Below are 230686 nucleotides of genomic sequence, written 5' to 3'. Positions count from 1 at the left end.
GGCGATTTTCTCCCGCTGACGCAGCAGCTCGCTCTCCGACTGTTGTGCCGCCGGGCGCGCCTGCTCGCGCACCGAGGCCAGGGCCGCATCCATGATCCCATCCGCCAGCGCCTCGATTTGCCGGATAGCCAGGGCGGCTCTGGGCTCACGGGGGATCATCGCCGGGGCGATATCCAGCAGCTCGATATAGCTGGCAATGATCGGGGAATCGAACCAGTGCTCCCCGTCATCGGTCACCAGCGCCGGGACTTTCCCCAGCGGATTGTAGTGCGCGACACCGTTTTCAGCCTGATAGGGTTGTTCATTCACAAATTCAAAAGTGATGCCTTTCTCCAGCAGGAGAATAGAGATTTTACGCACGAAGGGACTGGTATAACTGCCGATGAGTTTCATTGCCTGCTCCTTTTCCGCCAACAAAAGGATAAGTATGGCTCAGGCAAAGAAAAAAGGCAGGCACTGCGTATCGCGTGCCTGCCTTTAAAGGAATTAGTGGTCGAGATAGAGGTAGTGCATCCAGCTGGTCATACGCAGCAGGACTTTACGCATCACAGAGACGTGCGCGAAATGGTCGGAATAGACCGCGACCTGGGCGTAGATACCGTCAGGCAGCGCGTCCACGTCGGCGTTCGGATCCAGTTCGATAGTGCCCAGCACACCATCGGAACCCGGCACCATCGTCAGGGACTGCAGCGCACCCTGCGCCTGGTAAGTACCGCCCGGGACCACCGGCAAAATGCTGGTGAGCTTACCGGGGAAGACCTGCCCCGGCAGCGCGCTGAACACCACTTCCGCTTCATCGCCCGGCTTCAGACGCAGTAACGAGTTCTGGCGGAACTGCGCCACGATCATCCGTTTCTGCTCAGGAATAAACACCATCACCGGACGCAGCGGCAGAGACGCGGCGTAGGTGCCCGGACGAATCAATACCTGGGTGATATAGCCATTGCTGGGCGCACGAATAATGGTCTGATCCAGATTGTATTGCGCTTCTGCTAGCTGGGCGCGCAGGGAGGCGATCTGCGACTGCTCCCCGTTAGACATACTGTCTAACTGGCTCTGGATCTGGGTCTGCTCGGCCACTGAGGCTTTAACCATGGCGTCCTGCGCCAGGTAGTTTTGCCGCGCGTTATCGATATCGCTTTCAGAGAACGGATTCACCTTCGCCTGGCTGCCTTTTAAATAACGCTGATAGTCTTTGAACAGACGATCGCGCTCGGCAGAGACGCGGGTGGTATTGGATTGTGCTTCCGTCAGCTGTGCTTTCAGAACATCGATATTATGCGTCGCGGTGACCAGGTCTGCCTGCAGACGATCAACACGCGCTTTATACCTGCCCGGATCGATTTTAAATAACACCTCACCTTTTTTAATGAGCTGGTTATTTTTATCCGTCACTTCACTTACCACACCCGTGACCTGCGGCGTAATCGGTATTGAGATAACCGCTTTCTGCGCCGTGTACGTATACGGGTGGTTATAGTTCATTAATAAAATGAGACCGGCCACGAGAAATACCCCGCCCAGTGTCGCAGTCGCCAGCGTCCATTGGTTTACCGGAATACGAAATATTTTAAAGATGGCCCACGCAAACGCGACATAGGTCAATACGATCAACAGATCCATGATTATTGCTCCGAGGTGTTCTTATCAGCCACAGGGGGCACCGCGGCCAGTTTTTGTTCCAGCTCGGCTACGCGTCTTGCCAGCGCATCCACGTCGGGGCTGCGGTCTGGCGGCTGAATATGGTTCTGCATCCCCCAGCCGCGCTCTGGCTGGTAGAGCGTTGCCCAGATCCACAGAAACGGCCAAATGGCATGGAGCGTAAACAAGCTAATCCACCCCGCCGTATGAATAGCATCGGCATGGGGATGGTTGCGCTTTTTGGCCATGTTATAGGGAATGTCATGAATAGCGATGATTCCATAAAAAAGAACCACGAAGACAAAAATCAACACACCCAGCGCAAAATAGTTGAGAAACATATTTGCCTCACTAAATAAATCGTAAACTCATTAAAATAATTAAATGGTAAGCAGCCACATTAATTCATGATTAAGTACACGAATATGTACTTATTATTTCAGAGCCGGGGAGTATGATTTTTTCTTATATCTCCATGCAAGTTTAGAAGCGTGACAAAATATATCCTGAATAATAATAGACTTAAGTTTACAGTATGAGCTTAATCCAGCTTCGCACTTTTCGCCATACCATATTTGAGGACTCTTTTTTTAACGATAAGTGTTGCTTACTTACATCCTGGCGTCGTTCGGTTAAACAGATGTTGCCGGCGATCGCATCCAGAGAATTCTGCATAAAAATTTTTTGTGGATTTGATCACACTACAGAAACAAATCGCCGACAACGAAATGTGATTTGATTCACATTTTAGGGGTCAAACTGCCGCTTTTGCGGTCATTGTATTTTTTTTACACTTCAATTTTGTGACATATGTCACTTCATTCCTCACCACACCCCCTACCTTTACGTGACTGAGATCACACAATTTTCGCCTGTCTGGACAGTTAAAGTATTAAGTGCCAAATTTCACGCATCAGAACAGGGCTGGGCAACCTCTGCCACCGCATTAACAACAAACCTCGGGCTTAAGGCCTGCGTAAACAGAAGAAGGGGTGTTTTATGTCATCCGATTTTAAGATCAAAGTACAAAGCTTTGGTCGATTCCTCAGCAACATGGTGATGCCAAATATCGGCGCGTTTATCGCGTGGGGTATCATCACCGCGTTATTTATTCCGACAGGGTGGTTGCCTAACGAAACGCTGGCGAAACTTGTTGGCCCAATGATCACCTATCTGCTGCCGCTGCTCATCGGTTATACCGGTGGTCGTCTGGTAGGCGGGGACCGCGGTGGCGTGGTCGGTGCGATTACCACCATGGGCGTCATCGTCGGCGCGGATATGCCAATGTTCCTCGGTGCCATGATTGCCGGTCCTCTGGGCGGCTGGGCGATTAAGAAGTTCGACGTCTGGGTTGATGGCAAAATCAAATCCGGCTTCGAAATGCTGGTGAACAACTTCTCTGCCGGCATCATCGGCATGATCCTGGCGATTCTGGCGTTCCTCGGCATTGGCCCGGCAGTTGAAGTGCTCTCCAAACTTCTGGCGGCGGGCGTTAACTTCATGGTTGCCCACGACATGCTGCCGCTGGCGTCCATCTTTGTTGAACCGGCGAAAATCCTGTTCCTCAACAACGCCATCAACCACGGTATCTTCTCACCGCTGGGTATTCAGCAGTCTCATGACCTCGGCAAATCCATCTTCTTCCTGATTGAAGCTAACCCGGGTCCGGGCATGGGCGTCCTGCTGGCGTATATGTTCTTTGGTCGCGGCAGCGCGAAGCAGTCTGCTGGCGGTGCGGCTATCATCCACTTCCTCGGTGGTATTCACGAAATTTACTTCCCGTACGTGCTGATGAACCCACGTCTGATCCTTGCCGTTATCCTTGGCGGTATGACTGGCGTGTTCACCCTGAGCGTGCTGGGCGGTGGTCTGGTCTCCCCTGCTTCCCCGGGTTCTATCCTGGCGGTACTGGCGATGACCCCGAAAGGCGCCTACTTCGCTAACATCGCCGCTATCTGTGCGGCCATGGCGGTCTCCTTCGTCGTGTCGGCTATCCTGCTGAAAACCAGCAAAGTGAAAGAAGAAGACGATATCGAAGCGGCAACCCGTCGTATGCAGGACATGAAATCTCAGTCTAAAGGTGTTGCTGCAACGCCACTGGCTGCGGGCGATGTCTCTAACGACCTGAGCCACGTGCGTAAAATCATCGTTGCCTGCGACGCCGGTATGGGTTCAAGCGCCATGGGTGCGGGCGTACTGCGTAAGAAAGTGGCGGATGCCGGTCTGTCTCAGATCTCCGTGACTAACAGCGCGATTAACAGCCTGCCGCCGGATGTTGACCTGGTCATCACCCACCGCGACCTGACCGAGCGTGCGATGCGTCAGGTTCCGCAGGCGCAGCACATTTCGCTGACCAACTTCCTGGACAGCGGGCTGTATACCAGCCTGACCGAACGTCTGGTGGCGGCGCAGCGTCATGAAGACAACGAAGTTAAAGTACGTACCAGCCTGCAGGACAGCTTTGACGAGAGCAACAGCCACCTGTTCCGACTGGGTGCGGAGAACATCTTCCTTGGCCGTACCGCGAGCCACAAAGAAGAAGCGATTCGCTTTGCCGGCGAGCAGCTGGTAAAAGGCGGCTACGTGCAGCCGGAATATGTTGAAGCGATGCTGGAACGTGAAAAACTGACCCCGACCTACCTGGGCGAATCCATTGCGGTGCCGCACGGTACGGTAGAAGCGAAAGATCGCGTTCTGAAAACCGGCGTAGTGTTCTGTCAGTACCCGGCAGGCGTGCGCTTCGGTGAAGAAGAAGATGACATTGCCCGTCTGGTGATTGGTATCGCGGCCCGTAACAACGAGCACATCCAGGTGATTACCAGCCTGACCAATGCTCTGGACGATGAAACCGTTATCGAACGTCTGGCAAACACCACCAGCGTCGAAGAAGTCCTGGCGCTGTTGAACAAGTAAGTCTTTCCCTTCCCTCTCCCCGTTGGGGAGAGGGCTAGGGTGAGGGGAAATTCGCGTGGTTCCTCACCCCAGCCCTCTCGGGTAACAACATTGATGAAGGTTAATACAATGAAAGCATTACATTTCGGCGCAGGTAATATCGGTCGTGGCTTTATCGGCAAACTGCTGGCAGACGCGGGCATTACGCTGACATTCGCAGATGTGAATCAGACGGTACTGGATGCCCTGAATGCCCGTCATAGCTATCAGGTGCATGTGGTGGGTGAAAACGAGCAGATCGAAACCGTCACCGGCGTGAATGCGGTCAGCAGTATTGGCGATGAGGTTATCGACCTGATTGCTAACGTTGACCTGGTCACCACTGCGGTGGGCCCGGTGGTGCTGGAGCGCATCGCCCCGGCCGTCGCCAAAGGGCTGGCCAAACGTAAGGCCCAGGGTAACGACGCCCCGTTGAACATTATCGCCTGTGAAAATATGGTGCGCGGCACCACTCAGCTGAAAGGCCATGTTATGGCCGCCGTGGCTGACGAAGATAAAGCCTGGGTTGAAGAGCATGTGGGCTTTGTCGATTCCGCCGTGGATCGTATCGTTCCGCCATCAGCCTCAGCGACCAGCGACCCGCTGGAAGTGACTGTTGAGACCTTCAGCGAGTGGATTGTCGACAAAACCCAGTTCAAAGGCGCGCTGCCGGAGATCCCGGGGATGGAATTAACTGATAACCTGATGGCATTTGTCGAGCGTAAGCTCTTCACGCTGAACACCGGGCATGCTATAACCGCCTACCTCGGTAAATCAGCCGGTCATCAGACCATTCGTGACGCCATTCTCGATGAGAACGTTCGCGCCGTGGTAAAAGGTGCGATGGATGAGAGCGGCGCGGTACTGATTAAACGCTACGGTTTTGATGCCGATAAGCATGCGGCATATATTCAGAAAATCCTCGGTCGTTTTGAAAACCCGTATCTGAAAGATGACGTTGAGCGCGTGGGCCGTCAGCCGCTGCGTAAACTGAGTGCGGGCGATCGTCTGATCAAGCCGCTGCTCGGCACGCTGGAATACGGTCTGCCGCACACCAGTCTGGTCAAAGGCATTGCCGCCGCGATGCACTACCGCAGCGAAGAAGATCCGCAGGCGCAGGAGCTGGCGCAGCTGATTGACGAGCAGGGTCCACAGGCCGCGCTGGCGCAGGTATCCGGTCTGGATGCCAACAGCGACGTGGTTGTGGAGGCGGTGACCGTATATAACGCAACCAAATGATGCAGGAACTGGCGCAGGTCATCCTGCGCCCGGAAGATAGATTGTCAGATATGCAGGCAATAATGGAACAAACCCAGGCCTTTGAAAACCGTGTGCTGGAGCGTCTGAATGCTGGCAAAACCGTTCGAAGTTTCCTGATATCCGCCGTCGAGTTATTAACCGAGGCGGTAAATATCCTGGTGCTTCAGGTTTTTCGCAAAGACGACTACGCGGTAAAATACGCAGTTGAACCGTTGCTCGACGGTGACGGCCCCTTGGGCGATTTATCCGTGCGTCTGAAACTGATCTATGGCCTGGGCGTCATTAGCCGTCATGAGTATGAAGACGCCGAACTGCTGATGGCGCTGCGTGAGGAGCTGAATCACGACGGCAACGAGTATGCATTCACCGACGACGAGATCCTCGGCCCGCTTGGCGAACTGCACTGCGTGACCGCCCTCCCCCCGACGCCGCATTTTGACACCAGCGACCCGGAGCTGTACGCGATGCAGAAGCAGCGCTACCAGCAGATCGTCCGCTCCACCATGGTCCTCTCCCTGACTGAGCTGATTTCCCGAATCAGCTTAAAAAAAGCGTTTCAGAAGTAAGCCTGCGCACATTGGTGTATCCTTCCCTGTAATCTCCCCTGTTTTTAGAGCTATTTGTGATGAAAGAAGTCGAAAAGAACGAAATTAAACGCCTGAGCGACCGCCTGGATCTGATCCGCCACCAGCAGGCCAGCCTCTCGCTGGTTGATGCCGCCGAGAAATATGCCGAGCTGGAAAAAGAGAAAGCGACGCTGGAAACCGAAATCGAACGTCTGCGTGGCGTGAAAGAGCAGAAGCTGAGCAAAGAAGCGCAGAAGCTGTCAAAACTGCCGTTCCGCCGTGCGATCACCAAGAAAGAACAGGCCGATATGGGAAAGCTGAAGAAAAGCGTGCGCGGCCTGGTGGTTGTCCATCCGATGACCGAGCTGGGCCGTGAAATGGGCCTGAAAGAGATGACGGGTTTCAGCAAGACCGAGTTTTGATTTTTAGCCGGGTAGCGCAATGCTTGCCCGGCCTGCCCCTTTCCCTCCAGAAAATTGGCCCAACCAATTCCGCAAACGATCCTTCCCTGGTTCACATTTCCATAATCTTTGCTCACAAACACATTGCCGACCAATAACATTTGGTTAACCATTTGTTGTCATTAACCCTACATCACACTATTGGCAGGACCACTTTTACACATAATGTGACGCCGAGATGAGCACAGACTCACCGCGTCTCACCCTGTGTGGTCCTCAGGAGACCTGCAATGAGCCTCTGGCAACAAAATTACGATCCGGCAGGAAATATCTGGCTATCAAGCCTGATCGCCTCGCTACCTATCCTGTTCTTCTTCTTTGCGCTGATTAAGCTCAAGCTGAAGGGATACCTTGCCGCGACATATACCGTTGCCATCGCCCTGATGGTGGCGCTGTTCTTCTACAAAATGCCGGTCGATCGCGCGCTGGCCTCGGTCATCTATGGCTTCTTCTACGGCCTGTGGCCGATAGCGTGGATCATCATCGCCGCGGTCTTCGTCTATAAAATCTCGGTGAAAACCGGGCAGTTCGACATCATCCGCTCATCGATACTCTCTATTACCCCTGACCAGCGCCTGCAGATGCTGATCGTCGGCTTCTCCTTTGGGGCGTTCCTTGAGGGGGCGGCCGGATTCGGTGCGCCGGTGGCGATTACCGCCGCGCTGCTGGTTGGCCTGGGCTTTAACCCGCTGTATGCCGCCGGTCTGTGTCTGATCGTCAACACCGCGCCGGTAGCGTTTGGCGCGATGGGCATTCCGATTCTGGTTGCCGGCCAGGTGACCGGGCTGGACAGCTTTGAGATCGGCCAGATGGTGGGCCGCCAGTTACCGTTCCTGACCATCATCGTGCTGTTCTGGATCATGGCGATTATGGACGGCTGGCGCGGCGTGAAAGAGACCTGGCCCGCGGTGATGGTGGCGGGCGGTTCGTTCGCGATTGCCCAGTACCTCAGCTCCAACTTCCTCGGCCCTGAACTGCCGGACATTATCTCTTCCCTGGTGTCGCTGGTCTGTCTGACGCTGTTCCTGAAACGCTGGCAGCCGGTGCGCATCTTCCGCTTTGCCGATATGGGTGCCTCACATGTGGATCAGACTCTGGCCCGCACCGGCTATACCGCCGGGCAGATCGTCCGCGCCTGGTCGCCGTTCCTGTTCCTGACCGCCACCGTGACGCTGTGGAGCGTTCCACCGTTTAAAGCGCTGTTCGCTCCTGGCGGCGCGCTGTACGACATGGTGATTAACATCTCCGTGCCGTTCCTCGACAAAATGGTCGCCCGTATGCCGCCGGTGGTGCACGACGCCACGCCGTACGCGGCGGTGTTCAAATTTGACTGGTTCTCCGCTACCGGCACGGCCATTCTGTTTGCCGCGATCCTTTCCGTGGTGTGGTTGCGCATGAAGCCTGCCGCAGCGGTACAGACGTTTGCCGCGACCATTAAAGAGCTGATGCTGCCGATCTACTCCATCGGCATGGTGCTGGCGTTCGCGTTTATCTCGAACTACTCCGGCCTGTCTTCGACGCTGGCGTTAGCCCTGGCGCATACCGGCCACGCGTTTACCTTCTTCTCGCCGTTCCTCGGCTGGCTGGGCGTGTTCCTGACCGGTTCCGATACCTCATCAAACGCCCTGTTTGCCGCCCTGCAGGCGACAGCCGCCCAGCAGATTGGCGTGTCGGATGTGCTGCTGGTTGCCGCCAACACCACTGGCGGCGTGACCGGTAAGATGATTTCCCCGCAGTCCATCGCCATTGCCTGTGCGGCGGTAGGCCTGGTGGGTAAAGAATCGGATCTGTTCCGCTTTACCGTGAAGCACAGCCTGATATTTACCTGCATGGTAGGGGTCATCACCACCCTGCAGGCCTACGTCTTAACCTGGATGATCCCATGATAGTGATGCCCAGACGCCTGTCCGACGAGATTGCCACTCGCGTGCGGGCGCTGATTGAAGAACAACATCTGGAGGCGGGCATGAAGTTACCCGCCGAGCGCCAGCTTGCCGCCCAGCTTGGCGTGTCGCGCAACTCTCTGCGCGAGGCGCTGGCGACGCTGGTAAACGAAGGGGTGCTGCTGAGCCGTCGCGGCGGCGGCACTTTCGTGCGCTGGCAGCATGACGACTGGTCCGAACAAAACATCGTCCAGCCGCTTAAAACGCTGATGGAGAACGACCCGGACTACAGCTTTGACATCCTCGAAGCGCGCCACGCCATCGAAACCAGCACGGCCTGGCATGCGGCGATGCGGGCAACCGAGGCCGATAAAGAGAAGCTCAAAGCCTGCTTTGAGGCCACGCAAAGCAGCGACCCGGATATCGCCTCTCAGGCGGACGTGCGTTTCCATCTGGCGATTGCCGAGGCGTCGCATAACGTGGTGCTGCTGCAAACCATGCGCGGGTTCTTCGACCTGTTGCAATCCTCCGTGAAGCAGAGCCGACAGCGTATGTATCTGGTCCCGCCGGTTTTCGCTCAGCTGACCGAACAGCACGAGGCGGTGCTCAACGCCATTCTCGCCGGTGATGCCGAGGCCGCGCGTAAAGCGATGATGGCGCACCTGGGCTTCGTGCATACCACCATTAAACGATTCGATGAAGATCAGGCCCGACAGGCGCGCATTACCCGTCTGCCTGGCGACAACGACATTTCCAGGGAGAACAAAGCATGATCATTTCCGCAGCCAGTGACTATCGCGCCGCCGCGCAGCGCATCCTGCCCCCGTTCCTGTTCCACTATATCGACGGCGGGGCCTACTCTGAATACACCCTGCGCCGCAATGTGGAAGATCTGTCGCAGGTGGCCCTGCGCCAGCGCGTGCTGAAGAATATGTCCGACCTGAGCCTTGAGACGAAGCTGTTCAACGAAACGCTCTCCATGCCGGTAGCCCTTGCCCCCGTTGGCCTGTGCGGCATGTACGCCCGCCGGGGTGAAGTACAGGCCGCAGCGGCTGCCGACGCCAAAGGCATTCCCTTTACGCTTTCCACCGTCTCGGTCTGCCCGATTGAAGAGGTCGCTCCGACCATCAAGCGTCCGATGTGGTTCCAGCTGTACGTCCTGCGCGATCGCGGCTTTATGCGTAACGCCCTGGAGCGGGCCAAAGCGGCGGGCTGCTCCACCCTCGTCTTTACCGTTGATATGCCGACCCCCGGCGCGCGCTATCGCGATGCGCACTCCGGAATGAGCGGCGCGAATGCGGCGATGCGCCGCTACTGGCAGGCGGTGACCCATCCGCAGTGGGCGTGGGATGTGGGGCTCAACGGTCGCCCGCACGATCTGGGCAATATCTCTGCCTATCTGGGTAAACCGACCGGGCTGGAAGATTACATTGGCTGGCTGGCGAACAACTTCGATCCGTCGATCTCGTGGAAAGACCTGGAGTGGATCCGTGAGTTCTGGGACGGCCCAATGGTGATCAAGGGGATCCTCGATCCGGAAGATGCCCGCGATGCGGTGCGCTTTGGTGCCGACGGCATCGTGGTGTCGAACCACGGCGGCCGCCAGCTGGACGGGGTGCTCTCGTCTGCCCGCGCCCTGCCCGCCATTGCCGATGCGGTTAAGGGCGATATTGCGATTCTGGCGGACTCCGGGATCCGCAACGGTCTGGACGTGGTGCGCATGATTGCCCTCGGCGCCGATACCGTTCTGCTGGGCCGGGCTTATCTCTACGCGCTGGCGACCCACGGCCAGGCGGGCGTGGCGAACCTGCTCAATCTGATCGAGAAAGAGATGAAGGTGGCGATGACCCTCACCGGGGCGAAATCCATTCGTGACATCAGCAAGGAGATGCTGGTGCAGGAGCTGAGTAAGATCCCTGCCGGGCTGGCACCGCTGGCGCAGGGGAATGCGGCTTAGCTCCTCATCCTCTCCCCAAAGGGGAGAGGGGATGATATCCTGCCCCGCAATTTTTTGCGCCTGTCCCATCAGGCGTATATTGTTGCAGCCAGTTTGGACACGGACAGCGCGCAACAACCGGAGCGTACACGTAGTACGTGAGGATTGTGAGCACTGCCCAGGTCCAAAATGGCAAATAAAATAGCCTGATGGGACAGGCTCAAGGGGCAGCATGCTTAACATCGTTTTATTCGAACCAGAAATTCCACCTAATACCGGCAATATCATCCGCCTGTGCGCCAATACCGGGTTCCGTCTGCATATCATCGAGCCAATGGGCTTTACGTGGGACGACAAGCGCCTGCGCCGCGCCGGGCTGGACTATCACGAGTTCACCGCCGTGGTTCGTCATCGGGATCAGGCCGCCTTTATGGAAACGGAAAAACCGGAACGGATCTTTGCCCTGACCACCAAAGGTACGCCTGCGCACAGCGCCGTAAGCTATCAGGAGGGGGACTATCTGCTGTTTGGCCCGGAAACGCGCGGCCTGCCGGCCAGCATTCTCGATGCCCTGCCTGCTGAACAAAAAATCCGTATTCCAATGATGCCGGACAGCCGCAGCATGAATCTGTCGAACGCGGTGTCGGTGGTGGTGTATGAAGCCTGGCGCCAGCTGGGGTATGCCGGCGCGATATTGCGGTAGGCCCGGTAAGCGCAGCGCCACCGGGCGTTTACTCAGATCCCGTCGCCATACTCAAAGGTATGGTGGATCCCGTTGAAGAACTGATCCATATCCATCGCGGGTTTATCGCTGTCCGGCTTGCCAACGATGCGTGCCGGTACGCCTGCGGCGGTGGTATGCGGCGGTACAGGTTGCAGCACCACCGAACCGGCGCCAATTTTCGCGCCGCGTCCCACTTCGATATTGCCGAGGATCTTCGCGCCTGCGCCAATCATCACCCCTTCACGAATTTTCGGGTGGCGATCGCCGCTGGTTTTACCGGTCCCGCCCAGGGTCACGGACTGCAGGATCGAGACGTCGTTTTCAATCACCGCCGTTTCACCCACCACAATCCCGGTGGCGTGGTCGAGCATGATGCCGCGGCCAATCTTCGCCGCCGGGTGGATATCCACCTGGAAGCTTACAGAGACCTGGTTTTGCAGGAAGATCGCCAGCGCGCGGCGGCCCTCGTTCCACAGCCAGTGGCCGATACGATAGGACTGCAGGGCGTGGAAACCTTTCAGATAGAGCAACGGCGTGGAGTATTTATCCACCGCAGGGTCGCGATTGCGTACCGCCTGAATATCACACGCGGCGGAGGCGATCATCTCCGGGTCGGCCGCATAGGCCTCTTCCACCACTTCCCGAATGGCAATGGCCGGCATGATCGGGGAAGCCAGCTTGTTGGCGAGCATATAGCTCAGGGCACTGCCGAGGTTTTCGTGCTTGAGTAGCGTCGCGTGGTAGAAACTGGCGAGCATTGGCTCACAGTCGGCCAGAGCCCGGGCTTCGGCTTTAATATTGTTCCAGACGATATCCAGTTCTTCACACGGCATTGCTTACTCCAGACGTAATGATAATGACCGGCCGGTTCTTTGCCAGCCGGGTCATTCAGGTGATAACGCTTTCCTGCAGTTAACTGCTGCTACGCTCGTCCTTGCGTGCGCGACCTAATAAGGTCAATGCTGCCTCGCGCGCATTTTTTCCGCAATACAATACCTGATAAATTTCCTCGGTTATTGGCATTTCGACACCAAAGCGGTGTGCCAGCTCCCGGACTTCTTTGGTATTGCGGTAGCCTTCTACCACCTGACCAATCTTCTCCTGCGCGCCGATTACATCCATGCCCTGGCCGAGCATCATGCCAAAACGACGGTTGCGCGACTGGTTGTCGGTACAGGTCAGCACCAGATCGCCTAACCCTGCCATCCCCATAAAGGTGGCCGGATCGGCACCGAGCGCCGCGCCCAGACGGGACATTTCAGTCAGCCCACGGGTGATCAGCGCCGTACGCGCGTTCGCGCCAAAGCCGATACCGTCAGACATGCCCGCGCCGATCGCGATAACGTTCTTCACCGCGCCGCCCAGCTGGACGCCGATAAAATCGGGGTTGCTGTAGACGCGGAAGCTTTTACCGCAGTGCAGAAGCTGTTGCAGATCGTCAGCGAAGGTCTCATCGGTCGAGGCCAGCGAGATGGCCGTCGGCAGCCCTGCCGCCAGCTCTTTCGCAAAGGTCGGACCGGAGATCACCGCCAGCGGAATGGCATCACCCAGCGCTTCGCGGGCGACATCCTGCAGCAGGCGGCCGGTCTCGGCTTCCAGCCCTTTGGTCGCCCAGACCACGCGCGCATCATCACGCATCAGCGGTTTAATCTGTCGCAGCACCTGGCCAAACACGTGGCTCGGCACAACGATCAGAATATTGCGGCTTGCGGCAAGCGCAGTCGCCAGGTCGCTTTCAAGATGCAGTGAGTCAGGGAAAGGCACATCGGGGAGGAACGCAACGTTGCAGCGATCCGCTTGCAGCGTAGCGATATGTTTTGGATCGTGGCCCCAGAGAACCACTTCGTGACCATTTCTTGCCAGAGTGATAGCAAGAGCGGTGCCGTAAGAGCCGGCACCGATCACAGTCATTGACGCATTGACAGTACTCATCAGGCATCCTGATGTTGTTCAGTACCTTCGCCAGCTTGCTGCTGCAGATAGTTCATGAACAGCGCATCGAAGTTCACCGGCGCAAGGTTCAGTTGCGGGAACGTACCACGGGAAACCAGGCTGGTGATGCATTCACGGGCATACGGGAACAGGATGTTCGGGCAGTATGCACCCAGGCAATGCGCCATCTGATTACCTTCGATGCCGCCGATGGAGAAGATGCCGCCCTGCTGTACTTCGCACAGGAATGCAGTTTCTTCGCCCAGAGAGGCGGTTACGGTAACACGCAGTACGACTTCATACACATCATCCGCCAGCTGGGTGGATGCGGTATCCAGATCAAGTTTAACCTCTGGCTGCCAGTCTTTCTGGAAAACATGCGGCGCATTAGGTGCTTCGTAGGAGACATCTTTGGTATAAATGCGCTGGATCTGGAAAGTCATTTCGGTGTTGTTTTGTTCTGACATGGAAAAACCCTTTTTAATTGTCCTAAAACGCCTTAGCGCAGCAGGGGATCAAGTCCACCACGCGCGTCAAGCGCATACAAGTCATCACAGCCGCCAATGTGCTGCGCATCGATAAAAATCTGCGGAACCGTCGTACGGCCACTACGTTTAATCATCTCTTCGCGCTTCGCAGCGTCGCCATCAATAGGCAGTTCCTGGAAGGCTACGCCTTTGCTGTCCAGCAGCGCTTTCGCACGGTGGCAGAACGGGCAGGTCGCTTTGGTATAGATCTCGATATTGGCCATGTTCAGACTCCTGTTTACTTACCGCGAACCAGAGGCAGATTCTCACCGCTCCAGCCTGAGATGCCGTCTTTCAGGACAGTGACGTTTGCAAAGCCTGCTTTGACGAGGGTATTTGCGGGCTCTTGAGCCTGCATCCCGGTGCCGTCAACGACAATAATGGGTTTGTCTTTATGCTTTTCCAGTTCGCCAAGGTTATTGGCTTTGATTTCAGCTGGCAGCAGGTTAATCGCGCCTGCAATATGGCCTTTGCGGAAATCGTCACGCTGACGCAGATCGACAACCACTGCATCTTCTTTATTGATAAGACGCGTGGCTTCGCCGCGGGTGATCACCTTCACTTTAGAGGTGAGGCCTTTGAACGTGGTGAAAAGTACGGCTGCCAGTAGACCAATCCACGCGATACAAAGTATGGGGTGGCGGCTGACAAATTGCATAATTTCTTGCATGGGGGGTAACGACTCCCGACTGAGTGAATAAAAAACCAGGACAGGAGTATACCTGTGCGTTGTGGCAAATACAGCCAGCGACAATAAGCTAATCCATTTTCTGCGTGCTGCCACGAAAAAAAAGACCAAAATTCCCCTCCCCTTACCCCTGGGCTGGCGTTTTCTTTGATCTTCTGCGGCTATTTGATCGATTCAGCTGTAGTAAAATTACGCAAATTTTTTGTCTTTTGAGCAAAGAGGTTGTCGCAATGTCGGTTTCTAAAAAACCTATGGTACTGATGATTCTGGATGGCTATGGCTATCGCGAAGATCACCAGGATAACGCCATTTTCAACGCTAAAACCCCGGTCATGGATGCACTGTGGGCCCAACGTCCTCATACGCTGATTGATGCGTCCGGCCTGGAAGTGGGTCTGCCCGATCGCCAGATGGGTAACTCCGAAGTTGGACACGTCAACCTGGGTGCGGGACGCATTGTTTATCAGGATCTGACCCGTCTGGATGTTGAAATTAAAGAACGCACCTTCTTTGCGAACCCGGTGCTGACCGGCGCGGTTGAGAAAGCCGCCGCCGCAGGCAAAGCGGTGCACATTATGGGTCTGCTCTCCGCAGGTGGTGTCCACAGCCACGAAGACCACATTATGGCGATGGTAGAACTGGCCGCGGAAAAAGGGGCAGAAAAAATCTATCTGCATGCATTCCTTGATGGCCGCGACACCCCGCCGCGCAGCGCTGAATCCTCCCTGAAAGCCTTCGAAGACAAGTTTGCCGCCCTCGGCAAAGGCCGCGTGGCATCCATCATTGGCCGCTACTACGCCATGGACCGCGACAACCGTTGGGATCGCGTAGAGCAGGCCTACAATCTGCTGGTTGAAGCCAAAGGCGAGTTTCAGGCAAACACTGCCGTTGCCGCGCTGGAAGCCGCTTACGCCCGCGATGAAAACGATGAATTCGTAAAAGCGACCGTGATCCGCGCCGAAGGCCAGGCCGATGCCGCGATGGAAGATGGCGACGCGCTGATCTTCATGAACTTCCGTGCTGACCGCGCCCGCGAAATCACCCGCGCCTTCGTCAACGCTGACTTCGACGGCTTCGCCCGTAAAAAAGAGGTCAAGCTGGGCGATTTCGTGATGCTGACCGAATATGCCGCCGACATCAAAGCCCCATGCGCCTATCCGCCGTCATCGCTGGCGAATACCTTCGGCGAGTGGATGGCGAAGCACGACAAGACCCAGCTGCGCATCTCTGAAACCGAGAAATACGCACACGTCACCTTCTTCTTTAACGGCGGCGTGGAAGAGTCGTTCAAAGGCGAAGACCGCATTCTGATCAACTCCCCGAAAGTAGCGACCTACGATCTGCAGCCGGAGATGAGCTCTGCCGAGCTGACTGAGAAGCTGATTGCAGCCATCGAAAGCGGCAAATACGACACCATCATCTGTAACTACCCGAACGGCGACATGGTTGGCCATACCGGGGTGATGGAAGCAGCGATCAAAGCCATTGAAGCGCTGGACGAGTGCATCGACCAGGTCACCAAAGCCGTCGTGGCCGCGGGCGGCCAGATGCTGATCACCGCAGACCACGGCAACGCCGAGCAGATGCGCGATCCGGCCACCGGCCAGGCGCACACCGCGCATACCAACCTGCCGGTGCCGATGATTTATGTCGGTGATAAATCAGTTAAAGCAGTGGATGGCGGTAAGCTTTCAGACGTTGCCCCGACCATGCTGGCCCTGATGGGCATGGAAATCCCGCAAGAGATGACTGGCAAGCCGCTGTTCATCGTGGAATAATCCTTCCCCATGAGGGGAAAGGCGATTGTTTCAATCACATGGGTCGTGAAGCCGTTACGGTTATCAGTCAGGCCTTTACTTTACGCCAGCGTGCTCAGCGCTGGCGTATTGTTGTGCGCGGCATCCGCCCAGGCGGACGAGCGCGATCAGCTCAAAACCATTCAGGCCGATATCGCGGCCAAAGAGCGGGCGGTACGCCAGCAGCAGCAGCAGCGTTCTTCCCTGCTGGCGCAACTCAAAAAGCAGGAAGAGGCGATCTCCGCGGCGGCACGCCAGCTGCGTGAAACCCAGAACACCCTCAGCGTATTGAATAAACAAATAGACGAGATGAATGCGTCTATCGCCAAACTTGAGCTTCAGCGTGCGGCTCAGGAGCGCAACCTTGCCGCGCAGTTAGACGCGGCCTTCCGCCAGGGTGAACACACCGGCGTCCAGCTGATCCTCAGCGGCGAAGAGAGCCAGCGCGGCCAACGCCTGCAGGCCTATTTCGGTTATCTCAACCAGGCCCGCCAGGAGACTATCGCCCAGCTGAAGCAGACGCGGGAAGAGGTCACCACGCAAAAAGCGGAGCTGGAAGAGAAGCAGAGCCAGCAGCAGACCCTGCTTTACGATCAGCAGGCGCAACAGGCCAAACTGGAACAGGCGCGCAACGAGCGTAAGAAAACCCTCGCCGGGCTGGAGTCCTCCATTCAGGAGAGCCAGGCGCAGCTGGGGGAGATGCGCGCCAACGAATCAAAACTGCGTAACAGCATCGCCCGTGCGGAAGCGGCCGCCAAAGCGCGCGCCGAGAAAGAGGCGCGTGAAGCGCAGGCCGTTCGCAACAAGCAGCAGGAAGCCTCCCGCAAAGGCACCACCTACAAACCAACAGAAAACGAACGCTCGCTGATGTCGCGCACCGGCGGTCTGGGCTCTCCGCGCGGTCAGGCCTACTGGCCGGTACGGGGCTCAATTCTGCATCGTTATGGCGAACAGCTGCAGGGTGAGCTACGTTGGAAGGGGATTGTTATCGGTGCATCGGAAGGTAGCGAAGTCAAAGCTATCGCCGATGGCCGGGTGATCCTCGCTGACTGGCTGCAGGGTTACGGCCTGGTGGTGGTGGTTGAGCACGGGAAAGGCGACATGAGTCTTTACGGCTATAACCAGAGCGCCCTGGTCAGCGTCGGCACCCAGGTTCGCGCCGGTCAGGCTATCGCCCTTGTGGGCAGCAGTGGCGGTCAGGGCCGCCCGTCACTCTATTTCGAAATTCGTCGCCAGGGTCAGGCGGTCAATCCACAGCCGTGGTTGGGAAGATAAGTTTTGCTTCAATTTCGTCGTATGGTTCTCCCCTTCGTCAGCGCACTGGCGCTGGCGATGCCGGTTTACGCAGGTAAACTCGCTATCGTCATCGATGACTTCGGTTATCGTCCACACACAGAAAATCAGGTGCTGGCGATGCCATCCGCCATCTCCGTCGCCGTGCTGCCGAACGCGCCTCACGCTCATGAAATGGCCACCAAAGCCCACAACAGCGGGCATGAGGTGTTAATCCATCTGCCGATGGCACCGCTCAGCAAACAGCCGCTGGAAAAAGACACCCTCCGTCCGGAGATGAGCAGCGATGAGATCGAGCGCATCATCCGCGAGGCGTATGGCAAAGTGCCTTATGCCGTGGGGCTGAATAATCACATGGGCAGCGCCATGACCTCCAGCCTGTTTGGCATGCAGAAGGTGATGCAGTCGCTTGAGCGCTACAACCTTTACTTCCTCGACAGCATGACCATCGGCAACAGCCAGGCGATGCGCGCCGCACAGGGCACCGGCGTGAAGGTGATCAAGCGCAAAGTGTTCCTCGATGACACGCAAAACGAGGCCGATATCCGCGTCCAGTTTAACCGCGCCGTGCAGGTGGCCCGCCGCTCAGGCTCGGCGATCGCCATCGGTCACCCTCATCCGTCCACCGTCCGCGTGTTACAGCAGATGCTGCCCACCCTGCCTGCGGATATTACCCTGGTGCCGGCCAGCAGCCTGCTCAATGAGCCGCAGGTAGATACCTCCCGGCCGGTTAGCCCGCCACCCGCTGGCACCGCGCCTGGCACCAAACCGCGTAACCCGTTCCGCGGCGTAACGCTTTGTGCGCCGAAGCAGCCGCCGGAGCCGGTCTATGTGACCCGCTACTTCTCGGTGATTGGGGAGAGCATCAGCCAGAGTTCGCTGGTGAAATACGTTCAGCTGCAGTGGCAGGGTTGGGGTAAGAAAAGCTGATCCCCGCCGTGAGGCGGGATCCTTTACTCGACGACGTGAGAGTCTGCGTGCTTTTTGGCCGCAGACGCTTTTTGTTCCTGATGTTGATACCAGGCTTTGAAATATTTCAGGAAGCTGTAAGAGGTGGCATAGAGACCGGTCACTACCCCCACTCTCCCCTGTCGCCACGCGCCGCTGAACAGATACCACTTGAAGAACGCGCCGATGGCGCTAATGACGCCGCGTGCAATAGAAGGGCGTACGGTCTGGTACTTCACCAGACGGCTGGTGTAGCTGTTCAGCTTGTTGAAGACCTCATGCAGCGAATAGAAGGTGTCATGGCGCACACGGCCAGGAATTTTAACGGACTGGATCGCCCCTTCCACTTTGTCATCCACCGGACGCTGATTAAACCGCGCCTGGGTGCGGTTAAAGAGCCGTACCGGGAAATCGGGCGAGGAGACGGGATAGATCGTCCGCACCTCTTCCCCTAAGACATGCCAGTAGCGGGCGATCCGCCAGGCCTGCTGAGGATGAGGTTCATCACCGGCCTTGAGGCGCAGGATAAAATCGACGGTTTCAGCATCGAGGATCTCATCGCTGTCCATGCACAGCACCCAGTCACTGCTCGCCAGATCGATAGCGTGGTTCATCTGCACGCCATGCATGGTATAGGGCTGATGATGGGGGGTGATGCCGTATTCCTGGCAAATCGCTAAGGTGGCGTCGTGACTGCCCGAGTCGAGGACGATGAGCTCATCGGCAACAACGATCAACGGAGGCAGGACTTCACGCAGCAGTCGTGCTGAGTTACAGGTCAATAAACAAACGGTGAGCTTGAACATAGGCGCTGTAAAGTTGAGTAAACTTCCCCAAACTCTATAAGCGAAGGCGGTAAAAAGCGAAGAAAAGCTGGCAAATATCCGGTTATGGACTGAAAAACGTGAGGCCAGCGAAAAAAAGCGCCCGCAGGCGCTTTTCGTTTAATCCCAGCTCAGGATCACTTTTCCGGACTGGCCGGAACGCATCGCGTCAAAGCCCTGCTGGAACTCATCGATGGAGAAGCGATGGGTAATGATTGGCGACAGATCCAGACCCGACTGGATCAGCGCCGCCATCTTGTACCAGGTTTCGAACATCTCGCGACCATAAATGCCCTTGATGAACAGCCCCTTGAAAATCACCTTGTTCCAGTCGATGGACATATCTGACGGTGGAATACCCAGCATCGCGATACGACCACCGTGGTTCATGGTGTCGAGCATGGTGCGGAATGCCGGTGGCGCGCCGGACATCTCCAGGCCGACGTCAAAGCCTTCGGTCATCCCCAGCTCTTCCATCACGTCGTTCAGGTTCTCTTTAGAGACGTCCACCGCGCGGGTGACGCCCATCTTGCGCGCCAGCGACAGGCGGTATTCGTTCACGTCGGTGATCACCACGTTGCGCGCACCCACATGCTTCGCCACGGCCGCCGCCATGATGCCGATCGGGCCTGCACCGGAGACCAGCACGTCTTCGCCTACCAGGTCGAATGACAGCGCCGTGTGCACCGCGTTGCCGAACGGGTCAAAGATAGAGGCCAGATCGTCAGAGATATTGTCCGGGATTTTGAAAGCGTTGAACGCCGGGATCACCAGGTATTCTGCGAAGCAGCCCGGGCGGTTGACGCCCACACCGACGGTGTTACGGCACAGATGCGTGCGTCCGCCGCGGCAGTTACGGCAGTGGCCGCAGGTGATATGGCCTTCGCCGGAGACGCGATCGCCAATTTTAAAGCCTTTTACTTCCTGACCAATGCCAACCACTTCGCCGACATATTCGTGACCCACCACCATCGGCACCGGAATGGTCTTCTGTGACCACTGATCCCAGTTGTAGATATGCACGTCAGTACCGCAGATGGCGGTTTTACGGATCTTGATCAGCAGATCGTTGTGACCCACTTCCGGTTCCGGAACGTCGGTCATCCAGATGCCTTCTTCCGCTTTCAGTTTGGATAATGCTTTCATTACGCGTCCTCAGGCAATCACGCCCAGTTGTTTGCCGATGCGGGTAAAGGCTTCCACCGCACGCTCAATTTGTTCAGGGGAATGCGCCGCCGACATCTGGGTGCGAATACGCGCCTGGCCTTTTGGCACCACCGGGAAGAAGAAACCGGTGACGTAAATGCCCTCTTTCTGCAGTTCACGCGCGAAGTTCTGCGCCACCACTGCATCGCCCAGCATCACCGGGATAATGGCGTGATCGGCACCGGCCAGGGTAAAGCCCGCAGCGGTCATTTTTTCGCGGAACAGTCGGGCGTTAGCCCACAGGCGGTCGCGCAGTTCGGCACCGGACTCCACCATCTCCAGCACCTTGATGGAGGCGGAAACAATGGCCGGGGCCAGGGAGTTGGAGAACAGGTACGGGCGGGAGCGCTGGCGCAGCCACTCCACCACCTCTTTGCGGGCGGCGGTATAGCCGCCGGACGCGCCGCCGAGCGCTTTGCCCAGGGTGCCGGTGATGATGTCTACCCGGCCCATCACCTCACAGTATTCGTGGGAGCCACGACCGTTCTCGCCGACAAAACCAACGGCGTGCGAGTCATCGACCATCACCAGCGCATCGTATTTGTCTGCCAGGTCGCAGACGCCTTTCAGGTTGGCGATCACGCCATCCATGGAGAACACGCCGTCGGTGGCGATCAGCACGTGGCGCGCACCGGCCTCGCGGGCCTCTTTCAGGCGGGCTTCCAGCTCAACCATGTCGTTGTTGGCGTAGCGGAAACGCTTCGCTTTACACAGACGCACGCCGTCAATGATCGACGCGTGGTTCAGGGCATCGGAGATAATGGCATCTTCCGCGCCGAGCAGGGTCTCAAACAGACCGCCGTTGGCGTCGAAGCAGGAGGAGTACAGAATCGCATCTTCCATACCGAGGAAGGCGGCCAGCTTGCTCTCCAGCGCCTTGTGGCTGTCCTGGGTGCCGCAGATGAAACGCACGGAGGCCATGCCAAAACCGTGGGTGTCCATGCCCGCTTTAGCAGCAGCGATCAGCTCAGGGTGATTCGCAAGACCTAAATAGTTGTTGGCGCAGAAGTTGATCACGTGGCTGCCGTCGGCAACGGTGATATCCGCCTGTTGAGCGGAGGTAATGATTCGCTCTTCTTTGAACAACCCTTCCGCTCGCGCGGTTTCCAGGTCACTGTTTAACTGTTTGTAAAAATCACCACGCATTGCAATTCTCCAGACTCGGCAAATTTCGGCACATATTACCCAAAGCTATACGCCGATACGAGATGACGCATTAACAGTTCTCGTTTTTGCAGCATAAATCACGTGTACCCCTGCGCTGTGAAGGTGAATGGCTGAAGGGCAGCCATACTAATGATATGATAGAAACATTCGCGTCCGGGATTGTCCCCGGGCTCCACACTTCAAAGGTTACAGCTATGATCATCGTTACCGGCGGCGCGGGCTTTATCGGCAGCAATATTATTAAGGCCCTCAATGACAAAGGCATCACCGACATTCTGGTGGTGGACAACCTGAAAGACGGCACCAAGTTTGTTAACCTGGTGGATCTGAACATTGCCGACTACATGGATAAAGAAGATTTCCTGATCCAGATTATGGCGGGTGAAGAGTTCGGTGAGATCGAGGCTATCTTCCATGAAGGCGCCTGCTCTTCCACCACCGAGTGGGACGGCAAGTACATGATGGATAACAACTATCAGTACTCCAAAGAGATCCTGCACTACTGCCTGGAACGTGAAATTCCGTTCCTGTACGCCTCTTCCGCGGCGACCTACGGCGGCCGCACCTCTGACTTTATTGAATCCCGTGAATACGAGCAGCCGCTGAACGTCTACGGTTACTCCAAGTTCCTGTTCGACGAATACGTCCGCCAGGTGCTGCCAGAAGCGAACTCGCAGATCGTCGGCTTCCGCTACTTCAACGTCTACGGACCACGCGAAGGTCACAAAGGCAGCATGGCAAGCGTGGCCTTCCACCTGAACACCCAGTTGAATAATGGCGAAAGTCCGAAACTGTTCGAAGGTAGCGACGGCTTTAAGCGTGACTTCGTTTACGTGGGCGACGTAGCGGCAGTTAACCTGTGGTTCTGGGAAAACGGCGTCTCCGGCATTTTCAACCTGGGTACAGGCCGCGCGGAATCCTTCCAGGCGGTAGCCGATGCTGCGCTGGCGTATCATCAGAAAGGCAGCCTTGAGTACATCCCGTTCCCGGATAAGCTGAAAGGCCGCTACCAGGCATTCACCCAGGCGGATCTGACCAACCTGCGTGCCGCAGGCTACGACAAGCCGTTTAAGACCGTTGCCGAAGGCGTAACGGAATATATGGCCTGGCTGAACCGAGGCGCATAAGACATCCCTATGAGAATACTGGTGATTGGCCCGTCATGGGTGGGCGACATGATGATGTCGCAAAGTCTCTATCGCACGCTCAAGGCGCGCTATCCCCAGGCGATAATCGACGTGATGGCACCCGCATGGTGCCGTCCGCTGTTATCGCGAATGCCGGAAGTGAACGAGGCGATCCCGATGCCGCTTGGCCACGGGGCGCTGGAACTCGCCGAGCGCCGCAAGCTCGGTCATAACCTGCGCGACAAGCGCTACGATCGCGCCTACGTGCTGCCTAACTCCTTCAAGTCCGCGCTGGTGCCTTTCTTTGCCAGCGTGCCGCACCGCACCGGCTGGCGTGGCGAGATGCGCTACGGCCTGCTGAACGACGCCCGGATACTGGATAAAGAGGCCTGGCCGCTGATGGTGGAGCGCTACGTGGCGCTGGCCTACGACAAAGGCGTGATGCGCAGCGCGAAAGATCTGCCGCAGCCGCTGCTGTGGCCGCAGCTCCAGGTCCACGAGGGTGAGAAATCCCAGACCTGCAACGCCTTTGGCCTGTTGCCCGATCGTCCGCTGATTGGCTTCTGCCCGGGCGCGGAATTTGGCCCGGCGAAGCGCTGGCCGCACTATCACTATGCCGAGCTGGCGAAGCAGCTGATCGACGAAGGCTATCAGATTGTACTGTTCGGCTCGGCGAAAGATCATGAGGCGGGCAATGAAATTCTCGCCACGCTGAACGTCGAGCAGCAGGCCTGGTGCCGTAATCTGGCCGGGGAAACCCAGCTGGAGCAGGCCGTCATTCTGCTGGCCGCCTGTAAGGCCGTGGTGACTAACGACTCTGGCCTGATGCACGTTGCCGCGGCGCTGAACCGCCCGCTGGTGGCGCTGTACGGCCCAAGCAGCCCGGACTTTACCCCGCCGCTGTCGCATAAAGCCCGCGTGATCCGCCTGATCACCGGCTACCACAAAGTACGTAAGGGTGACGCCGCCGAAGGCTATCACCAGAGCCTGATCGACATTACCCCGCAGCGTGTCCTCGATGAGCTTAACGAACTGCTGTTGAGTGAAGAAGGATAACGGATGCGGGTACTGATCGTTAAAACCTCCTCGATGGGCGACGTGCTGCATACGTTGCCCTCGCTCACTGACGCCATGAAGGCTATCCCGGGCATTCGTTTTGACTGGGTAGTGGAAGAAGGCTTCGCGCAGATCCCTGGCTGGCATGAAGCCGTCGACCGGGTGATCCCGGTGGCGATCCGTCGCTGGCGCAAAGCCTGGTTCTCCGCGCCGGTTAAGGCCGAGCGTCAGGCCTTTCGCAACGCGGTTCAGGCCCAGCATTATGATGCCATCATTGACGCCCAGGGGCTGGTCAAAAGCGCGGCGCTGGTCACCCGGCTAGCGCACGGCGTGAAGCACGGGATGGACTGGAATAGCGCGCGCGAACCGCTGGCGAGCCTGTTCTATACCCGCCGCCACGCGATCGCGAAGCAGCAGCACGCTGTCGAACGCACGCGCGAGCTGTTCGCCAAAAGCCTGGGCTACGCAAAACCGCAAATGCAGGGCGATTACGCCATTTCCCGGCATTTCCTGCACGACGCAGAGCACGCAAGTACGCCTTATCTCATCTTCCTGCACGCCACCACCCGGGATGATAAACACTGGCCGGAAGCCCACTGGCGCGATCTTATCGGCCTGCTGAGCGGTACAGGCCTGCGCATCAGGCTCCCGTGGGGAGCCCCGCACGAAGAGGCGCGGGCGAAGCGGCTGGCAGAAGGCTTTGACTACGTGGACGTGCTGCCCCGTATGAAGCTGGACGGCGTGGCGCAGCAGCTGGCAGGCGCCACGGCGGTCGTGTCCGTGGATACCGGCCTCAGCCACCTGACGGCGGCGCTGGATCGTCCTAATATTACGCTTTACGGCCCGACGGATCCGGGTCTGATTGGCGGCTACGGAAAAAATCAATATATCTGCCGCCCGGAACATTCATCGCAGCTGAGCGACCTTTCCGCCGCTGCGGTATTTGCGCAATTAGAGCCGTTGCTGGCAGCAGAGAGAGCCTATGTCTGATTTTTTCTCAGCGGAGCGCCCACCGAAGCGCGTGCTGATCGTTAAGCTGCGTCACCACGGTGATGTCCTGCTGACCTCGCCGGTCTTCACGGTGCTGAAAAAGAACTACCCCGATGTCGAAGTGGATGCCCTGGTGTATGACGACACCCAGGCGATGCTCACCAGCCATCCGTATATTGACCAGGTGCATACCATTGGCCGCAACTGGCGTAAAAAAGGCTGGTTCGCGCAGTTCCGCCTGTACCGAGCCCTGCTGAACACCCTGAAGGCGCGCCAGTATGACGTGCTGATCAATCTCACCGAACACTGGCACGGCGCGCGGCTGGCGCGTCGTCTGAAACCGCGCGTGTCCGTCGGCTTTAAGCCCGATAAACGCGGCGGGCTGGCGCGTCGCCGGTGGGTGAAATCTTTCACCACCCTCTATCCGGCGATCCAGGATAACAGCCGCCATATGGTGGAGGTGAATCTGGATGCGCTGCGGCGGATCGGCATTCATCCGCAGACCGATGCCGATAAACACACCCTGTTTGTGCCGGGCGATGCGGCGGAAGCGTCGATTGCAGAGAAACTGGCCGGGTTCGGGCTGGCAAGTCAGTCCTACATTCTGGTGCACCCGACGTCGCGCTGGATGTTTAAGGCCTGGGATATTAACAAGCTGGCAGTCACCATTGATAACCTGGCGGCCCGCGGCCTGCCGATTATCCTCTCAGCGGCGCCGTCAAAAGAAGAGACCGCCTATATGGATGAGCTGCGTGCCGCACTCACCCAGCCGGTGTTTGATTTAAGCGGCCAGCTTAACCTGAAAGAGCTGGGCGCGCTGATGAAGCACGCGCGGGTCTACTTCGGTGTGGACTCGATGCCGATGCACCTCGCCAGCGCGGTGGGAACGCCAACCGTCGCCATCTTCGGCCCAACCGGGGCAATTAAGTGGGCGCCGTGGGGCGTGAACTACCGGGTGATCGTTGCCGGCTTTACCTGTCAGCCCTGCGGTAAAGCGGGCTGCGGCGACAGCGGTGTCTCCGACTGCATTACGGCGATCACCCCGCAAATGGTGCTGAGCGCCATCGATACCCTGCTGCTGGAAAACCCGACATGAAGCTGGCTATCGTTCGACAGACCTATAATCCCAACGGCGGTGCCGAGCGCTTTGTCTCCCGCGCCCTGAACGTGCTGGCGCAGGATACCGCCCTGGACGTGACCCTGATCGCCCGTCAGTGGGAAGACGCCGCCGGCTGGCAAACGCTGACGGTCAATCCCGCATTCCGCAACCGCCTCGATCGCGAATCGGGTTTTGCCGCCGCCGCCGCGGCGAAGTTTGCGCAGTTCGATATCGTGCAGAGCCACGAGCGCATTCCGGGGGCAACCATCTTCCGTGCCGGGGATGGCGTGCACGCCACCTGGCTTGAGCAGTATAACCGCATCCAGTCACCGCTGGCGCGCTGGGCGCAGTCCCTGAGCCGCTATCATCGCTATATTTTGCAGGCGGAAACGGAGATGTTCACCCATCCTGCGCTGCGCAAAGTGATCTGCAACTCGAAGATGGTGCGGGACGATATCGCCCGCCGTTTTGGCCTGCCGGATGACAAGCTGACGGTGATCTACAACGGTGTGGATACCGCCCACTTTAGCCCGCAAGTTCGTGCGCTTTCCCAACGTGATGCGCTGGGGATCCCACAGGCAGCACCGGTGTTGGCCTATGTCGGTTCCGGCTTCAGCCGTAAAGGGGTGGCGACGGCACTGCGCGCTATAGTTCCTCATCCGGATGTCTGGCTGCTGGTCGCCGGGCGCGATAAACACGCGCGCAAATTCGAAAAGCTGGCGCAGTCCCTCGGCATCGCGTCCCGGGTGCGTTTTCTGGGACCGGTTGCCGATGTCCGTCAGGTGTATGGCTCCGCCGATGCGCTGTTCCTGCCGACCCTTTACGATCCCTTTCCGAATGTCTGCGTCGAAGCCCTGGCCTGCGGCCTGCCGCTGCTCACCAGCCATGGCTGCGGCGCAGCGGAGTGGATTGAAGAGGGCGTTAACGGCTGGGTGCGCGACGCGCTCGACCGCGACGGGTATCAACAGGCGATAAGCCTCTGGCTTCAGGGCCGTGAACAGGGCGTGGATTACTCAGCGGCGGCACGCGCCACGGCTGAGCCTTATACCCTGGAACGGATGGCGAAAGAGTTGCAGGCGCTCTATCGCGACCTGCTGCGCTGAGCCGCGGTGGAAAAGACCTTTTCCATCGCCTCCAGCATGCACTCGCGGGTGAAATGGCTGCACAGGTAATCGTACCCCTGCTGCGCCAGCTTTTCGCGCAGCGCGGCATCGTCATGCAGTTTGACAATCGCCTCGCGCAACGCCGTTTCGTCGCGCTGCGCAATCAGGATCCCGGTCTGGCCGTTGATGACGGCATCTGCCGTTCCGCCCGCGTCGGTGGCGATAGTAGCGATGCGCGAGGCCAGCGACTGCAGCACCCCCTGCGGGAGGCCTTCCATATCGTGCGACGGGCTGAGCGCGACATCAAAGGCCGGGAACCAGCGTTCAGGATCGCTGCGATGCCCCGCCATCACCACCCGCTGATGTAATCCCAGGTCGACAATCTCCTGCTCCAGCGTCGCTTTATGTGGCCCTTCACCGACAATCGCCAATTTGATGTGCGGATTATCAATGGCGGCCAGGGCACGCAGCAACACGCTATGGCCTTTGTTAGGCCGCAGGTGCGATACCACGCCCAGCCAGAAATCCGCCTGCGACAGGCCGCAATCTTCACGTGCGGTCTGTTTATCCCCCGGGTGAAAACGCCGGGTATCCACGCCGCTCGGCACAGAGGTGCTCTGAGCCATCGGCACGCCGATATCCGCCATCTGCTGGCGCAGCGCCTCTCCGGTGGTCACAATATGGGCGCAGGCTTTACGAAACAGCCAGCGGGTAGTCCAGTTATTGCGCGGTACGCCGGAGGCGTGACGGGTACGCACCAGCGGAATTGGGTTCGAAAGGGTAAGATTGGCCAGCGCCACCAGCCAGGTATCGGCAGAATTGTGACTGTTGATGACATCAACGGACTGGCGATTCTCTTTCAGCCAGCGACGCAGCTGCCGCAGGTTATGCAGGTTTTTACGCCGAAGCGGCATAGTCACCACCGTTAACCCGGCATCGCGTGCCAGGCCGTGTAGGGGTGCACTGTCCGGGCAAAGTATGGTCACCTGATGGCCGCGCTGAATCATCCCTAAGGACTCATTAATGATGCGTAATGGCTGACCGCCCTTACCGCCGTCTGCTTCAGTGTGAACAATATGCATACTTTTCCTGTTTATTGTGCAATGACTTGCCGTAACAGCAAATTATAACCGTTACGGCTGGGGTAATACATAAAGCCTGGTGTCGGAAAGCGCCTAACGGATTATTCTTGCTTACAAACATTGTCCTTCTGTAGGCCAGGTATTTGTGATAGTTTTCTCTGGCTTTTTATTTCCCACGGAAAAACCGTGGAGATCGCTCACAGCGTTGTTAACCAGCCGGTCAAGAACCGAAAATCCTTAACCAGCCCTAAATATATGACAAATACTCGTAACATTCTGACAGGTCTGTTAGTCCTTGCTGTACTGGCTTTATGTTTTGTCTGGCCTATTCCAAACGATCAGCTGCCGTTTCACCGCAATGGATTGATTTATCCCATTGTCGCCGTGGCACTTGGCCTGTTTTTTAGTGGGATAACAACCAGACAACGGCTGGATTTAAGCAAAATTAAGTTCGTTCTTATTGTGATATGGGCGTTAACTTTCTTTATTCTGATTAATGGTTTTTTTGTCGCCCCGGACATAAAAGAAATGGTTTCTGCCTGGAGTGGCCAGTGGTTACGCCCGGTATTACTGTTCTGCGCTGGCCTGGTATTATTACCGGCGATCCAGAGAACATTCCCCTCCATGACCGCCGCCCGCTTCTTTACGCTGGTGATCCTCTTCTTCTGGGGCGTAGTCTGCGTACATTTACTGGATACTGTCTGGCTTTACTGGCGCGACGGTTATATTCACTGGGGTGAAACGCGGATCGTCTTTAACCGCACCCGCATGAGCTTCCAGATCAACATGATCACCGGCTTTATCCTGGCCGAGTTGCTGGCACGCGGTCTGTTACATCAACGTTTCCTGCGCCTGAACACCCCCGTTCTGGGGTTGATGCTTTTAAGCAACCTGCTGTGTACCGCGCTGGTAGACACCCGCTGGGGCACCATCGGTCTGGTCGGCAGCCTGTTCTCAACCTTTATCCTGTTGAGCCTGCACAGCATGCGCCGCAGCAGAGTCATCGTCACCGGTGGCATTCTGGTTGGTCTTATTATTGTTTCTGCGCTACTTGGTTACGCCTCATGGAAAACCGACCCACGCTGGCAAAACCTGGAAAGTGATGCCATTGCTGGCTGGAATGCCCCCTTCACAAGCTTTTGTTACAATAAAACTGACGGAACGGTACCGGTTAACAGTCTGGGCGTACCCATGAACCATTCCAATGGCTGTCGGGCCAGTTTCTTCCACCAGGGCTGGAGCCTGATTGCGGAACACCCGGTAGGCATAGGAGCCAAAAAAGAGGCGTTCCGCTATGTGCTGCGTCGGGATACCCAGGATAACCGTATTAACATCCCCCACAGCCACTACGGCCTGATTGAATTTGGTATCCAGAACGGTGTCATTGGCATCGCGGGCTGGCTGATTCTGCTGGTGGGCTGCTGGTATATCGGCTGGCGGGAATTCCGTCGCGGCAACATCATGGTGGGTATGTTCTTATTACTCTTTACCATCGGTTTCTTCTCCAGAACCATGGTCGATCACAATCTGGTCGATCACTTCCTGGAGCAGTATATGTTTCTGACCGGCTTGCTGGTTGGCATGTGTGCCCTGCGCCCTGCGCAGAGCGAAAATCAAACGACCTAACCTCTCTGAAGCGCCAGTGTGAATAATCACCCTGGCGCGGAACGCTTTAGCCTGTCGGCTGTCGAATTGCCAGCAAATGGCCTCGTTATACCCTTTTTATTGCTGCGTATTTTTACGGAGAAAGCATGTCTGAAACGCCTCAATTAAGCCTCATCGTTGCCGTATTTAATGGCGAAAAATTCCTGAGCGCTTTTTTTGACAGCATTAAACAGCAGAATTTATCGAGCCTGGAACTCATTATCGTTAATGACGGCTCAACGGATCGCTCAGCTGAAATTATTGCCCGCTATGCCAGTGAATTTAGCCATTTCAAGATAATCGATCAGCCTAATGGCGGCGTATCGGCCGCGCGCAATACCGGTCTTGCCCAGGCGACAGGCGAATACGTTGCCTTCCCCGATATAGATGACGTTATTTATCCGGGCATGTACCCGCGCCTGCTGGATATTGCCTTTGCGGGCCAGCTGGATGTGGCGACCTGTAACGGTACCTATATTTATGACGACGGCCGACCGTCGAAAAAGATTTTTCCGTCCGACAAGCTGGCTTCAACAGAGGTGCTGGATGGCCCGGAATGGCTGCAGATGGCGCTGGCCTCGCGCAAATTCCTGCACGTCACCTGGCTGAATATCTATCGCCACGCCTTTATCAAAGCACAGGGTTTTACCTTCGAACATGGCCTGCGTCATCAGGATATTCCCTGGACCACAGAAGTGCTGCTGACGGCCAAACGCGTGCAGTACGTGGATGAAGTTTATTATGACTATCTGATCCACTCGGCGTCGGTATCGCACACGCCAGGCACCGACGATACGCGGATGCGCTCTTCACGTCACTATATGAAAATCCTCGAAATGCTGGATGCCATCAATAAACGCTATCCGGAACAGGTGAAGCGCGCCCCGGCCTGCCAGTGGCAAATCGCCAAAGAGGGGCTGGGTATTCTGCACAGCATCAATAACATTGAAGACAGCGCGAAAAAACGCGAAATCACCCAGGAACTGTTCGATCGCGGCATCTGGTCGATGATCTGGCAAAACGCGCGGGGTTTGCGGCAGCGCTGGCGCCTGGGACGTCGTTACTTCCGTCTTAAAAAACTCGTCAAATGAAAGTGTAATTATGAACAAGCTAAAAGTGCATGTTGTCTCAAGGCAGGATTACATCGCGACGAATTTTGCTGATTTTCAGACACTGTTGGATCAGGTAATCAACCCTGACGATATTCCACATCGCTTCTATTGTGGTGGGCGCGGTGTCTGGACATTCCAGACCCTGCTTAGCCTGAACTACTACTATAACGGCCAGATAGAATGCTCCTGGGGCACAGAGTGTCGTGCTGATGCCATTAATTTGATGCATAACGATCACTTTGGCTCACGTGTAAAACCTTGGGTCGGTGTGACTGTTGTCGCCCGTGCCGATCGCCCCCCCGTCCTTGGTGCTGATTATGTCATCGAGCAAAATCCAGCGATCGCGTCGAATACGAGCCGTATTTATATTCCTCACTGGCCGCAACCGGGACTTAAACCTCGCGAAAGTGAGAATAATAACGTTAATAATGTCGCCTATTTTGGGGGCGTAGATAGCTTTCCGGAAGAATACCAAACAGAAGCTTTTAAACAGCGTCTGGCCGACCAAGGTATCAGTCTCCGCATCTCCTTCGATAACTGGACCGACTACCAGGACGTGGATATTTGCATAAGTTTCCGCAAATCACACGATCATAAGCTGGCCCGCAAACCCGCCAGTAAATTGATCAACAACTGGCTGGGACGTACCGTTATGGTGTGTGATGATGAGCCCTCCTTCCGCGCGATCCGCGAAAGCGAGCTCGACTACCTGATCGCCAAAACGCCGGACGAGGCCTTCGATGCCATCATGCGGCTGAAAAATTCCCCTGACCTGTATCGTCAGATGCGCGAGCAGGGTGACAAACGTCTGCAGGTTTACTCCCGCGAAGCGGTCGCCGCATGCTGGTTCAGCCTGTTTGAGGATATCTGGCGTAAAGGACTGCATAAACGCCCTGCACTGGTTCGCGCTCTGCGTTTTGGTTTCGGTAAAGCCATTCGTCCGCTGACTAAAAAGTTTTAAGCCACATTGAGTCTGTTCATGTTTAAAACATCCGCACGTTCATCACTCAGGTCGCGCCGCAATATGCTGCGTACCGTGATACTCACGCTGGTTTTCCTGGTGCTGTTTTCACTCTGTGAAATCATCATCCTGCTGAAAGACCATGTTTATCAGCCGAAATCCAGCGACATGTCGCTGTATTTGATCATTTCCGTGCTGGCGGCCGTTAGCGCCCGCTATTTCCTGACCCGTCTGCTGCTGGCGGTCACCTTTATCGTGCAGATATCGGAAGCGGTTTATTACCAGTTCTACGGCCAGTTTTACGGCCCGAGTGAAGTGTGGCTGGCCTTTGTCGAAACCAAAGATATCGCCAGCGGCATTACGGACAGTCTGGGATCGCTTGGGATCTACTTTGCCATCATGGCCGTCGCGGTGATCTTTGCGCTGGTCTTTACCCGTCGTCTGGCGCCGCAGTGGCATAAGTGGGTGGCGATGCCGTGCCTGCTGGCTATCGTGGTAATGTTTGCGGGTCAGTTCTATAAAGCCATCGACGGACAGATGTATAAATTCAACCCGGATCTGCGCCACTCTTTACTGCGCAACGGTCTGTCGGCCATGAGTTACAGCGCCATTCGCCTGATCCCGGAAGCCCTTTCCGGCGAAAACCAGAGCGTGACGCACTATGAGCCCTATAAGGTCGAGCCAGTGCAAGGCAGCCACGCCGGGAAATACTCCATCATCCTGGCGATTGGTGAAAGCCTCAACCCGCATCATGTCAGCGCCCTGGGCTACGAACGCGACACTACGCCTGAGCTGAAGGCGCTGCTGCAGCAGTATCAGGGCACGGGCCGCCTGATCGTCTCGAACGCGGTTTCAACCCGGGTGGCAATCCCGATGCTGGTCAACAACCTGCGCGAGCCGGACAACTACGCCGCCTACAAGTCGAAGTCGACTAACATCTTCACCAATGCCAAAAAGCAGGGCTACCAGACGGCGTTTATCTCCGCCCAGGGCCTGGAAGGGCTGAGCAACTGGATTGGCATCCATGATATCGACCTGTGGGAAGATACGCAGATCCGCCCGGCGCCGGACGTGGGTGCCGACGTGGTGCTGACCCCGTCCGTTGAGCAGGCGAAGCTGGACTGGAATAAACCTTTCCTGATGGTGCTGAACAGCCGCGCGCCGCATATTCCTTATGAGCGCAACATCCCGCAGGGCTTTGCGAAATTCTCCACCCCACGCCTGAGTGACGACGTGGCGCAGAAGAAAAATGAGTACGATGATGCCGTGCGTCTGTACGACAAAGAGCTGGCCTCGGCGATCCGTACCGCAATGGCGAAATCTAAACTGCCGGTGCTGGTGTTTATTACTTCGGATCACGGCGAACGCGTCGGTGATGGCGGGCTGTTCGGCCACTCGATTGTCGAGATGCCGATTGCCCAGGTGCCGTTCCTCTACTTCAGCAACGATCCGGCGTACACGATGAGCGCCATCAGCCCACAGGTTCCTCTCAACCATTACCAGATGGCGACGCTGATCAACAGGATGCTGGGGTACGCGGTCAGTAATCCGAATCAGAAGGACGATAGTTACTATATTACCGGGGGGGATATTCGCGGCCTGTCGGAGCGCGTCACCTACCACCTGAACGAACTGCCGGAAGCGGAACGTTAAGCAGAAATCATTAAACGGGCATGCAATGCCCGTTTTTTTATCTGCGAACGCACGTAACGCAGGCAAATGGCTGAGCAAAAGCGCCAAAGGGATAGCTTTAAACGGTCTAAATGCTTAGAATTTGCCCGCCGAAACTGAAAAAACGGATACTCGCTTGGAATTGTTGTATACCGCTCTGCTCTATATTATTCAGCCACTGGTGTGGCTACGACTGCTGCTACGTAGCCGTAAAGCGCCTGCCTACCGTAAACGCTGGGCTGAACGCTATGGTTACTGCCGCAACAAAGTTGCGCCGGACGGTATTCTGCTCCACTCCGTGTCCGTGGGCGAAACACTGGCGGCCATTCCGCTGGTCCGTGCCCTGCGCCACCGTTATCCGTCACTGCCGATCACCGTCACCACCATGACGCCAACCGGTTCCGAACGTGCCATGTCGGCCTTTGGCAAAGACGTGCATCACGTCTATCTGCCTTACGATTTACCCTGCGCCATGAACCGTTTCCTCAATACCGTGCGTCCTAAGCTGGTGATCGTGATGGAAACCGAACTGTGGCCAAATATGATTTCCGCCCTGCACAGCCGTAAAATTCCACTGGTAGTGGCCAACGCCCGCCTGTCGGAGCGCTCTGCGAAGGGGTATGGCAAGCTGGGCAAATTTATGCGCCGCCTGCTGAGCAAAATCACGCTGATCGCAGCCCAGAATGAAGAAGACGGCGCGCGTTTCCTGTCGCTGGGCCTGAAGCGCAATCAGCTGGCAGTTACCGGTAGCCTGAAGTTTGATATTTCTGTCACGCCGGAGCTGGCTGCCCGGGCTGTCACCCTGCGTCGCCAGTGGGCACCGCGCCGCAAAGTGTGGATCGCCACCAGCACCCACGACGGCGAAGAAGAGATTATCCTCCAGGCACATCGCCAGCTTCTGGAAAACTTCCCGGACCTGCTGTTAATCCTGGTGCCGCGCCACCCTGAGCGTTTTAAAGACGCCCGGGACATGGTGCAAAAAGGCGGGTTCAGCTTCACTATGCGCAGCAGCGGTGAAATCCCCTCCTCCAGTACTCAGGTAGTGATTGGCGATTCCATGGGCGAGCTGATGTTGCTGTACGGCATTGCTGACCTGGCTTTTGTCGGCGGTAGCCTCGTGGAGCGCGGTGGGCATAACCCGCTGGAGCCGGCGGCGCACGCCATTCCTGTGCTAATGGGGCCGCATACCTTCAACTTCAAAGATATCTGCGCCAAACTGCAGCAGGCTGACGGGCTGATTACGGTCACCGATGCGGGCTCGATCGTGAAGGAAGTTTCGACCCTGCTGACCGACGAAGACTATCGTCTGTGGTATGGCCGCCATGCCGTCGAAGTGCTGCATCAGAATCAGGGAGCATTGACCCGCCTGCTGCAACTTCTGCAACCTTACCTGCCCGTGCGGAGCCATTAATGCCTGCGCGTCTGTCGGTCGTGATGATCGCCAAAAACGCCGCAGACCTGCTGCCGGATTGCCTCGCCTCCATAACCTGGGCCGATGAGATCGTCCTGCTCGATTCCGGCAGTACCGACGCCACGGTGGAAGTCGCGCGCGCGGCCGGTGTGCAGGTCTATATCAATACCGACTGGCAGGGTTACGGCATTCAGCGCCAGCGTGCGCAACATTTCGCCACCGGCGAGTATGTCTTAATGATCGATACCGACGAGCGCGTCACGCCGGCGCTGCAACAGGCCATCCAGCGCGTGCTGGTTGCACCCCAGCCCGACGCCGTCTACAGCATCGCCCGGCGTAACTACTTCCTGGGCCGCTTTATGCGTCACAGCGGCTGGTATCCCGATCGCGTGATGCGCCTGTACGCACGCACGCGCTATCAGTACAACGATAACCTGGTGCATGAATCGCTGGACTGCGACGGCGCGCAAGTGATTACCCTCGACGGCGATCTGCTGCACCTCACCTGCCGTGATTTCGCCAGCTTCCAGCGCAAGCAGCTTAACTACGCCACGGCATGGGCCCAGGAGCGTCATCAGCGCGGTAAGACAACCTCGCTGGCGGGTATCTTCAGCCATACCGCCGGGGCGTTCCTGAAGACGCTGGTGCTGCGTGGTGGCGTGCTGGACGGTAAACAGGGCTGGTTACTGGCGGTGGTTAACGCTCAGTATACTTTTAATAAATACACCGAGCTGTGGGCGCTGAACCGCGGCTACTCAGAGAAAGCGTGAGCCATGAGCACAAAAGCGATCTATCCGGGTACCTTCGATCCCATTACCAACGGTCACATTGACATCGTCACGCGTGCCGCAAGCATGTTTGATACGGTAATTCTGGCGATTGCCGCCAGCCCCAGCAAAAAGCCGCTGTTCGACCTGGAGGAGCGGGTTGCCCTGGCGAAAGCCGCTACCGCGCACCTGCCGAATGTGGACGTCGTAGGCTTTAGCGACCTGATGGCGAACTTTGCCCGCGCTCAGCAGGCCAATATCCTGATTCGCGGCCTGCGTGCGGTGGCCGATTTTGAATATGAGATGCAGCTGGCGCATATGAACCGCCATCTGATGCCCGAGCTGGAGAGCGTCTTCCTGATGCCATCCAAAGAGTGGTCGTTTATCTCCTCCTCGCTGGTGAAAGAGGTCGCGCGCCACGCGGGTGATGTCACCCATTTCCTGCCTCCCGCCGTTCATCAGGCATTGATGGACAAGCTGAAGTAGTTCCTGCCTTTTTCTTGCCGGGCGGCGCTGCGCTTGCCCGGCCTATATATCACTTCTGGCACTGACGACAGTAGAAGGTGGCGCGCTGAGCGTGCTTCGTCGCCACAACAGGCGCGCCGCAGACCCGGCATGGCTCATCCTTACGACCGTAGACCTGCAATTCCTGGGCAAAGTAGCCCGGCTTACCGTCGCTCTGCAGGAAATCCTTCAGGGTGGTTCCGCCCTGCTCAATCGAACGCAGCAGCACTGCTTTAATTACCCTGACCAGCAGCTCGCACTCTTGCGCGGAGAGCGAGGAAGCCAGGCGATCGGGATGGATCCCGGCGGCAAAGAGCGATTCGCTGGCGTAGATGTTACCAACGCCGACCACCAGCTTGTTATCCATCAGCCAGGGTTTAATCGGGGTTTTCTTCTTCGCGCACTTCGCTTTCAGGTACTCCGCGTCAAACTCATCCGAGAGCGGCTCCGGCCCCAGGTGCGCCAGCACGTTATGCCCTTCCAGCTCTTTGGTCCACAGCCAGGCACCAAAGCGGCGCGGATCGGTATAGCGCAGCACTTTACCGTTACTCATCACCAGGTCAACGTGGTCGTGCTTTTCAGCAGGCAGCTCTTCGCTGAGGATGCGTAAGCTCCCGGACATTCCCAGATGGATGATGATCCAGCCATCCGGCAGCTCCAGCAGCAGGTACTTCGCGCGGCGCTGTACGCTGAGAACCGGTTTATCGCTCAGGGCGTGGATCTCATCAGAAACCGGCCAGCGGAGACGTCCGTTGCGGACAACAGCGTGAAGAATGGTCGCACCGACCAGGTGGGGCTCAATGCCACGACGGCTGGTCTCTACCTCAGGTAATTCAGGCATGGTTCCTCCGTTGAGATTCAGAATGCAAAAAACCCCGCAGTTGCGGGGTTTTTCAGTACGAGGAGTCTAAAATTATTTAATTTTAGCTTCTTTGTACAGTACGTGCTGGCGTACAACTGGATCGAACTTTTTCAGTTCCAGTTTTTCCGGCTTAGTACGTTTGTTCTTCGTGGTGGTGTAGAAGTGACCTGTACCAGCAGAAGAAACCAGCTTGATTTTCTCACGAATACCTTTAGCCATGATTTATTTCCTCGTTAAGTACTTAGTACTTTTCGCCACGGGCACGCAGTTCGGACAGAACTGTATCGATGCCTTTCTTATCAATAACACGCATACCTTTAGCAGATACACGCAGGGTGACAAAACGCTTCTCGCTCTCAACCCAGAAACGGTGAGAGTGCAGGTTCGGCAGGAAACGGCGTTTAGTCGCGTTCAGTGCGTGGGAACGGTTGTTACCGGTCACCGGACGCTTGCCAGTAACTTGGCAGACTCGGGACATGTCTATTCTCCAAAAATCAAATTAGCTCGAGCTTCGTATGGGGTATCGGCGCCTCGTCAGGCTTTACAGCCCAGTCATCGCGATTCTACACGTCATTCTTCAAGCTGCGTCTGCGTTGGCTGCGCTCGCTCACCCAGGTCACATACTTAAGTATGCTCCCAGGGATTCACTCTCTTGCCGCCTTGATGCAGCCTGAATAATTTAGTGTCTTAGTGAACCATCGATTGCCAGGCCCAAATGCCAAACCCGAGATTCTCAAAGGTGGCGTAGTATACGCTGACTCGAGGATGTGCTCAAGTCCCGAACAGACAAAGATCCCGATGGATCGCGAGAAATGGCTTAAATCCACCCACGTTCAGCAAACGAAACGTATTCTCCCCGACCTATCACCAGATGGTCAAGCACACGAATGTCCATGAATTGACAGCATTTCATGATCCGTGCGGTCACGTCTCTGTCGGCTTTGCTCGGTTCGGCGCGTCCTGAGGGGTGATTATGCGCGAGGATCACGCCAGCGGCATTCACTTTTATCGCTTCGCGCACAATTTCACGTGGGTGAACCTCTACATGGCTCAGCGTCCCCGAAAATAACCGGGAATGGTTCAGGACCCGGTTCTGGTTATCAAGGAAGATAACCATAAAGATCTCGCGCTCGTCCTCCGCCAGCTGGCTGCGCACAAACTCCCGGGTCATCTCCGGATCCTGCAGTGGGTTTATTCCCCGTATCCCCGAACAGTAGTAGCGGTGGGCAAGCTCCGCTATCCCCTTCAACTGGGCAAAGGTCGCTAAACCAATACCTTCGACCTGCCTGAAATCCTTCATCTCTGCGGACAGCAAACCATGCAGCGAGCCAAAATGGTGCAACAAATCTCTGGCAAGCGCGAACACATTTTTACTCCGCGTCCCGGTACGCAGGAACAGCGCCAGCAGCTCTTCGTCCGTAAGCAAGGTCGCGCCATCGCGTAGCATTTTTTCCCGCGGTAGCAGCGGGGTTGATGTCTCCATATTCTCTCCTTCTCCCTGACCACACCATGCTGCCACAGACCCCGGCTCCTCACGACAGCGTATTGCCCGTCTTGCGTAACGCCTCGCAAAGTGGCGGATGGACAACATCACGATGCTTTTCGGATTGTGATAAAATGGCCGTCTCTCAGGTGAACCCAACAGGAAAGAATCATGATGAGCCTGGCCGGTAAAAAAATCGTTCTCGGCGTCAGCGGCGGCATTGCAGCCTATAAAGCGCCGGAACTGGTGCGCCGTTTGCGCGAGCACGGCGCGGACGTGCGGGTGGCAATAACCGAAGGGGGCAAAGCGTTCATTACGCCATTGAGCCTGCAGGCGGTTTCAGGCTACCCGGTGTCGGACAGCCTGCTCGATCCGGCGGCAGAAGCCGCAATGGGCCATATTGAGCTGGGCAAATGGGCGGATTTAGTCATCCTCGCCCCGGCCACCGCCGATCTTATCGCCCGCGTAGCCGCCGGCATGGCCAACGACCTGGTATCCACCATCTGCCTGGCCACCCCGGCGCCGGTCGCCGTGGTGCCTGCCATGAACCAGCAGATGTACCGCAACGCGGCAACGCAGCATAACCTGTCAACGCTCGCCTCGCGCGGGCTGCTGATTTGGGGGCCGGACAGCGGCAGCCAGGCCTGTGGCGACATCGGCCCGGGCCGCATGCTGGATCCGCTGGCGATTGTGGATCTGGCCGCTGGCCATTTTTCACCTGTCAACGATCTGCAACATCTGAACATCATGATTACCGCGGGTCCGACGCGTGAGCCGTTGGATCCGGTGCGCTATATCACTAACCAAAGCTCCGGCAAGATGGGCTTTGCGATTGCCGCCGCCGCCGCGCAGCGCGGAGCCAAAGTCACGCTGGTCAGCGGCCCGGTGTCGCTGCCAACGCCAGCGCAGGTGCAGCGCATCGACGTAACGACCGCGCTGGAGATGGAAGCAGCCGTCCAGGCGCAGGCGCAACAGCAGCAGATTTTTATTGGTTGTGCCGCCGTAGCGGACTACCGCGCAGCCGCCGTGGCGGATGAAAAAATTAAAAAGCAAGGCGATGAAATCACAATAAAAATGGTGAAAAACCCGGATATCGTTGCCGGTGTCGCCGCGCTAAAAAATCGACGGCCTTACGTTGTTGGGTTTGCCGCTGAAACGAATAATGTGGAAGAATATGCCCGGCAAAAACGTACCCGCAAAAACCTCGATTTAATTTGCGCGAACGACGTATCGCTGGCCACTCAAGGATTTAACAGCGACAGCAACGCACTGCACCTATTCTGGCAGGATGGAGATAAAGTCTTACCGCTTGAGCGCAAGGAACTCCTGGGCCAACTATTACTGGACGAGATCGTTACCCGTTATGATGAAAAAAATCGACGTTAAGATTCTGGACCCGCGTGTTGGTCAGCAATTTCCGCTGCCGACCTATGCCACTTCCGGCTCTGCCGGTCTTGATCTGCGCGCCTGCCTCGACGACGCCGTAGAGCTGGCACCGGGCGCCACCACGCTGCTGCCGACCGGTCTTGCAATCCACATTGCCGATCCCTCTCTGGCGGCGGTGATCCTGCCACGTTCTGGCCTTGGCCATAAGCATGGTATCGTGCTGGGCAACCTGGTGGGGCTTATCGATTCGGACTATCAGGGTCAGCTGATGGTCTCCGTCTGGAACCGTGGCCAGGACAGCTTCACCATTCAACCCGGCGAGCGTGTCGCCCAGATGGTATTCGTCCCGGTGGTGCAGGCTGAATTTAATCTGGTAGAAGACTTCGACGCGACCGATCGCGGCGAAGGCGGCTTCGGCCATTCCGGGCGTAAATAAACCCGGCTAAACGCATCTCACAATCTAATAACGTATTAACAAACCGCAAACGGACGTTTGCGGTCGTTGTGTGGATGTCAGCCTGACAAGTGCTTATTTTCAGGGGTATTTTGCAACATGGCAGAAAAACAAACAGCGAAAAGGAATCGTCGCGAAGAAATACTTCAATCTCTGGCTCTGATGCTTGAATCCAGCGATGGCAGTCAACGCATCACCACCGCAAAACTGGCCGCCTCTGTGGGCGTGTCGGAAGCGGCGCTATACCGTCATTTCCCCAGCAAAACGCGGATGTTCGACAGCCTGATCGAGTTTATCGAAGACAGCCTGATCACGCGTATCAACCTGATTCTGAAGGATGAAAAAGACACCACCGCACGGCTGCGTCTGATTGTCCAGCTGATCCTTGGGTTCGGCGAGCGCAATCCGGGTTTAACCCGTATCCTGACCGGCCACGCGCTGATGTTTGAACAGGACAGGCTGCAGGGTCGCATTAACCAGCTTTTCGAACGTATTGAGGCGCAGCTGCGCCAGGTATTGCGCGAAAAGAAGATGCGTGAAGGCGAGGGTTACAGCATGGATGAATCGCTGCTTGCCGGGCAGGTACTGGCCTTCTGTGAAGGGATGCTCTCACGCTTTGTGCGCAGTGAATTCAAATATCGCCCAACGGACGATTTTGACGCCCGCTGGCCGTTAGTCGCCGCGCAGTTGCAGTAACGGGTAGGCCCGGTAAGCGCAGCGCCACCGGGCAATTAACTCAGACGCCAAACTCTTCGCGATACGCACGCACCGCCGCCAGGCTCTCAGCCATCTCCGGCTTCTCTTCCAGATAGGCAATCAGGTCTTTCAGAGTGATGATTGAGGTCACTTTGCAGCTGTAATCGCGCTCCACTTCCTGGATAGCGGAGATTTCGCCACGGCCGCGCTCCTGGCGGTCCAGCGAGATCAGCACGCCAGCAAGCGTAGCGTTGTTCGCCTGGATAATCTCCATCGATTCACGAATGGCGGTGCCTGCGGTGATCACATCGTCCACCAGCATGACGCGGCCCTGCAGCGCGCTGCCGACCAGATTACCGCCTTCGCCGTGGGTTTTGGCCTCTTTACGGTTAAAGCAGTACGGCACGTCGCGATCGTGATGCTCCGCCAGCGCCACGGCGGTGGTGGTAGCAATCGGGATGCCTTTGTATGCCGGGCCAAACAGCAGGTCGAACTCAATCCCGGAATCCACCAGCGCTTCGGCATAGAAGCGGCCTAACAGAGCCAGATCGCGCCCGGTATTAAACAGCCCGGCGTTAAAGAAATAGGGGCTCTTGCGCCCGGATTTCAGCGTGAACTCGCCAAACTTAAGTACCTGCTTGCTAAGCGCAAATTCAATAAACTGGCGCTGATAAGGTTTCATGGATTCGCTCCTTACTTTTCTACGGACAAAAAAAAGGCGACTCATCAGTCGCCTTTAAAATCAATTTTCTAACGCCGCCTTCTGCGTCGTTACGATAGATTCGATTCCCTCTCGGGCTAACGCCAACAGTGCCAGAAGTTCTTCGTGGGTAAATGGCTCACCTTCAGCGGTGCCCTGCACCTCGATGATACGACCGTCTTCGGTCATCACCACGTTCATGTCGGTCTCTGCCGCGGAGTCTTCAACGTACTCCAGATCGCACAGCGCTTCGCCATTGACGATCCCTACAGACACTGCCGCAACCATGCCTTTCAGCGGGTTAGCTTTCAGCTTACCGGCCGCGACCAGTTTGTTCAGGGCATCGGCCAGCGCCACGCAGGCACCGGTAATGGAGGCCGTACGGGTGCCGCCGTCAGCCTGGATCACGTCGCAGTCCAGGGTGATGGTGAATTCACCCAGCGTTTTCAGATCGACAGCCGCGCGCAGCGCACGAGCGATCAGACGCTGGATCTCCATGGTGCGGCCGCCCTGCTTACCCTTCGCCGCTTCGCGGGCGTTACGGGTATGGGTGGAGCGTGGCAGCATGCCGTATTCGGCAGTGATCCAGCCCTGCCCCTGGCCTTTCAGGAAGCGCGGCACGCCCTCTTCAATGGAGGCGGTGCACAGCACTTTGGTGTCACCAAATTCAACAAGCACAGAGCCTTCAGCGTGTTTTGTATAGTTACGGGTCAGGGTGACGGGGCGCACCTGGTTGGCGCTACGACCTGATGGACGCATGATGATATCTCCGGCTTGAAACGAATGTGGCTGCGCATTATACGGATTAAACGCGCTTATTCCTATCCTGAGAAAGCCCCGAAAGCTATAATCCCCCCATCTCTCCTTCAAAAACGGAAATGTCTATGATCCGCAGTATGACCGCCTACGCCCGCCGTGAAATCAAGGGTAGCTGGGGCAGCGCTACCTGGGAAATGCGCTCGGTAAACCAACGCTATCTTGAAACCTATTTCCGTATGCCGGAGCAGTTCCGCAGTCTTGAGCCCGTGGTTCGTGAGCGTATCCGTGCTCGCCTGACGCGCGGAAAGATTGAATGCAACCTGCGTTTTGAGCCCGATGCGAGTGCGCAAGGGGAGCTGATCCTCAACGAGAAACTGGCTAAACAGCTGGTGAACGCCGCTAACTGGGTCAAAATGCAGAGCGACGAAGGCGAAATCAACCCGGTTGATATTCTGCGCTGGCCTGGGGTGATGGCGGCTGGCGAACAGGATCTGGACGCGATTACCGCTGAAATTCTGGCTGCACTGGACGGTACCCTGGATGACTTCATCGTAGCCCGTGAAACCGAAGGCCAGGCGCTGAAGGCACTGATCGAGCAGCGTCTGGAAGGCGTGAGCGGCGAAGTGGTGAAAGTCCGCTCCCATATGCCAGAAATCCTGCAGTGGCAGCGTGAGCGTCTGGTCGCCAAACTGGAAGACGCCGAAGTTCAGCTGGAGAATAACCGTCTCGAGCAGGAGCTGGTGCTGATGGCCCAGCGTATCGACGTTTCTGAAGAGCTGGACCGTCTGGAAGCGCACGTCAAAGAGACCTACAACATTCTGAAGAAGAAAGAGGCCGTGGGCCGCCGTCTCGACTTTATGATGCAGGAGTTCAACCGCGAATCGAACACCCTGGCGTCGAAATCGATCAACGCAGAAGTCACCAATTCTGCGATTGAGCTGAAGGTACTGATTGAACAGATGCGCGAGCAGATTCAGAACATCGAATAAGCCGTAACAGGCGTCGATTTGTTATTAATGGTCCCTTAACGGGACCATTTTCATTTAATAGCCATAAGAATTTACTGTCTGCTTTCGGCGCATCAGAACATAAGCAGTCTTTTAGCGATTTTGATAGAATGCAGGCCGCATTTCTTATTTTGAGCGTCCTTTCAGGAAACCTAATGGCAAACATCAACTTATCTTTAGAGGACGTATCCAGCCTCTCAGTTGACCGCGATTTCAGGCAAGACATTAACCTGCTGCGCGGAATAGCCATTCTTTCTGTCGTTTTTTATCACTTTACCGCCACCCTGTTGCCCGGCGGTTTTGCGGGCGTGGATGTATTTTTTGTTATCTCCGGCTTCCTGATGACCAAAATCATCGCCACCGGCCTGGAAAGGAACAGCTTTAATCTTATTCAGTTTTATGCCGCGCGCTGCAAGAGAATAATTCCTGCCCTACTGGCGATGTGTCTGGTCATCGCCGTGGCGACCTTTTTCTGGCTACCGACAAATGAGTATAAAAAGCTCGGAAACTATATTGGCTATGCCGCCCTATTTATTTCGAACCTGAAACTCAACAAAGAGTCCGGGGACTATTTTGCCCTCGACTCGCATGAAAACTGGTTTTTACATACCTGGTCATTGTCCGTTGAATGGCAATTCTACCTGGTTTTACCTTTTATTATGATGGGTCTTTACCCCCTCAGAAAAAAGCTGAACACCGGGCTCTGCCTGCTGGTCCTCACCGTCGCGTCGTTTATGGTGAGCATTACGCACACCTCTGGCAACGCGTCCACCAGCTTCTATCTGATGCCGTATCGCGCCTGGGAAATGCTGTGCGGCGGGCTGGTGTGGTATGCCGCGCAGCGTTTTGTTCTGCCATTAGGGCTTCGTCCGCTTGCGGCGATCGCAGGTTACGCCCTGATACTTATCTCCCTCTTTTCTATCACCGCACAGCAAGCCTGGCCCGGGCCACTGACTTTACTGCCCGTCGTGGGCGCGATGCTGGTGATTTACAGCGACTACCAACCGCTGGTGAGCCTGTTTGACCGGAATTTTCGTTGGGCAGGACTGAGCTCGTATTCCGTCTATTTATGGCACTGGCCCATTGTGGTGTTTCTGATCTATTCAGGGCGACAGCATAACGGGCCGTGGGTAATGAGCGCGATTGCGCTCTCCTTTGCCGCCGGATGGCTCTCCTGGGTTTTGATTGAACAGCCCGGAAAAAACTACCTGAGCCAGCGTACGACCCGCACATTCTGGTTAATCCTGTTTGCCTGCGTGGGCGTTGCCTGGCTGTTTAGCTATCTGGTGAAAAACAGTATCGTTGTCAGCCAGCCCGATCCTCTGGTAAACAAAATCGCGCTGGAAGCCACCAATAAAAACTATGCTGCCAACCCGAAAACGCACTTAAGCCTTTACGGTACGGGCAAGCCTGCCGCCATCATTATTGGCGACAGTCATGCAGAAGCCACCGCGACCGCACTGGCAGAAGCTGCACAGGGTAAAGGCTCGGTTATCGGTATCACTTATTCTGGCTGCCCGACGCTGGCGACGGGTGAAGTTGACGAGAACAAACGGTGCGGAGCATTTAATCGCTCCCTTCCTTCGCGGCTGCAGAATTACCCGTCAGATGTGCCGGTGGTGATTGTGAACCGCCTGACGCATTATGCGGAACAGCAGCTGGTGACCTTCGACGCCAGGCCGCAAAACAAGGAGGCGTACCTGCAACAGTATGCCGATGCGGTGGTCGGAATGGCGTGCACCCTGAATCGCGAGCATCCTGTTTACCTGGTGAACCCGATCCCCGAGATGGCGCATAACATTCCCCGCACGTTATCCCATCGTCTGATGACTGGCAGAGCCACCCGCGATTTATCAGTCCCACTGGCGAACTACGAGAAAAAGAACGCGGCTATTTTACAGGCCCAGGCGCGGGCGGCAAAACAGTGCGGCGTTCAGGTTCTGGATCCCACCGCCTGGCTCTGCACCGCGGGTCGCTGCATGGGCAGTAAAAATCTACAACCCTGGTACTTCGACGATAATCACCTCAGCGAAACCGGTAATAAAGTGCTGGTACCGATGTTCCGCCAGGTTTTTAGTCACCCGCGGTAGTTAAGACCAAATAAATCTAATGCGATATATGAGTAAAAAAAGCGATATCGCACTCATTGAGCTATTCAAGCATTAGCTAATCTAAGGCATACCCGCTCGCACAAAAAAATCTAAATCGTGAGCCAGCCCACAAAAAGCTACCCTGACGGCATTAACGTTGGGGGGTAACATGCTGCTGCACATCCTGTATTTGATCGGTATCACCGCTGAGGCCATGACCGGTGCCCTGGCCGCCGGACGTCGTCGTATGGACACCTTCGGGGTTATTATTATTGCCACCGCAACGGCGCTGGGTGGGGGTTCCGTTCGGGATATCCTGTTGGGCCACTACCCGCTCGGCTGGGTGCAGCATCCTGAATATGTGATTATTGTCGCTGTCGCCGCGGTGCTGACCACCATCCTCGCCCCGGTGATGCCCCATCTGCGACGTCTGTTTCTGGTGCTGGATGCGCTCGGCCTGATCGTCTTCTCCATTATCGGGGCCCAGGTCGCGCTGGATATGGGCGAAGGTCCGGTTATCGCCACTATCGCGGCGGTGATCACCGGCGTGTTTGGCGGGGTACTGCGCGATATGTTCTGCAAACGCATTCCACTGGTCTTTCAGAAAGAGCTCTATGCCGGGGTCTCCTTCGCGGCAGCGGTGCTGTACGTCGCTCTGCAGCACTACGTCAGCAATCAGGATGTGGTAATTATCTCCACGCTGCTCTTTGGCTTTACCGCCCGCATGCTGGCGCTGCGTTTAAAGCTGGGCTTACCGGTCTTTTATTACCGCCACGACAGCCACTAAAATCCCTGCACGCCCTGCTCATTAAGCCAGGACGTCAGGATGTTAACGTTAGGGTGACGGATAAAGTCAACCAGCCTGCGAGCTCTTTCCACGCCAATGCCTGGAACCTGCTGCCAGCCCAGCGGATCCCTGTTCTGTAACTGCTGCCAGTGCTGGTCGCCCAGCGCACGCATGGCCACCCGGGGAAGAGGTACGCCAAGCGCATCCAGCCAGCGGGTAAAGGGCTGACGGCGCGCCAGGTTGAACTGATGCCAGAGCCGCAGGCCGCGCTGCGCCGAAAGACCGGGCGTATGCTGGAGCTGCTCCTGGGTGAGCGTCAGCCACGAAAACAGGTGCTCAAAATGATGTGCCTGATGAAGCACCTGCCAGCCTGCGTCGCCCAGCCCTTCGATGTTTAATACCGACGACGAACTCAGCCAGGCCAGCCGGGCCATAAACTGTTCGTGGCATTCCGGTGAGGCATAAAAACAGGTGAGCGGCGTAAAGCGCGACTCTGGTGGCACCGGTTTTTGTCGGTCGGTCCCTCGCCAGACAACCTTATCCACCCGCGGGATCCCCTGCCCGGCCAGGCTAACCTGAACCTGATCGCCCGGCGCAATATCCAGTGCCTGCCAGCGGCCCACCGACCCCAGATTGACGCGCTGCACCCGTTTATCATCAAGCTGTACCGGCTCAAGTGTCGCGACCACCGCGATCCTGCCGGTACGTCCCACGGCAAAGTTAATAGCCCTGACCTCTGCGACCCGTGTGGCCGGAGCATATTTCCACGCCACCACCCAACTGCCGTCTCCCGGCAGCCAGCGGTTGCCTGCGGGCTCCTGTGCCGAGCGGATCACAATACCATCGGTAACAAAGGGCAGCGGCGACTTCAGCCAGCGGTCGCGCATATTTTCGGCCTCCTCCACTGAACTGATTTTCTGCGTCCAGGATTCGGTCAGGGTGAAGCCCGCCCGGGCTAACGCCCGCAAACGCTCGCCCATCGGGGTGGGGCCGTCCGGCCAGGCCCAGATGAAGATGCCGATCTGATCCAGGACGGCGCTGTCATCCTGCCGCATCATCGCCCCGGCGACTTTTGCCCGCGCATTCATACCGCCCATCTGGCGCTGGACATGATTTTCGCGCTGTAAGAAGAGCTCCCCCTGCAACACGCTGTTGGCGAGCGGGCCCGTCACCCGGGCGGGCACCGTGGCGATGCGCTTCACTTTCGCCGTCCAGTCTTCGCCTTTCAGCCCATCGCCCCGGCTGGTGGCCTGCACCAGCTGCCCCTGACGGTAGACCAGCGTCACCGCCACGCCATCCACCTTGGGCTGGATCCACAGATCGCGATGCGAATGCATCCACTGCCGCAGCTCCGCTTTATCGGCCACCTTCATCACCCCGGTATGGCTGACCGGATGCCTGACCGAACCGCCCGCAGGCAACGGCGCGTCTGTCACCTGTTCATCACCAAAGCAGTGCCGCCACTGTCTCAGCCGCGCGGCCAGCTGGTCATATACCTCGTCGTTCACGTCGCTGACGCCCTGCTGCCAGTAAGCCTTATCCCAGCGGGCCATTTGCGCACTGAGTCGGGCGATCTCCTGCGCTGCCTGCGCGGGTGACCAGACCGGGCAAACCGCCATCCCGCTGCTGCTCCAGAGCAGCATAAGTACACCAAAACATCGCCACATCGTCGTTCCTCCCTGTTTTATACGGGGGTATAACGCGGTACGAAAACGCAGGCGACAGGCAAAAACAGACTTTACGAGCCAGCATCAGGACTTTGTTTCTGTTGCAGCAAACGGCGGAGAAAAGCGGAAAAGGGCGAGCAAAAATCAACTAAGAAACGGAAAAAGTGTGACAAAGGCTACGTCACGAAGCGGCGACGTGTATAATAAGCCCGTATGTAGGACTTTCTTCGCTAACACATACAAAAGACTCTCATGGCTCAAGGCACGCTTTATATTGTTTCTGCCCCTAGTGGCGCGGGTAAATCCAGCCTGATTCAGGCACTGTTAAAAACCCAACCGCTGTACGATACCCAGGTATCGGTCTCTCACACCACGCGCGCGCCGCGTCCGGGTGAAGTGCACGGTGAACACTATTTCTTTGTCGATCACGATGAATTCAGAACGATGATTGGCAGAGATGCGTTTCTTGAACACGCGGAAGTTTTCGGTAACTACTACGGCACCTCGCGTGAAACCATTGAGCAGGTGCTGTCGACCGGCGTGAACGTGTTCCTTGATATCGACTGGCAGGGTGCACAGCAGATTCGCAAGAAAATGCCTGATTCCCGCAGTATCTTTATTTTACCGCCGTCGAAAGACGAGCTGGATCGCCGTCTTCGTGGCCGTGGCCAGGATAGCGAAGAGGTTATTGCAAAACGTATGGCCCAGGCAGTTGCGGAAATGAGCCATTACGCCGAATATGATTACCTGATTGTGAATGATGATTTTGACGCCGCCCTGAGCGATCTCAAAACTATCCTTCGCGCCGAACGTCTGCGCATGAGCCGTCAGAAGCAGCGACATGACGCATTAATCACCAAACTGTTGGCAGACTGAACCCACATTCAGTATCATGCCCAGTCATTTCTTCATCTGTGGAGCATTTTAAGTATGGCACGCGTAACTGTTCAGGACGCTGTAGAGAAAATTGGTAACCGTTTTGACCTGGTGCTGGTCGCCGCGCGTCGCGCTCGTCAGATGCAGTCAGGCGGTAAAGATCCGCTGGTACCGGAAGAAAACGATAAAACCACCGTTATCGCATTGCGCGAAATCGAAGAAGGTCTGATCAACAACCAGATCCTCGACGTACGTGAGCGCCAGGAGCAGCAAGAGCAGGAAGCCGCAGAACTGCAGGCCGTTACCGCCATTGCTGAAGGTCGTCGTTAATTAAACCTGCGGGTCGCCCTTGTATCTGTTTGAAAGCCTGAATCAACTGATTCAAACCTACCTGCCGGTAGACCAGATTAAACGTCTCCAGCAGGCGTATCTCGTTGCACGTGACGCTCACGAGGGCCAGACACGTTCAAGCGGTGAACCCTATATCACGCACCCGGTAGCGGTGGCCTGTATTCTGGCCGAGATGAAACTCGACTACGAAACGCTGATGGCCGCCCTGCTGCATGACGTGATCGAAGATACCCCCGCCACCTACCAGGACATGGAACAGCTGTTTGGCAAAAGCGTTGCCGAGCTGGTGGAAGGGGTCTCTAAGCTTGATAAGCTGAATTTCCGCGACAAGAAAGAGGCGCAGGCCGAAAACTTCCGCAAAATGATCATGGCGATGGTGCAGGATATCCGCGTCATTCTGATCAAACTCGCTGACCGTACCCACAATATGCGCACCCTGGGCTCCCTACGCCCGGATAAACGTCGTCGCATTGCCCGTGAAACCCTCGAAATCTACAGCCCGCTGGCGCACCGTTTAGGTATTCATCACATTAAAACCGAGCTGGAAGAGCTGGGTTTTGAAGCCTTGTACCCGAACCGCTTCCGGGTGATCAAAGAGGTGGTGAAAGCCGCACGTGGTAACCGTAAGGAGATGATTCAGAAGATCCTCTCTGAAATCGAAGGGCGTTTGCAGGAAGCCGGTATTCCCTGCCGCGTTAGCGGTCGCGAAAAGCATTTGTACTCCATCTACTGCAAAATGGTGCTCAAAGAGCAGCGTTTTCACTCGATCATGGATATCTACGCGTTCCGCGTGATCGTCCAGGACTCTGATACCTGCTATCGCGTGCTGGGTCAGATGCACAGCCTTTACAAGCCGCGTCCGGGTCGAATGAAGGACTATATCGCCATTCCAAAGGCGAACGGATATCAGTCTCTGCACACCTCGATGATTGGCCCGCACGGCGTGCCGGTTGAGGTGCAGATCCGTACCGAAGACATGGATCAGATGGCGGAGATGGGTGTTGCCGCGCACTGGGCCTACAAAGAGCGTGGCGGCGAAAGCAGCACTACCGCGCAGATCCGCGCCCAGCGCTGGATGCAGAGCCTGCTGGAGCTACAGCAGAGCGCCGGTAGCTCGTTTGAATTTATCGAGAGCGTTAAATCCGATCTCTTCCCGGATGAGATTTACGTTTTCACGCCAGAGGGGCGCATTGTCGAGCTGCCTGCTGGCGCAACCCCGGTCGACTTCGCTTACGCCGTGCATACCGATATCGGTCATGCCTGCGTGGGCGCGCGCGTCGACCGCCAGCCGTATCCGCTGTCACAGCCGTTGACCAGCGGCCAGACGGTGGAAATCATTACCGCACCGGGCGCGCGTCCGAACGCGGCGTGGCTCAACTTTGTGGTGAGCTCGAAAGCCCGCGCCAAGATCCGCCAGCTGCTGAAGAACCTCAAACGCGACGACTCCGTCAGCCTGGGCCGTCGTCTGCTCAACCACGCGTTGGGCGGCAGCCGTAAGCTGGCCGAGATCCCGAAAGAGAGCATTCAGCACGAGCTGGAGCGTATGAAGCTCGCCTCGCTTGATGACCTGCTGGCAGAGATTGGTCTGGGTAACGCGATGAGCGTGGTAGTGGCGAAGAACCTGCAGCAGGGCGAAACCTCTGTGCCGCAGCCGTCATCAACCAGCCACGGCCATCTGCCAATCAAAGGCGCCGACGGCGTATTGATTACTTTTGCCAAGTGCTGCCGACCGATCCCGGGCGACCCGATTATTGCCCACGTCAGCCCTGGTAAAGGCCTGGTTATCCATCACGAATCCTGTCGTAACATCCGCGGCTATCAGAAAGAGCCTGAGAAGTTTATGGCGGTAGAGTGGGATAAAGAGACCGAGCAGGAATTTATCACCGAAATTAAGGTGGATATGTTCAACCACCAGGGTGCGCTGGCAAACCTGACGGCGGCAATCAACACTGCCTCTTCCAACATTCATAGCCTGAATACGGAAGAGAAAGATGGCCGCGTTTACAGCGCCTTTATTCGTCTGACCGCGCGGGACCGTGTGCATCTGGCGAACATCATGCGCAAAATCCGCGTGATGGCCGACGTGATTAAAGTCACCCGTAACCGAAACTAGCTTTATGAACTCAACGCGTTATGCCCGGATTTGCGAAATGCTCGCCAGGCGTCAGCCCGATCTGACGGTCTGCATGGAGCAGGTCCATAAACCTCATAACGTGGCTGCTATCGTCCGTACCGCAGACGCCGTCGGTGTGCATGAAGTGCACGCCGTCTGGAAGGGTACACGGATGCGTCCCATGGCCTCGGCTGCCGCAGGCAGCAACAGCTGGGTACAGGTCAAAGCCCACGACAATATTGCCGACGCCATTTCGCATCTGAAGGGACGCGGCATGCAGATTCTGGCAACCCACCTTTCCGACAAAGCCGTCGATTTCCGTGAGATTGATTATACCCGTCCGACCTGCATTCTGATGGGTCAGGAGAAGACGGGGATCACCCAGGAAGCGTTAGATCTGGCGGATCGGGACATCATCATTCCGATGATCGGCATGGTGCAGTCCCTGAACGTCTCCGTGGCGTCCGCGCTCATTCTGTATGAAGCCCAGCGCCAGCGCCAGAATGCCGGGATGTACAAACGCGAGAACAGCATGTTGCCGGAAGACGAGCAGCAGCGCCTGCTGTTTGAAGGCGGCTATCCGGTGCTGGCCAACGTGGCGAAGCAGAAAAAATTACCCTACCCCCACGTGAATATGCAGGGCGAAATCGAAGCCGATGCAACGTGGTGGGCCACCATGCAAGCGGCGAAATAATCATGCAAGGCCGCCTGCTGGATGCTGTGCCGCTCAATTCCCTGACGGGCGTTGGCGCGGCCCAGAGCAGCAAACTGGCAAAAATTGGCCTCCATACCGTGCAGGATCTCCTCCTGCACCTCCCCCTGCGTTATGAAGACCGCACCCAGCTCTATCAGATTGGCGATCTGCTGCCCGGGATTTACGCCACGGTTGAAGGCGAAGTGCTGAACAGCAATATCACCTTCGGCGGTCGCCGGATGATGACCTGCCAGATCAGCGACGGCTCCGGCATCCTGACCATGCGCTTCTTCAACTTCAGCGCGGCGATGAAAAACAGCCTCGCCGCCGGGCGACGGGTGCTGGCCTACGGCGAAGCCAAACGCGGGAAATACGGCGCGGAGATGATCCATCCCGAATACCGCGTACAGGGCGATCTCAGCACCCCGGAGATGCAGGAGACGCTGACGCCAGTCTATCCGACCACCGAAGGCATCAAGCAGGCGACGCTGCGCAAGCTGACCGATCAGGCGCTGGAGCTGCTCGACACCTGCGCCATTGCCGAACTGCTGCCGCCCGAGCTGGCGCAGGGGATGATGAGCCTGCCGGAGGCGTTGCGCACCCTGCACCGCCCGCCGCCGACGCTGCAACTCAGCGATCTGGAGAGCGGCCAGCATCCGGCCCAGCGACGCCTGATTCTGGAAGAGCTGCTGGCGCATAACCTGAGCATGCTGGCGTTACGCGCTGGTGCGCAGCGTTTTCACGCCCTGCCGCTCCCGGCCCGAAACGAATTAAAAGATAAACTGCTGGCCTCGCTGCCGTTTAAACCCACCGGGGCGCAGGCCCGCGTCACCGCCGAGATCGAGCGCGACCTGGCGCTGGACGTGCCGATGATGCGCCTGGTGCAGGGCGATGTCGGCTCCGGTAAAACGCTGGTGGCAGCCCTGGCCGCGCTGCGCGCCATTGCCCACGGCAGACAGGTCGCCCTGATGGCGCCGACCGAACTGCTGGCCGAGCAGCACGCGAATAACTTCCGCAGCTGGTTTGCCCCGCTGGGAGTTGAAGTGGGCTGGCTGGCCGGAAAACAAAAAGGCAAGGCGCGACAGGCGCAGCAGGAGGCCATCGCCAGCGGCCAGGTGCAGATGATTGTCGGCACCCACGCCATCTTCCAGGAGCAGGTGCAGTTCCACGGCCTGGCGCTGGTGATCATTGATGAACAGCACCGTTTCGGCGTACATCAGCGGCTGGCGCTGTGGGAGAAAGGGCTCCAGCAGGGGTACCATCCGCACCAGCTGATCATGACCGCAACGCCGATCCCGCGTACCCTGGCGATGACCGCCTATGCCGATCTCGACACTTCCACCATCGACGAGCTGCCCCCGGGTCGTACGCCGGTGACCACCGTCGCCATTCCGGACACGCGCCGCAGCGACATCATCGATCGGGTGCGCAACGCCTGTCAGGAAGGCCGCCAGGCCTACTGGGTCTGTACCCTGATTGAGGAGTCGGATCTGCTGGAAGCCCAGGCGGCGGAAGCCACCTGGGAAGAGTTAAAGCTGGCCCTGCCGGAGCTGAACGTCGGGCTGGTGCATGGCCGCATGAAGCCTGCCGAAAAGCAGGCGGTGATGCAATCCTTCAAGCAGGGCGATCTGCATCTGCTGATCGCCACCACGGTGATTGAAGTGGGGGTGGATGTACCAAATGCCAGCCTGATGATCATCGAAAACCCGGAACGTCTGGGTCTGGCGCAGCTCCACCAGCTGCGCGGCCGCGTAGGACGTGGCGCGGTGGCCTCGCACTGCGTGCTGCTCTATAAAGCTCCGCTGTCGAAGACCGCCCAGAAGCGTTTACAGGTTTTACGCGACAGCAACGACGGCTTTGTGATTGCGCAACAGGATCTGGAGATCCGTGGCCCGGGAGAGCTGCTCGGCACCCGCCAGACCGGTAACGCCGAGTTTAAAGTGGCCGATTTGCTGCGCGATCAGGGTATGATCCCTGAAGTACAGCGTCTGGCACGCCATATCCATGACCGCTACCCCGACCAGGCGGCAGCGTTAATCGAGCGCTGGATGCCCGAGACCGAACGATACTCGAACGCCTGATCAGCCAAACATCGGCAGCATCAGATAGAGTTTGATCACCAGCGCATTGACGATATCAATAAAGAACGCCCCCACCATCGGCACCACCAGAAACGCCATATGTGACGGACCGAAACGCTCGGTGATGGCCTGCATGTTGGCGATGGCCGTCGGCGTTGCCCCCAGACCAAAGCCGCAATGTCCGGCTGCAAGCACCGCCGCGTCGTAGTTTTTGCCCATCAACCGCCAGGTGACGAACATCGCATACAGCGCCATAAACAGAGCCTGCACGACCAGAATAGCCAGCATCGGCAGCGCCAACGAGGCCAGTTCCCACAGCTTAAGGCTCATCAGCGCCATCGCCAGGAACAGCGACAGGCAGACGTTGCCCAGCACCGATACCGCACGTTCAAAGACGCGATAAAAACCTATCAGGGCCAGGCCATTGCTGAGGATCACCCCCACAAACAGCACGCAGACAAAGGTTGGCAGCTCCAGCGCGGACCCCGCCAGCAGTTGCGCAATCACCTTGCCCGCCGTCAGACAGATGGCGATAAGCGCAATGGTTTCGATCAGCACCAGAGAGGTGATCATGCGTCCGACGTCCGGCTTTTCAAACGCCGACGGCACCGCTTCATCTTCCGGGCAGCCGTTCGGGGTGGCGGAGTGTTTTACAAGATAGCGCGCCACCGGCCCGCCAATCAGGCCGCCCAGCACCAGGCCAAAGGTGGCGCAGGCCATCGCCACTTCGGTGGCATTCTGGAAGCCATAGCGCTCAACAAACAGCTTACTCCAGGCCGCACCGGTGCCGTGCCCACCGGAAAGGGTAATCGAGCCGGCCAGCAGACCCATCAGCGGATCCAGCCCCAGCAGGGAAGCCATACCGATACCGATGGCGTTCTGCATCACCAGCAGCCCGACCACCACAATTAAGAACACGCCCAGCACTTTGCCGCCTGCCCGCAGGCTGGCGAGGTTAGCGTTCAGGCCGATGGTGGCGAAAAAGGCCAGCATCAGCGGGTCTTTTAGCGACATATCAAAGTTGATTTCCCAGCCCATGCTTTTTTTCAGCACCAGCAGCGCAACGGCAGCCAGCAGTCCGCCCGCGACGGGCTCCGGGATGGTGTATTTTCTGAAAAGGGGGACACTGTGAACCAGTTTACGGCCAAGCAGTAAAACCAGCGTTGCCGCAACGAGGGTCGACAACGTATCGAGATGAATCATAGTGGGCTCCTTATATGGCACGTGCTCCATCAACATGCGCGTTTTCCTGAACCGATTGCGCGACTTAAGCGCAATCGGGAGCAGGAGTGTAATGAACTTTGCCCTGGCGTGACAGAAAAGCCGTAATAAGCGGCGGGATTTCTGTGTGATTTTTGCGAGCAATCGTTTGCTTTTCTCATCCACTCGGCTAAAATGCCCGCTTTTCTTCCTGGGGATCGCAGCAGATGTCCGTTAACGCCGTTGAACAGCAAGATGCGCAACCGATTGCGCAGCCGCATAACAGTGAACTGATTTACCGTCTTGAAGACCGTCCACCGCTGGCGCAGACCTTGTTCGCCGCCTGTCAGCATCTGCTGGCGATGTTTGTGGCCGTCATCACCCCTGCCCTGCTGATCTGCCAGGCGCTCGGCTTACCGGCGCAGGACACCCAGCACATCATCAGCATGTCGCTGTTTGCTTCAGGCGTAGCCTCCATCATTCAGATTAAAGCCTGGGGTCCGGTAGGTTCCGGCCTGCTGTCGATTCAGGGCACCAGCTTTAACTTTGTGGCTCCGCTGATCATGGGCGGTACGGCGCTGAAAACCGGCGGCGCGGATGTGCCGACGATGATGGCGGCGCTGTTCGGCACCCTGATGCTGGCAAGCTGCACCGAGATGGTCATCTCCCGCGTGCTGCACCTGGCGCGCCGCATTATTACCCCGCTGGTCTCCGGCGTGGTGGTGATGATTATCGGCCTGTCGCTGATTCAGGTGGGCCTGACCTCCATCGGCGGCGGCTACGCCGCAATGGCCGACCACACCTTCGGCGCCCCGAAAAACCTGCTGCTGGCGGGCGTGGTGCTGGCAATCATTATTCTGCTCAACCGTCAGCGTAACCCGTACCTGCGCGTCGCCTCGCTGGTGATCGCCATGGCGGCAGGCTACCTGGCCGCCTGGGCGATGGGTATGCTGCCGCAGTCCAGCGCCGCGACCGACAGCCCGCTGATCGTGGTCCCGACGCCGCTCTACTACGGCCTGGGTATCGACTGGAACCTGCTCCTGCCGCTGATGCTGGTGTTTATGATCACCTCCCTGGAAACTATCGGGGATATCACCGCCACCTCCGACGTCTCTGAGCAGCCGGTCTCTGGCCCGCTGTACATGAAGCGCCTCAAGGGTGGTGTGCTGGCTAACGGTCTGAACTCCTTTGTCTCCGGCGTGTTCAACACCTTCCCGAACTCCTGCTTCGGTCAGAACAACGGCGTGATCCAGTTGACCGGCGTGGCCAGCCGCTACGTGGGCTTTGTGGTAGCGTTGATGCTGATCGTGCTCGGTCTGTTCCCGGCGGTCAGTGGCTTTGTGCAGCACATTCCTGAGCCGGTGCTCGGCGGCGCAACGCTGGTAATGTTCGGCACCATCGCGGCATCGGGCGTGCGTATCGTCTCCCGTGAGCCGCTGAACCGCCGCGCCATCATGATTATCGCCCTGTCGCTGGCGGTCGGTCTGGGCGTGTCTCAGCAGCCGCTGATCCTGCAGTTTGCCCCGGACTGGGTGAAAAACCTGCTCTCCTCCGGCATCGCTGCCGGCGGGATCACCGCTATCGTTCTGAACCTGATTTTCCCGCCAGAAAAGAACTGATCCCTTTCACGGCAGCAGGCAACTGCTGCCGTAACCCAGAATTCCGCCCTTCCCGCCTTGAGCATTGCGCATAAATCGTGCATAACTCCTTTATGTACGTTTTACGTGATGGAAGACCATGAAATTTATTGGAAAGCTTCTCGTCGGTATTCTGGCCGTTGTGCTTATTGCGATCCTCGCGCTCTATATCCTTGTTCAGACCCGCTGGGGAGCGGCGCAGGTCAGCAGCTGGATCACGGTAAACACCGACTACGAACTCAATTTTGACCTGATGGATCATCGTTTCTCTTCGCCCACGCACCTGGTGCTGAAAAACGTCACCTTCGGGCGCGACGGTCAACCCGCGACTCTGGTCGCGAAGATGGTGGATATCGGCGTGAGCAGCCGACAGCTCACCGATCCGCTGCACATGGATACTATCACCCTGTTTGACGGCACGCTGAACCTCTCCCCGCAGACGGCACCTCTTCCCTTCCAGGCCGATCGCCTGCTGCTGAACAACATGGCGTTTAACAGCCCCAATACCGCGTGGGATCTGAGCGCACAGAAGGTCACCGGCGGCGTGCGTCCGTGGGACCCTGAAGCAGGCAACGTGCTGGGTAAAAAAGCCAACATCCAGATTAGCGCCGGGTCGCTGACGCTGAACGGCGTCCCGGCCAGCAACGTGCTGATCGAGGGCGAGCTGACCGACAAAGAGGTGATCCTGACCACCATCGGTGCCGACATGGCGCGGGGCTCGCTCACCGGTACCGCGCGTCGCGACGCCAACGGCGGCTGGAAGGTGGACAACATGCGCCTGAACGACATCCGCCTGCAGAGCGATAAATCGCTGTCTGACTTCTTTGCCCCCATCACCACCCTGCCGTCGTTGCAGATTGGCCGCCTGGACGTAACCGACGCCCGCCTGCAGGGGCCGGACTGGGCGGTTACCGATCTCGACTTAAGCTTGCGCAACCTGACCCTGAGCCAGGGCGACTGGCAGAGCGAGGATGGCCGCCTGTCGATGAACGCCAGCGAATATATCTACGGCTCGGTGCATCTGTTCGACCCGATCCTCAATGCGGAATTTTCTCCGCAAGGGATCGCCCTGCGCCAGTTCACCTCGCGCTGGGAAGGCGGGATGGTGCGCACCTCCGGCAACTGGTTGCGCAGCGGGAAAGCGCTGGTACTGGATGATGTCGCCGTCGCCGGGCTGGAATACACCCTGCCGGAGAACTGGAAAACGCAGTGGATGGAGACCCTGCCGGAATGGCTGCAAAGCGTCACGCTGCGTAAATTCGGCCTGAGCCGTAACCTGGTGATCGACGTGGACACCGCCTTCCCCTGGCAGATCACCGCCCTCGACGGCTATGGCACCAACCTGCAGCTGGCGAAAGATCGCCAGTGGGGCGTATGGGCGGGCACCGCCACCCTGAACGGCGCGGCCGCCACCTTTAACCGCGTGGACGTGCGTCGTCCGTCGCTGTCGCTTACGGCTAACGCCTCGACCATTGCCATCAATGAGCTGAGCGCCTTTACCGAAAAAGGGATTCTGGAAGCGAAGGCCAGCGTTTCGCAGACGCCGGTGCGGCAGACCACCATCAACCTGACCGGGCGCGGCGTGCCGTTGAACGTGATCCAGCAGTGGGGCTGGCCGGCGTTGCCGGTGACGGGCGACGGCAATATCCAGCTCAACGCCAGCGGCAATGTGCAGAAAGATTCGCCGTTGAAGCCGACGGTCAACGGCAGGCTTAGCGCAATAAATATGGATAAACAGCAGGTCACGCAGACGATGACGGGTGGGGCGGTGAGTACGGTTGAAACACCCGCACCAACACCGTAGGCCCGGTAAGCGATAGCGCCACCGGGCATCAAGCCGCACTGCATCGCCGGGTGGCGGCTTCGCCTTACCCGGCCTACAACATCAAAACCGTAGGCCCGGTAAGCGCAGCGCCACCGGGCGTTTTACAGACGGCTCAGAGGTGGATCACGACCTCCTCCCCCTCCGTTTTCACCACCGCGCCCCACTCGCTCCCCGCATGTGACGCGCCTTTCACGCCGCTAATCTGATGCACATTGCGCAAACAGACCGACCAGTTCCGCGCTTCGCCACGCCCTTTTAACGTCAGGGTATCCCCGTTGCGCGTCGCGGTCAGGGTAAAGGCCACAGCACCGTTGGCCGCCGGCACCTCGCTTACCGCCGTGGCACCATCGTCCAGGTTAAACAGCTGGAAAGCGGTGCCTTCATTCCACGCATAGTCCGGCTTCTGGTCGTTATTGCCCAGCGCCAGCAGGGTGTTGTCACGCACGTAGACCGGCAGGCTGCGGAAGTCGTGCTGCTGTTTATGCCAGCGGCTGCCCTGCACCTCGTCGTTGCGCCACAGGTGCGTCCAGCGCCCTTCCGGCAGGTAGAACTGCACGTCGCCCGCCTCGCTGAACACCGGAGCCACCATCACCGAATCTCCCAGCATGTACTGGCGGTCAAGATAGTCACAGGCCGGATCGTCCGGGAACTCAAGCATCATCGCCCGCAGCATCGGCGTACCGAACTCGCGGGCCAGAGCTGCCTGGCGATAGAGGTACGGCATCATCCGGCATTTAAGCTGGGTGAAGTGGCGCACCACGTCGCAGGACTCATCATCGTATGCCCACGGCACCCGGTAGGATTTACTGCCGTGCAGGCGGCTGTGGCTGGAGAGCAGCCCGAACGCGCACCAGCGTTTGTAGACGTGCGCCGGGGCGGTGTTTTCGAACCCGCCGATATCGTGGCTCCAGAATCCGAACCCGGAGAGGCCGATCGACAGCCCGCCGCGCAGGCTTTCGGCCATCGACTCGTAGTTGGCGTAGCAGTCCCCGCCCCAGTGCACCGGGAACTGTTGCGCACCCACCGAGGCCGAACGGGCAAACAGCACCGCCTCCTCTTCGCCTACCGTCTCTTTCAGCACGTTCCACACCAGCTCGTTGTAGATGTAGGCGTAGTGGTTGTGCATCTTCTGCGGATCGGAGCCGTCGAACCACTGCACGTCGGTCGGGATGCGCTCGCCGAAGTCGGTTTTGAAGCAGTCGACGCCGATACCCACCAGGCCTTTCAGCTTGTCGGCATACCATGTGCAGGCTTCCGGATTAGTAAAGTCGTAGATCGCCAGCCCCGGCTGCCACTTATCCCACTGCCACAGGGAGCCGTCCGGGCGTTTCAGCAGATAGCCCTTCTCTTTCAGCTCCTTAAAGATCGGTGATTTCTGCCCGATGTACGGGTTGATCCACACGCAGACCTTCAGCCCTTTCTCCTTCAGGCGGCGGATCATCCCCTCCGGATCCGGGAAGGTGATCGGGTCCCACTCGAAATCGCACCACTGGAAGGCCTTCATCCAGAAGCAGTCGAAGTGGAAGACATGCAGCGGCAGGTCGCGCTCCGCCATGCCGTCGATAAAGCTGTTCACCGTCGCTTCGTCGTAGTTGGTGGTAAACGAGGTGGTGAGCCACAGGCCAAACGACCAGGCCGGCGGCAGCGCCGGACGCCCGGTGAACTGCGTGTAACGGTTGAGCACCTCTTTCGGCGTCGGGCCGTCGATAACGAAATACTCCAGGTACTCGCCCTCGACGCTGAACTGCACCTTCGACACCTTCTCGGAGCCGATTTCAAAGGAGACGTTTTCCGGGTGATTCACCAGCACGCCGTAGCCGCGGTTGGTGAGGTAGAACGGGATATTTTTGTATGACTGTTCGGTGCTGGTGCCGCCATCGCGGTTCCAGGTTTCGACCGTCTGGCCATTGCGTACCAGGGCGGTGAAGCGCTCGCCGAGGCCGTAGACGGTTTCGCCCACCCCCAGATCCAGCCGCTCGAACATGTAGTTGCGATCGCTGTTGCCGTCCTGCACGTAGCCATTGTTTTTCAGCTGGCTACCGGTGATGCGCTGGCCGTTTCTGAGGAAATCGAGCGCCCAGAACTCGCCTTTGGTGACGCGGACGCTGACGTTGCCGCTTTTCAGCTCAGCAAACTCCGCGTTGTTTTCAATCTGGACGCTGACGTCTTTCAGGACGTTGAGCGGATAGTGCGGGCCGTTATCCAGCGCGCCCTGGAAGTGCTCGATGCGCACCCCGACAATCCCCTCCTGCGGCGCAAACAGGCGCACGGTGAACATCAGGGTGTCGAGCTGCCAGGTGCGCTCGCGCACGTCGCGCGGGGCGACATAGACCACCAGGTCGTTGCCCTGCTTCTCCACATCGAATACCTGAACCGGATACGTCACGTTCAGGCCCGGTTGGATAAGCCAGTTTCCGTCACTGATTTTCATGCTTTCGTCCTCTTAGTTCTGCAATTCTTTGCTGACCGGCAGATTGTTGAATTCCTGCTGATTACGACGCGCGCCCTGCGCCAGGTCGTTCATGATTTTCATCAGGAATGGCGTTTTCAGGCTGTAGTAGCGTTTGGCAATCACCGCGCTCAGCAGGTAGCACGCCGCCGGGACCAGGGTAAACAGGGCAATGATGATGCTGATGGTGTCGCTGTTCTGGGTTTTGGCTGCGGCATCGTAGCCGCCGCCTGCCAGCATCCAGCCGATTAATGCTCCGCCCAGCGCCAGGCCAAGCTTGAGCACGAACAGCGTGCCCGCAAAGCTGATGCCGGTGAGGCGTTTGCCGTTGGTCCACTCGCCGTAATCGACGGTATCGGACATCATCACCCACTGGATCGGCGTCACCAGCTGGTGCAGGACGCCGATGACGAAGATAAAGCCGAACATGGTGATGCTGGCCTGCATCGGCACGAAGAACATCGCCACGCTGGCTACCGCCAGCAGGGCGTTGGTCCACCAGAAGACGCTGACTTTGCATTTCCAGTCGGTGAGCGGTTTCGCCAGCGCGGAGCCAATCAGGTTGCCGACGCAGTAGGTGGTGAGGAAGGCGACGAATAGCCCGGGCGAGCCCATGATCCAGGTGACGTAATACATCATCGCCCCGCCGCGCACGCAGACCGCCAGAATATTGAGGATGGTAAGCAGCCCGACGATGCGCCACTGGTCGTTCTGCCAGATATCGCGCAGATCTTCGCGCATGGAGGTGGTGCTCGGCGGCACCTGGATGCGCTCTTTGGTGGTGAAGAAGCAGAACGCCAGCATCAGGAAGGCCACCACCGACAGCACCGCGATGCCGCCCTGGAAGCCAAGCGCTTTATCCTCGCCGCCAATCATATTCACCAGCGGCATCATCAGCACCGTGGAGAGCATGCCGCCCGCCGTCGCCAGCACAAAGCGCCAGGACTGGAGGGAGATACGCTGCGTTGGGTCGTTGGTGATCACCCCGCCCAGCGCGCAGTAAGGGATGTTGACCACGGTATAGAGCAGGGTCAGCAGGGTGTAGGTAACGGCGGCGTAAATCATCTTGCCGTTCAGGCTGAGGTCCGGCGTGGTGTAGGCCAGCACGCAGACCAGGCCAAACGGGATAGCGCCGAACAGGATCCACGGGCGGAACTTACCCCAGCGGCTGCGAGTGCGGTCGGCCAGCAGCCCCATGCAGGGGTCGGAGATGGCATCCAGCGCGCGCGCCAGCAGGAACATGGTCCCGACGAACCCGGCGGGAATACCGAAGATATCGGTGTAGAAGAACATCATGTAGAGCATGACGTTGTCGAAGATGATGTGACTTGCGGCGTCACCCATGCCGTAACCAATTTTCTCTTTGACGGATAAGACTTCGCTTTTCATTTTTTTTCCTTCACGCGTAGGGCGCTGAGACCGGTTACATTTCTTGTAAACCATCCCCTTCCAGGCAGGTATTGCGTTTTCTGGTTACGTTTTTACGTTTCTTGTTTTTTGTGATCGCGTTAAAAGTGCGGAGAAGGAAAATGTAACCTGAGGATTTTCTTATGGTTTACGCTGGAGGGTTAGCGCAGGTCAAAAAAGGGGTGAAATAAGTGAGGGAAAAGATGGGGTAAATGATTGAAAGTAGCTATAATGCGCCCCGCCTCCATGTAGCAATCGAGGCGCGGAAGATCGTCATCTCCGGTGAGGTGGCTGGACTTCAAATCCAGTTGGGGCCGCCAGCGGTCCTGGGCAGGTTCGACTCCTGTGATCTTCCGCCAAAATTTAATCTTTTAGATTTTTCTTTAATAAGTCACGTTCATACTGAATCAATTTTTTAGATTCATAAAGTCGCTCCCTGATAATTTTATTTATTATTTTTTCATTAGTGTCAAGACCGTTTATTAATGGAGCTAAACTTGTTATTGCAGATTTTGGCACTCCATATTCAATTAGAATAGCATATTGTTCATCTATGAAATCATTTTCAATTAATGAACAGTAATAACTATAATTCCCTGGGGTCTTATTTTTCAATTTAGCCACATATGTCTGAATCTCATTTAAAACAAGTAATAGCTTTGGTAGTTTATATTGAAACCATTGTCTTAAAAAATGGAACCCATCTCTAATAGCGTCGTCTAAAGCTCTTTGATCCCTTTCAGCCGTTTTATTTTTAATTTTTGATATATTATATTCATACAAATTTCTAATTATCCTATTTATACTTTGAGAAGAAACATAATCGCATGTTATCCTTGTCATCCTTTCTGCGCTTAAATATGGAGGGCGCTCATCCTCTTTTAATAGGAAATGCCAACACAATTTAATGCAATAATCGAGCTGTTTATATTTTGGCATAACAGTCCAAATTATATTCTCCAATGCAGCATCAAAATTTTCAGATAAATAATCCAATAATTTCTTTTGTCCTCTGATGTTAATTTGGTTTTTTGAAAATAACAGCTTTTCATTATAATTCAATGACTCAATAAATAAATACTCATCACTATATTTGTTATGCACATCAACAGGGTTAATATTTATTAAAATCTCCTCAGAAATCGACACCTGGTCAACGAAGGGGACATCTATATATATAGATTCAGGCTCTGGAGGTGGGTTGAAATTATATACATTACCGGTGTAATGTTTCATTAAGCGTCCCGCCCGACCTTTAATATTTGAATAGTCAAAATAATCAATCGGATTTGAACCTTTTGTTGAATCAAAGTATATAATGTTTTTTGCGTTGCTATTAACACCCTCTATTATAGTAGATGTACAGAAAATAGTTGATATGATATTTTCATTAAAATAATCAATTAGTGAAGATGTCATATGGCGAGGTAATGATCCATCATGAAATGCTATGCCTAGCTTTAGAGAATTAATTAAAGACCAATCAATAGATATATTATTCTCTATCCATTCAATAAGGGGTATTTTATGCTTAGGTTTAATATAATCGTATTTGTTAGATAGAAAATCAGTAAAATTCTTTGATAACCTACGTGCGCGAGCGGGGGAGGAACAATAAACTATAGATTGTTCATTTCTTTTTTTCCAAAGAAGATTAAAAAGCACGTCCTCCTTATAACTGGCTTTATGGCCCCTAGTTCCGAATTTATCAAGATGTTCTTCATATATATTAATTATATTGCACTTAACAAGACTATAGTTTGTCTTAGCAAAATGCACATTATATTTTCCTAAAAATGCATCTGAGACACCGTCAATATTAGGACCTAGGAAATAAAATTTTTGCTGTGGATTTGATGTAAAAACCTTTAGCAATGCATTATTCAATGCCTGATGTCTTTCATCATCCCTAAACGAACTAATCTTGTAAAATTCATCGACTATTAAAAAATCTATTATAGGGAGATTGTCATACTCCGTTACTCTTTCTGCCGTTAACAGAAAAATGTTGCGTCCATTAATCGAATACTCTTGTCCTGTTCTAACAATGATTTTATATTTATCTTTATATTTATTTATTTTTCTTCTGGTTTCATCAAGCAAAGCTAATGTTGGTTGAATAATGAGTATGTTTTTATGTTTATCAGATGCAACGATCTCCTCAATAAGCAAACTTTTACCGAAACTTGTTGGCGCACTCAGAATTAAATTTTTACCATAATTAATGATATTATAGTAATATTTTTGCTCTTCATGGAATGATATACCTTCAATATGTGTAGAGTTATAATACTTTTCTCGAATTAGCTGTTGCGTGGATGAAAGCTTAAGAGTTTCCTTATTTAGATAAGGATAAAACCCCGCCGAATCGATTAGATCACTAAGCATTTCATCTAGCTTATTATGGTAGCGTTTTTTATTTTCAAGAATTTCTATTAATTTTTCGCGACCTTCACGAGGATGAAATCTTAGAAGATAAGAACAGGTTCGATACTCGTAGAATGTAAAATTAAATAAATCTGATTGCTCTTGGCTATCAAAATTGTTCATTTCATTCACCCAATGATTGCATCATAGTTAATTTTTTATGTAATTTCTTAACTAAATCCATCTTACTTTTAACTGGAAAAAGAAATAATATTATATTAAGCCTATCTTTCCACGGGTGATTAAAATTATCATAAAAGTATTGTTTTAATTCGTTAAGCTTATTTTCATACGCATTACAGAACAATTCGGAAGTCTCATCATCATATATATCAAATAAATCACAAGTATAAGTACATAGTAGTGGGATGTTTATCTTTTTAAGTTTATCAGAAACTTTACCCCCACTACTTAATAAGTCCACCCAATAATCAACTTCGGCACTCGGAGGAATTCCTTTTATTTTTTTTGAAATAAGCATGAATTCAGAGTTTATATAATCATTATTGAAATGCTCGGTAACATCCTTGATTAGTTCCCTAATGCCATTTTTTGGATCTGTATAAAGCTTTGATTCTCCTAACCATAACTCTTTATTTATAGGATCAATATGAACAGAATCGAAACCATGAACAGCATGGCCTACAGAATCTTTAAAGTAAATTTTTGATAAAAGCGGAATTGTAGAGTGAAAGTCTCTTAAAAGAAGATGTAAAATTAACTCTCCAAACTCTCCTCTTTTTAAATATTTGTCTGGGATATCTTCGTCATTATAATGAGTTTTTTCACACAAATCTCTAATCTTGCAAAAAGAATCAATTTTATAAAGTAACTTCGCTGACTCTGTTAACTTAGTAAACGTCTGTGTATTATCTGTAGAACTACCTTCGTGATGGCCAAAACAAAACTCATGAAGAGCAGAAAGTATCTTAAGTATTAATGGTGATAATCTATAACCATATTTCCCATTATCATCTATATCGAAACCAACTAGATAGCCTCGTAAATCAGGGACATTAATTCTTTGTTCAATTACTTGCTGTGAATTAAAAGGAGTCATGGAGTTCCCTTCACTATTAAATAGCGACCTGTATATAATCACATGGATTTTTATACAGGCATTATTTTGATATTAGGATTTATTGGTATCACCGTTGATTAGCATTAGCAAGTTTTGCGTAATCCATATGCTTCATAGGAGGCGTTTGCTAATCAGAATTACTTACCAATCTTTTACGACAAGCCTCTTTCACCCACTTACTAAAATTACCTTTCCCCGCAGCTTTCTCAATCTGCTCCAAAAGCTCATCCTCAAACCGGATGTTCTTCATCGTGCTTTTGGTGCGGTCAAAATTTGGCTTCTTTTTTTCTTGCATGGTAGGTACCATTTCGGTTAGTTTATCACCACGTGGTACCTACCACATGGATTCAGATTTCAAGCAACGCCCGGTAGTGTTCGAGCACTAAAGGGCGTCTAACCTCACCAACTATCAAGGAGTTGATTATGGCTGATTCACATTCTACCCCAGACATCACCGCAACCGGAACTGAGCGTACATTAATTGTGGGATATCGCCCGCAAGGTCTCGATCGCAGTACGCCAAATCTGATCCTTTCCGGCAAATGGCTGCGTACTGCGGGGTTTGATACCGGGGATAAAGTCACGATAAAAGTCATGGATGGCTGCATCGTGGTGATGGCGCACAATCCGCATGAGAAGGCGCTGCTCGCTGAGTTAAAGCTGGCGCAGCAGAAGCTAAAAGGGATTGAAGGGGCGCTTGCCGTGGCGTAACGTTCGCTCAAGGCGGATTTTGTAGGCCGGGTAAGGCGAAGCCGTCACCCGGCGATGCATAGCAATAATGCATTTAATCCAATAGATAATCCCTGTAAATAATATTCCATAATTAATAGTAACATTCCGCACTATTTAAAAACTCCTTTTCAGGCACGAATCACATTTTAAGCCTTTAACTAAATGTATTTTATTTTCAATCTACATAAGGAGGTGGAAATGGCTATACCTGTTTATTTGTGGCTTGAAGATGATTCTGGTCGTTCGATTAAAGGCTCAGTTGACATAAAAAACCGCGAGGGTTCAATTGAAGTCATTGAATTAATGCATTCAGTGGAGCAACCAATCGATAAATTTTCCGGAAAAATAACATCCAAGCGCATATATAGTTCTTATGCATTCATGAAAGAGATTGATTCATCATCCCCTTGGTTATATAAGGCTCTCAGCACGGGCCAAACGTTAAAAAAAGCAGAATTCATATTTTATCGAATAAATTATAACGGACTGGAGGAAGCATACTTCAAAACAACCTTAGAGAACGCGAAGGTCGTTCAAATCGAGCCCGTCATGTTTGATATCAAACACCCTCAAAATGCACGCAATACGCATCAGGAGTATATCGACCTGACATATGAAAAAATTACGTGGCATTACCTTGACGGAAACATCATCCATTCGGACACATGGAAAGAAAGAGACTAAGGAGGAAATATGTCGTGGGAATATGACGTAAAAGAGCACAAATTTTATCTCGATGGAGTCTACCAGTTCGATGCTGATTACGCAGGGGCAAGTGGATATAAGAACGATCCCGCTCATGAGTGCGTTAAGAACAGCGGGCCTCTGCCGCGGGGAAAATATACTATCGGTGCTCCCTATAATTCTGCCCATACAGGAAAATATACGCTGAGCCTGACACCTTATTCGACAAATGATATGTGCGGGAGAGATGCATTCAAAATTCATGGGAAAAGCAGCCAGCATCCGGAAGACTCATCTGAAGGATGTATTATTGCTCCATTAAGTGCCAGAAGGAGCATATGGAAAAGTGACGATACGGAGCTGATAGTCAAATGAAACGCTTATCGACTTTATTCCTGGTGCTGCTTTCGGCCAGTCAATACGTTTACGCAGAGCAAATGACCGGCTTTGCAAAGCAATATTATCAGGAGGATATCTCTATACCGGAAATCGCAGCAGCGTTTCCGCTTTCTCCTGTTGTCACTATCGGCAACAAAGCCATTCAGATGGAGACGACTTCCCTGACGGATATTGCTGATATACCCATTCAGATAGACAGCTCTGCTCGCTGGCTCTGCCTGCATTCAAAAGACGGTATAAATTATTGGTTTATTTCCGATAATGAAATGGGGAGAGGATTACTCACTGCTATTGCAATGGCTAAAGATGGCAATTATAAAGAGTGTGTAGCATCGCCAGCATCCATTCGCGTTTCCATAGGGAAGAGATCCCTGCTTGATGCCTCTCGCCAGGATATCGCTCAGTCATTCGGTAATAATGAGGAAATAAAAAAGGAGGCTGTTCTTTTTTATCAGGAAACCCCCGTTCAGGGCGGATTCATTCAAAGCAATACCGTCTCTTATTACTTCAATGGCGAGAAAGTGCGTGGCGTGATCGTTGGGCAGATTACGAGTAACTAATCGGCTTCTGGAACCCCCTCTCTCCCAAAGAGGAGAGAGGGGGTCGAATGTGCGGCAGTTAACCGCCATACCGCATATGCAGCAACGGGAACGGATTTCCCTGCCCGTCCAGCTCTGACCGCCCGGTCTGCACAAACCCCATATGCTGATAAAACCCCACGCCCTGCGGGTTTTGCTCGTTAACATCCACCTCGTTAGCGCCGAAATGGTCAATGGCGTACTTCAGCAACAGCGAGCCGACGCCTTTTCCCCGGCTCGCATCATCGACAAACAGCATTTCGATGCGGTTTTCGTCCACGCCCAAAAAGCCGTGAATGGCGCCGGTTTCATCCCGAGCAATCACAACGTTTAAATTTGGCAGATAAGCGTTGAGTAATAACGGGCGTAACGCCGTGATATCGCTCTCCTGCAGAAAATGGTGAGTGGCACGAACGGAGGACTCCCAGATTGCGACGAGACGTTCAAAGTGTGAAGGAACTGCGGTTTCGATTTTCATAATGCGATCATGATAGGGCAATAGATCTTAATCAAGTGTTAACGATTACCCTTTCCCGATGGGAGAGGGAACCTAAACCCGCACCTCCATCACCGCATATACCCCGTCTTTCGGCACGATCACCGTGACGTTTTCCACTGCGATGCCCGCCGCGAGATGAATATCCTGCAGCTGCTGTAACGTACGCGGGAAGATGGGCGTCCAGCCGATACAGCGCAGGGCGAAATCAATCTGCGGGCTGCTGGTGAGCATATTGGAGATAATCAGCGCTCCGCCGGGTTTAATCAGGCGCAGGACATGTTGCAGGAAGGTCACTGCCTCGGTGTCGTTGAAGTATTCGAAGATCCCCAGCGCGTCCACCAGCTCGACCTTGCCTTCGCCCAGTTCCTGTATCAGTTTATCGCTGTGGATCAGGCCGTCTTTCAGATCGCGCTGCAATATCGTCACCTGCTCCCCGACTCTCAGCCCTTCGGCGGCGGCCATTTTCTCTGCCCAGCGCAGGGAAACGGGATCGTAATCCACCAGGGTTAAATGCACGTTTTGCCCGTCCAGATGGGCGCTGCGCAGCGCCTCCAGCACCGGGACGGCCGCCCCGCTGGCGAGGCTGACCCAGACGTTGTCGATGTCATTATGCAGATACTGTTCCGCCAGCACGGAGAGCACCTTCGCCCGGGAACGGATGCCGATAGCATCGTTGGCGTGGATAAACCACTGGCGGCTGCGGCTGTCCATCCGGGTGCCGTCGGGGAGATGCTCATCCAGCGGGTTCTGGATGGCGTACAGGGCCAGCGCGGTGGGCACCAGCCGGGTACGCCAGGCGACGACCGCCGGACGTGTCGCGAAAGCCTTTTCAGACCACTGATGCTGACATTTAATCGTCTTCTCGCCGCTGGCATCCTTTTCAATCAGCGGCGGCATTAGCTGCGGGTCCGCCTTTAACGCTCGATCGACGGCGTTCAGCTCACGCGTCACCTCGTCTTTCATCGGCCAGTTGTCGCTGACATCGGGAAACGACGCGCTGTAGATCGTCATGGTGGTCGGCGCGGTGCCGCGAAAGGGTTGCCAGTGCATATGTCATCTCCCGTGTGCCCATGACGCAAGTCTATTCCTCTGCCCGCACATTGCCCCAGGAAGAAAGCACGATCTTTAGTGTCTCACCCATACCAGCTCATCAACCCGGAAGCCCAGGCTGCGCGCGGTATTGAGATAATCCTGCTTCACCGCATCCGGAATGGTTGGCGTACGCGACAGGATCCACAGATAATCGCGATCCGGGCCGCTGACCAGCGCGTACTGGTAGTCATCGTCCAGCTTGATCACGTTATAACCGCCATAGAACGGGCCGAAGAACGAGACCTTCAGCGCAGCGGTAGTTGGCTCGCCGGTGTAATAGGCTTTGCCTTCGCTCTCATTCCACTTGCGCTTCAAAGGGTCATAGCCCCGGTTAAGCACGCTGATCCCGCCGTCGCTGCGCTTGCCGTAGGTGGCGGTCACCTGCTCCATGCCGCGCTCAAAGCGGTTTTCCAGACGGGCGATTTCGTACCACTTGCCCAGATAGCGGCTGGCATCAAAATTGGTGATCGGCTGCACGCCTTTCGGCGGCGTAGGGGATTTACAGGCAACCAGAGTCAGCGCAATGGCGACACCGGTCACAACGGGCCATAGTTTCATGAGAACTCCTGTCATTTGCACGTTTTGAATTAAAGTGTAGTGCACCGATCTGGCGCTTCATCCCGCCGGAAAATATTCGTAGTATATTGAGATTATTCCCCCCTTTCGGACGCAGGCATGGCTTACTCCATCGGCGAATTCGCCAGACTCAGCGGGATCACCGCTACTACGCTGCGGGCATGGCAGCGTCGCTACGGTTTACTCAAGCCCCAGCGCACCGAGGGCGGCCATCGCCAGTACAGCGACGAAGATATCCAGCAGGCGCTGAAAATCCTCGACTGGGTGAAAAAAGGTGTGCCCATCGGCCAGGTGAAGCCGCTTCTGGAGCGCCCTGCCCCGAGCCGGACCAACAACTGGCAAACGCTGCAACAGACCATGCTGCAGCGTTTGCAGGCGGGCAAAATCGAATCCCTGCGCCAGATGATTTACGATGCCGGTCGCGAGTATCCGCGCCCGGAGCTGGTCGTAAACGTGCTACGCCCGCTGCGCAGCCAGGTCTCGGCCAACGTTCCTGCCGTCATGACCCTGCGCGAAATTCTTGATGGCATCATTATCGCCTACGCCTCGTTTTGCCTTGAGAGCGATAAAAAAGCGCCGGGCGACAACCTCCTGCTCAGCGGCTGGCACCTGAACGATCCGTGCGAAATCTGGCTCGAAGCCCTGGCGCGTACTGGCCAGGGCCACCGTATTAACATTCTGCCCATTCCCCCTGCCGCGCTGGCACCGGAGATCTTCCCGGACCGCCAGTGGCTGTTGGTCACCAGCGGTAAACTCACCGCCGCGCGCAAAAAGCAGGTGGAACAGTGGCAGCAGCAGGTTGCCCTTGAGGTAATTATCCTCTGATTATTTTCTCCTGCGGGAATCTTCACGAAAAGTTGAATATTTTCCCGCGCGGCAAATGCTAACGTTTTCCTGTGACTTATCACTCCACAGGAAAACATGATGAAAAAAACTGCCCCTCTGCTGATCCTCGCCGCTATGGCCTTTGCCCCTGTCGCCTTTGGTGCCGCCCCTGCCGGCACCCTGAGCGTGCATATTCTTGACCAGCAAACCGGCACGCCGCCGCCGGGCGTCACCGTTACGCTGGAAAAGCAGCAGCAGGATAAATGGACCCCGCTTGCCAGCGGCAAAACTGACCAGGACGGACGCATTAAATCGCTCTATCCGGCGGATCAGGATATGCAGCCAGGCGTCTATAAAGTGACCTTCAAAACGGCAGAATACTTCCATGGCAACAAGCTGGAGTCGTTCTTCCCGGAGATCCCGGTGCTGTTTACCGTCACCCGCACCAACGAAAAACTTCACATTCCACTGCTGCTCAGCCAGTACGGTTATTCGACCTATAAGGGCAGCTAAAACTGATTGATATGTATAGATAATAAAAAATATATCCGCCAATACTTGGACAAAATAATCATTTTGTGTAACTTTTAAAGAGTCACTCTGGAGGTGCACATCATGACAACGAAACCAGTGCTGGGTATTAGCGGATGCTTGACCGGTTCCGCCGTTCGCTTCGACGGCGGCCATAAGCGTATGGGCTTTGTCATGGATGAACTGGCAGAGTGGGTGAACTTCCGGCCCGTTTGTCCGGAAATGGCGATCGGCCTGCCGACACCTCGCCCGGCGCTGCGCCTGACGCAGATCGCCAGCGGTGAGACGCAGATGCGGTTCAGCAAAGCGCCTCACGAAGAAGTCACCCAAAAAATGACCGACTTTGCAGCAGGTTATGTGCCGAAACTGGGCGATCTCTGCGGATTTATCGTCTGTGCTAAATCGCCAAGCTGCGGCATGGAACGCGTGCGGCTGTATGATGAAAAGGGTAATGCGGGTCGCAAGGAGGGTGTCGGGCTGTTCACCGCCGCCCTGCTTGAAGCCTGGCCGTGGCTACCGGTGGAGGAAGATGGACGCCTGCATGACCCGGTGCTGCGGGAGAACTTTGTCGAGCGGGTTTTCGCGCTTCATGAGCTGAATACGCTGCGGGCGAATGGCCTGACGCGCCGCGGGTTGCTGGATTTCCATAGCCGTTACAAACTCCAGCTGCTGGCGCACCATCAGGCGGGCTACCGCGAGATTGGTCCGTTCGTCGCCTCGCTGCACGAGTGGGACGATCTGGAGGCCTTCTTCGAGGCCTATCGCGAAAAGCTGATGACGATCCTCAGAAAACCCGCGTCGCGGAAAAACCACACTAATGTGCTGATGCATATTCAGGGCTATTTCCGTAACCAGCTGAACAGCCGCCAGCGCGGCGAATTACGCGACGTGATCCTGCATTATCGCGACGGATTACTGCCGATTCTCGCCCCGCTCACGCTACTGAAACACTATCTGGCCGAATATCCCGACCGGTATCTGATGACGCAGAACTACTTTGATCCCTATCCCGACGATCTAGGTTTGCGTCTGGCCGTTACCTGAATGTCAAATGCGAGGCCCCATTGACCCTGAGAGGCCCGAAGCACTACCCCGTTTAGACGACACCTCACTGTCGTCTTTTTTTTGCACTTTGCGTAGAACACTGTAACTTTGTACAGGATTAGTCCGCCAAAGTGGGTCCGCCGATGATCAATACCCTGCATATTCAAAACTACCGCTCGATTCGCGACCTGTCGCTGGATCTGCAGCAGCTCAATATCGTCTTCGGTCCGAACGGCACCGGGAAATCCAATATTTACAAGGCGATCCACCTGATGCACAGCGCGGCGCAGGGGCAGTTTTCCCAGGCGCTGGCCAATGAAGGCGGGATTTTAAAGGTCTTCTGGGCGGGCAAAACCCGCAGCGATCGGCTGCGGCGCATGAATCTGGCGGTGGAAACCGAGACTTACGAATATGAACTGCAGGTGGGCTTTGTCGAAAAGCTGCCTTATCCCTCACAGTTTCAGCTCGATCCGGTGATCAAAGAGGAGTCCATCTGGCTGAGCGGCCAGCACCGACGCCCGTCGTCACAGCTGATGAAGCGCAAGAATCAGGCCGTATTTCTTAATAACGTGCATCACGAAAAAGTGACCCACAGCGGCACGCTGTATGAGAACGAATCGGTGTTCGGGCAGCTGGGGGAGCCGCACCTCTACCCGGAGGTGTCGCAGATGCGCGAGTCTTTGCGTAACTGGCGCTTTTATCATGAGTTTTCTGTCTCCTCCGGCTCGGCGATCCGCGCCCCGCAGGTGGGGTTCCGCTCCCCGGTGCTGGCCAGCGACGGCGCAAACCTGGCCGCGGCCTTTCAGACCATTGTCGAGATTGGCGACGAGCTGCTGCTGATGCGCATCCTCGACCAGGCGTTCCCCGGCTGCGTGTTTTACAGCGACAACACCGGCGGGCGTTTTCGCATGATGATGCAGCGTGAAGGCTTAAGCAGACCGCTGGAGCCCGCGGAGTTTTCCGACGGCACGCTGCGTTTTCTCTGTCTGGCGGTGGCGCTGTTAAGCCCGCGTCCGCCCGCCTTTATCGCCCTCAACGAGCCGGAAAACAGCCTGCATCCGCAGATGCTGCCCGCGCTGGCGAGTCTGATTGCCGAGGCCAGCCGTTACTCGCAGATCTGGCTCACCAGTCACTCCCCGGAGCTGGCGACGTTGATTGAAAAGCACCGATCGTTTTCGCTCTATCAGCTGTCGATGGTGGAAGGGGAAACGCGGATGGAGAAGCTGGGGTAAATGCCGGGTGGCGCTGCGCTTACCCGGCCTACGATCGCATACGGAACGTTTTGCGCCACTCCGCCGGGCTGACGCCAAAGCGGGCTTTAAACTGCTGGCGCCAGGTCACGGCTGAGAGGTACCCCACCTGCTCCGCCACCGCCTCGATCGGCAGATTGCTGCTCTCCAGCAACAGCTGGCTACGCCGCAGGCGTTCGGCGGTGATCCACGAGGCAACACTCATCCCGGTGGCTTTCATAAAATGGCGGGTCAGCGTGCGGCGACTCATCGCCACGCTCTCTGCCAGCGTATCCAGGTTCAGCGGCTGGCTGATATTACGCTGGAGATAATCGATCAGGTTGTTGATCCGCGCATCGCGGGTCGTTTCCGGCACCGGCTGGGCAATAAACTGCGCCTGCCCGCCCTCGCGGTGCGGCGGGACGATCATCCGGCGGGCAATCTGGTTGGCGACCTCGCTGCCAAAGCGCTGCCGGATGATGTACAGGCAACAGTCCAGCGCTGCGGCAGTCCCGGCAGAGGTGATGATGTTGTCGTCATCGACGTAAAGCGCATTGATATCCAGCTCTACCGCCGGGAACAGCGACTGGAACTGGCGTTCAAATTCCCAGTGAGTCGCCGCCCGTTTGCCATCCAGAATGCCTGCATATCCGAGAACAAATGACCCCAGACACAGCCCGACGATTTCCGCTCCGTTGCCTCTGGCCTGCACCAGGCTGTCGAGCAACGTCTGCGGCGGGCATTCAAGCACGTGTGCCCAGTAAGGCACCACGACGATATCGGCCTGCCTGATGGCGGAATAATCCTGCGTGGCATTGAGGGCGAAACCCTCCCGGGAGGTCAGTAACCCCGGGTTTTCGGCGCAGATCGTTACGTTAAAGCGCTTTTTACCCGATACGGTATCGCCAAAAAGAATGCAGGGCACAGAGTAGTGAAAGGGGCTGAACCCGTCGACGGCGACAATCGCCACTGTTGTTAGCTTCACACTGTTCTCCTCTGCCCCGATACTGTTCAGACTATAACGCTTTCCCCGTCCTGAGGGATAATGACCGCCTCACCTATCTGGTTGGCGTCGACGTATTCCCGCAGTGCGCTGCGCGTCAGCAGGCAGTGGTTAATGGCCTCCATATGGACGGCGACAAGTTTTGCCTGCGGCAGCAGGAAGTGCACATTCAGCACATCCTCCGCACCCATAATGATGGGCCCGAAGCCGATCACGTGCGCGTACCCGGCGTTGAGCACCACCACATCCGGCTGCAGCTTTTGCAGTTCGTCGGCGACCTGCGGGCGCAAAATGGTGTCGCCTGCAATCAGCAGCGTTTTTTCGTCGGGATGGCGAAACACCACGCCGCACGCCTCACCGAGCAGCTCCGCCAGCTCCGGCACCGCGTAAGCGCGGCCGGTGCCGTGCTGACCGCCGTGGGTTTTGCTCAATTGAATCTCGCCAAACGGCGTGTTGTCCGTCAAAACGGTCAGATTGTGGAAGCCCTGGCTGCGCAGCAGCCGGGCGTCATCGTCGTGCTGCACAAAGATCGGCATCTCCTTGGCGATCCGCTCGATGGCATGCTGATCCCAGTGATCGGCGTGGGTATGGGTGACGATTACCGCATCGACATCCAGCAGGCTTTCCACCGCGCAGGGCAGCTCCACCGTCGGGTTGCGGATCTCCGCCCGGGCGGTGCCGGGGAAACCAGGGTATGCGTCTTTGGGTGCCAGCAGCGGGTCAATCAGAAAGCGTTTTCCAGCATAGGTGATGAGCTGCGTCGCGTTGCGAATGTGGGTAATGTTCATGGTCTGTTCTCCGGTTTGTATGCGGCAAGCATAGCCGGAGGGCTGGTGACAGGATGTGGGCAAAAGGGCAATCAGCGATGGGATCGGGCCAATTTGTTTCTGGCCGCGACGAAAAGTCTCGTCGCGGCACGATTAACGTTATTCCCAGCCCGGCACTGCTCCGCCGTTAAAGATCGTCTCTGCTGCCTTCGCTACTTCTGGCGACTGATACGACTGAATAAACTCCTTCACGTTTTCCGCATCTTTGTTGTCTTCCCGCGTCACCACGATATTCACGTACGGCGAGTTTTTATCTTCGATAAAGACGCTGTCATGCACCGGCGAGAGCCCGGTTTGCTGGAGATAGGTGGTGCTGATAATCGCCACATCCACTTTCGGATCGTCCAGCACGCGCGGCAGCTGCGCCCCTTCCAGCTCCATGATGTTCAGCTTTTTCGGGTTGGCAGTGATATCCAGCGCCGTCGGCAGCAAACCGACGTCCGGTTTCAGGGCGATCAGCTTTTCGTTTTGCAGCAGCAACAGCGCGCGGCCCAGGTTTGTAGGGTCGTTCGGGATGGCGATGGTCGCGCCGTCCTTCAGCTCCGCCACCGATTTGATCTTGCGGGAATAGCCCGCCATCGGGAACACAAAGGTGTTGCCGACGGCCACCAGCTTGTAGCCGTGGGCTTTATTGTCTTCCGCCAGGAACGGGCGGTGCTGGAAGACGTTGGCGTCCAGCTCCCCGTGGTTGGTGGCGTCGTTTGGCAGCAGCGAGCCGCTAAAGCCCACCAGCTCGACATCCAGGCCGAACTTCTCTTTCGCCACTTTTTTGGCGACTTCCGCCACGTCCTGCTCGGCGCCGTTAATTACGCCCACCTTAATGTGTTTGGCATCGCTGCCGCTTTGGTCACAGCCCGCCAGCAGCAGGCCAGCGAGAAGAAGCGCACCTAATCGAAGTTTCACCCGTCATATCCTTTTGATAACTGTTTTATCGACTATATCGGCAACGCAGCGGCAGGCTAAAAAACGAAATGGCATCAGTAAGAAGGATAAGTTATAAGCGGCCTGACATACTCTAAAAATACAAAAAGTAACAATGAGCGCCTGTAGGCAGGCTAATAAGGAACGGGAGAAAAAAATAAATAGCAATGATATTACAAGTTGCGCATATTTAGGGATGATATTAAAGATAGTATTCCTGTAATAAAAACATTAGCGCATAGAAATCCAGTTGATTTAACTCAATAATTTAAAATCTTATAGTACTAATCTTTTGCCATCAAAATCCTGTTAGGTAATCCTGTATGAAACAATTAAACTGGCTTAAGGACACTGGAATGAAAGACCATAAACCCCTGGAGTTTATATCGGTCAGTGAAGTAATCAAAAACAGAGCAGGTAAAGCCGGACGGCTTCCTGTAACAAACAATTTAAGCATTACTCAAATTTGTCGCACCAGTAACAACCAAATAGTTCGCTATATGACGATCAGGATCCCTGAAGATATTATGTCCAGAGCACGGTTCAAAAAAGGTGACCGTATTGATATTGGCTTTACTGATGATGGATCCATCTGGCGATTAAAAGTCGTTCCAAACGGTGAACAGGGCTATAGCATTACAACACCATCAAATAACCCCAAAAGAGGCCAGCTTAGATTGACGTGGTGTGAAGGCATCCCAGTGATTGGTAATGACAGAGCAATAACCAAAGCACGGGCTATCGCAGATGAAAAATCAATGAGAGTATCTCCTGCAGAAATTATATTTACTATCGGTGAAGTCAGAATCGAAGCCAGAGGTGAATCGTAACTTAAGAAGTTAGTACTATATAAAAACCTGAGCAACATGCGCGTCATTTTCTGACAACACTCAAAGCCATTACTTATGTAATACTCAAGAGTGTTGTTTCCTCAGATATCTTAATGGCTTTTAAAAATCTTAAGCGACTCACTCTGCACTCTCATTCACCCCGCTTCCGCAGCGGTGCCTCGCGCAAAAACCATCACAGCACAAAGGCCAGCACTGGTATCGTAGGCCCGGTAAGCGGAGCGCCACCGGGCGTTGGGGCTCAGGCTGCGGTGGTCCAGTCCTCGATAGTCAGTTCCTGCACCATCGCAAAGGCACGATCGTTAGTCACAATGGTTGTGCCCCGGCTGAGAGCGTGCGCTGCGATCAACTGATCGAGATCGCCCATCACTTTCCCTCTCTTTTCCATTGAGGCGCGTAGTTTGCCGTAGATTGCCGCGGCGTCACTGTCCCAGTCGCAAACGGTGATAGTTTTAAGAAATTCCGAGATGGTTTCATGCAGTCTATGGCTTTGCTTTTTGGCGACGCCATAAAGCAATTCAGCCTCCGTTATGCTTGAAATGCACATCTCTTCAGGTGCTATTTGAGAATAGCGATTTACCACGCTGGGATGTTGCTTCACGAGGTGGCTGACTATGTTAGTGTCCAGCATATGCAGCATTTTCTATAACCCTTCAAGAGGATCTCTTGTCGTATAACTCTGATTGCGCTCCTCCTTACTCAGGAATGAATCAGGTACCTGCGTCTGCTTCAGTAAACGCAAAAAATTCTCCCTGTGCCGTTCTTTCTCTGACATAGCCCTCAAAACAACATTCCCCTCCTCATCCCGCCGGATCCAGACGCTCTCCGAATCAAACGCGAACTCCGCAGGCAGTAACACCGCCTGGTTTCGCCCTTTTTTGAACAGTTTTGCTTTACGTTCCATCGCAACCTCTGCTGTTTTATTGACCAGGCCAAAGCATGCGCCAGCAGCGTTAAGGAAGACAAGCCTGGTCATCAAGTTTCGGAAAGCGACTCGCAACAATGAGCGGAACCGCTAACCTTACGCCTCCCGCTTGCGCAGCGGCGCCTCGCGCAAAAACCACGACAGCACAAAGGCGAGCACCATAATTCCTGCCGCCATCAGGAATACCGCATGAATGGCGGAGCCAAAGGCGTCCAGGTAGTCCAGGCGAAGAGCGTCAGGCAGATGGTGAATCGCAACAGGATTCATCTCCCGCGGCAGTTCGGTGCCCTCGGGTATCCGCGCCATCAGGCCCGACTGCAATACGTGAGTGAAGACCGCGCCAAACAGCGCCACGCCAATCGCCCCGCCAATGGAGCGGAACAGGGTCACGCCGGAGGTCGCCACCCCATACTGGTCCGCCGACACGCTATTCTGCACCGCCAGCACCAGCACCTGCATCACCAGACCCAGCCCCGCCCCCAGCACGCCGGTAAACAGGTACAGCTGCCAGACCGGCGAATCAATGGTGATCCGCGTGAGCAGGGCCATGCCGACCACGCCCAGCAGGGTGCCGAGGATCGGGAACAGGCGGTATTTTCCGGTGCGGCTGATAATGCGGCCGCTGATGATGGAGGTCAGCAGCAGCCCGCCCATCAGCGGGATCAGCTGTAGCCCGGCCTGGGTCGGGGTGGCCTCTTTGACAATCTGCAGATAGAGCGGCAGGAAAGTCACCGAGCCAAACAGCGACATACCGATAATAAAGCCAATCAGGCTGCATAACAGGAAGCTGCGATCGCGGAAGAGCGACAGGGGAATAATCGGCTCCCACGCCAGCCGCTCCTCATAGATAAATCCGGCGATGCCCGTCAGGCCAAAGGCAAGAATGCACCACAGCTGCGGGTCGCTCCACTCCCGTACCGTGCCCCCTTCGCTGGTAAAGAGGATGATGCACAGCAGCGCCATGCTGAGGTAAATTGCCCCCAGATAGTCGATCTCATGTTTATTGCGCTTCGCACTGCCGTGGAAGACCGCGCCGATCACCAGCAGGGCAAACACCCCCAGCGGCAGGTTGATATAGAAAATCCAGCGCCAGGAGGCATGCTGCACCAGAAAGCCGCCGACCAGCGGGCCGATCACCGTCGCCAGACCAAAGACCCCGCCGAACAGACCCTGATAACGGCCGCGATCCGCCGGCGGGATCACATCCGCCACCGCCGCCATGCTGATCACCATCAGCCCGCCGCCGCCCAGCCCCTGCAGGGCGCGCATCAGCACCAGCTGGGTCATGTTCTGCGCCAGCCCGCACAGGGCAGAGCCCACCAGAAAAAGAACAATGGCGATTTGCAGCACGATTTTGCGGCCAAAGAGATCGCCAAATTTGCCGTACAGCGGCACCACGATGGTGGAGCTCAGGATATAGGCCGTCACCACCCAGGAGAGCTTATCCAGCCCGCCCAGCCCGCCCAGCTCGCCCACAATGGTGGGCAGCGCCGTGGAGACGATGGTCTGATCGAGAGCCGAAAGCAGCATCACCAGCAGGAGCGCGCTAAACAGCAGTCGGATAGAGGGCGCGTTTTTGGTTTGCGTTGTCGATTCGGACGCCATAAAACACCGCTTGAAATTAATTAATTGGGTAATTAATATTTAATGAAGTTATGAATCAGGTCAAGGGATCCCCCGCGCATGTCAGCACATAAAGATAATTCTGAGCCCACACCACAGGCCCGCCGCCCGGGGCGTCCGCGCGGGAGCAAACCCACCGCCACCAGCCGGGAACAGCTGCTGGATATCGCGCTGGATCTCTTTGCGCGTCAGGGGATTGCCCGCACCTCCCTCAACGCAATCGCCAAAGAGGCGGGCGTGACGCCAGCGATGCTGCACTACTATTTCAACTCCCGGGAGCAGCTGCTTGATGCCATGATCGAGGAGCGTTTTCTGCCGCTTCGCAGCGCCATCGCGACGCTTTTCAGCACCCACCCGGACGATCCGGTGACCGCCCTGACGCTGATGGTGAAAAAGCTGGCCGACCTGGCCGTCGAGCACCGCTGGTTCGCGCCGCTGTGGATGCAGGAGGTGATTGGGGAAATGCCCGTGCTGCGGTCGCACCTGCAGGCCCGGTTTGGCGATGAGAAATATCAGGCGACGCTGGATACCATTGCCCGCTGGCAGCAGGAGGGAAAACTGAACCGCGATCTGGCCCCGGAACTGCTGTTCACCACCCTGTTAAGCCTGGTGCTGGTGCCTTTCTCGCGGATGCGCAATGACGAGAGGTTAACCACTCTCTCGCCTGACAGTATTGTGCGCCATGTGCTGGCGGTGATAGGTCATGGTATTGGCGCTTAAAGCGCCTTCGAGAGGTAATGCCGCTGTATTCCCGGGTAGGGAAAATCGTCCAGCGTCATGGTCAGCTCATAGCCCTGCTTCTCGTAAAACGGACGCGCCTGGAAACTGAAGGTATCCACCAGCGCATGCTGGCACCCCTGGCGTTTAGCTTCCTCTTCGGCGGCCTGCATCAGCTGGCCACCGAGCCCGCTGCCGCGTATTTCCTCGCTGACCCACAGATATTTGATGTTCAGCCACACGCCCTGACGGTTGCCGATCAGCCCGCCGCGCATTTTGCCGCCTTCATCGCGGGCATACACGGCGATATCACTCGCCACGCGGGAAAAACTAATAAACTGGCTGTTGTAGACCCGCAACCCCTGCAGTAACTCTTCCTGTTCGTGTTCAGTAATGGTGTCGGTAATACTCAGTTGCATATCATTCTCCCGTTACGTTGCACGTCGACTATCCCACATTCTGCCCACGATAAAAACAGCAAACTCTGGCGTAACGCGCGTTAAAAAATGTAAGTGCAATCAACGCTAAATTGCCTTTGCGAGCAGCATCACCCTTTGTTCTCTGGCAGCCGCCTGCCGTCACAAATTTTTCTTCCGGGTTTGCCTGTCCGCCAAATTGTGCGGCTACGCTTATTCGTACCCCTGCGCAACTATTGGCAAAATTAATACTTTCGGCTTGGGTCGCAAAGGCGGATGTAACGATATATTTCATAAACGTGTGTGGTTTTTCCGGAGGTTTCCATGAAGTCAGCGCACCTGTTTTGCCTGGTAGTCTGCCTGCTTTTTGCCGCCTTCGTTCATGCTCAGGAACTGAACGACCCGGTCAAATTAGAACAAATGAAACAGTCGGTTTTGAAGGATGTGAAGAAAGCCTGTGCCCCGCAACGCAAGCAAAGTGATAAAGAGTGGCAGGCGATGATTATGGCCTCTGAGGCCAATCAGATGCTGGTCAAAAATGCGGTCGTGGCGATGGAGCGGAACAACCAGGAAGGTTACTGGGATGCCGTGAGTCAGGTGGACTGCATGGAGGATTATTGATTACGCATTAAGGGGCCCTACAGCCCCCTTAATTTTTTTAGCGTCGCACATCCGGAATAATTAAATCCCCGCGCAGCACATACGAACCCAGCATCTGGGTCTTCTCATTCAGCCAGCTGACAATCCGTGCCGCCATGGCATCCATCGAGTACTCAATCGCCGGAATGGTCGGAATGCCCGGCAGGTGCAGGGAGCCCGCAAGACTGAATACCATGATGTCGCCCGGTACCGATCGGTTGAACGCCTGCAGCTGCGGGATCACCCGCTGCGCTTCCTGCTCATCGGCCACCAGTAGGGCGTTGAAATTCACCGTAGTGGCGTTGTTAAGCAGCTCCTGCAGGGCCACGGAGGATGACGTGGCTTCCATAAAGACCAGGTTGCGATTAAACGGCAGGAAGTTCTTTTCCAGCCCATGCTTGTAGCCCAGCAGCACCTGATCGGCAAAACCGCTGCCGTGCGGGTGGATCAGGGCAATCTGGCGTCGCCCCTGGCTGGCAAGGAAGTTACACGCGGTTTCCGCGGCAAAGGCATGGTCGTACTGGATACTGTTGACGTTGTTGGTTTCCATGCAATCCACCAGGATGACGTTCTCCTGATCGATATGCAGCGGAAAACGGGCGCCGATAATCAGAATGTCATCGCATAACCCGCAGGACAGCTCATCCAGCGCGCTCATGACTTCGGCTTTGGTGTTGGCGAAGCGAAGCAGCAGGTGCTTCTGGTGCTGGCTGAGGTGTTTTTCCAGCGCGTACAGATAACCGGTGGTCTGGTTAATGTTGTCCTGGGCGCAAATGACGCCGATACAGCCGGTAGACTGGCTGAGCAGCGACTGGGCAATCACATTTGGCCGATAGTTCAGCTCTTCCACTGCTTTCAGTACGGCCTGGCGGCTGGCTTCCTTCACGCCGCGCGACCCGCTCAACACCCGTGATACCGTGGCTTTGGACACCCCGGCCAGACGTGATACATCGTTGATTGTAGACATCTTTATCCCCTGACAGGTCTCTCCAGGCCCCTGTAATTCCTGATTCCACTTCGGCTCATATTATAGCCACTCAGGAGTATATCTGTTTCCGTTTTCCATGGAAACCGATTTTCCGTTTCCAATCCATATGATGCAAAAGCAGCCAAAATTCGTGACCTGAATCTGATAATCAGGGCCCATAAGCAAGGGATCTTGATGGCTGTCACACTTCTGTCTTATATCAATGGAAACCGGTTTCCATATGTTATCCAATCATCTCCGCAATAACTATTTACATTTTGAGGATGGTTGTCGATGTTCAAGATAATGCTGTGCTGTTCTGCCGGGATGTCCACCAGCCTGCTGGTTCGGAAAATGGTCGAAGCCGCGAACGAACGCGGTTTACCGGTCAAAATCGATGCGTATGGTGTTTCAGAATTTGATACACAGTTTCCGCAATATCAGGTCGTGCTTCTCGGACCGCAAGTCAAATACATGTTAAAAACGCTCTCAGACAAGGCTGCCACCCAGGGCATACCCGTACAGTCCATCGATACAATGGATTACGGTATGCAACGTGGCGATAAAGTGCTGGACTATGCTCTGTCGCTCATCGAAGCGGCACACTAAGAAGGTGTTCTCATGAGTTCGTTATATCAATCTATGGTTGCCGTCATTGAGCAGTCCATCGCACCGCTGGCGGGCAAGCTGGGCCAGCAGAAGTACGTGATTGCCATCCGCGACGGCTTTACCGCCGCGCTGCCGTTTATGATCATCGGCTCGTTTATGCTGGTGTTTATCTTCCCGCCGTTCTCCGCAGACACCACCAACAGCTTTGCCCGCGGCTGGCTCGATTTCTCCGAGACCTACCGTGAACAGCTGATGCTGCCGTTTAACCTCAGCATGGGCGTGATGACCTTCTTCATCTCGGTAGGGATTGGCGCCAGCCTTGGCCGCCAGTTCAATCTTGACCCGGTGATGTCCGGCCTGCTGGCCTTTATGGCGTTCCTGCTGGTGGCCGCCCCTTATGCCGACGGCAAAATCTCTACCCAGTATCTGTCGGGCCAGGGGATTTTCACCGCCCTGATCACCTCCATCTATGCCACCCGCGTTTACGCCTGGCTGAAGGACCATAAAGTCACCATCCGTCTGCCGAAGGAAGTGCCGACCGGCGTGGCGCGCTCGTTTGAGATCCTGATCCCGGTGGTGGTGATCATTGGTACCCTGCACCCGCTGAACCTGTTTATCGAAGCGCAAACCGGGATGATCATCCCGCAGGCGATTATGCACCTGCTGGAGCCGCTGGTTTCCGCCTCTGACTCCCTGCCTGCCATTCTGCTCTCCGTGCTGCTGTGCCAGATCTTCTGGTTCGCCGGCATCCACGGCGCGCTGATTGTCACCGGCATTATGAACCCGTTCTGGATGGCTAACCTCTCCGCCAACCAGGCCGCACTGGCTGCCGGCGCTGCGCTGCCGCACGTCTACCTGCAGGGCTTCTGGGATCACTACCTGCTGATTGGTGGTGTGGGCTCGACCCTGCCGCTGGCCTTCCTGCTGCTGCGCAGCCGCGTCACCCACCTGCGCACCATCGGCAAAATGGGCGTGGTGCCAAGCTTCTTTAATATCAACGAACCTATTCTGTTCGGTGCGCCGATCATCATGAACCCGATGCTCTTTATTCCTTTCGTGTTCGTTCCGATGATCAACGCTTGTCTGGCCTATACCGCCACCAAACTCGGCTGGCTGGCACAGGTCGTCTCGCTGACGCCGTGGACCACTCCGGCGCCAATTGGTGCCTCCTGGGCGGCAAACTGGGCGCTCAGTCCGGTGGTGATGTGCGTCATTTGTATGGTCATGTCGGCGGTGATGTATTTACCGTTCCTGCGTGCTTATGAACGTTCCTTGATGAAAACCGAAGAACAAAAAGCGCAGGCAACCGTAGGTGCAGCAGAGACCGTCGGTAATTAAGTCAAAGAGGACGTTTTATGAAATATGCATTTCCCGAAAACTTCTGGTGGGGTAGCGCCTGTTCTGCACTGCAAACCGAAGGGGAAAGCCAGGGCAGTGGCAAGGGATTAACCACCTGGGATCACTGGTTCGCTACCGAACCGAATCGCTTTCACAATGGGGTAGGGCCGCAGAATACCTCCACGTTTTATCAGCACTGGAAAGCCGACATTCAGCTGTTAAAGCAGCTGAACCACAATAGCTTTCGCACCTCGATAAGCTGGGCGCGTCTCATCCCGGAAGGCACCGGTGAAGTGAACCAGGAAGCGGTTGCTTTCTACAATCAGGTGATCGACGAACTGATTGCCCAGGGTATCAAGCCGTTTATCACCCTGTTCCACTTCGACATGCCGATGGCGATGCAGGAGATTGGCGGGTGGGAAAACCGTGATGTGGTGGCGGCCTATGCCCGCTACGCAGAAACCTGCTTTGAGCTTTTTGGTGATCGGGTAATGCACTGGTTTACCTTTAACGAGCCGATTGTGCCGGTAGAGGGCGGGTATCTGTACGACTTCCACTACCCGAACGTGGTCGATTTCCGTCGCGCGGCAACCGTGGCCTATCACACCGTGCTGGCCCATGCCCAGGCGGTTCGTGCCTTCCGCGCCGGGCATTTTGCCGGTGAGATTGGCATCGTGCTGAACCTGACGCCGTCCTATCCACGCTCGCAGAATCCGGCGGACGTGAAAGCCGCGCACCATTGCGATCTGCTGTTTAACCGCAGCTTCCTCGATCCGGTGCTGTGTGGCGAATACCCGGCGGATCTGGTGGCGATGCTGAAAGCGCACGATCAGCTGCCCGTCTGTCTGCCGGAAGACAGCGCCCTGATTGCCGACGGCAAAATCGACCTGCTGGGCATTAACTACTACCAGCCGCGTCGGGTGAAGTGTCGTGATACGGCCATTAATCCGCAGGCACCGTTTATGCCGGAGTGGTTCTTTGATAGCTACGAGATGCCGGGCCGCAAGATGAACCCGTATCGCGGCTGGGAAATCTACGAGCCAGGTATTTACGATATTCTCATTAACCTGCGCGATAATTACGGCAACCCACGCTGTTTTATTTCTGAAAATGGTATGGGCGTCGAAAACGAGCAGCGTTTTATTGAGAACGGCCAGATTAACGACCAATATCGAATCGATTTTATTTCTGAACACCTTAAATGGCTGCATAAAGGCATTAGCGAAGGCTGTAATTGTCTTGGCTACCATATGTGGACATTTATTGATAACTGGTCATGGTGTAATGCTTATAAAAATCGTTATGGCTTTGTCCAGCTCGATTTGGAAACGCAGCAACGCACCATTAAAAAGAGCGGAGAGTGGTTTGCTGCCACCTCTCTAAATAACAGTTTTGATAAATAAACAGAGTAACTGATGATGATTGCCTTAGAAGAAGCCGTAATGGAAATCATCGTCAATGCTGGTCAGTCGCGCAGCCTGTGCTTTGAAGCACTGCATGCTGCGCGGCAGGGCAACTTTGACGAAGCGAAAAGCCTGCTGCGCGAAGCCGATGGCTACGCGCGCCAGGCGCACCATATGCAGACCAAACTTATCGAGCAGGACGCGGGCGAAGCCCGTCAGCCGATGACGTTAATTATGGTACACGCCCAGGATCACTTAATGAACTCGCTGCTGGCCCGTGAATTATCCGAAGAAATTATTCACCTGTATCAGCGTTAATTAATTAAATATCAGCACCGGAGATATCGTTACGATAATAGTATAAAGCCTCTGTATCCTAAAAAATAAAAATCAACCTTTTCTGATGATAGCGACATATTCTGTCAATCCGGAACGGGGTGGTTATTGTCTGAATAAAATTTAAATATATTGAGATAACCATGAATATGATTAAAAAACTTCCATTAACAATGGCGGTAATCGCCGCGCTTTGCCCACTTTCTGTCCTCGCCCAGGAGTTTACGCAGGAGCAAATCGACGCCATTGTAGCCAGAGCGGTGGATAAAGCCCTGGCCGATCGCCAGGCGAAAATGGATGCCGCGGTGGCGAAAAAAGCCGACGTCATCAACGAACCGCAAAGCGCCGCCCAGTCCCCGGATATGGCGATCCCGTTCGGGATTAAATTTACCGGCTATGCCCGATACGGGGCGCACTTCCAGGCCGCCGATCAGAAATACGTCGCGGTGGACGGCTCGTACAACGGCGCCTCGGCGATCGGTCGTCTGGGTAACGAAGGCAACGGCGGCGAGTTCCAGCTCTCCAAAGCCTTCAAAGGCGAAAACGGCGCCATCTGGGACGTCAACGTGATGATCGACCACTGGGGCGACGAGGTGAACCTGAAAAAGGCTTACGCCGGGGTGACCAACATTCTGGAATCCAACCCGAACGCCTATCTCTGGGCCGGGCGTGACTTCCACCAGCGTCCGCAGCAGGGCATCAACGACTACTTCTGGATGAACCACGACGGCCAGGGTGCCGGGGTGAAGAACTTCGACATCGGCGGCGTGCAGTTTGACGTGGCGACCGTGGCGGCAGTCGAATCCTGTAGCCCGGAAGTGATGGACGACGAGGCCAACCCGTCGCGCATCACCTGTACCGGCGGCTCCGGCACCGGCGACAAGGGCAACTACGCGGCCACCTCCAAAATTCACGGCATGAAGCTCGGCCCCATCGACCTGGAGCTGTACGCCAACTACGGCTTTGACTCGAAAGCCATCGAAACGGAAGAGCGCACCAACGCCTGGCAGGGCGGCGTGGTCCTGAGCCACACCAACGACAGCGGCGTGAACAAGGTGATCGCCCGCTACTCTGATAACTCCGATAACAGCGTGTTCAACAAAACCGAGGACCTGACCACGGTGTACGCCAGCTTCGAAGGGCTGCACAAGTTCACCCAGGCGACCCAGGTGGAGTACATTCTGGCCTTCCACGACTACGACAACAGCCGTGACAGCACCGACAACCGCAAGAACTACAACGCCATCGTGCGGCCGATGCACTGGTGGAACGACGTGCACTCCACCTGGCTGGAAGCGGGCTGGCAGCATGTTGATTACGACAACGGCGGGGATAACAAGGGCTGGAAGCTGACCCTGTCGCAGAACATGTCCATCGCGATGGGCCCGGAATTCCGTCCGATGCTGCGCTTCTACGTCACCGGCGGCAAGGTGGATAACGAACGCACCGCCCGCGTGAACAACACGAAAGATGAAACGCTCGACGACTTCAACGTCGGCGCGATGTGGGAAGCCTGGTTCTAAATCAACTGCGCCCGGCGGCGCTGCGCTTGCACGGGCCTACAAAGTTTTGTAGGCCGGGTAAGCGTAGCGCCACCCGGCAGGACCCGTGTTATGCTGCTGGCCTTTGAAAGCCACTATCGCAGGGGAGAGCATGGGTTCCACACGTAAAGGGATGCTGAACGTCCTGATCGCCGCCATTTTATGGGGCAGCTCAGGGGTTTGCGCGCAGTACATCATGGAGAAAAGTCAGATCCCCTCGCCTTATCTGACCATGATCCGCCTGCTGTTTGCCGGCGTGATCCTGCTGACGCTCTCATTCGTCCACGGCGACAAGATTTTTTCGGTCATCAAAAATCGCAAAGACGCCATCAGCCTGCTGATCTTCTCCCTGTTCGGGGCGCTGATCGTTCAGCTCACCTTCCTGGTGACGATTGAAAAATCCAACGCCGCCACCGCCACCGTGCTGCAATTCCTGTCGCCGACCATTATCGTGGCGTGGTTCGCGCTGGCGCGCAAAAAGCGCCCGGGCATTTTCGTGCTGGCGGCGATCATGACCTCGCTTGTCGGCACCTTTTTACTGGTCACCCACGGCGACCCGACCTCGCTGACTATCTCCCCGGCCGCGCTCTGCTGGGGCATCGCCTCCGCCTTCGCCGCGGCGTTCTATACCACCTACCCCTCCACGCTGATTGCCCGTTACGGCACGCTGCCGATCGTCGGCTGGAGTATGCTGCTGGCCGGGTTAATGCTGACGCCGTTCTATGCCGGGCGCGGCACCGCTTTCGTGGTCGACGGTAGCCTGCTGCTGGCGTTCTTCTATCTGGTGGTGATCGGCACGGCGGTGACCTTCAGCCTGTATCTGAAAGGCGCGCAGATGATTGGCGGGCCGAAGGCGAGCATTCTGAGCTGCGCCGAGCCGCTGAGCAGCGCCCTGCTGTCGGTGATTTTACTGGGCGTGGCGTTTACCCTGCCGGACTGGCTGGGCACGCTGTTGATTGTGTCGTCGGTGGTGCTGATTTCGATGGATTCGAGAAGACGGGTTCAGACGTCCGCGTAGTCTGATGCCCTCTCCCCTCAGGGAGAGGGCCAAACACTTATTGCGCTTTAACCTTCCCCGCCACCAGCAGCGCAGTCATCAGCATTAATGTGCCGGAGATGACCAGCGGTGACGTCAGTCCCAGATGGTCGAGCGCAACGCCCCCCACCGCCGCGCCGCAGGTGTTCGCCAGCTGGATCACCGCCACCTGGATCGACCCGGCTTTTTCAGCCTGATCGGCAAGCGAGCGGGTGATCCACGTCGACCAGCCTACCGGGACCAGCGCAAAGGCAAAGCCCCAGATAATCGCAATCGCCGAGGCCACCCACTTGTCGCTGCCCCACAGGATCAGCACGGCGGCGCTGACTGCCAGCACCAGCGGCGCCCCTGCCAGCGCCACTTTCAGGGAGCGTTTCAGGAACTGCGCCGACAGCGAGGTGCCGACAAAGCTGGCGATACCGAAGCTCAGCAGCACCAGCGTCAGGCCGTCGACGTCAAACCCGGCCATGGTCATAAATACCGGACGAATGTAGGTAAAGAAGGCAAACTGCCCGGCAAACGACATAAAGATGGCGATCATTCCCGCCATCACGCCGGGGCGTTTCAGCAGGCTGAACATGTTCTGCTTGTGATGTGCGGCTTCGCCCGGCAGCGACGGTAGCGCTTTCCAGACCCAGAGAATGCACAGCAGCCCCATCACCGCGGCACCGTTAAAGACGTTACGCCAGCCGATGATCCCCCCGAGGAAACTGCCCAGCGGGGCGGCGATCACCAGCGCGATGGAGACCGCGCCGAAGATGACGGAGAGCGCTTTCGGCACGGTACGCGCCGGCACCAGCCGCATAGTGAGCGAGGCCGACATCGCCCAGAATCCGCCCAGCCCCAACCCGAGGCAGGCGCGCCCCAGCAACAGCAGCATGAAGTTATCGGCAAAGGAGACCAGCAGGCAGGAGAGGGTCAGCAGGACAGAAAAAAGGATCACCACCTTGCGGCGATCGGTGGTACCAATCGCCTGGGTAATGAACAGGCTGGCAAACATGGCAACAAAGGCGGTGACGGTGACCGACTGGCCCGCCAGCCCTTCAGAAATGCCCAGATCCTGCGCCATCGGCGTCAGCAGGCTAACCGGCAAAAACTCCACGGTAATCAGGCAGGCGACGCAAAACGCCACGGAAAAAACCGCCGACCAGTTCGGGCGGGAGACCGCCCTGGCATGGGGCGAAGGGGCGGATTGGATCTGTTCTGTCATGGCATCACCTGGGGATAAAATGAGCGGGAAAGCCGCGCAGTTTAACAGTTTAAATGTGATCCATTTAACGTTTTGACAACTTTTGGCACTTTTTGCCGGGCGGCACTACGCTTGCACCGGCCTACGGGTCTTGTAGGCCCGTTAAGCGAAGCGCTACCAGGGAATATCAATGCAGGAAGAAGACCCCCTCTTCCGGCAGGAAGAGCTGGTTATAGCGCAGCTGAAAAGCGTTAAACTCGTACGGATCGGGCTCCATATCGCGCATAAAGCCGAGCGCCATGCGGATCTGGGCATCGGTGATCGGCGCGGCGAGACGCGCCTTGCGCAGCAGGCGATACCAGCTCAGCAGGTTGTTTTCACTGCTGTCGACAATGCACACCTGCCAGATCAGCAGCACCTGGGCGGCATTCTGCAGGTGCGCTTCGTCCGGGCGCTCCAGATAGCGGATAAACTCATTCCCGGCGCTTTTGCCAAACTGGTCGATCATCGATTCTACGGGAACCGGGGTAATGCCCAGACGCTCGCTGAGACGACGAATCGCGCGCCGGGGTCCCGACGTCATGACGCGAAAGCCCACCACAAATACCACGGCCAGCGTAGCCAGCATTATCCAGACCATGAACTCTCCTTAGGGTTAGCCGAGCATGATATCGGGAAATGCCGGGTATCGACAGCAGGCAACGTCGGATTAATGAACGGAGAAACAGTGGATTGGGGTCATGAAAAAAGATATCCGCCCGGGGAAGGCACCCGGGCGAATATTGGCGTGCGGTTAAAGACCAGTCAGCGCGCCTGAAGCCCTTTCAGCAGCGCCTCATGGAAACGCTGCGGATCCTGCATCTGCGGCGCGTGGCCCATGTCGTTAAACTCGACCAGGGTGGCGTGCGGAATACGCTTAGCCGTCTCCTGGCCCAGCACCGCGTAGTTGCCGAGCGTCTTGCGCACCTCCGGCGGGGCGAGATCTTTCCCGATGGCAGTGTTGTCCTTTGTGCCGATCATCAATAATACCGGCATCTTCAGCTCGCTGAATTCATAGATCACCGGCTGGGTGTAGATCATGTCGTAGAGCAGGGCCGAGTTCCAGGCCACACGCTCTTTGCCCGGCCCGTTGTTCAGCCCGGCGAGCATGGTGACCCAGCGCTCGTATTCCGGCTTCCACTCCCCGGCATAGTAGGTATTTTTCTCGTACTGCCGGATGCCGTCGGCGCTGGTTTTCAGCTCACGCTGATACCACTGGTCGACGGTAATATGCGGCACGCCGCGCGCTTTCCAGTCCTCAAGACCTATCGGATTGACCATCACCAGCTGCTCCACCTGCTGCGGCCACATCAGCGCGTAGCGGGTGGCCAGCATGCCGCCGGTCGAGTGTCCGATCACCGTCACGCGATCGACGCCGAGCGTTTTCAGCAACGCGTGGGTGTTATCCGCCAGCTGCTGGAAGCTGTACTGATAGCGTTCCGGCTTGGTGGATTTACAGAAACCGATCTGATCCGGGGCCACCACGCGGTAGCCACTGGCGGTAAGGGCGCGAATAGTGCCGTCCCAAGTGCCGGCGCAGAAATTTTTACCGTGCATCAGCACCACGGTGTGGCCGTTGGCTTTTTCCGGCTTCACGTCCAGATAAGCCATATCCAGAGACTGATTTTGCGAGGTAAAGGTGAAGTGTTTCACCGGCCAGGCGTAGTCAAAACCTTCCAGCTTCTCGCCGTAGGTGGGGGTATCGGCCGCCATCACGGGTGATGCCAGCGCCACCAGCAGGGCAAGGCAGGGCAATCGTCGGGTCAACATGCAAGCTCTCCATTAGCAAAGGGGCTAAAGCTGCGCGAAAGGCGGCAGCGAAATAACACTGTAGAGCATGGGGCGGAGCGGATGTGTAAAGCGGGGTAAAAGTATTGTCTCAGTTGCTACATTCTGGTGTGTTGAACAGGTTATTACTGGAATTATTGAAGCGGCAGAAATAGCAACTTGTCGCTCATCCTTAAGCAAATCAGAGCGTTTTCTGTCGCTGAATATAAGGTTCCGTTACAAAATCAGCCGACAAGCAGACGAGATCATGCAAAATTCAAGCATAATAGAAACGGGTATTTCTTCTGCAGAAAGTTGGTCGATTAAATGTTTAGGCAAGTCATTTTGGCAGAGCCTTTCCATATGCATAAGCGCATTGAATAATCGTCCGCACCAGGCATTGCGTGCTGCGGAATAGTCTGTTTCGACAGGCACATTCGCAAATGCGGCATAGAAACTTGCAATCTCAAAGAAATCCGCAGTAGACGGAAGCGAATGGGCAATTAACTGCTTAGTAAATTTTTCGTCATACTCAGAAAAAGTATGGAGATGGGATAATAGTCATGAGGCAGCCTCTTTACGCAATTTATAGGTAATTATCAACTAGGTTCCTACGCCCGAAAGTGGTGACGCTGATGAAGGCAGGAAGTACCGATGCGCAAAAAATCCAGCCAACCTTTCGACTGCTCAGTCAGCGCCACCATGCTTTTATTCGGATGTGCACTGCCCTGACAAAAAACGTCACTGCGCTCAATTATTCGTTCCCTACGCTCGGTTACAGCTTTTCTGCAACATGGAGAATTTATGTCCAGAAAAAGAGTTGGTAAAGATGTTTAGTTAATGCAGGCGACGTATTACCATTATTATAATGGTAACTTCCAAAATTTGATAAGCCCTACAAAAGCAGTTCAGCAGAGATTGATGCTTCAATCTCTCTAAGGATATAATAACCAAGAAAAACCAATCGAAACAATTAACTTTAAAATATAGACTTATTTATAGGGGATAGCAAAAGCTCCAGACACCTGATGAAGTTGGCTTCAAAAAACTTGACTTTCAGCGCCGCAGCAATTATTAAGAGAATTGACAATGGATGCATCATTTAATACTTTACTTTCATATTTATCGGAACTTATTGATAATAAATATGTATTTTCAGCAATTATTTTTTTCACTGTTCTAGCTTTTACTTTTTACATCAAATGGAAGGCAAAATCTGGATTCTCAATTTCCAATAAGTTGTTCATATTTCTTATAGGAAACAGTAAAAAAAACAACAACGATCTCATCGATGAGATTATAGATATTGAAAAATTCAATTTCCACTACAATACTAATGCTATATCCAAAAGACAGATTAGTAGATTTGAGTTATGGATTCGAACTTACGAGTTAGATTTCAGGCTTATATCAAAACTAAAAAACCACCTAGACATTGAAAATCTAAAAATAAAAAAAGTTAATAAGATATATTTTACCCTAGTCTTTTTAAGCATTTTTGTCCCGTTTTTTGCATTATTTCCAGCAATTGATGTTGCGCTAAAACCAGCATTTCTTATTAAATTAGAAAATACAGGATGGTTTTGGATAAACAAAAATCAAGCCACAGAGCATATGTTAACCAATAAAAAAAAGCCATGGGTAATCAACAAAACCACTTGTATTGCAAATAATTCAGCCACACCACCAAAAAGCATCATTAAATTAATGGATGAAAAAACATTCAATCTGATATGCAAATCTTTCAGCAGCAAAGAAGATCAGATTTTTATAGAAAGAAAAATCAAAGAACAGCAATTATTTTTCTATATTGTATCAATCACATTAGCTTTTTTAGTTTTTATTTTATTTAAACATTTGATGGGATTAATATCTGCATATGAATCACGAAAAATGGTTTTGTTAAAAATAAAAAACTTCAGAAGTAAGAGGAGATATAGATCCTGAAGTTAAAAATCATGGACTAAATGTCAAGTGTGAAAATTAATTATACAAACCAGAAAAGAATTTCCTAAAGCAATTAATTTAGTCTGAAAAAAATCAGCAGGGCTTGAATGAGAAATTTAAGCCCTGCAAATTCAGTCACTTTATCGCTTATGTGCAATTCTCACACTCAAGCTACTTTTAATTTCTGTGCACCTTTTTCGCGGCGAATTTTGCGCTCTTCCAGCACCGCGACCATCGCCATCAGGACGATACAGCCGATGGCTGCCGCATCCAGCGCGGCAAAGGTGCCCGCCCAGCCGGTGAGGCCGAAGATCGGCGTGCCGTCGGCGATCATCCCCAGACCCAGTTTGGCGAAGCTGTCGCCGATCAGGTAGGCGAAGGTGCCTTTAATCCCATCGGCGGCGCCGATCGCTTTTTTCGGGACGAAGCCCACTGCCGCCACGCCGATCAGTAATTGCGGACCAAACACCAGGAAGCCGAGCGCGAACAGGGACGCCAGATAAACGTACTGGTTGCTGGCATGCTGGTAGACGCCGAGCGTGGCGATAATCAGCGCCAGCGCGACGCAGGCTACCAGCGCGCGACGACCGTTGGCGAGATCGGAGAGCCAGCCCCACAGCAGGGTGCCGACCAGCGCGCCCACTTCGAACAGGGTGAAGCCCTGAATCGCCACCTCTTTGGAAAGCTTCAGCTCCTGGAAGGCATACACGGTCGACCACTGGTCGATACCGATACGCACCACATACAGGAAGATGTTCGAGAAGCAGAGCAGCCAGATCACTTTGTTTTTCAGCACGTACTCAACAAAGATCTGCCATTTGGTCATCTCGTTCTCTTCGGTCTCTTTGTCCTCTTCGCTGATCTCTTCGTCAAACAGCTCTTCGGCTTTACCCAGGCCATAGGATTCCGGGGAGTCGCTGCCGTAGCGCAGGCCGATAAAGCCGACGATCAGGGCGATAATCGACGGGAAGATAAACATGCCGATGACGTGGCCGTCGAACAGGACGTTCGCGCCGAACAGCGCCACGCCTGCCGCACCCGCCCCGCCGAGGTTGTGGGAGATGTTCCACATCCCGAGGTACGAACCGCGCTTACGGCGCGGGGTCCATTTGGTGATGGTGGAGTAGCTGCACGACCCGCCGGTACTCTGGAAGAAACCGCTCAGGGCGTAGAAGGCGATCATCATAAACAGGCTGACCGAGCCCGCGCCCATGCTGGCGCTGAAGCCGAGCATACAGATGGCGGAGAGGATCAGCATAAACGGCAGGAACTGCTTGGTGTTTTTGCCGTCGGCGTAATAGGAAACCAGGGTTTTCCCCACCCCGTAGGTGATGGAGAAGCCGAGACCAATCATCCCCAGTTGGGTCATGCTCAGCCCGTAGGTGGAGATCATATCGTTCTGGGCGATGTTAAAGTTTTTGCGGATCAGGTACATGGTCAGGTAGCCGATAAAGACCACCAGATAGGACTGCATGAAGGGTTTGAACCACATTTTGCGCCGCACATCGAGCGGCAGATCCAGGGTCGGCTTGCGCACCTGGTTTAAGAAGGCCAGCATGAATAAATCTCTCCCGAGCTGATTTTTATCGCATTGTAAAAATCAGTCGGGAGTGGCGCCTGAGACAGCGTCCAGGCGGAACCGGGAAAATTTCTTAGTTTTGCGCCACTCAGGGCGAAAAGGTGAGGCGCATCACGCTTCGCTGGCCTCGCGCGGCGCCTGGGCATGCAAAAACGGCAGTAGCAGCAGCGCGGAAATCCCCGCCGCGATGGCGATGACCGCAAAGAATCCGCTCCAGTGCCAGGTGTCGATCACCCGCGCCAGCGGCCAGCCGGAGAGCGACGCGCCAAGATAGGCAAACAGGCCGACAAAGCCCGTCGCCGCCCCTGCCGCGTCCTTGTGTGAACACTCGGCCGCCGCCATGCCGATCAGCATCTGCGGGCCAAACACGAAGAAACCGGTGGTGAAGAAGCAGGCCGCCTGCATCACGTAGCTGGCAAAGGGCATCAGCCACAGGGAGCCGACGGAGAGCAAAATCCCGGCGGCGAAGATCAGGTTCATTGGCCCGCGGTTGCCGTTGAACAGCTTGTCCGACCCCCAGCCCGCCACCAGCGCGCCGATAAATCCGCCCAGCTCAAACATCGATACCGCCGAGTTGGCGGTGACCAGATCGACGCCGAGCGTCTCGGACATATACAGATTGCCCCAGTCGTTGATCGCCGCCCGCACCACGTAGACCAGCACGTAGCAGAGCGACAGCAGCCAGATCCAGGGGTTCAGCAGCACGTACCGGGTGAGGATCTCCCGGCGGGTCAGCCCTGCTCCCTCCTGCTGCTGGGCGATCTCCAGCGCGTCGTGCCGCCAGTCGCCCACCGCAGGCAGGCCCACGGTTTGCGGCCTGTCGCGCAGCCGCCAGCAGAGGAACAGCCCGGCGACAATCGCCAGACCGCCCGCAATCATCATCCCTGCCCGCCAGCCGTAGTGCAGCGCCGCCGCGCCCACCACGATGGGGATCAGCGCCCCGCCAACGTTATGCGCGGTGTTCCAGATGGCCCACCAGCCGCCGCGCTCGGTGCGCGAATACCAGCTGGTGAGCAGGCGGGCGCAGACTGGCGAGCCCCAGCCCTGGAAAAAGGCGTTCAGCGCCCACAGCAGGGCAAAGGCCCACAGCGAGGTGGAGAAGCCGAACAGGATGTTCACCACCCCGGTGGCGATCAGCCCGACGCCCATAAAATAGCGGGCGTTAGAACGGTCGCTGACGATGCCGGAGAAGAACTTCGACAGGCCGTAGGTAATGTAAAACAGCGTCGCCAGCAGGCCGATATCGGTGCGGGTCATCACCCCGCTGGCGAGGATCTCCGGCGCGGCGGCGTTGAAGCTTTTGCGGGTGAAATAGAACAGCGCGTAGCCCAGCCAGATGGTGATTAGGATGTGGCGACGCCAGTAGCGATAGCGGGCGTCGATCTCGGCTTTGTCGCCGATCGGGGCTGCGTTGACGGGGGTTTTAAACATGCTGTGTCCTTAGCGGCAAACTGACGCTGACGCGCGTCCCGTGGGTGCAGGAGATATTCAGCGTACCGCCCAGCGCCTTCACGCGCTCGCGCATCCCCGCCAGGCCAAACCCCTGCTGGCCGGAGCCCGGCGGCAGACCGCAGCCGTCGTCTTCAATCATCAGCCGCAGCCACTCATCCTGCTGCCAGCCCTGCAACGTCACCGCGCTGGCGCTGGCGTGCTTAACGATATTGTTCAGCCCCTCCTGACAGACGCGGAACAGGGTAACGCGCTGGCCTTCGCTCAGCGCCGTTTCGTCGATATCCCAGTCGAGATGGCTGACGATGCCGCGACTCTCCAGCTCCATCTCGCGCATCAGGGAGCGTACCGCCTGCTCAAGGGACAGATCGTCCAGCTGGCGCGGGCGCAGCCGACCCAGCAGACGGCGCACCGAGTCATACACCCCCAGCGAGAGCTGCTCGATATGCGCCCCGCCCTGCTTCACCCCGGCGTTGTCCGGGGCCAGGCGCTGAACGATGCCCGCCTGGGTGCGGATGGCGGTGATGGTCTGGCCGATATCGTCGTGCAGTTCGCGGGCCACTTCGCGGCGGACGTGCTCTTCGGTCTCCAGCAGCCGCTCGGCAAGGCGGCGATTGCGCGCCAGCTCGGTTTGCAGGGACTGGTTCAGCTCGCGCAGACGCTGAATGCCCGCCCCGAGCAGCAGCCCGGTCAGGCTCTGGGCCAGCAGGGAGAGCAGCAGATCCACAGGGTGATCGTGCCAGGTCTGGCTGGCAATCAGCGCAATGGCGTTCATCAGGGTGGCGATCAGCGCCCCCTGCCAGCCGTAGTGCCAGGCGAGGGCGATAATCGGCAGAGCCAGGCAGAACGGGGTAAAGCGCGACAGCTCGGCGGGGAGGCCAAGCTGGAGCCACAGACTCACCACAAACAGCAGCACATAACCAATCAAATGCCGCGCCCGCCAGTTCACCGGCTGCGAAACCAGCGCCGGCCCGAGCGGCTGCCAGACGGTGCTGGTGAGGTAGTGCCAGATAACGAGACAGGTCGGGGCCAGCGTCAGGCCGCCGGTCAGGGTCAGCAGCAGCGCGTTGAGCATCTCCTTTCCGCCCGCCCACGGCAGGGACTGTAGCAGCGCGGCGGCAATCAGCGCCGCTCCCTGACCCAGCAGGGTGCGCCAGTCGCGCTGGTGACGATAGCGGGAGATCAGCGCCACGGGAATAAGCGTCAGCACGCTTCCGGTCATCAATAAGGGCAGATGCGCCAGCGCCACTTGCTGTGCCAGCCAGGCCAGCATCAGCCATTCAGCACCGAGCAAAACGGGCCAGTAGCCGCGCGGGCATTGCAGCATCAGCCCCAGCCGCAGGCCGAAGGGAAAGAGCAATACCGCCAGCTCCGGGCGCTCTACCAGATGCAGACTGATGCTCCACAGGCAGAACCACGCGGCAGAGAAGATGAAGAAGCTGGCGACCACCGCCACCAGCCGGGAGAAAAGGGAATTCATTACCAGCCGTCAAACATGCGGCGAGCCAGCTCGACGTCGTTGCTGACGCCCAGTTTTTCCATCAGGTTGGCGCGGTGAACGTGGACGGTTTTGGGCGACAGACCAAGCTCAACGGCGATCTCCTTCACTGCCATCCCCTGGGCCAGCTTTTCCGCCACCTGGCGTTCACGTCGGGTGAGCGGATCCTGGCGTCCGGCCGCCAGCTTGATGGCAATGTCCGGCGTCAGGTAGCAGCCGCCGGTAGCGACGGTGCGCACGGCGGCAATCAGCTCGTCCGGGCTACAGCGTTTGGAGAGGAACCCGCGTGCGCCCGCGTTCAGGGCCTGTTCCACCAGCGCCGGGCTGTCGTGGACCGAGAGCATGATGGTCGACATCCCCTTCGGCAGCTGGCTCAGCAGCTCCAGCCCGGAGAGATCCGGCATCGAGATATCGCAGATACAGACCTGCACCCCGCGTCCCGGCAGACCGGCCAGCGCCTCGCGACCGGAACCAAACTCGGCCACCACCTGAAAATCGGGCTCCAGGCTCAGCAGCTGGGCAAATCCGGAACGGACGATAAGGTGATCGTCGATAAGGGCGATGGTGGTCATGGCTGGATCCTGATGCGTGAACGCGCCGGATGGCGGCGTAAACGCCTTATCTGGCCTACGGGTAAAGTCCTTGTAGGCCGGATAAGCGCAGCGCCATCCGGCAAAGCCGCTTACCTTAAGTGATTTACTCGAAGAACACCGCAATTTTGTTAAACATGGTCGGATCGGACTGGTTGCGCACCACTTTCACCACATCCTCCAGCTTGTCGATCTGCGCCATCATCTGCTCCAGCCGCTGATCGTCATTCACCAGCAGCCAGATGCGGCTGTGTTCGCTGCCCTGAATCGGCAGACAGAGAATGCCTTCCACGTTGAACGCGCGGCGGGCAAACAGCCCGCAGACGTGGGTCATGACCCCGGGATGGTTGCGGACGGTAAGCTCCAGGATGACGTTATCATTTTGTTTTTGCATGGCTTATTCCCCCACCATTTCAGTATTGGCCGCACCGGGTGGGACCATCGGATAGACTTTTTGTTGTGGATCGATACGGACGTGGATCAGCGCCGGGCCCGGGCGTGAGATCGCCGCCTGCAGCGCCGCGTGGGCATCCTCTTCGGCATTCAGATCGCAGGTATGCAGGCCAAAACCGGCGGCAATCTGCATAAAGTTAATCATCCCCGGATAGGTCGCCGCAAACACGCCCTGCTTGTAGAACAGACTCTGCTGCTGGTGAACCAGCCCCAGCGCCTCGTTGTTCATCAGGATGATTTTCACATCCAGCTGGTTTTCCGCCGCAGTCGCCATTTCCTGAATGTTCATCATCAGGCTACCGTCGCCGGAGAAGCAGATCACCTTGCGGTCCGGATTGGCGAGCGCCGCGCCTACTGCCGCAGGCAGGCCAAAGCCCATGGTCCCCAGCCCGCCGGAGGTCAGCCACTGGCGCGGACGGTTCAGCGGATAGGCCTGAGCGGTCCACATCTGATGCTGACCGACGTCGGTGGTGATGATGGCGCTGTCGTCCACGCAGGCGGCCACGGCATTAATCAGCCCGTAGTGGCTGAGCGGATCGCCTTCGGTTGGGATGGCGCCCGGGAACTCCTGCTGTAACCCGCTTACCTGCTGATGCCACGCGCTGCGCGGGGTGGCGTCGATATGCGGCAGCAGCTGCGCCAGCACCTCGTTGACGTCGCCCTGAATCGCCACGTGCGGCTGCTTGATTTTGCCCAGCTCCGCGCGGTCGATATCCACATGAATAATTTTGGCATTCGGGCAGAACTGCTCGGTTTTGCCAATCGCCCGGTCATCAAAACGTGCCCCGAGAACGATCAGCAGATCCGCCTCCTGCAGAATAAAGTTGGTGCTGCGCGCGCCGTGCATGCCGAGCATCCCCAGCGACAGCGGGTGCGCTTTTGGCAGCATGCCCAGCGCCATCAGGGTCATGGTGGTCGGCAGGCTGGCTTTTTCTGCCAGGGTGCGCACCGCGTCTGGCGCATCAATCACCCCGCCGCCCAGATAGAGCACCGGGCGCTGTGCGGCGTTAATCATTGCGGCGGCTTCACGCACGCTGTCTGCGCTGAACGCTGGCGATGGCGCGCGGGTGCCGGGCTCCGGCAGCACGTCGATCTCAATTTCAGCGGTCTGCACATCCTTAGGAATGTCTATCCACACCGGGCCCGGACGACCGGACTGGGCGATACGGAACGCATCGCTGATAACCTGCGGTAATTCGCTGATATCGCGCACTAAATAGTTGTGCTTGGTGATGGGGATAGAGATGCCGTAGGTGTCCACTTCCTGAAATGCATCGGTGCCGATCATCGAGGCCGGCACCTGGCCGGTAATGCAGACTAACGGAATAGAGTCGAGACGCGCGTCGGCGATGGCGGTGACCAGGTTGGTGGCGCCCGGCCCGCTACAGGCCATACAGACCGCCGGTTTGCCCTGGGTTCGCGCCATGCCCTGCGCGATAAAGCCTGCACCCTGCTCGTGACGCGCCAGCACGTGGCGAATCTGCGTGCTCTGGCTTAAGGCGTCATACAGCGGGAGTACCGTCCCACCAGGAATACCCGCAACCGTGGTAATGCCCTGACGTTCCAACAAATGAACGATTAACTGCGCGCCAGTGAAACGCGTCTTGTGTGATGTTGTGCCCGAACTTGCCATGCTCCAGTCCTTCTTATGGGCCGACTTTCCGGGGGGCTTTAAACAAAAACCCCGCCGGTTTGCGCCGGCGGGGTTTGGAATCGTGTGTTGATCCAGTCCCTACGGCGCATTGCCGACGACCACCACCACACGCACGACGACCACTGCGGCTGGGTGCGCAGTTTTTAGTAGGGTCGCGGTGTTCATGGATGCAGTCATGGGAGACCTGTCTCTGGAATCATTGAGTGGATTTATACAAGCACAGGTTGTCAGGCGTGACAACGGAATTATTTTCATCTGCCTGAAAATGCGTCAGTGATCACGTTTCGCTTGTCGGGTGATGAAAACAAAAAACCCCGCCGAAGCGAGGTTATTTTTACAGCGTTTGCGGCTGGTGACCGCAGTGCACACTGTGTTACGTCAACGCACGAAGTATACGCGATCGCACGGGAACGCGCAATTTACGGCACGGATTTTGACGCATTTGAGTATGGCTCCCGCTTCACGTTTTGTCCATAAATTGTCGCGGTAGGGATACCCGTTACCGGATACCCCCCGCACAGATCCCGGCGTGCGCGATTTACGCACCGGGCTCCTGCCTCGGGTGTCTGGCGGTGAACCGCTCCACAGGCCATGGATGAAGAACCCGAACCCTTGGTAGCCATGCGGCTGCCAGTTTGTTTGCTTTCGTCCAGGTCGTATCATCCTTCTGGCTCCTGCGCCTGAGCGCCCGGCGCCAGAGGTTTGTTACGTGTGTCCTGAACTTCTGCATGGTGGGGAAGTTGCCCGGTACCGAGTGATAGTTCAGGTATCCCTGAACCACTCTCCTGAGCCATTTTCCCTGTTCGGGGATTGAGTAATGCCAGCGCCTTCGCAGACCGTCTTTGATGGCTTTCAGAGTTGCCGTCATCCGATCCCGGCGGGTCTTTCGTATCAGCATGAACCTGCCGTTGCGATCTTTCCCGCTGATGTGCGTGAACCCGAGGAAGTTGAACGTTTCTGGTTTGCCTTTTCCCCTGATGGCACGGTTTTCGGCAGCGAAGCGGCCGAACTCCATCAGACGGGTTTTCTCCGGGTGAACCGTGAGTCCGAACTCCCTCAGTCTGCGCTGCATGGCTATACGGAAGCGCCGGGCATCGTATCGTTTGTCGAACCCGATGACGATGTCATCGGCGTATCTGACCATTACCACATTGCCTGTGGCATAGCGACGTCGCCACTGATGCGCCCACAGATCGAAGACGTAGTGGAGGTATATGTTTGCCAGCAGCGGTGAGATGACCGCACCCTGTGGGGTGCCTTCCTCCGTTGCTCGCCATTGACCCTCCTCCGACGTCCCGGCTGTGAGCCACTTACGTATGAGCCTGATTACCCTCCGGTCGCCGATCCGATGCTCTGTGAACCTGATCAGCCATTCGTGGCTCACCCTGTCAAAGAACTGACTGATGTCGGCATCCAGTACCCAGTTTACGTTAGTGCGTACCAGCCCTGTGGCCAGTGCGTCCAGTGCATCGTGCTGGCTTCGCCCGGGTCTGAACCCGTATGAGAACCCCATAAAGTCGTTTTCATAGACTGCGTTCAGGATTTTCACCAGCGCATACTGGACGATCTTGTCCTCCAGCGAGGCGATGCCGAGCGGGCGTTGTTTTCCATCCGCTTTTGGGATGTAGTGACGCCTGCCGGGCTGCGCCCTGTAGCTGCCCTGATGTAGCCTCCGGTGCAGATCTGTTATGTTGTTCTTCATGTTTCCGGCGTAGTCCATCCACCTGATGCCATCCACTCCGGCGGCCGCTTTCCTGCTCAGGGAGAGGAATGCGGCTTCCAGTGCTTCGACTGTCAGCAGGTGGAACAATGCTGTAAACCGTTCTTTCTTCCGCTGCTTCGCAGCTTCCCGCACGCGTGACAGCCTCTGTGACATGCTTTCCCGGCTCTGTGTCCGGCGCATGTGTGGCTGTTCCGCGTTCCCCTTGGCCCCGCTCCTTCGCTCCACTGACTCCGCTCCTTTCGGGTTGTTCGCCTGCTTCGCCGCTACTATGAGCGAGTCCGACTTCTCCTCTCCGTACATCACCGGCTATGACTCCTCGTCTTCCCGGTGCGGGCCATCTCCGACACTGGCAGATGGTCAGAGGGGAGATCTCCCGGTTCCCGCGTAGAGATCGTATTGACATGCCAGGGTCTCAGACCCCGCCGGGTCCATGTGGCACTCGCAGTATCGCACCCTATGATGTTGCCTTCCGTTAACAGTACAACGTCGGCACCCGGTAATTTAATATACATTTCGTGGCTCAATGGCTGGCCTGTCAACACCCCTGTCAACGCTTCGCCCCATACCTCGCGGTATGCAACGCATGACTCGGGGACCTTGTGGATTGCTGGTCCTTCAATGGTCGGGGACTTTCACCCCTTGATCTCTACCGGTCTCCCGGCGCACACTGTTCATATATACAGTATTTATCTATACTGGGTGTGTTCACAGGGTGCGAGGGGAGCCGCTCGTAGTACACCGGCGCAACGAAGTCCTGGCTGAAACGGGTGGTGCCGTCAGCGCCTCCACTCCCCAACTGAGCACACTGTGTTACGTCAACAAAGGTGCTGGCCACAGGCGGCGGAAAGGTACGCCAGCATCGTGCTCCTTAACCAGAGGAGACGCGTATGAGCGTAGTGGATATGGTTGTACTTATCCTCAAACTCATTGTTGCAGCACTGCAACTGCTTGATGCTGTCCTGAAATACGTTAAGTGATTCAGGTTCAAGCCGCACCAGAGAGGGGCGGGAAACCGCCCCTCTTTAATAACGAGGGAATGCTATGTTGCGTTTATTAATTGAGCCTGTCACGCCGGACGAGCCGGGCTATATCGCGCTGAAAGCCGAGAGCACCGCGCTCAATTTCAATATGTTGCGCAGGCTGGAAGAGAACTGGGAGCGGGGTGAAAATCGCTTTAACGCCCCGGGTGAAAAGCTGCTGGGTGCGTTTCTGAACGGCAAACTGGTGGGGATTTGCGGGCTAAACCGCGATCCGTTCAGTCAGCAGCCGCGGGCCGGTCGCATTCGTCATCTCTATATCAGCGAAAGCTGTCGTGGTCTGGGTATCGGCAGGCAACTGCTCGCCGTGGTGATGGCCGATGCCAGCATCTGGTTCGATTTTCTCAATACCCATGCGCCCCACACCGCCTGGCCATTCTATCAGCGGGCTGGCTTTACGCTGGTCGCGGATGAACCGCGCGTCACGCACCGGTTATTCTGCGCAGTGTAACGGGCCGGCAGCGTCCGGCCCGATCCTATGGCAACTTTAGTTGCCGTTCTTGTTTATTAATCCTGCCTTTTTGCCGTTTTCCATTCATCACCGCAATGCTCAATTTGTCATTTTCCTGTGGTAGATTCCTCGCGCATTTATGGGAATGCGTAGTCACTTATTCTTTATTTATCACTTTTGGCAAAAGTATTCAGCGACATGAAAAGACAGCGGAACGTTAATTTACTCTTGATGTTGGTATTGCTGGTCGCCGTCGGTCAGATGGCGCAAACCATCTATATCCCGGCCATTGCGGATATGGCGAAGGAACTCAACGTCCGTGAAGGCGCGGTGCAGAGCGTGATGGGCGCTTACCTGCTGACCTACGGCGTCTCGCAGCTGTTCTACGGCCCGCTCTCGGATCGCGTTGGTCGCCGTCCGGTGATCCTGGTCGGGATGACGATTTTTATGATCGCCACGGTGATTGCCATGACCACCCACAGCCTGAGCGTGCTGATTGCCGCCAGCGCGTTGCAGGGCGTCGGCACCGGCGTCGGCGGGGTGATGGCGCGTACCCTGCCGCGCGATATGTATCAGGGCACCCAGCTGCGGCATGCCAACAGCCTGCTGAATATGGGCATTCTGGTCAGCCCGCTGCTCGCCCCGCTCATTGGCGGCCTGCTGGACACCATGTGGTCCTGGCGCGCCTGCTACGGCTTCCTGCTGGTGCTGTGCGTCATCGTTACCTTCAGCATGGCGCGCTGGATGCCGGAAACCCGGCCCACTGAAGCGCCGCGCACCAAACTACTCACCAGCTACAAAATCCTCTTCGGCAACGGGGCCTTTAACTGCTACGTGCTGATGCTGGTGGGCGGCCTGGCGGGCATCGCAGTGTTCGAAGCCAGCTCGGGCGTGCTGTTGGGTGCCGGGCTGGGTCTCAGCAGCATGGTGGTGAGTATTCTGTTTATTCTGCCGATCCCGGCGGCGTTTTTCGGCGCCTGGTTTGCCGGACGGGCCAATAAACGCTTCACCACCCTGATGTGGCAATCGGTGGTGAGCTGCCTGGTGGCGGGGCTGATGATGTGGATCCCGGGGCTGTTCGGAGTGATGAACGTCTGGACCCTGCTGATCCCGGCCGCGCTGTTCTTCTTTGGCGCGGGAATGCTGTTCCCGCTGGCGACCAGCGGCGCGATGGAGCCCTTCCCGTTCCTGGCGGGCACCGCCGGGGCGCTGGTGGGAGGCCTGCAGAATATCGGCTCCGGCGCGCTGGCCTGGCTCTCGGCGATGATGCCGCAAAACGGACAGGCGAGCCTCGGGCTGCTGATGACGCTTATGGGCCTGCTGATTGTGCTCTGCTGGCTACCGCTGGCCTCCCGCGCCTCGCATCACGAGCAGGCGGTGTAAGCGGATCTTGCCCTCAGGCTGGTTTCCTGTTTTCTTAAGGGGATACGCCTGAGAGGATCCTATGACGCCAGAACATCTGAAGTTAATCGCGCAGTACCCCCTGCTCAACGATCTGATTGCCCTGCAAGAGACTACCTGGTTTAACCCGAACGCCACGACGCTGGCCGACGGGTTACCCTGGGTCGGCCTGACCCAGGCGGACGTGGACGACGCCCATGCCCGCCTGGCGCGTTTTGCCCCTTATCTGGCAAAAGCTTTTCCGGAAACCGCCGCAAACCACGGCATCATTGAATCCGATCTGGTCGCTATTCCGGCGATGCATCAGCGCTTGCAACAGGAATCAAACATCGCAATCCCCGGTACCCTGCTGCTGAAAAAAGACAGTCATCTGCCGATCTCCGGCTCGATTAAAGCCCGCGGCGGGATCTATGAAGTGCTGACCCATGCGGAAAAACTGGCCCTGGCCGCCGGGCTGCTCAGCCTCGACGACGATTACAGTATCCTGCTGGAGCCCCGCTTTAAGGACTTCTTCAGCCAGTACAGCATCGCAGTGGGGTCGACCGGCAACCTCGGGATGTCCATTGGCATCATGAGCGCCCGCATCGGCTTTAAGGTGACGGTGCACATGTCCGCCGACGCCCGCGAGTGGAAGAAGGCAAAACTGCGCAGCCACGGCGTGACGGTGGTGGAATATGAGCACGATTACGGCGTGGCTGTGGAGCAAGGGCGCAAGGCGGCGGAAAACGATCCGAACTGCTTCTTTATCGACGATGAAAACTCCCGCACCCTGTTCTTAGGCTATGCCGTGGCAGGCGAGCGTCTGAAAGCGCAGTTTGCCGAACAGGGCCGGGTGGTGGATGCGGATCATCCCCTGTTTGTCTATCTGCCGTGCGGCGTGGGCGGGGGCCCTGGCGGAGTGGCGTTCGGGCTGAAGCTGGCCTTTGGCGATCATGTTCACTGTATCTTTGCCGAACCGACCCACTCCCCGTGCATGCTGCTGGGGGTGTATACCGGTCTGCATGATGAGATTGCGGTGCAGGATCTGGGGATCGATAACCTCACCGCGGCGGATGGTCTGGCGGTAGGCCGTGCCTCCGGCTTTGTTGGCCGCGCCATGGAGCGCCTGCTCGACGGGTTCTACACCCTCTCCGATCAGAGTATGTACGACATGCTGAGCTGGCTGGCGCAGGAGGAGAACATCCGCCTTGAGCCGTCGGCGCTGGCGGGGATGGCCGGGCCGGTGCGCCTCGCCGCCTCCGGTCGTTATTCGCTGGAGAACGCCACCCACCTGGTGTGGGCAACCGGCGGCGGGATGGTGCCGGACGAGGAGATGGCGAAGTACCTGGCGAAAGGGCGTTAACTTGCCCGATGGCTCTGCTGGAGCAGGGCCATCAGCTCTATGGGCGAACGGTGATGGCGGATTAAATCGCGCATCACCCGCATATGCGGGGCGGAGTGGCGGAAGAACGCCTGATACCCCGCGCAGAGCGCGCTTTTGCCATCCACCCGGTGTTTAGGGCAATCGCCGTTACACAGGTGACGCATCGGGCAGGCCCGACACTCGGCGGATAGGTCTGTTTGCTTGCGCAGCCCAAAGGCGATGGCCGCCTCGCTCTGATTAAGCTCTGCCAGAGGCGTCTGATGGATGTTGCCCAGCCGGTACTGGGGCCAGACGTAGTGATCGCACTGGAAGAGATCGCCATTGGCCTCCAGCGCAAAGGCGTGGCCGCAGGTGGCGGCAAGAGAACACATCTGCGACGGATAGCCGCACCACACCCCCAGCGTTGAGTCGAAGAGCTGCACAAAGACGCGACCAATATCCTCCCGCACCCAGACGTCAAATACCGTCGACAGGAATTCTCCCCACTGCCGATCGCTGACCGATTCCGGATTATCGTGCTCCTGCAGCGGAAGAAATTGCAGAAAGGGCGTGCCCAGCGCCCGTAAATAGCGATACAGGCGCTCCGGCTGGCGGCTGTTCTGCCGGTTAATGACCGTCAGGAGGTTAAACGACACCCGATGGGCGCGCAGCTTCTCTATCGCCGCCAATACCTTGTGATGAGTAGGATTGCCGTTGCGGCTGACGCGATATGCATCATGCAGCGCCGCCGGGCCATCCAGCGAGATACCCACCAGCCAGCCCTGCTCGCGAAAGAACCGACACCAGGCGTCGTTGAGCAGGATCCCGTTGGTCTGAAAGGCGTTGGTGATGCGCTTTCCTCCGCCATAGCGGTGCTGCAACGCCGCGACGCGGCGGAAGAAATCCAGCCCGCAAAGCGTCGGCTCTCCACCCTGCCAGGCAAACTGCACCTCCGGCCCGGGCTGGGCGGCGATATGCTGTTGGATGAAGGTTTCCAGCGTGGCGTCGTCCATGATCGGCTGCTGGGGCTTATCGATATAAAAACAGTAGCGGCAATCGAGATTGCAACGTGAACTGGCCGGCTTGGCCATGACCTGACATCCTGTCATGCAAAATCCCTGATAAAAATGATGAGATGGTGAACGTGACTAGCAGCAAACAGTAATGCGAGGGATAACACTGCGAGGGCGATCATAAATTTAATACGCACCGGTCGGGATGCTGAAAAGTCGTACAGCGAAACGTCCATCCGCGCGCGATTGCGGGTGTAGTGCCAGAGGATCAGCGCCACCATCGCCAGCACGCCCAGCGCCACCCAGAACAGCGGGCCCGCCTGCTGCCAGTTGTGCCTGACCGCCAGCACCATCAACGCGCCATAACCAAACAGCGTGCGCAGCCAGGCGAGCGAGGTGCGCTCCGGTTGCAGCCCCGGGTCGGCCAGACGGCGCGCTTTGCGGCTATCCGCCATACAGCACCAGCCCCATCACAATCACCGCCACTATCATCAGGATCAGGCTGACCAGCAGCAGACTGTGGGTGTAGGGCAGATCTTCTTTCAGACGCATCGCCTTTTCATTCCGCAGCCAGCGCAGGTAGCCGTAGATCGCCAGCCCCCCGGAAAAGAGGCACAGCAGCAGCGCCAGCAGCTGGCGGATCACCGGCGTGGCAAAATCGGGCGCCAGCTGGTCGAGACCAACACCGGCCGCCAGAAAGCCCAGCGCGGTGCGGATCCACGCCAGAAAGGTACGCTCGTTTGCCAGCGAGAAGCGATAATCCGGCGCTTCGCCGAGGCGGGAAATTTTCATGACGTCTCCTGTCTGACTGCCCGTTGTACAAAACTGCGGCAATAGTAACGTATCCGGGGACCGCCTCTCTACCCTGAACAACGGGCATATATACAAGCTTTGTATTTATTGTTCAGTTAAATAATCTCAAATTATATGCTGCCTATTTTTGCAAATAGAATCACAAAAAATCAAACTTAATCTTTAAATGACAATATTTGATTATTAAAGTGATTTCGCTTTCAAAATATCTTACCAAATAAACTATTAGTCGTTCCGTTATTAAATTACAAGCAACACTCAGCTGGATTTTATTCATCCGGAAGCGAATATCACGGAGGTTGACTGCATTATGTTTTCTGACTTTATTTCAGTAATACAATCCTTTCTAACCGAACCCGCTATTTTAATTGGATTGCTGGTGGGCCTGGGTTATGCCCTTGATAAGAAATCGCCGATTAAAATTATTACCGGTATGGTTAGCGCCATGGTGGGATTAATGATGGTGCTCTTTGGCGGGTTTCAGTTTTCAGCCACCTTTAAACCCGTTGCCGATGCGGTCAGTAAATCTTATGGGATCCATGGTTATTTAATGGATTCCTATGCCATGAAAGCGGCAACCCAGATTGCGCTTGGGGATAATTTCGGTTTTGTGGGCTATGTGTTTGTGCTGGCCTTTTTTACCAATCTGCTGCTGGTTTTATTTGGCCGCTACACAAAGGTAAAAGGCATTTTTCTGACCGGCAATACCGGGGTGTCTCACTCCCAGGCAGTGCTGTGGCTGATCGTCTTCTGGCTGGGCTTTGGCTGGGTGCAGTCAATTATTATCGCCGGAATTTTAACCGGGGTATTCTGGGCGTTCGCCACGACCCTGATTGCCAAACCGGTCGCTAAAATCACCAATAATGCGGGCTTTACCATTGCTCATAACCAGATGCTGGGGATCTGGTTCTTCTCGAAATTTGCCCACCTGTTTGGCGACGCTGAGAAGCAGGATGCTGAAAACATGAAGCTACCCGGCTGGCTGGCGATTTTTAACCATAACGTCACCTCCATCGCCATAGTGATGACCCTGTTCGTTGGCGGGTTCTTACTGACCACCGGCATCGATAACGTTCAGGCCATGGCAAAAGGTAAGCCCTGGTATATTTACATTATTAATCTCGGCCTGCAGTTCTCTATGTATATGGTGATCCTGTTGCAGGGCGTGCGCATGATGGTCGGGGAAATTAACGCCTCGTTTAAAGGCTGGCAGGATCGTTTAATTCCGGACGCTATTCCCGCCGTCGATGTCGCAGCATTATTACCCTTCTCCCCGAATGCCGCCACCCTCGGATTTATTTTCTGTACCTTCGGCACTATTTTCTCGATGGGCATTCTGCTTATTACCCATAGCCCTATTATGGTGCTTCCCGGTTTTGTACCATTATTTTTCTCCGGCGGCCCAATTGGAGTATTAGCTAACCGGCTGGGTGGTTATCGCGCCGTGATTATTTGTACTTTCCTGCTGGGGATTATTCAAACCTTCGGCACCGTATGGGCCATTCCCTTAACCGGACTCGCCGCCGAAGGGGTGGGCTGGACCGGTATTTTCGACTGGGCGACGTTATGGCCAGCGATTTGCGAAGTACTTAAGTTTATTGCCTCAACGTTCCATCTCGGGCCTTACGCGGGCTAAATCATCTCATTGTGAAAAGGATATCGTTATGAAAGACAAAATTAATATTCTGTTTGTATGCGGCTACGGTGTCGGCAGTAGCGTGATGTTGCAGACGGTGGTGAAAAAGGCGTTAGCCAAATATGACATTCATTTCGACATGGAGCATACCGCCGCGGGCGAGGTCGGAGGATTTACCGACTGGGCCGATATCTTCGCCATTTCGAAAAAACTGATTGATGTGGTGAGCCTCGATCCGCGCCATGGGCAGTATCTGATCCCCATCGAAAATATTATGGACGGAGAGACCATCGGGAAGCAGATCTATGCCGTGGTGGAAGAACATTTCCCGCATCTGGTTCAGGCCCGTTAAGGAGCGACGATGAAAGCGATCATTCTGCTTTTCGACAGCCTGAATAAACACTATCTGCCGCCTTACGGGGATACGATCACCCGGGCGCCGAACTTCCAGCGTCTGGCGGCCCGCTGCGCCACCTTCAACAACAGCTATGTCGGCAGTATGCCCTGCATGCCGGCTCGCCGGGAGCTGCACACCGGCCGGTATAATTTTCTGCATCGGGAGTGGGGGCCGCTGGAGCCGTTCGACGACTCCATGCCGGAGCTCCTGAAAAAAGCGGGCGTTTATACCCATCTGATCAGCGACCATCTGCATTACTGGGAGGACGGCGGCGGTAACTACCATAATCGCTACAGCTCATGGGAAATTATCCGCGGCCAGGAGGGGGATCACTGGAAGGCCAGCGTCGCCGACCCGGCGATCCCGGAGGTATTGCGGGTGCCGCAGAAGCAAACTGGCGGTGGCGTCTCCGGGCTCTGGCGACACGACTGGGTCAACCGCGACTACATTCAACAGGAGGCGGACTTCCCGCAAACCCGGGTCTTTAACGCCGGATGCGAGTTCATCGACAAAAATCATCAGCAGGACAGCTGGCTGCTGCAGGTGGAAACCTTCGACCCGCACGAGCCGCTTTATACCACTGAAGCCTATCTCTCGTTGTATCAGGATCCCTGGGAGGGCCCGCACTACGACTGGCCGCGCGGCAAAGTGGAAGAGAGCCCGGAGGCGGTAGAGCATATCCGCTGCCGCTATCGCGCCCTGGTCTCCATGTGCGATCGCAACCTGGGGCGCATTCTCGACCTGATGGACCGCCACGATTTGTGGCGCGATACGATGTTGATTGTCGGGACCGATCACGGCTTTTTGCTCGGGGAGCATGGCTGGTGGGCAAAAAACCAGATGCCCTATTACAACGAGGTGGCGAATAACCCTTTGTTTATCTGGGATCCGCGCAGCGCCCATCAGGGGGTGCAGCGGGATGCGCTGGTACAGATGATTGACTGGGCGCCCACGCTGCTGGAGTTCTTTAACCAGCCCATCCCGCCTGATGTTCAGGGTCGCCCGTTAGCCCGCATTCTTGAGGATGACACCCCGGTGCGTGACGCTGCGCTGTTCGGGGTTTTCAGCGGGCATGTTAACGTCACGGACGGGCGCTATGTCTATATGCGCGCCGCGCTGCCCGGGCGTGAGAATGACATCGCCAACTACACCCTGATGCCGATCAAGATGAATACCCGCTTTACCCCGGATGAGCTGGAGTCGATTGCCCTGGCACCGCCCTTCCGCTTTACCAAAGGGGTTAAAACGCTGCGGATTCCGGCCCAGGAAAAATACCCGGGAGTCAATCGCGTCGGCCATCTGCTGTTCGATTTACACACCGATCCGCACCAGCAGTGCCCGATTGAGGATAAGGCCATCGAAGCGCGGATGATCGCCCTGCTGGTGCGTCTGCTACGTGAGAGCGACGCCCCGGCAGAGCAGTTCGCCAGATTAGGGTTAGCGGTTTAACCCATCCCCCAGAACAGCACCGCCAGCAATTGCGGTGTGATAATGCGCATGAACATCACCAGCGGATAGACCGTGGCGTAGGAGAGCGCCGCCGCACCACTGGTGGCGTGCAGGTTGTTGGCAAACGCCAGCGCCGGAGGGTCGGTCATCGAACCGGCCAGCATGCCGCAAAGGGTCAGGTAGTTCATCTTCGCCAACAGCCGCGCCAGAATGCCCATAGTAATCAGCGGGACGGCGGTAATAAGTATGCCATAGCCAATCCAGCTGACCCCGTCGCCGCGGGCCAGCGTCTCGACGAAATCACCGCCCGATTTCAGCCCCACCACCGCCAGAAACAGGACGATCCCCAGCTCGCGCAGGGCGAGGTTGGCGCTCGGGGGCATAAACCAGTAGAGCTTACCTACGCAGCCGATACGCCCGAGGATCAGGGCCATAATCAGCGGCCCGCCTGCCAGCCCCAGCTTGAGCGCCACCGGGAACCCCGGCACGTACAGAGGGATGGAGCCGAGCAGCACGCCAAGACCGATGCCGATAAATACCGGTAGCATCTGTACCTGCTGCAATTTTTGTTGCGCGTTGCCCACGATATTGGCGACGGCATCGATGGAGGCCGGACGCCCGACCAAGTTGAGGATATCACCAAACTGCAGGCTGGCCTCCGGGCTGGCCACCAGTTCAATCCCGGCGCGATTCAGCCGTGAGATCACCACGTCATAACGCTCTTTTGCCTGTAATTCGCGGATTTTCTTGCCTAAGACTCGCTCGTTCGTTACCACCACCCGCTCAACGCGCATATCGGTGCCGCGGGTGGAGAGCGAGGTGTCGACCTCCTGACCAATCACCAGTCGGGCGTTATGCAGGTCCGCCGGCTGGCCGACGAGGTGCAGCAGATCGCCGGTCTGGATCACCGTGCCGGGCAGAGGCACCATCAGGGTCTGCTCGCGCTTCAGGCGGGAACAGATAATGTTGGCGCTGTTGAGGATCGGCACATCCTGGATCGCCAGGTTGTTAAGATTAGGGTTGTCGACGCGGATGTTGATGGTTTTAATCAGCGCCTTACCCTGGGTAAGCGTGGATTCGTGCTGCTGCGCTTCCTGCTCGACGTTAATGCGAAACAGAACGCGCATCAGCCACATGGTGAGCAGAATGCCGCAGATGCCGAACGGGTAGGCCATGGCGTAGCTCATACCCATCTGATCCACGATGCCGGACTCAATCCCCAGATCGCGCAGGATTTGCTGCCCGGCTCCCAGTGCGGGGGTGTTGGTGACCGCGCCGGAGAATATGCCCAACACCACCGGCAGCGGGATGGCGAAGAGCTTATGCAGCAGAGCGGTGACCAACCCGCCCATCACCACAATCCCCATCGCAAAGAGGTTGAGACGCAGGCCCGAGACGCGCAGCGAGGCGAAAAAGCCGGGCCCGACCTGAATGCCGATGGTGTAAACGAAGAGGATCAGGCCAAATTCCTGAATGAAATGCAGCATTTGCGCGCTAAGGGTGATGCCCAGCTGGTCGGCAAAATGGCCGACAAATATTCCGCCAAACAGCACGCCGCCAATGCCGAACCCGACGCCGCGGATTTTGACATTGCCTATCCACAGCCCGACCACCGCAACCAACGCCAGAATACTGACCGTTAACGCTATATCACTCATGACGGCATCCCTGTGAATAACATTATTATTAACAGGGATTCTCGCAGAGCGCAGGCGGGTTGTATGGGCGATGGCGCACAAAAAAGCCTCGCGGAGCGAGGCTTCAGGTTTGCCCGGCGGCGCTTCGCTTGCACGGGCCTACGAGCTATGTAGGTCGGGTAAGCGTAGCGCCACCCGACACGATGGCATTAGCTATTCAACGCCGGGCGTTCGCTGATGGCGATCCGCTGCGGAGCAATCTCTTCCGGCACGTTGCGGGTGATGTCGATATGCAGCAGCCCGTTAGTGAAGGTGGCACCCGTCACTTCCATATGTTCAGCGAGGGTAAAGCTCAGGCTGAACGGCTGAGTGACCAGCCCCTGGTGCAGCCATTTGGTTTCGGTCTCCGGTTTTTCCGGGGTGCCTTTTACCGTCAGGCGCGTGCCTTCCAGCTGGATATCAAGGTTCTGCTGGCTAAAACCCGCTACCGCGAGCGTAATGCGATAGTGGTTATCGTCGCTCTTTTCGATGTTATACGGCGGGAAGGTCTGGCTTTCAGTGGTGCTTTGCAGCGCGTTAGCCAGTTTGTCAAAACCGATCCACTGACGCAGCAGAGGGGATAAGTCGTAATTACGCATGGTAGTTCTCCTTCTGAGAAGCGAGTTCGGCACAATTTTGTGCGCAGTTGTCCCGGCAAATCCTGTTGGATCCGCCTTTGCTCCCGATATCGGCAAGCATTCAGGTATGGGCCGCCGCAGCGACCCGAACAATTAATTAATCTCGATACGGCGCGGTTTTTTCGCTTCCGGGATCACACGTTCCAGATCGATATACAGCAGGCCGTTGACCAGGTTCGCGCCGTGAACGTGAATGTTCTCAGCTAACTGGAACTTACGCTCAAAGTTACGTTCCGCGATGCCCTGATAGAGGTAGGTACGTTCTTTCTGCTCGCCCGCATGAGCGCCTTTCACCACCAGCAGGTTGTCCTGCGCGGTGATCTCCAGTTCGCTTTCAGCAAAACCGGCCACGGCAATCGCGATGCGATAGTGGTTTTCGTCAACCAATTCAACATTGTATGGAGGGTAGCCGTTGCTCTGGCTTTGGTTGTTTTCTAAATGATTGAACAGACGATCGAAGCCAATGGCTGAACGATAAAGCGGAGAAAGATCAAAGTTACGCATACAGTTAAAACTCCTGAAATCAGCAAGAATTGTCGCCTTCCACGGTGGACAGGCTGGGGTATCCCAAACGCCCCTCAGGCACGTTTGTTCATTGATACACTCTTAAAATGGGTCTGCTTCCGGTCTTTTCAAGAGCAGCGCAGCGAGAATTTTTTGCACTTTGCGGGTACTGGAATAGACTGGGACTACAGCACGTAAGGTTAAAATGCGATAGGTGCCACAGAGCGGTACTTTTCAACTATTCATTTTGACAATGGCCCGTTATAAACCCGGTTGCGGGTCTGTATTGGGCCATTGATGATGACTGACTGATAATGAAAAATGTTCTGATAAAGCTGACGATGTGCAGCGCGGTGGTTGTGCTTTGCGGATGTTCGAGCGTGATGTCTCACACCGGCGGTAAAGAAGGAACGTATCCCGGAACGCGCGCCAGCGCGAACATGCTGGCGGATGACGACACCAACTGGGGCACCAAATCTCTGGTGGTGCTGGATATGCCGTTTACTGCTGTTGTTGATACCCTGCTGCTGCCGTGGGATCTTTTCCGCAAGGATAAATCCGTTCGCTCCCGCGTGGAGCAAAGCGAGGAGAAGACGCTGGCGACCAACGCCGTCATCCCCCCCGCTGAGATGCCCTCTCGCTGATTAGCACCCGGTTTCTGTTATCCACAATTGACGGAAGCCCTCGACCTCCTCCATCCAGGCCAGATAGCGCCCGTCAGGCGAGTAAACCACCGCATCCCCCGACGGCGGGTTGCCGTGATCGGACGTCAAAAACGTTACTTCACCAGATGTGGCATCGCAGCACGCAATACGATCCTCCAGCACAAACCCCAGCGAATGGCCCGCCGGATGCCAGTTAAAGGCCGACTGGATATCACGTTGATTATGGGTGAGCTGCCGGGGCTTTTCCCCTTCCGGCGCGATCAGCCACAGCTGCACCACACCTTTATCATCACGCATCAGAAACGCGATTTGCGTCGCCTGCGGGTTACTGCGTACCCAGTGACGCGGCACGTTCACCAGCCCCGGATAACGATGGTCATGGGTAAAGGTTAAACGGCGCTGCTTCACCCCGGCAGGAGGTGCGGGCATACGATCCTTCGTGCCCTGCAGCGGGAGATCGCCCGCCTGTTTCCAGCCCTGTTCGTCTTTCGGCAGGTCAACGATAAACAGCTCCGGCACTTTTTCACCGTCAGCGGAAAGGGTATCGCCGATAAAAGCCAGCCGGTCGTTGCCGATCCAGCCCTCTTCATAGGCGCGGTTGATCTCATCGCTGCCGGGTTGCGGCGTCGGGGTTGTACAGCTGACCAGTACGCTCCAGTGTGTGCCGGCATATTCCCGCGGATGGTTGCCTGCGGGTGTCACCGGACCAAAGGGTGCAGCCACGCCCACGTTGCGTAAATCGCGCTTCGGATCGTAATCGTGCAGCACGTGGTCGTTATAGGTAAAGCTGACGTACTGCCCGTCCGGGCTATATACATGGACATGGCTACCGCCGCGCAGCGCGCCGGGCGTGAAGGGCGCGGTGATATCCATCGCATCGAGATTGTTTACCTGCCCCTGTCCGGCAATCACCCCCTGGCGGTGGTGAAAATCGTACTGCCAGTGGGCATCAGGATTTTGCGGGCCGTGAATAAAGACGTATTGATTTTCCGCAGGATGAACGGTCACCACCCCAACGTGCGCGCCGTTGCTGGCGCGATAAATCACCTCCACCTCACCCGTTTCGACGTTAACCCGCTCTATGGTTTCGCCGGTAAAGGACGCGCCGGAAGGACGGACGTCAAAGACCAACCACTGGCTATCTGCGGTCCAGGTGCGGGTGTTGGTGAGCTGATGGTTGCGGGGAGCGAAGGTGATTTGTTTCATGAGGATACCCTGATGCGCGGATGTGGCATCAGGGTATAGCATTGCCGGGGATTAGCCTACCCGTTTCACGTCGCCTACCAGCAGGATGTAGGAGAGCGCGCCAATCAGGGCTACCGCTGAGATATAGACCAGCGCCGGGCCGAAACCGTAGTCCTGTGCCAGGTAGCCGATCACCAGCGGCACGGTGATCCCGCCCAGGCCACCAACGAAGTTAAACACTCCGCCGGTCAGGCCAATCAGACGCATCGGTGCCAGTGACGATACCAGCGACCAGGTGATAGAGGCAAAGCCATTCCCGAAGAATGCAACCGCCATCAGAGTCATAATCCACACCGGATCGTTGGTGTAGTTTGCGCCCATGATACAGGTGGAGATCAGCAGCCCACAGATGATCGGCGTTTTACGCGCGATGCCGAGGGAGTAGCCTTTTTTCACCAGCTTATCCGCCAGCCAGCCGGAGAGCAGCACGCCAAAGAAGGCCGCCAGGAACGGCACCGTGGTCATGAAGCCCGCCTTCAGTGCGGTAATACCTTTCTCCTGGGTCAGGTAGTTCGGGAACCAGGTGAGGAAGAACCACAGCGTCGAGGTGACAGCAAACTGGCCCAGGTAAACGCCCACCAGCTTACGGTGGAACACCAGCTTCCAGTCGGCTTTGGTCAGCGGCTGACGCGCCTCTTTTTTCACTGGTGCATCGCCGTCGACCAGACCACCGCCATCGCGGATGTAATCCAGCTCGGCTTTGCTGATGCTTTTGGTGAGACGCGGCGGCTGATAGACCTTAATCCAGATAAACGACCAGATAATGCCGATCCCGCCGGTGACGATAAATACCCAGTGCCAGCTCAGCAGCTCCTGGATCCAGATCAGTAGCGGGGTCAGGAACGCGAGGCCGACAAACTGCCCAGAGGTATAGAACCCGACCGCAGAGGCGCGCTCATGCTCCGGGAACCAGCTGGTGACCATACGGTTGTTGGTCGGGAATGCCGGAGCCTCGAAAATACCGGTGATAGCACGCAGGCCAATCAGCGACATTAAGCCGGTGGCAAAGCCCTGGAACAGGGTCGCCACGGACCAACCGAAAATGGCGATAAAGTAGGTCAGGCGCGAGCCGACGCGGTCGAGGAACCAGCCGCCCGGGATCTGGCAGAGCGTATAGAGCCAGGCAAAGGCCGAGAAGACGTAACCCATTTCCGCTTTGGTGATACCAAACTCTTCCTGAATATGGGCCGAGGCCACGGCCAGGTTGGCGCGGTCGACATAGCAGATGACCACGGTAATAAAGATCATCATCAGCGTCAGGTAACGGCGACGCCCGGTTTTTGTAGCAGTAACTGGAATATCCATCGCAATCTGTCTCCAGATTTTGGGCATAGCGAAGCCGCTCACCATGCCCTGTAAATTACAGAGGGTGTATTTGATTTTTTAATTAAAAACTTAACCAGAATGCGCTAAATAATTCGTGCTGGGGGAAGGCGGCAAGTTTTCGCATCCCCGGGAGCATACAAAAGTATGTGACCGGGGTAAGAAAGCGCAGCCAACGCATCATCAGCGCGAAGTATGACGCGCATTTACCACTCGGCTACAGAACCGTCTTCATGACGCCACAGTGGGTTACGCCAGTCCGGCGCGTTTTTACTCAGCTCAATGACTTTGGCTTCGTCGATCTCCACGCCAAGGCCCGGCTTGGTTAACGGTTTGAAGAAACCGCCTTCCATGCTGAAGTCTTCTTTATTTTTCACAAAGTCGAGCAGCTCCGCGCCCTTGTTGTAGTGAATGCCCATGCTCTGTTCCTGGAACACGGCGTTGCGCGAGACGAAGTCCACATGCAGACAGGCGGCCAATGCAATCGGCCCCAGTGGGCAGTGCGGCGCCAGCGCCACGTCGTAGGCTTCTGCCATCCCGGCAATTTTGTAGCATTCGGTGATGCCGCCCGCGTGGGAGAGATCCGGCTGCAGAATCGCAACGCCGCCCGCTTCCAGCACGCGTTTGAACTCGAAGCGCGAGAACATACGTTCGCCCGCCGCGATCGGAATATGGGTCTGTTCCGCCAGTTTCGGGTAGTACTCCGCCTGCTCGGCCAGCACCGGCTCTTCGATAAACAGCGGACGATACTGCTCCAGCTCTTTGATCAGCACTTTCGCCATCGGCGCGCTGACGCGGCCGTGGAAGTCCAGACCAAATTCAATCTCGTTGCCGAAGGCCTCTCGGATCTGCGCCACGGTATTCACGGCGCGATCGACCGCACGCGAGTTGTCGATAATGCCCATCTCCTCGCAGCCGTTGAGCTTAAAGGTGTCAAAACCGATGCCGCGCAGCTTGTTGATGCCGTCGATCACCTCTGCCGGACGGTCGCCACCTACCCAGCTATACGCTTTGATTTTGTCGCGCACCAGGCCGCCCATCAGCTGCCAGACCGGGGCATTCAGCACTTTGCCTTTGATATCCCACAGCGCCTGGTCGATACCGGCGATAGCGCTCATCATGATCGGGCCGCCGCGGTAGAAGCCCGCGCGGTACATCACCTGCCACAGGTCGTTAATGCGTGCCGGATCCTGACCAATCAGGTATTCGCCCAGCTCATGCACCGCCGCTTCGACGGTGCGCGCACGGCCTTCGATGACCGGCTCGCCCCAGCCAACCACCCCTTCGTCGGTTTCGATTTTCAGGAACATCCAACGCGGAGGTAAACGGTACGTGGTGAGTTTGGTTATTTTCATTTCACTGCCTCTCGATACGCTTTCACAAATGCCGCTGCCTGCTGCGCGGTACGTTCTACGGTCTGCCCGGCGCGATAGAGATCGCTGCCGAGCCCTGCGCCGACACAACCGGCTTTCATCCATTGAGCCAGGTTTTCTGGCGTTACGCCGCCCACGGCAAAGACCGGGACGCTGGCGGGCAAGACCGCTTTAAGCGCTTTGATGTATTCCGGGCCAAAGGCCGACGACGGGAAAATTTTGAGCGACTGCGCGCCCGCATCGAGAGCGGTAAAGGCTTCTGTGGCGGTGGCGCACCCTGGGCACACGGTCATGCCGTAATCCACCGCACGGCGGATCACCTCAGGGTTGATATTCGGCGTAACGATAAGCTTGCAGCCCATCTTCGCCAGCCGATCCACCTGCTCAGGCTGTAAGACGGTTCCTGCGCCAATCAGCGCCCTGTCGCCAAAGGCATCCACAACCGCCGGAATGCTTTTTTCCCACGCCGGGGAGTTGAGCGGGATTTCCACCGCGTCGAATCCGGCGTCAATCACCGCGCCAACGTGGGCTAAAGCCTCGTCAGGGGTGATGCCGCGCAGAATCGCGATAAGGGGAAGATTAGTTTGCCACTGCATGAGCGATGCTCCTTATTCCTGCCTGAAATGCCGTGTCGCCTTCCACCGCCGCCACATCGCGCCCGATGGCGTGGAACGCCTGACGGTAACGTGAAGTCAGTGATGAACCCGCGACGAGGGTGATGGACTGCTGCCCGGCGAACTGCTCGCTCAGGGTGGCGACTTCTGCGCCAATCAGCAGGCCCGATAAAAATTCGCTGACCTGCTCGCGGGGAAGGGTTCCCAGCACGTGCGAGGCGCGAACCTCAAAAAGCTGCGGCAAAACGGCAGGGGAAGCGATCCCGCGTTCAAGCCCGGCGGCAAACGCCTCAGGCGAGGCTTCTTGCTCAGGTAAACCGGCACCCACCAGCGAATGCTTAAGCAGCAAATGGTGCAATTCGCCGGTCATCACGGTGCGAAAATCGTGGATCTGCTGAGCATCGGCCTGCACCCATTTACAGTGCGTACCGGGCATCACGTAGACAGAAGAAGGAGAGAGCGTGCGCGCGCCGAGCAGCTGGGTCTCTTCGCCGCGCATTACGTTATGGTTATCGTCACGTGAGACGCGCAAGCCGGGAATGATCCAGACGTTGTCGCCAACGGACGTTAACTGTTCGCCAATGGCAGAGAAATGGGCAGGAATCGGCAGATATGGGGCTATCTTCCAGCCCACGTTGCTGCCGACCATTCCCGCCATCACCACCGGCGTGGCGCCGTCGCGCCAGTTTTGTGTCACCTCTGCTAACACCGCCTCGGGGGATTTACCGTTCAGACGCGTGACGCCTGCTTCGGATTGCCTGCTCTCCAGGCACTGCTCGCCCTGATACAGCCAGGCGCGCAGATTGGTTGATCCCCAGTCAATTGCGATGTAGCGAGATGTCATGTGATTTCCTTCAACCTTCGTGTTGAGCTGGCGATCATGGTTAATGCCGCCTGCTCTGCCGCATCGCTGTCCTGATGCCGTATCGCATCGAACAGCGCTTTATGTTCCTGGAGCGTCTTCGGCATGTTGGCCTCATCACCCATCCAGGTTCGTTCAAATACTGCTCGCTGTAGCGAGCTGATCGCCACGCTCAGCTGCTGTAACACCGGGTTATGCACCGACTGCAGCACCGCTTCGTGGTAGCGGATATCCGCCTCGTTAAAGGCATCCCGGTCCTGATTGTTGGCGATCATGTCGTTCAGGGCCGACTCAATCTGCGCCAGGTCGCCGGAGGTTGCGCGTTCTGCCGCCCAGCGGGCGATAGCCGGTTCCACCAGGTTTCGCACCTCGCTCATCGCGCCGATCAGCCGTGGGTCATAGTCGTTTTCCAGCACCCACTGCAGAACGTCGGTATCGAGGTAGTTCCACTGGTTACGCGGGGCGACAAAGGCGCCGCGATAACGCTTCATTTCAATCAGCCGCTTCGCCATCAGCGAGCGGAACACTTCCCGAATGATGTTGCGCGAGGTTTCAAACTCCTCACACAGCTCCGCCTCTGCGGGCAGCGGCGAGCCGGGAACGTATTTGCCACCCACAATCTGGGTGCCCAGCGTAATGACGATGCGATCGGTTTTATTGAGAGTCATGGAGAGTCCTTGTGCTCTGTATGTCCATCACTACTTTACCGCGACCGCTGAATTTCGCCTCAATTTTGCAGTACAAACGTGATGCTATTCGTCATTGCCGTGGTCGTAATGTAGTACAATCAGATAATGTTGTACTACAATCTGGATCACAAAAAGAACAATCAGTGAAAGGAATGTTAAAGAAAGGTTCCTGCAGGGATAAAAAAACCCGCAACGTGTGCGGGTCGTGGAGCGCGGGTTTTGCCAGGTCTTAGTTCAGTACAAACTTCTCAATAGCGTATGCCACGCCGTCTTCGAGGTTAGATTTGGTGACGAAGTTAGCCACCTCTTTCACCGACGGGATTGCGTTTTCCATCGCCACGCCTAAGCCAGCATATTCCAGCATCGCAATGTCATTTTCCTGATCGCCCAGGGTCATGATCTCTTCCGGTTTGATCCCCAGCGCGTCGGCCAGCGACTTCACGCCGGTGCCTTTATTAACGCGTTTATCGAGGATTTCGAGGAAGTACGGCGCACTTTTCAGCACCGTGTACTTCTCTTTTACTTCCGCCGGGATGCGGGCGATGGCCTGATCCAGAATCGCAGGCTCATCAATCATCATCACTTTCAGGAACTGGGTAGCCGGATCCATTTTCTCCGCTTCGCAGAACACCAGCGGGATAGTGGCGACGAAGGATTCATGCACCGTGTAGTAGCTGATGTCGCGGTTGGCAGTGTAAAGCGTGTTGCGGTCGAGAGCGTGGAAGTGCGAGCCCACGTCGCGGGAGAGTTGTTCCAGATAGCGGTAATCGTCATAGCTCAGCGCCGTTTGCGCCACCGTGCTGCCATCGGCCGCTTTCTGCACCAGCGCGCCGTTGTAGGTAATGCAGTAATCACCCGGCTCATTCATGTGCAGCTCTTTCAGGTAGCTGTGGACGCCAGCATACGGACGACCGGTGCACAGCACCACGTTCACGCCTTTCGCACGGGCTGCGGCAATCGCGTTCTTAACGCCTGGAGAGATGGTGTGATCTGGCAGCAGCAGCGTGCCGTCCATATCGATTGCAATGAGTTTGATAGCCATGGGATCCCCGGTTGGAATGAGTCTGGACTCATGCTAACGCGATTCCGCTCAAAAAACAGTAAAGAAAAGGGGGATAGAAAGGGGAAGCGGGATTCCTCTTTTGCGGGCAAAGAAAAGCCCGGTGGCGCTAGCGCTTACCGGGCCTGGAACGCGGGGCGTTACATTAGATATCGATGTTCGCCGCTTTCAGGGCGTTCTCTTCGATAAAGGCACGACGTGGTTCAACCGCATCGCCCATCAGGGTGGTGAACAGCTGGTCCGCTGCAATCGCGTCTTTTACGGTGACGCGCAGCATGCGGCGGCTTTCCGGATCCATGGTGGTTTCCCACAGCTGATCCGGGTTCATCTCGCCCAGACCTTTATAACGCTGAATGGAGAGGCCACGACGGGACTCTTTCACCAGCCACTCCAGCGCCTGCTCGAAGCTGGCCACCGGCTGACGGCGCTCACCGCGCTCGATAAAGGCATCGTCTTCGATCAGGCCGCGCAGCTTCTCGCCGAGGGTACAGATACGACGGTATTCCGCACCGGTCACGAACTCCTGATCCAGCGGATAGTCGGTATCCACACCGTGGGTACGCACGCGGATCACCGGCTCGAACTGGTTCAGTTCGCTGTTCTCGTTAACGTCGAACTTCCACTGGCTGCCGTGCTGCTCGTTCTCGTTCAGATCGGTCACCAGGGTGTTCACCCAACGGGTCACGGCCTGCTCGCTGCTGAGGTCAGCTTCGGCCAGCGTCGGCTGATAGACCAGCGCTTTCAGCAGCGTGCGCGGGAAGCGACGCTCCATGCGGCCAATCATCTTCTGGGTCGCGTTGTACTCAGACACCAGACGCTCCAGCGGTTCACCCGCCAGCGCCGGGGCGCTTGAGTTGGCGTGCAGGGTCGCACCGTCAAGGGCGATAGCGATCTGGTACTGATCCATCGCTTCGTCGTCTTTGATGTACTGTTCCTGCTTGCCTTTCTTCACTTTGTACAGCGGCGGCTGGGCAATGTAGACGTGGCCACGCTCAACGATTTCCGGCATCTGACGGTAGAAGAAGGTCAACAGCAGCGTACGGATGTGCGAGCCGTCGACGTCCGCATCGGTCATGATGATGATGCTGTGATAGCGCAGCTTGTCCGGGTTGTACTCGTCACGGCCAATGCCGCAGCCCAAAGCGGTGATCAGCGTCGCCACTTCCTGAGAGGAGAGCATCTTGTCGAAGCGCGCCTTCTCAACGTTAAGGATTTTACCCTTCAGCGGCAGGATCGCCTGGTTCTTACGGTTACGGCCCTGCTTCGCAGAACCGCCCGCGGAGTCCCCTTCCACGAGGTACAGTTCGGACAGCGCCGGGTCGCGTTCCTGGCAGTCCGCCAGTTTGCCCGGCAGGCCAGCCAGATCCAGCGCGCCTTTACGACGGGTCATTTCACGGGCTTTACGCGCCGCTTCACGGGCACGCGCCGCATCGATAATTTTGCCGACCACGATTTTGGCGTCGGACGGGTTTTCCAGCAGGTATTCGCTCAGCAGCTCGTTCATCTGCTGTTCCACCGCCGATTTCACCTCGGAGGAGACCAGCTTGTCTTTGGTCTGCGAGGAGAACTTCGGATCCGGCACCTTCACGGAGACAACAGCAATCAGGCCTTCACGGGCATCGTCACCGGTGGCGCTGACTTTCGCTTTTTTGCTGTAGCCTTCTTTATCCATGTAGGCGTTCAGGGTACGGGTCATCGCCGTACGGAAGCCGACCAGGTGCGTACCGCCATCGCGCTGCGGGATGTTGTTGGTAAAGCAGTAGATGTTTTCCTGGAAACCGTCGTTCCACTGCAGCGCAACTTCAACGCCGATACCGTCTTTTTCGGTGGAGAAATAGAAGATATTCGGGTGAATTGGCGTTTTGTTCTTGTTCAGGTACTCAACGAACGCCTTGATCCCGCCTTCGTAATGGAAGTGATCTTCTTTGCCGTCGCGCTTGTCGCGCAGGCGGATAGAGACGCCGGAGTTCAGGAACGACAGCTCGCGCAGACGCTTGGCCAGAATGTCATATTCAAACTCGGTGACGTTGGTGAAGGTTTCATGGCTTGGCCAGAAACGGACCTGCGTCCCGGTCACGTCAGTTTCACCGGTAACCGCCAGCGGAGCCTGCGGTACGCCGTGCACGTAGGTTTGCTGATGCACTTTGCCTTCGCGACGGATCAGCAGCTCCAGCTTCTGCGACAGGGCGTTAACCACAGAGACGCCAACGCCGTGCAGGCCGCCGGAGACTTTATAGGAGTTGTCATCGAACTTACCGCCTGCGTGCAGGACGGTCATGATCACTTCCGCCGCGGAGACGCCCTCTTCCGGGTGGATACCGGTCGGGATGCCACGGCCATCATCGGTGACGGAGACGGAGTTGTCGGCGTGGATGGTCACCACGATGTCTTTACAGTGACCCGCGAGCGCTTCGTCGATAGCGTTATCCACAACCTCAAATACCATGTGGTGCAGACCGGTGCCGTCATCCGTGTCGCCGATATACATACCCGGGCGCTTACGCACCGCATCCAGCCCTTTCAGGACTTTGATACTGGAGGAGTCATAAGAATTCGACATCAACGTTTCTCGCTCATTTATTCTTGGGTTAATCCGTTATTTTACCCTTTTCCACGGTGAACATCTTCGAATTTTTGTCCGACATGTCCATTACGTGTTCAGCGCTAATCGCACTGACGAAAACCTGCGACTGCGTGGCTTTTAAGCGGCTGGCAAGCAGCCCGCGCCGTGCGTCGTCAAGTTCCGAGGCAAAATCATCAATCAGGTACAGGCAGCGTCGTCCGCTTTCGCGGGTTAAGAACTCGCCCTGCGCCAGGCGCAGCGCGCACATCAGAAGCTTGAGCTGCCCGCGTGATAAAGTATCTTCCACCGGCGCACCGTCGGCACGAATGCGGAAATCCGCCTTGTGCGGGCCGTGCGCGGTGTAGGTCAGCATCCGATCGCGCTCGAAGCTTCGCTCCAGCACCTCGGCATAGTCGGTCTCTTTCTCCCAGCCGCGCTGGAAGGAGAAGCTCAGAGAGAACTCGGGTAAAAACTGTTGGCAGGTATCCGCCATGTCCTGTGCGATCCCGGCGCTGTACTCGGCGCGCCAGCGGCTGATCTGCTCGGCCAACGGGATCAGCTCTTTGTCCCACGCCCGCAGTTGGGCATAGCGGGTAACCTGGCGCAGCGCGGCATTGCGCTGCTTGAGTAGCCGTTTAAGGTTGCTCCAGGCGGTAAAGAAGCCCGCTTCGTTATGGAAGCATCCCCAGTCAAGGAAGGCTCTTCTGTATTTGGGGCCGCCGTTGAGTAAAGTAAACCCCTCGGGAGTGATCAGCTGCATCGGCATCAGCAGCGCCAGCTCGGCCACTTTGTGCCCGTCGGTGCCGTCGATGCGCACCTTGCTGTCACCCTGCTTGTCTTTGGTCAGGCCGATGGCGGTTTCATGATCCTCGCCCTGCAAACGCCCATGCAGGATGAACGACTCTTGCTCGTGGCGAATTACGCGGCCAATCTGCAAACTGCGAAACGCCCGACCATGGCCGAGCGTATAGATGGCTTCCAGCACGCTGGTTTTGCCGCTGCCGTTGGCGCCAACCAGGAAATTAAAGCCGGGGGATAAAGCAAGATCCGCGCTTTCGATATTGCGAAAGTCGCGGATCAACAGGCGGGTGAGCGACATTACAGTCTCATTGGCATGACAACATAAGCCGCGCTTTGGCTGGCAGCATCTTCAATCTGTACGCTCGACACGGAGTCCGTCAGCAGAATACGCACGTTCTCGCACTTCAGCGCATTCAGCACATCCAGCACGTAACTCACGTTAAAGCCGATTTCCATTTCGGTGCCCGCCGCATAGGTAACATCGAGGATCTCTTCAGCCTCTTCCTGCTCCGGGTTGTTGGCGGTGATCTTCAGCTGGTTTTCGCTGACATACAGGCGCACGCCGCGGAACTTCTCGTTGGAGAGGATCGCCGCACGGGCAAAGGCCTGCTTGAGAATATCGCAGCCCGCTTCCAGCGTTTTGTCCGGGTTCTTCGGCAATACGCGGCGGTAGTCCGGGAAACGACCATCCACCAGCTTGGAGGTGAAGATAAAGTCACCAACGTGGGCGCGAATATTGTTGCTGCCGATCTGCACGCGCAGCGGGGTTTCGCCGCCGTCGAGCATACGCATCAGCTCAATCACGCCTTTACGCGGTACGATCACCGAATGGTTCGGCAGGCTCACGCCAATCGGCATGGAGCAGACCGCCAGGCGGTGGCCGTCGGTGGCCACGGTACGCAGCTCTTCACCTTCGGTTTCGAACAGCATCCCGTTTAAGTAGTAACGCACGTCCTGATGCGCCATCGAGAACTGGGTGGCTTCAATCAGGCGCTTCATGGTCGCCTGCGGCAGGGTGAATTCAACTTCGCTCTGCCAGTCATCGAGGTTCGGGAAGTCGATAGCCGGGAGCGTGGAGAGCGAGAAACGGCTGCGGCCGGAGCGCACCAGCATGCGGTCGCCTTCCAGCTGCACGGCAATTTCCGCCCCTTCAGGCAGGCCACGGCAGATATCAAAGAACTTACGCGCCGGAACGGTGGTTGCGCCCGCTTCGTGAGGCTGAGAAAGCGTCACGCGTGCGACCATTTCCATCTCGAGATCGGTGCCGGTCAAAGACAGCGTGCCGTCTGCGACCTGCAGCAGCAGGTTACCGAGAATAGGCAGCGTCGGGCGGCCGCCTAAGGGGCCGCTCACCTGTTGCAGCGGTTTTAATAAGTGTTCACGTTCAACGGTAAATTTCATAGCGTCACGAAGATAATGTTCTGATTAAATTGGAGAAGTCTTCTTTTATGTCGTGGCTTTCTTCACGCAACTGCTCGATCTTACGACAGGCGTGCAGCACGGTAGTATGGTCACGGCCACCAAACGCATCGCCGATTTCCGGCAGGCTGTGGTTGGTCAGTTCCTTTGCCAGCGCCATCGCCATCTGACGCGGTCTCGCCACCGAGCGGGAACGGCGTTTGGACAGCAAGTCCGCCACTTTAATTTTGTAGTACTCCGCCACCGTCTTCTGAATATTGTCGATGGTGACCAGTTTTTCCTGCAATGCCAGCAGATCGCGCAGCGCTTCACGCACGAAATCGATAGTGATCGCCCGTCCGGTGAAGTTGGCGTTCGCGATCACGCGGTTCAGTGCGCCTTCCAGCTCACGGACGTTGGAACGCAGGCGTTTGGCAATAAAGAACGCCACCTCGCCCGGCAGACGAATATCGTTCTCGTCGGCCTTTTTCATCAGGATCGCCACGCGGGTTTCCAGCTCCGGTGGTTCGATCGCTACCGTCAGCCCCCAGCCGAAGCGGGATTTCAGACGATCCTCAACCCCGTTGATCTCTTTTGGATAACGATCCGAGGTCAAAATGATCTGCTGATTGCCTTCCAGCAGGGCGTTGAAGGTGTGGAAAAACTCTTCCTGAGATCGTTCTTTATTGGCAAAGAATTGAATGTCATCGATCAGCAGCGCATCAACGGAGCGGTAGTAGCGTTTAAACTCTTCGATCGCGTTGTTTTGCAGGGCTTTAACCATGTCCTGAACGAAGCGCTCGGAGTGCATATACACCACTTTGGCATTCGGCTTACGCGCCATGATGCCGTTACCCACCGCGTGCAGGAGGTGCGTTTTACCCAGACCGGTACCGCCATAAAGGAACAGCGGGTTATAGGCGCCGCCCGGGTTATCCGCTACCTGACGGGCCGCCGCGCGCGCCAGCTGGTTCGATTTACCTTCGACGAAGTTATCAAAGGTGTGTTTGACGTTAACGTTAGAGCGGTAGGTCGGCTCTGCCGGGGCCGGAACGTTATCCCAGCCAGCCCGTGGCGCAGGGGCGACACGCGGCATCTGAACCTGCGCGGTTTGCGCGGGTGCAGCGGCGACGTTAACGGTCTCTCTGAGGGTTTGGGTGACCGGTTTTGTGCCCACTTCGAAACGCAGCTGTGGGGCATCGGCACCGCAAAATTCGTTTAGCAGTCCATTGATGTTATTGAGGTATTTGTCCCTGACCCAATCGAGCACAAAACGGTTTGGCGCATACAAAGCCAGCGTGTTATCGCTCAGTTCCGCCTGCAACGGGCGGATCCACATACTGAATTCTGTGGCTGGTAACTCATCCTGCAATCGGGCAAGACACTGCTGCCAAAGCGAAAGTGACACGGCGGACTCCACTCGAACATAAAAAGAAAGCTATTGAATAGTCATGATTGTAGACACACGTCGAAAAGACCCGGCGTTTAAGGGGGACGTGCGAACCGCTCTTTGCGGTTTTTGCCCGACCAGGATCCTGGGATCCGATCGGGACCGCGGATCATAGCCTAAACTGCGCCAGAGATCTTCTGTTTCTCACAGTTTCTTCCCGATTTATCCACAGGAGGATCGAAACGGGGTAAGTGTAAACGATCCTGATGAACCGCCCCCACGATTTAGGCCGCATATTGGAAAAATTAATGAGTAACGACCATTTTTTGCTTAAATGATCTAACGAAGATCCTGGACGATCCTTGCGATTTGCCCTGGAGCCCGTATAATTCCCCACCCGGCGCGTGGGACTCGAAGACCTGCGTCTGATGCTGCTCAATTTGCACGCTAAAAACGTGCGGAAAGACGCGGGAAATAAGGAAAGAGAATTGACTCCGGAGTGTACAATTATTACAATCCGGCCTCTTTAATCACCCATGGCTTCGGCGTCCAGTGTTCGTTATTCGTTCGGACTCCATAAAAAGTCATTGAATTTATTCAAGTTTAGGTAGAAATCGCCATGAAACGCACTTTTCAACCGTCTGTACTGAAGCGCAACCGTTCTCACGGCTTCCGTGCTCGTATGGCTACTAAAAATGGTCGTCAGGTTCTGGCACGTCGTCGTGCTAAAAGCCGTTCACGTCTGACCGTTTCCAAGTAATTAAGCTAACCCCTGCGTGGTTAAGCTAGCATTTCCCAGGGAGTTACGTTTGTTAACTCCCACTCATTTCACTTTCGTCTTCCAGCAGCCACAACGGGCTGGCACGCCGCAAATCACCATCCTCGGCCGCCAAAATTCGCTGGGGCATCCCCGTATCGGTCTCACTGTCGCCAAGAAAAACGTTAAGCGTGCGCATGAACGCAATCGGATTAAACGTCTGACGCGTGAAAGCTTCCGTTTACGTCAACATGAACTGCCTTCTATGGATTTCGTGGTGGTGGCTAAAAAAGGGGTTGCCGACCTCGATAACCGTGCTCTCTCGGAAGCGTTGGAAAAATTATGGCGCCGCCACTGTCGCCTGGCTCACGGGTCCTGATCGGCCTTATCCGGGTCTATCAACGCCTGATTAGTCCGCTACTCGGGCCACACTGCCGTTTCACGCCGACCTGCTCAAGCTACGGAATTGAGGCATTGCGCAGGTTTGGAATGATAAAAGGCAGTTGGTTGACGGTGAAACGCGTATTAAAATGCCACCCTTTACACCCAGGTGGAGACGATCCCGTCCCCCCAGGACCTTTTGATACCAGAGAACACTAACGATGGATTCGCAACGCAATCTTCTTATCATCGCTTTGTTGTTCGTGTCTTTCATGATCTTCCAGGCTTGGGAGCAGGATAAAAATCCTCAACCTCAGCAGCAGGTCACGCAGACAACGACCACCGCAGCGGGTAGCGCCGCCGACCAGGGCGTACCGGCCAGTGGCCAGGGTAAACTGATTACGGTTAAGACCGATGTGCTTGAGCTGACTATCAACACCCGTGGTGGTGATGTTGAGCAGGCACAACTGGTAACTTACCCGAAAGAGCTCGGTTCTAACGAGCCGTTCCAGTTACTGGAAACCACGCCGCAGTTTATCTACCAGGCGCAGAGCGGCCTGACCGGTCGTGATGGCCCGGATAACCCGGCTAACGGCGCACGTCCGCTGTATAACGTCGATAAAGATGCGTTTGTGCTGGCTGATGGCCAGAACGAACTCGCGATCCCGATGACTTACACCGATGCTGCGGGCAACACCTTCACCAAAACCTTCACCCTGAAACGCGGTGAGTATGCGGTGAACGTGGGCTATAACGTGCAGAACACCGGCGCGAAACCGCTGGAACTCTCCCCCTTTGGCCAGCTGAAGCAAACCATCAATCTGCCGTCGCACCGTGACACCGGAAGCAACAACTTCGCGTTGCATACCTTCCGTGGCGCTGCGTACTCCACGCCAGATACCAAGTACGAGAAATACAAATTCGACACCATCGCCGATAACGAAAACCTGAACGTCAGCTCAAAAGGCGGTTGGGTAGCGATGCTGCAACAGTATTTCGCGACGGCATGGGTGCCGAACAACGCTGGCTCCAACAACTTCTACACTGCCAACCTGAACGGCGTTGCCGCTATCGGCTATAAGTCTGAGCCGGTTCTGATTCAGCCGGGTCAAACCGGTACGCTGGGCAGCACCCTGTGGGTCGGTCCGGAAATCCAGGATAAAATGGCTGCCGTGGCACCGCACCTGGATCTGACCGTAGACTACGGTTGGTTGTGGTTCATCTCTCAGCCGCTGTTCAAACTGCTGAAGTGGATCCATAGCTTCCTGGGCAACTGGGGCTTCTCCATCATCGTTATCACCTTTATCGTTCGTGGCATCATGTACCCGCTGACTAAAGCGCAGTACACCTCCATGGCGAAGATGCGTATGCTGCAGCCGAAGATTCAGGCTATGCGTGAGCGTCTGGGCGATGACAAACAGCGTCAGAGCCAGGAGATGATGGCCCTGTACAAAGCCGAGAAAGTGAACCCACTGGGTGGCTGCTTCCCGCTGCTCATCCAGATGCCAATCTTCCTTGCGCTGTACTACATGCTGATGGGCTCCGTTGAGCTGCGCCATGCGCCGTTCGCACTGTGGATCCATGACCTGTCCGCACAGGACCCGTACTACATCCTGCCGATCCTGATGGGCGTGACGATGTTCTTCATCCAGAAGATGTCGCCAACCACCGTGACCGACCCGATGCAGCAGAAGATCATGACCTTTATGCCGGTCATCTTCACCGTGTTCTTCCTGTGGTTCCCGTCAGGTCTGGTGCTGTACTATATCGTCAGCAACCTGGTAACTATCCTTCAGCAGCAGCTGATCTACCGTGGTCTGGAAAAACGTGGCCTGCATAGCCGCGAGAAGAAAAATTCCTGACTTTAAGTAGGCCGGGTAAGCGAAGCGCCACCCGGCAAACGGAACATAAATTAAAGGGCGGTCTATGGACCGCCTTTTTTATTGCATTAAGAAGAGACAAACCATGAGCCAAAACGACACTATCGTCGCCCAGGCAACCCCACCGGGACGCGGTGGTGTGGGCATTCTGCGTATCTCCGGCCTGAAGGCGCGCGAGGTGGCAGAAGCGGTGCTGGGGAAACTGCCAAAGCCACGCTACGCCGACTATCTGCCGTTTAAAGATAAAGACGGCACGGCGCTGGACCAGGGCATCGCGCTGTGGTTCCCGGGCCCGAACTCCTTTACCGGTGAAGACGTGCTCGAACTGCAGGGCCACGGCGGGCCGGTGATCCTCGACCTGCTGCTGAAACGCATTCTGACCCTGCCGGGCCTGCGCATTGCGAAACCGGGCGAGTTCTCCGAGCGCGCCTTCCTGAACGATAAGCTCGATCTGGCCCAGGCCGAGGCGATTGCCGACCTGATTGATGCCAGTTCCGAACAGGCAGCACGCTCGGCACTGAACTCGCTGCAGGGGGCCTTCTCTGCCCGCGTAAACCATCTTGTGGAAGCACTTACTCACCTGCGGATCTACGTGGAAGCGGCCATTGATTTCCCGGATGAGGAGATCGATTTCCTCTCCGATGGCAAAATCGAAGCCCAGCTTAACGACGTGATGAACGATCTCGATGCGGTACGCGCCGAAGCGCGTCAGGGCAGCCTGCTACGCGAAGGAATGAAGGTGGTGATTGCCGGGCGTCCCAATGCCGGGAAATCAAGCCTGCTGAACGCGCTGGCGGGCCGTGAAGCGGCGATTGTCACCGACATTGCCGGTACAACCCGCGACGTTCTGCGCGAGCATATCCATATCGACGGTATGCCGCTGCACATCATTGATACCGCCGGTCTGCGCGATGCCAGCGACGAAGTTGAGCGCATCGGTATCGAGCGCGCCTGGCAGGAGATCGAGCAGGCCGACCGCGTGCTGTTTATGGTAGACGGTACAACGACCGATGCCGTTGACCCGGCAGAGATCTGGCCGGACTTTATCGCCCGTCTGCCGGCTAAACTGCCGATCACCGTGGTACGTAACAAAGCGGACGTTACCGGCGAAACGCTGGGCATCAACGATGTGAATGGTTACTCACTGATTCGCCTGTCGGCGCGTACCGGTGAGGGCGTGGATGACCTGCGTAACCATCTCAAGCAGAGTATGGGCTTTGATACCAGCATGGAGGGCGGTTTCCTTGCCCGTCGTCGCCATTTGCAGGCGCTGGAGCAGGCGGCGATGCATCTGGATCAGGGCAAAGCCCAGCTGCTCGGTGCCTGGGCCGGAGAACTGCTGGCGGAAGAGCTGCGTCTGGCGCAGCAGGCGTTAAGCGAGATCACCGGGGAGTTTACCTCGGATGACCTGCTGGGACGCATCTTCTCCAGTTTCTGCATCGGGAAATAAACCCGTTTCAGCCCTCTGCTAAAAAGCCGCATAACATCCCTGTTATTGCGGCTTTTTCCTTTTCTATATTACCTGAATAAATACCAAATATATCTGTTATATTCTCTGTGATTACAATCACAATTAATATCTCTGCACATAGACAAATATTCTCATTCGAATAGTGTAGTAGCGTGTCTAATGAGGATAAATCAATGACGATTATCTTAAATACATATATCACTTCTAAGTGGTTCAATATTGACAATAAAATTGTCAATCACCATCCGTAATCTCCCTTCGCCTCTCATTCTCTATGCAACCTGAATAGACGAATACTCTATTTATCCGGTATGCCTGAAATTATTGCGCCCGTATGGCTGCAATTGTGCCTCTGCACGCCTCGATCCGTGAGATATATTCTCCCGGTCGTGTGGCGATATAGCGGGCCCGGGCATGCCTGTATTAATGGTTATTAAAAATAGCCACCAGCACCGCTGCGATAAAAACAGGAATTATATAATGGAAAACTTCAAACATTTGCCAGAGCCATTTCGCATCAGAGTTATTGAGCCAGTTAAGCGCACCACAAGGGAGCATCGCGACAACGCGATTATTAAATCGGGTATGAACCCCTTCCTGTTGGATAGTGAAGACGTATTTATTGATTTGCTGACCGACAGCGGCACCGGCGCGGTCACACAGAATATGCAGGCCGCCATGCTGCGCGGTGACGAAGCCTATAGCGGAAGCCGCAGCTATTATGCGCTGTCCGATGCGGTGAAAGAGATTTTTGGTTATCAATACACTATCCCGACCCATCAGGGACGCGGCGCCGAGCAGATCTATATTCCGGTGCTCATTAAAAAGCGCGAGCAGGAGAAGGGATTAGACCGCTCGAAAATGGTCGCCTTTTCTAATTACTTTTTTGATACCACCCAGGGACATAGCCAGATAAATGGCTGCACCGTGCGCAACGTGTATATCAAGGAAGCCTTTGATACCGGCATCCGTTACGATTTTAAAGGTAACTTTGACCTTCAGGGTCTGGAAAACGGCATCGAAGAAGTGGGGCCGGGCAACGTCCCTTATATTGTCGCGACCATTACCAGCAACTCCGCCGGTGGGCAGCCGGTGTCGCTGGCAAACCTGAAGGCGATGTACGCGATTGCCAGAAAATACGATATTCCGGTGGTGATGGATTCCGCGCGCTTCGCCGAAAATGCATACTTCATTCAAAAACGTGAAGCGGAATATAAAGACTGGACTATCGCGGAAATTACCCGGGAGACGTACAAGTACGCGGATATGCTGGCCATGTCGGCTAAAAAAGATGCCATGGTGCCGATGGGCGGCCTGCTTTGCATTAAGAATGACGACTATTTCGACGTCTATACCGAGTGCAGAACATTGTGCGTCGTCCAGGAGGGCTTCCCGACCTATGGCGGTCTTGAAGGCGGCGCCATGGAGCGTCTGGCGGTCGGCCTGCACGACGGCATGGGCCAGGACTGGCTGGCATACCGTATTAATCAGGTGCAGTACCTGGTCGACGGCCTGGAAGCCATCGGCGTGATTTGCCAGCAGGCGGGCGGACATGCGGCCTTTGTGGATGCCGGTAAGCTCTTGCCGCATATTCCTGCAGAGCAGTTCCCGGCGCAGGCGCTGGCCTGTGAGTTATACAAAGTGGCCGGTATTCGGGCAGTGGAAATTGGCTCGTTCTTACTGGGCCGCGATCCGAAAACCGGTAAGCAGTTACCCTGCCCGGCAGAGCTGCTGCGTTTAACCATTCCGCGCGCCACCTATACGCAATCGCATATGGATTTCATCGTCGAAGCTTTTAAACATGTGAAAGAAAATGCGATGAATATTAAAGGATTAACCTTTACCTACGAACCTAAAGTATTACGTCACTTCACTGCCAGACTCAAAGAAGTTTAACCTTCTGTCCCCGGGTGGCTAAATGATTTTAGCCGCCCGCAAAATAAATAGTTCAATAACATCAGGCTTACCATAATTGATGGGGGCACCATGGATAACGCTTTAGAATTAGAGACTAAACACTCATCGGTTTGGGGTGTCATGGTTATAGCAGGTACCGTTATTGGCGGGGGAATGTTTGCCTTACCCGTGGATCTGGCGGGAGCCTGGTTTTTTTGGGGCGCGTTTATTTTAATTATCGCCTGGTTTTCAATGCTCCACTCCGGGCTATTATTGTTAGAAGCAAATTTAAACTATCCCGTCGGTTCCAGTTTCAATACCATCACCAAAGATCTGCTTGGCAATAAATGGAATATCGTCAGCGGTTTCACGGTCGCCTTTGTACTTTATATCCTGACGTATGCTTATATCTCCGCAAACGGTGCCATCATCAGTGAAACCATTGCCATGAATCAGGGGACCCATGTTAATCCCCGGATAGTGGGTGTCTGTACGGCAATCTTCGTGGCAGGCGTACTGTGGTTTAGCTCACTGGCGGCCAGCCGCATTACCTCGCTGTTTTTAGGTATTAAGATCATCGCCTTTATCGTTGTGTTCGGCTCCTTCTTCTTTCAGGTCGATTATTCAATCTTACGAGACATCAACGTTACGCCGGCCAGCAATACCACCTACTTCCCCTATATCTTTATGGCCCTGCCCGTCTGTCTGGCATCGTTTGGGTTTCATGGCAACATTCCCAGCCTGATCATCTGCTACGGCAAGCGAAAAGATAAACTGATAAAAAGCCTTGTCTATGGCTCGCTGCTGGCCCTTTTTATCTACCTGTTCTGGCTCTATTGCACGATGGGGAACATTACACGCGACAGCTTCAAGGAGATCATCTCGTCCGGGGGCAATGTTGACTCGCTGGTAAAATCCTTCCTCGGTACCCGACAGCATGGGGTGATTGAATTTTGCTTACTGGTTTTCTCCAATTTAGCAGTGGCCAGCTCGTTCTTCGGGGTCACCTTAGGCCTGTTCGATTATCTTGCCGACCTCTTTAAACTCGATAATTCACCGTCTGGTCGCCTGAAAACGATTATGCTGACCTTCCTGCCGCCCACCCTGCTCTACCTGATCTTCCCGAACGGGTTTATCTACGGTATTGGCGGGGCGGGATTGTGCGCCACCATATGGGCGGTGATTGTCCCGGCAATCCTGGCGCTGAAAGCGAGACAAAAATTCCCGAATAAGACCTTCACCGTCTGGGGCGGCATGGTTGTCCCGTCGATAGTGATCCTGTTCGGTATCCTGGTCATCGTTTGCTGGTTCGGTAATACCTTCCATTTCTTACCGCGCTTTGGCTGAAGCTGACTGAACCTCTGCAAGGTTCTCATCAGAAGGTGATTTCCTGTCAGGAAATCACCTTTGTCCAAATGGCAACTCGCCACCTTCCCTTTCTCCCCCTATGCTTCATGCCTGACTTTATGGGGGGGTTATGGCTCGTTTTCTGTTTTGTAGTTTTGCGCTGGTGCTGCTTTATCCATCGGGCATTGATATGTATCTGGTGGGTTTGCCACACATCGCCCGCGATCTGGGTGCCAGTGAAGCGCAGCTGCATATCGCGTTTTCGGCCTACCTGGCGGGGATGGCGTCATCAATGGTGTTTGCCGGAAAGATTGCCGATAAAGCCGGACGGCAGCCGGTCGCCATTACCGGGGCGGTGATTTTTGCACTGGCCTCCGTGCTCTGTTCAATGGCAGAGGAGAGTTCGCTATTCCTTACCGGACGCTTTATCCAGGGCGTCGGCGCAGGCGGCTGCTACGTGGTGGCTTTTGCCATCCTGCGCGATACCTTAAGCACCCAGCGTCGCGCCAAAGTGCTCTCCATGATGAACGGCATCACCTGCATTATCCCGGTGCTGGCGCCGGTGGTGGGTTACCTGATTATGCTGCAGTTTCCGTGGCAGAGCCTTTTCTGGACGATGGCGGCGATGGGGATGCTGGTCTTTATCCTGTCGATCGCGGTACTGAAAGAGACCCACCCCGGAGCGCAAAACCGGGAGCATAGCGCGTCTGTCCCGCCTGACGAGAAGCTGCTCAACCGCTTCTTCATCAGCCGGTTGCTGGTCACCACCCTGAGCGTGGCGGTGATCCTCACCTATGTAAACGTTTCCCCGGTGTTGCTGATGGAAGTGATGGGCTTCGATCGCGGAGAATATTCCACGGTGATGGCCTTAACCGCGCTGGTCAGTATGGCGGTCTCGTTCTCGACGCCGTTTGCGCTGAACATCTTCCGCCAGCGCACCTTGATGCTGACCTCCCAGGCGCTGTTCCTGGCGGCAGGTGTGATTCTGGCGACCGCCGGTTCACAGGCGATGATGCTTGTCGGTATTACCCTGATTTGCGCCGGGTTCTCCGTCGGCTTTGGCGTGGCGATGAGTCAGGCACTCGGCCCGTTCTCGCTGCGTGCAGGCGTAGCCAGCTCGGTGCTGGGTATCGCCCAGGTCTGCGGCTCTTCGCTATGGATTTGGCTGGCAGCCATAATGGGACTCAATGCGCTGAATATGCTGATCGGGGTGCTGATTGGCTGTAGCATGCTCTGCATCACCCTACTTTTGTTTATCCGGCCCGCAGCGCATCATGAAGAAGCCCCTCAGCAGTCTCGATCTTAACCTGTTGTTGTGCCTGCAGCTTTTGCTGCAGGAACGCAGCGTCACCAAGGCCGCGAAACGGATGAACGTTACCCCTTCCGCGGTGAGTAAATCGCTGGCGAAGCTGCGCGACTGGTTTGACGATCCGCTGTTTGTGAAGACTCCGCTGGGGCTGCTGCCGACGCCGCTGACGGTGAGTCTGGAACAGGATCTGGCCGACTGGATGCAGATAGGCAACCAGATCCTCGATAAATTTCACCCTGACTCCCCCGGCGGCCTGACGTTTGAGCTGGCGGCGGAAACCCCGCTGATGCTGATCCGCTTTAATGCCCTGCTGGAACAGGTGAACCAGCGCTATCCGCAGGCCACGGTGAAGATGCGCCACTGGGATTATGATTCGCTGGACGCCATAACCCGCGGGGAGGTCGATCTCGGCTTTACCGGGCGCGAAACACATCCCCGCTCCCGCGAGCTGTTAAAGCTGATGCCGTGGTTTATTGACTACGAAATTTTGTTCAGCGATCGCCCGTGCGTCTATCTGCGCGAAGATCATCCTGCGCTACAGGAGGAGTGGAACCTCGAAACCTTCCTGCGCTATCCGCATATCAGTATCTTCTGGGAGCGTAGCGACACCTGGGCGCTGGATGAAGTGCTGAGAGAGATGGGGCGTACGCGCAATATCGCCATGAGCCTGCCCGGCTTTGAGCAATCGATGTTTATGGCGGCGCAGCCGGGCCATAACTACATTGCCACCGCCCCGCACTACTGCCATCACTACAATCAGCTCCACCAGCGGCAGCTGGTTACCCTACCGATCCCCATTGATGAGGCGCAGGCACTGAAGCTCACCGTGCCCTTCACCCTGATCTGGCATAAGCGTAACAGCCACAACCCCAAAATCCTCTGGCTGAGAAAGACCATCAAGGCGTTATACGGCCCGCCGTTGCGTTAGACGCCTTGTTTTCGCCTAAGAAAATGTAAAGTTCCGCCGCAAAACTTCCCTTACTCCCATTTAGCCATTAAAACAGTAAGCGAGTTAAGCGATAATCATGTAACCGTTTAACCTGACGACTGACCATTATCACGGAGCGAAAAATGGCTACGCATTTTGCAAGAGGGACGCTGACCGAGGGGCGGCTGGTTTCAACCAGACTCTCTTTAAACTGTCAAAACGAAGCGCGGATGCTTCCTGAACATCGCCGCACACGGTTTCTGGCTTCCCGGATGTTGCTCGCTGAACTATTGTTTATGCTTTACGGCACCAGCGAGCTGCCGAAGGTGATTACCGAACCAGAGGGTCGCCCTGTGTTCGCCGATCCGGAGCTTCCCCGCTTTTCCATTGCCTACGCTGGCAATATCGTGGGCCTGGCGCTGACAACAGAAGGCGATTGCGGTCTGGATATGGAGCTGCAGCGGGCGCTCCGCAGCCCGGATGGCTCTCACGCCCATGACACCTACCCGCTCTCCAGCAACGAGAACTTATGGGTGCGCAACCAGAACGACCCCCACGAAGCCAGAGCGCAGCTGATTACTCTGCGTCAGAGCATCCGTAAGCTGTCGGGCGACGCCAGCGACTGCGCCAGCCTGCTGCAACTGTTACCGGGCTCCGGCCGTCTACGGGCCGCCAGAGCCGCACAGGTAGAAGCCTTAAGCGACGCTGAAGATGTTCTGATCTGGTCTATCGCCGTCACTCCGGCCATTGAACGGCTAAAAATTTGGGAGTTCGACAGCCGCCTCGGATGGCAGAGTCTGCCGGACGTCCCCGCCCGTGCGAACGAACCGGCCGCGCGCCTGATGCGCCTGACCAGTCTACCGGCGGAAAAAGCGATTATTCTCACCTGACCTTTCAAGAAGGAGTAGTGATGTCTGATACGTTAAAGGTTGTTACGTTACTGGGAAGCCTGCGCAAAGGTTCATTTAACGGGATGGTTGCCCGCACGCTGCCGAAGCTGGCGCCCGAGGGCATGGACATTACCGCCCTGCCGTCGATCGGCGATATTCCGCTGTACGACGCGGATGTGCAGCAGGAAGAGGGGTTCCCGGCTGCGGTAGAAGCGCTGGCAGCGCAGATCCGCGAAGCGGACGGCGTGGTGATTGTCACTCCGGAATATAACTATTCCGTGCCGGGTGGCCTGAAGAACGCCATTGACTGGCTCTCCCGTCTGCCGGAACAGCCGCTGGCGGGTAAACCGGTGCTGATCCAGACCAGCTCCATGGGCGCGATTGGTGGCGCACGCTGTCAGTATCATCTGCGCCAGATCCTGGTGTTCCTGGATGCGATGGTGTTGAACAAGCCGGAATTTATGGGCGGCGTGATTCAGAACAAGGTCGACCCGCAGACGGGTGAAGTGATTGATCAGAGCACCCTGGACCATCTGACCGGTCAGCTGAGCGCGTTTGGGAAGTATATTCAGCGGGTTAAAGCGTAAGCAGTCCGGCCCCCTCCCACAGGGAGGGGGCTTTCTGTTTATCAGGCATCAATAAACGCAATCTTCAGCACGAACAGCAGCGCAACGACCATCACGCACGGGCTGATTTCACGCCAGCGTCCGGTGCCCGCCTTCATCACGCAGTAAGAGATAAAGCCCAGCGCAATCCCTTCGGTAATAGAGAAGCTGAACGGCATCATCACCGCGGTAATAAACGCCGGAACCGCTTCGGTCAGGTCGTCCCACTTCACGCGCGACAGGCTGGAGGTCATCAGCACGCCCACGTAGATCAGCGCACCGGCGGCGGCATACGGCGGTACCATGCCCGCCAGCGGTGAAAGGAAGATCACCAGCAGGAACAGCAGGCCAACCACTACCGCGGTCAGACCGGTACGGCCACCAACCGACACCCCGGAAGAGGATTCGATATAGGCGGTCACCGACGAGGTCCCGATAAAGGAGCCAGTGACGGAAGAGATACTGTCCACGAACAGCGCCTGCTTCATGCGCGGGAATTTGCCCTTCTCATCCGCCAGACCGGCTTTGTCGGTCACGCCAATCAGCGTCCCGGAGGAGTCAAACAGGTTCACCAGCATAAAGGAGAAGATCACCCCGGCCAGACCCAGGTTCAGCGAGCCCGCCAGATCGACGTGGCCAATCACGGTGGTCACGCTCGGCGGCGCAGAGACGATGCCGCTGTAGTGCACGTCGCCCAGCATCCAGCCCAGCAGGGTAGTAACGATAATGGAGACCAGCACCGCCGCGTGGATGTTGCGGGAGGCCAGAATCGCGATGATGAAGAAGCCCAGCACGCCCAGCAGCACGCTGTGGGAGGTCAGTTTACCGATGCTGACCAGAGTTTCCGGGTTTGCCACGATCACACCGGCGTTTTTCAGCCCCATCATGCCGATGAACAGGCCGATTCCGCTGGTGATGCCCACGCGCAGGCTGACCGGGATATTGGCAATCATCCAGTAACGCACGCGGAAAATGGTCAGGATCAGCAGACCGACGGCACCCCAGAAGATAGCGCCCATCCCCACCTGCCACGGCAGGCCCATCGCCTGGACCACCACAAAGGCGAAGAAGGCGTTCAGACCCATCGCCGGTGCCAGCGCAACCGGCAGGTTAGCGAACAGCCCCATCAGGATGCTGCCGAAGGCGGCGATAAGGCAGGTAGTAACGAAGACGGCACTGGTATCCATGCCAGCAACGCCCAGAATTTGCGGGTTCACAAAAACGATATAGACCATCGTCAGGAAGGTGGTGAAACCGGCGATCACTTCGGTGCGTGCCGTCGTGCCGTGTTCGCGCAGTTTAAACACGCGCTCAAGCAAACCCGTGCCAGAAGACTGGGTAGTGTGTTGTTGACTCATCATCTATTTCCGAACAAGGAGGGAAAATTCGTCGCTATCCTATACCAAAATGCGACAATAGGGGCGGTTGAGAGGCACTTTTTTTCATTGAATTTGCTTATACGGCAACGATTGCGTCTCAACGTTATGCAGCACGTAAACGTTAAACTTGTTAAGAAAGGGAAATGCATGTCTCAGATTGATGCAGTATTTTTCGACTGCGACGGTACGCTGGTCGACAGTGAGGTCATCTGTTCCCGGGCGTATGTCACCATGTTCCAGGAATTTGGTATCACGCTCGATCTCGAAGAGACGTTTAAACGCTTTAAGGGCGTGAAGCTCTACGAAATCATCGACATCATTAACGCCGAACACGGCGTCAGCCTCGCGAAAGCGGATCTGGAGCCTGTTTACCGCGCCGAGGTCGCACGCCTCTTCGACTCCGAACTGGAAGCGATCAATGGAGCCAGCACCCTGCTGGATTCAATGGCGGTGCCGATGTGTGTAGTCTCTAACGGCCCGGTGAGCAAAATGCAGCACTCTCTTGGCAAGCTGCAGATGCTGCACCATTTCCCGGAAAAACTGTACAGCGGCTACGATATCCAGCGCTGGAAACCCGATCCGGCCATGATGTTCCATGCCGCGAAAGCGATGAACGTCAACGTGGAGAACTGCATTCTGGTGGACGACTCCAGCGCGGGTGCGCAGGCGGGGATCGCCGCAGGCATGGAGGTATTCTACTTCTGCGCCGATCCGCACAACCCACCGCTGGACCATCCGAAGGTGACGACCTTTACCGACCTGGGCCAGCTGCCGGAACTGTGGAAAGCGCGCGGCTGGAATATCACCCGCTAAGCCTGATAAGCCGTAAAGCGACTCGCTTTACGGCTTTTTGCTATTTAAACAGTTTCTGGACGAAGTCCGCATAGGCCGGTCGCCAGACATCCATCTCATGATTCAGACCCGGATATTCGTGATAGTCGAACTTAATCTGGCGTTTCTCAAGCTCCTGCTTCAGCCCGGCGATATCCTTGCCCGTCACGGCATCTTTTTCACCTACCACAACGGTGAAATTGCGTAGCTGCTTATTGATGGCCTGCGGATCGTTGAGCCGCGCGCTGACGCCCGCATCCGGTACGCTGGTAGTAGTGACGCCGCTAAAGGTGGCCAGCCAGCCAAAGCGTTCAAGATGGTTCATGCCGGAGACCAGCGCCTGATAGCCACCCTGGGACAACCCCGCCAGCGCACGTCCTTCGGCATCATCACGCACATTAAACCGCTGGCTTATGAGCGGTATGATGTCGTTCATCAGCTCCCGATCGGCAGCCTGGGCATTCAATGGATAGAAGGCTTTGCGTCGCTCGTTCGGCACGAAGGTTTCAGGCACAATGCCGGCGGCGTCGGTTTCGGTATCCGGCACCACCACCAGCATCGGGGCAATCTTTCCGGCCGCGAGCAGGTTATCCATAATCTGCGCAATACGCCCCTGATCGATAGCCGAGCGCCCTGTATCACCAAAGCCGTGATAGAAGTAGAGTACCGGCAGCGGTTTCCCCTGTTCGCTGTAGCCCGGCGGCGTCCAGACGAAAAGCTGACGCTCCGACTTTAGCGCCGCCGAATGATAGGTCAGGGTAATAAGATCGCCGTGCGGGACCGGGTTAACGTCCAGAATACTGCCCGGCACCAGCACCATGCTGGTGTTCACCTGACGTTGTGGTTTGGTCATTGCCGTGCCGGTATCAATACTGCGTACACCATCAACGTTGAAGAAATATTCATACAGATTGGGCTGCATCACCGGCCCCCGCCAGCTCCAGATACCCGAAGCGTCTTTGGTCATCGGATGAATGTTTTCCGGGGTCGGGATCCCCACCACCACCGATACGCTTTTCGCCGCCGGGGCGAAGTAGCGATACGTCACCGTATTATCGGCATTTACCTGGGTGACATACTGGCTCAGCGGATAAGCGGGATCCGGGGCAGCGGGAAGATCTGCCGCGAAAGCCGATGGGCCGAGTGCAAGACAGAGCGTAATAACGGATAAAGCTGTTTTCATTCTTTTCATTAATATTGTCCTTTATGCGATCCAGTTACCACCAGATTTCAGCCTGCGCGCCAATGGCAAACTGATCCTTTTTTTGGTCTTCGAAGGTGAAATTATCTAATTCCGTCTCTTCGGCTTTAATATAAGTGCCATAAAAACGCAGTTCCGGGCGGGAGGTCAACATACTGGTATTCACTTTGAAAGTATGGAACAGCGTGGTTTTATAGCCTGATTCATAATATTTCTTGCCGGTCAGATCGGTGTTTTGCTGTTTGAAATAACCCAGCTCAACGCCTGACTGATTATATTGATCCCAGATATACGCCGGACGCACAACGGCGCGAATGGACTCGAAATCGGAATGGGCCCCGGTTTCATAGCTGTAAACGTCATTGCCGAAGGAGTACACCAGCGCGCTGGCCATGATGACGTCATCCCGTAGATACATCTCGCCCTGCGAGGTCACGCGCACCGCCGTCCCGTTGGTATGGTCGCCATAATATCTGCCGTTGGAGGTGGTAAAAGGGCTGGAACCGGCATAGCGCGAGAAGCTGCTGGCGATGGAGTTATTCGCCACCAGCACGGAATACTCATTAAATCCGCCGCTATCCAGTTTTTGCGTTAAGGTGGTGCCGACCATCCAGGTGTCTTTCCACGGATAATAGCCGTTATTATCCTGGTTATACTTCTCGCCTGAGCTTTGATTGGCCGCGACGTAGCGCCCGCTGACCATCAGCGAGGCTTTATCCCATAGCGGCAGTTCTTTATAACGCAGGTCGATGGTATTGGTGTTCAACTGCTGCTTGTTTTTGAGCTCGCGATCGTAGTCATCCACGTCTTCCCGCACCAGCGCAATATCCACCTTGCCGGGTCCCACTTTCCAGTTTTCCAGCCCTACGCCCGCTGCGGCATCCGTTCGTTGGGTTTTCCAGTCCAGCATCTGGATTTCGATCTTCGGTGCACCGTGCTTCCCGACCCAGAAATCGGCCTCCGGGGCAAACGGCAGGAACCCCTGGGTAGTCACGTACATATCGGAAAATTGCAGATAGTTTTCGCCGCCCGCGTTATCGCCAAACCAGCCGGTGGAGTACTGTTGGCCGACGTTGCCATCCAGCATCACAATGGCATCGACGCGTTTATTGCCTTCGTTATAGACCCGCTGCTTAAGCTGCAAATCGAACCAGCCCGAATATTCATTACCGAAGCGCCCCAGGGAGCCAATGGCCCAGGACTTTGGCGAACCATGCGATGCGGTGCCCCAGCCGGAGCGGAAATAGCCGTTATAGCTAAAGCCAATTTCATCTTTCACAAATTTACTGAAGTCTTTCATGGTGATGGAGGAATAAACCGCCTCGGTATGGGCATCCTCTGTTTTGACCAGTACGGCGTCGGGTTTTTTCGCCGGGCGGGCGGTCTGCGTTTTGACGATCTCCTTATCTTTATACTGCTGAAGCTCTGCCTGAGTCTCTTTTAGCGCCTTTTCCAGTAATTCGAGGCGCTGCTCCACCGTTAATGGCGCAGACACGGCCTGACCGAGAGGTGCCATCATTAAAATGGCCGAGGTAATAAGGGTTCTCCTGAACATAATATAAGTCCCTGTTAATTTATCTTTTAAAATAAAAAAACCTGAAAGCGATTAGCCTCCGCCAGGAGATAATCACTTTCAGGTTTTGCCCGCTTAATAGCGGTAACAATCCATTTTTGCTTAATAACGTTATTAGCGCATTAACGTATTTCAGTGGCTCGCGTTAATATCGGGATGTTTTAGGGTAGAAGACAAAAGAAAACAACCGGGAAAAGTTTGAAATGTGACTGACGGCAATGTTATTACGTGGGGAGGAAAAGAGTTATTCGTAGAGGAAATATTTTGATATTTAAATATAACGCCAGCAAAGCTGGCGTTAGGGGAAAAATTACTCTTTCGGATCTTTTCCGGCGAGCATTTTGTCCAGTTCATCCCCGCCGACGTGACGGAAATCCTGTCCTTTCACGAAGTAAAAGATATATTCGCAAATGTTCTGGCAGCGGTCACCGATACGCTCGATAGAGCGGGCGCAGAACAGGGCGGTCAGGACGCTTGGGATGGTGCGAGTATCTTCCATCATGTAGGTCATCAGCTGACGTACAATGCCTTCGTACTCCTGGTCGACCTTCTTGTCTTCACGGTAAATACGCACCGCTTCATCCAGATCCATACGCGCAAAGGCATCCAGCACGTCGTGCAGCATCTGCACGGTGTGGCGACCCAGCGACTCCAGGCTCACCAGCAGCGGCTGGTGCTGCTGGGAGAACTTCTCCAGCGCGGTGCGGCAGATTTTGTCCGCCACGTCGCCAATACGTTCCAGCTCGGCGATGGTTTTGATGATCGCCATGACCAGACGCAGGTCGCTCGCCGTCGGCTGACGCTTGGCGATGATGCGCACGCAGGCTTCGTCGATCGCCACTTCCATCATGTTGACGTGTTTGTCACCTTCCACCACGCGCTTCGCCAGCTCGCTGTCCTGGTTGTGCATTGCGGTGATCGCGTCAGAAAGCTGCTGCTCGACCATTCCGCCCATGGTCATCACCTGGGTGCGGATACTTTCCAGCTCTGCGTTGAACTGGCCGGAAATGTGTTTATTAAGATTGAGGTTGTCCATGGTTAACTCCAAATCAACCGTAGCGGCCAGTAATATAATCTTCGGTTTGTTTTTTGGCGGGTTTGGTGAACAGATCGTCCGTGTTACTGAACTCAATCAACTCGCCCAGGTACATAAACGCCGTGTGGTCAGAACAACGCGCAGCCTGCTGCATGTTGTGGGTCACGATCACCACGGTGTAATCCTGTTTTAATTCGGTGATCAGCTCTTCGATACGGCCGGTAGAGATCGGATCCAGCGCTGAGCACGGTTCATCCAGCAATAACACTTCCGGGCGAATGGCGATACCACGCGCAATGCACAGACGCTGCTGCTGACCACCGGAGAGAGAGTATCCGCTCTGGTGAAGTTTATCTTTGGTTTCGTTCCATAATGCGGCCTTGGTCAAGGCCCACTGCACGCGCTCGTCCATATCGGCACGGGAGAGCTTCTCAAACAGGCGCACGCCAAAGGCGATGTTGTCATAGATGGACATCGGGAACGGCGTCGGTTTCTGGAACACCATGCCCACTTTCGCACGCAGCAGGGCGATGTCCTGGGTATTGGTCAGAATGTTGTCGCCGTCCAGCAGGATCTCGCCTTCAGCGCGCTGCTCCGGATAGAGTGAATACATTTTGTTAAAGGTACGCAGCAGCGTGGATTTCCCGCAGCCCGACGGACCGATGAATGCCGTAACCTGGTTTTTGGCAATATCCAGGTTGATGTTTTTCAGGGCATGGAACTTGCCGTAGTAGAAGTTCAGATCACGAACCGCAAGTTTACCCGGGGCAGTATCGACCATACTCATTGACTCATTTCCTCATCCGGCGCCGCAGAGTGCCACGCCGTCAATAATTAACCGTGTTTCTTCTTCGCGAAAATAACGCGCGCCAGAATGTTCAGTAACAGTACGCACAGGGTAATAATCAGGACCCCGGCCCAGGCCAGCGACTGCCATTCGGCAAACGGGCTCATCGCAAATTTAAAGATGGTCACCGGCAGGTTGGCAATCGGCTGCATCATGTCCGTGCTCCAGAACTGGTTGGAGAGCGCGGTAAAGAGCAGCGGCGCGGTTTCACCGGCAATACGGGCCACAGCCAACAGTACGCCGGTCAGGATCCCGGAGATGGACGCCTTCAGAGTAATGGCAGAGATCATCTTCCACTTCGGCGTACCCAGCGCGTAGGCCGCTTCACGCAGGCTGTCCGGTACCAGTTTCAGCATGTTCTCGGTGGTACGGATGACGATAGGCACCTGCAGCAGCGCCAGCGCAATCACCCCGGCCCAGCCGGAGAAGTGCTCCATCTGCGCCACCACGATGGTGTAGACGAACAGACCGACCACAATCGACGGGGCAGAGAGCAGAATGTCGTTAATGAAGCGGATCACTTCCGCAATCCAGGATTTACGGCCGTACTCCGCCAGATAGATCCCCGCCATGATGCCGAGCGGCGTACCGAACACGGTCGCCCACAGGATCAGCAGGCCGCTGCCCGCCAGGGCGTTTGCCAGCCCGCCGCCGGCGGTATTGGGTGGCGGGGTCATCTCGGTGAACAGCGCCAGCGACATGCCGTCGATACCGCGCGTTACCGTGGAGAACAGGATCCAGACCAGCCAGAACAAACCGAATGCCATCGTCGCCATCGAGAGCGTCAACGCGAGGCGGTTCTTCATGCGGCGCTTCGCCTGCATTTTGCGGCGAGATTCCGCCAGCTCCACGGTGTTTTGCATTTCGAGCGTTGCCATTAGCGTGCCCCCTCATTTTTCGCCAGGCGCATGATCATCACTTTGGAGATCGCCAGGACGATGAAGGTGATCACAAACAGAATTAAGCCCAGTTCCATCAGCGCGGCAACGTGCAGGCCTGATTCCGCTTCAGCGAATTCGTTAGCCAGCGCCGAGGTGATGCTGTTGCCCGGCATATAGAGCGAGGCGCTGTCGAGCTGGTAGGTGTTACCGATGATAAAGGTCACGGCCATGGTTTCACCCAGCGCGCGGCCCAGACCCAGCATGACGCCGCCAATTACCCCATTTTTGGTGAACGGCAGAACGATACGCCAGATAACTTCCCAGGTGGTGCAGCCGATGCCGTAGGCCGACTCTTTCATCATCACCGGGGTTTGTTCGAAGACATCGCGCATCACCGCCGCGATGTAAGGAATAATCATGATGGCAAGGATGACGCCTGCGGCCAGGATCCCGATACCGAATGCCGGACCGGAGAAAAGGGCGCCCACAAACGGGATGGCGGAGAGGACGTTGCCCACCGGCTCCTGGAAGTAAGTCGCGAACAGCGGCGCAAAGATAAACAGGCCCCACATGCCGTAAACGATACTCGGGATCGCCGCCAGCAGCTCGATGGCGATACCCAGCGGACGCTTCAGCCAGTTCGGCGCCAGTTCAGTCAGGAACAGGGCGATACCAAAGCTCACCGGCACGGCAATCAGCAGGGCGATAAACGAGGTCACCAGCGTGCCGTAGATCGGCACCAGCGCACCGTAGATATCGTTCGGGGCATCCCACTCTTTGGTCCACAGGAAGGAGAAACCAAATTTCTGGATGCTCGGCCATGAGGAGAAAATCAGAGACACGATGATGCCGCCCAGCAGCAATAGCACAATCAGCGCAGCCAGTCTTACCAGCGCGCTGAAAATCATGTCACCTTTTTTACCCGGAGGGTTAAATGCAGGCTTGGTTGCAGCCATAAATTACTCTTCTGTTTGAGACGTCTTACGAATATGCCCGGTGGCGCTGACGCTTACCGGGCCTACAGGTGGCGCCGTAGGGCGGGTTAGCGCCAGCGCCACCCGCCATCTTCGTCAAAAATATCCTGTTAGTACAGCGCTTTACCGCTGCTGTCTTTCACGTTGGTTTTCCATGCAGCACGAATCTGCTCAACCACGCTGTCCGGCAGGCTGGCGTAATCCAGGTCGTTCGCCTGTTTGTTGCCGTTTTTGTATGCCCAGTCGAAGAACTTCAGCACTTCAGTACCCTGCTCTGGTTTCTTCTGCTCTTTGTGAACCAGGATGAAGGTAGTGGAGGTGATTGGCCACGCGCCTTCGCCTTTCTGGTTAGTCAGGTCCTGAGCGAAAGATTTGCTCCAGTCAGCGCCTTTAGCCGCGTTAGCAAAGTTCTCTTCGGTCGGGCTTACTGGTTTACCGTCAGCAGAAACCAGCTTGGTGTACGCCAGGTTGTTCTGCTTCGCGTAAGCATATTCTACGTAGCCGATTGAGCCAGGCAGACGCTGTACGAAGGCAGCGATACCGTCGTTACCTTTCCCGCCCAGACCGGTTGGCCAGTTAACGGTAGAGCCGGAACCGACTTTCGATTTCCACTCTTCGTTCACTTTCGCCAGGTAGCTGGTGAAGACGAAGGAGGTACCGGAACCGTCAGCGCGACGAACCACAGCGATGTTCTGCGAAGGCAGTTTCACGCCCGGGTTCAGTTTGGTGATGGCTTCGTCATCCCATTTTTTGATTTTGCCGAGGTAGATATCACCCAGGGTTTTGCCATCCAGCACCAGCTCGCCGGACTTCAGGCCAGGGATATTCACGGCCAGCACAACACCACCGATAACGGTCGGGAACTGGAACAGGCCTTCCTGCGTCAGTTTTTCATCAGACAGCGGAGCGTCAGATGCGCCGAAATCAACGGTATTCGCGGTAATTTGTTTAACGCCACCGGAGGAGCCGATACCCTGGTAGTTGACCTTGTTACCAGTTTCTTTCTGGTAGGTATCAGCCCATTTGGCATACACCGGCGCAGGGAAGGTTGCACCAGCGCCAGTCAGGCTTGCCTCTGCGAATACAGAGAACGCGCTCATCGATAAGGTCGCGGCGACAACAGTTGCGACAGTGGTACGCATAACTTTCATAATGTCTCCTGCAAGATTTTCGTAAATCGTTGTTTAGTGGCTACGATGAGCAAAATAGGACAAAGAGGTGACAGATAAATGTACGAATTATGACAGTTTTATGACAGCGAGAATTTCGCTTTGGGAAAGTTAAAATAAAGATTAAATATCAGCAGGTTGAATATCATTATGACATTAAGATTTCAGAAAAATTTTCTTTCTGTGACACTGAAAAAGTTAGCTGAAGATGACAGTTTGTCATTAAAAAACGCGGATAAAAAAGCTCCACCCGAAGGTGGAGCCTGAAGGGATTACTCTACGGTAACGGACTTCGCCAGGTTACGCGGCTGGTCAACGTCGGTACCTTTAATCAGCGCGACGTGATACGCCAGCAGCTGCAGCGGTACGGTATAGAAGATTGGCGCAATCACCTCTTCCACATGCGGCATCTCGATGATGTGCATGTTGTCGCTGCTGACGAAACCGGCATCTTTATCGGCGAAGACAAACAGCACGCCGCCACGGGCGCGGACCTCTTCGATGTTGGATTTCAGTTTTTCCAGCAGTTCGTTGTTAGGTGCCACCACGATCACCGGCATATCCGCGTCGATCAGCGCCAGCGGGCCATGTTTCAGCTCGCCTGCGGCATAGGCTTCCGCGTGGATGTAGGAGATCTCTTTGAGCTTCAGGGCACCTTCCAGCGCGATCGGGTACTGATCGCCACGACCGAGGAACAGGGCGTGATGCTTGTCGGAGAAGGCTTCCGCCAGCGCTTCAATGCGTTTGTCCTGAGAGAGCATCTGCTCAATACGGCTCGGCAGCGCCTGCAGGCCGTGTACGATGTCATGCTCAACAGAGGCATCCTGGCCTTTCAGACGAGCCAGTTTCGCCACCAGCATCAGCAGGACCGTCAGCTGGGTGGTGAACGCTTTGGTGGAGGCCACGCCGATTTCGGTGCCGGCTTTGGTCATCAGCGCCAGATCGGATTCACGTACCAGAGATGAACCCGGCACGTTACAGATCGCCAGCGAACCGAGGTAACCCAGCTCTTTGGACAGACGCAGCGCCGCCAGGGTGTCGGCGGTTTCACCGGACTGCGACAGGGTGATCATCAGGCTGTTACGGCGTACGGCCGATTTGCGATAGCGGAATTCAGAGGCGATTTCCACATCGCACGGCACACCGGCCAGGGCTTCAAACCAGTAGCGGGAGACCATACCGGAGTTGTAGGAGGTACCGCAGGCCACGATCTGAATATGCTCGACGTTAGCCAGCATCTCGTTGGCGTTAGCCCCCAGCTCATTCAAATCCACTTCGCCGTGGCTGATGCGCCCGGTCAGGGTGTTTTTGATGGCGTTTGGCTGCTCGTAGATCTCTTTCTGCATGTAGTGACGGTAAGCGCCTTTATCGCCGGCGTCATACTGCAGATTAGATTCGATATCCTGACGCTTCACCGGCTCGCCAGTTTTATCAAAGATTTTCACGTCGCGACGGGTCACTTCCGCAATATCGCCCTCTTCCATGAAGATAAAGCGACGGGTGACCGGCAGCAGCGCCAGCTGATCGGAGGCGATGAAGTTTTCGCCCATCCCCAGACCAATCACCATCGGGCTGCCCGAGCGAGCGGCCAGCAGGGTGGACGGGTCACGGCTGTCCAGGATCACGGTGCCGTAGGCACCGCGCAGCTGGGGGATCGCACGCAGTACGGCTTCACGCAGCGTACCGCCCTGCTCCAGCTCCCAGTGAACCAGGTGAGCAATCACTTCGGTGTCGGTTTCAGACACGAAGGTATAACCGCGCTCAGTGAGTACTTCACGCAGCGGCTCGTGGTTTTCGATGATGCCGTTATGCACCACCACAATGTGTTCAGAGACATGCGGGTGCGCGTTGCCTTCAGAAGGTTCACCGTGGGTCGCCCAACGGGTATGGGCAATGCCTGTGCCACCGTGCAGCGGAGTTTCTTCCGCAGCCTGGGCCAGCATGTTTACTTTACCGAGGCGGCGCAGACGGGTCATGTGCCCTTCTGCATCGACCACTGCCAGACCGGCAGAGTCATAACCACGGTATTCCAGACGACGTAACCCTTCGAGAAGGATTTCAGCAATATCACGCTGCGCGACTGCGCCAACAATTCCACACATAGTTTTAGATTCCGAATAGAGGCTTTCGCCTGCGTTGTCGCTGACCTGTATTTACCCTTCGTCTTTCACGCCGTGACTGCGTTGGCTTCACGTCTTCGCCAAGGTCACTTACTTAAGTAAGCTCCCATGGACTCATACGCTTGCCGCCTTGCCACAACGCGAAATCCGTTGGGTATGCCCTTTTCGGGCGCCCCGAGCCTTGTAGAGAGTGGGGTTATTTTTATGGGTACTGCTTATAGGCGGGGGATTATGTTATCCCCTCATCCCGAAAATGCTTTTACTTCTTCACCGGGCGTTTCCAGCCCTGCTTCTGCACCTGCGGCACGCGACTGATGACCAGCTCGTTTTCCGCCACATCGCGCGTAACGGTAGTGCCTGCGGCAATGGTTACGCCTTTGCCGATAGTCACTGGCGCCACCAGCTGCGAATCGGATCCGACAAACACGTCGTCGCCAATGATGGTTTTAAACTTGTTCGCGCCGTCGTAGTTACAGGTGATGGTCCCGGCGCCGATATTCACGTTGTCGCCAATCTCAGCATCGCCCAGATAGGTCAGATGCCCTGCTTTAGAGCCCTTACCCAGACGCGCTTTTTTCATTTCGACGAAGTTGCCGACGTGAGCGCCTTCAAGCAGTTCAGCGCCTGGACGCAGGCGGGCGAACGGCCCGATGGTACAGGCAGCCTCCAGATGGGCATCTTCCACCACGCTGTAAGGGCTGATTTCGCAGTCGTCACCAATCACGCTGTTTTTGATCACGCAACCGGTGCCAATTTTGACGCGGTTACCCAGCGTTACGTTGCCTTCCAGAATAACGTTAGTATCGATTTCGACGTCGCGCCCGTGATTGAGCACCCCACGCAGATCGAAACGCGCCGGATCGCGCAGCATTACGCCCGCCAGCAGCAGCTTTTCTGCCTGCTCGGACTGATAAATACGCTCAAGGCGGGAAAGCTGAAGGCGGTTATTCACACCGTCCGTTTCGCTGATGCGCGCCGGATGAACGGCAGCAATCTCACGGCCTTCCTGATACGCCATCGCAATGATATCGGTGATATAGAATTCACCCTGCGCGTTGTTGTTGTTCAGCTGCGACAACCAGCGTTTCATGTCCGCGCCGTTGGCGATCAGAATACCGGTGTTAATTTCCTGGATTTCACGCTGCGCATCGGTCGCATCTTTGTGCTCAACAATGCCCGTCACCTTGCCGTTTTCACGGGTGATACGGCCATAACCGGACGGATCGTCCAGCTTAACGGTCAGCAGACCAATGCCGCCCTGCGGCTTCGCGGCACGCAGGCGAGCCAGCGTCTCCACGGAGATCAGCGGCACGTCACCGTAAAGCATCAGGATATCTTCGTCGTCGGAGAAGAACGGGGCCGCCTGCTGCATGGCGTGACCGGTGCCCAGCTGTTCTGCCTGCAGCACCCAGTTGAGCTTGTCATCACGCAGCGTCTGCTTCAGCAGATCGCCACCGTGGCCGTAGACCAGGTGTACCTGGCTTGCGCCCATTTCATTCGCAGCATCAATGACATGCTGCACCATCGCTTTCCCTGCCAGGGTGTGCAGCACTTTTGGAAGATCGGAATACATGCGGGTGCCTTTGCCTGCGGCAAGAATGACCACGCTCATTGCATTATTCAACATACACGTCCTGACTGTAATTTGAGTGAAAAGTAAAACCCTTTGGCGTTGAAAATTCTACATATTTTGCGCCATAAAATGGGGTGGCGCTAAAACGCGCAACTTCGCCTGTTGAGGGCTGTTTAAAGGTTCTTTTTACAGCAGAGTAAAGGACTTTGCCTATGGAATATAGCGTCCTTTAAAGAAGTCTCCAGCCCTCACAGCATGTTAGCTATTTTTTCGCTTCATGAATAAAGCCTTCCATAACCAAAACGCTGTTTTAATTATCGAAATGTGTGACCTGCAAAAAAGAAACGCCGTTTTATTCTGATGATAATAGCGCTCAATTATTACTCAGGAGAATAAGATGAAATCTAGAATACCTCTGGCCCTGATGATGTGTAGCGCATTTTCCGCAACAGCCGCCGAACAGCCTCATGTCTGGAAAGCCATTGCATTTGGGCAATCAACGGATGTGAATTTTTCATCCAACGTGCTGCCCGAAAAAATCGGCACCAACGATGTAACAATCGACGGAAAAAAGCTCACGCCGCAGGATAGCGTGGATCTGACAAAAGCGATCACGGTAGAGAGCCGTGGCGGCAAAATTGCCAACTCCCACGACGGGTTAACCTTTTTCTATACCGAACTGCCGGCGAGCGAGAATTTCGTCCTGCAGGCCAACATCCGGGTGGATCAGTTTGGACCGGAAAATGGCGCGAAACCCGCCGCGCAGGAGGGCGCCGGGCTGCTGGTGCGGGATATCCTCGGCAACCCGCGTCAGCAGCCGTTAAAAACCGGCTATGAAGAGTTCCCCGCGGCGTCGAATCAGGTGATGAATGCCATCATGACCCAGGATAAAAAAGATCATCAGCGGGTAAAAATGCAGGCCATCACGCGGGAGGGGATAACCCGGCCGTGGGGCAATGCCGGGGCAGCCATTAAAAAACAGAGTTACAAGGAAGAGGTGGACCTGAGCCAGACGCCAGAGTTTCGCCTCAAACTGCAGCGCACGGACGACGGGTTTATTACTGCATGGGCCCCGTTGGACAGCGACAGCTGGATCAGTAAGAGCGTGCCGCGCGCGGATCTGATTTCGGTGCAAAACCAGGATCGCTATTACGTCGGCTTCTTCGCATCACGTAATGCCAAAATCACGGTGACTAATGCCTCGCTGACGACCACCAGCGCCCATACCGTCTCTTCGACGCCGTGGCATCCGGAGCCGCTACCGGTTGTGGTGCAGCTGGCTTCCGGAAACAGCAGCGCTACCGGGGATTATCTTCTGCAGGCGCGCGCCAATGAAGATGGAGTATTCAGCGTCCGGCAAAACGAAGTGGTGATCGGTAATGAGAAAACGGTAAAAGCGGGAGAGATGTACACCCTGCCCGCCCGTCTTGAGCAGACCAGCAGCACCTTTACGGTGGCCTTTACCCCGTCTCAGGGTGAGCCGGTGAGCCAGCAAATCACAGTGGAACGCGTCGCGGACAGGGATACGGCTCTTCTTTATGCCGCACCAGACGGCAAAGCGGACGCAAAAGGCACAGCCGATGCGCCGCTGGATCTCGCCACCGCCATCGCGCTGCTGGCCCCCGGCGGTAAGCTGGTGCTGAAAAGCGGCGATTATCCTCGCAGCGAGATCCCACTCTCAGCCAGCGGCAGCCGCGACAAGCTCAAAACGCTGCAGGCTGAGGGCAAAGTGGTGATCCGCGGCCTGCTGCTGGACGCCAGCTACTGGCATATCCAGGGTATCGACGTCACGGAGAAAAGCTTGCGCATCCAGGGGAGCCATAACCTGATCGAGCGCGTCACGGCGTACCGCAATGACGACACCGGGATCCAGATCTCCTCCCCGGAGAAGATTGGCCGGCCGTTATGGGCGAGCTATAACCGGGTAGTGGATTCCGAATCCTATGCCAATGAGGATCCCGGCAAGATTAATGCCGATGGTTTCGCGGTGAAGATGCGGGTAGGCGATGGCAACAGGCTGGAGCATTGCTATGCCCACGACAATATTGATGACGGTTTTGACCTGTTCAACAAGATTGAAGATGGCGCCAACGGCGTGGTGGTGATCGAAAACTCGGTAGCCAGCAACAATACCAGTAACGGCTTTAAGCTTGGCGGGGAAGGGCAGCCTGTGGCGCACCAGATCCGCAACAGCAAAGCCACTGGCAATCATCTGGACGGTTTCACCGATAACTTTAACCCAGGCAAGCTGGTGGTGGAAAACAACCTGGCGGTAGATAACCAGCGCTTTAACTACATCTTCCGCCCAAGCCCGTACGGAGACGTCACAACGCAAGGGACGTTTACCGGCAACCTGTCGATCCGGAATCAGCCTGGTGAATATGATGATGCGGTCGTGGGGACCATTGATAACACGAATTACTTTATCGTGAAGGGGAAAAGCGTGAATACAGACGGGAAGGAGTTAGACAAAACGCAGGTGCAGACTCAATAACCAGAGCGGCGCTTCGCTTATCACACTACGGTAAGCGTGGCGCCACCCGGCACATCAGCACTTAGTGGTTGAACGTACCGAAAGAAACGTTCATGTTGCTGAAGAGGGCGATGATTTTGTTAATGATTTTCATGATGGCATCCTGATATTTTTGGAGTTCAGTTATGTGACATTCATCACAAAACGAAGTCTACTCCGGACCATTTCGCCGATCAATCTTTTTGTGAGCTAAATCACAAAATAATAAAACATCGTTTTAGTTTCATATTTACTGAAACAGAGCCATAAAAAAAGCCAGTCTGGAAACCAGACTGGCTTTCGTACTTTCAAGCCGGTGTTACATCGCTTTTTTGGTCAACTCGATAACGCGCAGTTTCGCGATCGCTTTGGCCAGCTCTGCAGACGCCTGAGCGTAATCCACGTCGCCATGAGAGCTCTTAATGTGCTCTTCTGCTTTACGCTTCGCTTCCAGAGCTCGTGCTTCGTCGAGATCCTGGCCACGAATTGCGGTATCAGCCAGTACGGTCACGCTGCCAGGTTGCACTTCAATCATGCCACCAGACAGATAGATAAACTCTTCATGACCGAACTGTTTAACGATGCGGATCATACCAGGCTTAATGGCGGTGAGCAGCGGGGCGTGTCCCGGGAAGATACCCAGTTCACCTTCGCTACCCGTTACCTGGATTTTCTCGACCAGACCAGAGAACATTTGTTGCTCTGCGCTGACGACGTCCAGGTGGTAAGTCATTGCCATATCACCCTCCGATTAAGGCGTTAAAGTTTTTTGGCTTTTTCCACGGCTTCGTCGATGGAACCCACCATATAGAACGCCTGCTCCGGCAGGTGATCGTATTCGCCTTCCATGATGCCTTTAAAGCCACGGATGGTGTCTTTCAGCGCAACGTATTTGCCCGGGGAACCGGTAAATACTTCTGCTACGAAGAACGGCTGGGACAGGAAGCGCTGGATCTTACGTGCGCGTGCTACCACCAGTTTGTCTTCTTCTGACAGCTCATCCATACCCAGGATGGCGATGATGTCTTTCAGTTCCTGGTAACGCTGCAGCAGGGACTGTACGCCACGCGCGGTGTCGTAGTGTTCCTGACCAACAACCAGTGGATCCAGCTGACGGCTGGTGGAGTCCAGCGGGTCAACGGCCGGGTAGATACCCAGAGACGCGATCTGACGGCTCAGTACCACGGTTGCATCTAAGTGCGCAAAGGTGGTGGCTGGAGATGGGTCAGTCAAGTCATCCGCAGGTACGTATACCGCCTGAACGGAGGTGATAGAACCGGTTTTGGTAGAGGTGATACGTTCCTGCAGAACACCCATTTCTTCCGCCAGGGTCGGCTGGTAGCCTACTGCTGATGGCATACGACCCAGCAGTGCGGATACTTCCGTACCGGCCAGGGTGTAACGGTAGATGTTGTCAACGAACAGCAGTACGTCACGACCTTCGTCACGGAACTTCTCAGCCATGGTCAGGCCGGTCAGCGCAACGCGCAGACGGTTTCCTGGTGGCTCGTTCATCTGGCCGTAAACCAGGGATACTTTGTCCAGAACGTTGGAGTCGGTCATTTCGTGGTAGAAGTCGTTACCCTCACGAGTACGCTCACCCACGCCTGCAAACACGGAGTAACCGGAGTGCTCGATCGCGATGTTACGGATCAGCTCCATCATGTTTACGGTTTTACCCACACCCGCACCGCCGAACAGACCGACTTTACCGCCCTTCGCGAACGGACACATCAGGTCGATAACTTTGATGCCGGTTTCCAGCAGTTCCTGAGAGCTGGACAGCTCTTCATAGGAAGGTGCTGCACGGTGGATAGCCCAACGCTCTTCTTCACCGATGTCGCCTTTCATGTCGATCGGCTGACCCAGGACGTTCATGATACGGCCCAGGGTTGCTTTACCTACTGGTACTTCGATTGGGTGTTCGAGGTCTTTAACTTCCAGACCACGACGCAGACCGTCGGAAGAACCCATGGCGATGGTACGCACGATACCGCCGCCGAGCTGCTGCTGAACTTCCAGCACCAGGCTCTCATTACCATTCTGAACCTCAAGAGCATCGTACACGCGCGGTACGGCATCCTGAGGGAACTCGACGTCAACCACGGCGCCGATTACCTGGACAATTTTTCCAGTAGCCATCTTGAATCCTCTACGAATTAACCTGGTTATACCGCGGATGCACCACCGACGATCTCGGTGAGTTCCTGAGTAATGCTGGCCTGACGAGCTTTGTTGTATACCAACTGCAGCTCTTTAATCAGGCTGCCGCCATTGTCGGTCGCGGCTTTCATCGCCACCATACGTGCGGCCTGCTCGCTGGCCAGGTTTTCTACCACGCCCTGATAAACCTGAGATTCAACATAACGACGCAGCAGGGTATCCAGCAGCGGTTTTGGATCCGGTTCATACAGGTAATCCCAGGCTTTATGCTTCAACTCTGGCTCGTCTGATGCCGGTAATGGCAGCAGCTGAGTGAGGGTCGGAGCCTGTGACATGGTGTTAATAAATTTGTTGCTGACAACGTACAGCCTGTCCAGACGGCCTTCATCATAGGCCTGCAACATCACTTTTACCGGGCCGATCAGTTCGGACAGGGACGGGTTATCACCCATACCGGTCACCTGGGCGACAATATTGCCACCTACGGAATTGAAGAAAGAGACGCCCTTGGAGCCGATCATCGCGATATCGCTCTGAACGTCTTTATCGGACCATGCTTTCATATCCGCCAGCAGCTTTTTGAACAGGTTAATGTTCAAGCCACCACACAAACCACGGTCGGTCGACACCACCAGGTAGCCCACGCGCTTAACGTCGCGTTCTTCCAGGTAAGGGTGCTTATATTCCAGATTACCGCTCGCAAGGTGACCAATCACTTTGCGCATGGTATCTGCATAAGGACGGCTGGCCGCCATACGTTCCTGCGATTTACGCATTTTGGAAGCGGCGACCATCTCCATCGCTTTAGTGATCTTTTGCGTGTTCTGGACGCTTGCGATCTTACTACGTATCTCTTTTGCGCCGGCCATGAGCTTCTCCTCAATGCCTTGCGGCCTGTCCTAAGACAGACCGCCAGACGTTACCAGGACTGGGTTGCTTTGAAGGAATCGAGCAGGCTCTTCAGCTTGCCTTCGATTTCGTCGTTATAGCCACCGGACTGGTTGATCTCTTGCATCAGTGGAGCATGGTCACGGTCAGCGAAAGCCAGCAGAGCGGCTTCGAAGCTACCGATTTTCGCCAGTTCTACATCTCCCAGATAACCACGTTCTGCTGCGAACAGTACCAGGCCCTGCTGTGCGACTGACATAGGGGCATACTGTTTCTGTTTCAGCAGTTCGGTCACTTTCTGACCGTGGTCCAGCTGTTTACGGGTTGCATCGTCAAGGTCAGATGCAAACTGGGAGAACGCTGCCAGTTCACGATACTGTGCCAGCGCGGTACGAATACCACCGGACAGTTTCTTGATGATCTTGGTCTGCGCTGCACCACCCACACGGGATACGGAGATACCCGGGTTAACCGCCGGACGAATACCGGAGTTAAACAGGTTGGTTTCCAGGAAGATCTGACCATCGGTAATGGAGATTACGTTGGTCGGAACGAACGCAGAAACGTCACCCGCCTGGGTTTCGATGATTGGCAGCGCGGTCAGAGAACCGGTCTGGCCTTTCACTGCACCTTTGGTGAAGTTCTCAACGTATTCCGCGTTAACGCGGGATGCACGCTCCAGCAGACGGGAGTGCAGATAGAATACGTCGCCCGGGAATGCTTCACGTCCTGGTGGACGACGGAGCAGCAGGGAAACCTGACGGTATGCAACGGCCTGTTTGGACAGGTCATCATAAACGATCAGTGCATCTTCACCGCGGTCACGGAAGTATTCGCCCATTGCGCAACCGGCATACGGTGCCAGGTATTGCAGTGCAGCAGATTCAGAAGCGGTAGCAACAACAACGATGGTGTTAGCCAGCGCGCCGTGCTCTTCCAGTTTACGAACCACGTTAGAAATGGTGGACGCTTTCTGGCCGATAGCCACGTACACACATTTGATGCCGGAATCGCGCTGGTTGATGATCGCATCGATTGCCATCGCGGTTTTACCGGTCTGACGGTCACCGATGATCAGCTCACGCTGGCCACGGCCGATTGGGATCATGGCGTCAACGGACTTATAACCGGTCTGCACCGGCTGGTCGACGGATTGACGGTCGATTACGCCCGGTGCGATAACTTCGATTGGCGAGAAGCCATCGTTATCAACCGGACCTTTACCGTCGATTGGCGCACCCAGGGTGTTCACCACGCGACCCAGCAGGCCGCGGCCAACTGGAACTTCAAGAATACGGCCAGTACACTTGACCTTCATGCCTTCGGCGAGGTCAGCGTAAGGACCCATCACAACTGCACCTACGGAGTCGCGCTCCAGGTTCAGTGCGATAGCGTAACGGTTACCCGGCAGGGAGATCATTTCACCCTGCATACAATCGGCCAGGCCGTGGATGCGGATAACACCGTCGCTTACAGAAACAATAGTACCTTCGTTGTGAGCTTCACTCACAACACTGAACTGAGCAATGCGCTGCTTGATCAGTTCGCTGATTTCGGTGGAATTCAGTTGCATGCTCCAGTCCCCTTAAGACTGCAAGACGTCTGCAAGGCGCTCAAGACGGCCGCGTACGCTGCCATCAATGACCATATCACCCGCACGGATGATTACGCCCGCCATTACAGACTTATCGATATTGCAATTCAGCTTCACTTTGCGTGACAGACGTTTTTCCATCGCGGCGGTGATTTTCGCAAGCTGTTCGTTACTCAGCTCAGTCGCAGAAGTTACGTGAACTTCAACGGTGGCTTCACTGAGGGCACGCAGGTGCTCGAACTGCTCAAGAACATCCGGGAGCGCTTTCAGACGACCATTTTCTGCCATTACCCGAATCAGGTTCTGACCGTTGGTGTCCAGCTGCTCACCGCAAATGGCGATGAACGAAGTGGCGAGGGTTTCCGGTGCCAGTGCACCCGAAAGCATCTCAGCCATGTGTTCGTTTTTCGTTACCTCAGCGGCAAACGCCAGCATGTTCTGCCAGCGATCGACATTTTGGTGTTCGATAGCAAAGTCAAAAGCTGCTTTGGCGTAGGGGCGAGCTACCGTAACAAATTCAGACATCAGCCCCTCCCTCCTTACAGTTCAGCGACAAGTTTGTCCACGATGTCGCTGTTAGCAGCTTCATCCACGGAACGTTCGATGATCTTCTCGGCGCCAGCAACAGCCAGAATCGCGACCTGCTTACGCAGCTCTTCGCGAGCACGTTTACGCTCGGCATCAATTTCTGCCTGCGCTTGCGTCACGATTTTAGTACGTTCCTGTTCTGCTTCAGCTTTCGCTTCGTCCAGGATCTGAGAACGACGTTTGTTCGCCTGCTCGATGATTACCTGGGCTTCCGCTTTCGCTTTTTTCAGCTGGTCGGTCGCGTTGGCCTGTGCAAGGTCCAAATCTTTCTTAGCGCGTTCTGCAGAAGCCAGGCCGTCAGAGATTTCTTTCTGACGTTTTTCGATGGCTGCCATTAATGGCGGCCATACATACTTCATGCAGAACCAGACAAAGATAACAAACGCGATGGCCTGGCCGAGGATTGTTGCGTTCATGTTCACAGCACAATACCTCTTTAAATTTACAACTGTGGCTTAGGGTTTAAATCTACTTACTACGCGACAGCAAACATCACGTACAGACCCAGACCTACAGCGATCATCGGGATAGCATCCACCAGACCCATAACGATAAAGAACTGAGTACGCAGCAGAGGAATCAGATCCGGTTGACGCGCTGCGCCTTCCAGGAATTTGCCCCCGAGGATGCCGATACCGATCGCAGCACCGATAGCCGCCAGACCCATCATCACAGCGGCAGCCATGTACAGCAGATCCATATTCAGGTTTTCCATGACAGTCTCCAGTTTGTTTCAGTTAAAACGTAGTAGTGTTGGTAAAGAATCAGTGCTCTTCAGACGCCATCGACAGATAGACGATCGTCAGAACCATGAAGATAAAGGCTTGCAGCGTAATGATCAGGATGTGGAAAATGGCCCATGGCACATTCAGAACCCACTGTGACCACCACGGCAGAAGACCCGCGATCAGAATGAAAATCAGCTCACCCGCATACATGTTGCCGAACAGTCGCAGACCGAGAGAAATCGGTTTGGACAGCAGGCTAACGCCTTCCAGGATCAGGTTGACCGGAATAAACGCCCAGTGGTTGAACGGCTGCAAGGTAAGCTCTTTCACGAAGCCGCCTACACCTTTCATTTTGATGCTGTAGAAAAGAATCAGGATGAATACGCCCAGTGCCATAGACAGGGTGATGTTCACGTCAGCAGACGGCACCACACGCAGGGCAGGCAGACCGAAGATATGCTCGCCGATAAACGGCAGCAGGTCGATCGGCAGCAGGTCCATCAGGTTCATCAGGAAGACCCACACAAAGACGGTCAGCGCCAGCGGTGCAATCACCTTGCTCTTGCCGTGGTACATGTCTTTGACGCTGCCATGGACGAAGCCAATGATCATTTCGATGAAAGTCTGGAATTTCCCTGGCACGCCGCTGGTTGCGCGTTTGGCAACGCCGCGGAAAATGGCCAGGAACAACAGACCCAGTACCACCGAGAAGAACATGGAGTCGATATTGATCGTCCAGAAGGTGGCTGGGGGGTTATGCGGATCCACCAGCGAGAATGTACGCAGGTCGATCTGAAGGTTGTTCAGATGGTGACCTATGTAATCCTGCGGCGTCATATTTTCTGAAGCCATGATGCCTTTTACCCTTTGTTATTGATTACAGCTGGCGCCAGAATTTGTACCGCCAGCACCAAAACCCACGTCACTATCAGCGGCAAAAATACCACTTTAAAAACCGCCAGCGCCACCACCAGAAGGGCAAAGGTCAGCAACACCTTACACACTTCGCCCAGAGCGAAGGACCAGGCCATGCGGCCTTTGGCAGGTGTATGCGCCTGATGACGCCAGGCAAAAATCATAAACAACATATTCGGCACAACAACTGCCAAACCTCCGCTTACCGCAGAGATGCCCCAGAAGGGGTCTTTGAGGCAGAACAGCAATCCGCTTGCTATCACCGCCAGAAACTGAATGAACAGAAGCTTACGAGCAACGTTTCGACTCAAGAGCGACACAGACATCACGTTTTTACTCCTGCTCCCTTCGAGGTATGCCGCGTGTCGTATAAAACGTCCTTTAGGGCTCAGAGTCAAGCAGCAAAAAGCGGTCAAATTATACGGTGCGTCCCCGTGATTTCAAACAATAAGTAGCGAAAAGGTGAATAAATGTTTAAATATTTTTCCCCAGCGCTATTTCTTAACTTTTCGTCAAACTGTGAATGACTCGTCAAAACTGCAAACTGCGCGGAAACGTTGGCGATAAAGCGTGCACGAGATCACAAAATACACATTTACGATAAGGTCGAATAAATTAAATCAGTAAATCGTTATATTTCATCTTTCTGATATTAAAGCGTAATTTCAGCAACTATTTTCAAAACAGCCCTGTATACAAGAGAAACCTTTTATTGACATTTATAATAAATATTTAACATTGCAATCTGGTTACTCTTTCCTACTTTTAGCAAGCTGATATTTTCAGTGTTTATTATATTATGGGTTAACTACACGCTCAGGTTAACCCAAAGAAAATCCATAGTAAAAAAGCGGTTAAATTAAAGCTGTTTATTTCTTAAGCATTCGTCTGTTTTTTAACATACTAAGAACAGCACAAATTCCACATTTTTTATTATTTTTTTAAAAATTGTTTGGCTTAACGATCACCAGATGACGTTCACCTTCCAGCTGCGGAACGCGCAATTTAATAGCGGACTCCAGTTCAAACCCGGCAGGCAACTGTGCAATTTCGTCTTCCGGCAGGATCCCTTTCAGCGCATAAAAGCGCCCATTCTGCGCAGGCAGATGCTTACACCAGTCGATCATGTCATTGAGCGAAGCAAATGCCCGGCTGATCACGCCGTCAAACGGCGGCTCGGCGGGAAACTCCTCTACCCTACTCTGCACCGGATGAATATTTTCCAGCTTCAGCTCATGTTGAACCTGTCGCAGGAAGCGCACGCGCTTGCCCAGGCTGTCCAGCAACGTGAACTGACACTCAGGACGCACGATAGAGAGCGGGATACCAGGCAAGCCCGGACCGGTGCCTACATCAATAAAACGTTCGCCCTGGAGGTGAGGCGCCACGACGATGCTGTCGAGAATGTGACGCACCAGCATCTCATTCGGGTCGCGAACCGAGGTGAGGTTATAGGCCTTGTTCCATTTGTGCAGCATATCGACATACCCCACCAGCTGATTTTTCTGGTGATCGGTGAGCGAAATACCGGCTTGATCCAGCAGACGAGTGAGTTTGTTGAGCACGGTGAATACCTGTTGAGATGCGTTTTGGCGGGTGGCGCTACGCTTACCCGCTCTACGGAGTTCTGTAGGCCCGGATCGCTACGCATCACCGGGCAGTTCTTACGATTATGCGCTGCGGCGCAGCATACCCTGTTTTTTCAGCCACACCAGCAGAATGGAGATGGCCGCAGGGGTGACGCCGGAAATACGCGATGCCTGGCCGATGGATGACGGCTTATGGTCATTCAGCTTGGCGATCACCTCGTTGGAGAGGCCGTTAACCTGACGATAATCCAGCGTGGCCGGGAGGATGGTACTCTCGTTGCGCTGCTGTTTCTCGATTTCATCCTGCTGACGGGCAATATAGCCTTCGTATTTCACCTGGATTTCAACCTGCTCGGCAGCCTGCACGTCTTCCAGACCCGGCGCGAACGGCGTCATCTGGATCAGCTGGTCGTAGGTCATCTCCGGACGACGGAGCAGATCTTCCCCGCTGGCTTCACGCGAAAGTGGCGCAGACAGGTGAGCGTTCACTTCGTCTACAGATTCGGCGGTTGGGTTGACCCAGGTGGACTTCAGGCGCTGACGTTCACGCTCGATGTTCTCCAGCTTCTCGTTGAAACGCGCCCAGCGCGCGTCATCCACCAGACCCAGCTCACGGCCGATTTCGGTCAGGCGCAGATCGGCATTGTCTTCACGCAGCATCAGACGATATTCCGCGCGAGAGGTAAACATGCGGTACGGCTCTTTGGTCCCCAGGGTGCAGAGGTCATCCACCAGCACGCCAAGGTAAGCCTGAGAACGGCCCGGCGCCCAGCCCTCTTTCTCGGCCGAGAAGCGCGCGGCGTTCAGACCGGCCAGCAGACCCTGCGCAGCAGCTTCTTCGTAACCGGTGGTACCGTTGATCTGGCCCGCAAAGAACAGCCCCTGGATATATTTGCTCTCCAGGGTTGGCTTCAGGTCACGCGGATCGAAGAAGTCATACTCGATGGCATAGCCCGGACGGACAATCCTCGCATTCTCCATCCCCTGCATCGAACGGACGATCTGCATCTGTACGTCGAAAGGCAGGCTGGTGGAGATACCGTTCGGGTAGATCTCGTTGGAGGTCAGCCCTTCCGGCTCGAGGAAGATCTGATGCTGGTTACGATCGGCAAAGCGCATCACCTTGTCTTCGATCGACGGACAGTAGCGTGGGCCGATCCCTTCGATCACCCCGGCATACATCGGGCTGCGATCGAGGTTACTGCGGATCACGTCATGGGTTTTCTCGTTAGTGTGCGTGACATAGCACGGCACCTGGCGCGGATGTTGATCCACGTTGCCCATGAACGAGAAGACCGGCATTGGGTTATCACCATGCTGCTGTGCCAGCACGCTGAAATCAATGGTGCGGGCGTCAATACGCGGCGGCGTGCCGGTTTTCAGGCGGCTGACGCGCAGCGGCAGCTCGCGCAGACGGCGCGACAGCGGAATGGACGGCGGATCGCCAGCACGGCCACCGCTGTAGTTATCCAGTCCGATATGAATTTTGCCATCAAGGAAAGTCCCGACGGTCAGCACCACGGCTTTGGCACGGAACTTCAGACCCATCTGGGTCACGGCACCGACGACACGATCGTTTTCGACGATCAGATCCTCAACTGCCTGCTGGAAGATCATCAGGTTCGGCTGATTCTCCAGCGCGGTACGCACCGCCTGACGATAGAGCACGCGGTCTGCCTGTGCACGGGTGGCACGAACGGCGGGACCTTTGCTCGCGTTTAGTATCCTAAACTGAATGCCGGCATGGTCGATCGCGGTTGCCATCAGGCCGCCAAGTGCATCCACTTCTTTTACCAGGTGTCCTTTCCCAATGCCGCCAATCGCCGGATTACAGGACATCTGTCCTAGCGTGTCGATATTGTGTGTCAAAAGCAGGGTCTGTTGACCCATTCGCGCCGCGGCCATTGCGGCCTCGGTGCCTGCATGACCCCCGCCAATGATGATGACGTCAAAAGGATCCTGATAAAACATGGTGGTCTGCCTCGCGTAAAGCGGTAAGAAAATGGATTGAAGCCCGGGCCGTGGATTCTACTCAACTTTAGTCGATCGAGAAAGCACTGGGATCCTGGCTATTAAAAAGAAGATCTTTTTATTTAGAGATCTGTTTTATTGTGATCTCTTATTAGGATCGCGGGTTTCTGTGGATAAGCCGGATCTCCCGAAGAAGATCATGCGTTTAGAGAGGATCATTTGCTGTGAATGATCGGTGATCCTGCAACGTATAAGCTGGGATCAGATCGCGATGTTATACACAGCACAAAAAGTCATCAAGGGTTGTTCTTGGGATAACTACCGGTTGATCCAAGCTTTTAACCAGAGTTATCCACATCTGATCGCACGATCTTTAATCGGTTTTGAGTAAATTTTTCCATTCAGCCAGCCAAAGTTCCGCTGGATCTTCCGGAATATCGTGATCGAGGATGTTGATCTTCAGCGTTTCACCGATCTGTTGTGCCCCACAGGACTTCAGTTCGGTCTCGACTTTCTCAACGGCGCCGCAGAAGGTGTCATATTCCCGGCTGCCGATGCCGATCGCCCCAAAACGGACGTTCGCCAGGTCGGGCTGCTGTTCTTTTAACTCTTCATATAAAGGAAGAAGGTTATCCGGAAGATCGCCTGCACCGTGGGTGGAGGTGATCAACAGCCAGATCCCGTCGTTCGGCAGATCTTCTAACAACGGCCCGTGCAGCGTTTCAGTGGAAAAACCCGCGTCTTCCAGCTTTTCAGCCAGGTGTTCCGCGACATATTCAGCCCCGCCAAGGGTGCTGCCGCTGATTAGAGTAATATCTGCCATGGATCGCTCGCTCATATAAAGAGGGATCATTGTACGCTGTGAGCGAGCTGGGATCTACCTGTGGAAAATGTGGGTATGAATTTGCCCGATCAGGGGCGGATGGTACGCATGATCGGGTTCTGCAGGGAGATCAACGTCTCGGTGGACTGAATTTCATCGATTGTTTGGATCTTGTTGATAAGTACCTGCTGCAGGGCGTCGATCGATCGGCACATCACCTTAATAAAGATGCTGTAGTGACCGGTGGTGTAGTAGGCCTCGGTCACTTCATCCAGCGCATTGAGCTTTGCCAGTGCGGAAGGATAGTCTTTGGCGCTCTTCAGGATGATGCCGATAAAGCAGCAGACGTCGTACCCCAACTGTTTAGGGCTGACGTCGATATGTGCCCCGGTGATGATACCCGCCTGCTTCATCTTCTCTACGCGCACATGAATAGTCCCTGGACTGACGCCAAACTGTTTGGCCAGTTCGGCATAGGCAGTACGGGCGTTAGCCATCAGGGCCTCAAGGATGCCGCGGTCCAGATTGTCGATCTGATAATTTTCCATAGTTTTTTCTTATGAAGATTAATGAATCACTCTATTTTAGAGGGTAATTTTATCGAATCAAAAGTGATAGCGAAGTTTTATTGTTGGATTATTGAAAGAGGTTCTTTTTTGTTGCTTAATCAATGCCAACAGGACGCAGGAGTATAAATAATGAAAACCGCTTACATCGCACAACAACGCCAGATCAGTTTCGTTAAATCCCATTTTTCCCGCCAGCTGGAAGAGAAGCTCGGTCTTATTGAAGTTCAGGCACCGATCTTAAGCCGCGTGGGCGACGGGACGCAGGACAACCTGTCTGGTTGCGAAAAAGCGGTACAGGTGAAAGTGAAAACACTGCCAGACGCCCAGTTCGAGGTGGTTCATTCCCTCGCGAAGTGGAAGCGTCAAACCCTGGGACAACACGACTTCAGCGCGGGCGAAGGGCTTTACACGCACATGAAAGCTCTTCGCCCCGATGAAGACCGCCTTACCGCCATTCACTCTGTGTACGTTGACCAGTGGGACTGGGAACGCGTCATGGGTGATGGGGAACGTCATACCCGCACGCTGAAGGCGACGGTAGAAGCCATTTATGCCGGGATCAAAGAGACCGAAGCGGCGGTCAGCAAAGAGTTTGGTCTGACCCCGTTCCTGCCGGAGGCGATCCAGTTTGTTCACAGCCAGGAGCTGCTAAGCCGCTTCCCGGATCTGGATGCTAAAGGTCGTGAGCGCGCGATCGCTAAAGAGTTAGGGGCCGTATTCCTGATTGGGATCGGCGGCAAGCTTTCTCATGGTCAGCGTCACGACGTTCGTGCGCCGGATTATGATGACTGGAGCAGCGAAGGCGAGAGCGGCCTGGCAGGCCTGAATGGCGATATTCTGGTGTGGAACCCGATTCTGGAAGATGCGTTTGAGCTCTCTTCCATGGGGATCCGCGTCGATGCCGAAGCGCTGCAGCGCCAGCTGGCAATCACCGGTGATGAAGATCGTCTCAAGCTGGAATGGCACCAGGCGCTGCTGCGCGGTGAGATGCCTCAGACCATCGGCGGCGGCATTGGCCAGTCTCGCCTGACCATGTTACTGCTGCAGCTCTCCCACATCGGCCAGGTTCAGTGTGGCGTATGGCCGCAGCAGGTGCGTGACAGCGTGGATGCGCTGCTGTAATTAGCGTTTCCAGCGCCGCAGCAGGCGGCTACGCAGCCCGGTATCAAAGCGCCAGATATGATCGAAGATGCGCATGATGCCGGGTTTTCCATGAGTGGACATCGCCACCGCGTGAAAACGATGCTGATGCTCCCGCTGCAACACCTTCACCTTACTCACCACCTCATCCGGCAGCCGCTGGGCAATAAAATCCGAGATCACCACCGCGTCGGCGTCATACCACTCTCCGCCCTGCATCCGCTCGATAATGGCGCGAAAACAGCTGGCGAGATCGGTCCCGCCGCGAAAACGCTGGCTTAAGAAGCGGATCGCCTGCTCGAGGCCGTGCTGGCCTGACAGCTCGTAGCCCACCACCTCGCTGGAAAACAGCATGATAAAGCAGCGTCGTCTGTCGGCCAGCGCCACCCGCATCAGCGCCAGGCAAAAGGCTTTGGCGCACTGTTCATTGAAGCCGCCCATTGAACCGGAAGTGTCCACGCAGACGATAAACGGCCCGCGGGGCTGTTCGTCGAAATCCTGATGCACCGCCGGACGCTGGCTGACCTTCTCCCGCCACGCATCGCCATGCAGCCGGTAGGTCAGGAGCTGCTTCTCCACCAGCCGACGGTAAAATTCATACTCCAGCTCGGTGATACCCAGGGTTGCCAGCTCGGGCGGCAGCAGGCGCAGAATGTCGTCGCTCTGCTGCAGGCCGTCCACCTGCTCCGGCACCGTTGCCGGTTCACGCACCAGGGTGCGGAAGGTTTCCAGCGGGGCATCCTTTTTTGGCACCGACTTCGCCTCCCGGGAGCGGCCCAGCTGTTCTGCCAGCTGCATCAGCTCCGGCTGCTGGGCCAGGAAGTCGCCATAGCGAACGATAAGCTGATAGTCCCCGCGCTTGAGCTGACCGGCGCTCATATCCCACAGGCGACCAGCAGCGTTTTCATTTTCAACCAGCACCGGCTCCAGCGCCCCGGCTAAGGTCATGCGCTCCTGCACTTCGCTGAGCAGCTGTTCGCGCTCCTCTTCCAGTAGCTGCTGATTCAGGGAAGTGGCCTGTACCACCAGGCTCAACCGCCAGCGCTGTAAAAAGAGGGTATGCAGGGCGGGCGTAAAGGTGGCGTTATCCACCACCAGCTGCCGGGCCTGGCTAGCGTACGGGGAGTGAAGCTTGTCCAGCAGGGTTAAAATCTGCGGCAGCTGGACGATCAGCTGGGGCGTGGAGAGCAGTTGGCTTTGCTGATAGCACATCACCTCTTCGGTGAGCTCTGGCGGGACGCGGGTATCTTTCAGCCTTTTGCGCAAGTTTTCCCGCCAGCGCGGGAGATCGTCAGTAATGGCGGTTTTAAGCCGGGGAAATTTTTCGAAAAAGATCGCCAGCTGCGGCGAGGCCAGCAGGGTCAGGATGATCTCTTCGATCATGCCCTCCTCGCCGACGGCGAGCATAACGTTGAGCGTATCCAGCGTCAGCATTGACGCGCCTGTTTGATCTGCGCGCTCACATCCTGCAGGCTGGATTCAATTCGCCCCAACCAGTCACTGTGGATAAACAGACATTTTTGCTGCTCGCTAAAGCGGGTGTGCTGCAGATGCCACTGGTTATCCAGCGCTTCCAACTGCTGTTTGATCTCTTCCGGGACGCTGTCAGAGGCGGTACCTGGCAGCGCAAGGCGCGATCCCTGCAGGCTGACGTCGCGGATCACCAGATGCAGACTCCCGTCCACTTCCATATTGAGCTGCTGGGCAAAGCCGATGCCGTTGAGTTTGCCGCGGATCTCGCCGCCTTTGGTCAGCCACAGAGACAGGGCTTCGCGCTCAATGGTGATGTGAATCACCTGCATATCATGAAGCTTAAGCGGCTGCTGGAGGAGTAGCGTCAGGGTGGTCTCACTCAGTTCGGCCGGTAATTCATAGTGCGGACGCCGGGTAAACATGCCGCTCTGACGGCTGACGCGCAGGGCGGTTTTGTCGCTTTGCTGCTGCTGAAGCTGAAGGCGGCGCTGGGTGATGGCCCCGAGCTGGTTCAGCATCTCCTGCTGTCCCCAGGCGTGCCCGGTCATCAATATTTCCAGCTGCTGCTGCATCAGGTTCATGCCGTTGGCGTCATGCCACAGGCAATCCTTCAACAGGATCAGATCGATAGGGGCAACCGCATCGCGACCGCTGAACAGGGCGCTGGCCTGCAACAGGCGAATGGCTTTCTTCCAGCGGCGATCGGAGACGTAAGGCGCACCCGGCAGGGCATCCAGCTGCTGGCGCAGCATAAAGACCAGGTCGAACACCGCATCCGGCAGTTTGATTTTGCCAATGTCCTGCTGCCACTGCTGGTACTCTTCGTCAGTGACCTGTAGCGCAGCGGGCACCGGGTTATCGTTTTCATCCTGCTGGCTAATCAGCAGCGAGCGGAAGTTCGCTTTGTCCTGCACCTTGTCGAGCCAAAGGCGGATCAGCATGCGGTCATATAAGGCTTCCAGACTGCTGTCGGCTTCCGGCAGTTCGTTGGAGGCTGCCACCAGCAGGCGCATTGGGATTTTTTCTTCAAACGCGCCATTGCGGAACCGGCGTTCGTTGATGGCGGTGAGCAGGGTATTCAGGATCGCCGGGCCAGCTTTCCAGATTTCATCGAGAAACACGATCTCCGCTTCCGGGAGATAGCCCGCCGTTAAACGTTCATAGCGTCCTTCATCTTTAAGCGCCTGGATGGATAGCGGGCCGAACACCTCTTCCGGCGTGGAAAAACGGGTCATCAGATACTCAAAGGCTCTGGCATGCTGAAACGCGAATTTCAGCCGGCGGGCAATCAGGCTTTTTGCGATGCCGGGCGGCCCCAGCAGAAAGACGCTTTCGCCGCTCAATGCCGCCAGTAAACAGAGGCGGATGGCATGGCTACGTTCAAAGAGCCCTTTTTCCAGCGCGCCGCTGAGACGGGAAATTCTTTCTGCTAATAAATGAGTGTGAGCCATAATTGTTTTGCATCCTTTCGCCGTAAACCCGGCTAATTGAAGCGAGTATAGACGTTTCGTTCGGGGCTGGTAATAGACTGAACTACGGTGCTATTTTCTTTGCGCTATGTTAATGACGGCGCATTTAGGGGTACGATTCTACGATTAATCGTGCATACTGTGCGCTTTTTGTGGGCCAAGGGACTAAGCACACATTTGTTATATAAACGAAAAGACTAGTCTATGAGCACTGATAATAAGCAATCATTACCCGCAATCACGCTTGCGGCGATCGGGGTTGTCTACGGTGATATCGGTACCAGCCCGCTTTATACGCTTCGTGAATGTTTGTCCGGTCAGTTTGGTTTTGGCGTGGAACGCGACGCTGTTTTTGGTTTTTTGTCTCTCATCTTTTGGCTCCTTATCTTAGTCGTCTCCGTTAAATATCTCTCCTTCGTCATGCGTGCTGATAACGCCGGTGAAGGTGGGATCCTGACCTTGATGTCGCTGGCCGGGCGCAACACCTCGCCCAAGATGACCTCTTTCCTGGTCATTATCGGGTTGATTGGTGGCAGCTTCTTCTATGGCGAAGTGGTGATCACGCCGGCGATCTCCGTGCTGTCGGCAATCGAAGGGCTGGAGATTATCGCGCCGCAGCTCGATGAGTGGGTGGTTCCGCTGGCCATTATTGTGCTGACCCTGCTGTTTGTGATTCAGAAACACGGTACCGGGCTGGTGGGGAAACTCTTCGCGCCAATTATGCTCGCCTGGTTCCTGATCCTGGCGGTGCTGGGGTTACGCAGCATTATTGCTAACCCGGACGTGCTGCATGCGCTGAACCCGATGTGGGCAGTGCACTTCTTCCTCGAATACAAAACTGTATCGTTTATTGCGCTGGGTGCCGTGGTGCTGTCCATCACCGGGGTTGAAGCGCTGTATGCCGATATGGGGCATTTCGGCAAACTGCCTATTCGCGTGGCATGGTTTATTGTGGTGCTGCCATCGCTGGTGCTGAACTACTTCGGTCAGGGTGCGCTGCTGCTCAAACATCCGGAAGCGATTAAAAACCCGTTCTTCCTGCTGGCGCCGGACTGGGCGCTGGTGCCGATGCTGATCCTCGCGACGCTGGCAACGGTGATTGCCTCCCAGGCGGTGATTTCAGGCGTCTTCTCCCTGACGCGTCAGGCGGTACGTCTGGGTTATCTCTCCCCGATGCGCATCATTCATACGTCGGAGATGGAGTCGGGCCAGATCTACATCCCGTTCATTAACTGGCTGCTCTATTTCGCGGTGGTGATTGTTATCGTCAGCTTTGAACACTCCAGTAACCTGGCGGCCGCCTACGGTATAGCCGTTACCGGGACGATGGTGCTGACTTCAATCCTCTCCACTACGGTGGCCTACCGGAACTGGCACTGGAATAAATTCCTCGTGGGGATGATTCTGGTTGGCTTCCTCTGTATTGACGTGCCGCTGTTCTCAGCTAACCTCGACAAGATTGTCTCCGGCGGCTGGCTGCCGTTGACGCTGGGGATGGTGATGTTCCTGGTGATGACCACCTGGAAGAGCGAGCGTTTCCGCCTGCTGCGCCGGATGCACGAACACGGTAATTCTCTCGAGGCGATGATTGCCTCGCTGGAGAAATCTCCGCCGGTGCGCGTGCCTGGCACCGCGGTCTATATGTCGCGCGCGCTGAACGTGATCCCCTTTGCCCTGATGCACAACCTCAAGCACAATAAGGTGCTGCACGAGCGGGTGATCCTGCTGACCCTGCGAACGGAAGATGCGCCGTACGTGCATAACGTTCGCCGCGTGCAGATAGAGCAGCTGTCGCCCACCTTCTGGCGGGTGGTGGCCAGCTACGGCTGGCGCGAAACCCCGAACGTGGAAGAGGTGTTCCACCGCTGCGGTCTGGAAGGCTTAAGCTGCCGAATGATGGAAACCTCGTTCTTTATGTCGCACGAGTCGCTGATCATCGGTAAACGTCCGTGGTATCTGCGCCTGCGCGGCAAGCTCTATCTTATCCTCCAGCGTAACGCCCTGCGTGCGCCCGACCAGTTCGAGATCCCGCCTAACCGCGTGATTGAGTTAGGGACCCAGGTCGAGATTTAGTTAGTGCCCGGCGGCGCTTCGCTTGCGCGGGCCTACGGTTTTGTAGGCCGGGTAAGCGCAGCGCCACCCGGCAAATCCCCTCTTAAATCCCTCCCTCATTTCACTTAGCGAAACGTTTCGACGACGATCACAAATCTGCAACGCCATGGTGGTTTTCTGCGCATCGGTGAGATTAAACTGACGCCAGCGAAACGTTTCGCTAGTGGAGCAAGAATATGAAGAAAGGCACGGTACTCAACTCTGAAGTCTCATCGGTCATCTCCCGTCTTGGGCATACCGATACGCTGGTGGTGTGTGATGCGGGTTTACCCATTCCCCACAGCACAACGCGTATTGATCTGGCGTTAACCCAGGGCGTGCCCTCGTTTATGCAGGTGCTGGATGTGGTGACAACCGAGATGCAGGTTGAGGAAGCCATTCTCGCAACGGAAATCCAACAACATAATCCGCAGCTCCACGAAACGTTGCTTGGCCATATCAAGCAACTGCAACAACACCAGGGAAACACCATAAAAATAAGCTACATAACGCACGAGCAGTTCAAGAAAAATACCGCTGACAGCCAGGCGGTTATCCGCAGCGGGGAGTGTTCCCCGTATGCGAATATCATTCTCTGTGCTGGCGTCACCTTCTGAGGCCATCATGGACGCACTCCTGCAACTGAAAGGGATCGATAAGTCGTTCCCGGGCGTTAAAGCTCTCTCTGGCGCCGCACTGAATGTCTACGCCGGCCGCGTGATGGCGCTGGTGGGTGAAAACGGCGCCGGCAAATCCACGATGATGAAGGTGCTGACCGGCATCTATCAACGCGACGCCGGTTCGCTACTGTGGCTGGGAAAAGAGACCACCTTCAACGGCCCGAAATCTTCCCAGGAAGCCGGGATTGGCATCATTCACCAGGAGCTGAACCTCATTCCGCAGCTGTCCATCGCGGAGAACATCTTCCTGGGTCGTGAGTTCGTTAACCGCTTTGGCAAAATCGACTGGAAACAGATGTATGCCGAAGCCGACAAGCTGCTGGCGAAGCTGAATCTGCGCTTTAAAAGCGATCGGCTGGTGGGCGAACTCTCCATTGGCGATCAGCAGATGGTGGAGATCGCCAAGGTACTGAGCTTCGAATCCCGGGTCATTGTGATGGATGAGCCGACCGACGCCCTCACCGATACCGAAACCGACTCCCTGTTCCGCGTGATCCGCGAGCTGAAAGCGCAGGGGCGCGGCATCGTCTACATCTCCCACCGTATGAAAGAGATTTTCGAGATCTGCGATGACGTGACCGTCTTCCGCGACGGGCAGTTTATTGCCGAGCGTGAAGTGGTGACCCTCACCGAAGACACGCTGATTGAGATGATGGTGGGCCGTAAGCTGGAAGACCAGTATCCGCGTATCGATAAGGCCCCGGGCGATATACGTCTGAAGGTCGATAATCTCTGCGGCCCTGGGGTGAATGATGTCAGCTTTATCCTGCGTCAGGGGGAGATCCTTGGCGTGGCCGGGCTGATGGGGGCCGGACGTACCGAGCTGATGAAAGTGCTGTATGGCGCCAGTCCACGCGCCAGCGGATACGTCACCCTTGATGGGCATGAAGTTATCACCCGTACACCGCAGGATGGCCTGGCGAACGGCATCGTCTACATCTCCGAAGACCGTAAGCGCGATGGCCTGGTGTTGGGCATGTCGGTGAAAGAGAACATGTCCCTGACCGCGCTGCGCTACTTCAGCCGCAGCGGCGGGGGTCTGAAGCATAAAGACGAACAGCAGGCCGTCAGTGATTTTATCCGCCTCTTCAACGTCAAAACCCCGTCGATGGAACAGGCTATCGGTCTGCTTTCGGGCGGTAATCAGCAGAAAGTGGCGATTGCCCGCGGCCTGATGACCCGTCCGAAAGTGCTGATCCTCGATGAGCCAACCCGCGGCGTGGACGTTGGCGCGAAGAAAGAGATTTATCAGCTCATCAACCAGTTTAAGGCTGACGGGCTGAGCATCATTCTGGTCTCTTCCGAGATGCCAGAGGTATTAGGCATGAGCGATCGCATTATCGTCATGCATGAAGGGCATCTCGGCGGTGAATTCAGTCGCGAGCAGGCCACCCAGGAAATTCTGATGGCTGCCGCTGTGGGCAAGCTTAATCGCGTGGATCAGGAGTAAGAAGATGACTACCCAGGCTGTTTCTGGACGCCGTTATTTCACTAAGGCATGGCTGCTGGAACAAAAATCGCTGATTGCCCTGCTGGTGCTGATCGCGATTGTCTCCACCATGAGCCCGAACTTTTTTACCGTTAATAACCTGTTCAACATTCTTCAGCAGACTTCCGTCAACGCCATTATGGCGGTAGGGATGACGCTGGTGATTTTGACGTCGGGTATCGACCTGTCCGTCGGTTCCCTGCTGGCGCTCACCGGCGCGGTTGCCGCTTCAATTGTAGGGATTGAAGTCAACGCGCTGGTGGCCGTAGCAGCGGCGCTGGCGCTGGGTGCCGCAATTGGTGCTGTCACCGGAATGATTGTGGCGAAAGGCCGCGTGCAGGCGTTTATTGCTACCCTGGTGATGATGCTGCTGCTGCGCGGTGTGACCATGGTCTACACCAACGGCAGCCCGGTTAACACCGGCTTCACCGACAATGCCGATCTGTTTGGCTGGTTCGGTATCGGCCGCCCGCTGGGTATCCCGACGCCGGTCTGGATCATGGGTCTGGTGTTCCTGGCGGCGTGGTACATGCTGCATCACACCCGTCTCGGTCGCTATATCTATGCTCTGGGCGGTAACGAAGCGGCAACGCGTCTGTCCGGTATCAGCGTCAATAAAGTCAAAATTATCGTCTACTCCCTGTGCGGCCTGCTGGCCTCGCTGGCGGGCATTATCGAGGTGGCTCGTCTCTCCTCTGCCCAGCCAACGGCGGGTACCGGTTATGAGCTGGACGCCATCGCTGCGGTGGTGCTCGGCGGTACCAGCCTGGCGGGGGGTAAAGGTCGTATCGTGGGGACGCTGATCGGTGCGCTGATCCTTGGCTTCCTGAACAATGGTTTGAATTTGTTAGGTGTTTCTTCCTATTACCAGATGATCGTCAAAGCGGTAGTGATTTTGCTGGCGGTACTGGTAGACAACAAAAAACAGTAACTGACGACACTACAGGACATCTTTGATATGAACATGAAAAAACTGGCTACCCTGGTTTCTGCTGTCGCGCTGAGCGCAACCGTGAGTGCAAACGCCATGGCGAAGGACACCATCGCGCTGGTGGTTTCTACCCTGAACAACCCGTTCTTCGTCTCCCTGAAGGATGGCGCGCAGAAAGAAGCCGACAAACTGGGCTACAACCTGGTGATCCTGGACTCCCAGAACAACCCGGCGAAAGAGCTGGCTAACGTGCAGGACTTAACCGTTCGTGGCACCAAAATTCTGCTGATCAACCCGACCGATTCCGATGCGGTAGGTAACGCCGTGAAGATGGCAAACCAGGCAAACATCCCGGTGATCACCCTGGACCGTCAGGCGTCTAAAGGCGAAGTGGTCAGCCACATTGCCTCTGATAACGTGCTGGGCGGCAAAATCGCCGGTGACTATATCGCTAAGAAAGCGGGTGAAGGCGCCAAAGTTATCGAACTGCAGGGCATCGCCGGGACTTCCGCAGCGCGTGAGCGTGGTGAAGGCTTCCAGCAGGCCGTTGCGGCCCACAAATTCAACGTGCTGGCCAGCCAGCCGGCAGATTTCGACCGTACTAAGGGTCTGAACGTGATGCAGAACCTGCTGACCGCTCACCCGGACGTTAAAGCGGTATTCGCACAGAACGATGAAATGGCGCTGGGCGCGCTGCGTGCCCTGCAGACCGCCGGTAAATCTGATGTGATGGTGGTTGGATTTGACGGCACGCCTGATGGTGAAAAAGCGGTAAACGATGGCAAACTGGCTGCGACCATTGCTCAGCTTCCGGAGCAGATCGGCGCGACTGGCGTGCAGACTGCTGACAAAGTGCTGAAGGGCGAGAAAGTTCAGGCCAAATACCCTGTTGACCTGAAACTGGTCATCAAGCAGTAATATGCGATTCAGGCAGCTCCCGGCTGCCTGAGGGACAATATATAAAGAAAAGCGTGGCATACGCCACCGGGTAACTCCGGTGGCGCTCTCTGATGGACACTTCAATGATGAAAACCGCAGGTAAGCTCGTCGTCCTTGGCAGTATTAATGCCGATCACATTCTTAACCTTGAGGCTTTCCCGACGCCGGGCGAGACCGTAACGGGTCATCGCTATCAGGTCGCCTTTGGCGGCAAGGGCGCAAACCAGGCGGTCGCAGCCGGACGCAGCGGTGCCAACATCGCCTTTATCGCCTGTACCGGCGATGACGATACCGGTGAGCGCGTGCGTAAACAGCTGGCAAGCGACAACATCGATATTGCACCGGTCAGTGTGGTGGAAGGCGAATCAACCGGCGTGGCGCTGATTTTCGTCAACGCGGAAGGTGAGAATGTCATCGGTATTCATGCGGGTGCCAATGCGGCGCTAACGCCGGAACGCGTGGTGGCGCAACAGGCGCGTATCGCCGATGCCGACGCCCTGCTGATGCAGCTGGAATCGCCGGTAGAAAGCGTGCTGGCGGCGGCAAAAATTGCCCATGAAAATCATACCACTGTCGTACTTAATCCCGCGCCTGCCCGTGTATTATCAGACGAGCTGCTGGCGCTGGTGGATATCATCACCCCTAACGAAACCGAAGCCGAAAAGCTGACGGGCATTCGCGTTGAAAACGATGACGATGCGGCGCGCGCGGCGAAAGCCCTGCACCAGAAAGGCATCGGTACGGTCATCATTACCCTTGGCAGCCGTGGCGTATGGGCCAGCGTTGAGGGAGAAGGTCGTCGCATTCCCGGCTTTAAGGTGAAAGCTGTCGATACCATCGCGGCGGGCGATACCTTTAATGGTGCGCTGGTCACGGCGCTGCTGGAAGGTGAGCCGCTGGACACCGCGATCCGTTTTGCCCATGCGGCGGCGGCCATTGCGGTAACGCGCCCTGGCGCACAGCCTTCTGTACCATGGCGCAATGAGATCGATGAATTTTTCAGTCAGCAGAGGTAGCGTTTGGCCACAATGAAAGATGTCGCCCGCATGGCGGGCGTCTCTACTTCGACGGTCTCCCATGTCATTAATAACGATCGCTTCGTCAGCGAGGCGATCCGGGAGAAGGTTGAAGCCGCAGTTAAATCCCTCAATTATGCACCTTCCGCCCTGGCGCGCAGTCTGAAGCTCAACCAGACCCGCACCATTGGCATGCTCATCACCGCCAGTACCAACCCCTTTTACTCTGAGCTGGTGCGCGGCGTGGAGCGCAGCTGTTTTGAGCGCGGCTACAGCCTGGTGCTCTGCAATACCGAAGGCGACGAGCAGCGCATGAACCGTAACCTGGAGACGCTGATGCAAAAGCGCGTCGACGGGTTATTACTCCTGTGTACCGAAACGCATCAACCCTCACCCGAGATTATGCAGCGTTACCCTTCCGTTCCCACGGTGATGATGGACTGGGCACCGTTCGACGGTACCAGCGACCTGATTCAGGATAACTCGCTGCTGGGCGGGGACATGGCGACACAGCATCTGATTGATAAGGGCCATACCCGCATCGCCTGTATTACCGGTCCGCTGGATAAAACCCCTGCCCGCCTGCGGCTGGAGGGCTTTCTGGTCGCGATGGCGCGCGCCGGTCTGCCTGTGCCTGACGGCTATCAAATTACCGGTGACTTTGAATTCAGCGGCGGGTTTGAGGCGATGCAGTCGTTACTGGCGCAGAAAGATCGCCCGCAGGCGGTCTTTATCGGTAACGATGCGATGGCGGTGGGAGCTTATCAGGCGCTCTATCAGGCGGGACTCCGTGTCCCGGATGATATCGCCGTGGTGGGGTATGACGATATCGAACTGGCGCAGTATATGACGCCGCCGCTCACCACCATTCATCAGCCAAAGGATGAACTGGGCGAGCTGGCGATTGACGTGTTAATCCATCGAATCGCCCAGCCCGGGCTGCAACAACAGCGGCTGCAGCTTACTCCTGTTCTGATGGAACGCGGGTCGGTTTAGGTTTGTGCCGTTCTTTGATGAGGTTACGACCATCTTTCGGTTTTAACAGCATAAAGACCAGGGCAGAAACCACCGTTAGCACGCCCATGGTGATAAAGGTGGAGTGGAACTGTTCGACAGTGTTGTTACTGTCGAACCCTTCGTAAAAACGCAATACCGCCGCACTGACCGCAACCCCCAGACTGATCGACAGCTGCTGCGTGACTGCCAGCATGCTGTTACCGCCGCTGGCGTTCTCGTCGCTGAGGTCGGCAAGGGTAATGGTGTTCATTGAGGTGAACTGGATGGACATTGCCATCCCCAGTACAAACAGCGGCAGGATCAGCATCCACACCGGCAGCGCTGCCGACTGGAGTGAAAATTGCGCAATCATCACGCCGATAAACACCGTCACCCCGACCAGCGTCCGGCGGTATCCCAGGCGGCGTAACAGCTGGGTCACGCCGGATTTAGCCAGGATCGACCCCACCGCCGTGGGCGCCATCATGCAGCCCGCAATCAGCGCCGGATAACCGAACCCGACCTGCAACATCAGCGGCATCAGGAAAGGAACACAGCCGGTACCCAGGCGTGAAGCGATATTTCCGGCAATGCCTACCGAGAAGGTGCGCGTGTTAAACAGCGAGAGTGAAATCAGCGGCGTAGGATGGCGGCGCGCATGACGTATATAAAGAAGAAAAAGAACAATACCGCTGAAGATGATGGAGACGGCCAGCCAGGTCGCCACCACTTTCTCACCGAACAACTCCATGCCGCTGGAAAACAGTACCAGGCTCAGACCAAACAGGAAGAACCCGCCCATATCGAATTTGCGCCGCGGGGTGGTGAAGTTCGGCATAAATTTGCGTGCATAGAAAATACCGGCGATCCCAATAGGAATATTAATGAGGAATATCCAGTGCCAGCTGGCCCAGGTAACCAGCACGCCCCCCAGCACCGGACCGAGGATCGGCCCGACCAGACCGGGCATGGTGACGAAGTTAAGCACCGGCAACAGTTCGCTGCGCGGATAGGCCCGTAACAGCGCCAGGCGCGCAACCGGCATCATCATCGCACCGCCAACCCCCTGAATTACCCGGAACACAACCAGTTCACCCAGCGAACTGGATAGTGCGCAGGCCAGTGAGCCCAGCGTAAACAAGGTGACCGCCAACATAAAAACACGCCGCGTGCCAAAGCGATCGGCCAGCCAGCCGCTTACCGGGATCAGCATCGCAACGGTAAGGGTATAGCTGATGATGGCCGACTGCATTGCCAGAGGAGAACGGTTAAGGCTTTCGGCAATCGCCGGGAGAGCGGTATTAAGGATGGTGGCGTCCAGCGCCTGCATAAAGAAAGCCATTGCCGCGATCCATGGCAAACCCGCCATGCTGCGTGCTTTTTTTACTGTCATTCGATTTCCTGTTGTTTGTTGCTACCGTGTCGGTGTGGCAAGCAGTGCCTGGCTGGCCGTCATGGCGCGCAGCCCGTCGCTATCCTGAATGGCATCAACGATAGCCTGGTGTAAATCCAGCTTCACCACCTCGTCCTGAGTAATAGACGTAAAGTAGGTGTGATAGACAGAGTGAAAGAGCGAGGCAAAAGAGGTCAGAAACGGATTACCGCTCATCTCATAGATATGCTCGTGCCAGGCCATATCTACTTCTATCCAGCGTTCCCGGTTAAAGTGCTTCTTCAGATGCACCATCTCATCCATCAGGGTATTTAACCGCGCTTTCTGCTCTGCCGTTCCGATCGTGGCGGCCAGCAGACAGGCCTGCGGCTCCAGGCTGCTGCGCATGACCAGGAAATGGTCGATGACCTGATGGAAGTTGTCTTCCGTCATCCACCAGGAGAGTAACTCCTGATCGAGAAAGTTCCAGTTGCCCTGCGGCATAACGCGCGTACCGATGCGCGGACGGGGAAGTACCATCCCTTTCGCGGTTAAGGTTTTTACAGCTTCACGCACGGCGGTTCGGCTCACGCCAAACTGCTCACCCAGTTCCAGTTCGCCCGGCAGGATACTGCCTGGCAGATATTCACCCGCCAGGATCCGCTGTGCCAGCTTTTCTGCCAGCACATAGGAGAGGTTTTTTTGTGCCGCCAGCTGTTGCGCGCTCAAAGGCATAACGCATATTCCTTGATTCTTAATGCTAGTAAGTATGCCATCTGCAGGATAGTTGTGGTTGGTAAAACGACAATTAGCGCAATTTCTGGCTAAAAGATGGGGCTTTTGGTGAAAAAAAGCACGGTTGATTAGTTTTTTTAAATTTACTCTTGTCACCGCCGAAGAACTCCCTATAATGCGCCTCCACTGACACGGAACAACGGCGAACAAGCCGCCGGGTCAGCAGAGAAAAGCGTGAAATTATCGCTTGACTCTGGAAGAGGAAAGCGTAATATACGCCACCTCGCAACGGTGAGCGAAAGCCGCGTTGCACTGCTCTTTAACAATTTATCAGACAATCTGTGTGGGCACTCAAAGTGACATGGATTCTTAATGTCTTCGGACAATAAATGAATACCAAGTCTCTGAGTGAACATACGTAATTCATTACGAAGTTTAATTCACGAGCATCAAACTTAAATTGAAGAGTTTGATCATGGCTCAGATTGAACGCTGGCGGCAGGCCTAACACATGCAAGTCGAGCGGTAGCACAGGGAGCTTGCTCCTGGGTGACGAGCGGCGGACGGGTGAGTAATGTCTGGGAAACTGCCTGATGGAGGGGGATAACTACTGGAAACGGTAGCTAATACCGCATAATGTCGCAAGACCAAAGAGGGGGACCTTCGGGCCTCTTGCCATCAGATGTGCCCAGATGGGATTAGCTAGTAGGTGGGGTAATGGCTCACCTAGGCGACGATCCCTAGCTGGTCTGAGAGGATGACCAGCCACACTGGAACTGAGACACGGTCCAGACTCCTACGGGAGGCAGCAGTGGGGAATATTGCACAATGGGCGCAAGCCTGATGCAGCCATGCCGCGTGTATGAAGAAGGCCTTCGGGTTGTAAAGTACTTTCAGCGAGGAGGAAGGCGGTGAGGTTAATAACCTCATCGATTGACGTTACTCGCAGAAGAAGCACCGGCTAACTCCGTGCCAGCAGCCGCGGTAATACGGAGGGTGCAAGCGTTAATCGGAATTACTGGGCGTAAAGCGCACGCAGGCGGTCTGTCAAGTCGGATGTGAAATCCCCGGGCTCAACCTGGGAACTGCATTCGAAACTGGCAGGCTAGAGTCTTGTAGAGGGGGGTAGAATTCCAGGTGTAGCGGTGAAATGCGTAGAGATCTGGAGGAATACCGGTGGCGAAGGCGGCCCCCTGGACAAAGACTGACGCTCAGGTGCGAAAGCGTGGGGAGCAAACAGGATTAGATACCCTGGTAGTCCACGCCGTAAACGATGTCGACTTGGAGGTTGTTCCCTTGAGGAGTGGCTTCCGGAGCTAACGCGTTAAGTCGACCGCCTGGGGAGTACGGCCGCAAGGTTAAAACTCAAATGAATTGACGGGGGCCCGCACAAGCGGTGGAGCATGTGGTTTAATTCGATGCAACGCGAAGAACCTTACCTACTCTTGACATCCAGAGAACTTAGCAGAGATGCTTTGGTGCCTTCGGGAACTCTGAGACAGGTGCTGCATGGCTGTCGTCAGCTCGTGTTGTGAAATGTTGGGTTAAGTCCCGCAACGAGCGCAACCCTTATCCTTTGTTGCCAGCGGTTAGGCCGGGAACTCAAAGGAGACTGCCAGTGATAAACTGGAGGAAGGTGGGGATGACGTCAAGTCATCATGGCCCTTACGAGTAGGGCTACACACGTGCTACAATGGCGCATACAAAGAGAAGCGACCTCGCGAGAGCAAGCGGACCTCATAAAGTGCGTCGTAGTCCGGATTGGAGTCTGCAACTCGACTCCATGAAGTCGGAATCGCTAGTAATCGTAGATCAGAATGCTACGGTGAATACGTTCCCGGGCCTTGTACACACCGCCCGTCACACCATGGGAGTGGGTTGCAAAAGAAGTAGGTAGCTTAACCTTCGGGAGGGCGTTTACCACTTTGTGATTCATGACTGGGGTGAAGTCGTAACAAGGTAACCGTAGGGGAACCTGCGGTTGGATCACCTCCTTACCTTAAAGAACCTGCCTTTGTAGTGCTCACACAGATTGTCTGATGAAAAGTAAAAAGCAAGGCGTCTTGCCGAAGCAGACTTCAGTGTCCCCTTCGTCTAGAGGCCCAGGACACCGCCCTTTCACGGCGGTAACAGGGGTTCGAATCCCCTAGGGGACGCCACTTGCTGGTTTGTGAGTGAAAGTCACCTGCCTTTATATCTCAAAACTAACTCTCTGAGTTACGTTTGAGATATTTGCTCTTTAAAAATCTGGATCAAGCTGAAAATTGAAACGACATGCCCTGTCTGTTCTCCGTAATAAGAGCAGATGAGCGGTGTGTCAGAGTCTCTCAAATTTTCGCAATCAGAAGTGAAACATCTTCGGGTTGTGAGGTTAAGCGACCAAGCGTACACGGTGGATGCCTAGGCAGTCAGAGGCGATGAAGGACGTGCTAATCTGCGATAAGCGTCGGTAAGGTGATATGAACCGTTACAGCCGACGATTTCCGAATGGGGAAACCCAGTGTGTTTCGACACACTATCGTTAAGTGAATACATAGCTTAACGAAGCGAACCAGGGGAACTGAAACATCTAAGTACCCTGAGGAAAAGAAATCAACCGAGATTCCCCCAGTAGCGGCGAGCGAACGGGGAGCAGCCCAGAACCTGAATCAGCGTATGTATTAGTGGAAGCGTCTGGAAAGTCGCAGGGTACAGGGTGATACTCCCGTACACAAAAATACATGCACTGTGAGTTCGAAGAGTAGGGCGGGACACGTGGTATCCTGTCTGAATATGGGGGGACCATCCTCCAAGGCTAAATACTCCTGACTGACCGATAGTGAACCAGTACCGTGAGGGAAAGGCGAAAAGAACCCCGGCGAGGGGAGTGAAAAAGAACCTGAAACCGTGTACGTACAAGCAGTGGGAGCACCCTTGTGGTGTGACTGCGTACCTTTTGTATAATGGGTCAGCGACTTATATTCTGTAGCAAGGTTAACCGTATAGGGGAGCCGAAGGGAAACCGAGTCTTAACTGGGCGTTAAGTTGCAGGGTATAGACCCGAAACCCGGTGATCTAGCCATGGGCAGGTTGAAGGTTGGGTAACACTAACTGGAGGACCGAACCGACTAATGTTGAAAAATTAGCGGATGACCTGTGGCTGGGGGTGAAAGGCCAATCAAACCGGGAGATAGCTGGTTCTCCCCGAAAGCTATTTAGGTAGCGCCTCGTGAATTCATCTCCGGGGGTAGAGCACTGTTTCGGCTAGGGGGCCATCCCGGCTTACCAACCCGATGCAAACTGCGAATACCGGAGAATGTTATCACGGGAGACACACGGCGGGTGCTAACGTCCGTCGTGAAGAGGGAAACAACCCAGACCGCCAGCTAAGGTCCCAAAGTCATGGTTAAGTGGGAAACGATGTGGGAAGGCACAGACAGCCAGGATGTTGGCTTAGAAGCAGCCATCATTTAAAGAAAGCGTAATAGCTCACTGGTCGAGTCGGCCTGCGCGGAAGATGTAACGGGGCTAAACCATGCACCGAAGCTGCGGCAGCGACACTATGTGTTGTTGGGTAGGGGAGCGTTCTGTAAGCCGTCGAAGGTGTGCTGTGAGGCATGCTGGAGGTATCAGAAGTGCGAATGCTGACATAAGTAACGATAAAGCGGGTGAAAAACCCGCTCGCCGGAAGACCAAGGGTTCCTGTCCAACGTTAATCGGGGCAGGGTGAGTCGACCCCTAAGGCGAGGCCGAAAGGCGTAGTCGATGGGAAACAGGTTAATATTCCTGTACTCGGTGTTACTGCGAAGGGGGGACGGAGAAGGCTATGTTGGCCGGGCGACGGTTGTCCCGGTTTAAGCATGTAGGCGGAGGTTCCAGGTAAATCCGGAGCCTTACTAACGCTGAGGTGTGATGACGAGGCACTACGGTGCTGAAGCAACAAATGCCCTGCTTCCAGGAAAAGCCTCTAAGCATCAGGTAACATCAAATCGTACCCCAAACCGACACAGGTGGTCAGGTAGAGAATACCAAGGCGCTTGAGAGAACTCGGGTGAAGGAACTAGGCAAAATGGTGCCGTAACTTCGGGAGAAGGCACGCTGATATGTAGGTGAAGCCCCTGCGGGTGGAGCTGAAATCAGTCGAAGATACCAGCTGGCTGCAACTGTTTATTAAAAACACAGCACTGTGCAAACACGAAAGTGGACGTATACGGTGTGACGCCTGCCCGGTGCCGGAAGGTTAATTGATGGGGTTAGCGGCAACGCGAAGCTCTTGATCGAAGCCCCGGTAAACGGCGGCCGTAACTATAACGGTCCTAAGGTAGCGAAATTCCTTGTCGGGTAAGTTCCGACCTGCACGAATGGCGTAATGATGGCCAGGCTGTCTCCACCCGAGACTCAGTGAAATTGAAATCGCTGTGAAGATGCAGTGTACCCGCGGCAAGACGGAAAGACCCCGTGAACCTTTACTATAGCTTGACACTGAACACTGGTCCTTGATGTGTAGGATAGGTGGGAGGCTTTGAAGCGTGGACGCCAGTCTGCGTGGAGCCATCCTTGAAATACCACCCTTTAATGGCTGGTGTTCTAACGTAGACCCGTAATCCGGGTTGCGGACAGTGTCTGGTGGGTAGTTTGACTGGGGCGGTCTCCTCCTAAAGAGTAACGGAGGAGCACGAAGGTTAGCTAATCCTGGTCGGACATCAGGAGGTTAGTGCAATGGCATAAGCTAGCTTGACTGCGAGAGTGACGGCTCGAGCAGGTGCGAAAGCAGGTCATAGTGATCCGGTGGTTCTGTATGGAAGGGCCATCGCTCAACGGATAAAAGGTACTCCGGGGATAACAGGCTGATACCGCCCAAGAGTTCATATCGACGGCGGTGTTTGGCACCTCGATGTCGGCTCATCACATCCTGGGGCTGAAGTAGGTCCCAAGGGTACGGCTGTTCGCCGTTTAAAGTGGTACGCGAGCTGGGTTTAGAACGTCGTGAGACAGTTCGGTCCCTATCTGCCGTGGGCGCTGGAGAATTGAGGGGGGCTGCTCCTAGTACGAGAGGACCGGAGTGGACGCATCACTGGTGTTCGGGTTGTCATGCCAATGGCACTGCCCGGTAGCTAAATGCGGAAGAGATAAGTGCTGAAAGCATCTAAGCACGAAACTTGCCCCGAGATGAGTTCTCCCTGAGCCTTTAAGGCTCCTGAAGGAACGTTGAAGACGACGACGTTGATAGGTCGGGTGTGTAAGCGCAGCGATGCGTTGAGCTAACCGATACTAATGAACCGTGAGGCTTAACCTTACAACGCCGAAGCTGTTTCGGCGGATTTGAGAGATTTTCAGCTGATACAGATTATTCACTGCGCCTGCGGGTGGGGTGACAACAGAATTTGCCTGGCGGCTGTAGCGCGGTGGTCCCACCTGACCCCATGCCGAACTCAGAAGTGAAACGCCGTAGCGCCGATGGTAGTGTGGGGTCTCCCCATGCGAGAGTAGGGAACTGCCAGGCATCAAACACGCGAAAGCCCATCCTCACGGATGGGCTTTTTGCGTTGCGCCGGGAAACCCGCCGGGCGGCGGCTGCGCCTTACCCGGCCTACAATACCTTCATCCACTGCAGGATGAAATCAACCATCCCCTCCGCATCATTGATATCTAATACCGGTACCTGAAGCGACAGTGGAGCGTCACTCCCCACCGCGATAACGTGATCATCAAGCGTCAACTCATTAATATCATGCCCGGTATCGCTTCTGAAAAGCAGGATCTTTGCCACCGCCTCATGCTTAAAACCTTCCACCAGTACCAGATCCAGCTTCGAATGATCCATCCGACTGATGAGATAAGCCAGATCGATCTCCTCTTCGGCGGGTGTTTCCGTCATTAAGGCCCATCGCTGACTGCTGGCAACGAGGGTTTGTGCCGCACCGGCCTTACGCAGTTCGTAGCTGTCCTTCCCGGGAGTATCGACATCCATGTTGTGGTGGGTATGTTTGATAAGCCCCGGACGAATACCTCTGGCACAGAGTGCCGGAATGATGGCCTTTAACAGGGTGGTTTTCCCCGTACCGCTCCAGGCGGCAATCGCTAAAACGGGTATCATTTGTGCCTCTGAATAGTTTGTATCTCTTCGAGTGTATTCATATTAATAAATGCCTGTTTCATATCGCTAAATTCAACGGAATGCCCACCTACCTGGCGCATAAAGACCATCACACGGCGCTCGCCAGCGGCTAAATAGCTCTCTAATACCGGCATCAGCTGGCGATGCATTAATGCAATGGTTGGATGATCGCGATCGCCGTCATGCGCCCAGACTACAGGTGCCGTTTCCCTGTATTTAACCAGCCGCTCAGCCAGGCAATCCGGGATAAAGGGTGTATCACAAGGGCAAAACAGGAACCATTCCGCATCGCTCTGCTGCATAACCGAAAGTATGCCCGCCAGTGGTCCGGGGTAATCAGCCAGCAGATCCGCGTAAACGGGATACCCGCTTTCCTGATAAGTGGCGATATTGCGGTTGGCACTCACTACGAGTGTACTGACCTGCTTATGCAGCGTTCGCGCAACATGCTGCCATAACGGCAGGCCGTTCAGCTCCTGCAAGCCCTTATCTTTTCCTCCCATACGGGACGCCTTGCCTCCGGCTAATATCACCCCGGTGATGCTGCTTATCTGGCTCAACAATATCGTCTCTTTTCTTGTGGGATTGACCCTGCTAACGTGTCACTCTAAATGAAAGGAGCATTACCATGAAATGTAAACGTCTGAACGAAGTTATTGAACTCCTCCAGCCAGCCTGGCAGAAAGAGCCAGAACTTAACCTGGTGCAATTTTTACAGAAACTGGCGCAGGAGTCAGGTTATGACGGTGAACTGGCCGACCTTTCTGATGACATCCTGATCTATCACCTGAAAATGCGTGATTCCGGAAAAGATGCGGTTATCCCGGGGATCCAGAAAGATTACGAAGAAGATTTCAAAACCGCACTGCTGCGCGCGCGTGGCGTAATTAAAGAGTAAAAGCTTGTAAGAGGCACCACCGTAAACGCCGTTAAATGATATCCTCAATCATTCGTATAATTTCCGGATGATCGGATGAACGACCAGGCTTTTACTTTCCAGACCTTACACCCGGATACCATTATGGATGCGCTGTTTGAACAGGGCATCCGGGTGGACTCAGGCCTGACTCCATTAAACAGCTATGAGAACCGCGTCTACCAGTTTCAGGACGAGGATCGCCGGCGCTTTGTGGTGAAATTTTACCGCCCGCAGCGCTGGTCAGCTGAACAAATTCAGGAAGAGCATCAGTTCGCTCTCGACCTGGTGGCCGATGATGTTCCCGTCGCCGCTCCTCTTAAATTCAATAATCAGACGCTGCTGACACACCTGGGTTTTTATTTTGCTGTCTTCCCCAGCCTCGGTGGCCGGCAATTTGAAGCCGATAATATCGATCAGATGGAGTGGGTTGCCCGCTATTTAGGGCGCATTCATCAAACAGGGCAGAAAAGCGCATTTACCGCGCGCCCTGGCATCGGCATTCAGGAATATTTGCTCGAACCGCGACAGGTATTTGAAACGTCCACGCTCATCCCTTCCGGGCTGAAGGCACAATTCCTTGCCGCAACGGATGGCTTAATTAACGCCGTCATACCGCGCTGGGATAACAACGTACAAACGCTGCGTTTGCATGGTGATTGCCATGCCGGAAATATTCTCTGGCGTGATGGGCCATTATTTGTCGATCTCGATGATGCGCGAATGGGACCAGCCATTCAGGATCTCTGGATGCTGCTGAATGGCGATAAAGCCGAACAGCGGATGCAGCTGGAGACGATTATCGAGGCCTATGAAGAGTTCAGTTCTTTTGATTCAGACGAAATTGCATTAATCGAACCTTTACGCGCCATGCGTTTTGTTTATTATCTTGCATGGTTAATCAGGCGTTGGGACGACCCCGCTTTTCCCAGAAACTTCCCGTGGCTTACCGGGGAAGATTACTGGCGTAACCAGATATCCACATTTATTGAACAGGTAAAGGTTCTGCAGGAACCCCCTTTGCAATTAACGCCAATGTATTAATCGAACACACCCAGGAGAGAGTTGATCATGAAAAAAATATGGCTGGCGCTGGCAGGTATGATTCTGGCTTTTAGCGCATCGGCTGCACAGTTCACCGATGGCAAGCAGTATATTACCCTCGACAAACCGGTTGCCGGAGAACCTCAGGTCCTTGAGTTCTTCTCATTTTACTGCCCGCACTGCTATGAGTTCGAGCAGGTTCTGCACGTTTCCGATAGCGTGAAGAAAAAGCTGCCGGAAGGCACCAAGATGACCAAGTATCACGTTGAGTTCCTTGGCCCGTTGGGCAAAGACCTGACTCAGGCATGGGCCGTTGCGATGGCGCTTGGTGTGGAAGACAAAATTACTGCGCCGATGTTTGAAGCGGTTCAGAAAACCCAGACCGTTCAGACCACTGCCGATATCCGTAAAGTATTTGTTGATGCCGGCGTTAAAGGCGAAGAATACGATGCAGCCTGGAATAGCTTTGTCGTGAAATCCCTGGTGGCTCAGCAGGAAAAAGCTGCTGCCGATCTGGAGCTGCGCGGCGTGCCAGCCATGTATGTTAACGGCAAATATCAGCTGAATATGCAGGGTATGGATACCAGCAGCATGGACATCTTTGTCCAGCAATATGCCGATACAGTGAAGTATCTGGTTGAGAAGAAGTAATAAAGAAAACGCCGGTCAATGACCGGCGTTTTTGTATTCCGCTTTAATCGTGTTTATCAGCGCGTCTTTCTCACTCCAGAGCGTATTCAGCCAGAGCTGGAAACGTCGTTTAAAGTTCTTATCACTGACATAGTCCCCGTGTAATTCCTCCGCCACAGGCACCAGATTAATACGCACCACGATCCGGGTTAACTTGCCGCTGAGCATATCGTAAAACGGCGTCTTATCGTTTTCGGGATAGCAGAGCGTCACGTCCAGTAATTTATCGAACTGTTGACCCAGCACGTTAAGCGCCATGGCGATCCCGGCCGCTTTGGGCGGCAGCAGGTTGGCATAGGGAGAGCGGGTTTGCTGCTGCTTCACTTCGGTAAAGCGAGAGCCTTCGACAAAGTTGACAATCGTGGTAGGGTGCGCGCGAAACTTCTCGCACGAGCGGCGGGTCGTTTCAACATCTTTACCACGGCGCTCAGGATGACGAATCAGATAGCTACGCGAATAGCGTTTCATGAAAGGCATATCCAGCGCCCAGCAGGCCAGGCCAATAAAGGGCACCCAGGCAAGCTGCTGCTTAAGAAAATATTTATTCATCGGGATATGTTTGCGGAACAGCACGCACAACACCACGATATCGGCCCAGCTATGGTGGTTGCAGATCAGCAAATACCAGTTTTTCTTGTTAAGCCCTTCCAGACCCTGAACATCCCATTTCAGATGCGGGTTAAGACGCAGTAGTACCGCCAGGCCTTCGCACCAGCAGTACATCATAAAGTTGCAGAAGGCAGAGACAGCACGCCAGACGACGGGGATCGGCAATAGCAGTTTAATTATTCCGGCGATGATGATCGGCACAGAACAGGCGATGGTGACCAGAATAGTTAATGCGATACTTAACAGGAGTATGATCGCAGCCAGCAGTCTAGACATGATGAATGTTTTCAGGTAGTTAGCTATAATTAGCGCCTGATAAACAGACACCGGGCGCTGATTTTACCAGAAAACGTTCTAAGGATGGCGCTTTTACCTGGCGGGAATTCTGAATTGCATACCCGGTGGAGAAAAATCCTGTGGCGCAGATCCAGCTTGGCTTATATCCACATGGAGTAAATTGTCATCAATCAGCAATATGAGATCGCGATCAAATTATAAATTATTGATTATTAAAATTTAATATTATTTCAACGATCGTCAGATAGCACATTTAGTCCAGGCCGCAGAAACTACTCACAAACTTATCCACAGATTTTATTTGCGAGCGATCCTCAGGATCGCAAAATCTTTGGCTGTATTGGCCGCGAAAAACTGATGTTTTCATCCTTCTGTGGCATCCTTTATCCATAAATTACTCAAAGGCACGGACATTATGGTTCAGATCCCCGAAAATCCGCTTATTCTCGTCGACGGTTCGTCTTACCTCTATCGGGCGTATCATGCGTTTCCTCCGCTGACCAACAGCGCGGGAGAGCCTACGGGCGCAATGTATGGCGTGCTGAACATGCTGCGTAGCTTGATCCTGCAGTATCAGCCGAGCCATGCCGCCGTAGTCTTCGATGCGAAAGGCAAAACTTTCCGGGATGAGCTGTTTGAACATTACAAATCCCATCGCCCACCGATGCCGGACGATCTGCGCGCGCAGATTGAACCCCTGCATAAGATGGTGAAAGCGATGGGGCTGCCTTTAATGGCCGTCTCTGGCGTGGAAGCGGACGATGTGATCGGTACGCTGGCGCGGGAAGCCGAAAAGCTGGGTCGCCCAGTGTTGATCAGTACCGGTGATAAAGATATGGCGCAGCTGGTTACGCCGGGGATCACCCTGATTAACACCATGACCAATACTATCCTCGGCCCGGAAGAGGTGGTGACAAAGTATGGCGTGCCGCCGGAGCTTATCATCGACTTCCTCGCCCTGATGGGTGACTCCTCCGATAACATCCCGGGCGTGCCGGGCGTAGGCGAGAAGACGGCCCAGGCTCTGCTGCAGGGGTTGGGTGGGCTGGATACGCTGTATAGCGAGCAGGATAAAATTGCCGGGTTAACCTTCCGCGGTGCCAAAACCATGGCCGCTAAGCTTGAGCAAAACAAAGAGGTGGCGTACCTCTCCTATCAGCTGGCGACCATTAAAACCGACGTTGAACTGGATCTGACCTGCGAGCAGCTGGAAGTGCAGCAGCCTGCCGCCGAAGAGCTGTTGGGCCTGTTTAAGCAGTATGAATTCAAACGCTGGATAACCGATCTTGAAGCGGGGAAATGGCTGCAGGCGAAAGGGGCTAAACCGGCGGCTAAGCCGAAAGAGACGCTGGTGATCGATGCAGAAGAGGAGCCGGAAGAAGAAGCCAGCGTTCTCTCTTCTGAACATTACGAAACCATCCTCGATGAAGCACAGCTGCAGGTCTGGATTGAAAAATTAAAGCAGGCGCCGGTGTTCGCTTTTGATACCGAAACCGACAGTCTCGATAATGTCTCCGCCAATATGGTGGGTCTCTCCTTCGCCACTGAGCCTGGCGTTGCCGCCTATGTGCCGGTCGCCCACGACTATCTGGATGCGCCTGAACAGATCGCCCGCGAGCGCGTTCTCGAGCTCCTCAAGCCGATCCTTGAAGACGACAAAGCACTCAAGGTGGGGCAAAACCTGAAGTTCGATCGCGGCATCCTGCAGAACTACGGCATTGAGCTGCGGGGCATTGCGTTCGATACCATGCTGGAGTCCTATATCCTCGACAGCGTGGCCGGTCGTCACGATATGGATTCGCTCTCCGATCGCTGGCTGAAGCACAAAACCGTCACCTTTGAAGAGATTGCGGGTAAGGGCAAGAATCAGCTGACGTTTAACCAGATTGCTCTGGAAGAGGCGGGACACTATGCGGCAGAAGATGCCGACGTTACGCTGCAACTGCATTTAAAGATGTGGCCAAAGCTGCAAAAACACGCCGGGCCACTGAACGTGTTCCAGAATATCGAGATGCCGCTGGTGCCGGTTCTGTCCCGGATTGAGCGCAACGGCGTCAGGATCGACCCGGCTGTGCTGCATAAGCACTCGGAAGAGATCGCGTTGCGCCTGAACGAACTCGAGCAAAAAGCGCATGAGATCGCCGGCGAGCCGTTTAATCTCTCATCCACCAAGCAGCTGCAGACCATCCTGTTTGAAAAGCAGGGCATTAAGCCGCTGAAGAAGACGCCGGGCGGGGCGCCGTCCACTTCCGAAGAGGTGCTGGAGGAATTGGCACTGGACTATCCGCTGCCAAAAGTGATCCTGCAATACCGCGGGCTGGCCAAGCTGAAATCGACCTACACCGATAAGCTGCCGTTGATGATCAACCCGAAAACGGGTCGCGTGCATACCTCCTATCATCAGGCAGTGGCGGCTACCGGGCGACTGTCCTCAACCGATCCTAACCTGCAAAATATTCCGGTGCGTAATGAAGAGGGGCGTCGTATCCGTCAGGCGTTTATTGCGCCGCAGGACTACGTCATTGTCTCTGCTGACTACTCACAGATTGAACTGCGTATTATGGCGCACCTGTCCCGGGATAAGGGACTGTTAACCGCCTTTGCGGAAGGACAGGATATCCACCGGGCCACGGCGGCCGAAGTGTTTGGCATGTCACTTGAGAGTGTCACCGGGGAACAGCGCCGGAGCGCAAAAGCGATCAACTTTGGTCTGATCTACGGTATGAGCGCATTTGGTCTCTCCCGTCAGCTCAACATTCCGCGTAAAGAGTCGCAGAAGTATATGGATCTCTATTTCGAACGCTATCCGGGCGTGCTGCAGTACATGGAGACCACCCGCGCCCAGGCGAAAGAAAAAGGCTATGTCGAAACGCTGGAAGGACGCCGCCTCTATCTGCCGGATATCAAATCCAGCAATGCCGCCCGCCGTGCCGGTGCCGAGCGTGCAGCAATCAACGCCCCGATGCAGGGGACGGCGGCAGATATCATTAAGCGTGCAATGATCGCCGTTGATGCCTGGCTGGAGAAGGAGCAGCCGCGGGTTCGTATGATCATGCAGGTACACGATGAACTGGTGTTCGAAGTGCACAAAGACGATCTGGAAGCCGTCTCGAAAAAGATCCATGAACTGATGGAGAATACCGTGAAGCTGGATGTACCGTTGCTGGTGGAAGTGGATAGCGGAGAAAACTGGGATCAGGCTCACTAACTCTTTATGGGATATGACCTGTTTTTGTAAGTAAGCAACATATCCATGAACGTTTTGTGATGATCATTAGAATTCCCTATGTAAAGAATGAAAAAAAACTACAAAAAGTGCTTTGTCTATAGTCTAAAACAGAGTAGAGTTATTCACGTAGGGTACAGAGGTAAGATGTTCTATCTTTCAGACCTTTTACTTCACGTAATCGGATTTGGCTGAATATTTTAGCCGCCCCAGTCAGTAATGACTGGGGCGTTTTTTATTGCGGCAAAGTAAAATTCAGCGCAAAAAAAAGCGCGGACATCGCCGCGCTTATTATCACTCTTCCGCTTCTGTTGCGGGTTCCAGCTCGCTGTACCAGTGATCCAGCTTCTCACGCAGTTTATCCACGCCGAGTTTCTTCAGCGAAGAGAAGGCTTCAACCTGGATGTCGCCGTTGAATGCCAGAACCGCTTCACGCACCATATTCACCTGCGCTTTACGCGCGCCGCTGGCCAGCTTGTCGGCTTTGGTCAGCAGTACCAGCACCTGGATCCCGCTTTCGACGGCCCAGTGGATCATCTGCTGATCAAGATCTTTAAGCGGATGGCGAATATCCATCAGCACGACCAGACCTTTCAGGCACAGGCGTTTTTCCAGATATTCACCCAGGGCGCGCTGCCACTTGATTTTCATCTCTTCCGGAACTTCGGCGTAGCCATAGCCTGGCAGGTCAACCAGGCGCTTGCCTGGCGCAACTTCGAACAGGTTAATCAGCTGGGTACGGCCAGGCGTTTTAGAGATACGGGCCAGGCTTTTCTGATTGGTCAGGGTATTCAGAGCGCTGGATTTCCCCGCGTTGGACCGGCCAGCAAATGCCACTTCAAGACCCGTATCAGCGGGTAAATGGCGAATATCAGGCGCACTAAGGACAAAATGCGTCTGGTGATAATTCAGGTTGGTCACGTGGTTGTCTCCAGAAATTCGTAACGTTGGGGGGATTATACCTGAACAGAGAGAAAAGGCTTTTCCCATCGGCAATGCGGCTGTAAGTAAAAACCATGAGCTTTGTAAGAGATCTGCCCTTTTTACTATGGGAGATTTAAGAAAAATCGCAGGGTGTTAAAAAATCAAAACTATTAAAATCAGCCTATTAACGCTTAGTCTTAATCTGAAAGTCGCGCGTAAGTCGCGTGAGTGGGTTGTAGGTTTTGCCTGACAGCGTAAAGTAACGTTCAACGGCGAGGATGCCGAGAGGAACCGGACTTAAGGATAAGGGTCAGGAGCGCCAGGAGGCGAAGACACAGGATTGTCAGGAAGACGCACGCCTCGGAGGCGTTGAAAAGGGAAAAGGACCTATCACGGACGGTACCTGCTAACGGAAAAACAGGGTTAGTTGTCAGCAAACAGGGATTGTCAGACCCATAACGGGTTGTGAGTCAGGAAAAAAGGCGACAGATTGCTCTGTCGCCTTTTTTCTTTGCTTGCTTTCTGCTAGATTTCGCCGCAATTCTATACTGAAGAAAACGAGTTAAAGACAAAACAACATGAAAAAACCGACCTCCGCTGCAGGCGCTAAACGTCCAGCAAAAGCACGCCGCAAAACGCGCGAAGAACTGAATCAGGAAGCGCGCGATCGCAAACGCGATAAAAAGCATCGTGGTCATGCTGCCGGCAGCCGCGCGAGTGGCGGTGACTCATCCGGCGCGTCTGCGAAAAACAAGCAGCAGAAAGACCCGCGTATCGGCAGTAAAACACCTGTTCCATTAGGCGTGACCGATGCCCCGGTCACCAGGCAGCACAAACCCAAGAGCGAGAAACCTATGCTTTCACCGCAGGCTGAGCTGGATTTGCTGGAGAATGATGAGCGCCTGGACGCGCTGCTGGAACGTCTTGAAGAGGGTGAAACCCTGAATGCTGAAGAGCAGTCATGGGTGGATGCCAAACTGGACCGCATTGATGAGCTGATGCAGAAGCTTGGCCTCTCTTACGACGATGAAGAGGAAGAGGAAGAAGAAGAGAAGCAGGAAGACATGATGCGCCTGCTGAAAGGTGGAAACTAACATTTGCACCCGGCAGGCTTTATCGTCCTGCTTATAACCCTTCCGGTTATATGTTATCTGGTGTGGTTATTCGTTAAACTACGGCGGTTGTCGCGGCGACAGAAGTGGCTGCGCACCCGATTCATGGCCCGCACAGGGGCCAGAACGGGCCGCCGTATACGAACGCGACACCAACGGAAGGAGTGAACATGTCTGTACCAACCATCGACTGGGATCTGGCTCTGATCCAAAAATATAACTATTCCGGGCCGCGTTATACCTCTTATCCAACCGCGCTGGAGTTTTCCGACGCCTTCGGTGATAGCCATTTTCAGCAGGCAGTTGCGCGTTACCCTGACCGCCCGCTCTCTCTGTATGTTCATATCCCGTTCTGCCACAAGCTCTGCTACTTCTGCGGCTGCAATAAAATTGTGACCCGCCAGCAGCACAAAGCGGATCAGTATCTGGATGCGCTTGAGCAGGAGATCCTGCATCGCGCGCCGCAGTTTGCCGGTCGGCATGTCACCCAGCTCCACTGGGGCGGTGGTACGCCGACCTACCTGAATAAAGCGCAAATCAGCCGTTTAATGGCGCTGCTGCGTGGCAACTTTAATTTCAACCATGATGCCGAAATCTCGATCGAGGTTGATCCGCGTGAAATTGAGCTGGATGTACTGGATCACTTACGCACGGAAGGGTTCAACCGCCTGAGTATGGGCGTGCAGGACTTCAACAAAGAGGTTCAGCGCCTGGTCAACCGCGAGCAGGATGAAGAGTTCATTTTTGCTCTGTTAAATCACGCGCGGGATATTGGCTTCACCTCGACCAATATCGATCTGATTTATGGCCTGCCAAAGCAGACGCCAGAAAGCTTTGCCTTTACGCTGAAGCGCGTGGCAGAGCTTAACCCGGATCGCCTGAGCGTCTTCAACTATGCGCATCTGCCGACGCTGTTTGCTGCCCAACGCAAAATCAAGGATGCCGACCTGCCTTCCGCCCAGCAAAAACTGGATATTCTGCAGGAAACCATCACCTCTCTGACCGAGACCGGCTACCAGTTTATCGGCATGGATCACTTCGCCCGTCCGGATGACGAGCTGGCTATTGCTCAGCGTGAAGGGGTACTGCACCGCAATTTCCAGGGTTACACCACCCAGGGTGATACGGATCTGCTGGGGATGGGCGTTTCGGCCATCAGCATGATTGGCGACTGCTATGCCCAGAACCAGAAAGAGTTGAAGCACTATTATCAGCAGGTGGATGAAACCGGCAACGCTCTGTGGCGCGGCATCGCGTTAACCCGCGACGACTGTATCCGCCGGGACGTGATAAAAGCGCTGATCTGCAACTTCCGCCTCGACTTCAGCGAGGTTGAAGCGCAGTGGGATCTGCAGTTTAGCGATTACTTTGCGGAAGACCTGAAGCTGCTGGCGCCGCTGGCAAAAGATGGGCTGGTGGATGTCACGGAGCGTGCGATTGAGGTCACGCCGAAGGGGCGTCTGTTGATTCGTAATATCTGCATGTGCTTCGACGCCTATTTGCGTCAAAAAGCGCGTCTGCAGCAGTTCTCGCGGGTGATTTAAGGCGTACCGAAGTAAGTAGGCCGGGTAAGGCGTAGCCGCCACCCGGCAAACCCTCTAACTAAACAACCCAACCAGCGCCGCACACAGCACAGCTGCAATGGCCGCCTGTGGCGTATGTCCCGCTGCTGCGCTGGCTTCGACGCCGCCAGACAAGATTGTAACGATAGATTCCAGCATGATGATCCCCCCGTTTTCCCGGGCAAGATAATACTTAACTCATCGGAACAGTAAAGCGCAAAATAACGCCAGTTTGCGTTTAATTCATCCTCTTTACACAGCGGGTAAAATTTCACTCCATGCCCAGCTCTTTTAACTTACGCGTCAGGGTATTGCGACCCCAGCCGAGCAGGCGTGCAGCCTCCTGTTTATGGCCCTGGGTATGGCGCAGCGCGGTAGTGAGCAGCGTGCGTTCCATCTCGGGCTGTGCCTCGGAGAGCAGGTTTTGATGACCGGAACGCAGGGCGCGATCGGCCCACTGCGCCAGCAGAGTCGCCCAGCTGTCAGGCAGGGTCTGACCGGTGCTGCTTTCTGGTACATGGGTTTCGAAAAGCTCAGGGGGAAGATCCTGAATCAGAACCTCCTGGCCTGCGGCCATCACCGTTAACCAGCGACAGGTATTTTCCAGCTGGCGCACGTTACCGGGCCAGGCCAGGCGCGTCAGCGCGGCTTCGGTTTCCGGGTGCAGCAGTTTGGCTTCTACCCCCAGCTCGCGGGCGGCATCCTGCAGGAAATGACGCGCCAGGCGCGGGATATCTTCCCGGCGCTCCCGCAGAGGAGGCAGATGTACGCGAATAACGTTCAGTCGGTGGAATAAGTCCTCACGGAATTTCCCTTCCTGCACGCGCTGCTCCAGGTTCTGATGCGTTGCGGCAATAATGCGCACATCCACCTTCACCGGGGCATAACCGCCTACGCGATAAAATTGTCCGTCGGCCAGCACGCGCAGCAGTCGGGTCTGAACGTCCAGCGGCATGTCGCCAATCTCATCCAGGAAAAGTGTGCCGCCATCAGCCTGTTCGAAACGACCCTGACGAATGGTATTCGCACCGGTGAACGCCCCTTTTTCGTGACCAAACAGCTCGGATTCAATCAAATCCTTGGGGATCGCCGCCATATTCAGGGCGATAAACGGGGCTTTGGCGCGCGGGCTGTGGCGATGCAGGGCATGCGCGACCAGCTCTTTCCCGGTGCCTGACTCGCCGTTAATCAGCACGCTGATGGAGGAGCGCGACAGGCGGCCGATGATGCGAAACACATCCTGCATCGCCGGCGCTTCGCCAATGATATCGGTGGTAGGGCCGAATACCGGGGCGTTACGCGGCTGCTGCTGTTCCTGATAGTGGCTGATGGCGCGTTCAACCAGCGCCACTGCCTCGTCAATATCGAACGGTTTTGGCAGGTAATCGAACGCACCCTGCTGGTAGGCGCTGACTGCTGCATCCAGATCGGAGTGTGCAGTCATTATGATGACCGGCAGCATCGGGTGGCGCTGCTTAATCTGTTTTAACAGCGCCAGGCCGTCCATCCCCGGCATACGGATATCGGACAGCAGCACGTCCGGGGTTTTGGTGGTGAGTGCATCAAGCACGTCGGCCCCGCTCTCAAAAGCGGTGCAGCTTAATCCTGCTCCGGTAAGCGCCCGTTCAAGCACCCAGCGGATGGAGCTATCGTCATCAACTACCCAGACTATCCCTCGTTGCATAACCTAACCCTCTATTTCCTGATTGGCAGGTAAACCGAAAACTCGGTATGACCCGGCCAACTGGTAAATTCAATTTTGCCGGAATGCTGATCTATCAAATTACGGGCAATGGATAAGCCAAGCCCGGTCCCGCCTTCACGGCCGCTGACCATCGGGTAAAACAGCGTGTCCTGTAAATGAGAAGGGATCCCCGGGCCGTTATCTTCCACGTCGATGCGGGCCGCCAGACGGTAGCGCGTACCGTGCAGGGTGAGCTGAAAGGCGGTGCGGGTACGCAGGATAATTTCTCCGCCATCCGCCCCTAATGCCTGCAGGGCATTGCGCACGATATTCAGTAATACCTGTTCAATCTGGTCGGGATCGTGCGGCAGTTCCGGCAGGCTGGGATCGTAATCCCGAATCAGCCTGACGTTATCCGGCAGCTCCATCGACACCAGTTTGACGACGCGCTCGGCCACTTTGTGGATGCTCTCGGTGACGTGCATCCCGGGTTGCTGCGGACCTAACAGGCGATCCACCAGATTACGCAGGCGATCGGCCTGTTCAATGATGACGTTGGTGTACTCCGCCAGCGCCGGGTCGGGCAGGGCTTTGGTTAACAGCTGTGCCGCACCGCGCAGGCCACCAAGCGGATTTTTAATCTCATGGGCGAGGCCGCGCACCAGGTCGCGGGCTGCAATCTGCTGAGCATGCTGGAGCTGCTCCTGGCTCAGGCGACGCTGATTATCCATTGGCGCCATCTCCAGCAGGATCAGGCCTTCCGGCAGCCGTTGCGCGGTCAGGGAGAGAATATGCGAGCGCCCGTCGATCACCAGCGTGACTTCGTTATCGGTAAAGCCTTGTCCCGCCTGCAGGCTCTCCTGCATCAGGCCGATGTTCAGGGAAAAATAACTCAACAGCTCGGGTAACGGCGCGCCAAACAGTTTGCGTGAACTCTGGGCAAGCAACTGCTGGGCCGCAGGGTTGGCGTAATGCACCGCCAGATCGTCGTCGACCAATAAAATGCTGTTGATCAGTGAATTGAGGATCTGCCCAGCATCGGGCAGCGTGCCAGTTGCCATTCAGCAGTCTCCTGGAGTTGGTTGCACCAATTTAGTGCAGTATAGCGTTTCTGCGGTAAAAAGCGCGTGAGATCAGTTTGTTGGTGGTGAAAAAAGCCCATCCGAAGATGGGCTGAAAAGTTTCCACGGCAACAAAAAAAACGGCTATCAATCTCGCGCGGAAAGGCCGCGCGACAGGGATTGAAGATTAAACGCTGTAGTACAGTTCGAACTCAACCGGGTGTGGCGTCATGCGAACACGGTCGTTCTCTTCCATACGCAGCGCGATGTAAGCATCGATCGCTTCGTCGGTGAACACGCCGCCAGCCGTCAGGAACTCACGGTCTGCGTCCAGCGCGTTCAGGGCTTCTTCCAGAGAGCCTGCAACCTGTGGGATCTCTTTCGCTTCTTCTGGCGGCAGGTCGTACAGGTTTTTGTCCATCGCTTCGCCCGGGTGGATCTTGTTCTTGATACCGTCAAGACCCGCCATCAGCAGCGCTGCGAAGCACAGGTATGGGTTAGCCGCTGGATCCGGGAAGCGAACTTCGATACGACGTGCTTTCGGAGAGGAAACCACCGGAATACGGATAGAAGCAGAACGGTTACGGGCAGAGTACGCCAGCATTACCGGTGCTTCGTAGCCTGGGACCAGACGCTTGTAGGAGTTAGTGGTCGGGTTCGCCAGGGCGTTGATCGCTTTAGCGTGTTTGATTACGCCGCCAATGTAGTGCAGTGCCTGCTCGGACAGACCAGCATATTTGTCGCCAGCGAACAGGTTAGTCCCGTTCTTGGACAGGGACATGTGGCAGTGCATACCGGAACCGTTGTCACCAAACATTGGTTTTGGCATGAAGGTCGCGGTTTTACCGAAACGGTGCGCAACGTTGTGCACAACGTATTTGTAGATCTGAATTTCGTCCGCTTTCTTGGTCATGGTGTTGAAACGGGTGGCGATTTCGTTCTGGCCAGCAGTTGCAACTTCATGGTGGTGTGCTTCAACAACCAGGCCCATCTCTTCCATGATCAGACACATGGTAGAACGGATGTCCTGTGAAGAGTCGACCGGTGGAACCGGGAAGTAACCGCCTTTAACAGCAGGACGGTGACCTTTGTTGCCACCTTCGTATTTGGTGGAGGAGTTCCATGCGCCTTCGATATCATCGATAGCAACGTGGGAACCGGAAGTGGTCGCACCAAAACGGATGTCGTCGAACAGGAAGAACTCTGGCTCTGGCCCGAACAGAACGGTGTCTGCGATGCCGGTGGAGCGCAGGTACTCTTCAGCGCGTTTAGCGATAGAGCGTGGGTCGCGGTCATAACCCTGCAGGGTGCCCGGCTCGAGGATATCGCAACGGATGATCAGGGTAGATTCTTCGAAGAACGGGTCAATGAGCGCAGTGGATGCGTCAGGCATCAGAACCATGTCAGATTCGTTGATACCTTTCCAGCCACCAATCGAGGAGCCGTCAAACATTTTGCCTTCTTCAAAGAATTCGGCATTCACCTGATGAGCAGGAATAGTGACGTGCTGTTCTTTGCCTTTGGTATCGGTGAAGCGCAGATCAACAAACTTCACTTCATGTTCGTTCAGCATCGTCAAAACGTGTTCAGCGGACATACTTAACTCTCCAGATTGGTCATTGTCGTCGTGGTAACGAGGTCTTCAAATTCTGTGTAAGGCAGGCGATGTTGCCTTTGGTTGCCGTATTTTTTATTAAGCGAAATCTGTGCCAACTTTTAAAACACCCCAAAAAGGCGTTATCATGCGCACCATAGTGCAAAAGGGCTGCACCACGATGGTTTTGTTGCACCAGTATAGTGCTTCAATGTGAACATTGAGCACCATATTGGTGCAATTTACGTTAAAGTGCCCTTTTACCGCTCCGTGAAAGCGATCACAAAGCATCTCTGCGATACTTGTTTGCGGGGGATGTTTGTGATCCTGTTTTGTAGTGCGATTAATCCGTGTACAATAACGCGCTATTTCTAAATGCCTGAGGCAAAGTTGTGATCGAAAATCTGCGTAATATCGCCATCATCGCGCACGTTGACCATGGTAAAACTACCCTGGTTGATAAGCTGCTGCAGCAATCCGGTACGTTCGATGCGCGTGCCGAAACTCAAGAACGCGTGATGGACTCCAACGATTTGGAGAAAGAGCGTGGGATTACCATCCTCGCTAAAAACACCGCGATCAAATGGAATGACTACCGTATCAACATCGTTGATACCCCGGGGCACGCCGACTTCGGTGGTGAAGTTGAGCGCGTGATGTCCATGGTGGATTCCGTGCTGCTGGTGGTTGACGCATTTGACGGCCCAATGCCGCAGACGCGCTTCGTAACCAAAAAAGCATTCGCCCATGGCCTGAAACCAATCGTGGTTATCAACAAAGTTGACCGCCCTGGCGCGCGTCCTGACTGGGTTGTTGATCAGGTCTTCGACCTGTTCGTTAACCTCGACGCAACCGACGAGCAGCTGGACTTCCCTATCGTTTACGCTTCTGCGCTGAACGGTATCGCAGGTCTGGATCACGAAGACATGGCTGAAGACATGACTCCGCTGTATCAGACGATTGTTGACCGTGTTCCTGCGCCAAACGTTGATGTTGAAGGCACTCTGCAGATGCAGATCTCTCAGCTCGACTACAACAACTATGTTGGCGTTATCGGCATCGGCCGTATCAAGCGCGGTAAAGTGAAGCCTAACCAGCAGGTCACTATCATCGATAGCGAAGGCAAAACCCGTAACGGTAAAGTCGGTAAAGTACTGACCCACCTGGGCCTTGAGCGTATCGAGAGCGACATTGCTGAAGCAGGCGACATCATCGCGATCACCGGTCTGGGCGAGCTGAACATCTCCGATACCATTTGCGACACGCAAGCGGTTGAAGCGCTGCCAGCCCTGTCAGTTGATGAACCGACCGTAACCATGTTCTTCAACGTCAACACCTCTCCGTTCTGTGGTAAAGAAGGTAAGTTTGTTACCTCTCGTCAGATCCTTGACCGCCTGAACAAAGAGCTGGTGCACAACGTGGCACTGCGCGTTGAAGAGACCCCTGATGCGGACGCATTCCGTGTTTCCGGTCGTGGTGAGCTGCACCTGTCTGTTCTGATCGAAAACATGCGTCGTGAAGGTTTCGAGATGGCGGTTTCCCGTCCGAAAGTAATCTTCCGCGAAATCGATGGCCGTAAACAAGAGCCGTTCGAAAACGTAACGCTGGACGTCGAAGAGCAGCACCAGGGTTCTGTGATGCAGGCTCTGGGTGAGCGTAAAGGCGACCTGAAAAACATGAATCCAGATGGCAAAGGCCGCGTACGTCTCGACTACGTGATCCCAAGCCGTGGTCTGATCGGCTTCCGTTCAGAGTTCATGACCATGACTTCCGGTACGGGTCTGCTGTACTCCACCTTCAGCCACTACGACGACGTTCGTCCGGGCGAAGTTGGCCAGCGTAACAACGGCGTTCTGATCTCCAACGGTCAGGGTAAAGCGGTTGCGTTCGCCCTGTTCAGCCTGCAGGACCGCGGTAAGCTGTTCCTGGGTCACGGTGCAGAAGTTTACGAAGGCCAGATCATCGGTATTCACAGCCGTTCTAACGACCTGACTGTAAACTGCCTGACCGGTAAGAAACTGACCAACATGCGTGCGTCCGGTACTGACGAAGCAACGGTTCTGGTTCCACCGGTTAAGATGACTCTGGAGCAGGCTCTGGAATTCATCGATGACGACGAACTGGTAGAAGTGACTCCAACCTCTATCCGTATTCGTAAACGTCACCTGACTGAGAACGATCGTAAACGCGCAATGCGCGGCCCGAAAGAAGATTAATTTTCTTCTCTCCGTCCTCTAAAACCCCGCCTTCTGGCGGGGTTTTTCTTTTCCGCCATGCCGCACGCCTCATAGCCAAACATCTTCTTTCCCGCTACAGTTAATTTTCACGGCGAAAAGGAGAAACACATGCTCTATATCTTTGATTTAGGAAACGTAATCGTCGATATCGACTTCAATCGTGTGCTGGGAACATGGAGTGATTTCAGCCGCGTTCCGCTGGCAACGCTTAAGCAGACTTTTACGATGGGCGACGCCTTCCATCAGCATGAGCGCGGTGAGATTTCGGATGAGCAATTCGCCGAAATGCTCTGTCATGAGATGGATCTTCCCCTCAGTTACGAACAATTTTCTCACGGCTGGCAGGCGATCTTTGTCGGGATTCGCCCCGAGGTGATTGCCATTATGCACAAGCTGCGTGAGCAGGGGCATCGGGTGGTGGTGCTGTCCAATACCAACCGCCTGCACACTACCTTCTGGCCGGATGAATACCCGGAAGTGAAAGCGGCCGCAGATAAAATCTATCTTTCCCAGGAGATGGGCATGCGTAAGCCGGAAGCACGGATCTACCAGGCCGTCCTGCAGGCCGAAGGATTCTCTGCCGCCGACGCCCTCTTTTTTGACGATAACGTCGATAATATAGAGGGAGCTAACCAGTTGGGTATCACGTCAATTCTGGTGACCGGAAAACAGACGATACCTGACTATTTTGCGAAGCAGTTATGCTAAAAATCGTTCATCAAAAAGCCAGCCACCACACCCAACCACTGCGTGCGTGGCTAAAACTCCTCTGGCACCGCATCGATGAGGACAATATGACTACGCTAGCAGGTAACCTCGCCTACGTGTCGTTGCTCTCGCTGGTGCCGCTGGTGGCTGTCATCTTTGCGCTTTTCGCCGCCTTTCCGATGTTTTCGGATGTCAGCCTGCAGCTCCGCCATTTTGTCTTTGCTAACTTCATGCCTGCTACCGGGGATGTCATTCAGAATTACATCGAGCAGTTTGTCGCCAACTCCAGCAAGATGACGGCGGTTGGGGCGTGCGGGCTTATCGTCACCGCGCTGCTGCTGATGTATGCCATTGATAGCGCGCTCAATACGATCTGGCGCAGCACCCGCGCACGGCCTAAAGTTTACTCGTTTGCGGTGTACTGGATGATCCTGACTCTGGGGCCGCTACTGGCCGGGGCCAGCCTGGCGATCAGCTCTTATCTGCTCTCGTTACGCTGGGCCAGCGAACTCGATAGCGTAATTGACGATGTGTTGCGCATCTTCCCGCTGCTCTTGTCCTGGCTCGCTTTCTGGTTACTCTACAGCATTGTGCCGACCACGCGCGTGCCTAACCGGGATGCCATGCTGGGGGCGCTGGTGGCCGCTCTGCTTTTCGAACTGGGCAAGAAAGGATTCGCGCTCTACATCACCATGTTCCCCTCCTATCAGCTGATTTATGGCGTGCTGGCGGTGATCCCCATTTTGTTCCTCTGGGTTTACTGGACGTGGTGTATCGTCTTGCTTGGCGCGGAAATTACTGTCACTCTCGGGGTATACCGCGAACTCAAAAAAGCGGCCGAAGCCGAAAAACGACGAGAAGCAGACCAACCATGATTGCATTAATCCAGCGCGTAACCCGTGCCAGCGTCACCGTGGAGGGAGAGGTGACGGGTGAAATTGGCCCGGGACTTTTAGTCTTGTTAGGTGTCGAAAGGGATGACGACGAGCAAAAAGCCAACCGCTTATGCGAGCGCGTGTTGGGTTACCGTATCTTTGGCGATGCGGAAGGCAAAATGAACCTCAACGTTCAGCAGGCGGGTGGCAGCGTGCTGGTGGTGTCGCAGTTTACGCTGGCCGCCGATACCGAGCGCGGCATGCGCCCGGGATTCTCAAAAGGGGCGGCGCCGGATCGGGCAGAAGCGTTATATGAATACTTTGTTGACCGTTGCCGTCAGCAAGAGATGCATACACAGACCGGACGATTCGCTGCAGATATGCAGGTCTCGCTGGTAAATGATGGCCCCGTCACGTTCTGGCTCCAGGTATGAGTGAGCTGACGGTATGGCCGCGGGTAACAAGAGAGAGTACAGCTATGTATCACCTTCGAGTACCGCAAACGGAAGAAGAGTTGGCGCTTTACTACCAGTTCCGCTGGGAGATGCTGCGTAAGCCATTACATCAGCCGAAAGGGTCGGAGCGCGACGCCTGGGACGCCATGGCACATCACCAGATGGTGATGGATGAAGAGGGCAACCTTGTCGCCGTCGGGCGGCTGTATATCAATGCCGATAATGAAGCCTCCATCCGCTTTATGGCGGTCCATCCCAGCGTACAGGACAAAGGTCTCGGCACGCTGATGGCGATGACGCTGGAGTCCGTGGCCCGTCAGGAGGGCGTGAAGCGCGTCACCTGTAGCGCGCGTGAAGATGCGGTGGAGTTCTTTGCCAAGCTGGGTTTTATAAACCAGGGCGAAATCACCACCCCGCAAACCACGCCGATTCGCCATTTTTTGATGATCAAACCCATCGCCTCGCTGGATGATATTCTGCATCGTGCCGACTGGTGCGGTCAGCTGCAGCAGGCCTGGTATCAGCATATCCCGCTGAGCGAAAAGATGGGGGTACGCATTCAGCAGTACACCGGGCAAAAATTTATCACCACCATGCCGGAGATCGGCAATCAGAACCCTCACCACACCCTGTTTGCCGGCAGCCTGTTCTCGCTGGCGACGCTCACCGGCTGGGGACTTATCTGGCTGATGCTGCGCGAGCGCCACCTGGGCGGCACTATCATCCTCGCCGATGCCCATATTCGTTACAGCCGCCCTATCAGCGGTAAGCCGAGCGCGGTGGCCGATTTAGGCTCGCTGAGCGGCGATCTCGACCGTCTGGCCCGCGGCCGCAAAGCCCGCGTGCAGATGCTGGTGGAGCTGTTCGGTGACGAGACGTCTGGTGCGGTGTTTGAAGGAACCTATATCGTGCTGCCCGCGAAGCCGTTTGGTGCCTACGAAGAGGGCGGGAACGAGGAAGAGTAGCATCAGGAGTGAGAGTTACCCGTTGAGAATGGGGTAACTCTCGGTGTTAAGCCTCAGCCCGTTTACTTAAAAACGATAGCCCATACCCACGTTGAAACCCTTGATCGTATAGTCACGCCCCAGGCTGGCCTTCGTGCCTTCATAGCCGAGATTAATGGAAAGATTGTCGAGCGGGTTCATCACCATGCCCACTCCCCAGGCGAAAGATGCTGATTTCTCGGAAATACCGTCATGGTTCACTTCATTATTACCGTAATTCACCCAGCGGGTATTTCCGGTCGCTTTCATCCATGCGGCACCGCCGAGGGCATAAAGTGAAACGTAGTCATTAATACGGTACGCCGGCCCTGCCAGCAGAGAGTAATAATTCACGTCTATGTCATTATGAACAACGTCGCGGGTCGCTAAATAATCCTGCTTAGTATGCGTTTTCATCCACGAGAAGGAACCAAGAAGGCTGAGCGGAGAATCGAATTCGTAGCGATACTGGACGTTGACGCCATTCAGGTTGTCAAAGCCCTTAACGTCGCTGTGCGCGAAGCCTAAAGAAAAGGTGTGATGATTTGCAAATGCCAGGCTGCTGGTCAGAGAGGCTACCAGTAATATTGCCAGAGAGCTTTTATTCATTGATGTAATCCATTAATCAAAGAAGCCAGATATTTAATAATGATGATAAGAGGGGAGCGTGATGATTATTTTTCCTTTATCACACTGCCTTGGGCGATTTATTTTGCTTTGCTAAATTTGCAGGAGCAAATCTTAATTGCTTTATCGTCAATATGGGATTTCTTAATTCATTCTCTTTCCGCCGACACAGCGCCCAAACGCCATGCGATATCCCTCATCACATCCCTCGCCGCCTGGCTTACGCCACCAAGCTGAAAGAAACCGTGAATCACACCCGACCAACGCTGGCAGGTGCAGTTCACGCCTTGTTCGGTCATGTGTTGATACAAAGCTTCGCCTTCGTCACATAACGGGTCGTACTCGGCGGTGATGATATGGGTTCTCGGTAGGCCATAAAGATCATCCCGCCATAGTGGGCTGGCTTCAGGATGCTGGCGTTCGGTATGGGGAAGATACATGTTGTATCCGCTGAGGAGCGTATCGCGGGTAATAACATAATCCAGCCCATTGCGGGTGTAGCTTTCAAAATGCGCCGTTGCGTCGAGCATAGGATAGATTAGGATCAGCTGAGCGGGCTGCCACAGACCTGCGGCCTTAAGCCGTAGTGCCGTCACCAGTGCCAGATGGCCTCCCGCACTGTCCCCGCAAAGGGTGATGCGGGTTTTATCCACGCCAAATCTGTCCGCGTACTTCCAGACCAGATTTGCGCCTCTTTCAGCATCATCGTGAGCAGCAGGGAAGGTATGTTCGGGAGCCAGTCTGTACTGCACCGCAATCACCCGACAGTTGCTGTAATACGCCAGCTGACGCAGCTGGGGCTCGTGGGTATTAAAACCGCCACTGACAAAACACCCGCCATGATAATAGATAACGGCGGGCAGCGTTTCAGGCGCGTTGAGCGGTGAGTAGGTCCGAAACGTTATTCCGTCCAGCGCCAGCGTTGCTATCTGGACACGCCTTTCCTTCTGCCCCGCAAGCACCGTTCCGGCAACATAGCCAGCCCTCCGTTCATCAATATTCTGGGCGAGCGAAGAGGGTCGCCCTGCGGCGATGAATTCCTGAACCAGCTTATCAATACCCTTTTCCAGTGCCATCGTTTAAACCTCGAGTCTGTATGGATATACAGCGTTATAGCCTGGTATTCTGCGGATGAAAACAGCAGATTTGGGGAGGATACAAATCTGGAAAGCGGCTCGCAGAAACAAAATGTACTGAGCAGAGCGAGTGGATTTTTCCACTTCATCTCAATAACGTAACAGGGTAGGGATACGTCATTGGCGTACACTTAACTTTTGATACTATAAGCCAATGGCGTATGTTTTATGCTATTCATTGAAACGGATATCTTCACTGAAGACGTCAATAAATTACTGGATGACGACGAATACCATAAACTGCAGGTCTTTCTGGCAATGCAGCCTGAATATGGCGATCTGATTCAGAACACGGGAGGCTTACGCAAGGTTCGCTGGCTTGCTGGCGGTAAGGGAGGAAAGCGTAGTGGTGTGCGAGTCATTTATTTTTATCGCTCACGTGAAAATGAAATTCGATTGGTGCTCATCTATCGCAAAGGGATCAAGGATGACCTGCCAGCAAATGAGAAAGCCGTACTGAAAATGATTATTGAGAGATGGTAAATGGATAAGGCGCTATTTGAGCGGTTAACTCAAAGCGTGGCTCAGATGAACGAAATTGCCGGGGGCAAACGCGAGCCATCGCGCACCTTTCAAATCGATGCCATGAAAATTAAAGAAATTCGTCAGGCGTCAGGGCTGTCGCAAAGTAAATTCGCGCAACTAATCTCGGTCAGTGTTGATACGCTACGCAACTGGGAGCAAAGTAGACGTTCACCTACAGGCCCGGCCAAGGCGCTACTTCGTGCTATTGCCAACGATCCGCAGCATGTTATTCCTGCGCTATCCCAGTAATTTAGCCCGGCAGCAAAACCTACCGGGCTAAAAGGCAGATTACTCCCCTTCACCCGGGAACAGGAACGGGTTAATAGAGCTGCGGGCAAAGCCCTCCTGCTCCATTTTGGCGTCCAGAATCAGGGTAGCAAGATCGTCAGCTACGGCCTCCACTTTCGGGTCTTTTTCCTGGTACAAAATTTTCAGGTAGGTGCCACAGTCGCCGCAGCTTTCGGCTTTCACCGCGGACTGCTCGTTCTCCAGCGACCAGTAGTGCAGATCGCGGGTCTGCTCGCAGTTGCTGCACTTGATGCGCACCACGTGCCACTCGGTTTCACACAGGTTGCAGTGCAGGTAGCGCAGCCCCTGAGTGGTACCGATTTGCACCATGCTGGAGACCGGCATCGAACCGCATACCGGGCAGAACTGGCGGGCTTCACCGTATTCGGCACGGGCTTTACCCGGGATCAGGCTGGCCATCTGTGCCCAGTAGAGCGACAGGGCGGCCCAGATAAACGGTGCTTTATCGCTGCTGACTGAGGCAAAATCAGAGGCAAAGAGCGCGCTCGCCATCTGCTCCAGCTCCTGCTCAGAGGCTTTCTCGAGATTCTCGATCACCGCCAGCGCAGGGCCGCTCATCTCGGGCTTCAGCTCGGCAATCAGCGAGTGCAACAGTTTATGCCAGTGCTTATCGCGCGGCAGCACGTGGATATCCAGCGGCGGCTTGCCCTGAACGTTGGCCTCTTTGATGCGCGCGGTCAGGTCCATTTGCAGCGGATGGTCGTACAGCACCACTTCCTGGGCATGGGCGATCAGCCCGGCAAAGCGCAAATAATCGCCAAGCGGGTTGTTCTCTGCCAGTTCACGCAGGCGTTCAGCGCGGCGGTTGTATAGGTTTTTCAGTCTGGGGAACAGTAGCGGCGGAATCACTTCCGCCGTGCGTTTCTCGCTCGAACCCAGCTCATCTTGCGGGATTATGCGAATACTCATTCAGATGACTTTTCCTGTTTCTGGCGGACTTCACGGTACCAGCGCGGGTGATGTTTCTTCGCCCACGTCTTAGTGACCCAGCCTTCCACCATCGCGGTAATGGTGCCTTTCACCCAGAGGGCGGCGTAGATATGCACCATGATAACCACAATTAACGCCACTGCGGCAAATGAATGCAGCATTAACGCAAATCGGATCACCGGGATTGAGAAAGCAGGCGCAAAGTACGGACGCCAGATGATCACGCCGCTCACCAGCAACAGGACCAGGAAGATAATCGCCGCCCAGAATACGCATTTCTGGCCGAAGTTATAACGCCCGGTATCACCTACTTCCTCGTTGACGACGATCTTACGAATATTCTTCGCCCAAAAGATATCATCCCGATTGATTAGGTTATGGTGCCAGTAGCGGAAAAACATGATGATGAACGAGGCGAACATCACCACTCCCACAAACGGGTGCAGGATGCGCGCCAGCTGCGGCGTACCGAGGATCTGCATCAGCCAGTTGAAGGAGGGGAAGAAGAACCCCAGTCCGCTTATCGCCGCCAGCATGAAGCAGAAGGCGGTGACCCAGTGGTTGATACGTTCCGGCGCCGTGTAGCGCACGATGGTGTCACGTTTTCTCATTTGCGCACCTCGTCTTTCTCTTCATGCAGGTTGTCGTCTTCCTCTTCCGCACGGTTCGGACCAACGCCGACGTAGTGGAAGATGCTCGCTGCGAAGGTGGCAGCAAAACCGACCGCTGCCAGCGGTTTCCAGATGCCTTTCCAGAACTTCACGGTGGCGCTGATCTCCGGGTTCTCCGGCAGGCCGTGATACAGGTTCGGCTTGTCGGCGTGATGCAGGACGTACATCACGTGGGTACCGCCAACACCGGCCGGATCGTACAGGCCTGCGTTGTCGTAACCGCGGGTTTTTAGCTCGGATACGCGCTCGCCCGCCAGCGTTTTCATGTCCTCTTTGGAACCAAAGTGGATAGCGCCGGTTGGACAGGTCTTCACGCACGCGGGCTCCTGGCCGACGGTTACGCGGTCGACGCACAGCGTGCATTTGTAGACGCGGTTGTCTTCCGGGTTCAGGCGCGGCACGTCAAACGGGCAGCCGGCGATGCAGTAGCCGCAGCCAATGCACTGCTCAGACTGGAAGTCGACGATGCCGTTGGCATACTGAATGATAGCCCCTTCCGCCGGGCAGGCCTTCAGGCAGCCCGGATCCGCACAGTGCATACAGCCGTCTTTGCGGATCAGCCACTCCAGTTTGTCGTTCTGCTCTACTTCCGAGAAGCGCATCACCGTCCAGGACTTGGCGGTCAGATCGGCAGGGTTATCGTACACCCCGACGTTATGTCCCACTTCGTCACGGAGGTCGTTCCACTCTGAACAGGCCACCTGACAGGCTTTACAGCCGATACAGGTGGTCACGTCAATAAGCTTCGCCACTTCCTGCTGGTGGTCCCGCGCCTGAGGCGCGGGGGTGAAACTGTTAGTCGCGGAACGACGAATAATGTCTTGCGATTGATAAGCCATAAGTCGTCTCCGTTACACCTTTTCCACGTTCACGAGGAAGGCCTTAAACTCCGGCGTCTGCGTGTTCGCATCACCGACGAACGGCGTCAGGGTGTTTGCAATAAACCCTTTCTTCGCCACGCCCTCGTAACCCCAGTGAATCGGGATGCCGATGGTATCCACCTCTTGCCCGTGCACGTTCAGGGTGCGAATACGCTTGGTCACCACCGCCTTGGCTTTGATGTAGCCGCGGTTGGAGGAGACCTTGACGGTATCGCCCTGGGCGATGCCGAGCTTGTTCGCCAGCTTCTCGCCGATCTCCACAAACTGTTCCGGCTGCGCGATGGCGTTAAGCCGCGCGTGCTTGGTCCAGTAGTGGAAGTGCTCGGTCAGACGGTAAGTGGTACCCACATACGGGAACTTGTCTTTTTTACCCAGCGCGTCGAAATCGCCCTTAAAGATACGGGCTGCCGGGTTAGAAACCACGTTCGGGTGCAGCGGGTTGGTGCCCAGCGGCGTCTCAAACGGCTCGTAGTGTTCCGGGAACGGACCTTCCGCCATCTTATCGATCGCGAACAGACGTCCCATCCCTTCAGGCTGCATGATAAATGGCCCGACATCGCTGCCCGGAGGCGCGGTGCTGTAGTCCGGAATATCCACGCCGCCCCATTTCGCGCCGTCCCATTTCAGCAGCTGACGCTTCGGATCCCACGGGTTGCCCTGCGGGTCTGCGGAGGCACGGTTATAGAGGATGCGCCGGTTCAACGGCCATGACCATGCCCAGCCCAGCGTATTGCCGAGGCCCGACGGGTCGGCGTTATCGCGGTTGGCCATCTGGTTGCCTTTCGGCGTCCAGCTCCCGGCAAAGATCCAGCAGCCGCTGGAGGTGGTGCCGTCATCACGCAGGTGCGCAAAGGTGCTGAGCTGATCGCCTTTCTTCGCCAGAACCGCACCGGTAGCCGGGTCGATAACATCCGCCAGCGCTTTACCGTTGCTCTCCATCGCCACCTCTTCCGGGGAAGGGTTCTCCGGCGTCGAGTAGTTCCAGGTCATGTTCAGCACCGGTTCCGGGTTCGCGCCGCCTTCTGCCGCGTACATCTTACGCAGGCGTAAGAAGATACCGGCCAGGATCTCGCCGTCGTTCATGGCGATGCCCGGGGCATCCGCGCCTTTCCAGTGCCACTGCAGCCAGCGGCCGGAGTTGACGATGGAGCCGTTCTCTTCCGCGAAACAAGTGGACGGCAGACGGAACACTTCGGTCTGAATCTTCGACGGATCGACGTCGTTCGATTCACCGTGGTTCTGCCAGAAGGTCGCCGTCTCGGTATTGAGCGGGTCAATGGTGACCAGGAACTTTAGTTTCGACAGAGACGCCACAACCTTGTTCTTGTTCGGGAACGACGCCACCGGGTTAAAGCCCTGGCACAGATAGCCGTTGACCTGACCCTGGTTCATCATCTCGAAGTACTGCAGAACGTCGTAGCCTTTGTCCCACTTCGGCAGCCAGTCAAAGCCCCAGCTGTTTTCAGCCGTCGCTTTATCACCATAGAAGGCCTTCATCATAGAGACGAAGAACTTCGGATAGTTGCCCCAGTAGTTCACCTGGCCTTCGAGCAGCGGTTTTGGCGTGCTGGCCGTCAGATAGGTTTGCAGGTCGGTCTGTTTTTCGCTTGGCAGGTTCATATAACCCGTCAGGCTCTGCGACAGCAGGCCGAGGTCGGTCAGACCCTGGATATTGGAGTGACCGCGCAGGGCGTTGACGCCGCCGCCAGCCATCCCCATGTTGCCGAGCAGCAGCTGCACCATCGCCATGGTACGGATGTTCTGCGCGCCGATGGAGTGCTGGGTCCAGCCGAGGGCATACAGGAACGAGGCGGTTTTATCATGAACGCTGGTTTCAGCGATCATCTCGCACACCTTCAGGAAGTCCGCTTTCGGCGTCCCACAGATGTTTTCAACCACGTCCGGCGTATAGCGGGAAACGTGCTCTTTCAGCAGGTTCCAGACGCAGCGCGGGTGTTGCAGCGTGATATCGCGTTTCGCGAAGCCTTTCTCATCCAGCTCGTAGTTCCAGCTGGTTTTGTCGTACTTACGTTTTTCGGCGTCGTAACCGCTGAACAGGCCATCTTCGAAGTGGTAATCCTCACGCACGATCAGGCTGGCGTTGGTGTAGGCTTCGGTGTATTCGCGGTTATATTTTTCGTTAGTCATCAGGTACAGCAGTACGCCCGACAGGAAAGTGATGTCAGTACCTGAACGAATAGGGGTGTAGAAATCCGCCACTGACGCCGTACGCGTAAAGCGGGGATCGATCACAATCAGTTTCGCACCGTTGTGGATTTTGGCTTCCATCGCCCAGCGGAACCCGACAGGGTGCGCTTCAGCGGCGTTACCGCCCATCACCACAATGAGGTTGGCGTTCTTGATGTCGACCCAGTGGTTGGTCATCGCACCGCGACCAAATGTTGGAGCAAGACTTGCTACCGTTGGTCCGTGTCAGACACGCGCCTGGTTGTCGACCGCGAGCATGCCGAGTGCGCGCGTGAATTTCTGGGTTAAATAGCCGGTTTCGTTACTGGAGGCAGAGGCACACAGCATCCCGGTGGAGAGCCAGCGGTTAACGGTGGTACCTTCGGCGTTCTGCGCCATGAAGTTAGCATCGCGGTCTTCTTTCATCAGCTTAGCGATGCGATCGAACGCTTCATCCCAGCCAATTTGCTGCCACTTGTCGGAGCCAGGCGCGCGATACTCGGGGAATTTCAGACGGCTTTCTGAGTGGATAAAGTCCACCAGACCAGCCCCTTTCGGGCAGAGCGCGCCACGGTTGACCGGATGATCCGGGTCCCCTTCGATATGGAAAATAGATGCTTTGGCGTTTTTTGCACCGTCACCGAGGCTATACATCAACAGCCCACAGCCGACAGAGCAGTACGTACAGGTGTTACGGGTTTCGCGGGTGCGCAGCAGTTTGTACTGCCGTGTTTCCGCCAGCGCTACGCCGGGCGCAAAGCCCAGTGCCGCCGCCGTGGTGCCTGCCATACCGCCAGCGCAGATCTTAAAGAACTGCCTTCTGCTGACCTGCATGGTCACTCCTTGTTTCGACATTGCTACCTTTATAGGTCGAGCCGCAGGAGCGTTTTGCTGCTTGCCTGCAACGCGCATTATTCGGGTATATATAGTTTTACTTTACGGTTACAAAACAACCGCAAAGGGTTGGAATTTTGTATTCCCACAATTCCTTGAGGGATAGGGCGCAGAATACCACATTGTCGGTAGGCTTGTTTGAATGGAGTTAAAACATCGTGAATAAAATCTAAGCGTGCTAATTTAAAAATGTGAATTAGATCACGTTATTAACTTTATGTGTTACAAGGCTGTATCAACCTGGCGAGACTCCTCCTCCCGTGGGAGTAAGACAGGAGAAAAGGCGTCCTAATGAAAAATTGATCCATCTCTGGGGCGCATCGCCGCCATTTATGCTGCAATAGCACACTTATTTTCGAAGTTGCCAGGAACGATGTCGTGTCAAAACAAAACCGAGATACCTCCTCCCAGCCCGTCGGCGTAGTGGCGTGCGAGGTGCGCAGACCCCCTCAGCTCAACCAACCCATCCCGGACTGGATTGCGCAAGAGGTGCCCGTGGCGCTGGTCTACAATGGTATCTCGCACGTGGTGATGATGGCTTCGCCAAAAGATCTGACGCTCTTTGCCATCGGGTTTTCGCTCTCTGAGGGGATAATCGACCACCCGCAGGAGATCTACGGGATGGATGTGGTTCAGGCCTGCAACGGAATGGAGGTGCAGATTGAACTCTCCAGCCGGCGTTTTATGGCCCTGAAGGAGCGCCGTCGCGCCCTGGCCGGGCGTACCGGCTGCGGCGTCTGTGGCGTGGAGCAGCTGAACGACATCGGCAAACCTATCGCCCCGCTGCCCTTTAGCCAGACCTTTACGCTGGCGAACCTCGATATCGCCTTGAACAACCTTCATTCGGTACAGCCGGTAGGTAATCTGAGCGGCTGCACGCACGCCGCCGCCTGGGTACTGCCGTCGGGCGAAATTGCCGGTGGGCATGAAGATGTCGGACGCCATGTGGCGCTGGATAAACTGCTGGGCCGGCGGGCGGGAGAGAGTGCCGCCTGGCAGCAGGGTGCCGCGCTGGTCTCCAGCCGGGCCAGCTACGAGATGGTGCAAAAGGCGGCGATGTGCGGGGTTGAGATCCTGTTTGCGGTCTCCGCGGCCACCACGCTGGCGGTTGAGGTGGCCGAGCGCTGCAACCTGACGCTGGTGGGGTTCTGCAATCCGGGAAGGGCCACGGTTTATACTCATCCGCAGCGTTTGAATATTGTTCAATAAATTTGAATTGTTATAGCAAATCCTTCCGCTATCAGTTGTCGGTGATGAGGCTTATTATTTATCACATCAAGGCACAACGCCTTACACCAACAACTTATCGCAAGGGTCACTATCATGAAAAGCATCAAAACTTTTGTCGCAGTAATCGCTCTGGCTACTTCTTTCGGTTCTTTCGCTGCGCAGACCGTGACTGCAACCGGTTCAACCATCGATGGCACTGAAGCTAAAATCGCGGCTCAGGCCGAGCAGGCTGGAGCGTCCTCTTACACCATTACTCAGGCGTTCTCCGGTAACCGTGTGCACATGACCGCTGAGCTGAACAAATAAAAGCGAAGTATCTGTCGAAAGAGCGCCCCAGGGGCGCTTTTTTAGTTTATGCCCGCCAGGCGTAATAACGCCGTCACCACTGCCGCCGCGACAATCACGAAAATCAACGGCACCTTGCGCCAGGCAAGGAATACCGCAAAGGCCACGCCCAACACCCGCGCCATCCCGGCAAAATGCTCCCCTTCATAGAAGGTGGTCGCCAGCGCCACTGAAAACAGCAGCACCGTTGCCGCATCCGACAGCAGCGCCTGGGAGCGTTCAGACAGCGCTAACCGGCTGCCCAGCTTCGCCCCGCCGAGACGCATCAGGTAGGTGCCGGCCGACAGCAGGGCGATGCCGAGAATAAAGACGGTCATGTTTTCCATTATTTCTTCCTCGCCGCGAGGCCCAGCAGAGAGAGCAATACCGGCAGCCCCACCGGCGCAAAGGGCACCGCGGCCAGCGACAGGGCGGCACCGCTACAGGCGCGGATAAGCGTGGTGCGGTTCTTAAAGGCGGGCACGACTAACGCCAGTAAAATGGCCGGGAATACCGCATCCAGCCCGATGGTTTCCGGGTCGGGCAGCAATTTGCCGACCATCGCCCCCAGCAGGGTGCCCAGCGGCCAGATAATGGCCACCCCAAGGCCGCAGAGCCAGTAGGCGGCTTTGCGCTGCTCCGGCGTTTTTTGCGACAGGCCAAACACCACGCTTTCGTCATTCATAATGTGGCAGCCCAGGAAGCTGGCGCCGCGTTTGCCCACCAGCTCACGCACCGTTACGCCAAAAGGGACATGGCGGGCATTGACCAGCAGTCCGGCCGCCGCGGCGGCAAGGGGATTGCCCCCGCTGGCGACGATGCCGATAAACATAAATTCCGAAGCGCCCGCCAGCACTGAAAGGGAGAGCACAAAGGGCACCCACAGCGGGAAGCCATACGCCATCGCCAGCGAGCCGTAGGACATCCCCACAACACCCACCGCCAGACACACGAGAATAATCGCCTTGATGGTGTCGCCTTTGAGACAAGAGAACGCGTGTTTCATACAGTTTTAGCCATAACGAACGAGTATCCATTATAATGAACGCATCACATTCGTTTATCAAGATGAACGATTCGTTCGATTTATAGAACAAGAGACCGTTTTATGACGCAGCCAATCAGCGTAATCGCCAAAAGTCTGGTGCGGGAGCGCATGCGGACCGGACTTTCACTGGCGGAAATCGCTCGCCGGGCCGGGATCGCCAAATCAACACTCTCTCAGCTGGAGTCCGGGAACGGCAACCCCAGCCTCGAAACCCTGTGGTCGCTCTGCGTGGCGCTGGATATTCCCTTTGCCCGTTTGCTCGAACCGCAGCAGCCCACCACCCAGGTGATCCGCCTCGGGGAAGGAACAAAAGTCATTGCTGAACAGGCTAACTTTGAGGCCATTTTGCTGGCGACCTGTCCGCCGGGCGCGCGACGCGATATCTATATCCTGACGGCGCAGCCCGGAGCCGACCGTATCTCCCATCCGCACCCGCCGGGGTCGGTTGAGCATATTATTGTCATGAAGGGCCGGGCGCTGGTTGGCCTCACCGGGGCACCGGAAGAGCTCGGGATTGGGGACTATATTTGCTATCCTGCCGACCAGCCGCACATCTTCAAAGCCCTTGAGCCAGACACTTACGCGCTCATGGTGGCGGAACAAAACTGACACACTAAGACACGGATAATCATGTCGCTTAAAGCCATTGCTAAAGAACTGGGACTGTCGGTAACGACGGTGAGCCGCGCCCTCAACGGCTATTTTGACGTTTCCAGCGAGACGCGCGCCCGCGTGGAAGCCGAAGCGCAGCGTCGCGGCTATCGCCCGAACACCTTCGCCCGTCGTCTGAAGATGGGCAAGATCGACGCCGTGGGGCTGGTCTTTCCGGTGCATCCCGTGCCGCTCAATAACAGCGTCTTTATGGACATGGTCGGCGAAATTAGCCACGAACTGGCGCAACATGAGATCGATTTATTATTGATTGCCGATGACGATCTGGCCGACAAACACAGTTACATGCGCATGGTGCAGAGCCGTCGCGTGGATGCGCTGATCGTGGCCCATACTCTGGACAACGATCCGCGACTTGAGCAACTTCAGGCCGCCGGGTTCCCCTTCCTGGCACTCGGCCGCAGCCATCTGCCTGAACCCTATGCCTGGTTCGATTTCGATAATTATGCGGGCACGTACACCGCGACCCGGCGGTTAATTGAGCGGGGGCATCAGCGCATCGCGCTGTTGGGTGAGAGCAACAATCAGGCGTTTATTACCCAGCGCCGTCAGGGCTACCTTGATGCTCTGAACGAGGCAGGGCTCTCCAGCGAATGGCTGCGCACCATGCCGCCTTCCCGCCGCGCGGGCTACACCACCACCCAGGCGCTGCTGGCGCTGGATGTCGCTCCCACGGCGATCGTCACCGACTGCAACACCCATGGCGACGGGGCCGCGATGGCGTTGGCGCAGATGGGGCGCTTAACGGGCGAGAACGCCGTTGCGCTGGTGGTCTACGATGGTCTGCCGCAGGACAGCATTGTCGATATCGACGTGGCGGCGGTGATCCAGTCCACCCGTCAGGGGGTGGGCAAGCAGATTGCCGACATGGTGTTGCAGCTGATTAACGGCGATGACATCAGCCAGCTGCAGGTGCTGTGGCAACCGGAATTCTCTCCAGGCCAGACGGCATAAATTTCCCTAAATTCTAAACCCGATCACAAATCCGAAACGTTTTGGTTTGTATCCGAAACGTTTCGGATCAACACTCAGGATATCCCGATGACAGGAGATGTCCGATGCAAGAGGCAGTTTTACGACTCGCGAGCGAAACGGTCGATGTGGTGATCAAAACCCATCCGTTCGCCGAAATTCTTTACTGGGGGCCGCACCTTCGCCATTTTTCACCGCAGGATGCGGCCACGCTTTCCCGCCCGATCGCCAACGGCAGACTGGACGTTGACTCGCCGGTGACGCTGATGGCGGAACTTGCCCACGGCCTGTTCGGCGCGCCGGGCATTGAAGGCCACCGTCAGGGGCTGGATGGTTCGCCGCTGTTCCGTACCGTTGCGGTCGCGCAGCAGGGACAAACCCTGACCCTTACCGCCGAAGATGACACCGCCGGCCTGCGTCTGACCAGCGAGATCGCCCTCGATGACAGCGGCGTGCTGGCGGTTCGTCATGGCCTGACCAATCTCAAAAGCCAGCCGTGGCAGGTTGAGCGCCTGGCCGTCACCCTGCCGCTGGCGGAACGTGCCCGCGAGGTGATGGCGTTTCATGGCCGCTGGATCCGCGAATTTCAGCCGCATCGCCTGCTGCTGGAGCATGACAGCTTCGTGATTGAAAACCGCCGCGGGCGCAGCTCCCACGAGCATTTCCCGGCCCTGATTAGCGGCACGCCGGGCTTCAGCGAAATGCACGGCGACGTCTGGGGCGTGCATCTGGGCTGGAGCGGCAACCATCGCCTGCGCGCGGAGGCCAAAACCGATGGCCGTCGTTATCTGCAGGCTGAAGCGCTGTACCTGCCGGGTGAAAAGGCGATTGAGGAGGGTGAAACCCTGTGGACGCCGCGGCTCTACGCCAGCTGCTCCGCTCAGGGGCTGAACGGCATGAGCCAGCAGTTCCACCGCTATCTGCGCGACAACATTATTCGTTTCCCGGAGAACAAACCGCGTCCGGTGCATCTCAACACCTGGGAGGGGATCTACTTTAACCACGATCCTGAGTACATCATGCGGATGGCAGACGAAGCGGCCTCGCTGGGGGTGGAGCGCTTTATCATTGACGATGGCTGGTTTAAAGGACGCAACGACGACCATGCTGCGCTGGGAGACTGGTATCTCGACGAGCAGAAATACCCCAATGGCTTAACGCCGGTGATCGACCATGTCAAAAGCCTCGGGATGGAGTTTGGTATCTGGGTCGAGCCAGAGATGATCAACCCGGACTCCGATCTGTATCGCGCTCACCCGGACTGGGTGCTGGCTCTGCCAGGCTATGCACAGGCCACCGGTCGCCACCAGTGGGTGCTGAACCTCAACATTCCTGCCGCGTTCAACTACCTGCTGGAGCGCATGAGCTGGCTGCTGGGTGAGCACCAGGTGGACTATGTGAAGTGGGACATGAACCGCGAGCTGGTGCAGCCGGGCCATAACGGCAGGGCCGCTGCCGACGCCCAGACCCGCCAGTTCTACCGTCTGCTGGACACCCTGGGCGAGCGCTTCCCGCACGTGGAGTTTGAATCCTGCTCCTCCGGCGGCGGGCGTATCGACTATGAGGTCCTGACCCGCTGCCATCGTTTCTGGGCTTCGGATAACAACGACGCGCTGGAACGTAATACTATCCAGCGTGGCATGAGCTACTTCTTCCCGCCGGAGGTGATGGGGGCGCATATCGGTCATCATAAATGCCATGCCACTTTCCGCCAGCACAGCATCGCCTTCCGGGGCCTGACGGCGCTGTTCGGCCATATGGGGCTGGAGCTGGATCCGCTCGCCGTGGATGAGCAGGAGCGCGAAGGCTATCGGCACTATGCGGCCCTGCATAAGCAGTGGCGGGAGGTGATCCACCACGGCACCCAGTGGCGGGTGGATATGCCCGACAGCACCACGCTGGCGCAGGGGATAGTGAGTCAGGATCAGGGCCAGGGGCTGTTTATTGTCAGCCAGTTGGCGATGCCGGATTACACCCTGATGATGCCGCTGCGCATGCCGGGGCTGGCGGCTAACGCCCAGTACCGTATCACGCTGCTCGACCACCCCAACATCCGCCTGACCGGCGAAGGGGGGCACACCATGCGCAAGCTGCCGGCGTGGATGGAATCCCCGCAAACGGTGAGCGGCGAATGGTTGATGCAGGCGGGGCTTGCCCTGCCGGTTCTGGATCCGGAAACCGCCATCCTGATTGGCGTTGAACGCGTATAAGGGCAATGGGCCGGGCAACCGGCCCTGAGTTGAGGATAAAAATAATGAACACGACTGCCTGTACCCACAAAGACAACCCGAACTTCTGGATCTTCGGGTCGTTCTTCTTTCTCTACTTCTTCATCATGGCCACCTGCTTTCCGTTCCTGCCGATCTGGCTGTCGGATATCATCGGCCTGAATAAAACCGATACCGGGATCGTCTTCTCCTGCATCTCGCTGTTTGCCATCTCGTTCCAGCCGGTGCTGGGAGTCGTGTCGGATAAGCTGGGGCTGAAAAAACACCTGCTGTGGATCATCGCGGTCCTGCTGTTTCTCTTCGCACCCTTTTTCCTCTACGTCTTCGCTCCGCTGCTGAAGACCAACATCTGGCTCGGGGCCCTGAGCGGAGGGGTCTATATCGGCTTCGTCTTCTCGGCGGGAGCGGGCGCGATTGAGGCCTACATTGAGCGCGTGAGTCGCAACAGCTTCTTTGAATACGGCAAGGCGCGGATGTTTGGCTGTCTCGGGTGGGGGCTGTGTGCCTCGACGGGCGGGATCCTGTTCGGGATTGACCCCTCGTATGTGTTCTGGATGGGTTCCGCGGCGGCGCTGGTGCTGATGGTGCTGTTGGTGGTGGCAAAACCTAAGCCTAACCAGACCGCGCAGGTGATGAACGCCCTCGGTGCTAACCAGCCGCAGATCACCGCCAGAACCGTGATTAACCTGTTCCGCCAGCGCAAAATGTGGATGTTCATTTTGTACGTGATTGGCGTGGCCTGCGTGTATGACGTCTTCGATCAGCAGTTCGCCACCTTCTTTAAAACCTTCTTCGCCACGCCGGAGGAGGGGACGCGGGCGTTTGGTTTTGCCACCACCGCCGGGGAGATCTGCAACGCCATCATCATGTTCTGCTCGCCGTGGATCATTAATCGCATTGGCGCGAAAAATACGCTGCTGATCGCCGGGGTGATTATGGCGACGCGCATTATTGGTTCGTCATTTGCGACCACCGCCGTGGAAGTGGTGGCCCTGAAGATGCTGCACGCGCTGGAGGTGCCGTTCCTGCTGGTGGGCGCGTTCAAGTACATCACCGGCGTGTTCGATACCCGACTGTCCGCTACCATCTATCTGATTGGTTTCAACTTTGCCAAACAGCTGGCGGCGATTTTCCTCTCCGCCTTTGCCGGGAATATGTATGACCGGATCGGCTTCCAGGATACCTACCTGATGCTGGGCTGTTTTGTGCTGGCGGTAACGGTGTTGTCGGCCTTTACGCTGAGCAGCAGGCAGGAGATCGCGGCGCGCGGTAATACGGCGGAGGTGAACTAAAAAGACGCTGAACCAGGTTGAGGCCCGCGAAAACGACGAAACCCACCAGAGGTGGGTTTCATAAATCGCTTTGCCTATGATGTACGCAACTAGAACCTATAAAAGGGGAAGTAGACAGTACAGGCTGCTGGGAGCAGATACTAAAGGTTGATGGTTTATTCGTCAACCCTTCTACGAGTATATGGTATGCTTCGACCCATTGTTATGGGAGCAAGAAGAAATGCCGCAAGCTACTCATTATAAACCGATTATTTCATTGATCTCGTCAATACGCCTTGATAGTTATCGCACGACTTTTCGTCCCGCTGATGAGTGTGAGCTTTATGGAATATACATCTGGTCCCAGCATGCAGCAGCGTCTATTTATCCGTTACTCCAAAACCTTGAGATTTCGTTAAGGAACGCCGTTGACAGAGAAGCAAGGGCAAGATTTGGCGAAATGTGGTGGGAAAGAATTCACAGCACAAAAGGCAGAGAACAATGTCATTTCCATAAAAATCTTGAAAAGGCTAAAGATTGCCTCGTTCGTGAATGGCGTAAAAAAGAGATGAGACGCAGGCGGGGCGTACATGCACAGGCCCGCTCTGTGCCGGACTGGACTCACGATCAGATTATTGCCGCAACGGATTTTAGTACCTGGCATTATGTATTAAATAATGAGTACAGTGCCCCCGCGCCGCGAGACAACCCGCTGTACTTGTGGCCTAAATCCTTAAGTAAGGTCTTTAAGAATTACGCAAAAATCAACGCGAATCCGCAAAGGGTCAGAAAAGAGCTGATTGATATCATCTTTGAACTGAGAGAGTACAGAAACCGTATCTCCCATCATGAACCTATCTGGGCCAAAGCGTCTAATGTTAACGATGCAAGAACAGCTATCGATACGATTAGGGTCAAGATAAATAAGATCGAACTTGTCATCGAAGCCCTTGATATCAATTTACTTAATGTGATGAAAAAGGTGGGGCTGTTTGAAAATGCCAGACGGGTTTGTTCAGTAGAGGAGCTGGATATTTTTCGCTATACCAAACCCTATTGTGCGTTATCACCCGAGCAGATTTCAGTCATTGAACAACCCTGCCGCGATGCGAAAGAGAGAAATGAAACCATTATATGGGAGCATGATGCGACGGTGTATGGCCTAAGAACGGTGCGCTAAAAGCAGGTGACACTTACTTGCATCACCTGCCTTATGATTATGCTAAATAAAACACCTCTTTCAGCCCGGTACTCACCGGGCTGTTGTCCGGGTTAGACGGCATCACTTCCCCCATATATTTCCACCAGCGCTGGCAGACATCGGTGTTCGCTACCGCGTTCCAGCGCTCTTCCGATTCAATCTCCACCGTGGCAAACAGCAGGTTGCGGGTCTTATCCAGATAAATGGCGTAGTGGTGCGCGCCGTGGTCTTTCAGCACCGCTTCCAGCTCGGGCCAGATCGGGTTGTGGCGACGCTCATACTCCTCGTGTGCATCAGGGTTCACCTGCATTACAAAGGCTTTGCGGATCATAATGCCTCCAGATAGAGTTCGCGCACTTCGTCGCGGCTGGCGCTGCGCGGGTTGCAGGGGGCGCACGGGTCGGCGAGGGCTTTGTCGAGCCAGCCTTCGATATCGGCTTTGGTGACGCCGAGCTTGCTGAAGCCGGACGGGATCCCGACGCGGGTGCTCAGGGCACGGATAGCGTTGATAGCCGCCATGCTGGCCGCTTCGTCGCTCATGTCACGGGTATCGACGCCCATCGCCTGCGCCACGCGGGCAAAGCGTTCCACGGCGTTCGGGCGGTTAAAGTTCTCGATGATCGGCAGCAGGATGGCGTTGCATACACCGTGCGGCAGGTTGTGCGTGGCCCCCGGCTGGTGGGCCAAAGCGTGCACCAGCCCGAGCCCGGCGCTGTTAAAGGCCATGCCGGCCAGATACTGGCCGAAGGCCATCTGCTCGCGCGCGACAATATTGTGGCCGTTGTCCACCGCTTCCGGCAGCCAGTGGGCGATCAGGCGAATGGCCTCCAGCGCATTGGCGTCGGTCAGCGGATGGGCGCCGACGGAGACATAGGCTTCGATGGCGTGGGTCAGGGCATCCATTCCGGTGGCGGCGGTGACGGAAGCCGGAATGTCGAGCATCACGCTGGCGTCATCCACGGCGATATCCGGAATGATGTTCGGGTCGATAATCACCTCTTTCACCTGACGCGTGGAGTCGATGATCACCGCATTGCTGGTCATCTCTGCCGCCGTGCCTGCGGTGGTATTGATGGCCACCAGCGGCACGCCAGCGTTGATCACCTTGCCGACGCCGGAATAGGCGGTAGACGGACCCGGGTTAGCGGTGAGAATCTTAATCGCTTTCGCGGTATCGATCGGGCTGCCGCCGCCGAAGGCAATGATGTAATCACAGTGCGCGTCCTGATACGCGGCATAGCCCTGCTGCACCAGTTCTTCGGTCGGGTTCGGGAAGACCGCGTCGAACAGGTGATAAGACATCTGCTGCGCGTCGAGGGCGGTAAACAGGCTGTCGAGCAGGCCCATTTTCACCAGCTGACCGTCAGTGACGATCAACGCGGTGCCCCACTGTTTGTTTGCCACCAGCTTAACCATATCGCCGATTGCGCCTGCGCCGTGCAGGCTGATTTTCGGCAGCGCCAACATAAAGCTCATGATAATTCTCCTTAATTACGGTGATTTTTATGCCCGGCGGCGCTGCGCTTGCACGCAGCGCCTCCCGGCATTTAGATCCGTCTTCGCTGCATAATCCGGCGGGTGATGATCGGCAGGGAGATCACCACAATCAGCATCGCGCCGATGATCACCGACATTACGATGCCCGGCACGTTGAGCAGGCTCAGGCCGAAGGTGACCAACCCCATCAGGAAGGCGGCGATAATCACGCCCACCATGCTGCCGGAACCGCCGAGAATATTGACCCCGCCGAGCACTGCCATGGTCACCACCGCCAGCTCCCAGCCCATCGCAATGGTCGGGCGGGTACTGCCCAGACGCGAGGTGAGCAGCACCGAGGCCAGCCCGGCCATCAGCCCCACAAGGGCAAATAGGATCAGGTTGTGACGCTTGACGTTGATGCCGGAATACCAGGCCCCGGTCGGGTTATTGCCGATGGCATAGGTGCGGCGCCCGAAGTTGGTCTTGTGCAGCACGAAGGCAAACACGGCCGCCAGCACGATAAACAGCGTGAACTCAAACGACAGCGCCCCCCAGACATACCCCTGACCAAACCAGGCGAAGCTCTCCGGGTACGCGTTCAGGGCCTGGTCGCCCAGCAGAATGTAGGTGATGCCGCGATAGAGGCTCATGGTGCCGATGGTGATGACAATCGACGACAGGTTAAAGCGGGTCACCAGCAGGCCGTTGAACAGCCCGCACAGCAGGCCAACCCCCAGGCCGACGCAGACCAGCCACGGGGTATCCAGCCCGGCCGCCGCGCAAAAGCCCATCACCGTGGAACTCAGGGCGATGGTGGAGGCCACCGACAGGTCAATTTCACGGGCAATAATCAGCATCGCCATCGGCAGCACGATGATCGCTTTTTCGGTGAAGTTGAACGTGGCGTCGGACAGGTTCCAGATATCGAGGAAATAGGGGGAGGCCAGGGCGTTAACCACGAACACCGCCAGGGTGACCGCCAGCAGAAAGCCTTCCCAGCACAGCAGGCGCTGGAAAATGCCTGCCGGGGCGGGGGTATTTTTAATCTCTTCAGACGTCATTACTTTACTCATGATCTTACCGCCTGTTTCTGACGTGCCAGCGCCGCATCACGCAGGATCAGCCGTCCTTTGCGTTTGTTGCCGCGCTCATTGAGCAGTACCGCAATCACGATCACCGTCCCGGAGATCGCCATCTGCCAGAACGGCGACACGCCGATCACCGGCAGGGCATTGTTGATCACTCCGAGGAACAGCGCTCCGCACAGGCAACCCAGCACCCGGCCGGTGCCGCCCATGGTGCTGATGCCGCCGATGACGCAGGCCGCCACCACCTGCAGCTCAAAGCCGTTCGCCACATCGACATAGGCCACCGCAAAGCGGGAGATCCACAGATAGCCGCAGAACCCGGCCAGTGCCCCGGAGAGGCAGAAGCTGACGAACTGCATTTTGCCCGCGTTGATCCCGGTGTAGTACGCCGCCGTCGCGTTACCGCCTGCGGTGTAGAGCGCCCGCCCGGTGCGGCTGTAGCGCAGGAAGTAGCCCACCAACAGCAGGGCGGCAATGGCGCACCAGCTCAGCACCGGTAAGCCCAGCACCGACGCCCGCGGCAGGCCGAGGAAGTCGGCACCCATCTGGTTGGAGTTAACCCAGCCGCCGCCGGAGAGCAGAAAGATAATCCCGCGATAGATGCTCATGGTGCCCAGCGTCACCACAATCGCCGGAATGCCCATCTTCCATACCAGCAGGCCGTTTATGAGGCCCATCACCAGGCCCAGCGCGGTGGCCAGGATCAGCAGCGCCCAGACCGGTACCCCGGGATAGTTAAAGTTAATCAGGGCGACAATCATCCCGGTCAGCGCCAGGTTGGCCGCCATCGACAGGTCGATGCCTCTGGTGAGCAGCACCATCATCTGCCCGAGAGCGAGAATGATCAGAATGGAGGTGTCGTTAAACATCTCCACCAGGTTGCCCGGGGCGATAAACGACGGGACGCGGGTGCCGATGGCGATCGCCATCAGCACGATCACCGCCGCCAGCAGCGCCTCGCGGTGTTTAAGCAGCTGTTGCACCATTATGCGGCCTCCTGTCTGGCACCGCTGGCGGCGCTGACGATGGTTTCGGCCGTCGCGCCTCCCGCCTGATATTCCGCCACCATTAATCCTTCATGCATGACGATAATGCGGTCGGCCATGCCCATCACTTCCGGCAGTTCGGAGGAGACCATGATCACCGCCAGGCCCTGACCAACCAGCTCAGACATAAACTGATGCACTGCCGCTTTGGAGCCGATATCGATCCCTTTGGTCGGCTCATCGAGGATAATGACGTCCGGTTGGGTCGCCAGCCATTTGCCGATCACCACTTTCTGCTGGTTGCCGCCGGAGAGCGTTTCCACCGC

Annotated in this window: 217 protein-coding genes, 2 tRNA genes, 3 rRNA genes and 1 pseudogene (2 of these 223 cut by a window edge); 110 read left to right on the top strand and 113 right to left on the bottom strand. The window is 55.7% G+C overall.

The window, feature by feature from the left end; all coding sequences use genetic code 11:
- The 3 genes from ES815_RS10600 to ES815_RS10590 form a co-directional block, all read right to left on the bottom strand.
- Positions 1-393, bottom strand: partial view of a glutathione S-transferase gene (locus tag ES815_RS10600; protein ID WP_142487760.1) — the 5' portion only. It extends 216 nt beyond the left edge of the window; 393 of the gene's 609 nt are visible here — the first part of the coding sequence; the start codon lies at positions 391-393; the stop codon falls past the left edge of the window.
- Positions 394-486: 93 nt separating this feature from the next.
- Complete coding sequence (locus ES815_RS10595) at positions 487-1623, bottom strand: HlyD family secretion protein (protein WP_142487759.1); 1137 nt, start codon at positions 1621-1623, stop codon at positions 487-489.
- A gap of 2 nt (positions 1624-1625) precedes the next feature.
- Positions 1626-1982, bottom strand: a complete 357-nt coding sequence (locus ES815_RS10590) for a DUF3302 domain-containing protein (RefSeq protein ID WP_142487758.1) — start codon at positions 1980-1982, stop codon at positions 1626-1628.
- Positions 1983-2640: 658 nt separating this feature from the next.
- Between ES815_RS10590 and ES815_RS10585 the strand changes: the two genes are divergently transcribed.
- The 8 genes from ES815_RS10585 (at position 2641) to trmL (ending at position 11381) form a co-directional block, all read left to right on the top strand.
- On the top strand, positions 2641-4554 hold the full coding sequence (locus tag ES815_RS10585; RefSeq protein WP_142487757.1) for a PTS mannitol transporter subunit IICBA: 1914 nt from the start codon (positions 2641-2643) through the stop codon (positions 4552-4554).
- A gap of 108 nt (positions 4555-4662) precedes the next feature.
- Entirely contained in the window at positions 4663-5811 is a 1149-nt protein-coding gene (gene mtlD, locus ES815_RS10580) for a mannitol-1-phosphate 5-dehydrogenase (RefSeq protein WP_142487756.1), read from the top strand.
- On the top strand, positions 5808-6398 hold the full coding sequence (gene mtlR, locus ES815_RS10575; protein ID WP_142487755.1) for a mannitol operon repressor MtlR: 591 nt from the start codon (positions 5808-5810) through the stop codon (positions 6396-6398). Before mtlD ends, mtlR begins: the two co-directional genes overlap by 4 nt.
- Before the next feature lie 59 nt (positions 6399-6457).
- Complete coding sequence (locus tag ES815_RS10570; RefSeq protein WP_142487754.1) at positions 6458-6820, top strand: YibL family ribosome-associated protein; 363 nt, start codon at positions 6458-6460, stop codon at positions 6818-6820.
- Between the two features lie 269 nt (positions 6821-7089).
- On the top strand, positions 7090-8745 hold the full coding sequence (gene lldP / locus ES815_RS10565; RefSeq protein WP_142487753.1) for an L-lactate permease: 1656 nt from the start codon (positions 7090-7092) through the stop codon (positions 8743-8745).
- Entirely contained in the window at positions 8742-9515 is a 774-nt protein-coding gene (lldR, locus tag ES815_RS10560; protein WP_010436677.1) for a transcriptional regulator LldR, read from the top strand. Before lldP ends, lldR begins: the two co-directional genes overlap by 4 nt.
- Complete coding sequence (lldD, locus tag ES815_RS10555) at positions 9512-10699, top strand: FMN-dependent L-lactate dehydrogenase LldD (RefSeq protein WP_142487752.1); 1188 nt, start codon at positions 9512-9514, stop codon at positions 10697-10699. Before lldR ends, lldD begins: the two co-directional genes overlap by 4 nt.
- 211 nt (positions 10700-10910) lie before the next feature.
- Positions 10911-11381: a tRNA (uridine(34)/cytosine(34)/5-carboxymethylaminomethyluridine(34)-2'-O)-methyltransferase TrmL gene (gene trmL, locus ES815_RS10550; RefSeq protein WP_142487751.1), complete on the top strand. Its 471-nt coding sequence runs from the start codon at positions 10911-10913 to the stop codon at positions 11379-11381.
- Between the two features lie 32 nt (positions 11382-11413).
- Here trmL and cysE read toward each other — a convergent pair whose 3' ends face one another.
- From cysE to ES815_RS10525, 5 genes are all read right to left on the bottom strand, one after another.
- Positions 11414-12235, bottom strand: a complete 822-nt coding sequence (gene cysE / locus ES815_RS10545; RefSeq protein WP_103177740.1) for a serine O-acetyltransferase — start codon at positions 12233-12235, stop codon at positions 11414-11416.
- A 79-nt stretch (positions 12236-12314) separates the two neighbouring features.
- Positions 12315-13334: an NAD(P)H-dependent glycerol-3-phosphate dehydrogenase gene (gene gpsA / locus ES815_RS10540; protein ID WP_142487750.1), complete on the bottom strand. Its 1020-nt coding sequence runs from the start codon at positions 13332-13334 to the stop codon at positions 12315-12317.
- On the bottom strand, positions 13334-13801 hold the full coding sequence (secB, locus tag ES815_RS10535) for a protein-export chaperone SecB (RefSeq protein WP_106995460.1): 468 nt from the start codon (positions 13799-13801) through the stop codon (positions 13334-13336). The genes gpsA and secB overlap by 1 nt, the downstream gene beginning before the upstream one ends.
- 32 nt (positions 13802-13833) lie before the next feature.
- The gene (gene grxC / locus ES815_RS10530; protein ID WP_032615744.1) at positions 13834-14085 is read right to left on the bottom strand and encodes a glutaredoxin 3; all 252 of its coding nucleotides are present in this window, start codon (positions 14083-14085) and stop codon (positions 13834-13836) included.
- A gap of 14 nt (positions 14086-14099) precedes the next feature.
- A complete protein-coding gene (locus ES815_RS10525) occupies positions 14100-14531 on the bottom strand; it encodes a rhodanese-like domain-containing protein (protein WP_142487749.1) in 432 nt (143 codons plus the stop codon).
- A gap of 248 nt (positions 14532-14779) precedes the next feature.
- Here ES815_RS10525 and gpmM point away from each other — a divergent pair, with 248 nt between their 5' ends.
- From gpmM to ES815_RS10510, 3 genes are read left to right on the top strand one after another with little or no spacing between them, the layout of a single operon-like run.
- On the top strand, positions 14780-16327 hold the full coding sequence (gpmM, locus tag ES815_RS10520; RefSeq protein WP_142487748.1) for a 2,3-bisphosphoglycerate-independent phosphoglycerate mutase: 1548 nt from the start codon (positions 14780-14782) through the stop codon (positions 16325-16327).
- A gap of 33 nt (positions 16328-16360) precedes the next feature.
- Positions 16361-17620 (top strand): murein hydrolase activator EnvC, encoded by a 1260-nt coding sequence (envC, locus tag ES815_RS10515; protein WP_231600469.1) that lies wholly within the window; start codon positions 16361-16363, stop codon positions 17618-17620.
- A gap of 3 nt (positions 17621-17623) precedes the next feature.
- Entirely contained in the window at positions 17624-18568 is a 945-nt protein-coding gene (locus ES815_RS10510; RefSeq protein WP_142487746.1) for a divergent polysaccharide deacetylase family protein, read from the top strand.
- A gap of 23 nt (positions 18569-18591) precedes the next feature.
- On the opposite strand, the gene ES815_RS10505 is transcribed toward ES815_RS10510, so the two are convergent.
- The 3 genes from ES815_RS10505 to kbl all read right to left on the bottom strand — a co-directional run bounded on the left by ES815_RS10505 (position 18592) and on the right by kbl (position 21762).
- Positions 18592-19392 carry a glycosyltransferase family 2 protein gene (locus ES815_RS10505; RefSeq protein ID WP_142487745.1) on the bottom strand — a complete coding sequence of 267 codons (801 nt, stop codon included), beginning with the start codon at positions 19390-19392 and terminating at the stop codon, positions 18592-18594.
- Between the two features lie 138 nt (positions 19393-19530).
- Positions 19531-20556 (bottom strand): L-threonine 3-dehydrogenase, encoded by a 1026-nt coding sequence (gene tdh / locus ES815_RS10500; protein WP_142487744.1) that lies wholly within the window; start codon positions 20554-20556, stop codon positions 19531-19533.
- A 9-nt stretch (positions 20557-20565) separates the two neighbouring features.
- Positions 20566-21762 carry a glycine C-acetyltransferase gene (gene kbl, locus ES815_RS10495; RefSeq protein WP_142487743.1) on the bottom strand — a complete coding sequence of 399 codons (1197 nt, stop codon included), beginning with the start codon at positions 21760-21762 and terminating at the stop codon, positions 20566-20568.
- A gap of 215 nt (positions 21763-21977) precedes the next feature.
- Here kbl and rfaD point away from each other — a divergent pair, with 215 nt between their 5' ends.
- The 5 genes from rfaD to ES815_RS10470 are packed head-to-tail and all read left to right on the top strand — an operon-like array spanning position 21978 to position 27158.
- Positions 21978-22910: an ADP-glyceromanno-heptose 6-epimerase gene (gene rfaD, locus ES815_RS10490; protein ID WP_142487742.1), complete on the top strand. Its 933-nt coding sequence runs from the start codon at positions 21978-21980 to the stop codon at positions 22908-22910.
- 9 nt (positions 22911-22919) lie between these two features.
- Positions 22920-23966 carry an ADP-heptose--LPS heptosyltransferase RfaF gene (gene rfaF / locus ES815_RS10485; RefSeq protein WP_142487741.1) on the top strand — a complete coding sequence of 349 codons (1047 nt, stop codon included), beginning with the start codon at positions 22920-22922 and terminating at the stop codon, positions 23964-23966.
- A gap of 3 nt (positions 23967-23969) precedes the next feature.
- The gene (rfaC, locus tag ES815_RS10480; RefSeq protein WP_142487740.1) at positions 23970-24956 is read left to right on the top strand and encodes a lipopolysaccharide heptosyltransferase RfaC; all 987 of its coding nucleotides are present in this window, start codon (positions 23970-23972) and stop codon (positions 24954-24956) included.
- Positions 24949-26052 (top strand): putative lipopolysaccharide heptosyltransferase III, encoded by a 1104-nt coding sequence (gene rfaQ / locus ES815_RS10475; RefSeq protein ID WP_142487739.1) that lies wholly within the window; start codon positions 24949-24951, stop codon positions 26050-26052. The genes rfaC and rfaQ overlap by 8 nt, the downstream gene beginning before the upstream one ends.
- Positions 26049-27158, top strand: coding sequence for a glycosyltransferase family 4 protein (locus tag ES815_RS10470; protein WP_142487738.1), 1110 nt, complete (start codon positions 26049-26051; stop codon positions 27156-27158). Before rfaQ ends, ES815_RS10470 begins: the two co-directional genes overlap by 4 nt.
- Here the strand turns inward: ES815_RS10470 and ES815_RS10465 are convergent.
- Positions 27137-28240 carry a glycosyltransferase family 4 protein gene (locus ES815_RS10465; RefSeq protein ID WP_142487737.1) on the bottom strand — a complete coding sequence of 368 codons (1104 nt, stop codon included), beginning with the start codon at positions 28238-28240 and terminating at the stop codon, positions 27137-27139. The two genes, ES815_RS10470 and ES815_RS10465, sit on opposite strands and share 22 nt — an antisense overlap.
- A gap of 255 nt (positions 28241-28495) precedes the next feature.
- Between ES815_RS10465 and ES815_RS10460 the strand changes: the two genes are divergently transcribed.
- From ES815_RS10460 to coaD, 7 genes are all read left to right on the top strand, one after another.
- On the top strand, positions 28496-29866 hold the full coding sequence (locus ES815_RS10460) for an O-antigen ligase (protein ID WP_142487736.1): 1371 nt from the start codon (positions 28496-28498) through the stop codon (positions 29864-29866).
- Positions 29867-29991: 125 nt separating this feature from the next.
- Positions 29992-30975, top strand: coding sequence for a glycosyltransferase (locus ES815_RS10455; RefSeq protein WP_142487735.1), 984 nt, complete (start codon positions 29992-29994; stop codon positions 30973-30975).
- A gap of 10 nt (positions 30976-30985) precedes the next feature.
- On the top strand, positions 30986-31957 hold the full coding sequence (locus ES815_RS10450; protein WP_142487734.1) for a glycosyltransferase family 4 protein: 972 nt from the start codon (positions 30986-30988) through the stop codon (positions 31955-31957).
- An 18-nt stretch (positions 31958-31975) separates the two neighbouring features.
- Positions 31976-33610, top strand: coding sequence for a sulfatase-like hydrolase/transferase (locus tag ES815_RS10445; RefSeq protein WP_142487733.1), 1635 nt, complete (start codon positions 31976-31978; stop codon positions 33608-33610).
- A gap of 154 nt (positions 33611-33764) precedes the next feature.
- Positions 33765-35039: a lipid IV(A) 3-deoxy-D-manno-octulosonic acid transferase gene (waaA, locus tag ES815_RS10440; protein ID WP_142487732.1), complete on the top strand. Its 1275-nt coding sequence runs from the start codon at positions 33765-33767 to the stop codon at positions 35037-35039.
- The gene (locus tag ES815_RS10435) at positions 35039-35809 is read left to right on the top strand and encodes a glycosyltransferase family 2 protein (RefSeq protein WP_142487731.1); all 771 of its coding nucleotides are present in this window, start codon (positions 35039-35041) and stop codon (positions 35807-35809) included. Before waaA ends, ES815_RS10435 begins: the two co-directional genes overlap by 1 nt.
- A gap of 3 nt (positions 35810-35812) precedes the next feature.
- A complete protein-coding gene (gene coaD, locus ES815_RS10430; protein ID WP_142487730.1) occupies positions 35813-36292 on the top strand; it encodes a pantetheine-phosphate adenylyltransferase in 480 nt (159 codons plus the stop codon).
- Positions 36293-36341: 49 nt separating this feature from the next.
- Here coaD and mutM read toward each other — a convergent pair whose 3' ends face one another.
- The 4 genes from mutM to radC form a co-directional block, all read right to left on the bottom strand.
- Entirely contained in the window at positions 36342-37151 is an 810-nt protein-coding gene (gene mutM / locus ES815_RS10425) for a bifunctional DNA-formamidopyrimidine glycosylase/DNA-(apurinic or apyrimidinic site) lyase (protein WP_142487729.1), read from the bottom strand.
- A gap of 72 nt (positions 37152-37223) precedes the next feature.
- The gene (rpmG, locus tag ES815_RS10420) at positions 37224-37391 is read right to left on the bottom strand and encodes a 50S ribosomal protein L33 (protein WP_003024094.1); all 168 of its coding nucleotides are present in this window, start codon (positions 37389-37391) and stop codon (positions 37224-37226) included.
- 22 nt (positions 37392-37413) lie between these two features.
- Positions 37414-37650 carry a 50S ribosomal protein L28 gene (gene rpmB, locus ES815_RS10415; protein WP_002436699.1) on the bottom strand — a complete coding sequence of 79 codons (237 nt, stop codon included), beginning with the start codon at positions 37648-37650 and terminating at the stop codon, positions 37414-37416.
- Positions 37651-37989: 339 nt separating this feature from the next.
- Positions 37990-38655, bottom strand: coding sequence for a RadC family protein (radC, locus tag ES815_RS10410; RefSeq protein WP_142487728.1), 666 nt, complete (start codon positions 38653-38655; stop codon positions 37990-37992).
- 174 nt (positions 38656-38829) lie between these two features.
- Between radC and coaBC the strand changes: the two genes are divergently transcribed.
- From coaBC to slmA, 3 genes are all read left to right on the top strand, one after another.
- Positions 38830-40041: a bifunctional phosphopantothenoylcysteine decarboxylase/phosphopantothenate--cysteine ligase CoaBC gene (gene coaBC, locus ES815_RS10405; protein ID WP_142490042.1), complete on the top strand. Its 1212-nt coding sequence runs from the start codon at positions 38830-38832 to the stop codon at positions 40039-40041.
- Positions 40019-40477: a dUTP diphosphatase gene (gene dut / locus ES815_RS10400; protein ID WP_142487727.1), complete on the top strand. Its 459-nt coding sequence runs from the start codon at positions 40019-40021 to the stop codon at positions 40475-40477. Before coaBC ends, dut begins: the two co-directional genes overlap by 23 nt.
- Positions 40478-40594: 117 nt before the next feature.
- A complete protein-coding gene (slmA, locus tag ES815_RS10395; RefSeq protein WP_032615703.1) occupies positions 40595-41191 on the top strand; it encodes a nucleoid occlusion factor SlmA in 597 nt (198 codons plus the stop codon).
- A gap of 40 nt (positions 41192-41231) precedes the next feature.
- Here the strand turns inward: slmA and pyrE are convergent, their stop codons facing one another.
- Both pyrE and rph read right to left on the bottom strand, forming a co-directional pair.
- Positions 41232-41873: an orotate phosphoribosyltransferase gene (gene pyrE / locus ES815_RS10390; RefSeq protein ID WP_032615701.1), complete on the bottom strand. Its 642-nt coding sequence runs from the start codon at positions 41871-41873 to the stop codon at positions 41232-41234.
- A gap of 60 nt (positions 41874-41933) precedes the next feature.
- A complete protein-coding gene (rph, locus tag ES815_RS10385; RefSeq protein WP_032615700.1) occupies positions 41934-42650 on the bottom strand; it encodes a ribonuclease PH in 717 nt (238 codons plus the stop codon).
- Positions 42651-42775: 125 nt separating this feature from the next.
- Here rph and ES815_RS10380 point away from each other — a divergent pair, with 125 nt between their 5' ends.
- From ES815_RS10380 to ES815_RS10370, 3 genes are all read left to right on the top strand, one after another.
- Entirely contained in the window at positions 42776-43639 is an 864-nt protein-coding gene (locus ES815_RS10380) for a YicC/YloC family endoribonuclease (protein WP_032615698.1), read from the top strand.
- A gap of 173 nt (positions 43640-43812) precedes the next feature.
- A complete protein-coding gene (locus tag ES815_RS10375; protein ID WP_185902401.1) occupies positions 43813-45747 on the top strand; it encodes an acyltransferase family protein in 1935 nt (644 codons plus the stop codon).
- A 169-nt stretch (positions 45748-45916) separates the two neighbouring features.
- The gene (locus ES815_RS10370) at positions 45917-46534 is read left to right on the top strand and encodes a trimeric intracellular cation channel family protein (RefSeq protein WP_142487725.1); all 618 of its coding nucleotides are present in this window, start codon (positions 45917-45919) and stop codon (positions 46532-46534) included.
- Here the strand turns inward: ES815_RS10370 and ligB are convergent.
- Positions 46531-48201, bottom strand: a complete 1671-nt coding sequence (gene ligB, locus ES815_RS10365) for an NAD-dependent DNA ligase LigB (RefSeq protein ID WP_142487724.1) — start codon at positions 48199-48201, stop codon at positions 46531-46533. The genes ES815_RS10370 and ligB overlap by 4 nt on opposite strands.
- A gap of 252 nt (positions 48202-48453) precedes the next feature.
- Between ligB and gmk the strand changes: the two genes are divergently transcribed.
- Genes gmk through recG form a run of 5 tightly spaced genes read left to right on the top strand, consistent with a single transcriptional unit; the run spans position 48454 to position 54316 of the window.
- Positions 48454-49077 (top strand): guanylate kinase, encoded by a 624-nt coding sequence (gene gmk, locus ES815_RS10360; RefSeq protein ID WP_142487723.1) that lies wholly within the window; start codon positions 48454-48456, stop codon positions 49075-49077.
- 54 nt (positions 49078-49131) lie between these two features.
- Positions 49132-49407 (top strand): DNA-directed RNA polymerase subunit omega, encoded by a 276-nt coding sequence (gene rpoZ / locus ES815_RS10355; RefSeq protein WP_032615688.1) that lies wholly within the window; start codon positions 49132-49134, stop codon positions 49405-49407.
- A 19-nt stretch (positions 49408-49426) separates the two neighbouring features.
- The gene (spoT, locus tag ES815_RS10350) at positions 49427-51541 is read left to right on the top strand and encodes a bifunctional GTP diphosphokinase/guanosine-3',5'-bis pyrophosphate 3'-pyrophosphohydrolase (protein WP_142487722.1); all 2115 of its coding nucleotides are present in this window, start codon (positions 49427-49429) and stop codon (positions 51539-51541) included.
- Positions 51542-51545: 4 nt separating this feature from the next.
- Positions 51546-52235: a tRNA (guanosine(18)-2'-O)-methyltransferase TrmH gene (trmH, locus tag ES815_RS10345; protein ID WP_142487721.1), complete on the top strand. Its 690-nt coding sequence runs from the start codon at positions 51546-51548 to the stop codon at positions 52233-52235.
- Between the two features lie 2 nt (positions 52236-52237).
- On the top strand, positions 52238-54316 hold the full coding sequence (recG, locus tag ES815_RS10340; RefSeq protein WP_142487720.1) for an ATP-dependent DNA helicase RecG: 2079 nt from the start codon (positions 52238-52240) through the stop codon (positions 54314-54316).
- Here recG and gltS read toward each other — a convergent pair whose 3' ends face one another.
- The gene (gltS, locus tag ES815_RS10335) at positions 54317-55519 is read right to left on the bottom strand and encodes a sodium/glutamate symporter (protein ID WP_142487719.1); all 1203 of its coding nucleotides are present in this window, start codon (positions 55517-55519) and stop codon (positions 54317-54319) included. It abuts the gene before it with no gap.
- A 224-nt stretch (positions 55520-55743) separates the two neighbouring features.
- Between gltS and ES815_RS10330 the strand changes: the two genes are divergently transcribed.
- Positions 55744-57135: a nucleobase:cation symporter-2 family protein gene (locus ES815_RS10330; RefSeq protein WP_142487718.1), complete on the top strand. Its 1392-nt coding sequence runs from the start codon at positions 55744-55746 to the stop codon at positions 57133-57135.
- A 118-nt stretch (positions 57136-57253) separates the two neighbouring features.
- Entirely contained in the window at positions 57254-58957 is a 1704-nt protein-coding gene (locus ES815_RS10325; protein WP_142487717.1) for an AsmA family protein, read from the top strand.
- A 133-nt stretch (positions 58958-59090) separates the two neighbouring features.
- Here the strand turns inward: ES815_RS10325 and yicI are convergent, their stop codons facing one another.
- The gene (gene yicI, locus ES815_RS10320) at positions 59091-61409 is read right to left on the bottom strand and encodes an alpha-xylosidase (RefSeq protein WP_142487716.1); all 2319 of its coding nucleotides are present in this window, start codon (positions 61407-61409) and stop codon (positions 59091-59093) included.
- A gap of 12 nt (positions 61410-61421) precedes the next feature.
- The gene (locus tag ES815_RS10315; protein ID WP_142487715.1) at positions 61422-62816 is read right to left on the bottom strand and encodes a glycoside-pentoside-hexuronide family transporter; all 1395 of its coding nucleotides are present in this window, start codon (positions 62814-62816) and stop codon (positions 61422-61424) included.
- Positions 62817-63098: 282 nt separating this feature from the next.
- Between ES815_RS10315 and ES815_RS10310 the strand changes: the two genes are divergently transcribed.
- A tRNA-Sec gene (locus tag ES815_RS10310) sits at positions 63099-63193 on the top strand.
- Between the two features lie 4 nt (positions 63194-63197).
- Here ES815_RS10310 and ES815_RS10305 read toward each other — a convergent pair.
- From ES815_RS10305 to ES815_RS10295, 3 genes are all read right to left on the bottom strand, one after another.
- Complete coding sequence (locus tag ES815_RS10305) at positions 63198-65384, bottom strand: DEAD/DEAH box helicase (RefSeq protein ID WP_142487714.1); 2187 nt, start codon at positions 65382-65384, stop codon at positions 63198-63200.
- A 1-nt stretch (position 65385) separates the two neighbouring features.
- Positions 65386-66321 (bottom strand): DUF1837 domain-containing protein, encoded by a 936-nt coding sequence (locus tag ES815_RS10300; RefSeq protein ID WP_142487713.1) that lies wholly within the window; start codon positions 66319-66321, stop codon positions 65386-65388.
- Positions 66322-66469: 148 nt separating this feature from the next.
- Positions 66470-66637: a YlcI/YnfO family protein gene (locus ES815_RS10295; RefSeq protein WP_142487712.1), complete on the bottom strand. Its 168-nt coding sequence runs from the start codon at positions 66635-66637 to the stop codon at positions 66470-66472.
- A 128-nt stretch (positions 66638-66765) separates the two neighbouring features.
- On the opposite strand from ES815_RS10295, the gene ES815_RS10290 reads away from it, so the two are divergent.
- The 4 genes from ES815_RS10290 to ES815_RS10275 all read left to right on the top strand — a co-directional run bounded on the left by ES815_RS10290 (position 66766) and on the right by ES815_RS10275 (position 68717).
- Positions 66766-67053, top strand: coding sequence for a SymE family type I addiction module toxin (locus ES815_RS10290; protein WP_142487711.1), 288 nt, complete (start codon positions 66766-66768; stop codon positions 67051-67053).
- A 219-nt stretch (positions 67054-67272) separates the two neighbouring features.
- On the top strand, positions 67273-67758 hold the full coding sequence (gene tssD / locus ES815_RS10285) for a type VI secretion system tube protein TssD (RefSeq protein WP_142487710.1): 486 nt from the start codon (positions 67273-67275) through the stop codon (positions 67756-67758).
- A 9-nt stretch (positions 67759-67767) separates the two neighbouring features.
- Positions 67768-68133, top strand: coding sequence for a tlde1 domain-containing protein (locus ES815_RS10280; protein ID WP_142487709.1), 366 nt, complete (start codon positions 67768-67770; stop codon positions 68131-68133).
- Positions 68130-68717, top strand: a complete 588-nt coding sequence (locus tag ES815_RS10275) for a hypothetical protein (protein WP_260609692.1) — start codon at positions 68130-68132, stop codon at positions 68715-68717. Before ES815_RS10280 ends, ES815_RS10275 begins: the two co-directional genes overlap by 4 nt.
- 58 nt (positions 68718-68775) lie before the next feature.
- On the opposite strand, the gene ES815_RS10270 is transcribed toward ES815_RS10275, so the two are convergent.
- From ES815_RS10270 to ES815_RS10260, 3 genes are all read right to left on the bottom strand, one after another.
- Complete coding sequence (locus tag ES815_RS10270) at positions 68776-69213, bottom strand: acetyltransferase (RefSeq protein ID WP_142487708.1); 438 nt, start codon at positions 69211-69213, stop codon at positions 68776-68778.
- 72 nt (positions 69214-69285) lie between these two features.
- Positions 69286-70284 carry a cyclopropane-fatty-acyl-phospholipid synthase family protein gene (locus ES815_RS10265; protein ID WP_142487707.1) on the bottom strand — a complete coding sequence of 333 codons (999 nt, stop codon included), beginning with the start codon at positions 70282-70284 and terminating at the stop codon, positions 69286-69288.
- Positions 70285-70359: 75 nt separating this feature from the next.
- Positions 70360-70884 (bottom strand): lipocalin family protein, encoded by a 525-nt coding sequence (locus tag ES815_RS10260; RefSeq protein ID WP_142487706.1) that lies wholly within the window; start codon positions 70882-70884, stop codon positions 70360-70362.
- A 117-nt stretch (positions 70885-71001) separates the two neighbouring features.
- Here ES815_RS10260 and ES815_RS10255 point away from each other — a divergent pair, with 117 nt between their 5' ends.
- From ES815_RS10255 to ES815_RS10240, 4 genes are all read left to right on the top strand, one after another.
- Positions 71002-71727, top strand: coding sequence for a MerR family transcriptional regulator (locus ES815_RS10255; protein ID WP_142487705.1), 726 nt, complete (start codon positions 71002-71004; stop codon positions 71725-71727).
- Between the two features lie 99 nt (positions 71728-71826).
- Entirely contained in the window at positions 71827-72240 is a 414-nt protein-coding gene (uraH, locus tag ES815_RS10250; RefSeq protein ID WP_142487704.1) for a hydroxyisourate hydrolase, read from the top strand.
- A 102-nt stretch (positions 72241-72342) separates the two neighbouring features.
- Positions 72343-73302: a YbgA family protein gene (locus ES815_RS10245; RefSeq protein ID WP_142487703.1), complete on the top strand. Its 960-nt coding sequence runs from the start codon at positions 72343-72345 to the stop codon at positions 73300-73302.
- Between the two features lie 143 nt (positions 73303-73445).
- On the top strand, positions 73446-74534 hold the full coding sequence (locus ES815_RS10240; RefSeq protein ID WP_142487702.1) for an AAA family ATPase: 1089 nt from the start codon (positions 73446-73448) through the stop codon (positions 74532-74534).
- 28 nt (positions 74535-74562) lie between these two features.
- Here the strand turns inward: ES815_RS10240 and ES815_RS10235 are convergent, their stop codons facing one another.
- The 3 genes from ES815_RS10235 to nlpA all read right to left on the bottom strand — a co-directional run bounded on the left by ES815_RS10235 (position 74563) and on the right by nlpA (position 77264).
- A complete protein-coding gene (locus ES815_RS10235) occupies positions 74563-75516 on the bottom strand; it encodes a GlxA family transcriptional regulator (protein WP_142487701.1) in 954 nt (317 codons plus the stop codon).
- Between the two features lie 26 nt (positions 75517-75542).
- A complete protein-coding gene (locus ES815_RS10230) occupies positions 75543-76322 on the bottom strand; it encodes an MBL fold metallo-hydrolase (protein WP_142487700.1) in 780 nt (259 codons plus the stop codon).
- Positions 76323-76460: 138 nt separating this feature from the next.
- Positions 76461-77264, bottom strand: a complete 804-nt coding sequence (nlpA, locus tag ES815_RS10225; RefSeq protein ID WP_142487699.1) for a lipoprotein NlpA — start codon at positions 77262-77264, stop codon at positions 76461-76463.
- A 341-nt stretch (positions 77265-77605) separates the two neighbouring features.
- Between nlpA and ES815_RS10220 the strand changes: the two genes are divergently transcribed.
- Positions 77606-78112 (top strand): hypothetical protein, encoded by a 507-nt coding sequence (locus tag ES815_RS10220; protein ID WP_142487698.1) that lies wholly within the window; start codon positions 77606-77608, stop codon positions 78110-78112.
- Between the two features lie 259 nt (positions 78113-78371).
- Here the strand turns inward: ES815_RS10220 and ES815_RS10215 are convergent, their stop codons facing one another.
- Genes ES815_RS10215 through ES815_RS10205 form a run of 3 tightly spaced genes read right to left on the bottom strand, consistent with a single transcriptional unit; the run spans position 78372 to position 80660 of the window.
- A complete protein-coding gene (locus tag ES815_RS10215) occupies positions 78372-78770 on the bottom strand; it encodes a type II toxin-antitoxin system VapC family toxin (protein WP_185902400.1) in 399 nt (132 codons plus the stop codon).
- Between the two features lie 3 nt (positions 78771-78773).
- Positions 78774-79106, bottom strand: a complete 333-nt coding sequence (locus tag ES815_RS10210; protein ID WP_370649941.1) for an antitoxin — start codon at positions 79104-79106, stop codon at positions 78774-78776.
- A 45-nt stretch (positions 79107-79151) separates the two neighbouring features.
- Entirely contained in the window at positions 79152-80660 is a 1509-nt protein-coding gene (locus ES815_RS10205; RefSeq protein ID WP_142487697.1) for an MDR family MFS transporter, read from the bottom strand.
- Positions 80661-80738: 78 nt separating this feature from the next.
- Here ES815_RS10205 and ES815_RS10200 point away from each other — a divergent pair, with 78 nt between their 5' ends.
- Positions 80739-81398 (top strand): TetR/AcrR family transcriptional regulator, encoded by a 660-nt coding sequence (locus ES815_RS10200; RefSeq protein WP_142487696.1) that lies wholly within the window; start codon positions 80739-80741, stop codon positions 81396-81398.
- Here ES815_RS10200 and ES815_RS10195 read toward each other — a convergent pair.
- Both ES815_RS10195 and ES815_RS10190 read right to left on the bottom strand, forming a co-directional pair.
- Positions 81395-81814: a GNAT family N-acetyltransferase gene (locus tag ES815_RS10195; protein WP_142487695.1), complete on the bottom strand. Its 420-nt coding sequence runs from the start codon at positions 81812-81814 to the stop codon at positions 81395-81397. The genes ES815_RS10200 and ES815_RS10195 overlap by 4 nt on opposite strands.
- Positions 81815-81842: 28 nt before the next feature.
- Positions 81843-82106, bottom strand: coding sequence for a hypothetical protein (locus tag ES815_RS10190; RefSeq protein ID WP_142487694.1), 264 nt, complete (start codon positions 82104-82106; stop codon positions 81843-81845).
- A gap of 29 nt (positions 82107-82135) precedes the next feature.
- On the opposite strand from ES815_RS10190, the gene ES815_RS10185 reads away from it, so the two are divergent.
- The gene (locus ES815_RS10185) at positions 82136-82432 is read left to right on the top strand and encodes a YicS family protein (protein ID WP_032615642.1); all 297 of its coding nucleotides are present in this window, start codon (positions 82136-82138) and stop codon (positions 82430-82432) included.
- A 37-nt stretch (positions 82433-82469) separates the two neighbouring features.
- On the opposite strand, the gene ES815_RS10180 is transcribed toward ES815_RS10185, so the two are convergent.
- Positions 82470-83417, bottom strand: a complete 948-nt coding sequence (locus tag ES815_RS10180) for a LacI family DNA-binding transcriptional regulator (RefSeq protein WP_142487693.1) — start codon at positions 83415-83417, stop codon at positions 82470-82472.
- A 294-nt stretch (positions 83418-83711) separates the two neighbouring features.
- On the opposite strand from ES815_RS10180, the gene ES815_RS10175 reads away from it, so the two are divergent.
- The 6 genes from ES815_RS10175 (at position 83712) to ES815_RS10150 (ending at position 89662) form a co-directional block, all read left to right on the top strand.
- Complete coding sequence (locus ES815_RS10175; RefSeq protein ID WP_032615638.1) at positions 83712-84026, top strand: PTS sugar transporter subunit IIB; 315 nt, start codon at positions 83712-83714, stop codon at positions 84024-84026.
- A gap of 12 nt (positions 84027-84038) precedes the next feature.
- Positions 84039-85364 (top strand): PTS sugar transporter subunit IIC, encoded by a 1326-nt coding sequence (locus tag ES815_RS10170; RefSeq protein WP_106995599.1) that lies wholly within the window; start codon positions 84039-84041, stop codon positions 85362-85364.
- Between the two features lie 17 nt (positions 85365-85381).
- Positions 85382-86767, top strand: coding sequence for a glycoside hydrolase family 1 protein (locus tag ES815_RS10165; RefSeq protein WP_142487692.1), 1386 nt, complete (start codon positions 85382-85384; stop codon positions 86765-86767).
- Between the two features lie 15 nt (positions 86768-86782).
- The gene (locus ES815_RS10160; RefSeq protein ID WP_072250852.1) at positions 86783-87085 is read left to right on the top strand and encodes a PTS lactose/cellobiose transporter subunit IIA; all 303 of its coding nucleotides are present in this window, start codon (positions 86783-86785) and stop codon (positions 87083-87085) included.
- Between the two features lie 161 nt (positions 87086-87246).
- Positions 87247-88626, top strand: coding sequence for a carbohydrate porin (locus ES815_RS10155; protein ID WP_142487691.1), 1380 nt, complete (start codon positions 87247-87249; stop codon positions 88624-88626).
- Between the two features lie 130 nt (positions 88627-88756).
- On the top strand, positions 88757-89662 hold the full coding sequence (locus ES815_RS10150; RefSeq protein WP_142487690.1) for a DMT family transporter: 906 nt from the start codon (positions 88757-88759) through the stop codon (positions 89660-89662).
- Positions 89663-89699: 37 nt separating this feature from the next.
- Here the strand turns inward: ES815_RS10150 and nepI are convergent, their stop codons facing one another.
- From nepI to ES815_RS10135, 3 genes are all read right to left on the bottom strand, one after another.
- Positions 89700-90890, bottom strand: coding sequence for a purine ribonucleoside efflux pump NepI (gene nepI, locus ES815_RS10145; protein WP_142487689.1), 1191 nt, complete (start codon positions 90888-90890; stop codon positions 89700-89702).
- Between the two features lie 166 nt (positions 90891-91056).
- The gene (locus ES815_RS10140) at positions 91057-91509 is read right to left on the bottom strand and encodes a DUF1198 domain-containing protein (protein ID WP_106995594.1); all 453 of its coding nucleotides are present in this window, start codon (positions 91507-91509) and stop codon (positions 91057-91059) included.
- Between the two features lie 164 nt (positions 91510-91673).
- Positions 91674-92678 (bottom strand): alpha/beta fold hydrolase, encoded by a 1005-nt coding sequence (locus ES815_RS10135; protein WP_142487688.1) that lies wholly within the window; start codon positions 92676-92678, stop codon positions 91674-91676.
- 1086 nt (positions 92679-93764) lie between these two features.
- On the opposite strand from ES815_RS10135, the gene ES815_RS10130 reads away from it, so the two are divergent.
- Positions 93765-94622 carry a DUF6216 family protein gene (locus ES815_RS10130; RefSeq protein WP_142487687.1) on the top strand — a complete coding sequence of 286 codons (858 nt, stop codon included), beginning with the start codon at positions 93765-93767 and terminating at the stop codon, positions 94620-94622.
- A gap of 166 nt (positions 94623-94788) precedes the next feature.
- Here ES815_RS10130 and uhpT read toward each other — a convergent pair whose 3' ends face one another.
- The 8 genes from uhpT to ltrA all read right to left on the bottom strand — a co-directional run bounded on the left by uhpT (position 94789) and on the right by ltrA (position 103871).
- Positions 94789-96180, bottom strand: a complete 1392-nt coding sequence (gene uhpT, locus ES815_RS10125) for a hexose-6-phosphate:phosphate antiporter (RefSeq protein ID WP_142487686.1) — start codon at positions 96178-96180, stop codon at positions 94789-94791.
- Positions 96181-96312: 132 nt separating this feature from the next.
- Positions 96313-97632 (bottom strand): MFS transporter, encoded by a 1320-nt coding sequence (locus ES815_RS10120; RefSeq protein ID WP_142487685.1) that lies wholly within the window; start codon positions 97630-97632, stop codon positions 96313-96315.
- Complete coding sequence (gene uhpB / locus ES815_RS10115) at positions 97625-99130, bottom strand: signal transduction histidine-protein kinase/phosphatase UhpB (RefSeq protein WP_142487684.1); 1506 nt, start codon at positions 99128-99130, stop codon at positions 97625-97627. Before uhpB ends, ES815_RS10120 begins: the two co-directional genes overlap by 8 nt.
- The gene (gene uhpA, locus ES815_RS10110) at positions 99130-99720 is read right to left on the bottom strand and encodes a transcriptional regulator UhpA (RefSeq protein WP_142487683.1); all 591 of its coding nucleotides are present in this window, start codon (positions 99718-99720) and stop codon (positions 99130-99132) included. Before uhpA ends, uhpB begins: the two co-directional genes overlap by 1 nt.
- A gap of 124 nt (positions 99721-99844) precedes the next feature.
- Positions 99845-100132: an acetolactate synthase small subunit gene (gene ilvN / locus ES815_RS10105; protein ID WP_039032259.1), complete on the bottom strand. Its 288-nt coding sequence runs from the start codon at positions 100130-100132 to the stop codon at positions 99845-99847.
- A gap of 3 nt (positions 100133-100135) precedes the next feature.
- Complete coding sequence (gene ilvB / locus ES815_RS10100) at positions 100136-101824, bottom strand: acetolactate synthase large subunit (RefSeq protein ID WP_142487682.1); 1689 nt, start codon at positions 101822-101824, stop codon at positions 100136-100138.
- Between the two features lie 99 nt (positions 101825-101923).
- Entirely contained in the window at positions 101924-102022 is a 99-nt protein-coding gene (gene ivbL / locus ES815_RS10095; protein WP_103824263.1) for an ilvB operon leader peptide IvbL, read from the bottom strand.
- A 361-nt stretch (positions 102023-102383) separates the two neighbouring features.
- Complete coding sequence (ltrA, locus tag ES815_RS10090) at positions 102384-103871, bottom strand: group II intron reverse transcriptase/maturase (protein ID WP_004178082.1); 1488 nt, start codon at positions 103869-103871, stop codon at positions 102384-102386.
- 584 nt (positions 103872-104455) lie between these two features.
- Here ltrA and tisB point away from each other — a divergent pair.
- The 4 genes from tisB (at position 104456) to dsdA (ending at position 107799) form a co-directional block, all read left to right on the top strand.
- Positions 104456-104545 (top strand): type I toxin-antitoxin system toxin TisB, encoded by a 90-nt coding sequence (gene tisB, locus ES815_RS10080; protein WP_039032257.1) that lies wholly within the window; start codon positions 104456-104458, stop codon positions 104543-104545.
- A gap of 64 nt (positions 104546-104609) precedes the next feature.
- A complete protein-coding gene (locus tag ES815_RS10075) occupies positions 104610-105056 on the top strand; it encodes a GNAT family N-acetyltransferase (protein WP_142487681.1) in 447 nt (148 codons plus the stop codon).
- A gap of 198 nt (positions 105057-105254) precedes the next feature.
- Complete coding sequence (gene emrD, locus ES815_RS10070; RefSeq protein WP_142487680.1) at positions 105255-106439, top strand: multidrug efflux MFS transporter EmrD; 1185 nt, start codon at positions 105255-105257, stop codon at positions 106437-106439.
- A 61-nt stretch (positions 106440-106500) separates the two neighbouring features.
- The gene (dsdA, locus tag ES815_RS10065; protein WP_142487679.1) at positions 106501-107799 is read left to right on the top strand and encodes a D-serine ammonia-lyase; all 1299 of its coding nucleotides are present in this window, start codon (positions 106501-106503) and stop codon (positions 107797-107799) included.
- On the opposite strand, the gene ES815_RS10060 is transcribed toward dsdA, so the two are convergent.
- Genes ES815_RS10060 through ES815_RS10050 form a run of 3 tightly spaced genes read right to left on the bottom strand, consistent with a single transcriptional unit; the run spans position 107796 to position 109604 of the window.
- Positions 107796-108908 carry an anaerobic sulfatase maturase gene (locus ES815_RS10060; RefSeq protein WP_185902399.1) on the bottom strand — a complete coding sequence of 371 codons (1113 nt, stop codon included), beginning with the start codon at positions 108906-108908 and terminating at the stop codon, positions 107796-107798. The two genes, dsdA and ES815_RS10060, sit on opposite strands and share 4 nt — an antisense overlap.
- Positions 108905-109267: a DUF202 domain-containing protein gene (locus ES815_RS10055; RefSeq protein WP_142487677.1), complete on the bottom strand. Its 363-nt coding sequence runs from the start codon at positions 109265-109267 to the stop codon at positions 108905-108907. Before ES815_RS10055 ends, ES815_RS10060 begins: the two co-directional genes overlap by 4 nt.
- Positions 109257-109604 carry a YidH family protein gene (locus tag ES815_RS10050; RefSeq protein ID WP_142487676.1) on the bottom strand — a complete coding sequence of 116 codons (348 nt, stop codon included), beginning with the start codon at positions 109602-109604 and terminating at the stop codon, positions 109257-109259. The genes ES815_RS10055 and ES815_RS10050 overlap by 11 nt, the downstream gene beginning before the upstream one ends.
- Before the next feature lie 331 nt (positions 109605-109935).
- Between ES815_RS10050 and ES815_RS10045 the strand changes: the two genes are divergently transcribed.
- The 3 genes from ES815_RS10045 to ES815_RS10035 are packed head-to-tail and all read left to right on the top strand — an operon-like array spanning position 109936 to position 113107.
- On the top strand, positions 109936-111261 hold the full coding sequence (locus ES815_RS10045) for a PTS sugar transporter subunit IIC (RefSeq protein WP_142487675.1): 1326 nt from the start codon (positions 109936-109938) through the stop codon (positions 111259-111261).
- A gap of 28 nt (positions 111262-111289) precedes the next feature.
- On the top strand, positions 111290-111613 hold the full coding sequence (locus ES815_RS10040) for a PTS sugar transporter subunit IIB (protein WP_142487674.1): 324 nt from the start codon (positions 111290-111292) through the stop codon (positions 111611-111613).
- Between the two features lie 9 nt (positions 111614-111622).
- Complete coding sequence (locus ES815_RS10035; RefSeq protein ID WP_142487673.1) at positions 111623-113107, top strand: sulfatase; 1485 nt, start codon at positions 111623-111625, stop codon at positions 113105-113107.
- Here ES815_RS10035 and ES815_RS10030 read toward each other — a convergent pair.
- The 3 genes from ES815_RS10030 to ibpA all read right to left on the bottom strand — a co-directional run bounded on the left by ES815_RS10030 (position 113104) and on the right by ibpA (position 115925).
- Positions 113104-114765, bottom strand: a complete 1662-nt coding sequence (locus ES815_RS10030) for a putative transporter (protein ID WP_142487672.1) — start codon at positions 114763-114765, stop codon at positions 113104-113106. The two genes, ES815_RS10035 and ES815_RS10030, sit on opposite strands and share 4 nt — an antisense overlap.
- A gap of 188 nt (positions 114766-114953) precedes the next feature.
- On the bottom strand, positions 114954-115382 hold the full coding sequence (ibpB, locus tag ES815_RS10025; protein WP_142487671.1) for a small heat shock chaperone IbpB: 429 nt from the start codon (positions 115380-115382) through the stop codon (positions 114954-114956).
- 132 nt (positions 115383-115514) lie between these two features.
- The gene (gene ibpA, locus ES815_RS10020; RefSeq protein ID WP_032615564.1) at positions 115515-115925 is read right to left on the bottom strand and encodes a small heat shock chaperone IbpA; all 411 of its coding nucleotides are present in this window, start codon (positions 115923-115925) and stop codon (positions 115515-115517) included.
- Between the two features lie 311 nt (positions 115926-116236).
- Here ibpA and ES815_RS10015 point away from each other — a divergent pair, with 311 nt between their 5' ends.
- Entirely contained in the window at positions 116237-116569 is a 333-nt protein-coding gene (locus ES815_RS10015) for a YceK/YidQ family lipoprotein (RefSeq protein ID WP_142487670.1), read from the top strand.
- Here ES815_RS10015 and ES815_RS10010 read toward each other — a convergent pair whose 3' ends face one another.
- The 11 genes from ES815_RS10010 to dnaA form a co-directional block, all read right to left on the bottom strand.
- A complete protein-coding gene (locus tag ES815_RS10010; RefSeq protein WP_185902398.1) occupies positions 116570-117796 on the bottom strand; it encodes a DUF3748 domain-containing protein in 1227 nt (408 codons plus the stop codon). It abuts the gene before it with no gap.
- 51 nt (positions 117797-117847) lie between these two features.
- Positions 117848-119185 carry an MFS transporter gene (locus ES815_RS10005; RefSeq protein ID WP_185902397.1) on the bottom strand — a complete coding sequence of 446 codons (1338 nt, stop codon included), beginning with the start codon at positions 119183-119185 and terminating at the stop codon, positions 117848-117850.
- A gap of 179 nt (positions 119186-119364) precedes the next feature.
- Entirely contained in the window at positions 119365-120513 is a 1149-nt protein-coding gene (dgoD, locus tag ES815_RS10000; RefSeq protein ID WP_142487667.1) for a galactonate dehydratase, read from the bottom strand.
- Positions 120510-121127 carry a 2-dehydro-3-deoxy-6-phosphogalactonate aldolase gene (locus tag ES815_RS09995; protein ID WP_142487666.1) on the bottom strand — a complete coding sequence of 206 codons (618 nt, stop codon included), beginning with the start codon at positions 121125-121127 and terminating at the stop codon, positions 120510-120512. Before ES815_RS09995 ends, dgoD begins: the two co-directional genes overlap by 4 nt.
- Positions 121111-121989, bottom strand: coding sequence for a 2-dehydro-3-deoxygalactonokinase (locus tag ES815_RS09990; RefSeq protein ID WP_142487665.1), 879 nt, complete (start codon positions 121987-121989; stop codon positions 121111-121113). Before ES815_RS09990 ends, ES815_RS09995 begins: the two co-directional genes overlap by 17 nt.
- Positions 121986-122675, bottom strand: a complete 690-nt coding sequence (gene dgoR / locus ES815_RS09985) for a D-galactonate utilization transcriptional regulator DgoR (protein WP_064324218.1) — start codon at positions 122673-122675, stop codon at positions 121986-121988. Before dgoR ends, ES815_RS09990 begins: the two co-directional genes overlap by 4 nt.
- Before the next feature lie 250 nt (positions 122676-122925).
- On the bottom strand, positions 122926-123738 hold the full coding sequence (yidA, locus tag ES815_RS09980) for a sugar-phosphatase (RefSeq protein WP_142487664.1): 813 nt from the start codon (positions 123736-123738) through the stop codon (positions 122926-122928).
- Positions 123739-123901: 163 nt separating this feature from the next.
- Positions 123902-126316, bottom strand: a complete 2415-nt coding sequence (gyrB, locus tag ES815_RS09975) for a DNA topoisomerase (ATP-hydrolyzing) subunit B (protein ID WP_142487663.1) — start codon at positions 126314-126316, stop codon at positions 123902-123904.
- Positions 126317-126344: 28 nt separating this feature from the next.
- Positions 126345-127418, bottom strand: coding sequence for a DNA replication/repair protein RecF (recF, locus tag ES815_RS09970; protein ID WP_142487662.1), 1074 nt, complete (start codon positions 127416-127418; stop codon positions 126345-126347).
- The gene (gene dnaN, locus ES815_RS09965) at positions 127418-128521 is read right to left on the bottom strand and encodes a DNA polymerase III subunit beta (RefSeq protein ID WP_032615539.1); all 1104 of its coding nucleotides are present in this window, start codon (positions 128519-128521) and stop codon (positions 127418-127420) included. Before dnaN ends, recF begins: the two co-directional genes overlap by 1 nt.
- A gap of 4 nt (positions 128522-128525) precedes the next feature.
- Entirely contained in the window at positions 128526-129926 is a 1401-nt protein-coding gene (gene dnaA, locus ES815_RS09960) for a chromosomal replication initiator protein DnaA (RefSeq protein WP_142487661.1), read from the bottom strand.
- A gap of 601 nt (positions 129927-130527) precedes the next feature.
- Between dnaA and rpmH the strand changes: the two genes are divergently transcribed.
- The 12 genes from rpmH to ES815_RS09900 all read left to right on the top strand — a co-directional run bounded on the left by rpmH (position 130528) and on the right by ES815_RS09900 (position 141354).
- Positions 130528-130668 (top strand): 50S ribosomal protein L34, encoded by a 141-nt coding sequence (gene rpmH, locus ES815_RS09955; protein ID WP_002220736.1) that lies wholly within the window; start codon positions 130528-130530, stop codon positions 130666-130668.
- 16 nt (positions 130669-130684) lie between these two features.
- The gene (gene rnpA, locus ES815_RS09950; RefSeq protein ID WP_014072458.1) at positions 130685-131044 is read left to right on the top strand and encodes a ribonuclease P protein component; all 360 of its coding nucleotides are present in this window, start codon (positions 130685-130687) and stop codon (positions 131042-131044) included.
- Positions 131008-131265: a membrane protein insertion efficiency factor YidD gene (gene yidD / locus ES815_RS09945; RefSeq protein WP_132729115.1), complete on the top strand. Its 258-nt coding sequence runs from the start codon at positions 131008-131010 to the stop codon at positions 131263-131265. The genes rnpA and yidD overlap by 37 nt, the downstream gene beginning before the upstream one ends.
- A gap of 2 nt (positions 131266-131267) precedes the next feature.
- Positions 131268-132908, top strand: coding sequence for a membrane protein insertase YidC (gene yidC, locus ES815_RS09940; protein ID WP_142487660.1), 1641 nt, complete (start codon positions 131268-131270; stop codon positions 132906-132908).
- A gap of 103 nt (positions 132909-133011) precedes the next feature.
- Positions 133012-134376, top strand: coding sequence for a tRNA uridine-5-carboxymethylaminomethyl(34) synthesis GTPase MnmE (gene mnmE / locus ES815_RS09935; protein WP_142487659.1), 1365 nt, complete (start codon positions 133012-133014; stop codon positions 134374-134376).
- 194 nt (positions 134377-134570) lie between these two features.
- Positions 134571-134648, top strand: coding sequence for a tryptophanase leader peptide (gene tnaC / locus ES815_RS24140; protein ID WP_138370951.1), 78 nt, complete (start codon positions 134571-134573; stop codon positions 134646-134648).
- 229 nt (positions 134649-134877) lie between these two features.
- Positions 134878-136293 carry a tryptophanase gene (tnaA, locus tag ES815_RS09925; protein WP_142487658.1) on the top strand — a complete coding sequence of 472 codons (1416 nt, stop codon included), beginning with the start codon at positions 134878-134880 and terminating at the stop codon, positions 136291-136293.
- Between the two features lie 90 nt (positions 136294-136383).
- The gene (gene tnaB, locus ES815_RS09920; protein WP_142487657.1) at positions 136384-137640 is read left to right on the top strand and encodes a low affinity tryptophan permease TnaB; all 1257 of its coding nucleotides are present in this window, start codon (positions 136384-136386) and stop codon (positions 137638-137640) included.
- Positions 137641-137770: 130 nt separating this feature from the next.
- Entirely contained in the window at positions 137771-138946 is a 1176-nt protein-coding gene (locus ES815_RS09915) for an MFS transporter (RefSeq protein ID WP_142487656.1), read from the top strand.
- Entirely contained in the window at positions 138915-139877 is a 963-nt protein-coding gene (gene yidZ / locus ES815_RS09910) for an HTH-type transcriptional regulator YidZ (protein WP_142487655.1), read from the top strand. Before ES815_RS09915 ends, yidZ begins: the two co-directional genes overlap by 32 nt.
- Before the next feature lie 143 nt (positions 139878-140020).
- A complete protein-coding gene (locus ES815_RS09905; RefSeq protein ID WP_142487654.1) occupies positions 140021-140767 on the top strand; it encodes a 4'-phosphopantetheinyl transferase superfamily protein in 747 nt (248 codons plus the stop codon).
- 20 nt (positions 140768-140787) lie between these two features.
- The gene (locus ES815_RS09900) at positions 140788-141354 is read left to right on the top strand and encodes an NADPH-dependent FMN reductase (protein ID WP_142487653.1); all 567 of its coding nucleotides are present in this window, start codon (positions 140788-140790) and stop codon (positions 141352-141354) included.
- A 41-nt stretch (positions 141355-141395) separates the two neighbouring features.
- Here the strand turns inward: ES815_RS09900 and ES815_RS09895 are convergent, their stop codons facing one another.
- Positions 141396-142730, bottom strand: a complete 1335-nt coding sequence (locus ES815_RS09895) for an NCS2 family permease (protein ID WP_142487652.1) — start codon at positions 142728-142730, stop codon at positions 141396-141398.
- Between the two features lie 168 nt (positions 142731-142898).
- Here ES815_RS09895 and yieH point away from each other — a divergent pair, with 168 nt between their 5' ends.
- Positions 142899-143564 carry a 6-phosphogluconate phosphatase gene (gene yieH / locus ES815_RS09890; RefSeq protein ID WP_142487651.1) on the top strand — a complete coding sequence of 222 codons (666 nt, stop codon included), beginning with the start codon at positions 142899-142901 and terminating at the stop codon, positions 143562-143564.
- 40 nt (positions 143565-143604) lie between these two features.
- Here the strand turns inward: yieH and ES815_RS09885 are convergent, their stop codons facing one another.
- The 9 genes from ES815_RS09885 to glmU all read right to left on the bottom strand — a co-directional run bounded on the left by ES815_RS09885 (position 143605) and on the right by glmU (position 155010).
- Positions 143605-144765 carry an alpha/beta hydrolase gene (locus tag ES815_RS09885; RefSeq protein WP_142490038.1) on the bottom strand — a complete coding sequence of 387 codons (1161 nt, stop codon included), beginning with the start codon at positions 144763-144765 and terminating at the stop codon, positions 143605-143607.
- Between the two features lie 34 nt (positions 144766-144799).
- Positions 144800-146338 carry a carbohydrate porin gene (locus tag ES815_RS09880; protein WP_142487650.1) on the bottom strand — a complete coding sequence of 513 codons (1539 nt, stop codon included), beginning with the start codon at positions 146336-146338 and terminating at the stop codon, positions 144800-144802.
- 328 nt (positions 146339-146666) lie between these two features.
- Positions 146667-147392, bottom strand: coding sequence for a phosphate signaling complex protein PhoU (gene phoU / locus ES815_RS09875; protein ID WP_103177617.1), 726 nt, complete (start codon positions 147390-147392; stop codon positions 146667-146669).
- A 13-nt stretch (positions 147393-147405) separates the two neighbouring features.
- Positions 147406-148179 carry a phosphate ABC transporter ATP-binding protein PstB gene (pstB, locus tag ES815_RS09870; protein ID WP_142487649.1) on the bottom strand — a complete coding sequence of 258 codons (774 nt, stop codon included), beginning with the start codon at positions 148177-148179 and terminating at the stop codon, positions 147406-147408.
- Between the two features lie 47 nt (positions 148180-148226).
- Entirely contained in the window at positions 148227-149117 is an 891-nt protein-coding gene (gene pstA, locus ES815_RS09865; RefSeq protein ID WP_142487648.1) for a phosphate ABC transporter permease PstA, read from the bottom strand.
- Positions 149117-150076 (bottom strand): phosphate ABC transporter permease PstC, encoded by a 960-nt coding sequence (gene pstC / locus ES815_RS09860; RefSeq protein WP_142487647.1) that lies wholly within the window; start codon positions 150074-150076, stop codon positions 149117-149119. The genes pstA and pstC overlap by 1 nt, the downstream gene beginning before the upstream one ends.
- 128 nt (positions 150077-150204) lie before the next feature.
- Positions 150205-151245, bottom strand: a complete 1041-nt coding sequence (pstS, locus tag ES815_RS09855; protein WP_142487646.1) for a phosphate ABC transporter substrate-binding protein PstS — start codon at positions 151243-151245, stop codon at positions 150205-150207.
- Between the two features lie 290 nt (positions 151246-151535).
- Positions 151536-153365: a glutamine--fructose-6-phosphate transaminase (isomerizing) gene (glmS, locus tag ES815_RS09850; protein ID WP_142487645.1), complete on the bottom strand. Its 1830-nt coding sequence runs from the start codon at positions 153363-153365 to the stop codon at positions 151536-151538.
- 277 nt (positions 153366-153642) lie between these two features.
- On the bottom strand, positions 153643-155010 hold the full coding sequence (gene glmU, locus ES815_RS09845; RefSeq protein WP_142487644.1) for a bifunctional UDP-N-acetylglucosamine diphosphorylase/glucosamine-1-phosphate N-acetyltransferase GlmU: 1368 nt from the start codon (positions 155008-155010) through the stop codon (positions 153643-153645).
- Positions 155011-155353: 343 nt separating this feature from the next.
- On the opposite strand from glmU, the gene ES815_RS09840 reads away from it, so the two are divergent.
- A complete protein-coding gene (locus tag ES815_RS09840) occupies positions 155354-157450 on the top strand; it encodes a right-handed parallel beta-helix repeat-containing protein (RefSeq protein ID WP_142487643.1) in 2097 nt (698 codons plus the stop codon).
- A gap of 337 nt (positions 157451-157787) precedes the next feature.
- Here the strand turns inward: ES815_RS09840 and ES815_RS09835 are convergent, their stop codons facing one another.
- The 13 genes from ES815_RS09835 to asnC form a co-directional block, all read right to left on the bottom strand.
- Positions 157788-158207: a F0F1 ATP synthase subunit epsilon gene (locus tag ES815_RS09835; RefSeq protein ID WP_106995541.1), complete on the bottom strand. Its 420-nt coding sequence runs from the start codon at positions 158205-158207 to the stop codon at positions 157788-157790.
- A 20-nt stretch (positions 158208-158227) separates the two neighbouring features.
- On the bottom strand, positions 158228-159610 hold the full coding sequence (gene atpD / locus ES815_RS09830) for a F0F1 ATP synthase subunit beta (protein ID WP_039032216.1): 1383 nt from the start codon (positions 159608-159610) through the stop codon (positions 158228-158230).
- Between the two features lie 26 nt (positions 159611-159636).
- A complete protein-coding gene (gene atpG / locus ES815_RS09825; protein WP_142487642.1) occupies positions 159637-160500 on the bottom strand; it encodes a F0F1 ATP synthase subunit gamma in 864 nt (287 codons plus the stop codon).
- A gap of 50 nt (positions 160501-160550) precedes the next feature.
- The gene (atpA, locus tag ES815_RS09820) at positions 160551-162092 is read right to left on the bottom strand and encodes a F0F1 ATP synthase subunit alpha (protein ID WP_142487641.1); all 1542 of its coding nucleotides are present in this window, start codon (positions 162090-162092) and stop codon (positions 160551-160553) included.
- A gap of 12 nt (positions 162093-162104) precedes the next feature.
- Positions 162105-162638, bottom strand: a complete 534-nt coding sequence (gene atpH / locus ES815_RS09815) for a F0F1 ATP synthase subunit delta (RefSeq protein ID WP_142487640.1) — start codon at positions 162636-162638, stop codon at positions 162105-162107.
- Between the two features lie 14 nt (positions 162639-162652).
- Positions 162653-163123 (bottom strand): F0F1 ATP synthase subunit B, encoded by a 471-nt coding sequence (gene atpF / locus ES815_RS09810; RefSeq protein ID WP_032615498.1) that lies wholly within the window; start codon positions 163121-163123, stop codon positions 162653-162655.
- A 53-nt stretch (positions 163124-163176) separates the two neighbouring features.
- Positions 163177-163416 (bottom strand): F0F1 ATP synthase subunit C, encoded by a 240-nt coding sequence (atpE, locus tag ES815_RS09805; protein WP_000429386.1) that lies wholly within the window; start codon positions 163414-163416, stop codon positions 163177-163179.
- 49 nt (positions 163417-163465) lie between these two features.
- Positions 163466-164281 carry a F0F1 ATP synthase subunit A gene (atpB, locus tag ES815_RS09800; RefSeq protein ID WP_142487639.1) on the bottom strand — a complete coding sequence of 272 codons (816 nt, stop codon included), beginning with the start codon at positions 164279-164281 and terminating at the stop codon, positions 163466-163468.
- Positions 164282-164289: 8 nt separating this feature from the next.
- A complete protein-coding gene (gene atpI, locus ES815_RS09795) occupies positions 164290-164670 on the bottom strand; it encodes a F0F1 ATP synthase subunit I (protein ID WP_142487638.1) in 381 nt (126 codons plus the stop codon).
- A gap of 615 nt (positions 164671-165285) precedes the next feature.
- The gene (gene rsmG, locus ES815_RS09790; protein WP_142487637.1) at positions 165286-165909 is read right to left on the bottom strand and encodes a 16S rRNA (guanine(527)-N(7))-methyltransferase RsmG; all 624 of its coding nucleotides are present in this window, start codon (positions 165907-165909) and stop codon (positions 165286-165288) included.
- Between the two features lie 105 nt (positions 165910-166014).
- A complete protein-coding gene (gene mnmG / locus ES815_RS09785) occupies positions 166015-167904 on the bottom strand; it encodes a tRNA uridine-5-carboxymethylaminomethyl(34) synthesis enzyme MnmG (RefSeq protein WP_142487636.1) in 1890 nt (629 codons plus the stop codon).
- A 373-nt stretch (positions 167905-168277) separates the two neighbouring features.
- Positions 168278-168727 carry an FMN-binding protein MioC gene (gene mioC, locus ES815_RS09780; protein WP_142487635.1) on the bottom strand — a complete coding sequence of 150 codons (450 nt, stop codon included), beginning with the start codon at positions 168725-168727 and terminating at the stop codon, positions 168278-168280.
- An 89-nt stretch (positions 168728-168816) separates the two neighbouring features.
- A complete protein-coding gene (asnC, locus tag ES815_RS09775; protein ID WP_032615488.1) occupies positions 168817-169275 on the bottom strand; it encodes a transcriptional regulator AsnC in 459 nt (152 codons plus the stop codon).
- 150 nt (positions 169276-169425) lie between these two features.
- On the opposite strand from asnC, the gene asnA reads away from it, so the two are divergent.
- Entirely contained in the window at positions 169426-170418 is a 993-nt protein-coding gene (asnA, locus tag ES815_RS09770; RefSeq protein WP_142487634.1) for an aspartate--ammonia ligase, read from the top strand.
- Here asnA and viaA read toward each other — a convergent pair whose 3' ends face one another.
- Both viaA and ravA read right to left on the bottom strand, forming a co-directional pair.
- A complete protein-coding gene (viaA, locus tag ES815_RS09765; RefSeq protein WP_142487633.1) occupies positions 170419-171870 on the bottom strand; it encodes an ATPase RavA stimulator ViaA in 1452 nt (483 codons plus the stop codon). It lies immediately after the preceding gene.
- On the bottom strand, positions 171864-173360 hold the full coding sequence (gene ravA / locus ES815_RS09760; RefSeq protein ID WP_142487632.1) for an ATPase RavA: 1497 nt from the start codon (positions 173358-173360) through the stop codon (positions 171864-171866). Before ravA ends, viaA begins: the two co-directional genes overlap by 7 nt.
- Before the next feature lie 222 nt (positions 173361-173582).
- Between ravA and kup the strand changes: the two genes are divergently transcribed.
- The 7 genes from kup to rbsR all read left to right on the top strand — a co-directional run bounded on the left by kup (position 173583) and on the right by rbsR (position 181520).
- Positions 173583-175451, top strand: a complete 1869-nt coding sequence (kup, locus tag ES815_RS09755) for a low affinity potassium transporter Kup (RefSeq protein WP_142487631.1) — start codon at positions 173583-173585, stop codon at positions 175449-175451.
- Positions 175452-175666: 215 nt separating this feature from the next.
- Positions 175667-176086, top strand: coding sequence for a D-ribose pyranase (gene rbsD / locus ES815_RS09750; RefSeq protein WP_142487630.1), 420 nt, complete (start codon positions 175667-175669; stop codon positions 176084-176086).
- 7 nt (positions 176087-176093) lie between these two features.
- Positions 176094-177599: a ribose ABC transporter ATP-binding protein RbsA gene (rbsA, locus tag ES815_RS09745; protein WP_142487629.1), complete on the top strand. Its 1506-nt coding sequence runs from the start codon at positions 176094-176096 to the stop codon at positions 177597-177599.
- 4 nt (positions 177600-177603) lie between these two features.
- Positions 177604-178569 (top strand): ribose ABC transporter permease, encoded by a 966-nt coding sequence (gene rbsC, locus ES815_RS09740; RefSeq protein WP_106995525.1) that lies wholly within the window; start codon positions 177604-177606, stop codon positions 178567-178569.
- A 27-nt stretch (positions 178570-178596) separates the two neighbouring features.
- The gene (gene rbsB / locus ES815_RS09735; protein ID WP_032615470.1) at positions 178597-179487 is read left to right on the top strand and encodes a ribose ABC transporter substrate-binding protein RbsB; all 891 of its coding nucleotides are present in this window, start codon (positions 178597-178599) and stop codon (positions 179485-179487) included.
- Positions 179488-179594: 107 nt separating this feature from the next.
- Positions 179595-180524: a ribokinase gene (gene rbsK / locus ES815_RS09730; protein ID WP_142490037.1), complete on the top strand. Its 930-nt coding sequence runs from the start codon at positions 179595-179597 to the stop codon at positions 180522-180524.
- Between the two features lie 3 nt (positions 180525-180527).
- Positions 180528-181520 carry a ribose operon transcriptional repressor RbsR gene (rbsR, locus tag ES815_RS09725; protein ID WP_142487628.1) on the top strand — a complete coding sequence of 331 codons (993 nt, stop codon included), beginning with the start codon at positions 180528-180530 and terminating at the stop codon, positions 181518-181520.
- Here the strand turns inward: rbsR and mdtD are convergent.
- Both mdtD and ES815_RS09715 read right to left on the bottom strand, forming a co-directional pair.
- Positions 181486-182913, bottom strand: a complete 1428-nt coding sequence (gene mdtD, locus ES815_RS09720) for a multidrug transporter subunit MdtD (protein WP_142487627.1) — start codon at positions 182911-182913, stop codon at positions 181486-181488. The two genes, rbsR and mdtD, sit on opposite strands and share 35 nt — an antisense overlap.
- A 21-nt stretch (positions 182914-182934) precedes the next feature.
- Positions 182935-183627 (bottom strand): FadR/GntR family transcriptional regulator, encoded by a 693-nt coding sequence (locus ES815_RS09715; protein ID WP_142487626.1) that lies wholly within the window; start codon positions 183625-183627, stop codon positions 182935-182937.
- A gap of 457 nt (positions 183628-184084) precedes the next feature.
- Here ES815_RS09715 and ES815_RS09710 point away from each other — a divergent pair.
- From ES815_RS09710 to rrf, 4 genes are all read left to right on the top strand, one after another.
- Positions 184085-185624: ribosomal RNA gene (locus ES815_RS09710) — 16S ribosomal RNA — on the top strand.
- Positions 185625-185710: 86 nt separating this feature from the next.
- Positions 185711-185786: transfer RNA gene (locus ES815_RS09705), tRNA-Glu, on the top strand.
- Positions 185787-185996: 210 nt separating this feature from the next.
- Positions 185997-188902: ribosomal RNA gene (locus ES815_RS09700) — 23S ribosomal RNA — on the top strand.
- Positions 188903-188993: 91 nt separating this feature from the next.
- Positions 188994-189109, top strand: a 5S ribosomal RNA gene (rrf, locus tag ES815_RS09695).
- The 16S, 23S and 5S rRNA genes sit together here with 1 tRNA gene alongside, the layout of an rRNA operon.
- An 87-nt stretch (positions 189110-189196) precedes the next feature.
- Here rrf and mobB read toward each other — a convergent pair.
- Both mobB and mobA read right to left on the bottom strand, forming a co-directional pair.
- Positions 189197-189703, bottom strand: coding sequence for a molybdopterin-guanine dinucleotide biosynthesis protein MobB (gene mobB / locus ES815_RS09690; RefSeq protein WP_142487625.1), 507 nt, complete (start codon positions 189701-189703; stop codon positions 189197-189199).
- Positions 189700-190227, bottom strand: coding sequence for a molybdenum cofactor guanylyltransferase MobA (gene mobA, locus ES815_RS09685; protein ID WP_260609689.1), 528 nt, complete (start codon positions 190225-190227; stop codon positions 189700-189702). The genes mobB and mobA overlap by 4 nt, the downstream gene beginning before the upstream one ends.
- Before the next feature lie 125 nt (positions 190228-190352).
- Between mobA and ES815_RS09680 the strand changes: the two genes are divergently transcribed.
- From ES815_RS09680 to dsbA, 3 genes are all read left to right on the top strand, one after another.
- Complete coding sequence (locus ES815_RS09680; protein ID WP_142487623.1) at positions 190353-190622, top strand: YihD family protein; 270 nt, start codon at positions 190353-190355, stop codon at positions 190620-190622.
- A 75-nt stretch (positions 190623-190697) separates the two neighbouring features.
- The gene (locus ES815_RS09675; RefSeq protein ID WP_142487622.1) at positions 190698-191684 is read left to right on the top strand and encodes a serine/threonine protein kinase; all 987 of its coding nucleotides are present in this window, start codon (positions 190698-190700) and stop codon (positions 191682-191684) included.
- A gap of 27 nt (positions 191685-191711) precedes the next feature.
- Complete coding sequence (gene dsbA, locus ES815_RS09670) at positions 191712-192335, top strand: thiol:disulfide interchange protein DsbA (RefSeq protein ID WP_142487621.1); 624 nt, start codon at positions 191712-191714, stop codon at positions 192333-192335.
- Between the two features lie 15 nt (positions 192336-192350).
- Here the strand turns inward: dsbA and ES815_RS09665 are convergent, their stop codons facing one another.
- Positions 192351-193259, bottom strand: a complete 909-nt coding sequence (locus ES815_RS09665) for an acyltransferase (protein WP_142487620.1) — start codon at positions 193257-193259, stop codon at positions 192351-192353.
- A 436-nt stretch (positions 193260-193695) separates the two neighbouring features.
- On the opposite strand from ES815_RS09665, the gene polA reads away from it, so the two are divergent.
- Positions 193696-196488, top strand: a complete 2793-nt coding sequence (gene polA, locus ES815_RS09660) for a DNA polymerase I (protein ID WP_142487619.1) — start codon at positions 193696-193698, stop codon at positions 196486-196488.
- A gap of 312 nt (positions 196489-196800) precedes the next feature.
- Here polA and yihA read toward each other — a convergent pair whose 3' ends face one another.
- Positions 196801-197427: a ribosome biogenesis GTP-binding protein YihA/YsxC gene (yihA, locus tag ES815_RS09655; RefSeq protein ID WP_142487618.1), complete on the bottom strand. Its 627-nt coding sequence runs from the start codon at positions 197425-197427 to the stop codon at positions 196801-196803.
- Positions 197428-197708: 281 nt separating this feature from the next.
- Between yihA and ES815_RS24135 the strand changes: the two are divergent.
- The 3 genes and pseudogenes from ES815_RS24135 to hemN form a co-directional block, all read left to right on the top strand.
- Positions 197709-197816, top strand: a pseudogene (locus ES815_RS24135) (hypothetical protein); the annotation flags it as partial.
- A 192-nt stretch (positions 197817-198008) separates the two neighbouring features.
- Positions 198009-198524 carry a Der GTPase-activating protein YihI gene (gene yihI / locus ES815_RS09650; RefSeq protein ID WP_142487617.1) on the top strand — a complete coding sequence of 172 codons (516 nt, stop codon included), beginning with the start codon at positions 198009-198011 and terminating at the stop codon, positions 198522-198524.
- Between the two features lie 188 nt (positions 198525-198712).
- Positions 198713-200086: an oxygen-independent coproporphyrinogen III oxidase gene (gene hemN / locus ES815_RS09640; RefSeq protein WP_142487616.1), complete on the top strand. Its 1374-nt coding sequence runs from the start codon at positions 198713-198715 to the stop codon at positions 200084-200086.
- A 54-nt stretch (positions 200087-200140) separates the two neighbouring features.
- Here hemN and ES815_RS09635 read toward each other — a convergent pair whose 3' ends face one another.
- The 4 genes from ES815_RS09635 to glnA all read right to left on the bottom strand — a co-directional run bounded on the left by ES815_RS09635 (position 200141) and on the right by glnA (position 204446).
- Complete coding sequence (locus tag ES815_RS09635) at positions 200141-200263, bottom strand: YshB family small membrane protein (RefSeq protein ID WP_142487615.1); 123 nt, start codon at positions 200261-200263, stop codon at positions 200141-200143.
- Between the two features lie 112 nt (positions 200264-200375).
- The gene (gene glnG / locus ES815_RS09630; RefSeq protein WP_142487614.1) at positions 200376-201788 is read right to left on the bottom strand and encodes a nitrogen regulation protein NR(I); all 1413 of its coding nucleotides are present in this window, start codon (positions 201786-201788) and stop codon (positions 200376-200378) included.
- Positions 201789-201799: 11 nt separating this feature from the next.
- Positions 201800-202849, bottom strand: a complete 1050-nt coding sequence (gene glnL, locus ES815_RS09625; RefSeq protein ID WP_142487613.1) for a nitrogen regulation protein NR(II) — start codon at positions 202847-202849, stop codon at positions 201800-201802.
- A gap of 187 nt (positions 202850-203036) precedes the next feature.
- Positions 203037-204446: a glutamate--ammonia ligase gene (glnA, locus tag ES815_RS09620; protein ID WP_142487612.1), complete on the bottom strand. Its 1410-nt coding sequence runs from the start codon at positions 204444-204446 to the stop codon at positions 203037-203039.
- Positions 204447-204835: 389 nt separating this feature from the next.
- Here glnA and typA point away from each other — a divergent pair, with 389 nt between their 5' ends.
- The 5 genes from typA to fabY all read left to right on the top strand — a co-directional run bounded on the left by typA (position 204836) and on the right by fabY (position 209683).
- Entirely contained in the window at positions 204836-206659 is a 1824-nt protein-coding gene (gene typA / locus ES815_RS09615) for a ribosome-dependent GTPase TypA (RefSeq protein ID WP_142487611.1), read from the top strand.
- A 129-nt stretch (positions 206660-206788) separates the two neighbouring features.
- Positions 206789-207388, top strand: coding sequence for a glucose-1-phosphatase (gene yihX, locus ES815_RS09610; RefSeq protein WP_142487610.1), 600 nt, complete (start codon positions 206789-206791; stop codon positions 207386-207388).
- Positions 207382-208263 carry a virulence factor BrkB family protein gene (locus ES815_RS09605; RefSeq protein WP_142487609.1) on the top strand — a complete coding sequence of 294 codons (882 nt, stop codon included), beginning with the start codon at positions 207382-207384 and terminating at the stop codon, positions 208261-208263. The genes yihX and ES815_RS09605 overlap by 7 nt, the downstream gene beginning before the upstream one ends.
- Positions 208260-208697 carry a D-aminoacyl-tRNA deacylase gene (gene dtd / locus ES815_RS09600; RefSeq protein ID WP_142487608.1) on the top strand — a complete coding sequence of 146 codons (438 nt, stop codon included), beginning with the start codon at positions 208260-208262 and terminating at the stop codon, positions 208695-208697. Before ES815_RS09605 ends, dtd begins: the two co-directional genes overlap by 4 nt.
- Positions 208698-208741: 44 nt before the next feature.
- Positions 208742-209683, top strand: a complete 942-nt coding sequence (fabY, locus tag ES815_RS09595; protein ID WP_185902396.1) for a fatty acid biosynthesis protein FabY — start codon at positions 208742-208744, stop codon at positions 209681-209683.
- Positions 209684-209749: 66 nt separating this feature from the next.
- On the opposite strand, the gene ES815_RS09590 is transcribed toward fabY, so the two are convergent.
- Positions 209750-210310, bottom strand: a complete 561-nt coding sequence (locus ES815_RS09590; protein ID WP_142487606.1) for an Ail/Lom family outer membrane beta-barrel protein — start codon at positions 210308-210310, stop codon at positions 209750-209752.
- 167 nt (positions 210311-210477) lie between these two features.
- Positions 210478-211404 carry an alpha/beta hydrolase gene (locus ES815_RS09585; RefSeq protein WP_142487605.1) on the bottom strand — a complete coding sequence of 309 codons (927 nt, stop codon included), beginning with the start codon at positions 211402-211404 and terminating at the stop codon, positions 210478-210480.
- A 228-nt stretch (positions 211405-211632) separates the two neighbouring features.
- On the opposite strand from ES815_RS09585, the gene ES815_RS09580 reads away from it, so the two are divergent.
- Positions 211633-211947, top strand: a complete 315-nt coding sequence (locus ES815_RS09580; protein ID WP_142487604.1) for a type II toxin-antitoxin system RelE/ParE family toxin — start codon at positions 211633-211635, stop codon at positions 211945-211947.
- Positions 211948-212238, top strand: a complete 291-nt coding sequence (nadS, locus tag ES815_RS09575; RefSeq protein ID WP_142487603.1) for a NadS family protein — start codon at positions 211948-211950, stop codon at positions 212236-212238.
- A 39-nt stretch (positions 212239-212277) separates the two neighbouring features.
- On the opposite strand, the gene fdhE is transcribed toward nadS, so the two are convergent.
- From fdhE to fdnG, 4 genes are read right to left on the bottom strand one after another with little or no spacing between them, the layout of a single operon-like run.
- Entirely contained in the window at positions 212278-213207 is a 930-nt protein-coding gene (gene fdhE, locus ES815_RS09570; protein WP_142487602.1) for a formate dehydrogenase accessory protein FdhE, read from the bottom strand.
- Positions 213204-213839: a formate dehydrogenase cytochrome b556 subunit gene (gene fdoI / locus ES815_RS09565; RefSeq protein WP_015569914.1), complete on the bottom strand. Its 636-nt coding sequence runs from the start codon at positions 213837-213839 to the stop codon at positions 213204-213206. Before fdoI ends, fdhE begins: the two co-directional genes overlap by 4 nt.
- Positions 213836-214738, bottom strand: a complete 903-nt coding sequence (gene fdxH, locus ES815_RS09560; RefSeq protein WP_142487601.1) for a formate dehydrogenase subunit beta — start codon at positions 214736-214738, stop codon at positions 213836-213838. The genes fdoI and fdxH overlap by 4 nt, the downstream gene beginning before the upstream one ends.
- Before the next feature lie 12 nt (positions 214739-214750).
- A complete protein-coding gene (gene fdnG, locus ES815_RS09555) occupies positions 214751-217801 on the bottom strand; it encodes a formate dehydrogenase-N subunit alpha (protein ID WP_142490036.1) in 3051 nt (1016 codons plus the stop codon).
- A 438-nt stretch (positions 217802-218239) separates the two neighbouring features.
- Between fdnG and fdhD the strand changes: the two genes are divergently transcribed.
- Positions 218240-219070, top strand: a complete 831-nt coding sequence (gene fdhD / locus ES815_RS09550) for a formate dehydrogenase accessory sulfurtransferase FdhD (protein WP_142487600.1) — start codon at positions 218240-218242, stop codon at positions 219068-219070.
- A gap of 114 nt (positions 219071-219184) precedes the next feature.
- Positions 219185-219397 (top strand): YdgH/BhsA/McbA-like domain containing protein, encoded by a 213-nt coding sequence (locus ES815_RS09545; RefSeq protein ID WP_142487599.1) that lies wholly within the window; start codon positions 219185-219187, stop codon positions 219395-219397.
- 41 nt (positions 219398-219438) lie between these two features.
- On the opposite strand, the gene ES815_RS09540 is transcribed toward ES815_RS09545, so the two are convergent.
- Both ES815_RS09540 and ES815_RS09535 read right to left on the bottom strand, forming a co-directional pair.
- A complete protein-coding gene (locus ES815_RS09540) occupies positions 219439-219762 on the bottom strand; it encodes an AzlD domain-containing protein (protein ID WP_103825275.1) in 324 nt (107 codons plus the stop codon).
- The gene (locus tag ES815_RS09535; protein WP_142487598.1) at positions 219762-220421 is read right to left on the bottom strand and encodes an AzlC family ABC transporter permease; all 660 of its coding nucleotides are present in this window, start codon (positions 220419-220421) and stop codon (positions 219762-219764) included. The genes ES815_RS09540 and ES815_RS09535 overlap by 1 nt, the downstream gene beginning before the upstream one ends.
- Positions 220422-220523: 102 nt before the next feature.
- Between ES815_RS09535 and ES815_RS09530 the strand changes: the two genes are divergently transcribed.
- From ES815_RS09530 to ES815_RS09510, 5 genes are all read left to right on the top strand, one after another.
- The gene (locus ES815_RS09530; protein WP_142487597.1) at positions 220524-221072 is read left to right on the top strand and encodes a helix-turn-helix domain-containing protein; all 549 of its coding nucleotides are present in this window, start codon (positions 220524-220526) and stop codon (positions 221070-221072) included.
- A 21-nt stretch (positions 221073-221093) separates the two neighbouring features.
- On the top strand, positions 221094-222089 hold the full coding sequence (locus ES815_RS09525; RefSeq protein ID WP_142487596.1) for a LacI family DNA-binding transcriptional regulator: 996 nt from the start codon (positions 221094-221096) through the stop codon (positions 222087-222089).
- A gap of 104 nt (positions 222090-222193) precedes the next feature.
- Entirely contained in the window at positions 222194-224317 is a 2124-nt protein-coding gene (locus tag ES815_RS09520; protein WP_142487595.1) for an alpha-galactosidase, read from the top strand.
- Between the two features lie 44 nt (positions 224318-224361).
- Positions 224362-225627, top strand: coding sequence for an MFS transporter (locus tag ES815_RS09515; RefSeq protein ID WP_142487594.1), 1266 nt, complete (start codon positions 224362-224364; stop codon positions 225625-225627).
- Positions 225628-225847: 220 nt separating this feature from the next.
- Positions 225848-226786 carry an Abi family protein gene (locus tag ES815_RS09510; protein WP_185902395.1) on the top strand — a complete coding sequence of 313 codons (939 nt, stop codon included), beginning with the start codon at positions 225848-225850 and terminating at the stop codon, positions 226784-226786.
- 37 nt (positions 226787-226823) lie between these two features.
- Here ES815_RS09510 and rhaM read toward each other — a convergent pair whose 3' ends face one another.
- From rhaM to ES815_RS09485, 5 genes are all read right to left on the bottom strand, one after another.
- Complete coding sequence (rhaM, locus tag ES815_RS09505; RefSeq protein ID WP_142487592.1) at positions 226824-227138, bottom strand: L-rhamnose mutarotase; 315 nt, start codon at positions 227136-227138, stop codon at positions 226824-226826.
- The gene (gene fucO / locus ES815_RS09500) at positions 227135-228283 is read right to left on the bottom strand and encodes a lactaldehyde reductase (RefSeq protein WP_142487591.1); all 1149 of its coding nucleotides are present in this window, start codon (positions 228281-228283) and stop codon (positions 227135-227137) included. Before fucO ends, rhaM begins: the two co-directional genes overlap by 4 nt.
- A gap of 71 nt (positions 228284-228354) precedes the next feature.
- Positions 228355-229359, bottom strand: coding sequence for an ABC transporter permease (locus ES815_RS09495; RefSeq protein ID WP_142487590.1), 1005 nt, complete (start codon positions 229357-229359; stop codon positions 228355-228357).
- The gene (locus tag ES815_RS09490; RefSeq protein ID WP_142487589.1) at positions 229356-230360 is read right to left on the bottom strand and encodes an ABC transporter permease; all 1005 of its coding nucleotides are present in this window, start codon (positions 230358-230360) and stop codon (positions 229356-229358) included. The genes ES815_RS09495 and ES815_RS09490 overlap by 4 nt, the downstream gene beginning before the upstream one ends.
- A protein-coding gene (locus tag ES815_RS09485; protein ID WP_142487588.1) for a sugar ABC transporter ATP-binding protein crosses the window boundary here: on the bottom strand, positions 230360-230686 show its 3' portion. 1176 nt of this gene lie beyond the right edge of the window; the window shows 327 of its 1503 coding nt (coding positions 1177-1503); its start codon lies beyond the right edge, outside the window — the gene reads right to left on this strand; it ends in the stop codon at positions 230360-230362. Before ES815_RS09485 ends, ES815_RS09490 begins: the two co-directional genes overlap by 1 nt.

The organism is Leclercia adecarboxylata (genome assembly GCF_006874705.1).
GTDB classification, from domain to species: Bacteria; Pseudomonadota; Gammaproteobacteria; order Enterobacterales; family Enterobacteriaceae; genus Enterobacter; species Enterobacter adecarboxylatus_C.
Note: the sequence above shows the minus strand (reverse complement) of the source record. Positions and strands in the feature narration are given on the sequence as shown.

Bases quoted from the DNA above. Each gene is read 5' to 3' on its own strand.
- ES815_RS10075 (WP_142487681.1), top strand. From the start codon at position 104,610: ATGTTGCGTTTATTAATTGAGCCTGTCACGCCGGACGAGCCGGGCTAT.
- fabY (WP_185902396.1), top strand. From the start codon at position 208,742: ATGTATCACCTTCGAGTACCGCAAACGGAAGAAGAGTTGGCGCTTTAC.
- ES815_RS10590 (WP_142487758.1), bottom strand. From the start codon at position 1,982: ATGTTTCTCAACTATTTTGCGCTGGGTGTGTTGATTTTTGTCTTCGTG.
- ES815_RS10155 (WP_142487691.1), top strand. From the start codon at position 87,247: ATGAATATGATTAAAAAACTTCCATTAACAATGGCGGTAATCGCCGCG.
- atpB (WP_142487639.1), bottom strand. From the start codon at position 164,281: ATGGCTTCAGAAAATATGACGCCGCAGGATTACATAGGTCACCATCTG.
- ES815_RS10325 (WP_142487717.1), top strand. From the start codon at position 57,254: ATGAAATTTATTGGAAAGCTTCTCGTCGGTATTCTGGCCGTTGTGCTT.
- tnaC (WP_138370951.1), top strand. From the start codon at position 134,571: ATGACGATTATCTTAAATACATATATCACTTCTAAGTGGTTCAATATT.
- ES815_RS10220 (WP_142487698.1), top strand. From the start codon at position 77,606: ATGAAACAATTAAACTGGCTTAAGGACACTGGAATGAAAGACCATAAA.
- rph (WP_032615700.1), bottom strand. From the start codon at position 42,650: ATGCGTCCATCAGGTCGTAGCGCCAACCAGGTGCGCCCCGTCACCCTG.
- atpG (WP_142487642.1), bottom strand. From the start codon at position 160,500: ATGGCCGGCGCAAAAGAGATACGTAGTAAGATCGCAAGCGTCCAGAAC.
- ES815_RS09580 (WP_142487604.1), top strand. From the start codon at position 211,633: ATGCTATTCATTGAAACGGATATCTTCACTGAAGACGTCAATAAATTA.
- pyrE (WP_032615701.1), bottom strand. From the start codon at position 41,873: ATGAAACCTTATCAGCGCCAGTTTATTGAATTTGCGCTTAGCAAGCAG.
- yidA (WP_142487664.1), bottom strand. From the start codon at position 123,738: ATGGCTATCAAACTCATTGCAATCGATATGGACGGCACGCTGCTGCTG.
- tnaB (WP_142487657.1), top strand. From the start codon at position 136,384: ATGGATAACGCTTTAGAATTAGAGACTAAACACTCATCGGTTTGGGGT.
- trmH (WP_142487721.1), top strand. From the start codon at position 51,546: ATGAACTCAACGCGTTATGCCCGGATTTGCGAAATGCTCGCCAGGCGT.
- ES815_RS10470 (WP_142487738.1), top strand. From the start codon at position 26,049: ATGAAGCTGGCTATCGTTCGACAGACCTATAATCCCAACGGCGGTGCC.
- gpsA (WP_142487750.1), bottom strand. From the start codon at position 13,334: ATGAGTACTGTCAATGCGTCAATGACTGTGATCGGTGCCGGCTCTTAC.
- ES815_RS10040 (WP_142487674.1), top strand. From the start codon at position 111,290: ATGAAAGACAAAATTAATATTCTGTTTGTATGCGGCTACGGTGTCGGC.
- ES815_RS09525 (WP_142487596.1), top strand. From the start codon at position 221,094: ATGTCGCTTAAAGCCATTGCTAAAGAACTGGGACTGTCGGTAACGACG.
- dgoD (WP_142487667.1), bottom strand. From the start codon at position 120,513: ATGAAAATAACCAAACTCACCACGTACCGTTTACCTCCGCGTTGGATG.
- glmU (WP_142487644.1), bottom strand. From the start codon at position 155,010: ATGTTGAATAATGCAATGAGCGTGGTCATTCTTGCCGCAGGCAAAGGC.
- atpI (WP_142487638.1), bottom strand. From the start codon at position 164,670: ATGTCTGTGTCGCTCTTGAGTCGAAACGTTGCTCGTAAGCTTCTGTTC.
- nadS (WP_142487603.1), top strand. From the start codon at position 211,948: ATGGATAAGGCGCTATTTGAGCGGTTAACTCAAAGCGTGGCTCAGATG.
- ES815_RS10195 (WP_142487695.1), bottom strand. From the start codon at position 81,814: ATGCAACTGAGTATTACCGACACCATTACTGAACACGAACAGGAAGAG.
- ES815_RS10460 (WP_142487736.1), top strand. From the start codon at position 28,496: ATGACAAATACTCGTAACATTCTGACAGGTCTGTTAGTCCTTGCTGTA.
- emrD (WP_142487680.1), top strand. From the start codon at position 105,255: ATGAAAAGACAGCGGAACGTTAATTTACTCTTGATGTTGGTATTGCTG.
- ES815_RS10455 (WP_142487735.1), top strand. From the start codon at position 29,992: ATGTCTGAAACGCCTCAATTAAGCCTCATCGTTGCCGTATTTAATGGC.
- rpmG (WP_003024094.1), bottom strand. From the start codon at position 37,391: ATGGCTAAAGGTATTCGTGAGAAAATCAAGCTGGTTTCTTCTGCTGGT.
- dgoR (WP_064324218.1), bottom strand. From the start codon at position 122,675: ATGACTCTCAATAAAACCGATCGCATCGTCATTACGCTGGGCACCCAG.
- ES815_RS10150 (WP_142487690.1), top strand. From the start codon at position 88,757: ATGGGTTCCACACGTAAAGGGATGCTGAACGTCCTGATCGCCGCCATT.
- ES815_RS10265 (WP_142487707.1), bottom strand. From the start codon at position 70,284: ATGCACTGGCAACCCTTTCGCGGCACCGCGCCGACCACCATGACGATC.
- ES815_RS09540 (WP_103825275.1), bottom strand. From the start codon at position 219,762: ATGGAAAACATGACCGTCTTTATTCTCGGCATCGCCCTGCTGTCGGCC.
- yihI (WP_142487617.1), top strand. From the start codon at position 198,009: ATGAAAAAACCGACCTCCGCTGCAGGCGCTAAACGTCCAGCAAAAGCA.
- ES815_RS10190 (WP_142487694.1), bottom strand. From the start codon at position 82,106: ATGAAATATATCGTTACATCCGCCTTTGCGACCCAAGCCGAAAGTATT.
- mnmG (WP_142487636.1), bottom strand. From the start codon at position 167,904: ATGTTTTATCAGGATCCTTTTGACGTCATCATCATTGGCGGGGGTCAT.
- viaA (WP_142487633.1), bottom strand. From the start codon at position 171,870: ATGCTGACGCTGGATACGCTCAACGTTATGCTCGCCGTCGGCGAGGAG.
- ES815_RS09835 (WP_106995541.1), bottom strand. From the start codon at position 158,207: ATGGCAATGACTTACCACCTGGACGTCGTCAGCGCAGAGCAACAAATG.
- ES815_RS10305 (WP_142487714.1), bottom strand. From the start codon at position 65,384: ATGAACAATTTTGATAGCCAAGAGCAATCAGATTTATTTAATTTTACA.
- lldR (WP_010436677.1), top strand. From the start codon at position 8,742: ATGATAGTGATGCCCAGACGCCTGTCCGACGAGATTGCCACTCGCGTG.
- ES815_RS10595 (WP_142487759.1), bottom strand. From the start codon at position 1,623: ATGGATCTGTTGATCGTATTGACCTATGTCGCGTTTGCGTGGGCCATC.
- lldP (WP_142487753.1), top strand. From the start codon at position 7,090: ATGAGCCTCTGGCAACAAAATTACGATCCGGCAGGAAATATCTGGCTA.
- rfaC (WP_142487740.1), top strand. From the start codon at position 23,970: ATGCGGGTACTGATCGTTAAAACCTCCTCGATGGGCGACGTGCTGCAT.
- trmL (WP_142487751.1), top strand. From the start codon at position 10,911: ATGCTTAACATCGTTTTATTCGAACCAGAAATTCCACCTAATACCGGC.
- ES815_RS10055 (WP_142487677.1), bottom strand. From the start codon at position 109,267: ATGGCGGATAGCCGCAAAGCGCGCCGTCTGGCCGACCCGGGGCTGCAA.
- mtlD (WP_142487756.1), top strand. From the start codon at position 4,663: ATGAAAGCATTACATTTCGGCGCAGGTAATATCGGTCGTGGCTTTATC.
- ES815_RS10130 (WP_142487687.1), top strand. From the start codon at position 93,765: ATGGATGCATCATTTAATACTTTACTTTCATATTTATCGGAACTTATT.
- ES815_RS09665 (WP_142487620.1), bottom strand. From the start codon at position 193,259: ATGTCTAGACTGCTGGCTGCGATCATACTCCTGTTAAGTATCGCATTA.
- ivbL (WP_103824263.1), bottom strand. From the start codon at position 102,022: ATGACTGCATCCATGAACACCGCGACCCTACTAAAAACTGCGCACCCA.
- coaBC (WP_142490042.1), top strand. From the start codon at position 38,830: ATGAGCCTGGCCGGTAAAAAAATCGTTCTCGGCGTCAGCGGCGGCATT.
- ES815_RS09995 (WP_142487666.1), bottom strand. From the start codon at position 121,127: ATGCAGTGGCAAACTAATCTTCCCCTTATCGCGATTCTGCGCGGCATC.
- ES815_RS10255 (WP_142487705.1), top strand. From the start codon at position 71,002: ATGGCTTACTCCATCGGCGAATTCGCCAGACTCAGCGGGATCACCGCT.
- gyrB (WP_142487663.1), bottom strand. From the start codon at position 126,316: ATGTCGAATTCTTATGACTCCTCCAGTATCAAAGTCCTGAAAGGGCTG.
- dtd (WP_142487608.1), top strand. From the start codon at position 208,260: ATGATTGCATTAATCCAGCGCGTAACCCGTGCCAGCGTCACCGTGGAG.
- mtlR (WP_142487755.1), top strand. From the start codon at position 5,808: ATGATGCAGGAACTGGCGCAGGTCATCCTGCGCCCGGAAGATAGATTG.
- mdtD (WP_142487627.1), bottom strand. From the start codon at position 182,913: ATGACAGTAAAAAAAGCACGCAGCATGGCGGGTTTGCCATGGATCGCG.
- ES815_RS10200 (WP_142487696.1), top strand. From the start codon at position 80,739: ATGTCAGCACATAAAGATAATTCTGAGCCCACACCACAGGCCCGCCGC.
- polA (WP_142487619.1), top strand. From the start codon at position 193,696: ATGGTTCAGATCCCCGAAAATCCGCTTATTCTCGTCGACGGTTCGTCT.
- rfaD (WP_142487742.1), top strand. From the start codon at position 21,978: ATGATCATCGTTACCGGCGGCGCGGGCTTTATCGGCAGCAATATTATT.
- ibpA (WP_032615564.1), bottom strand. From the start codon at position 115,925: ATGCGTAACTTTGATCTTTCTCCGCTTTATCGTTCAGCCATTGGCTTC.
- ES815_RS10045 (WP_142487675.1), top strand. From the start codon at position 109,936: ATGTTTTCTGACTTTATTTCAGTAATACAATCCTTTCTAACCGAACCC.
- rbsB (WP_032615470.1), top strand. From the start codon at position 178,597: ATGAACATGAAAAAACTGGCTACCCTGGTTTCTGCTGTCGCGCTGAGC.
- fucO (WP_142487591.1), bottom strand. From the start codon at position 228,283: ATGAGCTTTATGTTGGCGCTGCCGAAAATCAGCCTGCACGGCGCAGGC.
- asnA (WP_142487634.1), top strand. From the start codon at position 169,426: ATGAAAACCGCTTACATCGCACAACAACGCCAGATCAGTTTCGTTAAA.
- ES815_RS09590 (WP_142487606.1), bottom strand. From the start codon at position 210,310: ATGAATAAAAGCTCTCTGGCAATATTACTGGTAGCCTCTCTGACCAGC.
- kup (WP_142487631.1), top strand. From the start codon at position 173,583: ATGAGCACTGATAATAAGCAATCATTACCCGCAATCACGCTTGCGGCG.
- gltS (WP_142487719.1), bottom strand. From the start codon at position 55,519: ATGATTCATCTCGATACGTTGTCGACCCTCGTTGCGGCAACGCTGGTT.
- cysE (WP_103177740.1), bottom strand. From the start codon at position 12,235: ATGCCGTGTGAAGAACTGGATATCGTCTGGAACAATATTAAAGCCGAA.
- uraH (WP_142487704.1), top strand. From the start codon at position 71,827: ATGAAAAAAACTGCCCCTCTGCTGATCCTCGCCGCTATGGCCTTTGCC.
- ES815_RS10210 (WP_370649941.1), bottom strand. From the start codon at position 79,106: ATGACCAGGCTTGTCTTCCTTAACGCTGCTGGCGCATGCTTTGGCCTG.
- mobB (WP_142487625.1), bottom strand. From the start codon at position 189,703: ATGATACCCGTTTTAGCGATTGCCGCCTGGAGCGGTACGGGGAAAACC.
- ES815_RS09495 (WP_142487590.1), bottom strand. From the start codon at position 229,359: ATGAGTAAAGTAATGACGTCTGAAGAGATTAAAAATACCCCCGCCCCG.
- pstA (WP_142487648.1), bottom strand. From the start codon at position 149,117: ATGGCAACGCTCGAAATGCAAAACACCGTGGAGCTGGCGGAATCTCGC.
- ES815_RS09895 (WP_142487652.1), bottom strand. From the start codon at position 142,730: ATGAGTCAACAACACACTACCCAGTCTTCTGGCACGGGTTTGCTTGAG.
- ES815_RS10505 (WP_142487745.1), bottom strand. From the start codon at position 19,392: ATGTTCAAGCTCACCGTTTGTTTATTGACCTGTAACTCAGCACGACTG.
- ES815_RS09535 (WP_142487598.1), bottom strand. From the start codon at position 220,421: ATGAAACACGCGTTCTCTTGTCTCAAAGGCGACACCATCAAGGCGATT.
- yidD (WP_132729115.1), top strand. From the start codon at position 131,008: ATGGCGCCGCCACTGTCGCCTGGCTCACGGGTCCTGATCGGCCTTATC.
- ES815_RS10140 (WP_106995594.1), bottom strand. From the start codon at position 91,509: ATGGTCTGGATAATGCTGGCTACGCTGGCCGTGGTATTTGTGGTGGGC.
- yieH (WP_142487651.1), top strand. From the start codon at position 142,899: ATGTCTCAGATTGATGCAGTATTTTTCGACTGCGACGGTACGCTGGTC.
- atpD (WP_039032216.1), bottom strand. From the start codon at position 159,610: ATGGCTACTGGAAAAATTGTCCAGGTAATCGGCGCCGTGGTTGACGTC.
- atpA (WP_142487641.1), bottom strand. From the start codon at position 162,092: ATGCAACTGAATTCCACCGAAATCAGCGAACTGATCAAGCAGCGCATT.
- atpH (WP_142487640.1), bottom strand. From the start codon at position 162,638: ATGTCTGAATTTGTTACGGTAGCTCGCCCCTACGCCAAAGCAGCTTTT.
- ES815_RS09515 (WP_142487594.1), top strand. From the start codon at position 224,362: ATGAACACGACTGCCTGTACCCACAAAGACAACCCGAACTTCTGGATC.
- secB (WP_106995460.1), bottom strand. From the start codon at position 13,801: ATGTCAGAACAAAACAACACCGAAATGACTTTCCAGATCCAGCGCATT.
- dnaN (WP_032615539.1), bottom strand. From the start codon at position 128,521: ATGAAATTTACCGTTGAACGTGAACACTTATTAAAACCGCTGCAACAG.
- nepI (WP_142487689.1), bottom strand. From the start codon at position 90,890: ATGACAGAACAGATCCAATCCGCCCCTTCGCCCCATGCCAGGGCGGTC.
- ES815_RS10300 (WP_142487713.1), bottom strand. From the start codon at position 66,321: ATGACTCCTTTTAATTCACAGCAAGTAATTGAACAAAGAATTAATGTC.
- ligB (WP_142487724.1), bottom strand. From the start codon at position 48,201: ATGTGGCGATGTTTTGGTGTACTTATGCTGCTCTGGAGCAGCAGCGGG.
- hemN (WP_142487616.1), top strand. From the start codon at position 198,713: ATGTCTGTACCAACCATCGACTGGGATCTGGCTCTGATCCAAAAATAT.
- ES815_RS09990 (WP_142487665.1), bottom strand. From the start codon at position 121,989: ATGACATCTCGCTACATCGCAATTGACTGGGGATCAACCAATCTGCGC.
- ES815_RS09635 (WP_142487615.1), bottom strand. From the start codon at position 200,263: ATGCTGGAATCTATCGTTACAATCTTGTCTGGCGGCGTCGAAGCCAGC.
- ES815_RS10445 (WP_142487733.1), top strand. From the start codon at position 31,976: ATGTTTAAAACATCCGCACGTTCATCACTCAGGTCGCGCCGCAATATG.
- ES815_RS09675 (WP_142487622.1), top strand. From the start codon at position 190,698: ATGAACGACCAGGCTTTTACTTTCCAGACCTTACACCCGGATACCATT.
- rbsD (WP_142487630.1), top strand. From the start codon at position 175,667: ATGAAGAAAGGCACGGTACTCAACTCTGAAGTCTCATCGGTCATCTCC.
- yicI (WP_142487716.1), bottom strand. From the start codon at position 61,409: ATGAAAATCAGTGACGGAAACTGGCTTATCCAACCGGGCCTGAACGTG.
- ES815_RS10060 (WP_185902399.1), bottom strand. From the start codon at position 108,908: ATGACAGGATGTCAGGTCATGGCCAAGCCGGCCAGTTCACGTTGCAAT.
- ES815_RS09585 (WP_142487605.1), bottom strand. From the start codon at position 211,404: ATGGCACTGGAAAAGGGTATTGATAAGCTGGTTCAGGAATTCATCGCC.
- mioC (WP_142487635.1), bottom strand. From the start codon at position 168,727: ATGGCAGATATTACTCTAATCAGCGGCAGCACCCTTGGCGGGGCTGAA.
- ES815_RS09545 (WP_142487599.1), top strand. From the start codon at position 219,185: ATGAAAAGCATCAAAACTTTTGTCGCAGTAATCGCTCTGGCTACTTCT.
- ES815_RS09510 (WP_185902395.1), top strand. From the start codon at position 225,848: ATGCCGCAAGCTACTCATTATAAACCGATTATTTCATTGATCTCGTCA.
- mnmE (WP_142487659.1), top strand. From the start codon at position 133,012: ATGAGCCAAAACGACACTATCGTCGCCCAGGCAACCCCACCGGGACGC.
- grxC (WP_032615744.1), bottom strand. From the start codon at position 14,085: ATGGCCAATATCGAGATCTATACCAAAGCGACCTGCCCGTTCTGCCAC.
- ES815_RS09520 (WP_142487595.1), top strand. From the start codon at position 222,194: ATGCAAGAGGCAGTTTTACGACTCGCGAGCGAAACGGTCGATGTGGTG.
- ES815_RS10180 (WP_142487693.1), bottom strand. From the start codon at position 83,417: ATGTCTACAATCAACGATGTATCACGTCTGGCCGGGGTGTCCAAAGCC.
- rfaQ (WP_142487739.1), top strand. From the start codon at position 24,949: ATGTCTGATTTTTTCTCAGCGGAGCGCCCACCGAAGCGCGTGCTGATC.
- dut (WP_142487727.1), top strand. From the start codon at position 40,019: ATGATGAAAAAAATCGACGTTAAGATTCTGGACCCGCGTGTTGGTCAG.
- uhpA (WP_142487683.1), bottom strand. From the start codon at position 99,720: ATGACCACCATCGCCCTTATCGACGATCACCTTATCGTCCGTTCCGGA.
- ES815_RS09605 (WP_142487609.1), top strand. From the start codon at position 207,382: ATGCTAAAAATCGTTCATCAAAAAGCCAGCCACCACACCCAACCACTG.
- recF (WP_142487662.1), bottom strand. From the start codon at position 127,418: ATGTCGCTCACCCGCCTGTTGATCCGCGACTTTCGCAATATCGAAAGC.
- gpmM (WP_142487748.1), top strand. From the start codon at position 14,780: ATGTCGGTTTCTAAAAAACCTATGGTACTGATGATTCTGGATGGCTAT.
- lldD (WP_142487752.1), top strand. From the start codon at position 9,512: ATGATCATTTCCGCAGCCAGTGACTATCGCGCCGCCGCGCAGCGCATC.
- ES815_RS10370 (WP_142487725.1), top strand. From the start codon at position 45,917: ATGCTGCTGCACATCCTGTATTTGATCGGTATCACCGCTGAGGCCATG.
- slmA (WP_032615703.1), top strand. From the start codon at position 40,595: ATGGCAGAAAAACAAACAGCGAAAAGGAATCGTCGCGAAGAAATACTT.
- ES815_RS10435 (WP_142487731.1), top strand. From the start codon at position 35,039: ATGCCTGCGCGTCTGTCGGTCGTGATGATCGCCAAAAACGCCGCAGAC.
- ES815_RS09880 (WP_142487650.1), bottom strand. From the start codon at position 146,338: ATGTTCAGGAGAACCCTTATTACCTCGGCCATTTTAATGATGGCACCT.
- uhpT (WP_142487686.1), bottom strand. From the start codon at position 96,180: ATGCTGGCCTTCTTAAACCAGGTGCGCAAGCCGACCCTGGATCTGCCG.
- dsbA (WP_142487621.1), top strand. From the start codon at position 191,712: ATGAAAAAAATATGGCTGGCGCTGGCAGGTATGATTCTGGCTTTTAGC.
- ES815_RS10245 (WP_142487703.1), top strand. From the start codon at position 72,343: ATGACAACGAAACCAGTGCTGGGTATTAGCGGATGCTTGACCGGTTCC.
- rbsC (WP_106995525.1), top strand. From the start codon at position 177,604: ATGACTACCCAGGCTGTTTCTGGACGCCGTTATTTCACTAAGGCATGG.
- ES815_RS09885 (WP_142490038.1), bottom strand. From the start codon at position 144,765: ATGAAAACAGCTTTATCCGTTATTACGCTCTGTCTTGCACTCGGCCCA.
- pstC (WP_142487647.1), bottom strand. From the start codon at position 150,076: ATGGCTGCAACCAAGCCTGCATTTAACCCTCCGGGTAAAAAAGGTGAC.
- mutM (WP_142487729.1), bottom strand. From the start codon at position 37,151: ATGCCTGAATTACCTGAGGTAGAGACCAGCCGTCGTGGCATTGAGCCC.
- ES815_RS10295 (WP_142487712.1), bottom strand. From the start codon at position 66,637: ATGCAAGAAAAAAAGAAGCCAAATTTTGACCGCACCAAAAGCACGATG.
- tssD (WP_142487710.1), top strand. From the start codon at position 67,273: ATGGCTATACCTGTTTATTTGTGGCTTGAAGATGATTCTGGTCGTTCG.
- ES815_RS10465 (WP_142487737.1), bottom strand. From the start codon at position 28,240: ATGCATATTGTTCACACTGAAGCAGACGGCGGTAAGGGCGGTCAGCCA.
- glnG (WP_142487614.1), bottom strand. From the start codon at position 201,788: ATGCAACGAGGGATAGTCTGGGTAGTTGATGACGATAGCTCCATCCGC.
- ES815_RS09905 (WP_142487654.1), top strand. From the start codon at position 140,021: ATGGCTACGCATTTTGCAAGAGGGACGCTGACCGAGGGGCGGCTGGTT.
- tisB (WP_039032257.1), top strand. From the start codon at position 104,456: ATGAGCGTAGTGGATATGGTTGTACTTATCCTCAAACTCATTGTTGCA.
- ES815_RS10030 (WP_142487672.1), bottom strand. From the start codon at position 114,765: ATGAGTGATATAGCGTTAACGGTCAGTATTCTGGCGTTGGTTGCGGTG.
- tdh (WP_142487744.1), bottom strand. From the start codon at position 20,556: ATGAAAGCATTATCCAAACTGAAAGCGGAAGAAGGCATCTGGATGACC.
- uhpB (WP_142487684.1), bottom strand. From the start codon at position 99,130: ATGAATTCCCTTTTCTCCCGGCTGGTGGCGGTGGTCGCCAGCTTCTTC.
- radC (WP_142487728.1), bottom strand. From the start codon at position 38,655: ATGGAGACATCAACCCCGCTGCTACCGCGGGAAAAAATGCTACGCGAT.
- ES815_RS10010 (WP_185902398.1), bottom strand. From the start codon at position 117,796: ATGAAACAAATCACCTTCGCTCCCCGCAACCATCAGCTCACCAACACC.
- ES815_RS09715 (WP_142487626.1), bottom strand. From the start codon at position 183,627: ATGCCTTTGAGCGCGCAACAGCTGGCGGCACAAAAAAACCTCTCCTAT.
- ES815_RS10185 (WP_032615642.1), top strand. From the start codon at position 82,136: ATGAAGTCAGCGCACCTGTTTTGCCTGGTAGTCTGCCTGCTTTTTGCC.
- ES815_RS10260 (WP_142487706.1), bottom strand. From the start codon at position 70,884: ATGAAACTATGGCCCGTTGTGACCGGTGTCGCCATTGCGCTGACTCTG.
- pstB (WP_142487649.1), bottom strand. From the start codon at position 148,179: ATGAGTATGGTCGATACTGCCCCGGGTAAACTTGCGGTTCGTGATCTG.
- ES815_RS09680 (WP_142487623.1), top strand. From the start codon at position 190,353: ATGAAATGTAAACGTCTGAACGAAGTTATTGAACTCCTCCAGCCAGCC.
- ES815_RS10120 (WP_142487685.1), bottom strand. From the start codon at position 97,632: ATGTTTAAAACCCCCGTCAACGCAGCCCCGATCGGCGACAAAGCCGAG.
- ES815_RS10275 (WP_260609692.1), top strand. From the start codon at position 68,130: ATGAAACGCTTATCGACTTTATTCCTGGTGCTGCTTTCGGCCAGTCAA.
- dsdA (WP_142487679.1), top strand. From the start codon at position 106,501: ATGACGCCAGAACATCTGAAGTTAATCGCGCAGTACCCCCTGCTCAAC.
- rpmB (WP_002436699.1), bottom strand. From the start codon at position 37,650: ATGTCCCGAGTCTGCCAAGTTACTGGCAAGCGTCCGGTGACCGGTAAC.
- ES815_RS10240 (WP_142487702.1), top strand. From the start codon at position 73,446: ATGATCAATACCCTGCATATTCAAAACTACCGCTCGATTCGCGACCTG.
- ES815_RS10050 (WP_142487676.1), bottom strand. From the start codon at position 109,604: ATGAAAATTTCCCGCCTCGGCGAAGCGCCGGATTATCGCTTCTCGCTG.
- ES815_RS10375 (WP_185902401.1), top strand. From the start codon at position 43,813: ATGGCAAACATCAACTTATCTTTAGAGGACGTATCCAGCCTCTCAGTT.
- coaD (WP_142487730.1), top strand. From the start codon at position 35,813: ATGAGCACAAAAGCGATCTATCCGGGTACCTTCGATCCCATTACCAAC.
- ES815_RS10005 (WP_185902397.1), bottom strand. From the start codon at position 119,185: ATGGTGAGCGGCTTCGCTATGCCCAAAATCTGGAGACAGATTGCGATG.
- kbl (WP_142487743.1), bottom strand. From the start codon at position 21,762: ATGCGTGGTGATTTTTACAAACAGTTAAACAGTGACCTGGAAACCGCG.
- pstS (WP_142487646.1), bottom strand. From the start codon at position 151,245: ATGAAAGTTATGCGTACCACTGTCGCAACTGTTGTCGCCGCGACCTTA.
- ES815_RS10330 (WP_142487718.1), top strand. From the start codon at position 55,744: ATGTCCGTTAACGCCGTTGAACAGCAAGATGCGCAACCGATTGCGCAG.
- ES815_RS09530 (WP_142487597.1), top strand. From the start codon at position 220,524: ATGACGCAGCCAATCAGCGTAATCGCCAAAAGTCTGGTGCGGGAGCGC.
- ES815_RS10525 (WP_142487749.1), bottom strand. From the start codon at position 14,531: ATGCAAGAAATTATGCAATTTGTCAGCCGCCACCCCATACTTTGTATC.
- ES815_RS09840 (WP_142487643.1), top strand. From the start codon at position 155,354: ATGAAATCTAGAATACCTCTGGCCCTGATGATGTGTAGCGCATTTTCC.
- ES815_RS10170 (WP_106995599.1), top strand. From the start codon at position 84,039: ATGAGTTCGTTATATCAATCTATGGTTGCCGTCATTGAGCAGTCCATC.
- ES815_RS10585 (WP_142487757.1), top strand. From the start codon at position 2,641: ATGTCATCCGATTTTAAGATCAAAGTACAAAGCTTTGGTCGATTCCTC.
- rfaF (WP_142487741.1), top strand. From the start codon at position 22,920: ATGAGAATACTGGTGATTGGCCCGTCATGGGTGGGCGACATGATGATG.
- ES815_RS10205 (WP_142487697.1), bottom strand. From the start codon at position 80,660: ATGGCGTCCGAATCGACAACGCAAACCAAAAACGCGCCCTCTATCCGA.
- ES815_RS10215 (WP_185902400.1), bottom strand. From the start codon at position 78,770: ATGCTGCATATGCTGGACACTAACATAGTCAGCCACCTCGTGAAGCAA.
- ilvB (WP_142487682.1), bottom strand. From the start codon at position 101,824: ATGGCAAGTTCGGGCACAACATCACACAAGACGCGTTTCACTGGCGCG.
- ES815_RS10175 (WP_032615638.1), top strand. From the start codon at position 83,712: ATGTTCAAGATAATGCTGTGCTGTTCTGCCGGGATGTCCACCAGCCTG.
- glnA (WP_142487612.1), bottom strand. From the start codon at position 204,446: ATGTCCGCTGAACACGTTTTGACGATGCTGAACGAACATGAAGTGAAG.
- rbsK (WP_142490037.1), top strand. From the start codon at position 179,595: ATGAAAACCGCAGGTAAGCTCGTCGTCCTTGGCAGTATTAATGCCGAT.
- rpoZ (WP_032615688.1), top strand. From the start codon at position 49,132: ATGGCACGCGTAACTGTTCAGGACGCTGTAGAGAAAATTGGTAACCGT.
- recG (WP_142487720.1), top strand. From the start codon at position 52,238: ATGCAAGGCCGCCTGCTGGATGCTGTGCCGCTCAATTCCCTGACGGGC.
- ES815_RS09900 (WP_142487653.1), top strand. From the start codon at position 140,788: ATGTCTGATACGTTAAAGGTTGTTACGTTACTGGGAAGCCTGCGCAAA.
- fdhE (WP_142487602.1), bottom strand. From the start codon at position 213,207: ATGAGTATTCGCATAATCCCGCAAGATGAGCTGGGTTCGAGCGAGAAA.
- rpmH (WP_002220736.1), top strand. From the start codon at position 130,528: ATGAAACGCACTTTTCAACCGTCTGTACTGAAGCGCAACCGTTCTCAC.
- ES815_RS10290 (WP_142487711.1), top strand. From the start codon at position 66,766: ATGGCTGATTCACATTCTACCCCAGACATCACCGCAACCGGAACTGAG.
- ES815_RS10165 (WP_142487692.1), top strand. From the start codon at position 85,382: ATGAAATATGCATTTCCCGAAAACTTCTGGTGGGGTAGCGCCTGTTCT.
- rhaM (WP_142487592.1), bottom strand. From the start codon at position 227,138: ATGATCCGCAAAGCCTTTGTAATGCAGGTGAACCCTGATGCACACGAG.
- glnL (WP_142487613.1), bottom strand. From the start codon at position 202,849: ATGGCAACTGGCACGCTGCCCGATGCTGGGCAGATCCTCAATTCACTG.
- atpE (WP_000429386.1), bottom strand. From the start codon at position 163,416: ATGGAAAACCTGAATATGGATCTGCTGTACATGGCTGCCGCTGTGATG.
- yihX (WP_142487610.1), top strand. From the start codon at position 206,789: ATGCTCTATATCTTTGATTTAGGAAACGTAATCGTCGATATCGACTTC.
- ES815_RS10135 (WP_142487688.1), bottom strand. From the start codon at position 92,678: ATGTTGACCCGACGATTGCCCTGCCTTGCCCTGCTGGTGGCGCTGGCA.
- phoU (WP_103177617.1), bottom strand. From the start codon at position 147,392: ATGGACAACCTCAATCTTAATAAACACATTTCCGGCCAGTTCAACGCA.
- tnaA (WP_142487658.1), top strand. From the start codon at position 134,878: ATGGAAAACTTCAAACATTTGCCAGAGCCATTTCGCATCAGAGTTATT.
- ilvN (WP_039032259.1), bottom strand. From the start codon at position 100,132: ATGCAAAAACAAAATGATAACGTCATCCTGGAGCTTACCGTCCGCAAC.
- ES815_RS10380 (WP_032615698.1), top strand. From the start codon at position 42,776: ATGATCCGCAGTATGACCGCCTACGCCCGCCGTGAAATCAAGGGTAGC.
- yidZ (WP_142487655.1), top strand. From the start codon at position 138,915: ATGAAGAAGCCCCTCAGCAGTCTCGATCTTAACCTGTTGTTGTGCCTG.
- ES815_RS10270 (WP_142487708.1), bottom strand. From the start codon at position 69,213: ATGAAAATCGAAACCGCAGTTCCTTCACACTTTGAACGTCTCGTCGCA.
- fdoI (WP_015569914.1), bottom strand. From the start codon at position 213,839: ATGAGAAAACGTGACACCATCGTGCGCTACACGGCGCCGGAACGTATC.
- ibpB (WP_142487671.1), bottom strand. From the start codon at position 115,382: ATGCGTAATTACGACTTATCCCCTCTGCTGCGTCAGTGGATCGGTTTT.
- mobA (WP_260609689.1), bottom strand. From the start codon at position 190,227: ATGGGAGGAAAAGATAAGGGCTTGCAGGAGCTGAACGGCCTGCCGTTA.
- rbsA (WP_142487629.1), top strand. From the start codon at position 176,094: ATGGACGCACTCCTGCAACTGAAAGGGATCGATAAGTCGTTCCCGGGC.
- ES815_RS10315 (WP_142487715.1), bottom strand. From the start codon at position 62,816: ATGAAAAGCGAAGTCTTATCCGTCAAAGAGAAAATTGGTTACGGCATG.
- ES815_RS09915 (WP_142487656.1), top strand. From the start codon at position 137,771: ATGGCTCGTTTTCTGTTTTGTAGTTTTGCGCTGGTGCTGCTTTATCCA.
- gmk (WP_142487723.1), top strand. From the start codon at position 48,454: ATGGCTCAAGGCACGCTTTATATTGTTTCTGCCCCTAGTGGCGCGGGT.
- glmS (WP_142487645.1), bottom strand. From the start codon at position 153,365: ATGTGTGGAATTGTTGGCGCAGTCGCGCAGCGTGATATTGCTGAAATC.
- ES815_RS10280 (WP_142487709.1), top strand. From the start codon at position 67,768: ATGTCGTGGGAATATGACGTAAAAGAGCACAAATTTTATCTCGATGGA.
- asnC (WP_032615488.1), bottom strand. From the start codon at position 169,275: ATGGAAAATTATCAGATCGACAATCTGGACCGCGGCATCCTTGAGGCC.
- fdxH (WP_142487601.1), bottom strand. From the start codon at position 214,738: ATGGCTTATCAATCGCAAGACATTATTCGTCGTTCCGCGACTAACAGT.
- ES815_RS10450 (WP_142487734.1), top strand. From the start codon at position 30,986: ATGAACAAGCTAAAAGTGCATGTTGTCTCAAGGCAGGATTACATCGCG.
- ES815_RS10035 (WP_142487673.1), top strand. From the start codon at position 111,623: ATGAAAGCGATCATTCTGCTTTTCGACAGCCTGAATAAACACTATCTG.
- ES815_RS10570 (WP_142487754.1), top strand. From the start codon at position 6,458: ATGAAAGAAGTCGAAAAGAACGAAATTAAACGCCTGAGCGACCGCCTG.
- ES815_RS10230 (WP_142487700.1), bottom strand. From the start codon at position 76,322: ATGAACATTACCCACATTCGCAACGCGACGCAGCTCATCACCTATGCT.
- yidC (WP_142487660.1), top strand. From the start codon at position 131,268: ATGGATTCGCAACGCAATCTTCTTATCATCGCTTTGTTGTTCGTGTCT.
- ES815_RS09490 (WP_142487589.1), bottom strand. From the start codon at position 230,360: ATGGTGCAACAGCTGCTTAAACACCGCGAGGCGCTGCTGGCGGCGGTG.
- ES815_RS10160 (WP_072250852.1), top strand. From the start codon at position 86,783: ATGATTGCCTTAGAAGAAGCCGTAATGGAAATCATCGTCAATGCTGGT.
- ravA (WP_142487632.1), bottom strand. From the start codon at position 173,360: ATGGCTCACACTCATTTATTAGCAGAAAGAATTTCCCGTCTCAGCGGC.